Origin of the sequence: Mucilaginibacter mali (assembly GCF_013283875.1) — a bacterium.
Taxonomy (GTDB): domain Bacteria; phylum Bacteroidota; class Bacteroidia; order Sphingobacteriales; family Sphingobacteriaceae; genus Mucilaginibacter; species Mucilaginibacter mali.
The window spans coordinates 3,048,847-3,279,532 of the sequence record NZ_CP054139.1; the positions used below are offsets into that span (position 1 = coordinate 3,048,847).

General features: G+C 46.9%; 147 protein-coding genes and 2 tRNA genes (2 of these 149 running past the window's edge). 65 read left to right on the top strand and 84 right to left on the bottom strand.

What is annotated here, in order from left to right:
- The 3 genes from HQ865_RS12940 to HQ865_RS12950 form a co-directional block, all read left to right on the top strand.
- Positions 1 to 226: the 3' portion of a phosphatidylglycerophosphatase A family protein gene (locus HQ865_RS12940; RefSeq protein WP_173415297.1), read on the top strand. 224 nt of this gene lie to the left of the window's left edge; only the last 226 of its 450 coding nucleotides appear in the window; the start codon falls outside the window, past its left edge; its stop codon occupies positions 224 to 226.
- Between the two features lie 47 nt (positions 227 to 273).
- Positions 274 to 834, top strand: coding sequence for a phosphatase PAP2 family protein (locus HQ865_RS12945; protein WP_237073462.1), 561 nt, complete (start codon positions 274 to 276; stop codon positions 832 to 834).
- Between the two features lie 148 nt (positions 835 to 982).
- On the top strand, positions 983 to 3,364 hold the full coding sequence (locus HQ865_RS12950; protein ID WP_173415299.1) for a GAF domain-containing protein: 2,382 nt from the start codon (positions 983 to 985) through the stop codon (positions 3,362 to 3,364).
- A gap of 227 nt (positions 3,365 to 3,591) precedes the next feature.
- Here HQ865_RS12950 and HQ865_RS12955 read toward each other — a convergent pair whose 3' ends face one another.
- Entirely contained in the window at positions 3,592 to 4,356 is a 765-nt protein-coding gene (locus HQ865_RS12955) for a DeoR/GlpR family DNA-binding transcription regulator (RefSeq protein ID WP_173415300.1), read from the bottom strand.
- A gap of 183 nt (positions 4,357 to 4,539) precedes the next feature.
- Between HQ865_RS12955 and glpK the strand changes: the two genes are divergently transcribed.
- The 3 genes from glpK to HQ865_RS12970 all read left to right on the top strand — a co-directional run bounded on the left by glpK (position 4,540) and on the right by HQ865_RS12970 (position 7,670).
- The gene (gene glpK, locus HQ865_RS12960; RefSeq protein ID WP_173415301.1) at positions 4,540 to 6,030 is read left to right on the top strand and encodes a glycerol kinase GlpK; all 1,491 of its coding nucleotides are present in this window, start codon (positions 4,540 to 4,542) and stop codon (positions 6,028 to 6,030) included.
- A gap of 27 nt (positions 6,031 to 6,057) precedes the next feature.
- Entirely contained in the window at positions 6,058 to 6,789 is a 732-nt protein-coding gene (locus tag HQ865_RS12965; RefSeq protein ID WP_173415302.1) for an MIP/aquaporin family protein, read from the top strand.
- Between the two features lie 221 nt (positions 6,790 to 7,010).
- Positions 7,011 to 7,670: a glycosyltransferase family 2 protein gene (locus tag HQ865_RS12970; RefSeq protein WP_173415303.1), complete on the top strand. Its 660-nt coding sequence runs from the start codon at positions 7,011 to 7,013 to the stop codon at positions 7,668 to 7,670.
- Positions 7,671 to 7,710: 40 nt separating this feature from the next.
- Here HQ865_RS12970 and HQ865_RS12975 read toward each other — a convergent pair whose 3' ends face one another.
- The 9 genes from HQ865_RS12975 to uxuA all read right to left on the bottom strand — a co-directional run bounded on the left by HQ865_RS12975 (position 7,711) and on the right by uxuA (position 22,764).
- Positions 7,711 to 9,912 carry an alpha-N-acetylglucosaminidase gene (locus HQ865_RS12975; protein ID WP_173415304.1) on the bottom strand — a complete coding sequence of 734 codons (2,202 nt, stop codon included), beginning with the start codon at positions 9,910 to 9,912 and terminating at the stop codon, positions 7,711 to 7,713.
- Positions 9,913 to 10,057: 145 nt separating this feature from the next.
- Positions 10,058 to 10,756, bottom strand: coding sequence for a GDSL-type esterase/lipase family protein (locus HQ865_RS12980; protein WP_237073463.1), 699 nt, complete (start codon positions 10,754 to 10,756; stop codon positions 10,058 to 10,060).
- 225 nt (positions 10,757 to 10,981) lie between these two features.
- Complete coding sequence (glpT, locus tag HQ865_RS12985) at positions 10,982 to 12,322, bottom strand: glycerol-3-phosphate transporter (RefSeq protein ID WP_202020379.1); 1,341 nt, start codon at positions 12,320 to 12,322, stop codon at positions 10,982 to 10,984.
- 81 nt (positions 12,323 to 12,403) lie between these two features.
- Complete coding sequence (locus HQ865_RS12990) at positions 12,404 to 13,306, bottom strand: glycerophosphodiester phosphodiesterase family protein (protein WP_173415305.1); 903 nt, start codon at positions 13,304 to 13,306, stop codon at positions 12,404 to 12,406.
- 83 nt (positions 13,307 to 13,389) lie between these two features.
- Complete coding sequence (locus HQ865_RS12995; RefSeq protein WP_173415306.1) at positions 13,390 to 14,691, bottom strand: DUF5689 domain-containing protein; 1,302 nt, start codon at positions 14,689 to 14,691, stop codon at positions 13,390 to 13,392.
- Positions 14,692 to 14,704: 13 nt separating this feature from the next.
- Positions 14,705 to 16,192 carry a SusD/RagB family nutrient-binding outer membrane lipoprotein gene (locus HQ865_RS13000; RefSeq protein WP_237073464.1) on the bottom strand — a complete coding sequence of 496 codons (1,488 nt, stop codon included), beginning with the start codon at positions 16,190 to 16,192 and terminating at the stop codon, positions 14,705 to 14,707.
- 8 nt (positions 16,193 to 16,200) lie between these two features.
- Positions 16,201 to 19,497, bottom strand: a complete 3,297-nt coding sequence (locus HQ865_RS13005; RefSeq protein WP_173415307.1) for a SusC/RagA family TonB-linked outer membrane protein — start codon at positions 19,495 to 19,497, stop codon at positions 16,201 to 16,203.
- A gap of 130 nt (positions 19,498 to 19,627) precedes the next feature.
- The gene (locus tag HQ865_RS13010; protein WP_394353342.1) at positions 19,628 to 21,250 is read right to left on the bottom strand and encodes a glycerol-3-phosphate dehydrogenase/oxidase; all 1,623 of its coding nucleotides are present in this window, start codon (positions 21,248 to 21,250) and stop codon (positions 19,628 to 19,630) included.
- A gap of 320 nt (positions 21,251 to 21,570) precedes the next feature.
- Positions 21,571 to 22,764: a mannonate dehydratase gene (gene uxuA, locus HQ865_RS13015; RefSeq protein WP_173415308.1), complete on the bottom strand. Its 1,194-nt coding sequence runs from the start codon at positions 22,762 to 22,764 to the stop codon at positions 21,571 to 21,573.
- Positions 22,765 to 22,913: 149 nt separating this feature from the next.
- On the opposite strand from uxuA, the gene HQ865_RS13020 reads away from it, so the two are divergent.
- The 6 genes from HQ865_RS13020 (at position 22,914) to HQ865_RS13045 (ending at position 26,539) form a co-directional block, all read left to right on the top strand.
- Positions 22,914 to 23,672: a DUF72 domain-containing protein gene (locus tag HQ865_RS13020; RefSeq protein WP_173415309.1), complete on the top strand. Its 759-nt coding sequence runs from the start codon at positions 22,914 to 22,916 to the stop codon at positions 23,670 to 23,672.
- Between the two features lie 48 nt (positions 23,673 to 23,720).
- Positions 23,721 to 23,882, top strand: a complete 162-nt coding sequence (locus HQ865_RS13025) for a hypothetical protein (protein ID WP_173415310.1) — start codon at positions 23,721 to 23,723, stop codon at positions 23,880 to 23,882.
- Positions 23,883 to 24,150: 268 nt separating this feature from the next.
- On the top strand, positions 24,151 to 24,387 hold the full coding sequence (locus HQ865_RS13030) for a hypothetical protein (protein ID WP_173415311.1): 237 nt from the start codon (positions 24,151 to 24,153) through the stop codon (positions 24,385 to 24,387).
- A 113-nt stretch (positions 24,388 to 24,500) separates the two neighbouring features.
- Positions 24,501 to 24,932: a hypothetical protein gene (locus HQ865_RS13035; protein WP_237073465.1), complete on the top strand. Its 432-nt coding sequence runs from the start codon at positions 24,501 to 24,503 to the stop codon at positions 24,930 to 24,932.
- Between the two features lie 4 nt (positions 24,933 to 24,936).
- Positions 24,937 to 25,905 carry an MBOAT family protein gene (locus HQ865_RS13040; protein ID WP_173415312.1) on the top strand — a complete coding sequence of 323 codons (969 nt, stop codon included), beginning with the start codon at positions 24,937 to 24,939 and terminating at the stop codon, positions 25,903 to 25,905.
- Between the two features lie 67 nt (positions 25,906 to 25,972).
- Positions 25,973 to 26,539, top strand: coding sequence for a C40 family peptidase (locus HQ865_RS13045; protein ID WP_173415313.1), 567 nt, complete (start codon positions 25,973 to 25,975; stop codon positions 26,537 to 26,539).
- A gap of 96 nt (positions 26,540 to 26,635) precedes the next feature.
- Here HQ865_RS13045 and bla read toward each other — a convergent pair whose 3' ends face one another.
- From bla to HQ865_RS13060, 3 genes are read right to left on the bottom strand one after another with little or no spacing between them, the layout of a single operon-like run.
- Positions 26,636 to 27,487, bottom strand: a complete 852-nt coding sequence (gene bla, locus HQ865_RS13050; protein WP_237073466.1) for a class A beta-lactamase — start codon at positions 27,485 to 27,487, stop codon at positions 26,636 to 26,638.
- 56 nt (positions 27,488 to 27,543) lie between these two features.
- Positions 27,544 to 28,203, bottom strand: a complete 660-nt coding sequence (locus tag HQ865_RS13055; protein ID WP_173415315.1) for an SdpI family protein — start codon at positions 28,201 to 28,203, stop codon at positions 27,544 to 27,546.
- Between the two features lie 5 nt (positions 28,204 to 28,208).
- Positions 28,209 to 28,472 (bottom strand): autorepressor SdpR family transcription factor, encoded by a 264-nt coding sequence (locus HQ865_RS13060; protein ID WP_173415316.1) that lies wholly within the window; start codon positions 28,470 to 28,472, stop codon positions 28,209 to 28,211.
- Positions 28,473 to 29,081: 609 nt separating this feature from the next.
- Between HQ865_RS13060 and HQ865_RS13065 the strand changes: the two genes are divergently transcribed.
- Positions 29,082 to 29,501: an acyl-CoA thioesterase gene (locus HQ865_RS13065; protein WP_173415317.1), complete on the top strand. Its 420-nt coding sequence runs from the start codon at positions 29,082 to 29,084 to the stop codon at positions 29,499 to 29,501.
- A 162-nt stretch (positions 29,502 to 29,663) separates the two neighbouring features.
- On the opposite strand, the gene HQ865_RS13070 is transcribed toward HQ865_RS13065, so the two are convergent.
- From HQ865_RS13070 to HQ865_RS13085, 4 genes are all read right to left on the bottom strand, one after another.
- Positions 29,664 to 30,776, bottom strand: a complete 1,113-nt coding sequence (locus tag HQ865_RS13070; RefSeq protein WP_173415318.1) for a hypothetical protein — start codon at positions 30,774 to 30,776, stop codon at positions 29,664 to 29,666.
- Between the two features lie 88 nt (positions 30,777 to 30,864).
- Positions 30,865 to 31,497, bottom strand: a complete 633-nt coding sequence (locus HQ865_RS13075) for an ABC transporter ATP-binding protein (RefSeq protein WP_173415319.1) — start codon at positions 31,495 to 31,497, stop codon at positions 30,865 to 30,867.
- A 17-nt stretch (positions 31,498 to 31,514) separates the two neighbouring features.
- The gene (locus HQ865_RS13080; RefSeq protein WP_173415320.1) at positions 31,515 to 31,739 is read right to left on the bottom strand and encodes a hypothetical protein; all 225 of its coding nucleotides are present in this window, start codon (positions 31,737 to 31,739) and stop codon (positions 31,515 to 31,517) included.
- A gap of 19 nt (positions 31,740 to 31,758) precedes the next feature.
- Complete coding sequence (locus HQ865_RS13085; RefSeq protein WP_173415321.1) at positions 31,759 to 32,751, bottom strand: D-alanine--D-alanine ligase; 993 nt, start codon at positions 32,749 to 32,751, stop codon at positions 31,759 to 31,761.
- Positions 32,752 to 32,903: 152 nt separating this feature from the next.
- On the opposite strand from HQ865_RS13085, the gene HQ865_RS13090 reads away from it, so the two are divergent.
- The 6 genes from HQ865_RS13090 to HQ865_RS13115 all read left to right on the top strand — a co-directional run bounded on the left by HQ865_RS13090 (position 32,904) and on the right by HQ865_RS13115 (position 36,644).
- A complete protein-coding gene (locus HQ865_RS13090) occupies positions 32,904 to 33,695 on the top strand; it encodes a PASTA domain-containing protein (RefSeq protein WP_173415322.1) in 792 nt (263 codons plus the stop codon).
- Positions 33,673 to 33,981, top strand: coding sequence for a rhodanese-like domain-containing protein (locus tag HQ865_RS13095; protein WP_173415323.1), 309 nt, complete (start codon positions 33,673 to 33,675; stop codon positions 33,979 to 33,981). The genes HQ865_RS13090 and HQ865_RS13095 overlap by 23 nt, the downstream gene beginning before the upstream one ends.
- A 25-nt stretch (positions 33,982 to 34,006) precedes the next feature.
- Positions 34,007 to 35,062, top strand: a complete 1,056-nt coding sequence (mltG, locus tag HQ865_RS13100; RefSeq protein WP_173415324.1) for an endolytic transglycosylase MltG — start codon at positions 34,007 to 34,009, stop codon at positions 35,060 to 35,062.
- A complete protein-coding gene (locus tag HQ865_RS13105) occupies positions 35,062 to 35,469 on the top strand; it encodes an acyl-CoA thioesterase (protein ID WP_173415325.1) in 408 nt (135 codons plus the stop codon). The genes mltG and HQ865_RS13105 overlap by 1 nt, the downstream gene beginning before the upstream one ends.
- A 10-nt stretch (positions 35,470 to 35,479) precedes the next feature.
- On the top strand, positions 35,480 to 36,460 hold the full coding sequence (locus tag HQ865_RS13110; RefSeq protein ID WP_173415326.1) for a YihY/virulence factor BrkB family protein: 981 nt from the start codon (positions 35,480 to 35,482) through the stop codon (positions 36,458 to 36,460).
- Positions 36,461 to 36,557: 97 nt separating this feature from the next.
- Positions 36,558 to 36,644 (top strand) — tRNA-Ser (locus tag HQ865_RS13115).
- 183 nt (positions 36,645 to 36,827) lie between these two features.
- Here the strand turns inward: HQ865_RS13115 and HQ865_RS13120 are convergent.
- From HQ865_RS13120 to HQ865_RS13165, 10 genes are all read right to left on the bottom strand, one after another.
- Entirely contained in the window at positions 36,828 to 37,400 is a 573-nt protein-coding gene (locus HQ865_RS13120) for a hypothetical protein (protein WP_173415327.1), read from the bottom strand.
- A 381-nt stretch (positions 37,401 to 37,781) separates the two neighbouring features.
- Entirely contained in the window at positions 37,782 to 40,616 is a 2,835-nt protein-coding gene (locus HQ865_RS13125; RefSeq protein ID WP_173415328.1) for a M16 family metallopeptidase, read from the bottom strand.
- A 204-nt stretch (positions 40,617 to 40,820) separates the two neighbouring features.
- Positions 40,821 to 41,972, bottom strand: coding sequence for an AhpC/TSA family protein (locus tag HQ865_RS13130; protein ID WP_173415329.1), 1,152 nt, complete (start codon positions 41,970 to 41,972; stop codon positions 40,821 to 40,823).
- 27 nt (positions 41,973 to 41,999) lie between these two features.
- Positions 42,000 to 43,166, bottom strand: a complete 1,167-nt coding sequence (locus tag HQ865_RS13135; RefSeq protein ID WP_173415330.1) for a TlpA disulfide reductase family protein — start codon at positions 43,164 to 43,166, stop codon at positions 42,000 to 42,002.
- 12 nt (positions 43,167 to 43,178) lie between these two features.
- The gene (locus HQ865_RS13140) at positions 43,179 to 44,378 is read right to left on the bottom strand and encodes a TlpA disulfide reductase family protein (protein ID WP_173415331.1); all 1,200 of its coding nucleotides are present in this window, start codon (positions 44,376 to 44,378) and stop codon (positions 43,179 to 43,181) included.
- A gap of 71 nt (positions 44,379 to 44,449) precedes the next feature.
- A complete protein-coding gene (locus HQ865_RS13145; RefSeq protein WP_173415332.1) occupies positions 44,450 to 44,689 on the bottom strand; it encodes a hypothetical protein in 240 nt (79 codons plus the stop codon).
- Positions 44,690 to 44,767: 78 nt separating this feature from the next.
- The gene (locus tag HQ865_RS13150; RefSeq protein WP_173415333.1) at positions 44,768 to 46,225 is read right to left on the bottom strand and encodes a RagB/SusD family nutrient uptake outer membrane protein; all 1,458 of its coding nucleotides are present in this window, start codon (positions 46,223 to 46,225) and stop codon (positions 44,768 to 44,770) included.
- A 12-nt stretch (positions 46,226 to 46,237) separates the two neighbouring features.
- Entirely contained in the window at positions 46,238 to 49,720 is a 3,483-nt protein-coding gene (locus tag HQ865_RS13155) for a SusC/RagA family TonB-linked outer membrane protein (protein ID WP_237073467.1), read from the bottom strand.
- A 286-nt stretch (positions 49,721 to 50,006) separates the two neighbouring features.
- Complete coding sequence (locus HQ865_RS13160; RefSeq protein ID WP_173415334.1) at positions 50,007 to 51,164, bottom strand: FecR family protein; 1,158 nt, start codon at positions 51,162 to 51,164, stop codon at positions 50,007 to 50,009.
- 238 nt (positions 51,165 to 51,402) lie between these two features.
- On the bottom strand, positions 51,403 to 51,996 hold the full coding sequence (locus HQ865_RS13165; protein WP_173415335.1) for an RNA polymerase sigma-70 factor: 594 nt from the start codon (positions 51,994 to 51,996) through the stop codon (positions 51,403 to 51,405).
- A 392-nt stretch (positions 51,997 to 52,388) separates the two neighbouring features.
- Between HQ865_RS13165 and HQ865_RS13170 the strand changes: the two genes are divergently transcribed.
- A complete protein-coding gene (locus tag HQ865_RS13170; protein WP_173415336.1) occupies positions 52,389 to 53,000 on the top strand; it encodes a transposase in 612 nt (203 codons plus the stop codon).
- Positions 53,001 to 53,165: 165 nt separating this feature from the next.
- On the opposite strand, the gene HQ865_RS13175 is transcribed toward HQ865_RS13170, so the two are convergent.
- The 6 genes from HQ865_RS13175 to HQ865_RS13200 form a co-directional block, all read right to left on the bottom strand.
- On the bottom strand, positions 53,166 to 55,958 hold the full coding sequence (locus HQ865_RS13175) for a M16 family metallopeptidase (protein WP_173415337.1): 2,793 nt from the start codon (positions 55,956 to 55,958) through the stop codon (positions 53,166 to 53,168).
- 21 nt (positions 55,959 to 55,979) lie between these two features.
- Positions 55,980 to 57,176, bottom strand: coding sequence for a TlpA disulfide reductase family protein (locus HQ865_RS13180; RefSeq protein ID WP_173415338.1), 1,197 nt, complete (start codon positions 57,174 to 57,176; stop codon positions 55,980 to 55,982).
- Positions 57,177 to 57,269: 93 nt separating this feature from the next.
- Positions 57,270 to 58,733 carry a RagB/SusD family nutrient uptake outer membrane protein gene (locus HQ865_RS13185; RefSeq protein ID WP_173415339.1) on the bottom strand — a complete coding sequence of 488 codons (1,464 nt, stop codon included), beginning with the start codon at positions 58,731 to 58,733 and terminating at the stop codon, positions 57,270 to 57,272.
- Positions 58,734 to 58,738: 5 nt separating this feature from the next.
- A complete protein-coding gene (locus HQ865_RS13190; protein WP_173415340.1) occupies positions 58,739 to 62,029 on the bottom strand; it encodes a SusC/RagA family TonB-linked outer membrane protein in 3,291 nt (1,096 codons plus the stop codon).
- Between the two features lie 222 nt (positions 62,030 to 62,251).
- On the bottom strand, positions 62,252 to 63,421 hold the full coding sequence (locus tag HQ865_RS13195; protein WP_173415341.1) for a FecR family protein: 1,170 nt from the start codon (positions 63,419 to 63,421) through the stop codon (positions 62,252 to 62,254).
- A 91-nt stretch (positions 63,422 to 63,512) separates the two neighbouring features.
- Positions 63,513 to 64,133, bottom strand: a complete 621-nt coding sequence (locus tag HQ865_RS13200) for an RNA polymerase sigma factor (RefSeq protein WP_173415342.1) — start codon at positions 64,131 to 64,133, stop codon at positions 63,513 to 63,515.
- Between the two features lie 316 nt (positions 64,134 to 64,449).
- Between HQ865_RS13200 and HQ865_RS13205 the strand changes: the two genes are divergently transcribed.
- The 8 genes from HQ865_RS13205 (at position 64,450) to bglX (ending at position 79,473) form a co-directional block, all read left to right on the top strand.
- Positions 64,450 to 65,289 carry a glycerophosphodiester phosphodiesterase family protein gene (locus HQ865_RS13205; RefSeq protein WP_173415343.1) on the top strand — a complete coding sequence of 280 codons (840 nt, stop codon included), beginning with the start codon at positions 64,450 to 64,452 and terminating at the stop codon, positions 65,287 to 65,289.
- Between the two features lie 52 nt (positions 65,290 to 65,341).
- A complete protein-coding gene (locus tag HQ865_RS13210) occupies positions 65,342 to 68,215 on the top strand; it encodes a triple tyrosine motif-containing protein (RefSeq protein WP_173415344.1) in 2,874 nt (957 codons plus the stop codon).
- Positions 68,216 to 68,458: 243 nt separating this feature from the next.
- Positions 68,459 to 71,497: a SusC/RagA family TonB-linked outer membrane protein gene (locus tag HQ865_RS13215; protein WP_173415345.1), complete on the top strand. Its 3,039-nt coding sequence runs from the start codon at positions 68,459 to 68,461 to the stop codon at positions 71,495 to 71,497.
- Positions 71,498 to 71,519: 22 nt separating this feature from the next.
- Positions 71,520 to 73,055, top strand: coding sequence for a RagB/SusD family nutrient uptake outer membrane protein (locus tag HQ865_RS13220; RefSeq protein WP_173415346.1), 1,536 nt, complete (start codon positions 71,520 to 71,522; stop codon positions 73,053 to 73,055).
- A gap of 19 nt (positions 73,056 to 73,074) precedes the next feature.
- Positions 73,075 to 73,989: a LamG domain-containing protein gene (locus HQ865_RS13225; protein ID WP_173415347.1), complete on the top strand. Its 915-nt coding sequence runs from the start codon at positions 73,075 to 73,077 to the stop codon at positions 73,987 to 73,989.
- A 66-nt stretch (positions 73,990 to 74,055) separates the two neighbouring features.
- On the top strand, positions 74,056 to 75,735 hold the full coding sequence (locus HQ865_RS13230) for a glucoamylase family protein (RefSeq protein ID WP_173415348.1): 1,680 nt from the start codon (positions 74,056 to 74,058) through the stop codon (positions 75,733 to 75,735).
- Between the two features lie 12 nt (positions 75,736 to 75,747).
- The gene (locus HQ865_RS13235) at positions 75,748 to 77,118 is read left to right on the top strand and encodes a glucoamylase family protein (RefSeq protein ID WP_173415349.1); all 1,371 of its coding nucleotides are present in this window, start codon (positions 75,748 to 75,750) and stop codon (positions 77,116 to 77,118) included.
- Between the two features lie 51 nt (positions 77,119 to 77,169).
- On the top strand, positions 77,170 to 79,473 hold the full coding sequence (gene bglX / locus HQ865_RS13240) for a beta-glucosidase BglX (protein ID WP_173415350.1): 2,304 nt from the start codon (positions 77,170 to 77,172) through the stop codon (positions 79,471 to 79,473).
- A 55-nt stretch (positions 79,474 to 79,528) separates the two neighbouring features.
- Here bglX and HQ865_RS13245 read toward each other — a convergent pair whose 3' ends face one another.
- Both HQ865_RS13245 and HQ865_RS13250 read right to left on the bottom strand, forming a co-directional pair.
- Positions 79,529 to 83,134 (bottom strand): hypothetical protein, encoded by a 3,606-nt coding sequence (locus HQ865_RS13245; protein WP_173415351.1) that lies wholly within the window; start codon positions 83,132 to 83,134, stop codon positions 79,529 to 79,531.
- Between the two features lie 50 nt (positions 83,135 to 83,184).
- Positions 83,185 to 84,879: a hypothetical protein gene (locus tag HQ865_RS13250; protein ID WP_173415352.1), complete on the bottom strand. Its 1,695-nt coding sequence runs from the start codon at positions 84,877 to 84,879 to the stop codon at positions 83,185 to 83,187.
- 301 nt (positions 84,880 to 85,180) lie between these two features.
- On the opposite strand from HQ865_RS13250, the gene HQ865_RS13255 reads away from it, so the two are divergent.
- From HQ865_RS13255 to HQ865_RS13270, 4 genes are read left to right on the top strand one after another with little or no spacing between them, the layout of a single operon-like run.
- Complete coding sequence (locus HQ865_RS13255) at positions 85,181 to 85,729, top strand: hypothetical protein (RefSeq protein ID WP_173415353.1); 549 nt, start codon at positions 85,181 to 85,183, stop codon at positions 85,727 to 85,729.
- Positions 85,730 to 85,732: 3 nt separating this feature from the next.
- Complete coding sequence (locus HQ865_RS13260) at positions 85,733 to 86,401, top strand: hypothetical protein (RefSeq protein WP_173415354.1); 669 nt, start codon at positions 85,733 to 85,735, stop codon at positions 86,399 to 86,401.
- A complete protein-coding gene (locus tag HQ865_RS13265; RefSeq protein ID WP_173415355.1) occupies positions 86,359 to 87,144 on the top strand; it encodes a sensor histidine kinase in 786 nt (261 codons plus the stop codon). The genes HQ865_RS13260 and HQ865_RS13265 overlap by 43 nt, the downstream gene beginning before the upstream one ends.
- A gap of 3 nt (positions 87,145 to 87,147) precedes the next feature.
- Positions 87,148 to 87,801: a response regulator transcription factor gene (locus tag HQ865_RS13270; RefSeq protein WP_173415356.1), complete on the top strand. Its 654-nt coding sequence runs from the start codon at positions 87,148 to 87,150 to the stop codon at positions 87,799 to 87,801.
- An 82-nt stretch (positions 87,802 to 87,883) separates the two neighbouring features.
- Here the strand turns inward: HQ865_RS13270 and HQ865_RS13275 are convergent, their stop codons facing one another.
- The 8 genes from HQ865_RS13275 to HQ865_RS13310 form a co-directional block, all read right to left on the bottom strand.
- Positions 87,884 to 89,932 (bottom strand): RagB/SusD family nutrient uptake outer membrane protein, encoded by a 2,049-nt coding sequence (locus tag HQ865_RS13275; RefSeq protein WP_173415357.1) that lies wholly within the window; start codon positions 89,930 to 89,932, stop codon positions 87,884 to 87,886.
- Between the two features lie 20 nt (positions 89,933 to 89,952).
- A complete protein-coding gene (locus HQ865_RS13280; RefSeq protein ID WP_202020380.1) occupies positions 89,953 to 93,339 on the bottom strand; it encodes a SusC/RagA family TonB-linked outer membrane protein in 3,387 nt (1,128 codons plus the stop codon).
- 366 nt (positions 93,340 to 93,705) lie between these two features.
- Complete coding sequence (locus HQ865_RS13285) at positions 93,706 to 98,073, bottom strand: hybrid sensor histidine kinase/response regulator transcription factor (RefSeq protein ID WP_173415358.1); 4,368 nt, start codon at positions 98,071 to 98,073, stop codon at positions 93,706 to 93,708.
- A gap of 76 nt (positions 98,074 to 98,149) precedes the next feature.
- Positions 98,150 to 99,118 carry a pectinesterase family protein gene (locus tag HQ865_RS13290; protein ID WP_173415359.1) on the bottom strand — a complete coding sequence of 323 codons (969 nt, stop codon included), beginning with the start codon at positions 99,116 to 99,118 and terminating at the stop codon, positions 98,150 to 98,152.
- Between the two features lie 101 nt (positions 99,119 to 99,219).
- Positions 99,220 to 100,458: an RNA polymerase sigma factor gene (locus tag HQ865_RS13295; RefSeq protein ID WP_173415360.1), complete on the bottom strand. Its 1,239-nt coding sequence runs from the start codon at positions 100,456 to 100,458 to the stop codon at positions 99,220 to 99,222.
- 48 nt (positions 100,459 to 100,506) lie between these two features.
- Entirely contained in the window at positions 100,507 to 100,848 is a 342-nt protein-coding gene (locus HQ865_RS13300; protein WP_173415361.1) for a YciI family protein, read from the bottom strand.
- A 54-nt stretch (positions 100,849 to 100,902) separates the two neighbouring features.
- Positions 100,903 to 101,358, bottom strand: coding sequence for a carboxymuconolactone decarboxylase family protein (locus tag HQ865_RS13305; RefSeq protein WP_173415362.1), 456 nt, complete (start codon positions 101,356 to 101,358; stop codon positions 100,903 to 100,905).
- Positions 101,359 to 101,566: 208 nt separating this feature from the next.
- A complete protein-coding gene (locus HQ865_RS13310) occupies positions 101,567 to 102,043 on the bottom strand; it encodes a VOC family protein (protein WP_173415363.1) in 477 nt (158 codons plus the stop codon).
- 184 nt (positions 102,044 to 102,227) lie between these two features.
- On the opposite strand from HQ865_RS13310, the gene HQ865_RS13315 reads away from it, so the two are divergent.
- A complete protein-coding gene (locus HQ865_RS13315; RefSeq protein WP_173415364.1) occupies positions 102,228 to 103,811 on the top strand; it encodes a Na+/H+ antiporter in 1,584 nt (527 codons plus the stop codon).
- 198 nt (positions 103,812 to 104,009) lie between these two features.
- On the opposite strand, the gene HQ865_RS13320 is transcribed toward HQ865_RS13315, so the two are convergent.
- The 5 genes from HQ865_RS13320 to HQ865_RS13340 form a co-directional block, all read right to left on the bottom strand.
- Complete coding sequence (locus HQ865_RS13320) at positions 104,010 to 105,917, bottom strand: RagB/SusD family nutrient uptake outer membrane protein (RefSeq protein ID WP_173415365.1); 1,908 nt, start codon at positions 105,915 to 105,917, stop codon at positions 104,010 to 104,012.
- 24 nt (positions 105,918 to 105,941) lie between these two features.
- Positions 105,942 to 109,082 carry a SusC/RagA family TonB-linked outer membrane protein gene (locus tag HQ865_RS13325; RefSeq protein ID WP_202020381.1) on the bottom strand — a complete coding sequence of 1,047 codons (3,141 nt, stop codon included), beginning with the start codon at positions 109,080 to 109,082 and terminating at the stop codon, positions 105,942 to 105,944.
- 190 nt (positions 109,083 to 109,272) lie between these two features.
- Positions 109,273 to 110,628 (bottom strand): Gfo/Idh/MocA family protein, encoded by a 1,356-nt coding sequence (locus tag HQ865_RS13330; RefSeq protein ID WP_173415367.1) that lies wholly within the window; start codon positions 110,626 to 110,628, stop codon positions 109,273 to 109,275.
- An 8-nt stretch (positions 110,629 to 110,636) separates the two neighbouring features.
- Complete coding sequence (locus tag HQ865_RS13335) at positions 110,637 to 111,389, bottom strand: 3-keto-disaccharide hydrolase (protein WP_173415368.1); 753 nt, start codon at positions 111,387 to 111,389, stop codon at positions 110,637 to 110,639.
- A gap of 343 nt (positions 111,390 to 111,732) precedes the next feature.
- A complete protein-coding gene (locus HQ865_RS13340; protein ID WP_173415369.1) occupies positions 111,733 to 114,204 on the bottom strand; it encodes a glutaminase family protein in 2,472 nt (823 codons plus the stop codon).
- Between the two features lie 182 nt (positions 114,205 to 114,386).
- Between HQ865_RS13340 and HQ865_RS13345 the strand changes: the two genes are divergently transcribed.
- The gene (locus HQ865_RS13345) at positions 114,387 to 115,148 is read left to right on the top strand and encodes a response regulator transcription factor (RefSeq protein ID WP_173415370.1); all 762 of its coding nucleotides are present in this window, start codon (positions 114,387 to 114,389) and stop codon (positions 115,146 to 115,148) included.
- Positions 115,149 to 115,994: 846 nt separating this feature from the next.
- Here HQ865_RS13345 and HQ865_RS13350 read toward each other — a convergent pair.
- Together HQ865_RS13350 and HQ865_RS13355 are read right to left on the bottom strand one after the other, a co-directional pair.
- Positions 115,995 to 117,053 carry a glycoside hydrolase family 2 TIM barrel-domain containing protein gene (locus tag HQ865_RS13350; protein ID WP_173415371.1) on the bottom strand — a complete coding sequence of 353 codons (1,059 nt, stop codon included), beginning with the start codon at positions 117,051 to 117,053 and terminating at the stop codon, positions 115,995 to 115,997.
- A 32-nt stretch (positions 117,054 to 117,085) separates the two neighbouring features.
- On the bottom strand, positions 117,086 to 118,132 hold the full coding sequence (locus tag HQ865_RS13355) for a glycoside hydrolase family 43 protein (RefSeq protein WP_202020382.1): 1,047 nt from the start codon (positions 118,130 to 118,132) through the stop codon (positions 117,086 to 117,088).
- A gap of 175 nt (positions 118,133 to 118,307) precedes the next feature.
- Between HQ865_RS13355 and HQ865_RS13360 the strand changes: the two genes are divergently transcribed.
- A complete protein-coding gene (locus HQ865_RS13360; RefSeq protein ID WP_173415372.1) occupies positions 118,308 to 121,496 on the top strand; it encodes a ligand-binding sensor domain-containing protein in 3,189 nt (1,062 codons plus the stop codon).
- Between the two features lie 3 nt (positions 121,497 to 121,499).
- Positions 121,500 to 122,432: a glycoside hydrolase family 43 protein gene (locus HQ865_RS13365; protein WP_173415373.1), complete on the top strand. Its 933-nt coding sequence runs from the start codon at positions 121,500 to 121,502 to the stop codon at positions 122,430 to 122,432.
- 27 nt (positions 122,433 to 122,459) lie between these two features.
- On the opposite strand, the gene HQ865_RS13370 is transcribed toward HQ865_RS13365, so the two are convergent.
- The 4 genes from HQ865_RS13370 to HQ865_RS13385 all read right to left on the bottom strand — a co-directional run bounded on the left by HQ865_RS13370 (position 122,460) and on the right by HQ865_RS13385 (position 132,039).
- Positions 122,460 to 123,395: an alpha/beta hydrolase gene (locus tag HQ865_RS13370; RefSeq protein ID WP_173415374.1), complete on the bottom strand. Its 936-nt coding sequence runs from the start codon at positions 123,393 to 123,395 to the stop codon at positions 122,460 to 122,462.
- Positions 123,396 to 123,424: 29 nt separating this feature from the next.
- Positions 123,425 to 125,077 (bottom strand): glycoside hydrolase family 43 protein, encoded by a 1,653-nt coding sequence (locus HQ865_RS13375; RefSeq protein ID WP_173415375.1) that lies wholly within the window; start codon positions 125,075 to 125,077, stop codon positions 123,425 to 123,427.
- A 24-nt stretch (positions 125,078 to 125,101) separates the two neighbouring features.
- Positions 125,102 to 127,576, bottom strand: coding sequence for a glycoside hydrolase family 95 protein (locus tag HQ865_RS13380; RefSeq protein WP_173415376.1), 2,475 nt, complete (start codon positions 127,574 to 127,576; stop codon positions 125,102 to 125,104).
- A 134-nt stretch (positions 127,577 to 127,710) separates the two neighbouring features.
- Positions 127,711 to 132,039 (bottom strand): hybrid sensor histidine kinase/response regulator transcription factor, encoded by a 4,329-nt coding sequence (locus tag HQ865_RS13385; RefSeq protein ID WP_173415377.1) that lies wholly within the window; start codon positions 132,037 to 132,039, stop codon positions 127,711 to 127,713.
- A gap of 664 nt (positions 132,040 to 132,703) precedes the next feature.
- Here HQ865_RS13385 and HQ865_RS13390 point away from each other — a divergent pair.
- The 4 genes from HQ865_RS13390 (at position 132,704) to HQ865_RS13405 (ending at position 140,375) form a co-directional block, all read left to right on the top strand.
- Positions 132,704 to 133,651 (top strand): AraC family transcriptional regulator, encoded by a 948-nt coding sequence (locus HQ865_RS13390; protein WP_173415378.1) that lies wholly within the window; start codon positions 132,704 to 132,706, stop codon positions 133,649 to 133,651.
- 47 nt (positions 133,652 to 133,698) lie between these two features.
- Entirely contained in the window at positions 133,699 to 136,839 is a 3,141-nt protein-coding gene (locus HQ865_RS13395; protein WP_173415379.1) for a SusC/RagA family TonB-linked outer membrane protein, read from the top strand.
- 19 nt (positions 136,840 to 136,858) lie between these two features.
- Positions 136,859 to 138,724: a RagB/SusD family nutrient uptake outer membrane protein gene (locus HQ865_RS13400; protein ID WP_173415380.1), complete on the top strand. Its 1,866-nt coding sequence runs from the start codon at positions 136,859 to 136,861 to the stop codon at positions 138,722 to 138,724.
- Positions 138,725 to 138,848: 124 nt separating this feature from the next.
- On the top strand, positions 138,849 to 140,375 hold the full coding sequence (locus HQ865_RS13405; RefSeq protein WP_173414705.1) for an IS1182 family transposase: 1,527 nt from the start codon (positions 138,849 to 138,851) through the stop codon (positions 140,373 to 140,375).
- 148 nt (positions 140,376 to 140,523) lie between these two features.
- Here HQ865_RS13405 and HQ865_RS13410 read toward each other — a convergent pair whose 3' ends face one another.
- A complete protein-coding gene (locus HQ865_RS13410; protein ID WP_173415381.1) occupies positions 140,524 to 141,555 on the bottom strand; it encodes a glycoside hydrolase family 53 protein in 1,032 nt (343 codons plus the stop codon).
- Between the two features lie 25 nt (positions 141,556 to 141,580).
- A complete protein-coding gene (locus tag HQ865_RS13415; protein WP_173415382.1) occupies positions 141,581 to 142,627 on the bottom strand; it encodes a glycoside hydrolase family 53 protein in 1,047 nt (348 codons plus the stop codon).
- Positions 142,628 to 142,759: 132 nt separating this feature from the next.
- On the opposite strand from HQ865_RS13415, the gene HQ865_RS13420 reads away from it, so the two are divergent.
- From HQ865_RS13420 to HQ865_RS13430, 3 genes are all read left to right on the top strand, one after another.
- Positions 142,760 to 142,846: transfer RNA gene (locus HQ865_RS13420), tRNA-Ser, on the top strand.
- A 335-nt stretch (positions 142,847 to 143,181) separates the two neighbouring features.
- The gene (locus HQ865_RS13425) at positions 143,182 to 144,117 is read left to right on the top strand and encodes a sugar phosphate isomerase/epimerase family protein (protein ID WP_173415383.1); all 936 of its coding nucleotides are present in this window, start codon (positions 143,182 to 143,184) and stop codon (positions 144,115 to 144,117) included.
- A 39-nt stretch (positions 144,118 to 144,156) separates the two neighbouring features.
- On the top strand, positions 144,157 to 145,584 hold the full coding sequence (locus tag HQ865_RS13430; RefSeq protein ID WP_173415384.1) for a Gfo/Idh/MocA family oxidoreductase: 1,428 nt from the start codon (positions 144,157 to 144,159) through the stop codon (positions 145,582 to 145,584).
- Between the two features lie 138 nt (positions 145,585 to 145,722).
- Here the strand turns inward: HQ865_RS13430 and HQ865_RS13435 are convergent, their stop codons facing one another.
- Positions 145,723 to 145,896: a hypothetical protein gene (locus HQ865_RS13435; protein ID WP_173415385.1), complete on the bottom strand. Its 174-nt coding sequence runs from the start codon at positions 145,894 to 145,896 to the stop codon at positions 145,723 to 145,725.
- A 384-nt stretch (positions 145,897 to 146,280) separates the two neighbouring features.
- On the opposite strand from HQ865_RS13435, the gene HQ865_RS13440 reads away from it, so the two are divergent.
- The 3 genes from HQ865_RS13440 to HQ865_RS13450 all read left to right on the top strand — a co-directional run bounded on the left by HQ865_RS13440 (position 146,281) and on the right by HQ865_RS13450 (position 152,145).
- On the top strand, positions 146,281 to 146,727 hold the full coding sequence (locus tag HQ865_RS13440) for an AAA family ATPase (protein WP_173415386.1): 447 nt from the start codon (positions 146,281 to 146,283) through the stop codon (positions 146,725 to 146,727).
- The gene (locus HQ865_RS13445; protein WP_173415387.1) at positions 146,717 to 147,493 is read left to right on the top strand and encodes a tRNA(His) guanylyltransferase Thg1 family protein; all 777 of its coding nucleotides are present in this window, start codon (positions 146,717 to 146,719) and stop codon (positions 147,491 to 147,493) included. Before HQ865_RS13440 ends, HQ865_RS13445 begins: the two co-directional genes overlap by 11 nt.
- Positions 147,494 to 147,777: 284 nt before the next feature.
- Positions 147,778 to 152,145, top strand: a complete 4,368-nt coding sequence (locus HQ865_RS13450) for a hybrid sensor histidine kinase/response regulator transcription factor (protein WP_173415388.1) — start codon at positions 147,778 to 147,780, stop codon at positions 152,143 to 152,145.
- 78 nt (positions 152,146 to 152,223) lie between these two features.
- On the opposite strand, the gene HQ865_RS13455 is transcribed toward HQ865_RS13450, so the two are convergent.
- The 4 genes from HQ865_RS13455 to HQ865_RS13470 all read right to left on the bottom strand — a co-directional run bounded on the left by HQ865_RS13455 (position 152,224) and on the right by HQ865_RS13470 (position 160,884).
- Positions 152,224 to 154,677: an Ig-like domain-containing protein gene (locus tag HQ865_RS13455; protein WP_173415389.1), complete on the bottom strand. Its 2,454-nt coding sequence runs from the start codon at positions 154,675 to 154,677 to the stop codon at positions 152,224 to 152,226.
- A gap of 165 nt (positions 154,678 to 154,842) precedes the next feature.
- Positions 154,843 to 155,850 carry a hypothetical protein gene (locus HQ865_RS13460; RefSeq protein WP_173415390.1) on the bottom strand — a complete coding sequence of 336 codons (1,008 nt, stop codon included), beginning with the start codon at positions 155,848 to 155,850 and terminating at the stop codon, positions 154,843 to 154,845.
- A gap of 12 nt (positions 155,851 to 155,862) precedes the next feature.
- A complete protein-coding gene (locus HQ865_RS13465; RefSeq protein WP_173415391.1) occupies positions 155,863 to 157,737 on the bottom strand; it encodes a RagB/SusD family nutrient uptake outer membrane protein in 1,875 nt (624 codons plus the stop codon).
- Positions 157,738 to 157,749: 12 nt separating this feature from the next.
- Positions 157,750 to 160,884: a SusC/RagA family TonB-linked outer membrane protein gene (locus tag HQ865_RS13470; protein WP_173415392.1), complete on the bottom strand. Its 3,135-nt coding sequence runs from the start codon at positions 160,882 to 160,884 to the stop codon at positions 157,750 to 157,752.
- A 1,102-nt stretch (positions 160,885 to 161,986) separates the two neighbouring features.
- Here HQ865_RS13470 and HQ865_RS13475 point away from each other — a divergent pair.
- The 6 genes from HQ865_RS13475 to HQ865_RS13500 all read left to right on the top strand — a co-directional run bounded on the left by HQ865_RS13475 (position 161,987) and on the right by HQ865_RS13500 (position 170,360).
- Positions 161,987 to 162,880 carry an AraC family transcriptional regulator gene (locus tag HQ865_RS13475; RefSeq protein WP_173415393.1) on the top strand — a complete coding sequence of 298 codons (894 nt, stop codon included), beginning with the start codon at positions 161,987 to 161,989 and terminating at the stop codon, positions 162,878 to 162,880.
- Between the two features lie 212 nt (positions 162,881 to 163,092).
- The gene (locus tag HQ865_RS13480) at positions 163,093 to 164,745 is read left to right on the top strand and encodes a pectate lyase family protein (protein WP_173415394.1); all 1,653 of its coding nucleotides are present in this window, start codon (positions 163,093 to 163,095) and stop codon (positions 164,743 to 164,745) included.
- Positions 164,746 to 164,811: 66 nt separating this feature from the next.
- Entirely contained in the window at positions 164,812 to 165,495 is a 684-nt protein-coding gene (locus tag HQ865_RS13485; protein ID WP_173415395.1) for a LamG domain-containing protein, read from the top strand.
- Positions 165,496 to 165,576: 81 nt separating this feature from the next.
- Entirely contained in the window at positions 165,577 to 167,097 is a 1,521-nt protein-coding gene (locus HQ865_RS13490) for a family 43 glycosylhydrolase (RefSeq protein ID WP_202020383.1), read from the top strand.
- Positions 167,098 to 167,128: 31 nt separating this feature from the next.
- Positions 167,129 to 168,568, top strand: a complete 1,440-nt coding sequence (locus tag HQ865_RS13495; RefSeq protein WP_173415396.1) for a DUF1593 domain-containing protein — start codon at positions 167,129 to 167,131, stop codon at positions 168,566 to 168,568.
- Between the two features lie 178 nt (positions 168,569 to 168,746).
- The gene (locus tag HQ865_RS13500; protein ID WP_173415397.1) at positions 168,747 to 170,360 is read left to right on the top strand and encodes a pectate lyase; all 1,614 of its coding nucleotides are present in this window, start codon (positions 168,747 to 168,749) and stop codon (positions 170,358 to 170,360) included.
- A 9-nt stretch (positions 170,361 to 170,369) separates the two neighbouring features.
- On the opposite strand, the gene HQ865_RS13505 is transcribed toward HQ865_RS13500, so the two are convergent.
- The 5 genes from HQ865_RS13505 to HQ865_RS13525 all read right to left on the bottom strand — a co-directional run bounded on the left by HQ865_RS13505 (position 170,370) and on the right by HQ865_RS13525 (position 184,897).
- Complete coding sequence (locus HQ865_RS13505) at positions 170,370 to 173,186, bottom strand: glycosyl hydrolase 115 family protein (protein ID WP_237073468.1); 2,817 nt, start codon at positions 173,184 to 173,186, stop codon at positions 170,370 to 170,372.
- 469 nt (positions 173,187 to 173,655) lie between these two features.
- Positions 173,656 to 177,867: a hybrid sensor histidine kinase/response regulator transcription factor gene (locus HQ865_RS13510; protein ID WP_173415399.1), complete on the bottom strand. Its 4,212-nt coding sequence runs from the start codon at positions 177,865 to 177,867 to the stop codon at positions 173,656 to 173,658.
- A 132-nt stretch (positions 177,868 to 177,999) separates the two neighbouring features.
- Positions 178,000 to 179,568 carry a glucuronyl esterase domain-containing protein gene (locus HQ865_RS13515; RefSeq protein WP_173415400.1) on the bottom strand — a complete coding sequence of 523 codons (1,569 nt, stop codon included), beginning with the start codon at positions 179,566 to 179,568 and terminating at the stop codon, positions 178,000 to 178,002.
- A gap of 151 nt (positions 179,569 to 179,719) precedes the next feature.
- Complete coding sequence (locus HQ865_RS13520; RefSeq protein ID WP_173415401.1) at positions 179,720 to 181,714, bottom strand: RagB/SusD family nutrient uptake outer membrane protein; 1,995 nt, start codon at positions 181,712 to 181,714, stop codon at positions 179,720 to 179,722.
- Positions 181,715 to 181,732: 18 nt separating this feature from the next.
- Positions 181,733 to 184,897: a SusC/RagA family TonB-linked outer membrane protein gene (locus HQ865_RS13525; protein ID WP_173415402.1), complete on the bottom strand. Its 3,165-nt coding sequence runs from the start codon at positions 184,895 to 184,897 to the stop codon at positions 181,733 to 181,735.
- A gap of 729 nt (positions 184,898 to 185,626) precedes the next feature.
- Between HQ865_RS13525 and HQ865_RS13530 the strand changes: the two genes are divergently transcribed.
- The 5 genes from HQ865_RS13530 to HQ865_RS13550 all read left to right on the top strand — a co-directional run bounded on the left by HQ865_RS13530 (position 185,627) and on the right by HQ865_RS13550 (position 192,516).
- Positions 185,627 to 186,898 (top strand): glycosyl hydrolase family 8, encoded by a 1,272-nt coding sequence (locus HQ865_RS13530; protein ID WP_173415403.1) that lies wholly within the window; start codon positions 185,627 to 185,629, stop codon positions 186,896 to 186,898.
- Positions 186,899 to 186,905: 7 nt separating this feature from the next.
- Positions 186,906 to 187,751 (top strand): sialate O-acetylesterase, encoded by an 846-nt coding sequence (locus tag HQ865_RS13535; RefSeq protein ID WP_173415404.1) that lies wholly within the window; start codon positions 186,906 to 186,908, stop codon positions 187,749 to 187,751.
- 82 nt (positions 187,752 to 187,833) lie between these two features.
- Positions 187,834 to 189,066 carry an SGNH/GDSL hydrolase family protein gene (locus HQ865_RS13540; protein ID WP_202020384.1) on the top strand — a complete coding sequence of 411 codons (1,233 nt, stop codon included), beginning with the start codon at positions 187,834 to 187,836 and terminating at the stop codon, positions 189,064 to 189,066.
- A 119-nt stretch (positions 189,067 to 189,185) separates the two neighbouring features.
- A complete protein-coding gene (locus HQ865_RS13545; RefSeq protein ID WP_237073469.1) occupies positions 189,186 to 191,372 on the top strand; it encodes an alpha-glucuronidase family glycosyl hydrolase in 2,187 nt (728 codons plus the stop codon).
- Positions 191,373 to 191,409: 37 nt separating this feature from the next.
- Positions 191,410 to 192,516 (top strand): glycoside hydrolase family 43 protein, encoded by a 1,107-nt coding sequence (locus tag HQ865_RS13550; RefSeq protein WP_237073470.1) that lies wholly within the window; start codon positions 191,410 to 191,412, stop codon positions 192,514 to 192,516.
- A 212-nt stretch (positions 192,517 to 192,728) separates the two neighbouring features.
- Here HQ865_RS13550 and HQ865_RS13555 read toward each other — a convergent pair whose 3' ends face one another.
- From HQ865_RS13555 to HQ865_RS13575, 5 genes are all read right to left on the bottom strand, one after another.
- The gene (locus HQ865_RS13555; RefSeq protein WP_173415406.1) at positions 192,729 to 193,922 is read right to left on the bottom strand and encodes an endo-1,4-beta-xylanase; all 1,194 of its coding nucleotides are present in this window, start codon (positions 193,920 to 193,922) and stop codon (positions 192,729 to 192,731) included.
- A 165-nt stretch (positions 193,923 to 194,087) separates the two neighbouring features.
- On the bottom strand, positions 194,088 to 194,843 hold the full coding sequence (locus HQ865_RS13560; protein WP_173415407.1) for an anti-sigma factor: 756 nt from the start codon (positions 194,841 to 194,843) through the stop codon (positions 194,088 to 194,090).
- A gap of 12 nt (positions 194,844 to 194,855) precedes the next feature.
- A complete protein-coding gene (locus HQ865_RS13565) occupies positions 194,856 to 195,407 on the bottom strand; it encodes an RNA polymerase sigma factor (protein ID WP_173415408.1) in 552 nt (183 codons plus the stop codon).
- Between the two features lie 84 nt (positions 195,408 to 195,491).
- Positions 195,492 to 196,421: a helix-turn-helix domain-containing protein gene (locus tag HQ865_RS13570; RefSeq protein WP_173415409.1), complete on the bottom strand. Its 930-nt coding sequence runs from the start codon at positions 196,419 to 196,421 to the stop codon at positions 195,492 to 195,494.
- On the bottom strand, positions 196,418 to 196,801 hold the full coding sequence (locus HQ865_RS13575) for a hypothetical protein (protein WP_173415410.1): 384 nt from the start codon (positions 196,799 to 196,801) through the stop codon (positions 196,418 to 196,420). Before HQ865_RS13575 ends, HQ865_RS13570 begins: the two co-directional genes overlap by 4 nt.
- A gap of 535 nt (positions 196,802 to 197,336) precedes the next feature.
- Between HQ865_RS13575 and HQ865_RS13580 the strand changes: the two genes are divergently transcribed.
- From HQ865_RS13580 to HQ865_RS13590, 3 genes are all read left to right on the top strand, one after another.
- The gene (locus HQ865_RS13580; protein WP_173415411.1) at positions 197,337 to 198,335 is read left to right on the top strand and encodes a hypothetical protein; all 999 of its coding nucleotides are present in this window, start codon (positions 197,337 to 197,339) and stop codon (positions 198,333 to 198,335) included.
- Between the two features lie 231 nt (positions 198,336 to 198,566).
- On the top strand, positions 198,567 to 200,567 hold the full coding sequence (locus tag HQ865_RS13585) for a PKD domain-containing protein (RefSeq protein ID WP_173415412.1): 2,001 nt from the start codon (positions 198,567 to 198,569) through the stop codon (positions 200,565 to 200,567).
- A 31-nt stretch (positions 200,568 to 200,598) separates the two neighbouring features.
- A complete protein-coding gene (locus tag HQ865_RS13590) occupies positions 200,599 to 203,247 on the top strand; it encodes a CHAT domain-containing protein (protein ID WP_173415413.1) in 2,649 nt (882 codons plus the stop codon).
- Positions 203,248 to 203,368: 121 nt separating this feature from the next.
- On the opposite strand, the gene HQ865_RS13595 is transcribed toward HQ865_RS13590, so the two are convergent.
- The 4 genes from HQ865_RS13595 to HQ865_RS13610 are packed head-to-tail and all read right to left on the bottom strand — an operon-like array spanning position 203,369 to position 213,122.
- Positions 203,369 to 206,347, bottom strand: coding sequence for a sugar-binding domain-containing protein (locus tag HQ865_RS13595; RefSeq protein ID WP_173417804.1), 2,979 nt, complete (start codon positions 206,345 to 206,347; stop codon positions 203,369 to 203,371).
- 40 nt (positions 206,348 to 206,387) lie between these two features.
- The gene (locus HQ865_RS13600) at positions 206,388 to 208,400 is read right to left on the bottom strand and encodes a polysaccharide lyase family protein (protein WP_173415414.1); all 2,013 of its coding nucleotides are present in this window, start codon (positions 208,398 to 208,400) and stop codon (positions 206,388 to 206,390) included.
- Positions 208,401 to 208,410: 10 nt separating this feature from the next.
- On the bottom strand, positions 208,411 to 210,759 hold the full coding sequence (locus tag HQ865_RS13605) for an alpha/beta hydrolase family protein (RefSeq protein WP_173415415.1): 2,349 nt from the start codon (positions 210,757 to 210,759) through the stop codon (positions 208,411 to 208,413).
- A gap of 11 nt (positions 210,760 to 210,770) precedes the next feature.
- Positions 210,771 to 213,122, bottom strand: a complete 2,352-nt coding sequence (locus HQ865_RS13610; RefSeq protein ID WP_173415416.1) for a sugar-binding domain-containing protein — start codon at positions 213,120 to 213,122, stop codon at positions 210,771 to 210,773.
- On the opposite strand from HQ865_RS13610, the gene HQ865_RS13615 reads away from it, so the two are divergent.
- Positions 213,117 to 213,440 carry a hypothetical protein gene (locus HQ865_RS13615; protein ID WP_173415417.1) on the top strand — a complete coding sequence of 108 codons (324 nt, stop codon included), beginning with the start codon at positions 213,117 to 213,119 and terminating at the stop codon, positions 213,438 to 213,440. The two genes, HQ865_RS13610 and HQ865_RS13615, sit on opposite strands and share 6 nt — an antisense overlap.
- A 9-nt stretch (positions 213,441 to 213,449) precedes the next feature.
- Here HQ865_RS13615 and HQ865_RS13620 read toward each other — a convergent pair whose 3' ends face one another.
- The 6 genes from HQ865_RS13620 to HQ865_RS13645 all read right to left on the bottom strand — a co-directional run bounded on the left by HQ865_RS13620 (position 213,450) and on the right by HQ865_RS13645 (position 223,164).
- The gene (locus tag HQ865_RS13620) at positions 213,450 to 214,340 is read right to left on the bottom strand and encodes a glycoside hydrolase family 16 protein (RefSeq protein ID WP_173415418.1); all 891 of its coding nucleotides are present in this window, start codon (positions 214,338 to 214,340) and stop codon (positions 213,450 to 213,452) included.
- 109 nt (positions 214,341 to 214,449) lie between these two features.
- Positions 214,450 to 215,493: a family 16 glycosylhydrolase gene (locus HQ865_RS13625; RefSeq protein WP_173415419.1), complete on the bottom strand. Its 1,044-nt coding sequence runs from the start codon at positions 215,491 to 215,493 to the stop codon at positions 214,450 to 214,452.
- 5 nt (positions 215,494 to 215,498) lie between these two features.
- Positions 215,499 to 216,398 (bottom strand): PKD domain-containing protein, encoded by a 900-nt coding sequence (locus HQ865_RS13630; protein ID WP_173415420.1) that lies wholly within the window; start codon positions 216,396 to 216,398, stop codon positions 215,499 to 215,501.
- A gap of 11 nt (positions 216,399 to 216,409) precedes the next feature.
- A complete protein-coding gene (locus HQ865_RS13635) occupies positions 216,410 to 218,494 on the bottom strand; it encodes a PKD domain-containing protein (protein WP_173415421.1) in 2,085 nt (694 codons plus the stop codon).
- 28 nt (positions 218,495 to 218,522) lie between these two features.
- A complete protein-coding gene (locus HQ865_RS13640; protein ID WP_173415422.1) occupies positions 218,523 to 220,034 on the bottom strand; it encodes a RagB/SusD family nutrient uptake outer membrane protein in 1,512 nt (503 codons plus the stop codon).
- A 19-nt stretch (positions 220,035 to 220,053) separates the two neighbouring features.
- Positions 220,054 to 223,164 (bottom strand): SusC/RagA family TonB-linked outer membrane protein, encoded by a 3,111-nt coding sequence (locus HQ865_RS13645; RefSeq protein WP_173415423.1) that lies wholly within the window; start codon positions 223,162 to 223,164, stop codon positions 220,054 to 220,056.
- 432 nt (positions 223,165 to 223,596) lie between these two features.
- On the opposite strand from HQ865_RS13645, the gene HQ865_RS13650 reads away from it, so the two are divergent.
- A complete protein-coding gene (locus tag HQ865_RS13650; protein WP_173415424.1) occupies positions 223,597 to 226,482 on the top strand; it encodes a ligand-binding sensor domain-containing protein in 2,886 nt (961 codons plus the stop codon).
- Positions 226,483 to 226,607: 125 nt separating this feature from the next.
- Entirely contained in the window at positions 226,608 to 226,919 is a 312-nt protein-coding gene (locus HQ865_RS13655; protein ID WP_173415425.1) for a hypothetical protein, read from the top strand.
- 51 nt (positions 226,920 to 226,970) lie between these two features.
- On the opposite strand, the gene HQ865_RS13660 is transcribed toward HQ865_RS13655, so the two are convergent.
- The 3 genes from HQ865_RS13660 to HQ865_RS13670 all read right to left on the bottom strand — a co-directional run bounded on the left by HQ865_RS13660 (position 226,971) and on the right by HQ865_RS13670 (position 229,291).
- Entirely contained in the window at positions 226,971 to 227,420 is a 450-nt protein-coding gene (locus HQ865_RS13660) for a hypothetical protein (RefSeq protein WP_173415426.1), read from the bottom strand.
- A gap of 105 nt (positions 227,421 to 227,525) precedes the next feature.
- A complete protein-coding gene (locus HQ865_RS13665; RefSeq protein ID WP_202020385.1) occupies positions 227,526 to 228,245 on the bottom strand; it encodes a LytR/AlgR family response regulator transcription factor in 720 nt (239 codons plus the stop codon).
- Entirely contained in the window at positions 228,242 to 229,291 is a 1,050-nt protein-coding gene (locus HQ865_RS13670) for a sensor histidine kinase (RefSeq protein ID WP_173415427.1), read from the bottom strand. Before HQ865_RS13670 ends, HQ865_RS13665 begins: the two co-directional genes overlap by 4 nt.
- 205 nt (positions 229,292 to 229,496) lie before the next feature.
- Here HQ865_RS13670 and HQ865_RS13675 point away from each other — a divergent pair, with 205 nt between their 5' ends.
- Complete coding sequence (locus HQ865_RS13675; RefSeq protein WP_173415428.1) at positions 229,497 to 229,958, top strand: hypothetical protein; 462 nt, start codon at positions 229,497 to 229,499, stop codon at positions 229,956 to 229,958.
- A 137-nt stretch (positions 229,959 to 230,095) separates the two neighbouring features.
- A protein-coding gene (locus HQ865_RS13680) for an IS1182 family transposase (RefSeq protein WP_173413881.1) crosses the window boundary here: on the top strand, positions 230,096 to 230,686 show its 5' portion. It continues 936 nt past the right edge of the window; the window shows 591 of its 1,527 coding nt (coding positions 1-591); the start codon lies at positions 230,096 to 230,098; the stop codon falls past the right edge of the window.

Sequence of the window (230,686 nt, forward strand, 5' to 3'; positions counted from 1 at the left end):
AGACGAGGTGGCCGGCATGATGGTAACCATGCTTTTTATCCCCCACAACCTGTACCTGCTGATTGCCGGTTTTGTGCTGTTCCGTTTTTTTGATATGGTGAAGCCTTTGTTTATTCGCAGGCTGGAAGCATTGCCGGGCGGTACCGGGGTAATGATGGACGATATTTTGGCCGGGGTTTACGGCAATATTATTTTACAGGTGATGGTGATATTGTTTCATTTTTGAAATTGAGATGTATGCGCGTTAAGCTTTTATCGTTAATTCTATTTGTGATGTTCGGCACAAGCGTATCAGCTCAGCGCGCCAACCCATCGGTCCTGCAGCAATGGGACGATAGGGTGATGATAGATCTGGCCAACAGCCGCACGCCCGGCGAAACCGGCTTTATGCGCTTTATATCAAACACCAATCAATATGTTGATATAGGCGTTCCCGTTGGCTTATTAGCGGGCGGCGTAATAGGGCACGATATGCAGATGCGCCAAAACGCGCTTTATGTGGCCAGTAGCAGCGCAATCTCGGGCGTGTTGACCATGGCCATCAAACATATTGTAAAACGCCCAAGGCCTTTTGTGCAGAACATCAATATCGTACCTGTTTACCGCGCGGGTGGTTATTCGTTTCCATCAGGGCATTCGTCAAGTTCGTTCACAACGGCAACTTCCTTGTCTATCGCTTATCCAAAATGGTATGTTATCGCGCCATCGTTTTTATGGGCAGGTACAGTGGCTTACTCGCGCATGTATTTGGGGGTACACTACCCTACCGATGTGGCTACCGGTACACTACTGGGCGCAGGTACGGCGGTTTCAATGTCGTTTATGAAGAAGTAAAATCTTCTTATATTCAACAACTTGCTTATCAAATCCGTTATTTGTCATCCGGATAACACAGCAAATTCACCCATTTGTCACAAACATGTGCACTGAGTTACATGTATTATAATTTAAATAAATTTGTGCCTGCTTTTAGCATTTGTTTATGATGATACCTGTATTTCCGGATAATCCTTTTCAGATCCAACTCTCGTTCCATAAAATTATAGAGCGGTACGAAGAGATCGCGTCTACAGATGAGGGTTACCGGGGGCAACACGCTAAAGCGCTGTTAGCACAGGCAGCAGAACACCCTGAGTTAAAAAACGGCATTACCAAAGTAGCGCAGCTGCAAGAAGGCGAAGAGCTGATATCACAGTTGTTGGCCGAATTGTTCCCGCCCATGCTTACGCTCAATGAGATCAAAGCCGTAAGCCTGCCTTATCTCAACATCGCTTTTAACTATTCGGAGCGTTTCCAAAATATTTTGAACGAAGCCGGTACCGATTTTGAATTCAGCATCCGCGATTTCGACGAGCACCAGTTTTATGTAGCCAGTTGCTGCATGATACTGAACCGTTTTTACGGCACCAATCTTGATTTTACCAAGCCCCTGTTCTACGATATTCCCGCGGCCAACGGCATTGTAAAGCACTACCGTATTTTATACAATGGCGATTTTATCGATGTTATTCCTACCGCCGAAGCGCCGACGCTGACCACTGCACAGATAGACGAACTGATCAGTAATTACGATGACCTTGACTTGTGGAAACGCACTTTCCCGGCCCAGGCCTGGATACTGAAAGGCTTTGCCCTGATGACTTTGGTGGATGTAACCGTGGAGAATGCCGTATCGATATTAAAAAGCAACTTACTGGGCAACGCTTCGGCACCGGATATGCAGAAAAGTTTGGCCAATATTTTTCAGTCCATCTTCCGGATACCCGATCTGCGCATCGGTTTTACCTCGTTTAACCAGGAAGAAGGTATATTCACCAGCCGCCCTTTTGGTCAAAAAGTGAACAGCTACCTGCTGCCCGATAATAAGGACGATAATTGCAAACAACTGCTTTGCAGCGGCGCTTATCAAAAACTGATCAAAGATCATGATTATTTCGCCGTGGCTGATGTGAATGATTTCGCGGCTAAAAATCCGCTGAGTTTGATGGCCCAGCATTTTAAAGATCAGGATATCGGTAGTTTTGTAATTGCCCCTGTAGTGAAAAACGACGTGCTGCTGGGCGTTATCGAACTGGTATCCCCTCGTTTGAAAGAGCTTAACAGTGTGAACGCCCATAAGCTTGAAATTGTGATGCCCTACATCAGTGATGCTATCGACCGCAAAGTGGGCGAATTGCAAAACCGTATCCGCGCCGTCATCCAAAATAATTATACCACGCTACACCCCAGCGTAGATTGGAAATTTAAGCGCGAGGCGCAAAACTATATCCAAAGCGCCAATGCCGGCCTGGCTTACAGTTTAAAAGAGATTATTTTTAAGGATGTGTTCCCGCTTTACGGGCAGGTGGATATTAAGGATTCATCTGTCACCCGCAACCAAAGCGTTAAGAACGACCTATTGACCCAATTGCACCAGTTATTGTTGATATTAGGCCAGGTAGAACCGCACGAGCCGGTGATCCCTATCGAGCAGCACCTGGCCGATCTACAGGGCTTTATAGACGATCTCGGCATCAACATCAAAGCCGATACCGAACAATCGATACAACATTACATCGAAACTAACATTTATCCGTTGCTGAAGGATGATGCGCATCATAACGAAAGGCTGAAGAAGGATATCGCCCGTTATTTTGAGCAGATAGATAACCTGACCGGCGAGTTTCACAGTAACCGCCGCAATTATGAAAAAACCTTATCACTGATAAACGATAAGCTAAGCACCGTGCTGGACGACCGGCAGGACGAGATCCAAAAGTACTTTCCGCATTACTTCGAGCGGTTTAAAACCGATGGCGTGGAGCACAACCTGTATATCGGCGCGTCGATATCGCCGTTTGAAAGCTTTAACCCGCACGATCTGCGCCGCCTGCGCCTGTGGCAGTTAATGGTAATTGCCGAAATGGAGATAGAGCAGTTTCACCTGAAGGACGCCCTGCCCTACCCCTTGGATGTGGCCTCGCTCATCCTGGTGTTCAGCACCCCTATCGCTATCCGTTTCCGCATGGATGAGAAGCATTTTGATATTGATGGGGCTTACAATGTGCGCTACGAGGTAATCAAAAAACGTATAGACAAGGCCCATATCCTGGGCACCGAAGAACGTATCACCCAACAGGGTAAAATCGTTATTATCTACTCGAAAGCCGAGGAAGAAGCCGAATACATCCAATACATCCGCATCTTGCAAAACAAGGGCATTTTGGAGGGTCATATCGAACATTTTGATGTGGAGGATCTGCAGGGGGTATCAGGTTTGAAGGCGTTGAGGGTTGGTGTGTTGCATCAGCAGAATTTGCATAAGCTGCATACCTTATCGTACGATAGTTTGTATAAGCAGCTGCCGGTGGTGGATGAGGAGTGAGATCGTGCAAAGGCTTACCTCAATCTGAACTTGTTGAATACCGTGCGCGGCAGACCTGCGGCATGGTTCTACTCACCCGGTCGTTGCTTCGCTCGACCACCCTCTCTTCGCTGTGCGAAAAGAGGGAATGGAATTATCCGATATTGCTCCTGCCCTCTTTTCGCGCAGCGAAGAGAGGGCCGACCAGCGCAGCGCTGTCGGGGTGAGTCTACAAATAAGCAGTAAACTTACACTATCGTCACCGTTATCCCCAAACCCTCCAGCGTTTTCACTACGTGTTCAGATACACCATTATCGGTAATGATATGATCGATCTCATCCAAACCACAGATCTTCCCGAAACCGCGGCGACCAAATTTGGTCGAATCGCAAAGGATGATGGTTTTTTGCGATACGCTGATCATCTGCTTATTAAGGTGCGCCTCCATGGCGCTTGTGGTGGTGAGGCCAAACTCAAGGTCGATGCCATCAACCCCTAAAAAAAGTTTATTGCAGAAGAAGTCGTTAAGGATATTTTCGGCATAAGGCCCCATTACCGATGATGAACTTTTGCGCAGCTGCCCGCCAAGTTGCAGTACCTCTACTGCCGGGTATTTCAGCAATTCAAGTGCTACGTTTAGGGCCGAAGTAATTACGGTTAAGCCTACCTTTGGTGGCAGGTTACGGGCTAAAGCCAGCATGGTAGTACCGGATGCGATGATAATGGAATCGTTATCCTGTACCATTGCCGCGGCGGCCGCGCCAATGCTCATCTTCTCGGCCGACTGGATCTTTTCCTTCTCGTTTACCGGCCGGTCGACAATGTAGGGGTTATTCAGTGTGGCGCCACCATGTGTGCGAAAAAGCAGGTTCTTGTCTTCCAACACCTTTAAGTCCTTGCGTATTGTAACCGAAGACACCTTTAGTTCCTTACAAAGTTCTACAACATTTAAGTTACCTTCTTTTTGAAGTTTAGTTAGAATATATTGATGTCTTTCGGCTAAATTTATCATTGAAATAAAAGGTTTACATCATGCAAAATAATGAATAATATGAGATATGATTATAAAATTTTGGTTATATTTTCATAATGTCAATTTGTATTTTTATACTTACATGTTATTTCGTTTTGTTGCTTTTTATTACAGATCAACAACAACCGAAAGACACCCATTATAAACCAACTAAATTCCTGAATGGAAAAATACATCTTATCATTAGACCAGGGCACCACCAGTTCCCGGGCCATTGTTTTTAACAAAGCGGGCAGCATTGTTTCCATCGCCCAAAAAGAATTTACCCAGATATACCCCCAGCCCGGATGGGTTGAGCACAATGCGGTAGAGATCTGGTCGTCGCAGGTATCGGTTGCCGCCGAGTCTATTCTTAATGCCGGACTTACCGCTAAGGATATCGCCGCCATTGGCATCACCAACCAGCGCGAAACTACCGTTTTGTGGGATAAACGCACCGGCGAACCACTGTGTAACGCCATTGTATGGCAGGACAGGCGCACATCCGGCTATTGCGATGAATTAAAAACGCAGGGCCATGCAGCAGCCATCCAGCAGAAAACCGGCTTAGTGCTTGATGCCTACTTCTCGGCCACAAAAATTAAATGGATCCTTGATAACGTAGAGGGCGCACGCGAAAAGGCCGCCGCCGGGCATATCGCTTTTGGCACAGTGGATACCTGGCTGGTATGGAAGCTGACCGCCGGTAAAACGCATATCACCGACGTGAGCAATGCCTCGCGCACTATGATCTATAATATCCACACCCTTGGCTGGGACGAAGAACTCCTGAACCTGTTCGATATCCCCCGCAGCATCCTGCCCGAGGTAAAGTCATCGAGCGAGGTTTATGGCGAAACAGCCGGTACCGTACTGGCAGCGCAAATCCCTATCGCGGGTATCGCCGGCGATCAGCAGGCGGCATTGTTCGGCCAAATGTGTACTGCCAACGGCATGGTTAAGAATACCTACGGCACCGGTTGCTTTATGCTGATGAATGTGGGCGATAAGCCTATCGCATCAAAAAACAACCTGGTAACCACCATTGCATGGCAGATAAACGGCAAGGTTCAATATGCTTTAGAGGGCAGCATTTTTATTGGCGGCGCTGTAGTGCAATGGCTGCGCGATGAATTGAAGCTGATCAGTTCATCGGCCGAGGTGGAAGACCTGGCTAAAAAGGTGGAGGATACGGGCGGCGTTTACGTTGTACCGGCCTTTGCAGGCCTTGGCGCGCCACACTGGAACCAGGATGCGCGCGGCACTATTACCGGTATTACCCGTGGCACCAATCAATCTCACATTGCACGCGCAGCGCTGGAAAGCATCGCTTTCCAAACCATGGAAGTACTAAAAGCCATGGAGGCCGATTCGGGACTGAACATCGCTCAACTGCGGGTTGATGGTGGCGCGACGGCTAATAACCTGCTGATGCAGTTCCAGGCCGATTTACTGAATACGCAGGTAATTCGCCCGGTAGTAACCGAGGTTACTGCCATAGGTGCGGCTTACCTGGCCGGACTTGCCACCGGTTTTTGGAGCAGCATGGAAGATATCAGCGGGCAATGGCAAATTGAACGCACTTTTACACCGGGCACAACCAACAAAATAGACGAACGTATAAAAGGCTGGAACCGTGCCGTTAAGGCCGCGAAAGCTTACGCCGAAAATTAATCAATCACACAAAATCGCTAAAACAAAATGAACGAAATTACCGCCGAGTTTATCGGCACCATGATCCTGATCCTGTTGGGTAACGGGGTTGTAGCCAATGTTGTGCTTACGGGCACCAAAGGCAATAATGGCGGCTGGATAGTAATCACTACCGCCTGGGCTTTGGCCGTATTTGTGGGTGTGGTAATTGCAGCCCCCTTTAGCGGCGCGCACTTAAACCCCGCTGTTACCATTGGCCTGGCCATTGCCCAAAAATTTGCCTGGGCAAAAGTACCGGCCTATATCGGCGCGCAGTTATTAGGTGCTATGGCCGGCGGCGGACTGGTTTGGTTGTTCTACAAAGACCACTACGCGCTTACTGATGACAAAGGCGCTAAACTGGCTACCTTTTGCACTTCGCCCGCCATCCGTAAAACATCGTCGAACATGATCAGCGAGATCATTGGCACCTTTGTGCTGATCTTCGTTATTTTTTACTTTACCGATGCCGAGATCAAAAAAGACAAGGTGATCATCGGTTTGGGTTCATTAGGCGCCATGCCTGTGGCCTTTTTGGTTTGGGTGATAGGCCTGGCTTTAGGCGGCACCACCGGCTATGCTATTAACCCGGTACGCGATCTTGGTCCGCGGATTATGCATGCCATTTTACCGGTTGATAAAAAAGGCAGCAGCGAATGGGATTACGCGTGGATACCGGTTGTGGGGCCGATAATTGGCGCGGTGCTGGCGGCTTTGGCTTTTTTATGGTTGAAGATATAACATGGTGACAATTTAACCACAAAGCACACAAAGGTTAAGAAACACAAAGGCCACAAAGACTAAGTTCATTTAGCTTTGTGGCCTTTGTGTTTTCCAAATAAACCGATCTTTTCCTATTTGATCTTTGTGAAAAAAACTTTGTGGTCTTTGTGGTTAAATTACCATTATGTCTTCTTCTTTAATTGCCACCTCAACCATTATCTTTACTGTAAATTTTCTTTATGCAACCTAAGTTTCCCCGGGTATCCATCATTATGGCTGTTTACAACAGGGATTTCAGCATGGTAAGGCGTGCTTTAGATTCGGTGATGGCGCAGGACTTCAGGGATTTTGAACTGATCGTTGTTGATGATGGCAGCGATGCGGCTTTAGGCCGTGATATCCTGGATTATGTAACGCTGCATGAAGAGCAACTTACTTACCTCCGTCATAAAAACATCGGCCAGGCTTTCTCTATAAATAAAGGAATGTTAAACAGCGCGGGGGCTTATATCGGCTTCATCGATTCGGATGACGAGTATAAGCCAAATCATATTTCTGCCTGCCTTGAAAATATGAAGGAATACGATTTGATCGCCTCCACTACCGAAAATATCGCCACCTGCCCGGAAGATCTGCTTGTGCCCTGCAAAGATAACCCCACGGGCTACATTTTTATAGATGAGTGTATTGTTTTCGGCACCCTATTTGGGAAAAGGGAAGTTTTTGAGCATGTGCCATTCCGCAATCTATTGGCATTAGACCCCGATTTTTACGAGCGGGCCGGCAAAAAATACCTCACCCAAAAACTCAATTTGCGCACCTATAAATACTATATGGGCCTGCCGGATAGTAATATGACCAGGGAGAAAAGATTACGGCAAGGTTTGGTTTCGATATAAGTTTTTAACCACAGCGCACACAGAGGTAATTATCTCACAGTTATTTTACCCTGTCAAAGTATTTCTTATACATCTCCTTAGCTACAACTATCTCATCGCCCTTAGGTGTGGTAGTGTAAATATCCCGCTTATTCACCCAAGTCCACTCCCAATCCTTTATTTGCGCCTGGAATGTTTTTTCGTCTAACGCTTTGCCATCGGCCAGGCTTTTATCTGCATAAGCAAAAAATTGCTGCCAGCGGGGTTTATAAAAGCCCGATAGCATACCTGCCCATTGCTTACAGGCGTAATCATTCAGTACACTGTTCTTATCGCCCCAAAGTGTGATCTGGTCGCGGGCGTTAAATTCGTAAAGGCGTTTTTCTTCGGGTGTGCTGCCATTAGCTTTGGCGGCTTCCAGCCAGCGGCCCAGCAGGAAATCCTTGCGGGTGGATAGCAGCTTGTCTATATCATCCATCACCCCTAAAAACCCGGCGCTTAATTTTTTATAGCCCTGAAGGTCTTTGGCTTTTATCGCCTTTGCAAATTGCGCATGTAGCGTGTCGGCATAATTGGCCAGTACCTGCCGGGTTACATCCACCAGATCGTAGCGAAAGCCCTGGCTGTTCTTCAAATCGTCTGCCGCTGTTATCAGGTCGCGCCAGGCGGGCACAAGGTCTTCCGAGCGATAAAACTTTTGCGGGTTTGCCCACAGCGTAGACTTCGCCAATGTTGGCCGGCCTGAAATGATAGATTCGTTACCCCCTTTGCGGATGCCGCCGGTGTAAACGGTGTTCTTCAGCACCTGCCAGGCGGCTTCGGCTTGCGCGTTCTTTTTACCGTAACGGCGGTAAGCGTAATCATTTAGCCAAGCGTCAAGCTCAATAGGTTTATCGCGCCAAACGTTTTCCATCATCAGTTCGTACATCACAGGGTTTTGTTCGATGGCCTCGGGGGTTAGGCCGATGCCCAGTATTTTACCCGAACGCGGATCGTTCAACGCATTAGCCGGATCGGCAGCTACGTTACTCATGCGGCCATACAGGCTAATGTTACCACCAAAATTATGCAGCATGCACCAGATCCAGGGTTTGCCATAATAGGCGTCGGTTTTATCCCAAACAGGTTTGTTTTCGCTGTACAGATCGAGAATGATCATGTGATCGTTAGGAATGCCGTTCAGCAGCGCTTTGATCTGTTTGGGTTGCCAAAACTTAGCCGAGTACGAGAACATCCAGCCCTGCATGATCCAGGTGGCTTTCGGATCGGCGGCGGCCATCGAGTGGTATACCTTTTTGCTTACGGCATCCAGGTAGGTAGAATCGTTGGTTGGGGGCGTATTCTCATTAAAAGTATCGGCCGAGTATAAATGATCGGTACCGAATGTTTTTACCTCCTCTTTGATAAAACGTTCGCCAATGGTAGCAAACAGTTCATCGTCGGGATCAAGGATATAAACATCGGGGAAACCCTGCCAATCGGTCTTTTTTAGCTTAGCATTCGGGAATTTAGTTTTAAACGATGGCGGAACGTGTCCGGTGAAGGCAGGCAATATGGGTGTCATGCCCAGTTCACGCTCACGCTTCAGGATCTGCTTTTCCAACGCCTCGTGCTTATCCATAAAGCTTTGGGGCAGCGGGCCGCCCCAACCATCTAAATTACCCATCCAAAACCAATTGAAATAGGCTGGCCCGCTGAAGAACGTAGACAGGTCCTTATCGGTAAAGCCCAAACTTTTGTAAACCCGCTGCCAAATGCTGTTTTGCCCGGTGATAGCGAGCGGCATGTTCACACCGTTCAAAGCCATCCAATCTATTTCCTGCTGCCAGCGGTCCCAGGTCCACCAACTCATGGTGTAGTTGAAGGTGCAGTAATTCAGATCATAACGATAGGTATACGGCGTTACCTTGCGCACCTTAACGCCCACGCGCGGCAGTTTGGCGGGCAGTTTAAGATTAGTGCCGTTCCAGCCGATATCGCAATGCGTATAATGTTTCAGGTAATAATTCAGGGCGCTGGCTACCGATACCCCGTTCGATCCGCTTAGCATGATCTTACCGTTCTGGTCTGCTATTTCAAACACATCTTTTCCATTCTGCTTAGGGATGAAAGCCACACCGAAATCCTGCTTGTGCGCGGGAATAATGCGAGCGATCAACGCGTAAACCGCATCGGCTGATGGTTTGGTGTTTTGCGCATTGGCTTCATGCAGCCAACTGATAAGTGCCGACCATAATAGCAGAATGGATAATGTTTTTTTCATAGTACGATAAAAAGCTGTTTGCCCGGTCAAGAGTCCACGCTTGACTGAAACATTTTTTGGAGCGTCTACGCTCCTGTAATAAATGTAAGCGTGGACGCTTACTTGGTATTTTGTCCAGGCGTGGACGCCTGGACAGGCGGTTATATTATTTCAAATACCCACCCTTTTCAAACACCTTTACCCAAACCTGGTAACCTGCATCGTTAGGGTGCAGGCCATCTACACAGTATTCGGCCTTCAGGTGATTTTCGCTATCAAGGAAATTCGGGTACAGGTCAACAATATTCACATTCTTAGCCTTTAGCTTGCGGATAGCGGCGTTAACGGCAAGGATGTGCCCGTCCTTACCGTAATGGTTAGGGAACTTGCCGAATACTGGATTAACCGGCAACAAAGTGCAGAAATAGATCTGCGTTTCGGGCGAACCGGCGCGGATCTTCGCCACCATTTTACGGTGATTGCGCTCGATAATGCTATCGGGCACATTGCGCGATATGTCGTTTATCCCAATCAGTATAAATACCTTCTTCGGGTGCCCGGCAATGATCTCGTCCATGCGCTCCAACACGCCGAAGGTCAGGTCTCCGGAAATTCCCCTACCCTTTATCAGTGGGTTATTAAACAGTTTAGCCCAATTGCAGCGGGCGGTGATGCTGTTTCCTAAAAACACAATGTTATCGCTACCTACGGGGTGCGCCTTAAAGCTTGCTATGCTATCGGGCGTAATTTTAGGGCGATAGGTGCTATCCATAAAGCCCGGCGGGTATACCGCGGCTGGTTTAGCGGCAGTAGTAGCAGGGGTGGTTTGCGCAAATACGGTGCTGCCCAGGCAGATTAGTGCCAATAGGATTGTTTTTATGAGTGATGTTTTTTTCATAATCTATTCTATATATCCAAATGTCATTTCGAACGAACACGGGTTGGGCTGTGAGATGGGGTGAGGAGAAATTTTATACGTGGTACCTATTGCACGTGCAAGATTTGTTCCTTCGGTCAAGAGAGTAGTTCTCTTTCGCGTCCCCGCTTTTCCCTACACTTGCTCTATCGGAAATAACAAGTTGTCCGGCATTTACTTCGCCAGCAAATTCGCCTTTTCCCGGTTCCAGGTCAAAGCTGTAAAAAATATCGACAGCACGCAAGCCGCGATGATCACATAGAACGAGGCATCCCAACCGTAATGGTCCAGCACCTGCCCAATGGCGATATTGGCAAACAAAGCGCTGCCCATGTAACCGAAGAAACCCGTAAGTCCTGCCGCTGTTCCGGCCGCTTTTTTGGGTACCAGGTCAAGTGCCTGTACGCCGATCAGCATTACCGGGCCATAGATCAAAAAGCCGATAGTTATCAGCGACGCATTAGCTACGAACAGGTTGCCTGCCGGGCATTGCCAGTAAACCAGCACTGCCAAAATGATCAACAGCATGTAGATCACCGTTGCCGGGGCGCGGCGGCCTTTAAATACGGTGTCGCTCAGCCAGCCGCAGATAAGGGTGCCGGGGATGCCGGCAATCTCAAAATACGAGTACGACCAGCTGATCTCTTTATCCGAAAAATGCTTTACTTCGGTAAGGTATGTTGGGGCCCAATCCTGTATACCCTGCCTGATGAGGTATACAAAGGCGTTGGCGAAAGCGATATACCATAACAGGCGGTTATTAAACACAAAGTTGAAGAATATCTGCTTCGCGGTTAACTCCTTTTCGTGCTCGGCCGAGTAGGCTTTGGGGTAATCGTTCTTATATTGCTCAACAGGCGGCAAACCGCAGGATTGCGGCGTATCGCGCACCAATAAGAACGCGATCAGCGCGAAGCCCAAAGCGATAAGTCCCGGGAAGTACAATTTGCTTTGCCAGGTAGCAAAAAACACAATGGCCAAATAGGTTACCGCGCCCATCAGCGCGCCGCCAACATTGTGCGCGCAATTCCATATAGACATGGTGCGCCCACGTTCACGGGTTGAGAACCAGTGTACCACTACCCTGCCGCATGGCGCCCAGCCCATCCCCTGGAACCAGCCATTGATAAGCAAAATAGAGAACATGATCACCACCGATGAAGTAGCCCACGACATGGTACCCATCACGATCATACACAAAGCAGAAAGCACCAAACCAATACTCAGGAAATAACGGGCATTGCTCCTGTCGCTTACGTTCCCCATCAAAAATTTGCTTAAACCATAAGCTATGCCACCTGCCGATAAAGCGAAACCAAGATCTGATTTGGAATAACCCATTTTTATCAGGTCGGGCATGGCGAGCGAGAAGTTTTTACGTACAAGGTAGTATCCGGCATAACCTAAAAATATCCCGATGAACACCTGCCAGCGCAAGGCGTTATACTTTGGGGCAATTTCGCTTTCCGGCAATTGTTCTTTATGGGCTGCAGGCGTAAATATGGTTTTAATCATTTATGGTTTGGTTTATTGGTTCTTTGTGTTCTTACAGACTTACGAAGTTTTAAAAGCTTCGTAAGTCTGTCTCTCATTCTCTTACTGCAAAAAGTTAGGATAATCGCTAATGATACCATCAACGCCCAACGCTTTCAGGGCTGCAATATCCTCTTTGGTATCCGGTGTCCATGGTACTACTTTAATACCCTGCTCGTGGCATTCTCTCACCACATCAGCAGTTACCATGCTAAAGTTAGGGCTGTAGATGAATGGTTTAAAGCCCAGGTCGGCCAGGTTATCGGCAGTGCTTTTTTTGTTACTTACCAACCATGATGTACGCACGTTAGGATATTTCTTGTTCAGCACCTGTAGCGTACGCTTATCAAACGATTGGATCACCACCCACTGCGTGATCTTCTTCTGCTCTATCACATCCATCAGCAGCTTCACAAAGGTTTCAGGATCAGGGTTAACCGTGCCATCGCCTTTTTCGCTGCTTTTGGTTTCGATATTGTAGAATACATGGCGCTTGCCGGTAGCCTTAACATAATGCTCAACGCTGTCTATCAGATCGGCAAGCAGGGGGATACTTACTTTCATCTTCTTCTGCTGCGGGAAAGCCGGGTATGGCTTGCTGCCTACATCAAATTTGGCAATATCGGCGTAGTTCATTTTATAAAACACATACTTCTTGCCGTCTTCTTTTGGTATCTCCTGGCCATCCGGTGTTAGGGAGAACAGAGGGTTGATGTATTCATCGTGCGATACCACCACCTTGCCATCGGCAGTGATGTGGGTATCCATCTCCAGGGTTTCCATGCCCATATCTATCGTGTTCAGCATGGCGGGGATGGTATTCTCGGGCATCAGGCCGCGCCCACCGCGGTGGGCCTCCCTGTCAAACGACGGGAAAGGTTCGTTTTTTACAGTCTTGTTCTTTTGCGCGATGGCACTGGTGGCAATCATGCCGCTTAACATGGCAATACAGATCGTTTTTTTCATATATATGCAGATGTGTTTATCTTCTAAAATAAGATATCCCTGCAACGCTTACATTGCAGGGATATCTTATTTAGTGCAGGGTATTAGTTAGAGTAGATAGCAATATCCTCTATGCACAAACGGCCGTTAAGGATAGTTGGCGCGCTGGTAGTACCCAGCCCCAGCTTCATGATCCTGAACCTTACTTTACCGCTGATATTGAACAAATAAGTTTCCTGTTTAGAGCCACCGGTTAAAGTGGCAATATTAGCTGTAGTACGGCCGCTGGCAGTAGCATCAACCCAGGTTACACCGCTATCGGTTGAGTATTGCAGTTTGAAGGTACTCGAAACGTCGGTTGAGTAAGCGCCTTGCCAAAAGGTTACTTTTGATGCACCACTGTTTAAATCGAAGTTCATTTGTACGTACCCCGGTACGCTTAAGCTTTGCTGCATGCGGATACACTGCAGGCCCGGCGCGTTAAAGCGGTCGCGGTTAGCATTAAGGTTACCTAAAATAGCCTGCTCCAGTTTCCAGTTACCGGTCTTCAGGTCGATGCTGTTATCAGGCACCGCTGCTGTGTTCATATTGTACGATGCCTTAACCGAAGCGTCAGGCGTTTCAAAACTCTCCGGATAGCCTGCATAGATAGGGCCGCTGGCATTTTCTACATCGGCAATGGTGCGTAAACGTACTTGCTGTACATCGCCGTAACCACCTGTGGCGCTGCCATAAACCGGGATAACCGTGTAAGTAGCACTGGCCGGCAAGCTTACGGTGGCAACAGATGCACCTGTTTGGGTATACAGGTTCATGTTGTTGGTACCGCCATCGTTCAGCACTTTATTACCCACATATTTCTCGCCTGTAGCAGGCAAAGGCTTGGTATCGGCAGTTACTTTAACCAATGTGCTTTCGTACAGGCCAAAATTGGCAACCAGTTCGCCCAGGGCAACTGTTTTAGGGGTAACCGTAACGCCCGAGCTGATCTTGGTGATGTTACCTACCGATACACCGCTTAAATGCAGCGATGAACCAACCTTGGTAAGCGTAGCGCCAACCACATTAATATTTACCGAATCGCCAACGGCGAATGGTATAGTGGCCGCGCCCAGATCGATAATAATACCGCGGGTAAAGCCGCGGGTGGTGTTTTGTATCACCAGCGAGCCTGCCGGGAAATTAGCGCCCGAGTTGTTCGAGATCACAATACCGCCGGTTTTTACGGCGCCGTTCAGGGCGTCGCTTTGTATTTGCACATCGGCACCCTGGTATACGCTTTTCACTACATATAGCGACGCGTACGGGTTAATGGTACCAATGGCATGATTAATATCCTTTTGACAGGAGTTTAGCGTCAGCATGCCAACTATGGCCATCAAAAACGCTCCTAATATTTTTTTCATTTTACTTGATTGCTTATTTATTCCACCAAACTTTAGTATTCAGGTCATCAGCGCCTTGTGTAGCTACTGCCGCCGCATAGTTGGCCGGGTTGAACGATTGTGTAAACACCGGATAGTACAAACGCGATGGCATTAAACCGCCGTTAAGCAAACCGCTGCCTTTTGGCAATGCCGGGTGACCAGTACGGCGATATTCATACCACGACTGGAAATCGGTGAAGAAAAATGTATAATACTTTTGCAGCATAATTTGCTCCAGTTTGGCTTCGGTAACGCCTGCCGGGTTCCAGGCAAGCGCCGGGTTGCTAAAGTAATTGGCCGGTACAGTTAAGCCCCACATGGTAATAGCATTGGTTACACCGTTATTATAATATGTAGCCGGATCGCCGGTGATGTAGCCCTTCAGCGCTGCTTCTGCCAGTATAAACTGTACTTCGGCATAGCTAAGGATATTACCCAGCAATGGCTCAACCTTCAGCGTAGTTAAATATGCCGACTGCCTTTCAGGCACCTGCCCGCGCGGGAAACCGCTTGGTACGCCTAAATAGGTACCACCAGCTACAGTTGATGCCCATTTGGCACGGCGCGGATCGTTCCAGTTATTCAGTGTATTGATAAAGAACTCCGTCATTGAGTTACCGGTAGTGAAATCAAAATCACGGTAAGTGTAAAACGGGTTGATCAGCGGTACGGTTGAACCGGTATACTTAATAATGGCCGATTCGGTATTGCTGCTGATGATAGGATAATTAGCCGGGCTGGTATTGATCATCTCCTTGATCTTGGCGATAGCGTTTGATTCTGGGCGGCCTGAAGCACGCATCAGCAGGCGCAGGTATAACGAATTACCAAATTTTCGCCACGAAGCAATGGTAGCAGCCGATTGGCCTGCACCTAATTGCTTACCATACATCGGGTCAAGGGTCAGTTGGTCATCGGTTAAAGCGGTACCTGTTGCTAACAGGGTGTTGGCTGCTTCCAGTTTTTTAAACAGGTCGGCATAGATATCCTGCTGTTTATCAAATTTGGGCTGCAGTGTACCATCCTGGCCTTTCACAGCATCAAAATAAGGCACATCGCCAAAAGTATCGGTCAGCAGCGAGCTTACGTAAGCATCACAAATTAAGGCTATCCCCTGATACGTTGTTTGCTTTAATGTAACCGCCTTATTATACATGTCCCTGAAATTGTTCAGTTGTATATACCAGTTGGTCCATTCGTAATCAGATTCGCTTGGCCTTACCAGGTATCGCTGAATATCGTCGCCGTCAGATACGGTTACGTGCACCTGCATCAATTCGTGCGTAAGCCTTAATGCCCTGGTGTTATTACGCGATACCACATCGTACAGCGCCGGCTGCAGCAGGTTTTCGGGCAATGCTGCCACCACACCGTTAGGGTTTGTGTTGGTTGTTTGAAAATCCTTTTTACAGGATGAGGTTGCTATAGTGAGTCCGGCTGCAAGCAGCATTACGAACTTGGTTGCTTTTGTCTTCATCATTCTATTCGTTAAAAACTTACAGTTAGGTTAACACCCATGGTGCGGGTTGACGGGAATTGGCCCGACTCAAAACCGGCAGTGATCTGGCCGCTGCCGTCAAGCGTACCAAATTCCGGATCAAACACAGGCCAGTTGGTCCACATAAACAGGTTACGCCCGTAAACACCAATGGTTGCTTTTTGTATTTTCAGTTTGCTTAACAAAGATGGTTTAAACGAGTAATCGATACGCGCCTCCCTAAATTTGATAAAGTCGGTTGCAAAGGTATTCGATTCTACGTTATCGCGCACAAAATGAGCGTTGTAGTAAGCCTGCGCGCTTGGTGCAACTATTGTATTTGGCACGTAGTTTCCACTGCCGTCAAGCATTACGCCCGGGCCAATAATACCGTTGTAACGGCCGGGTACGGTTTTTTCAAGCTTACCTTCTTCAGACAGTACTGCCGATGTAAGCGAGTAGCCTTTACCCCCCCACTGGCCATCAAACAATACAGTAAGACTAACACCTTTGTAGCTGAATGTACTGCCTAAACTACCTTTAAACTGCGGGTTGGCATTACCAACATATTTGGTAGCCGTGCTTAATACCGGCAAACCATTGGCGTATACAATTTGGCCGTCGGGCGCGTAAGTATAACCTAAACCATACATGGCGCCAAAGCTGCCGCCTATGCGGGCTTCGGTAGTACCGCGCGGGCCGGTACCTAACACCAGTGTGCTGGTGGTATCAACCAACGATAATATTTTATTACGGTTAGCAGTAAAAGTACCTATGGCTGTCCATTTAAAGCCATCTTTGGTTTGTACCGGAACGGCGTTCACGGTAAGCTCTATACCTTTGTTTTGTACCTCGCCGGCGTTAACCAATACCGTTGGGTAACCGCTTGCTGGGTCTAACCTGGCAGGTAATATCTGGTTATAGGTATTGTTTTGATATACGGTGAAATCAAAATTCAAACGGCTTCTGAAGAACCTCACATCGGTACCAAATTCAATAGCGCGTGTTTTTTGCGGTTTCAAACCATCATTAGCCAAAGCTGTAGGATTGGTTAAGCCACCGGCAAAAGCAGTTGGCGAGTATACGTACGATGTTCTGTAAGGTACCACACCACCGCTACCAGTATAAGCTAACGAAGCGCGCAGTTTTAAATAAGAAATAGCCGACGGCATTTTCAATTTTTCAGACAATACACTGCTTAAACTTGCCGAAGGATAGAAGAACGATGCTTTATCGCTTGAGGTTGGTGTAGCCAATGTACTGGCCCAGTCGTTACGGGCAGTTAAATCCAGGTACATAAACTCATCGTAGCTAATTGAACCTAAACCATAAAAGCTGTTGAAGATATAGTTTTCGGTATATGGCAAGCTTACCAATGTTACCTTGCTGTTAGCCAAAGTATATACACCCGGGTATAACAATTTATCGGCCTGCAGCTCGGTTTTGTTATAGTGGTTTGATAGGTGGCTGCCGCCTAAAGTTACGTTATAATCAAACTTGCCTGTTTTAGCATTGTAACGGGCAAGGAAATCGCTGGTGCTTTCCTGGTTGTACAGGGTTTGTGTACGGAAAGATCCGTCAGGAAATTTGTTGGTACTTTTTGGGCGCTGCTGCGAACGTTCTTCGTACGATAAGTCGGTAGAAGTACGTACAGTCAGGCTCAGGTTTTTCATGAAGTTGTACGTAGCGCTTACTGTACCGGTCAGTTGATTACGGTTCGATTTGTTCAGCATTTCGTTAGCGATCAGGTATGGGTTATCCAGCAAACTGCTGAAGGGCCTGTTCTGCGCTACATCTTCCTGCCCGGCCAGGTAATAGTTTTTAAACCAGTTGATATCCATATTTGGCGTCAGGCCGCGGATGAAATACATAATGGTTTGGTTGTTATAACCGGTTGAGGGCAGGTTATCAGAATATTTATTAGTATAGTTGGCTTTAGCGCTAACCTGTAATTTATCGTTCAATTTGCTGTTAACCGATAAAGCAACCGTGTTGCGGTTATAACCGGTGTTAGGAATGATCCAGGTATTTTTAAGGTTGGTTACCGATAAACGGGCAGTAGTTTTATCGTTACCGCCATCAAGCGCAAGGCTATTGGTAAACGTTTTACCTAACTGGAAAAACTGCTCGTGGTTTTTTGGATAAGCTACCCAGGGTAAGCGCGTCGCGCTGGTTGTACCAGTGTTCGGATCGTACTGGAAGTATGACTGTCCATTAAATTTAGGGCCCCAGGCACTACTTGTACTACGGGTGCTGGCGCCATCGGCAGTAGCCAGGTACGAGTAGTAAAGATCTTGCCCGTCTGCACCCTGACCGTACTCTTCCTGGTAATCAGGGAAGTGATAAGCCTGATCGATAGCTGTGTTAGTGCTGAAGGTAACACCAATGCCTTTGCTGTTTAATTTACCCGATTTGGTAGTAATGATAATTGCACCGTGCGAACCACGCAGACCATATAACGCGGCTGCAGCAGGGCCTTTCAGTACGGTTACACTTTCAATATCGTTAGGGTTGATATCGGCAAGGCTGTTACCAAAGTCGGTTGGCGAATCGGCAGCAAGATAGGCGCTGCCCGATGTACCCGGATTGGTTTGGCGTGCGCTGCTACCGCTGGTAACCACACCGTCAACCACGATCAGCGCGGCGTTATCACCGTCAAGATTGGTTTCACCACGCAAGATAATTTTGCTGGTACCGGCAGGGCCACCGCCCGATTTGATCAAATTTAAACCGGCAACCTTACCCTGCAACGCATCTGTCCAGTTATTGGATACCGCATCGGTCAGATCTTTATTTTTAAGATTGGTTACAGCGTAACCCAGGGCTTTTTCTTCCCTTTTAATACCTAGGGCGGTTACTACCACCTCGTTCAAATCGTTAGCTGCGGCCGGTTTTAAGCGTATTACAACTTTATCCTGGTTGGCATTAAATGTTTGTTTTTGCGTAGTGTAGCCCAAAAAGCTAAACTGCACCTCGGTACCTTTCGGCGCCCTTATGGTAAACAAACCATTAACATCTGTAATACCCAGTGTTTTACGCGCGGCGTCGGCAATGGTAACGCTGGGCAGCGGGCTACCGTCCTTATCGTCAAGCACGGTACCTTTTACAGTAACGGTTGTGCCTTGTTGCGCTTGTGCAAAACGTGGCGATGCCATTAACGCCATAAGCATTAAGGGTAAAACTTTAATAAGCAAGGGACTATACTGCCGCCCGCCATTAAACATTGCTTTTAGCACTTCAAACTTGCTGTTTAAATTACAGCGCATTTGTAAAAGCACCCTGAAGCAGTAAGTAAAGGTTCTCTTCATAATTCTGGGTTTTACGATTGGTTTTGTTTGGTTTGGTTTATTAATTTCATTTCCTTGTGTTTAAGCCACAAAGATGCTTCGCTTATGTAAATTTAGTTTTAAATTACTGTTAACAATGGCTTAACATTGCTTATATCGCTATTTTTTTACGTTTTTTTTCCACATCCGGATAGTACGCTTCAAGCAAGTATCTGTTAGCCAGCCGAGTAAACACATCAACCTGCCCTGCCTCCCATTGCTCATTATAACCAAGCTCTGCCGCTATAATGCCCGCCACTACAGGCGCCATTAAAATAGCCGCCCTGGCATCTAAAAACAGTATCCGTAAACGGCGCGCCAGCACATCCTCAACCGTGCGGGCCATTTCGTTACGTACTGCCCAAACCACCTCCGCAATGGTAACATCATAACCATCAAGCAAAGCAGCGCCCATCGCCGCGTTAGCTGATGTTAGTTTTTTTATCCCATCTGCATCAGCACCGTAAACAGCCATCGTATCACTGCCGCCCGCTGGCGCATACCCATGTATATGTACGTCTTTCGAAACACATTTCACCGGTTTCAACCTTGCCACTTCAATAGCTTTATCTATTACATCCTCGGCCATTTTGCGGTAGGTTGTCCACTTGCCGCCGGTAATAGTGATCAATCCCGAAGCGTTGACAATTAACTTATGGCTGCGCGAAATTTCCTTTGTAGCATCGCCGCCATTACCCGAGGCTGCCAGTGGTCGCAACCCCGCGAATACCGAAAGCACATCCTCGCGCTTTGGCTTTTTGGTGAGATATTGAGCAGCTGTATTTAATATAAAATCCACTTCCTTATCCAGCGCTACCGGCTCCAGGCTATGCTCGTTCAGCGGCGTATCGGTAGTGCCCACCAGCAGGCTACCATGCCATGGCACAGCGAAAAGCACCCTTCCATCTGAGGTTTCGGGTATCATTAGCGCGCTATCGCCGTTCAAAAACGACTTATCCAACACTACGTGTACCCCCTGACTGGGCCTTACCATTGGCTTGGTTGAGGGGCTATCCATCTGCAAGATCTCGTCGACAAAAACGCCGGTGGCGTTTATTACCACTTTGGCATTAAGCGTATATTCCTTTTGCCCCTCCATATCAAAGGCGCGTATGCCGCTTACTTTATTGCCGGTTTTCAGCAATCCCGTTACCTTCATATAATTAATGAGCACGCCGCCATTTTCGGCACAGGTTTGAGCAAGATTGATTGCCAGGCGGGCATCATCAAACTGACCATCGCTATAACGCACCCCACCCCGCAAATTTTTTTGCTTTAAGCCCGGGATGGCTTCGTTCACTTTTTGCGCCGATAAAAATTTTGTATGCTGAAAGCCGCGGTTACCGGCCAGCAGATCGTACACGGTAAGGCCAATAAGATATTTATATTTAGAGAACCAGCTATAGCAGGGAATAATAAACTCCTGCTCCTTTACCAGGTGCGGGGCGTTTTTAAACAACAGGCCGCGTTCTTTCAGCGCCTCGTATACCATACCGATATCGCCCTGCGCCAGGTAACGTACACCGCCATGTACCAGCTTGGTACTGCGGCTGGATGTACCCTTTGCAAAGTCGGCCTGCTCAACCAGTAAAGTTTGGTAACCACGCAGCGCGGCATCAAGCGCGGCACCGAGACCAGTGGCCCCGCCCCCTATCACAATCACATCCCAATCCTGTTGATTATCTATACGGTCTATAAAATCTTCGCGCCGGAACCCCATGTTATTTAGTTTCATTATACAAATATTAAAACAATATTCGAAATATAAAATAACAAAACGAAACTAAATTGTTAACAAAAAAACACCGACTGCTTAATTGACAGCATAATTACACTTCTGTTGATCATTTATTAACAAAACAGGCGGTATACCTGCTAAACTCATAGTTTCGATAGTTAAAAATTTAGAATGGCCATCTTTAAGCCAATAACTAAGTGAAAGGATTACAAATTGCGACTTTTTATATCTGATCGATAAAAGATAACGCAGTATTATCTACAAAAAAAGCGGCTTCATTATGAAGTCGCTTTTAAAAAATTCGATGCAAAATAGTGTTAAACCAACAGCGTCCGCTTAATACCCATTTCCAATCCACGTAATTCAGCAAGGCCCTTCAACCTGCCAATAACCGAATAACCGGGATAGGTATTATAGTTCACATCATCCAGCAACTTATGCCCGTGGTCGGGACGCATGGGTATGGCGATATCCGCTCTGCAGCTTGCAACGCGTTTTTGCTGTTCCAGTATCACGTTTTTCATAACCGCATACATATCCGTACTGCCGGTTAAGTGATCATCTTCATAGAAACTGCCATCGGCTTCGCGGCGAACATTGCGCAGGTGCAGGAAGTGAATATGCCCGCCCAGCCGTTCAACAATACCCGGCAGGTCGTTATCGGCCCTGGCACCTAAAGATCCGGTACAAAACGTCAACCCATTATTGGGCGAAGGGCAGCAATCAACAATATGCTTCAGATCGGCCTCGGTAGATACCACCCTCGGCAAACCCAAAATAGGGAATGGCGGATCATCCGGGTGAATGCACATCCTAATACCGGCCTTTTCGGCATAAGGTATTATCGCATTTAGGAAATAACTAAGGTTAGCCCGCAAAGCATCGGCATCAGTATCAGCATATCTTTGCAGGTGCTCTCTAAATTCTTCTACAGTAAATACTTCGTCGGTACCGGGCAGGCCGGCCATAATGGTATTGATAATGTACGTTTTCTCATCCGCCGAAAGGCTATCTAAATACACCTTAGCTATTTGCTGTTGTTCGGGTGTAAACTCTTTAAAGGCATCTTCACGTTCCAGTATGTACAGATCGAACGCGGCTACTGCAGGGGCATGGTAACGCAACGCCGATGCATCGTTAGTTAAGCGAAAGTCGAGGTTGGTGCGGGTCCAGTCTAACACCGGCATAAAATTATAGCACACCGTTTTTAAGCCTTCCGCGCCTAAATTCTGTAACGATTTGATATATTTTTCGATATAAGCATCCCGTTCAGTAGAGGCGGTTTTGATGCTTTCGTGGATATTCACACTCTCCACTACCGACCAGGATAAACCTGCTTGGGCTATCGTATCTTTACGTTTGGTTATCTCATCGGCCTCCCATACTTCGCCGGCAGGGATATGGTGCAGCGCGGTTACAATACCAGTAGCACCTGTTTGCCTGATGGCCGCCAGCGTAACCGGGTCTGAGGGACCGAACCACCGGAATGTTTGTTCTAAATTGCTGATCATTTGTATCTATATTTTCTGCAAGTGTACTAATATCATCCCTATTTGATGTATAACAAATGTTTCAATTATACCGTTCGCAGGTATAATTATCAGCTTGAATTTGTTTTTAGGCCAAAACTTGTTAATCGCCCCGATTGTTCAGGAGTAAGATGGGAACGATCGCGAAATTTTATTCAGGTACCAGTGGACTGGTATTACCGGTGCCTAACAAGCAAGCCTTTCCATTAGCATTCCGGGAACGGACAAGGCTGGAATATTATGCATCGTTATTTAACAGCATCGAGATCAACAGTTCGTTTTACAAAGTACCGATGGCGGCTACTATTACAAAATGGGCCCAGAGCGTTCCCGAAAATTTCCGCTTCACCTATAAGCTTTGGCGGGGCATTACGCATAACAGGGGGCTGGAGTTCGATCCGGGCGATATTTTGCGATTTATGAATGTAATTAATAATGCCGGCGATAAGAAAGGAAGTATGCTGATCCAGTTCCCGGCGTCAATTAAGGCCGGTAGCTTTATGCAACTAACCAAATTACTGAACACCGGCAGGGAAGCCGACCCGGAAAAAGAATGGGATATCGCGATCGAATTTCGCGATAGATCGTGGTACCAGGATAAAACCTATCAACTGCTTAGTAACCTGCAAATGGGATTGGTGCTGCACGATATACCTGCATCGGCAACACCGATGGTTGATATCACTACAAATTTCGTCTACCTGCGCTTTCATGGCCCCGCCGGCGATTACAGGGGCAGTTATACTGATGATATACTGAATGAATATGCCACATACATAGAGCAATGGCTGGCAGATAGCAAAACAGTGTATGCTTATTTTAACAATACCATAGGCCACGCTGTACACAATTTAGCCACACTGAACACTTTTGTGAACGCTATGTTTTAAATTTTCGCTATAAAAACGCTTTGGCACGCTATTGGCAATACAACAGGCATGAAAGTATTAAAATTAACCCCGACACCAAAACTAACCGCAACCGAGAAGTTCATCAGGGCTATTTTAACCCATGACCTGGATGCTTTTAAGGCTACAAGCCGCCAGTTTTTACGTAACAACGAAACTTATCTTCCGCAATTCTCGGGCTTTACCGCCTGATCGCTATATACATCTACCTATCAAAAACAAAACGGCTTCCCTTAGGAAGCTTTTTTTGTTTTACGCCCTGGCAACAAAATTAAACGTGTAACTACGTTGTCTGTTTTTTTGGTTAACTGTCTGTTTTTTTGTGCGATGGCAAGTAAGAGACTGTCAATATCCACAATATTCAAATCGATATTTTTATCATTTAATGATAACTAATTGATCAATTTCTGCGTAAAACAAGTTTCAAACCATTCATGGCACTTTATTAGCAATAAAAACGATGAGAGAATTTACAGAAACCGCCATGAAAAAAGACAAGATATCATATTATTGCTTCAATAAGGCTTGCGAGGGTTCTGTTTACCACAGCGATTCCATCCATATCATCGACTTGCCTTTTACCGCCCATACTTTAGCGTACGAACATCATTGCAGCATCTGCGGCTCAAAACTAATTTCAGTTGTCGACATCGACCTGCAACAGGCCCTGGCCCCCAAAATACCGGTATCGGCCTAAGTCATCTTCCCTCTTTTACAGTTTTGATTTATTTAATAATAAAATACCTGTCAATATATTAATTTAATTTTCAATATTTTTTGAAAGTTCAGTAATATATTTACATTTGTACTATGGAATACATAGTAGCACATATACAATTATTAGTCTTATTAGCCGGTTTGGGGCAAATTGTGCTCGCGCTGGTTAGCCCGGTTATCCCCCATATCCTTAACTGGCAAAGCGAGTTGCGAAAAGTACAGCCCTTAATTAAACAAATATTTTGGGTTTACGCCTGTTACATACTTGTTATCAACCTGTGCTTTGGGCTGGTATCGGCATTTTGCTATACCGACCTGACAAACGCGTCGACCCTTGCGCGCCTGTTAACCGGTTTTATTGCCGCTTACTGGATATCAAGGCTATCTATCCAGTTCTTCTATTTCGACAGGAGCAATTTCCCGGCTGGTATATGGCACCGTATTGGCGAAGTGGTGCTGGTGAGCCTGTTCGTGTTTTTAACTACCGTATATTGCCTCGCGTTTTACGTCAATTTAACCGCCTGATATCATGATTACCACTCTAATGCACTTATCCTGTTTCGGCTTAATTAACCTGCTGATAGCGTTTGCCGGTTACCCTATACTAAAGCACAAATTGATTTGGCTAAGCTGGCTGGTGCTGGTCATCAGCATCCTATCCGTCCACTTCATCTTTCTGAACGAATATCCCATCATCCGCATGCTGGCCCTTATTGCCACTACCTTTACAGCCATGAAGGTGATAGCAGCTACCGAAGAGTATCGATATAAAACAGTGGAATTAACCTTTAAACAGTGGTTTATTTTTGCCACTGCCTGGGCCGGTATGCGCGCGCAACCTTTTGAAACGCTGGGTGGCCCTCCCCTGCCCAACGCATGGCCAATGGTCCGTTTCGGTATCACAAGGTTGATAGCCGGTTTGATATTGGTATTACTGGCCAGGCAGATCGCCACGCTCTCTATTGATGCTACACTTAAACATATTTTGGTTAGCGCCATTTTACTCATCGGCTATAGCCTTATGCTGCATTTCGGCATACTGAGTATTAGCGCGGGTATGTGGCGGTTTCACGGCGCTAATACCTACTTCCTGTTTAAAGCCCCGGCAAAAGCTACCAGCCTTACCGATTTTTGGAGCAAACGCTGGAATATCGCCTTTAGCGAGATGACCGCGATCGCCATCTTTCGCCCCCTGCGAAATAAAATTGGTAGCGCGGCTGCCCTGATGCTGGCATTCGCGTTCTCCGGATTGCTGCACGAACTGGCACTAAGTATCCCCGTAAACCACGGGTATGGCCTGCCGATGCTTTACTTTATCATACACGGTGTTTTAGTACTATTCGAAAAGGCGCTAATCAGCAGGCGTATCCTTTTCCTGAAAAATATCGTCGTTGCAAGGGTATGGGTGTTCTTTTGGCTCATCGCGCCATCGCCTTTGCTGTTCCATATTCATTTCATCAGGGAAATTGTCTGGCCCCTGGCCGGGCTAAAATTCTGACGCATTGATGTTGATATGTTAAAAACATCCGCCTGCATCCTTTAAACCCATCCATTATTTTTACTGCATGAAGTTGAAGCTATACCCTGCCTGCATACTGCTACTGCTTACTGCTACTATCCTATCGTCCTGCCACTCAAAAAAGGCGGTACTGAAAGGCTCGCCCGGCGAGGTGGTTAAACCCCAGGGCTTTATTGCCGATAAGTATGCCGAAATAATGCAGGTGGATAAAAGCGAGATCCAAAACGGTCGCCTTTATGCATTTATAGACCAATGGATGGGCGTACCTTATAAATTTGGCGGGCAGGACAAGGACGGGGTGGATTGCTCGGGCTTAACCCAGTTACTGGAGCAGGAGGTTTACAACGTTAATATCCCCCGCACCACGGCTAAACAGGTAACCAGCATTAAACGCAAATACGAAGACGAACTACAGGAAGGCGACCTGGTATTCTTCGATTTCGACGGCAAGCAGTTTAGCCATGTGGGTGTGTACCTGCAAAACGGATACGTGGTGCATGCCAGCAGTAAAAGAGGTGTAATTGTGGTTCGATTGCGTGATCCATCAATGTATAAGTACTTTTCGCGGGGTGGCTCGGTGGTGGCGACGGTGAGTACGCAGATGGTACCTTAACGCCTTTTCATTCTAATGCTTTATAACTTGTCATTTGCGAAGTAATCTCTACGTTGGTTAAGTTATTGCTTCATTCCTAAATGACTCGCTGTAGAGCTACCTCCTCACAAACTCATCATGCGCAGCCTTAGCTATCTGCGCGATAACCAGATCACGCGTTGCCGATGGCGCTGTAGAATCAGTTATAAATATTGCCACAGCCAGGTGCCGGCCATTGGGCAATACGATGATACCCACATCATTTGTAGCAGGAGTTAAGCCTTTATCATTAGTGGGCGATGTACCTGTTTTATGCATCACGGCTGTACCCAGGGGCATTAAGCCTTTTATGCGCTTCGGCCCTGTCGATGTAGCCAGTAAGGCTGCAGCAAGGCAATCCCGGCTGCTTTTGGACAGGAAAGTACTCGTAAGTGCCAATTTTAATAACTGAACCTGCGTCATCGGCTGGCACCAGTTATTATACTGCACCGGCCATGCGGCGGCCATATCCGCTTCACTTGCTTTTATGGCGATGGGACTGATACCTACACTGTGCAGCAGGTCTTCCACCAGTTTAGTACCTCCTAATTGCTTCAGTAAAATATCGCAGGCGTTATTATCGCTTAGCGATATCATGTAGTTGATGAGTACACGCAGCGGTATATCCACATTACCATCGGGATGCAGATCGCGCAGCGGGCTGTAGGTGGGCGGCAGATCCTCTTTAGTGATATGTATCGGCTGCTCCAGTTTAAAGCGGCCCTTGTCCACCTCATGCAGCACCGCAAATGCAATGGCCAGTTTAGCAACGCTGTGCAACACGTATTTATCCTGGTTATGATAGGTTAGCGTATCGCCGGTTTCCAGCAGACTGACCGCAACCCCAACCTTACCCTTGGATGCAGCGGCGATGCGGTTGATCTCGTTCCGCAAACTTGTGTGCTGCGCATGGGCAACTATAGAAAACATTAGTAAAAAAACGGCAAGTGGCAGGTGTTTACGCATACCCAAAACTAAGCAAATTTTTAAGCCGTATGGTGTTTTTTATAATACCTGTACGAGTAAATAACCGGTACCAGCACCATAATAGCTATGCTCACCGGGAAAAATATGGTGGCTACGGTGCCATGTATCAGTAAAGTAGTTACGGTGATGATCAAGCCGCCTGCAAACCAAAGTTTAGCAGCCAGGCGATGTGTCGCTTTCCAGGTACCCTCGTCCTCCAGCGTCCACGGCGTGCGGATGCCGGCGAAGTAGTTAGGCTTGATATTATTCATCATATTACCAATAAAGGCAAACAGCAGTCCCATCAGCGGGAACAGGATCTTATCTATCTTTAAGCCCTTGTGCTGCGTGGCATAAACAATGGCAATGCTCAGCACCGTTAAAAATATCAGTATGCCCAGCGCCAGTTTATTGTAAACTGAAGGGTTATACTGCGCCTGTTTCTTTGGGTCGATAGCCGGCAGAAAGCGTAGCAACAGGTACATAAACACACCTGTACCCTGCATAATCATCATAGCGCCCATAAAACTCTGGCGGCTACCGTAACCGTTCGGCTTACCATCTGCACCATAATGCATGGGCACAATGGCAGGTAGTTGATAATAAATACTGTACAGGTATACCATGGGCAGCAGCCAGATAATTATTGCAGCGCCATCAAGCATCGTAAATTTTTTCATTTCCTTTATTTATTGTTTTGTGTGAGTTGCATCATCCATTTCAATATCTCGTCGAGCACCGTAGTGTTGAGCGAATAATTGATAAACTGCCCCTCTTTTACCGATGCCACCAGTCCGGCCTGCCGCAGCAGATCCAAATGGTGCGATATGCTGGGCTTACTGATATGAAAGCTGTCGGCTATTTCGCCGGCTGTCATATCCCCTTCCTTCAGCAGTTCCAGTATGGCGCGCCGGGTGGGGTCGTTAAGGGCTTTAAAAAGGCTGTTCAATTTTTGTTATATATTTAGACAAATATCTAAATATATCTTTGATGTGCAAGTGGTAGTTTTGTTACAGATGATATTAAAAAGCCGTTGCTTGCGCGATTCCCACTCATGGGCCTATCATGTGGGTACATCTTTAAATGTGATGTAGATTTAGCTACCAAGCTCGTAATTGGCTCACCGCATCAGGATGGCGAACCGTATTGGGCCCGGGCATCTCTAAAAAAAGCTGGGGTAAAGTACCGATAATAACCACTATAAGCGGTGGCGTAAATGTGTCGGTACCCTTAAAAAACACGATAGTGAGGAGAAAACGAAAATCTGAACAAACGCATATATTTTATTAAAAATCAAAACGTTGCGTGTTCATTTTTTGTTCAAAAAAAGCACTTTTTTGTTCAATTATTTCTTCGCGTGAATACGGATATTCCTTCCCCGGATCATGAATGTGCTATTTTTAAAGATGTGTCCTTACAATAGCATGGTGAGGGGTTTAGCCATGATACATATGCAGAAAAACCTCTCTCCCATTACACAGGCAGCCGCATCCCTCCCCGTGAGGAGGAACTGGAAATAATGCTTAATACGCCAACTAATCGCTAACTTCGCCCCACCATGAGCGAACAAAAATATGCCACCTTCGAGACCGAGTTTAGGGTGCGCCCTGATGATATCGACATGTTTCAGCATGTGCACAACAGCAAATACTTTGATTACGTATTGGCCGCCCGCTACGACCAGATGGAACGCTGCTACGGCATGGCCATGGAGAAGTTTATAGAGCGCGGCTTCGGCTGGGTAGTGCGCACAGCCCATGTTGATTATAAGCGGGCCTTAACCATGGGCGATTACTTCATCGTAAAAACGGGCATTTCCAGTATTAACGATAAGGGTTGTCGGGTAGCGTTTACCATCACCAACAAGGCAACCACCAAAGTTTGCTGCGATGGCTGGTTTGATTATGTGATGATAGATATGGCTACCGGCCGCGGCGCTAAAGTGCCGGATGATGTGATTGCGCATTATAGTAAGTAGCACACCCGAATACTCACCCGGTCATTGCTTCGCTCGACCACCCTCTCTTCGCCTTCGGCGGAAAGAGGGATGGGATTATCCGATACTGCTCCTGCCCGCTGCCGCGCGCAGCGAAGAGAGGGTCGACCAGCGCAGCGATGTCGGGGTGAGTAGAATGAACGACTACTCCCCTTCCGCTTTCACGGCAAACGTCCTGTAATAATTATTATAGAAGAATAGATAAGCCACTACCCCATTCAACACCAATAAGGGACCTATCTGCCGGTACAGGATCACGAAGAACAGCCCCATAAACAGGCCCATAATGTATTGCAGGTATTTATCCATATTCAGTCCCATCCAGTAAAGCAGGCTGTGGAACAGCAGAACTACACTCAGCCCAAACAACATTAACTCAGCCGCCAGCAGCGGGTTAAAGCGGCTGAATAGCCATATCCCTTCGGGCAGCAGCAATACCAAATAAACCAGCGCGAAGCCCGCGAACAGCCACAACCGGGTTTGGGGTAAGCCCCGGGAAAAGATAAGATAGGTTTCTTCAAACTTACGCTCCTCGAATATAATTACCGCATGCGCAGTGGCTATGGCCAGCATGGCAATACCGGCCACCCTAACATCATGACTTACATCGGCAAAAAGCAGGAACACGCCGGTAACGATCAAATACGATATGCCTTTGGTGATCACATAACGCACCTTCATTTTATCAAAAACATGATAAATAAACATGCTATAGAACGGTTTACGCCATTTGCTGCTCCAGCGCATTAGCAGCGATTGCTTGCCTCCGTCTATTTGCCGGTTGATGAGGGTGGTATAAATAAACGCGCCAGCCCAGGTTAGCAAGCCCAGGTATAGCAAAATGATAACCGGCGCCACATAATAATGATGCCACACCCCTACTATCACGGCTGTTATACCGTATGCAATAACCGGCATCAGCATGCTGGCCTGCGTAAGCATCCAGCCACTTAATTGTTGCCTTTTAGTAAACGATGTACTGCTGTAAAACAAAAACTGCTGGTTAACCGCGAATATTTGAGTGATAGTATAATGCCAGGTCTTGATGCTATAGATAAGCCATATCGCAAACACTACCATCAACATAATGGGGCTGCTGATAAAGGCCAGCATCAGCAGTTTATGGTAACTCCATATCTCGCCCGGGTCTACCGCGCCTACCAGCACCAGGAAAGTAAACAGGAACAAGCCCGCGTGTACCCGGTAAAAGCCCTGCGCAAATATTTTTATGAGTACCCTGCTGAGTGAGGTTTCCATTTTTTAAGCTGAAAGCTTAAAGCATAAGGCTAAAAGCTTTTGGTTGTTTTAGGATATTTCTATTGCTTTCGGCTTTAAGCTTTCGGCATTAAACTAAATTCAGTGTTTGATCCTGCACCAGTAACTCCGTCGCCGCTGGCAGTTCATCGTGATCCAACGGCTGATGCGATGTTAGCAGGAAACTGGTGCCCTGTTGGGTGTGGCGTTCGGCCATCCAAGTGTATAATATCTTTAGCGATGCTACATCAATAGTGATCAGCGGCTCATCCAGCAAGATCACATCTGGCCGACCTAAAAATGCCAGTAAAAGCGATAGCTTCTTCAACATACCGCTGGAGTAACTGCCAACCGGCCTGTCGACGTAACCTGTCATGTACATGCTTTCTATCAGTTGCTGCGCTTGCCCGGCTGGTGCGCCCTTGGCATCGGCAAAAAGACTGATCATTTCCATACCGGTCAAAAATTCGGGGAACAGCGGTTCGGCCTCAGCAAAGTTAACCAGTTTGCGATAAGCCACAGGTTGTTTGGTAATGCTGATGTTGTCGTTCAATATGATATCGCCTTGAAACGATAATATCCCCGCTATCGATTTCAGCAGCGTACTTTTGCCCGAACCATTGACACCCTTTATCCAGTAAATGCCCGGCTGTATGCTTAGGTCATCTATCTTTAGCGCCGGGAAGTTGCCGTATCTTTTTTCGAATTTTTGGAAGTGGAGCATTCTATTTTAAGTACCGGTCAGATTTCTTTCAATTTAAGCCAGATCTCGTACCATTGTGTTTTCCGCTTATTAATTTTTAACAGTAAGGTTCTCATTTCTGTCGATATCAAATACACCTGGTCGTTGTCGATATCCAGCTTAAAACCTCGTCTATACAATATCTCATCACAGAATTGTTCATAATGCCCCTCGCGTGTTTTCGACCACTCTGCCGTACTGCGGGATGAACGTACTTTCGTCATTAGATCAGTAAATAAGATATTACCCTTTCGTCGACCCCTCTATCAGCATCCCGTAAAACTCGCCCACATTCATACCCATAGCCCGCACCTGCTGCGGTATCAAACTGGCTGCCGATTGGCCGGGCGTAGTGTTTACTTCGATAAAGTAGAAATTATTGGTATTTTCCTGTAAAATAAAGTCGATACGCACCATGCCTTTGCAATTCAGGCGCAGGTAAACTTCGGTCACTATCTGGGCTATCTCGGCATTCTTTTCGGGCGACAGATCGGCTGGGGTAACCTCTTTGGTGATGCCATCGGTATATTTAGCCTCGTAGTCAAAAAATTCTTTACTGGTAATGATCTCGGTAGCTGGCAATACGGTCAAATGGCCGTTCAGGCGGGCAATGCCTATGCTAAACTCGCGGCCTTTTATAAATTCTTCTACCAGCACCTGGCTATCTTCGTGAAAGGCTTTTTCCAAAGCTTCGGGCAGCGCGGCAACATTGTGCACCTTGCTCATGCCCACACTGCTGCCGCCGTTATTAGGTTTAATAAACAAGGGGAATTGCAGGGCATTGGCAATTACGGCTATCTCGTGCACATCCCTATCAAACAACTGCATAGATTTAGCCGTGTACAGGTTGTGGATGCTATGGATAAGAGCTTTGGTATAAGCCTTATTCATGGTAATGGCCGATGTAGTGGCATCGCAGGTATTATAGGGCACGCCCATCATATCAAGGTAGCCCTGTAGTTTACCATCCTCGCCCGGGGTGCCGTGCACGGTGATAAAGGCCGCGTCGAATTTTATCTTCTGTCCGTTCAGCGTAAGGCTGAAATCGTTTTTATCAACCGAAACTTGGTTACCGGTTTCATCTTCATAAAACCAATCGTCGCGACCTATCAGGATGGTGTATACCGTGTATTTTGCCTGATCAAGATTGGCCTTAATATTTTTAGCGCTGTTAAGCGATACCTCGTATTCGCCGCTGAAGCCACCTGCCATTAATGCTATTTGCTTTGTTGCCATAGTGCCAAAGATAGGAGAAAGTCAGAAAGTCCGGAAGACGGAAAGTCCGAAAGTAAGAAAAGTATTTGTACAACTATCTCTTTCGGACTTTCCGTCTTCCGGACTTCCCGACTAACAAAATTTTTCCCTATGTTTGATTTCCAAATATCAACATGAGCAAAGTCTGGGCATACTTAAAAACAAAATATTTTCTCCGGAATTTCTTCGGTGCCATAGGTGTAGTGATCGCCGTGGTGCTGATCGCTTTTTTTAGCCTGGGGGTATACACCAAGCATGGCACCGGCATACCTGTACCACAACTGGTTGGTTTAAAAATTGAAAAAGCCACCGCCTTGCTGGATGAGCAGGGTTTTGAATACAAGATAGATTCGGTTTATATTTTAGATAAAGCCCCGGGCACGGTTACAGTGCAGGACCCTGACGCCGGCACAAATGTAAAAGAAGGCCGTGTGATATACCTTACCGTTGTTACCCGCCTGGCGCCCAACGTAGTACTGCCCGATCTGCACGATGTTACTTACCTTGAGGCGGTGGCTGCCCTTTCAAATTATGGTTTAAAGGTGGGTGATACCACCTACGCGGCTGATATTGCCCGTAACAAGGTATTACAGATCAAATTCAGCGGGCAGGTGCTTAAGGCAGGCGACAAGGTCCCCAAGGGATCGGTAGTTGACCTGGTGCTGGGCAATGGCGCGGGTGCCAGCGAGGTAGAGGTACCCGATGTAGTTAACCAGGACCTTGACGCAGCACGTGTGGCCATCATCGGTGGCAATCTTACCGTGGGTACTATTACCTACCAGGGCGCTATTACCGATTCGGCAAATTTGGTGGTTACACAGCAGTTCCCGGCCAAAACAGATTCGACAAGCAAAGTGAGCCTTGGCACGCGCATTAACCTAACCGTTACACAGGCTAAAAAGAATGAGCAGCAACCGCCACATTGACGCAAGGGAAATGGCCGAACGCATAAAAAGCGGACTGCCCATAAATGTACTGGATGTGCGCGAGGCAATGGAGTATCATACGTTTAACATCGGCGGTACAAATATCCCGTTGGGTAAACTGCCTGATATGTTGCCGCTTGAAGAATGGGATAGCGATGATGAGATCATCGTACTATGTAAAATGGGCCTGCGAAGCAAAACGGCTGTAACTATTTTGCAGCAAAATGGTTATACCAATGCCCGTAATTTAACCGGGGGACTGATAGCCCTCCAAAAACTGAAGTAAACAATACCCTGTTAGCAAATAGATCATGGCTCCTGAAAAACAAGCATCAACCGGAAGTTTTAGAAAATTCATCATCGCGCTGGTGGTTATTATTGTACTGGCGCTGGCCGGTACCGGCATATTTTATTACCTGCGCCTTTTTGGCCCCAATGTTACCGCCAGTCAGCAATATTTATACATCCACACCGGCGCTACCTATACCGATGTTTACGATACCATCCAAGCTAAAGGTATAGTAAAGGATACCACCACCTTTAACTGGGCCGCGCACAATATGAAGTATGTGGGCAAGGTAAAACCTGGCCGCTACCGCTTAAAGGAGGGTATGAGTAACCGTACGCTGATCCGCATGCTGCAATTGGGTAACCAGGACCCGGTAACGGTTAACTTCCATAATATCCGTTTGAAGGAGCAATTCGCGGGCTTTATGGGCCACAAACTCGAGTCGGATTCGTTGAGCATTATCCGTTTGTTAGATTCGGCCGATTATGTGAAGCAATTTGGCTTTACTACCGATAACGTTTATGTAATGATAATGCCAGACAGCTACCAAATCTACTGGAATACATCGCCCGAAAAACTCTTCGACCGGATGTACAAGCACTACCAAACCTTTTGGACGCCGGAGCGCAAGCAAAAGGCTGCGGATATAGGCCTTACTCCTATCCAGGTATCTATCCTTGCATCGATAGTTGACGGCGAGGCTGTGTACGACGAGGAAATGCCGACCATTGCCGGCCTGTACCTTAACCGCCTGCATAAAGGCATGCACCTGGAAGCCGACCCTACACTGATCTTCGCCGCGCACGATTTTACCATCCGCCGGGTGTTGAACAAGCATAAGCTGATCAACTCGCCCTATAACACTTATATGTATGCCGGCCTGCCGCCGGGACCTATCATGATGCCATCTGTAAACGCGGTTAAAGCGGTGCTGAACTATAAAAAAACCGACTACATTTATATGGTAGCCAAGGACGATTTCAGCAACCACCACAATTTTGCTGTTACCATGTCCGAACATTTGATTAACGCTAAGAAATTCCAGGATGCGCTGGATAAGCGCAACATCAAGAAGTAATGTTTGAACACACCACCAAAGTGCGCGTTCGCTATGGCGAGACCGACCAGATGGGCTATATGTATTACGGAAACTACGCCGAGTTTTTTGAAGTTGGTCGCGTTGAGATGCTGCGCAGCCAGGGCATGACCTACCGCGGCATGGAAGAAGCCGGCGTGATGATGCCTGTGCTAGAGATGAAGTGCAAATACATTAAGCCAGCCCGCTACGACGAGGAGATCCGCATCAGGGTGATTATGGATAAGATGCCGGGGGTGAAGATCCACTTTCGCTATGAATTGTTTAATGAGCAGGATGAACTGATACACCAGGCCGAAACGCTGCTGGCCTTCATTAATATGAAAACCAATCGCCCCTGCCTGCCCTCGCAGGAATTTATTGATAAAATGAAGCCGTTTTTTCAGTAAGTTTGGGTAAATGGAATGGTTGCACCGCTTTTTATCACGGTTTAGGTTTTACCAGTATTTTTTAGACTGGACCAAGGTGATCATCCTGCCCGGTTTTCGCCCTTTGCCGTTGTATACGGTAGCCTCCTTCTTTTTTAAAGAGATCAAACAGGATTCGCTGGTGAACAGGGCCTCATCGCTGGCTTATAGCTTTATGCTGGCCACCTTTCCGGTTATCATTTTCCTATTTACGCTGATACCTTATATTCCACTCAAGGATTTTCAGCCCCAATTGTTGGATATTATAAAGACCGTTCTGCCACACAACGCCTACCTGGCATTAGATACCACTATAAATGATATTGTAAAGCACCAAAACGCGGGCTTGTTATCATTCGGTTTTCTTTCGGCAATGATATTTGCCACCAACGGCGTCGCCAAATTGATGAAGGCTTTTAATAAGTCCTTTTTAGTGGAAGAGACCCGAACCTGGCTTAAAAGACGCTGGATAGCCCTGGTGCTCACTATCTTTATTGCCTTCACTTTGTTCATCGCCATCATGATCCTCATCATAAGCAGCATCATTATCAGCTTTATGAAAAGCCAGTTTTATGAGTCAAGTTCGATATGGCCAATAGTGATCGCGTTTGCACGCTGGATAATTGTGATCGCATTGTTCTTTGTCACTATCGCCATACTTTACCGTTATGGTCCGGCCAATAAACGTAAATGGAAGTTCATAAGTCCTGGGGCTATTTTGGCTACAGGTTTGGCCGTGCTTACCTCTATGGGCTTCTCTTTTTACATTAATAATTTCTCATCATACAACAAGGTATACGGGTCTATAGGTACCCTCATTGTGGTAATGTTATGGTTATATTTAAACTCCCTAATTATCCTCATTGGCTTCGAATTAAACGCCAGTATCGACCTTTCCAAGCGCACCGTTAAAATCTCAAAACCGCGTTTTAACACGTTCCGCACCCCTAAAACCGGCAAAGGCACATCTTAATAAACTGATTAAGAATAGCTTACCGATACATTAAAATAATATTAAAAAATTGAAAATCAAATTTGCCAATTCGCCCCGGATTTGTACTTTTGTCCCCGGAGAGCTGGCAGAGTGGTCGATTGCGGCAGTCTTGAAAACTGTTGAACTGTGAAAGGTTCCTGGGGTTCGAATCCCTAGCTCTCCGCTTTAGGAAATGGTCGATTTTGACCATTTCCTTTTTTTATGCAATTCAGTTTTTGATTGACAATATCTTATAGGCTCCTTTTAGGATCAGAAATAGTAAGGAAGATAAATTCGATTTCAAAGCTCCCGCGTATGTAACAGTATCTTTTCTATCATTTCTCCATTGTTTCCTATAGTTTGAGCCCTATTGAAGGTTTAATAATACATGCAAACATTCATCAGGCAGCCAATCCCTCATGGCAATCATTATAAATGGCATTAGATCGCATTCATTTGTTCGCTTCCTATTATAAAACTCATCAATTTCCCATAAAAATTTCTCCACTACATCAACAGTCGATTTAAACCGGACCATACAGAAACGGTCATCTACATAGCCAATTGTCGCTTTGTAGTTTTGCACGGTCCTAAGCACCGGGGCTGTCATCGCATTTTTGGGCAGCAGGTAATTCGTTGCTAACAAAACCGAATCCGGTTGTTTTTCGGTAATTAATATATTCCGTATCCCATCGATCCTTTTAAATTTCCGCATCATTAAGGATAATCGTTGTAAGGTTAAATTACATTCGAAGGATAGATATACAAGGCTTTCATTTTTAACCAATAGCAACTTATACTGCAATGCCGAACCGGTCAACTTGTTAACTATGCGGGCAGTTTCACTTAAACTAATTTTTTCTACCTCAACATACAGCGAGATATTAAATTCGGTAAAAGGTATTTTCTTAAAAAAGGATTTAAATAGCATCTTAAACATATCCGATCTTTGATAAAAGCCGACAATTCGATGAGCTCGGCTATTACATTTACACATTTAAGTTGGCATGACATATCTTCATCTTTCGTCTTAGATACAAATAATTAAATTATTCACTTAGATACGGCGATGGTATGGAGTTTAAAAACACCCCCGCTTCAAGGGGTGTTTTTCACTTATTAACAAACTATTACTGACCTCATGAAAAACTCCAATTTTTCATGAGCAAAATGAAAAAAGAACGATGAAGACTTTAACTTGACGACCTATTCAGGCCGGCAAAACACAAATTTATAATTGCGATAGTACTTGCATTTGAATACATTGGTACATAAATTATTATAATTAGCCGCACGGAATGACAAGCATTCCAACGGGGTTTTATTTCTGCCTACCCTCACTATCCAACTCAATAATTTTGTATCCCGACTTTTGAAGCACAGGCAGAAAACCTGCCTTGTCGCCTACGATCAGCACAGTCATCTTGTCTGGGTCAAGATATTCCCTCGCTAATGCATCAACCTCACTTTTAGTAAGGTTTTTCAGGATCATATTTTGCTTGTCAACAAACCCTGCACTAAGGTTATAGTTTTGGATCCGTGAAAGAAATGCGGCTTTTTGCATATTGGTTTCGTACTTACGCGCATCGCTCTGTCCTATCGAACTTTTCGTAAATTGAAGTTCCGAAGGGGTGATGCCATCCTGCGCATAATGTCCGATAATTTTCAAAAACTCAAATGCAGCGCTGTCCGTTGTTGCGGCACGCACACCTGCTGACGCTACGTAAAACCCTCCCAGTTTTCCAGAACTAAAATTTGAGGAGGCACCATAGGTCCAGCCTTTCTCCTCCCTTAGATCAATATTTAACCGGCTATCGAATCCCCCGCCCAAAGCATAGTTTGTCAAGCCTAATTTGTAGAATAAACCTGTTGCGTCATATTTAATACCTGTGTAATAACCAACCCTAATTTCTGACTGTGCGGCTTTTGGCACATCAACGATATAAATAGTCTTGGATTCGGGCTTAGCTGTTGGTGCGGGCGGAACAGGGATCTCTATATGTTTGTTCTTCCAGTGTTTTAAAAAAACCAATTTGTTAATTGCGGCACTTTTAGTTAGTTCTCCTACCACAACAACCGAACACACCCCCGGCGCAAAATATTTGGTATAATAATCCTGAACATCCGTGAGTGTGATGTTAGTTATGGTTTGCTCAGTACCAACCAATCCATAGGTTCTGATATTATCACTCCCATAGATCAATTTATTAAAAACAGTATTAGCAACGTTGGCTGGCTGCGCTTTGGAAACCATCAGATTTTGAATAACCTGTTTTTTAATTCGGTCCAGTGTTTCCTGCGTAAACTTAGGGCGGAGCAATCGCTGTTCGGCAATTGCGAGTGTTTGGTCTATATTTTTTGTTAAGGACGAAATTGACATCACTGTTTCATCGTTTCCCGCGGTTACAACAATATTGCTGCCCAGTTTCGCTAACTTTCCGCTGATCTCCTCTGCGGTCATGCTTTCTGTATCATCGTTCAACATTTGGGCCACAATATTCGGCAACCCGGCTTTTGAAGTATTGTTTGCCGCAAGCAACCCGCCACCACGAATGGATACTGACAGCGAAACTTCGGGAACTTCATTATTGTATGAACCGATGATGTTTACGCCGTTTTCTGTGTTTGACTTCCAGATAGCCGGCATTTTAATTGATGGGTTGGAGCCCGCAAGAGGCTGCACGGCGCGGTTAAATTTATCTTTGGGCTTCCGGTAGGTTAAACCCTGGTAGCCATAATCCGGTGCTGCATAATTAGATTTATCAGGCGTAAAATTATTGGGGGCAACAGGTTTAACCTCACCCGTCTTAGGCAAAATGCTGAGGATAACGGCACCGCTTCCTTTCAAATATTGGCGGTAAACCCGCATGATATCTTCCTTGTTCACCTTGCGTATATCTGCAAGTTGCCGCCCGATCTGGTTTGGATTGCCGGTAAAAGTTTGGGACTCTGCTAAAAATGATACCTTTCCGGATATACTTTCCAGCGTATTAATAAAATCGGCTTCAGCACTTCCCTTAAACCGGGCTAGATCTTCATCGGTTACGCCGCGCTTTTCAAACTCAGCCAGCGTTTCCTGCACCATCTGGTGCATATCGGCTAATGTTTGCCCAGGAAATGGAACGACTTCTATACCAATAAAACCAGCCAGCTCCAGGTTGTAAGAGAACATGGTCGCCTCGGCAGCTTTCCGCGTTTTTATAAAATTCTTATAAAGCAGCGAATTATAACCTTTCCCAATAATCATGGCTAACGCGTCCAATGCGGCTTGGTCTTTATCATTCATCTTTACGCCCGGATACCCGATAAACATTAGCGGAAGCCTGGCATAATTGTCTGTGTAAGAAATATACCTGTCTGAAGAAACAACAGGTTTAAGTGGCACAGCGGGTTTGACTTCGGGGCCGCGCGGAATTGAACCAAAATACTTTTCCACCCAGGCGAGGGTTTGTTTTACGTTAATGTCGCCGCCAATCGTTAATGTGGCATTATTAGGTCCATACCAGCGTAGAAAAAATCGTTTCAAATCGTTAACATCTACCCGATCAAGGTCTTCAACAAAACCGATAGGTTGCCAGGAATAAGGGTACCCATAAGGATAAAGCGCACCCAACAACGCTTCTAAGGCTGTGCCATAGGGCTTATTATCAAAACTTTGCCCGCGTTCATTTTTCACTGTTGAACGCTGTATCTCGAACTTTTGCTGTGTTACAGCATCTAATAGAAAGCCCATACGGTCAGACTCCAGCCAAAGCATCTTTTCTAACTGGTTACTCGGTACCGTTTCAAAATAATTTGTTCTGTCCTGATTGGTTGTGCCATTAAGCGTACCGCCGCTGGCATTTACCGTTTTAAAATGTAAGCCACTTTTTACGTGATCAGACCCTTCAAACATCATATGCTCAAAAAAATGAGCAAAACCAGATTTGCCAAGCGTTTCACGCGCTGATCCTACATGATAGGTCACATCGATATGCGCTATCGGATCCGAATGATCTTCCGTTAAAATAACGGTCAAGCCATTACTCAAAATATATTTTTGGTAAGGTATGATCAATGTTTCGCCTTTTCTGTTGATCTGCTCAACTAATTTCGGTTGTGCCAAAGCAACAGTCATAGCCGATAAAAGCCAAAGGGCGATGAGTAATTTTTTCATTATGTTTGAATTGGGTAGTGTTTATTTTCGGGCAATATCGTCCTGATCGGATAAACTGAGTTACCCGTTACGATCGATGCTTACCAAAAATTCAGGCTATTTCTTAAAGGTTTGTCTTAATTACTTTGCTTTGAAATGAAGAGAAAAAGCGGGTACTCAACAGATAGCTGAGCGCCCGTATTTAGTACATTTCAGGTTATATTACTAATTATGTTTAGATGAACTTTGCACTAAGATCTCACCAAGTTTATTATCCAATTCCTCCCCTCGCAAATTTTTTGCCACTATCTTCCCCGAAGGATCAAGTAAGAAATTTTGAGGGATCGCTTGTACACCGTAAGCAAGCGCCACTTCACATTGCCAAAATTTCAGGTCAGATACATGTGTCCAGGTCAGTCCATCTTTATTGATCGCAGCCTCCCACTTAGCTTTATCGTCCGCGCGATCAAGCGAAACGCCTAAGATGGTAAAATTTTTACCTTTATATTTGTTATAGGTACGTACCAGGTTAGGGTTTTCTGCACGACATGGACCGCACCATGATGCCCAAAGATCAACAAGCACATATTTGCCCCTGAAATCAGACAGGCTTACCTGGCGACCGGCTGTATCGGGCAATGTAAATGCCGGTGCCATCGCGCCAATAGCAACTTTTTTCATTTTTTCCAGTTGTCCGGTGAAGCGCTGTCCTGCTACACTGCTTTTTAGTTCCGGGGAAAGCTCATTATAAAGAGGTGCGATCTCAGCGTAATCCATACTATACGCCTGATCAGTGGTTAGTTTAAAACTCAAGTATGATGAAGAATGCGTTTTGATGAACTGAAGGGTGGCAGCTTTAGAAGCCTCGCTATATCTTTTTTCAATTAACGCTAACTCAGCTTTAAATTGAGGGCTTGCCTTTTCGGCATCTGTCGCCGATCTCGTTTTATTTCCATATTGTTCATTCAGATCAGTGGCCGGCTTATTCAATTTATTAAAGGCACTAAGGTCTATATTGGTCGGCGTGCCCCCTATGGTAGCTTTTGAAATAGGCTCTGCAGCTGCATTTATCGAAATTTCGCCTTTTTCAATATAAATTTGCGTATAATCTTTCGCTTTGGCCATTCCGTTACCATCGCTATTGAGTACTACATAGGCCTGGGCGGGCGTTTCAGGTGCCTTTCCCTTAAATTCAAATCGTCCGTCATTGATCGTCGCAGAATCTGTGAATCTTTTGTTATCTGCCGCATAAGTCAAATAAACTTTCGCCGGGGCACTCAATGTGCCTATCTTGCCTTTAATAGTAAAGTCATTACCATTATTTTGAGCCATTGCATATACAGGGAGTACTAAAATGGCCAATAGAAATTTTTTCATTATATTACTGTTTGTTTATTGTTTTTTTTATTTAAAAATTGATGCGAACATTTGATCCATATCGGCATCATTCCCGCCCAACGAACCAAATCTCCCTACTATTTTGCCCGATGGGTCTATCAGCACTTTAGTAGGTATTGTTGAAACACTGTAAGCGTCATCCAGATCATTCGGATTCATTTCCCGTTTCATTTTTTTATCCATATCTAAGCCACGCAAAACATGATGCCAGATACCTATCCCATCTTTCTCAATAGCGTCATGCCAGGCTTTTAACGCCCGGTCGTCGTCTGATATACCAACAATTTCCAATCCTTTATCATGGTATTTTTTATAAAGGGTGATCAAATGCGGGTTACCGGCCCTGCATGGCACACACCAGCTTGCCCAAAAATCGAGCAGTACATATTTGCCTTTAAAATCAGCCAGGGTCAGCGTTTTACCATTGATATCTGTTTTGGTGAAACCCGGGGCTATACCGCCTGGCGTAGCCGCTTCAATGGATTTTATCTTAATGGCCAGCGCTTTAGCTTGTTCGGTAACTTTGGCTTCGGCATTTAAACTTGCATAATATCTTTTTGTGTCGGCAGGTTTCATACGCTCCGCCTCCATTTGCATTAGATCTAACGACACGACCGAGTTTGGCTTTTCAAACAGAAAAGCAGTTTGTGCCTGCTGTATCTCACGGCCGTAGGGAGCCATCTGCTCTTTTATCGCTTCTTTTTTATCTTTATCTTTTTCCTGGTAGTAAGCCTTATTTAAGGGTATCAGTACACTTCGGGCCGCAGCAGTGCGTCTGTCCAGTTCTTCTTGTTCATCCTGGGTTTTCGAACCCGCCAGTTTTAGCGTTGCCAGATCTGAGGGGTCGCCGGTAAGGATTAGTTTACCTGGTTCTACATACAGTTGCTTCATTTTACTGTACTGCTCCTGGGGCGGAATAACCTCGCCATTTTTTTTAAAAAAAAGGCTAATACGGGTGGGATGAACAGACTTTCCGGAGAATGTAAAGGATTGCCCAACGATAGGCAGTGTGGTTTGCTTATACCCATCGGCACCCTGGTAATTAATTTGTACCGAATCCATAGGTGCTCCGGAAAGCCGGGCATTTAAAGTGTATTGATCTGCCTTTTGAGCTAAAGCGTTCTCTCCGGTTAATGCTAAAAAGATCAAACTAAGTTTTAGTAGTGTTTTCATATTTTATAGGTTTCAATCTTTGAATATAGTGGACAATTTTTCGTCAATAACTTTCTCATCACCACCCTTAACCAGTATTTTACCTTCTTTGTCGAGCAAAACATAATGAGGAATAGTATGGGTCATATACAAGGCTCCCACCCGGGCGGGCATATTTTTAATTGGGAATTCGTCGCAAACCTGTGCCCAGGGCATTTTTTCCTGGTCCATCGCAATTTTCCAACTTTTCCACGAACTGTCATCTGAAACACTGAGTATATCAAATCCTTTGTCATGGTATTTGGCGTAAACCAACTTCCAGTGTGGTATAGCTTCACGGCAGGGGTGGCACCAGCTTGCCCAGAAATCTATCATTACATATTTCCCTCGGAATGCCGATAAGCTTAACTTACTGCTATCAGGCCTCATTAGCGTAAAATCTGGCGCTACGGCTCCTGGTTGCACCGCCGCAAGCATATTGCGCGATCGGGATAATTCACTGTAATACACCGAATTTTTAGCATCGCCGGTGAATTGATCAAGCATTTCGCTTAGCGATTGGTATTTAGTATCATTAGAGTAGGTGTATAATACATAATACAGGTAAAGCGGGCCTACTGCACCTGAATTTTGGCTGACGTAGTTTTTTATTTGTTTGAATTGCCAGGCTTGCAACAGTTTATTAACCGAATCCATTCTTCCCCGAACTTTATACTCCGCATCAATATCCTTGCCTTGAACAAGTTTAAACTGCCGATTGAGTTCATTATTGATGGCGGCAAATTGCCTTTGCCCGGGATCACTCTGATAAGCCGCGATGATATCATAGTTTTTTGAACCACTTTCCTTAACATTTTTGATGATGGCACCTTTACCATAACCATACTTGGTATAATCAAAATGCTCGGCACCGGCCGTGTCGGCGCTAACTGTTATTTTACCGTTATCTAAAAAAATATCAAAAGCCCAGTTACCCGGCATTACTAACGCCCGCAGCATTTCCGCACCTGCGGCTCTCCCTGTTAGTACAAAGCTTCCGTCAGTTATTTTAGCACTGTCGACAGACTTGGTTGTACGGTCGGTAAAATCACTTCGCTGAAGAAAGATCTTACCCGATCTAATACCTTTCAACTTTCCGTTAATTTGATAGGTTATACCTTGAGCAGATAAATTTTGAGCTGGCAATAGCTGAATTAGGAGCCACGCCAGTATACTGAGAAATAACTTTTTCATTTTTTTAAATTTTTCTATTTAATAGCTTTTTAAATTCTTCCGATTTCTTTTGATGATCAGTAATGGTGTATTCAAATATCCATCCGCCGAACTGGGGGTTGTTTCAGCAACGTTTCAAACGTTTTCATCCGCTGCTGTACATCTAACTCACGTTGTGCCGCACTTGCATAGTGCGTATCGGCAAAGTCACTCGACCCGCCAACATATAGAACCTTTAGCTTGCTTTTTACAATGCCATCTGCTAACAGCAGGTGGTACTGACCTAATACTATGAAAGCACATAGCAACAGCCCTTTAAATACCGTCTTCATAATAAATGGTAGATTTTACAGATGTGTTATTTCCAAGCTTGTACGGTATTGAAAACCGTACAAGCCTGGAAATAATGCTTAATACTTGATGTAACCCGGATTTTGGTCACCAAACAACGGATTGTATTGAAACTCGTCTTTGGGAACAGGATATATAAATTGATTTGTCGAAGTGATCGTTGACCGGATGGACTTTACGGTGGCAAAAGGCAGGCGCAATAACGCATTCCATTCTTGTCCGTCTTCGGCAACCATGCTACGGGCAGTTTCCTTGTAAATCTCAAGGTTCATTGCATCAGTAGTTAAGGCTGCTTCAACAGCCAGGTAATTGGTGTTATTTGTAGTGGCTGTAATGCCCGCACAAGCCTGTATGGTATGTACCAAAGTTCTGGCATTGGCCAAACTGCCGCCCGAGCGTACAATTGCTTCCGCCTGCAAAAGATAAACTTCGGTTAAACGGAATGCGTAATCACTTTCAGACACGGTACTGGCAACACCGCCCTGCAGGATATATTTCATAAACCACGCTGTGCCGGGAGCATAAAGATCGGTAAAAGTAGTTTTGGTACCCACCATCCAGGTCAGGCGGGGATCATTAGCGTATAGATCCTTTAATGTTGATGATGCGGCATACAAAGCTGAAGCACCGGGATAATATTGCCTGCTTTTACTGTAATTATCAGTAGTTTGCAGCGCCTGCGGCTGTATACCTAAAATGATTTCTTTACTTGCTAAACCCTTGGTATGGAAGATATCTTCCTGCTTGGCTTCCAGTGTGTATGGTCCGGTCTGTATTATGGTGTTACCAAGCGTAATTACCTGAGTGTAATCAGCAGCTGTTCCACGGCACATCAATACTCGCATTTTCAGTGCCATAGCAGCCCATTTAGTGGCGTAATAAACCTGATTAGTTGCGGGGGCGTTGGCAATCGCATCGTCCAGGTCGCTGATAATGAAATCATAAGTTTCCTTTACTGTATTGCGTGCTTTGGCAATTGTAGTTAAGGTGCTGCTTTCGTCGCGGAGCAATACACCAAATTTGCTGTCTGGCTTGTACCACTCACCATAAAAATTAAGCAGTTTAAAATGTGCATAAGCACGCAGGAAATGCGCTTCGGCAATAATCTCTTTTTTCCTGGTGCCGGTAAATTTGTTATCATCCAAAGCATTTACGCCCTTTATGACATTGTCTACTGCATTCAGTGCTTTATAGCATTGTAACCAGTAGCCTGAAGCATTAGTGTTTTCGCCGCTGAGGTCGTTGATATATATACCGATGTTACCTCCCAATCCGTATACAATGTAACCCGTCATTTCTGATGGATAAAGTTCGTGGGATTGCCAGCCGGTTTTGATCTGAGTTGCATTAGCGAAGTTATAATAGGCCCCGTTTAGTGCGATTTGAGAAGTTCCCTGATCCAGGATAGTATTTTCTGCAACCTTTGCATTTTGCGGTAAGGCACCCAACTCCTTTTTGCATGCATAAGGAGCGGTGATCACCATACTGAGCATTATATATTTTAGAATCTTTTTCATTTTTTTATTGAATTAAAATCCAAGACGTAAACCAAAACTGTATTGTTTCACAGCCGGGTATCCACCCGAATCGCTGTAGCCGCCAATTAAACTGTAAGGATTGTTACTCACCTCCGGATCGGCACCCGGATATTTAGTAAACGTTAACAGATTAGTTGCAGAAGCATATAAATATGCTCTTGAAATTTTCAACTTGCTGAGCAACGCTTTTGGAAGCTGGTAACTTAACGTTACCGATTTAATGCGTATAAATGAGGCATCGTATACGTTGGCGCTTGAGCTATAAGCATAACTGGCCTGGCCTAAAAGTAGCCTTGGGCGAGTAGTGCTTGGGTTATCAGGTGTCCAGCGCTGCAAAATGCGTACAGGTTTATTGGTTAAAGACTGTAGATCGAACGCCTGGCCATCCGCAAGATAATTGATGTCGCCACCTTCTGAGAAAGTAGCCAGTGTAGAAAGCATGAAGTTTTTATAAGTTATCGTATTGGTGTACCCTCCGTAAAAGCGGGCTTCTGCACGACCGATAACATCATTTTTATAAAACTGCTGCGTATATCCCGGTGCAACCGGAATTCCATCGCCTTTAAAGCGTGCATCTCCTATGCCAAGGTAACTTATAACAAAGTTGCCGTAATAGCTTGCCGCTTTATAAGCATCCAACTCTGCCTGGTTCTGGATAATACCATCAAATACTTTACCGTAAATTAAGCCAACTGGCTGGCCTACTTTAAGGATCGTATTCCCATACAAATAAGTATCCTGATCATTAGGCTGGCCATTATTAGGATTGATCGAGTTATTGATCGGCAGTGATATTACTTTTGAGCGGTTGCCTGATACATTTAAAGATCCTGACCATGAGAAATCCTTTTTACGTATAAAGGTCCCCGAAAGCTCCAACTCCAAACCCCTGTTTTGAATAGTAGCAACATTGGCAATTACGCTGGAATAACCAGAACTGGATGCAACTGATGTAGGGAAAAGAACTCCTGAAGTTAATTTATTATAATAACCCAGGCCTATATTCAATCGCGATTTAAACAGTTCGATATTGATACCCGCATCTTTTTGCAGCGTGTTTTCCCACTTTAGCGAATTGTTGCCTAATTGTGTTGGAGACAGACCACTTACACCACCATACGAAATTGGGGAATATAGGGTATAAAACTGATTATCTGCAATATTTTGGGTACCTGTATAACCAATACTTGCCCTTAATTTGATGTCATCGATCCAGGTGATATCTTTCAAAAATTTCTCTTTTGATATCCTCCAGGCAACGCCACCAGACGGGAAATAGCCTACACGGTTGGCAACCGGAAATTTAGAAGAAGCATCGGAACGGCCTGTGAATGTAAAAATATATTTATCAAATGCGCTGTAAGTAGCCCTTCCGTAAAAACTTAAAAGCGAGTTTTGGCTTGAGGTACCAGTAGATGGCAAGGTAACAGCAGCCGAAGACAGATTATTTAAATAGTTATCATCCGGAAAATTCTGACCGCTGGCAGAAAAGGTTTTAGTTTTACTGATCTGCCATGAAGTACCTGCTATTATATTTAACTGGTTATCCTTATTAAATTGCTTGTTCCATGTGAAATAGTTCTCGTAGATCACATTGCTATTAACAGTTTGCCCCTGAGTGGCTGTACCATTATTTGAACTCCCTGTTCCGCTGGATGTAGCAATTGAAACCGTGCTGGGGGTATAGTCGTTTTGGTTGTAGGTATTGTAATTAACTGCCACCGAACTACGGAATTTCAGATCTTTTAAAATATCGTATTCTGCTGCCATCGAACCGATCAGCGTAACGGTATTCGCCCGGTTTATCCCTTTCAGAAGGAACAATGGATTTTGGAAACCCTGGTAGGCAGCAGCACCATAATCAGCCGGACTGATCACCCTGATACTCCCATCGGCATTATACGGGCTCATGGTGGGTGGTGCAAACATAGCTTGCGTATAAACACCGTTGGTTACATTGTTTGTTGTAAAGCCAAAATCAAGGTTGCTGCTTAAGCGGAACCTTGGGGTAATATCATTATCCAGGCTAACCTTTCCGGCTATCTTAGTAAAATCTGTACCTTTTATGGCGCCGTTGTTATTATAGTAGGTCAGCGATGTGTGGTAACGTGAACCTTCGCCGCCGCCGCTAACAGATATATCTGCGTTTTGAGTAACGCCCGTACGTAGCACCAGGCTCATCCAATCGGTATTTGAATTTTCAAAATATGTTGGGCTGGTTAAGATGGTGGTTGCTTTGGCATCAGCTGCCAAACCCTTGAGCGCACGTGCTGCGTTTAAATTAGCCGCTCCTTCCTTTAGGATCATGATGTACTGATCGCGGTTTAGTACTTTTTCGGGTCTCGCAATACTAAAGCCAGCATTATAACTGGCTTCCAGGGTTGACTTTTGGTTATATTTGCCCCTTTTGGTGGTGATAATAATAACACCATTAGCCCCTTTCGAACCGTAAATAGCTGTAGCAGAAGCATCTTTCAAAATATCAAGCGTTTCAATATCGTTTATGTTCAACCCGCCTAAGCTGTTTAAGGCCCTGGCAAAGTTACCGGAGATGGCATCATTTGGTGTGTCGCCACCGCCCGAATTACCAAAACGGTCTATAGGGCTAACAATATCAGACGCAGTAGTAATAAAATTGTTCGATACCTGCACCTGCACGCCGTCAATGATATAAAGTGGGTCGTTTCCCCCTAACAAAGACGTGCCTCCACGGATACGTATTTTAGCGGCACCGCCTGGTGAACCATCGGCCTGTACAACTTGTACGCCAGAAGCTTTCCCCGATAATGCCTGATCGATAGTCGCGAAGGGGACGTCCTTCACTTCATTAATATTAACCGATGAGACTGCCCCTGTAAGGTCCTTACGTTTGGTAGAACCGTATCCAACAGTCACAACTTCATTTAATTTAGTGGCCGCGGGTTTCATTGTTATAGTAGCAGGCCATTTTTGAGAACTGATCTTAATAAGCTGCGTTTCATATCCGATCATGCTGATCTGTAAGGTTGATTGCTCGTCGATATTGGTCAGTGTAAAACGACCCGAAGCATCGGTAGATACACCTTTGTTAGAACCAACAATAGTAACTGAAACCCCGGGGAGAGGCTTCCCTATTTCATCGAGCACTTGTGCACTGATATCTTTAATCAACACTACATATCTTACCGGCGTAACTACTGGCTTCTCGTTCAAAACGATCGTTTTTTCGATGATCTTATAGTCTATAGCCTGTTTTTCGAACAGCATTGCCAGTAATTTTTCCAACGACACATTATTCGCGTCGATATCAACTGGTTTAACTATTGATAACAGGTGATTGTCATACATGAATATCATGCCTGTCTTGCCTTCAACATCTTTCATTACTTCCTTAAAGGCCTTATGTTCAGCTTTAAGGGAGTACTGCGCAAAAACCGAGGCAGATACATGAATGCAGGCAGCGAAAAGGATCATTGTGGTGATTTGAATTCTCATAAGCAGCCGTTTAAGGTGGTCACTGCTGAGTGCAGTGGCTGTTGTGGTACTGCTTCTTTTTTGTAAAACAAAAAGCAGTTTGTGTAAAAAAAACATAATTTTGTATGCGTTTTTGAGTGAATAGCTAAATATCTTATCAGGGTATTATTTCACTTAGCTCGTTATGCCGGTAGTGTCTTCGACCACACTAACCGGTTTTTTTTTAAGCTTGGGTGTTTGGGCGTCATGTAGATCATTTTTGCATGTATGGGGCTCTCCTTTCTTTTTGTTAGTACGTTATAGCAAATTATGATTGTCCTATTTCAAGCACTTTATCCTCTCCCGATCGTTTTAAAACGAAAGGGATATGATTAGCTTCTAATATCTCCAGCATTTTTTCCAGGTTTGCACCCCGTGAAAAACCACCATTAAAAAGCCGGTCGATATCTTTTCCGGTAAACTGTACTTTAATATTATACCAGCGGGCAACCTGTTTCATAATGTCGGTCAATTTTGCATCCTGAAACATGATCATACCATTTCTCCAGGCAATTTCAAGATTGACATTGGCATCCCTTACCTCCAGGCTATTGTCATTGTTAATAGCGGCTGCCTGCTGGCCTGGTTTGAGGATGACGGATCTATTACCGCTTGTTACTTTTACGCGCCCCTGAACCAGGGTCGTTTTCATTTCCGGTTCATCATCATAAGCCCGAATATTAAAATGCGTTCCTAAAACTTCGATCTGGCGACTTCCTGATTGAACAATGAACCGGCGTGATCTTTCATGTGCCACTTCAAAGTAAGCTTCTCCTTCCAACTTCACTTTTCTTATAGTATCACTAAATTCCTCCGGATAAGTTAGCGAGGATGCCGCGTTTAACCAAACATGTGTCCCATCTGGCAAAATAACATCGCATTCTCCACCCTTAGGCGTGGTAAGGGTGTTTAAAGCCAAAAGGTTATGTGAATTGTTTTTTTGATCGTAAACTAACCGACCTGGTACAGACTGGGAAATGAGATTGCCTGTGGAAGAAGAAATATTTCCTTTTTTACCTTTGCCCAGTTCTACCCGGGTCCCGTTTGGCAGTGTTAAGTATGCCTTCAAACTACCAGGCGTAACTTCGGCACCTGATAAGGGCCGGACACGCGAGTCTGGCGCGTGGAGATCATGTAAAAAAAACAATGCAATAGCAGTAACGATCAAAACTGAAGCGGCGACCGATATCAATTTCATATTGTTCAGCCACGATAGTTTTGCAGGCGGGTGCTGATCATTTATAGCAGCATCGACCGCAGTTTTTATCCTGATCTTTGCTGAAGCATCAGCTTCAATAGCTTCCCTCTCACTTATCTGCAGGTTGGAATACCAGGAAAAAAAAACTTCTTTTTCTTTTGCAGATAAACTGTTGTCCTGAAATTTTTGCCAAAGCTCAGCAATATATGCCTCGGGAAACTTGTCCATGATTTTCACGTATTTTCCTATGAGACAATCAAAATGACGACAACCCTCTATTTAAATTGATTTTTTTTAAATATGCCAGGCAGCTTTCGTATACGATAAACTATATTTTGAATTTTATTGACCTAAATGATATTCATTAAGACCTAATTGGATGGAAAAAAGCGCCGCCATGTTCCGCATAATCGGAGGTAGCCTGCACCGATCTTACAGATAGTTATTACTGAATAATAGGGAGGCCTTAATACAGGAATAGAATTAAGATGGTAAGCCAGGAAGCGCTAATTTGTCCGGCAATATGTCGCAAAGCACGCGTCATATGCCCTTCAACAGTTTTTTCCGCAATATCTAAATGCGTACTAATTTCTTTATTGGTTTTACCCTCGTGCCGGCTCATTTTGTAGATCTTCGCGCACTTCTCCGGTAGATCATTTATGGCGCCCTCTAAAATATCAAGAAGTTCCTTTTCCAACAACGACATATCGGCGGAGGGAACAAACTGTCCGATCTCAGCGGCTTCCGATAGTGGGGAAACATGGCCTATTGCCCGCCTGCTTTTTAACTTATTTAGTACCTGATTTTTTACAGCACGGTATAAATAGGTAGATAATTTAAACCGTAGTGTCAGGGATGCCCTGTTCTTCCAAAGGTTTATAAATACGTTTTGCACGCATTCTTCGGCATCTGGCTTATTGTTTAGATCGTAATTAGCTTGTGCCAGCAGCCTGGCCCAATAACGGTCATAAATTTCATTGAACGCAGTGCTTTCAGTTTCATTGGCTTTATTTAACAATAAAATCAAATCATCGTCCGTCAACTTTTTTACACCGCTCATTGATCAATTAAATTTAATACCATCCGGTTTAAACAATTAGTTCTTTACTACTCTTATATTAATTAGAAATAAACAATAAATCAAATTTAATTTTTATTATTTAATATAGCAATACATGGGGTATTGCACTATAAAAAAAACTGATTTGATGTTATTTTTCTAAAATATTTTCGAAAATACCGTTGATTGATAATAAATAATTAAAAAAAACAACATATTATGAAGCTGACGAAAAACGCTATTCGGTTATATTAAGGCAAAGCTTTTTATGTTTCAGAGAAGAAGAATTTCATGTTCAATTTGCTACTGAAAAAAATTGGTTACCTCACCAGGCGCAGCGTCGCTACTTTTAAGCGGTCCTTCAAACAGATTTTCAATACCACACCCGGTAAGTGGCTTACACAAAAAGATTAGAATTGGTGCATTACCATATCATCGGAAAAGGCAAAAAGCCTGTTAATGGATACTATGTGAGGTTGGGTTCGAAGAACTATGGCGTATTACAGCAAAAAGGCATTGAAGCTTATATCAAATACAACACGTTCGACCAGGAACAAAATAAAGGCATCAAAGCATTCGGTAATGACAGTTTGCACTATAATGAACAGGAAGATTACCTGGTATGTCCGATGGGACAACACATGCAGCATATCGGCACCGGGCAGCGGGTCACCACATCCGGCTATGTGCAACTGATCAGCCGCTATCAGGCGCAGAATTGTGAAAACTGCCCCATGCGGGGCGTTTGTCACCAAGCAGCCGGTAACCGCGTGGTGGAGATCAACCACAGCCTTAGAATACACAAGCAGATAGCGAAAGAAAGACTGAATACCGAACAGGGCATCAAATACCGAAAGCGACGGCCCGCAGATGTCGAACCGGTGTTCGCCAACCTGAAGCATAATCACGGCTTCAGGCGATTCCTGCTGAAGGGAATGTCCAAAACCGAGGTCGAAATAGGGTTATTATCCATCGCACATAACCTCAGAAAGTGGAAAGCCTGATAAAAAAGGCTTTTTATCCGATAAAAACACCTGAACCAACTCAAAAAATCGAAAGCAGGCTGATACAGTCCCGCTTTCCTAATAACTCATCTAAATCGGCATCAACGAAAAAACCGCCTCATAATTGAATTATGAGACGGCCTCTTGTTATTGAGCAGCATCCGGTTAATTTGTGCCTGCTTGTTCAGGCAATAGCTCAAATGTGATCATATTCTTACCTGAAAAAAATGTTTGCGCGGCCTGCTTTAACGATATTGGGTTAATATTAGCCAAATGCTTATTTACATCCAGCACCTGCAGCACGTCCTCGTTATTTTCGTACTGACCGGCCAGGTAGCTATACCAAAAGCTGTTTTCCTTTAATATCAGTTCTACGCTTTTTTGGTATTGGGCCTTAAACTTCTCCACGTCATCGGCGACGGGCCCTTGCTCGCGCAGTTTCTTCATTTCATCTTCCAGCAAGGCTACAAGGTGGTCGGCATTTTTGGGAGCACAGCCAAATTGAATGGTAATGGCAAACCTGTTTTGCGGGTATTTATTATAAACCGTTTGCACCTGCGGACTGTATACTTCGCCCTCAGCTTCGCGCAGGCGTTGTAATACCTTTATCTGCAAAATATCGCCCAAAGCCTTTAGCTGCATATTGGCAAACTGGCCAAACTGGTAATCGCCGCTATACACCACCCTTACCAGGGCCTTGTTCTCGGTACCCTTAAATACCTTCTTCACCAGGCGGCCCGATGGAATATGGATACCCAGATCGCGCACTTTGGTATGCTTATGCGTAGCCGGCAACGATGCGATGTAGCGCTCCAGCAAAGGCAGCATGTCGTCTATCTCAAAATTACCTACAAACACAAACGTAAAGTTTGATGCATCGGCAAAACGCTCGCGATAAATATCGTAGGCACGTTGCAGGGTGATCTTACGCAACCTTTCTTCGGTAGGCGCAGCCGAGCGGTAACTATAGCCGCCCATCACATAGCTGATGGTATCAACAAACACCCTGTTCGGGTCGGCATAACGGTTAGCCAGGCTGGCGATGGCGCCTTCCATCGTATTTCTGAACATCAGGCTATCCTTACGCGGTGCGGTAAATTGCAGGTAGGTAAGTTGCAGTGCGGTCTCCAGGTCTTGCGGAGCCGCGGCGCCGTTTATTGTCTCTGAACGCAAGCCCACATTAGCCGAAGATTGCACCACCTTCCCCGTCAACACCTGCGATAACTGCACCGAATTGAACTGCCCCAACCCCATGCGCGCCATGATGCCGCCCACGTTTGATGCGATATCAAAATCGGTATTATCGTAAAGTGAGGTACCACCCGGACTGAACGCGCCGTAAATGATTTGGTCGTTCTTAAAATCGGTTGACTTCAGGATCACGGTAATGCCATTGCTTAAGGTAACCTTTGTAACACCCAATTGCGGGATCTGTTGTTTTGCGGTTACCTTGCCCGGTTCAGGGAGTTTGGCAAGCAGGGGTTTATCGCCTACCTGCTCCTCTTTGTACTGCTGGATATCCTGTTTAGCGATAGTGTTGATCCAGCCGGTAACTGTTGCCTGATCAGGCAAGCCGGTTTTTTCCTTTTCGGGCGCCATGATCAGGATATCGATATCCTTTGATGCCAGGTACTCATTCATCAGCGCGGTCATATCGGCTAAAGTGATAGCATCGAGATGGTTTTGCGCGAATTGAAATTCCCAGTCTATGCCCGGCGATGCTTCGCTGTTAAGAAACAATCGCTGGTATTCCTTAACGTAACTTACCGATGCAGTTTTACCCTGCTCGCTCACCGAGCTTTGCAGGTTACGAAGGTAATTTTGCTTTACGCGGTCCAGTTCGTCTTTAGTAAAACCGTATCGCTTCACGCCCTCCAGTAAGCTCCAGGCCTGTGTAAAACCACGCTGCAATTGGCCTTGCTTCACCGATACCGCGAAGCTCAGCATATCAACATTGTTCAGCAAGCCGCTGATACCGATGCTCACCCCGGTAAATGCCGGGTTAGCCTCCTGCGACAACTGGGCGTTGCGGCGTGCATCCAACAATTGGTTAAACAGGCTGCGTTTGATGGATAGCAGGTAGTCCTGCTCGGTTTGCATAGCCGGTGCTTTATGCTTGTAAATTATTTGCAGGGTAGTGCCGCTCTCCTCCTTATCGGTCACCGCTAAAAATTGCGTTTTACCGGTAAGCGGCACGGTATACAGTGTGCGCTCGCGCGGTTTGACCGGGTTTTTCAGATCGGCAAATTTTGCTTTCACCAATTGCTCGGCCTGGTTCACATCTACATCGCCCACAATAATCAGCGCTTGCAGATCGGGGCGGTACCAGTCATGATAGAACCTGCGGATCACCTCGGGCTTAAATTTGGTCAACACCTCATCTGTACCGATGGGCAGGCGTTCGGCATAGCGGGCATGGTTAAGCATTACCGGCAAGGTTTGGCGCGACATACGGTCGCTGGCACCCTTGCCCAGGCGTTCTTCTTCCAGCACTACTCCACGCTCCTTTTCTATCTCGTTAGCAGCAAGCGTGGCTTCCTGCGCCCAATCGCGCATAATATTCAGCCCGGTGCCAAACATGGCGGGGTCATCTGTGGGGATGGGCAACTGGTATACCGTCTCGTCAAAGCTGGTATAGGCGTTCAGGTCGGCTCCAAAGCGTACACCGGCCTTTTGCAGGTGATCTACCAGTTGATTTTTAGGATAATGCTTGGTGCCGTTAAAGTTCATGTGCTCCATAAAGTGGGCCAGGCCGCGCTGGTCGTCATCCTCCAAAATCGAACCCACTTTATTCACCAAATAAAGCTCCACACGCTTTTGCGGCTGGGCATTATGCCTGATGTAATAGGTAAAGCCGTTGGGCAGTTTGCCCGTACGCAGCTGCGGATCTTTAGGTATGGGCTGGGCAAAGGCCAGGCCGGGCACTGCCAAAAACAGCAGCCAAAGAAGCTTTTTCATAGTATAGATGCTTGTTTGCTTTTACTTAAAAATAGTTGCCAGTTTGTTACTCAATTCTTCGCCACGCAGGTTTTTACCAATGATGACACCATTAGGGTCTATCAAAAAGTTTTGCGGGATAGATTTCACTTCGTACAGCTTGGCAACGCTGTTATTCCAGCCGGCCAGATCTGATACTTGCGTCCACTCTAAACCATCTGTTTGTATGGCTTTTAACCAGGCAGCTTTGGTAGATGTTCCATCAAGCGATACGCCAAGAATCGTGAAGCCCTTATCTTTATACTGTTTGTAGTTCTTTACTACATTCGGGTTTTCAGCACGGCAGGGGGCGCACCAACTGGCCCAAAAATCGACCAGTACATATTTGCCTTTAAATGATGACAAGCTAATGGGTTTACCGTTCACGTCATTTTGGGTAAATTCCAGTTCCTTGCTGCCCAAAGGTATCTTGCTCAGGTTTTCCAGGGCTTTGGCTGCGGCTATCTTACCTAAAGAATCGGCTACAAATTTATTACGGATATCCAGCGCGACAATTGCCTGGCCTAACTTATCGCCCTTAACCTTTGCGGGCAGCAAAGACATCAGCGTATCCTTTCCGGCCGGACTTAAAAACGGCAATTGCACCAGGAAAAATGTACCATACGGACTGATCCGATTTTCGGGGTTTGCCTTGATGTAGCTGTACATATCGAAAATGGTTTGCCCCAGCAATTTCATCGATTTGCTTTGCACCTGTGCCTGCAGGGCCTTGTCATCTTTATAACCATCGCTGGCGGCCATCGCCTTTATCGAATCGGACGTAGCTTTGGTTTTGCTGCGCATATCTTCAAACTGGTGATGCGCGGTAGCACCACTTCCGCTAACCTTAAAATCGCTGATGTTTTTTTCTGAAACCACCTGGATATCGCCCTTATCTACAATCAGGTTAATAGTCTCGGTATTGGCGCTTCCCTTTAATTTAGGGGCGATACTTACCGCGAAGGCTTCATCGGTGGTAAGCTGTCCGCTAAAATGGTACTCGCCGTTAACTACGTCGGCGCTGTCAACCTGTTTAGAAAGGATGCCAGCCTTGATCAATTCCGACAGGTACATTTTCTTCGGCATTTCTGCAATCTGCTGCAATTTACCGTTAATATGATATTGCAGATTTTGGGCTTGTGCGCCAAGGGCCAGGCATAAACCTAAGCCGTTAAGGCAGGTAACAATTATCTTTTTCATGATGTATCTATTTAAAATTTTTGAAACAGGACATTAATGACCGGCAGCAAAAGCCGCCGGTCAAAGGGTAAACAGGCTTAATTAACTGATCTATTATTTGTAGCCCGGGTTTTGTACCAGGTTGGGGTTAATTACCACATCGCTGGCAGATATCGGCCATAGTTGCTTGAACGTTGCCCAGGTACCGCCTTTTTGCGGGGCGAGGGTATTCATCAGCGCATCTATCTTAGCGGTGCGCTTCAAATCGTAAAAGCGGTGGCCAAATTCGGTGAATAACTCGGTGCGGCGCTCTTTTTCAACAGCAGTAAGCAAAGTGGCTTGCGTAGCTGCTGTAGTGTTTGGCAAACCGGCACGGGTGCGGATCACGTTGATATCTGCCTGCGAACCGCTAACGTTGCTCAGCTGCGCGCGGGCTTCGGCACGGATCAGGTAGATCTCGGCCAGGCGGATCAGCACAATATCCTCTACCCCATTCACATTTGATTTGTATTTGTTGGGATAATAATAGGTTTTATTGGTGTTCTGATCGAATGTGGCACGCACCCAATTGGCATAACGGGTATCGTTTGCTTCAAAGTTAGCCAGCAAGGCATCGCTCAGGCAGGCTGCCGCGCCATAGCTGATGATGGTTTTCGGACTTGAACCGCCAACCGGGATGGTGGCAGGCATACCGGCGTTGTAAGCACTGTAATCGGCTACATAATTAGCGCCGGTGGGCAGCAGACCCCATATCAGTTCGGTATTGCCCGCCGCGGTAAAGGTTTGTGCGGGTGGCATCAGCTTAAATAAGGTGCTGTTATTGATGATATCGGTGGCGGCCGCTTCGGCCTCGGCCCATTTGCCGGTGTACAGGTAAGCCCTGGCCAGCAACGCTGATGCAGCGTACCTGGTAGGACGCACACGCAGCGTTACCGTCAAGCCGTTTGCATCGCGAAAATCTGCCGGTAATAAGGATACCGCCATTTTAGCATCAGCTATAATTTGCGCGTAAACATCGTCGGCAGATGCGCGTGGCAAAGCGTTGTTCACCTTATAATCTGATGTGATGGCCAGCGGTATACCGCCGTAAATGTTAACCATATTAAAGTACAAAAAGGCACGGGTGGCATAAGCCTCGCCCAGGTACTGGTTTTTGTTGGATAGTAACGCAGTGGCGTTGTTGATCCCCTCGATGGCTACGTTGCAGGTATTTATCTGCTGGTAAAAACTGGCCCACATGCCGCCAGTATTAGCGCTGTTGATGTTATCGGTATAAAAAGCCGCGTTGGTGCTGCTGGCGGGGTTCAGGTTGGTCAGTTCATCGGTGTATAAACCCGAATTGAACGCGATACCGCTGCTGCCCGCAGGGTAAGAGCTATTGACCATGCTGTAATAAATACCACTTAATACGCTCCCGGTAGACGCGTTGGTCAGGAACGCGCCATCGGCTGCTGTTTGGTTGGTTGGCAGGGGTATCTCCATAAATTTATTGCAACCTATGGTAGTGAGCGCCAGCAATGTGCCTGTAAATACGGCCAGCCGGATACCGTTATTTTTGATGTTTTTAATTTTTTTCATGACGATCATAATGTGATGTTCAAACCTCCGGTGAATACGCGCAGTGGGCCGAGTGAATTGTTGTTCAGGTTCTCGGGATCCAGGTCTTTATATTTAGATATGGTGAACAGGTTCTCGCCCCGCACAAACATGCTCAACTGCTTGATACCTGCTTTGGCTAACCATTTGCCGGTGAAGTTGTAGCTCATGTTAAGGTTTTGCAGGCGGGCATAGGTGGTGTTAACCCAGGCGCCTGTACTGCTGGAATAAACGTTTTTTGAAAGGATCCCCAGGAAGCTTTGCGATACCTTTGGCTCGTCGGTAATATCGCCAGGTTTTTGCCAGCGGTTAAGCGCGTTGGCTATCGGGTTTACGTTAAATTGCCCAGGCAGTAAGATCTGGGTGCTCTCTAAAGTTGGCCCCATGCGGCTGGTAAAAATGAACGAGAAGCCCAAGGACAGGTTCTTATAAGTAAAATCGTTATTAAAGCTGCCATAGTAACGCGGCGCACGGTCAATAAATTCGGTGCGGTCGGTAACGCTGTTCATCTGCAAAGCGGTAAAATCTCCTTTTACGCCCTGGGCATTAATAAAGCTGTAATTACCAGTTTGCGGGTTAACGCCCGCGTAATTGTACAGCAGGGTACCTGTTACCGGTTTGCCGAGGCGCAGGTTAATATTGGTCAGGTTCACACTGTTCAGGTTATCCAAACCAGGGAACGACAGCAGCTTGCTGTGCGGCATGGTAATGTTGATGAACGTTGACCATTTGAAGTTACGGGTGCGGATGTTGGTGGTAGACAACGAAGCCTCGTAACCCCAGGTAAGCAGCTTGGCATCAGGCGTGTTTGATGTAACCGAAGTAAAGCCGGTTACCGACGATATGGCTGTCAGGTAAAGCGGATCGGTGGTCCAACTGCGGTAATAGCTGCCGTCAACCTCGATACGGCCCTTCAGGAATTGCAGGGTGGTACCAATCTCCTCGCTCTTTTTAGATTCCCAATGCAGATCGGGATTGGCGATACGCGATGGGGTGAACCCGATGGAGCCCGCATAAGGTGTGCCGGTGATACCGAAGGTATTAAGGTAACCGTACGAGCCGATCTGATCGCCACCGGTGGTACCGTAGCTGGCGCGGATCTTGGCGAAGTTAACTACATTGCTGATCTTCTTCATCCACGATTCCTCGCTCAAGATCCAGGCTCCCGCCACCGAGCCAAAGTTACCAAAGCGGTGCGCCGGACCAAATGCGGTAGAACCATCACGACGGCCGTTCAGGCTCAGGATATATTTGCTATCCCAATTGAACCTGCCGTAAATAAACGCGCCTAAATAACGGGTTGGCGTGTTGGCATAAGTGCTCACTACCGCTCCTGAGGCAGATGTAGGGCTCACCAGTAACTGGTCTGAATTGAAGTTTGTCCCGGTGGTGCGTAATACGTAGTTGTTACCATCCTGTGCGGTAAAACCCACGCGCGATTCGGCCGTCAGTTTATTAAAGAACAGGTGGTTGTAGGTGATGTTAGGGTCGATACTGGTAGCACGGTTATTAAACGTATTAATGGTGCTGGTAGCCTGGGTAGCAACCGTGGCCGATGGCGCAAAGTAGCTGGTAGGCTGTGCGCGAAACTCCTTATTGGTATTCAGCGTGTAACCAAATACGGCATTAAAGGCCAGGTCCTTAGTGATATTATACCTTAAGGTAAGGTTTGATAAAAAGTTGTTATTGGTATTCAGGTAAAGCGCGTTGATAGCCGCGGCGGGATTGGTACCCAGCGACCAATCCAGCGAGCCATCGGGCAGGATAGGCACCGGCGCGTTAGGAGCCTGCGTAAGCGCCAGTATAAAATCATACGGAATAGCATTGTTACGCGACAGGGCGTAAGTTGCCGTCATATCGATAAAGAACTTCTTGTTTTTGCTGGTGCTGTTCAGATCGAAGCGCATGTCGCCATCAATTTGCCCGCCTTTACCCTTTTGGATGCTACGCTGATTGTGCAAGCTGCCCGACATGAGGTACGAACTCAGTTCGGTACCACCCTTATAGGTAAGGTTTAGTTTTTGATCCTGCCCGCTGCTGCCCAGGTAATATTTGCGCCAGTCGGTATAGCGGTCGGTTGGCCAGGTACCATTCAGGTCCAGATCGGCAGGCCCCGGAGTAACGCCGTCATTTTTAAAAGCCTCGCGGCGGATCTCAAGGTACTGGTCGGTATTTAGCAGTGGCGGCAATTTACCCACCACGGTTACCCCATCGGTGCCGTTAATGGTTAATGATGCATCGCCTGGTTTCCCTTTTTTAGTAGTGATGATAATAACACCATAAGCGCCACGCGAACCATAAAGCGCCGTAGCATCAGCATCCTTTAAGATAGAAACGCTTTCGATATCGGCAGGGTTAAGGTAGTTTAAGGCGTTACCGAACATATTGGTCGGGTTGCTGGTAGCCGAGTTGGTCAGGGCATTCAGGAATTGCAGGCTTTGGCCTGCCGGATATTGCACTCCATCTACAATAAACAGCGGGTTCGATCCTACGATTGAACTACCCGACCTGATCTGCGTGCTGAATGCGCCGCCGATATTACCTGTGTTTTGCTGAATGAATAAGCCCGGCACCTGGTTTTGCAGGGCCTGCAATACGTTGGATACCGGGTGCTTTTCAATTTCTTCGGATGTTACGGTGATCACGTTACCGGTGTTCAGCTTTTTAGTGGTGGTACCGTAGGCCAGTACCTGCACCTCATCCAGCGATCCAACAGCTTCCTTAAGTACAATGGTTGCCGGGTTCTTCAGATCGGCCACGGCTACTTCTTTAGCCTGGTAACCCACAAAGCTGAATATCAGGATAGATTTAGGATCGAGCACCACTACGGTGAATTGCCCCTGCGCGTTGGTAGTCCAGGCGTTATTGCTGCCTTTTAAACGGATGGTGGCGCCGGGAATGGTATTGCCCTTTTCATCAACCACCTTACCGGAAATAAGTACCGGGGCGGCTTTTACAACACCCGTATTTAAAATTACCGGGATTGGTTTTACCGATACAACCACCGATTTATTCTCGATGGAAAAATCGAGCGATTGGCCGGCGAAGATCTTTTGAAGCACTTCGTTCAGTTCTTCGTTATTTGCCGACAGGGTAACCGGGTTAGCATTTTTAATAATGCTGGTGGTAAACAAAAAGTCGTACCCGGTTTGCGAGTTGATCTTGTTGAATACGTCAACCAATGGTGCATTTTTTACCGAAAGTGTTACTTTTTGAGCCAGGGTGGAAGCGCTAACATGCAGTATAACAGCAACCATCAGCAGTACAGTTATTTTCATGACCATTAGTGCTTTCCGGACACGACCGGGCGGCCGTACCGTATTGTTTAAATAAATATTGTACATTTGTTTAAGCTTGGGTTAGCGTTGCGTCTTGCATTTTCGAGGTGAGAGACGCTTCGCGGTTCACGAATAATTTAAATAATTAGTTCGGGTACACCCATCATTCAGGCCATCCGTTTCGCCGCGGGTGGCTTTCTTTTTGGGTAACCGTATTTAGGGTTAGCTTTTACTCGATACAGTTACCCTCCTTCCTTCGATCTTAAAGTGAACGGATTTTGTCTTCTCTAACATTTTCAGCACTTCGCTGATATTTTTTGACCGGGAGATCTTCCCGTAAAAACCTTCGGTGGTGACCTTCCCTTCATACACCACCTCTATATTATACCAGCGGGCCAACTGGCGCATAATGGTTTGGATATCTTCGCCATTAAAGCGGAAATAACCTTTGGTCCAGGCCAGGATCTGCTCTACATCCGCCTCCCGGATGGTGGTTGTGCTACCTGCCGAAACCGCGGCTTTACCCGGTACCAATAACTTATCATTCACCCTTACGCTGCCCTCCTCTAAAGTGGTGCTATTTTCCTCATCGGGATAGGCAGATACGTTGAAGCTGGTACCCAGGTCTTCTATCACCTGCTTAGCGGTGTTGATCGTTAGCGGCGCGTCGGCATGATGGCGGATCTCGGCGTATATTTCACCGGCTATTAATTCCAGCGGTGGGCGTGAGCGGTCGCTCATATTTTCGGCAAAGCGAAGCGTGGTGGCCGCGTTCAGCATGATCCTGCTGCCATCGCCCAATATTAAGGTGTATGGCTTCCCTCCCGCCGGTACCTGTATGGTATCATACACCGGCTCGGCTTGCTGGGCAGACGAGGAATAGGTTAACTGCTGATCAGCTGATTTATTGATGTTGTTGCCCGCATCGCTGGCTATCAAACCCTTGCTTGCCGAATCTAATACGATATGCCTGCCGCCACCTGTTTTCAATATAGCGGCACCGGTTCCGGGTTTAACGTCAACAGCAACCATGTTGCTTCCTTTGGGCGTTCTGTTACTTAAAAGAGCGTAATACCCCAAACCTAATACAACAAGTACCGAAGCCGCTACAGCTATCCGTTGCCAGATGCGGCGGCTATTCTGTTCAGGTTGCAGGGTTTTTATTTTACCATCGGCCTCATCTAAACTCGCGGCAATGCGTTCCAGCAGTTGGTTGCTCACCGGGGCCAGGTCGCGTTGCGTATTCAAACTGGCTTCCCATGCCTCCAGCATCCGTTCATAATCTTCGGGACTGCATTTAGCTGCCCATTCACGAAAAAGTGCACGCTCAGCCTCGGTAACCTTGTCTTCGGCTAATTTTTGCAGGTATTCACGCAATTGTTGCTCGTCCATTTTATCGCTGATTTATAGTAAAGACAACGAGCATTAACAAAAGGATACCCCGTGATGAAATTTTTGTTAATTTTTTTGAGATGCTGGGGGCTTATTTTAAAACGGTACCAGCAATTGCGCCGGCTGCTATCAAAATAGCGGCAGAAATATCCGCATGCATTTGCAGGTATTCGCGAATATGATCCTTAGCGGCATAGATCTGCTTCTTCACCATCGAGCGGGAGATGCCCATCTGGTCGGCCACCTCATCATAAGAAAGTTCCTGCTGTGTGCACAATTCATAAACTTGCCGGCGCTTGGGCGGCAGGCTGTTAATGGCTGCGTCTATCACACTTTGGTATTGGCGATAGATCAGGCGCTCATCGGCGGCATCGGTCGATTCGCTGGCGTTTTGGGTAAAATAATCGATAGCCTTACGCGCCACCTGCTGGTGTTTGTAAAGATTAAGCAACTTGTTCTTCGCGATGCGGAAGATATAGCTATTGAACGATTGCACACGGGCAAGGTTTGCGCGGTCTTCCCATAGTTTCAGGAACATGTCGTGCAATATCTCCTCTGTATCCTCCCTTGAGCGGATGATACCGAACAGGTATTTATATAAGCGGGGCAGGTAAAACTGATAAAGGGAGGCATAAGCGTCGCGGTCGCCCTGCGCGGCCAGTTCCAGCAGGCGCGGTTCTGCCGGTATTACTTCTGGTGATCCCTTTTCCATTCGTGTGTAACAAATGTAACACAAAAATAATGAATTCTTTACAGCCGATGATTGGCATTAATAATCGCAATACGTGTAGAACCACTATGTAAATAACAATCCTGCATTTTTGGCGAAATAACAGCAGATATAAAAAAGTATATACACGCATCCACGTATTGTAGTCAAAATCTATAGCTTTGCACGGCAGGGAACCATCATTCGCAACAAAAACAAAAATCTTATTTTATTAAATATGATAAAACCAAAGTATATATTGTCAGCATTAGTTTTTGGAAGCATTATTTTAACCATGCTTGCTTTTAACCCCGTTAATATGGCAGCAAAATATCCGTCGTTTATAAAAATAGGCCACAGGGGTACCCGCGGCATGATGCCAGAAAACACCATCCCCGCTATGGAAAAAGGAATAAGCTATGGTGCCGATATGGTGGAGATGGATGTGCACATTACCAAGGACGGCCAGGTAATTGTTTACCACGATGACTCCTTCGACCCTAATTATACCCTGATGCCCGATGGCAGCGAAATTGACCCGAAGCAGCGCGATAAGTATATATTTTACCAAATGAATTATGCCGATATCCGCCCGTTTATCATCGGCACAAAAAAGTACAAACCCTATCCGCTACAGCAAAGTGTACGTACTTATACTCCCCTGCTTAGTGAACTGATAGATTCGGTTGATCATTATACTAAAGTGAATAAACTGCCCAAGGTTTATTATTTGGTAGAGATAAAGGCCGATGAAAAAACCGATGGCATCAATCAGCCAGCGCCGGATGTATTTGTGAAAAAGGTAATGGATGTGCTGATCCCCAAAAAGCTTGGCGACAGGCTGATCATCCAATCATTTGATAAGCGCCAGATAAAAGAAGTTCATAAGCAATATCCCAAAGTAGCTACCGGCTTTTTAATTGGTGATAAAAAGTTAAGCTTTGAGCAGCATATGCAGGAATTGGGCTACACCCCTACCTTTTATAACCCGCACTATGGTATGGTTGACGCCAAACTGGTGCAGCAATGCCACGAAAACCACATGCTGATTTGCCCCTGGACGGTAAATGACATGACCGAAATGAAGCGTGTAAAAGAAATAGGCGTAGATGGCATCATCACCGATTTCCCAAACTACTTTGCCGACCTGCTGAAATAGCGGCTGCTAAATGCGGTTTGTTTTTGCTACTTTGCATCTTCGGGCTTTTACCATGCGCAAAATAGTTTGCATCCTTTTTTTCTGTACTGCGTTTTGTACCGGCCTTTTTGCGGCTGATATTAAGACCATTGGTGTACCCTATATCCAAAACTATCCCAAAAGTATTTATGGCTCAGGAAATCAAAACTGGTCGGTAACGCAGGGTAAAAGCGGTATGATGTATTTTGGCAATGCCGAGGGCCTTTTGGTGTATGATGGCCGTTACTGGCAGCAATACAATATGCCGCACCGGCAAATCGTCCGCTCGGTAGCTACCGATGGCAAGGGACATGTGTACACCGGCAGTTATGGCGATTTTGGTTACTGGGCGTTTAAAAATAACCGGTTCTCCTACAATTCATTAACAGGGCTGATACCTGGTACACACAATCTTACCGATGAAATATGGAAGATATATGTAGACGGCGACAGGGTTATCTTCCAGTCGTTCTCTACTATTTACATTTATCGCGATCAAAAAATAGCGGTTATAAAAGTCAATTCACCTTATCTTTTTTTGCATAAGGTAAACAACCGCTTTTTTGTGGAAGGCCTTAACCGGGGTCTGTTCGAACTGATCGGTGATAAATTAAGCCAGGCACCGGGCAGCGAAAAGATCCATAGTGTATTATCAATATTACCTTATAAAGGCGACCGCTACCTGGTAGGTACCAGTAAGGATGGCCTTTTTATTTATGACGGTAAAACATTCACCCCCTTCCAAACACCGGCCAATACTTTCCTGCAAACCTACCAGCTTAATAATGGCACCCGGGTGCTTAATAAATACTATGCTTATGGAACGATACTGAACGGTCTGATCATTATTGACGAGGATGGCCGGGTGATACAGCAGATCAACAAGAACAGCGGCTTGCAAAACAATACCGTACTAAGCTTATACGCCGATAGCGAACAAAACCTTTGGGCGGGGCTGGATAATGGTATAGACCGCATAGAACTGAACTCGCCTTTATATTTTTATTTTGATAAGACAGGCAAATTCGGCACGGTTTATTCAAGTATCATATTTAACGATAAGATCTACCTGGGCACCAACCAGGGGCTTTTCTACAGCAACTGGACGCAACAAAACAACTCGTTCAATTTCCAGATCATCCCCAACTCGCAGGGGCAGGTTTGGGACTTGAGCCTGGTAGACGGACAACTGCTTTGCGGGCATAACAGCGGCACCTTTAAAGTAGCCGGCAATACCATAGGGCGCCTGTCATCGCAAAGCGGCGGCTGGACCATCAAACGGTTGAACAGCGCGCCAAACTATATGGTACAGGGAACCTATAACGGCTTAGCCCTATATCAAAAAGCCCAGAACGGCAATTGGGGTTATGTGGCACGCGTTGAGGGTTTTAACGAACCATCACGCCATGTAGAAGAAGATAGTCGCGGTGAAATATGGGTAAGCCATGCCTACAAGGGCCTAAACAAGCTAACACTTAGTCCTGACTTAAGGAAAGTAGTGGCCAATAAGTATTTCGACGAGAAAAATGGCCTGCCGGGCAATTATAATATCAATGTGTTTAACCTGGAGAATAAGATCGTTTTTTCGTCCGATTCGGGTTTTTATACATATGATGAACTAAGCGACCGTTTCAGCAAATACAATGTGCTGAATAAAAAGCTGGGATCGTTCGCTACATCAAATAAGATCATTAGCGCCGGTAAGCACCTTTACTGGTTCATTAACAACGGCAAGGTTGCGTTGGTTGATTTTTCGCACCCGGGCGAACTGGTTATCAATTCAAACGTGTTTAGCGTGCTGGATGGGCACATGGTGCAATATTACGAGAACATTAGCCGCATTAGTGATAACCTGTACCTCATCAGTGTTGATGATGGCTTTGTGATCTACAACACCGGCGATGGGCCTGATGTTAATCCAGGGAAATTACGGGCTTCGGTACTGATACGCAGGATTGAAGATATTACCGATAAGTATAAGATCATCAGCGAGAATGGCAGCAACAGTGGCCTGCTGCAAATACCTTATAACCGCGATAATATCCGCATAGCGTTCGCGCTGCCTTATTACCGGCAGGCCAATATCAGGTTCCAGTATTACCTCAGCGGGTATTCTAACGATTGGTCTGACTGGACAACAGCCACGCAAAAGGATTTCACCAACCTATCGGCAGGCACCTACCAGTTTAAGGTGAGGGCGCGTATTAACAATGCGCTGATAAGTGATATTACCGTTTTTGATTTTGAAGTACTGCCACCATGGTATGCCACTAAATTGGCCGACCTGGTTTACCTCATCATGGCCATAGCCGCCCTGTTCATCGGGAAAAAGGTATATGAGCGCAAATTGCAACGCGACCATCAAAAAATAGCCGACCGGATACAAAAAGAGCAGGACGAGGTTTTACGGAAGGAAGCCGAAGAGAATGAAAAACGCATTGCCCGGCTGGAAACCGAAAAACTACATACCGAATTAGAATCCAAAAGCCGCGAGTTGGCCAATACAGCATTATCCCTCACCTATAAAAACGAGATACTGCAAAAGCTGAGCGAGGAACTGCTTAAAGTAAAAGACAGTAGCGGTAAAAAACTGCCCGAAATACAATTGAACAAAATTCAAAAAGTGATAAACGAGGGCATGGATAACGAGCGCGACTGGAACCTTTTTGAGAAAAGTTTTAACGAAGCGCACGAGAATTTCTTCAAAAAATTATCCGCCCATCACCCCCACCTGGTACCCAACGATCTGAAGCTTTGCGCCTATCTGCGCATGAATATGAGCAGTAAAGAACTGGCCTCGTTATTAAACATTACACTGCGCGGTGTAGAAATACGTCGTTATCGCCTGCGTAAGAAGCTGGACATCCCTCATGACACTAACCTCGTAAAGTTCCTGATGGAGCTATAGTACTACATCATTACCTCTCATAGCCTGTTTTATACCCTACTACAGCCGCGCTTCTTTAATTTTACAATTATTTGTATATCAACTATTTAAGTATAAAATAATTACATCAAAAGCAACACACAAGGCTGCGATGTAATAATGTAGAGTTTTATTTTTTGCACAAGAAAAAAAACAACCTCAACTTCATTTTTGTAATACCATTATTACACTATCCAATTTATTAACCTATTTATCGAAAAAAGTATGAAAGGAATTTTTACTAAAACTCCGGTTTTAATTGCCTTTTGCTGTCTCCTGTTTATTACTTCCGTTTTCGCGCAAAACACTACCGTAACAGGTGTGGTTACCGACGGATTGGCCCGTGTAAGTTTGCCCGGTACAAGTGTGGTAGTAAAGGGCACAACCAACGGCACACAAACAGATGTTAACGGCAAGTATACCATCAGCGCGCCTGCAAACGCTATTTTGGTATTTACGTCAATCGGCTACGATAAGCAAGAGATCGCCATTAGCGGAAAAACAGAGATCAACGTAACATTAACCAGTACCACCCAGCAACTTAACCAGGTGGTGGTTGTAGGTTACGGTACGCAACGCAAGCGCGACCTTACCGGCGCCATTAGCAGTGTTAAGGGCGAAGATATTTCTAAATTCACCGTTACCAACCCTATTGCGGCTTTGCAGGGTAATGTTGCAGGTTTATCAATAGTAAACTCGGGCACGCCTGGTGCATCGCCGGTTGTGCGTATACGTGGTATAGCCAGTACTACAACAGCCGATCCGCTTTATGTGGTAGATGGTTTGCTGCAAACCAATATCGATTTCCTTAATCCTAACGATATTGAAACCATCGACCTGTTAAAGGACGCTTCTTCTACCGCTATCTACGGCCTGCGTGGTGCAAATGGTGTAATAGCCATTACCACTAAGCGTGCGGCCAAAGGCAAAACGACAGTAAGTTTCCAAACCAATGTTGGTATACAGCATGTAAACAATAAAATTGATGTGGTAGATGCCAACGGCTTCAAAAAGCTCTACAGCGCGCAGTTGGCCAATCTTAATGCAGCCCCTTTTGATTATACCAATTATACCGCCAACACCAACTGGCAGGATCTGATCCTGCAAAACGCGGTGATCAACACCAATAACCTTACGGTATCCAATAATAACGATAAAAGCACAACGGTATTTAACGTTGGCTACAGCAATCAGGATGGTGTAGTTAAATACGGCAACTATAAAAAATACCTGGTACGCCTTACCGAAGAAATTAAGCTAAACAACAACATTAAAGTTGGCGGTAGCGTAAACGGCTTTAGATGGACACAGGACCCGACAGCCGTAGGTTTGAATGCCGGTGTTTATGCCGCCCCTATTGTGGGTGTGCAGCAACCGGGCACAGGTTTATACTATACCATGCCATCATTTCAGCGCGCGCAGGTGGGCAACCCACTGTACGCTATCGACCGTGGTCGCGGAAACTCTATAAATGGTGGTTACCGCATTAATGGTAACGTATTTGCCGAAGTGAGGTTCCTTAAGGATTTCGTATTCCGCTCTACCTTTTATACCGACCTTGGCTTTAACAATGCCCGCAGCTATAGCGGCCTCCCATACACCGTTGTTAACTTAGGCGAGGGTACTACACCAACGGCTACCTTTTTTGATAATACCGTGCGTACCAGTGTTAGCCAAAGCGCCAACGAGTACCGCAACTTCCAGCAAGATCATGTGGTAACGTATGATAAGGACCTTGCAAACGGACACAGATTAAGTGTAACCGCCGGTTTTACCACCTTCCATACATCAAGCACCTTGTTAAGCGGCTCGCGTACGGATACTACGCTGAATGTGCCGTTTAATTCGGATCTGTGGTATTTAAACATCATCAATGCAAACAACCCGGTTAGCAACAGTGGCAGTGGTACATTAGAAACACAGGCCGGCGGCTTTGCACGTGCAAGCTACGCCTACAAAAACAAATACCTGGTTAACGCCACTATCCGCCGCGACGGTAGTTCGCGCTTTGCGCCGCAAAACCGTTGGGGTACTTTTGGCAGCGTTGGTTTAGGCTGGGTTGCAAGCGACGAAGATTTCTTCAAAAAATTTGCGCCTGCAATTGATTATATGAAGTTTCGCGCGTCGTTTGGTAAACAAGGTAATCAAAACGGTGTTCAACCAAACCTGTATCAGCAAACTTTAACCACAGCCAGCACAGCCGTGTTTGGCGATAATGTTTATCCGGCTATTAAATATGCCTATCGCCCCGATTCAAACCTGCACTGGGAAACTGTTACAGGTATTGATGTGGGCATGGAGTTACGTTTGCTGCGCAACCGTTTAACTGTTGATGTTGGCTTGTACAATAAAACATCCGATGGTATTTTAACAAGCTTTGTGTTACCTGGTTCGGCAGATCAATCCCAACGATATTATACCAACCTTGGTAAGGTAACCAACAAAGGTATCGAGGTTAACCTGGGCTGGAGCGATAATATTGGTAAGGATTTCAGCTATCGGATCAATACCAACTTCAGCTACAATAAAAACGTAGTGAACTCGCTTGGTAACAGCACCGAATTTAAATTATTGGGCAATGGTGGTAACAACGTTACCGAGTCAAGTCAGTCTATCGGTTATTTTTACGGTTACAAACAGGTAGGTATTTACCAGTCGACTGCCGATTTAACCAACCAGCCGCACTTCAGCAATTCATTACCGGGCGATATCGCATACGCTGATATTAACGGCGACGGCCAGATCACTACTGCCGACCGTACTTATCTTGGCACGCCGTTCCCGCCATATAGCTATGGTTTAAGCGTGTCTTTAGGCTACAAAGGGTTTGATGCGTTATTATCGGGCCAGGGTGTTGCCGGTAACAAAATATGGCTGCAACGCCGTACCGCTAACTTCGCTGTGCTTAATTATGAAAGCAACCGCCTTAACGCATGGACCGCACCCGGTACAAGCAACGTGGAGCCAATTTTAGATAACTCGCGCGGTAATAACTACCTGTTCAGCTCGTATTACCTGGAACCCGGCGATTATTTCCGCCTGCGTAACATACAGTTAGGCTATAGTTTGCCAATTAACGTGGTAAGTAAAATTGGCATACAGCGTATAAGGGTATTTGTAAGCGGCGAAAACTTAAAAGTGTGGACAAAAGCTACCGGCTACTCGCCCGAACCGCAATTGGGTGATATTTTGGGTGCAGGTGCCGATAACGGAACCTACCCGGTACCTGCTATTTATACTGTTGGTGTAAACGTAACTTTCTAATCATCATATCAGATAAAAGAAAATGAAAAATCTTAACAATAAAACAAAGTATCTGGGTATGGCGGCAATTGCCGTGCTGATGATAACTTCAAACTTTGGTTGCAAAAAATTCCTGAATACCCAAAGGCCAGGTGAATACTATGTAGAAAACTATCCTTACCCAAGCAATTCGGGCCCTTACGATCAGTATACTTTTGCGGCATACAACTCACTGCGCGCTTATAATGTACATGTTGCTCCGTTTTTTTTAGCAACCAGCGTACGCAGCGATGATGCCGATAAAGGTAGCACCGCCAGCGACGGCGGCGCCGACGCGATAAGCATGGACAACTTCCCGGTATTGCCTACAAATGGTTTTGTAAATGATATGTGGAACGGTTATTTCACATTGATAACTAACTGTAATACGGTCATATCTAATATTAATACAAACAATACTATTGTAGCTACCGATGCGCAAAAGAAGCTTGCCGAAGCCGAGGCAAGGTTTTTACGTGGTTACGCCTACTTTAATATGGTACGTTTTTGGGGCCGTGTGCCATTGGTTGATAAGCCGGTTACTGTATCAGGCTCGAACATCCCGCAAAGCACTACTGCTCAACTGTACGCGTTTATCGAGGCCGATCTCACCTTTGCCGCTGCTAATTTACCGGGATCCTGGGATAAAAAATTTGTGGGCCGTGCTACTTCGGGCGCTGCCAACGGTATTTTGGCCAAGGTTTATCTTACCGAACAAAAATGGACACAAGCCGCTTCTACCGCTCAACTGGTGATGAACAGTGGTTTGTATGATCTGTCGACATCTTACGATAAGATCTTTGGCGAATCGGGCGAGAATAGCAAAGAGTCGGTTTTTGAAGTGCAGGCTACCGCCAGTTTCGCTACTAAAACTGCCAACGGTATTCAAAATGCCCAATACCAGGGTGTGCGTGATGGCGGTGTATGGAACTTAGGTTACGGCTGGAATGTTCCTAACGATAATCTTGCTGCAACTTACGAGGCCAACGACCCACGCTACGCCCGTACATTTTTGCTAAGGAGCACCGCTACTGTAACCAATAAAACGGTTTATGGCGAAGCTACCGCTACCACCTGGATCAACCCTGCATATAATCATAAAATGTATACAAGCGCTTCATTCAGGGCGTTGTATGGGGATAACTCTGGCTGGTGGATGAACATGCGTGTACTGCGTTATGGCGATGTGGTGCTGATGTATGCCGAAGCAGCTAACGAGAGTGGCAACCCCACTGCGGCGCTTACCGCTTTAAACAGTATCCGTACAAGGGCACGCGGCAGCGCGGCAGCAACGGTATTACCTGCTATCACCACAACCGATCCGGCTGCTTTACGCGATATCATCCGTCATGAAAGAAGAGTTGAACTGGCTATGGAGCACGACCGCTTCTTCGACATTGTGCGCTGGGGGATTTCGCAAACGGCCATGGCCGCTGCCGGTAAAAGTAACTTTAATGCCACCCGTGATAACTTATTGCCTATTCCGCAAACGCAGATTGACTTAAGTAAAAACGTATTGACACAAAACCCTGGTTATTGATCATTAAAAACCTACAGAAATGAAATTTTCAACATTATATAAAAGCGGCGCGTTTGTATTGCTGGCATTATCGGCAACCGTGTGGTCATCATGCCAAAAAGACGGCAACCCCAATAAGCTGCCATCGGTATCTACAGACACCTACGTGGGTAAGGTAGATGGCTTCAACAGTTCGGAAGAGATCTACCCGAGCAACCTGGTAGCCTACTGGAACTTTGATAACACCACTAACGAGAAGATCAGCGGCACAGCCTCAACATCGGGCAGTGGTAATACGTTCATCACCGCCGGTGTAAAAGGCCAGGCACTGGCGCTTAATGCCGGCTATCTGTATTATGCCAACCAGTTTAACGCGTTTAAAACCGCGGCTTTAAAAAGCTTTACGGTGAGCGCATGGGTACAGATATTGAACAACGGTTCTAAAAAGACCATGCTGTTCCAACTGGCCCGCCCTACCATGTTTAACGGTAACATCAATTTTGTGCTGGAGACCAACTCGCGTGCGGCTACCATTACCGATGCCATCACCATTCATCCTACATTTTTAGGACAGAACGGCGGCACACAGGATAACCTGAACGCATCTAACGGTACCTTCCTGTTCCAATCGCCAAAGATCGGCGCAAACGTTTGGGCGCACATGGTAATTACTTACGATGCATCAACCGGTATCTTCCAGATCTGGGGTAACGGTGTAAAGATCGGCGTACCGGCTTACCAAAGCCGTGGCACAGGCACTACGCTGTTCAACTCATTCGAGCCAAGCGAAGTGATCTTTGGCGGTAACTACAATGTTATCCCGGGCAAAACCGTATCTACCGATACCAGCTTTGGCGCTATGACCGGCAGTATCGATGAGGTGCGCGTATATAACGTATGCCTGCCCGATGCCTACATTATATCGCTCTACAAATTAGGCCTGGCCGGAAAATAATTTATTAACTGATCTCCCCGGCGCGCTGCATATAGCGGCGTGCCGGGATTTTATCTCTGCCAGCCGATGCTATCTATCCGTCTCTATCAATTTTACTACAGCTGCATATTGGTAGCCTTTTTATGTTGCTTTGCATCCTGCAAAAAAAGTTCGCCGGGGGGCGATGGCGGCACCACTGTTGCCGATGCCACACTTGCCTTTACCGTTAATGGATCATACAATGGCACATTAAGCTATCCCGGCTTAGGCACCAGTCCAACGGTCGTTATCAATTTCAGCGAAGCTATCGATCCGGCAACTGTTACTTCGGGTGTTTCATTTACTACGGGCAGCAGTTCGGTAGCATATAATCAACAATTACAAAATGGTAATAAAACGCTTACCATCACGCCGCAACAAGCTTTGCTTTCGTTAAGCAGCTATACGCTTAGTATCGGCAATACTATTAAAACAGCCAACGGCGGCCGATTGATCAACCCGGTAAATATCACTTTAGGTACTGGCTTGGATGATACCGATAAATTTCCCCGCATTAGCGATGATGACCTGCTTACCCTGGTGCAAAAGCAAACCTTTAAGTATTTTTATGATATGGCCCATCCGGTTAGCGGCATGGCGCTGGAGCGTAATACAGCGGGCAATACCGTAACCTCGGGTGGATCAGGCTTTGGTATAATGGCACTGGTTACCGGCGTTAGCCGCAACTTTATTACCCGTGCCGAAGGTTTGGCGCGCATGCAAAAGATAGTGGCCTTCCTTAAAACGGCCGACCGTTTCCACGGGGCCTATTCGCACTGGATAGATGGTAATACCGGCAAGGCCCTGCCTTTCAGCACAAAGGATGATGGCGGCGACCTGGTAGAAACATCGTACCTGATGGCCGGTTTATTAACCGCACGCCAATACTTTAACGGTACCGATGCTGCCGAAACCACCTTACGTAACGACATTAACACGTTGTACAATGGCGTGGAATGGAGCTGGTACCGCAATAATAACAGCAATGTGCTTTACTGGCACTGGAGCCCCAACTACAATTGGGATATGAATGTGCCCATCCGTGGCTGGAACGAATGTTTGATCACCTACGTAATGGCAGGTTCGTCAACTACCTATCCAATTCCTAAGTCGGTATACGACGCGGGCTGGGCGCAAAATGGCGCTATGAAAAATGGCAATACCTATTATGGCGCACAACTGCCTTTAGGCCCGGCAAATGGCGGCCCATTGTTCCTGGATCAGTACTCGTTCCTGGGTATCAACCCTAAAGGTTTAAGCGACGCTTATGCCAATTACGAAACACAGGCCAAAGCACATACTTTAATTAATTACAACTATTGCAAAGCCAACCCTAAAGCCTATTTAGGTTATGGCGAAAACTGCTGGGGCTTAACTGCCAGCGATATCCCGGGCGGCTATGCGGCCAGTTCACCTACTAACGATCTGGGGGTGATTGCGCCAACGGCAGCCATATCGTCTATGCCATACACGCCAACTGAATCGATGCAGGCTCTTAAATTTTTTTACTATAAAATTGGCCATAAAACCTGGGGTACTTATGGCTTTTACGATGCTTTCAATTTGCAAACGCAATGGTTCGCGTCATCAACCCTGGCTATCGATCAGGGGCCTATCATCATCATGATAGAGAATTATCGTACAGGGCTGATCTGGAATTTATTTATGAGCTGTCCCGAAGTTAAAGCCGGTATGCGAAACTTTGGTTTCACCGGTCCTAATTTATAATACCGTATAACAATGAAATATAACCACATCTCTATATTATTTGCCGGGCTGCTGACCTTGGGCAGCATATCGCAGCTAAAAGCGCAGGATGCTAAACCTGTCGCGCCCATCAGTATAAAAAAAGGGCTGACCGATAACCAGTTACTTAACCTGGTAGAGGAACGCACCTTCCAATACTTTTGGGATGGCGCCGAACCCATCTCCGGCCTGGCTCGCGAACGTTATCACAGCGATGATGAATATGCGCAACGTGATAAAGACGTGATAGCCACCGGTGCATCTGGTTTTGGTATGATGGCCATTGTTGCTGGTATCGAGCGGCATTTTATTACCCGCAAGCAAGGTGTAGAACGCTTTGCCAAACAAGTTGATTTTTTAGAAAAAGCCGATCGTTTCCACGGGGCATGGTCTCACTGGATCTATAACACCGGCAAGGTAAAACCTTTTGGCAGGAACGATGATGGCGGCGACCTTGTAGAGACAGCTTACCTTGCACAAGGCATGCTTACCGTGCGCCAGTACCTGCAAAAAGGCAACCCAACCGAAAAAGCGCTGGCCGCACGCATAGATAAACTATGGAAAGACATTGAGTGGGACTGGTACCGCAACGGCGGTAAAAATGTATTGTACTGGCATTGGTCACCTAATGTGGGCTGGCTGATGAATTTCCCGGTGCAGGGTTTTAACGAGTGTATGATCATGTACATTATGGCAGCAGCATCGCCAACCCATGGCATCCCGGCCGAGGTTTATAACGAGGGCTGGGCACGCGGCGGCGGTATCAATACAGATATTAAACCTTATGGCTATCCCATTAAACTAAAGCATAACGGCGCGCCTACCAGCGTTGGCCCATTGTTCTGGGCGCAATACTCGTACTTGGGTTTAAGTCCTAAAGGTTTATCAGACAAGTATGCCAATTACTGGGAAGAGAACCGTAATAACACTTTGGTTAACCGTGCTTACTGTATGGATAACCCTAAACATTTTAAAGGTTATGGCGAAGATTGCTGGGGCCTTACCGCCAGCTATTCGGTGAAAGGATATGCTGGCCACGCGCCGGGGCACGATCTGGGTGTGATATCGCCAACGGCTGCTTTGGGTTCGTACTGCTATACCCCGAAAGAATCAATGAAAGTGATCCGCCACTTATATGAAGACCTTGGCGATAAAGTTTGGGGCGAATTTGGTTTTTACGATGCCTTTAGCGAGACCGATAACTGGTACCCTAAACGCTATCTGGGTATAGATGAAGGCCCGATAGTGATCATGATAGAGAACGGCCGTACCGGCCTGCTTTGGAACCTGTTCATGAGTAGTCCCGAAGTTAAAGCGGGTTTGAAAAAACTGGATTTTAAAAGCCCATATTTAAACAAGAAATAGAAACTAAACGTAAAGCCCCCTCACGGCGTTAGGATAAACACAGTATAAGATATGAAAAGAGCGGCAGCTATATGGTGTATAACAGCCCTGCTGGCAACAGCCACGCAGGCACAAACTAAAAGACCGGCACAAACCGAAAAGGCTAAAATGGATGCCTATATCAATGGCCTGATGGCTAAGATGACGGTAGACGAAAAGATAGGCCAGCTTAATTTGGTTACCGGCGGCGAGGCCACTACCGGCGCGGCCGTAAGTACCGATGTAGAAGGCAAGATCAGGAAAGGCCAGGTGGGTGGGATCTTCAGTCTGACCACACCGGGCAGGATACGCAAAGCGCAGGAGATAGCCGTTAACGGCAGCCGCCTGCATATACCCATGCTGTTCGGGCAGGATGTGATACATGGTTACAAAACATCATTCCCTATTCCGCTGGCTTTGGCTGCCAGTTGGGATATGCCGATGATAGAGCATACTGCCCGTGTTGCCGCTACCGAAGCCAGCGCCGATGGCATTAACTGGACATTTTCGCCCATGGTTGATATTGCCCGCGACCCACGCTGGGGTCGTGTTGCTGAGGGTAGTGGCGAAGACCCGTACTTAGGTTCGGCCATCGCGCGCGTAATGGTAAAAGGCTACCAGGGCGATGACCTGAAAAAAGCCAACACCATTATGGCCTGCGTAAAGCACTTTGCTTTGTATGGCGCTGCCGAGGCCGGCCGTGATTACAACACCACCGATATGAGCCCCAACCGCATGTATAACGAATACCTGCCGCCCTACAAAGCGGCGGTTGATGCAGGCGCGGGCAGTATCATGGCATCCTTTAACGATATTAACGGCACACCTGCCACCGCCAACAAATGGCTGCTAACCGATGTATTGCGCAAGCAATGGGGTTTTAACGGCTTTGTAGTATCCGACTATACCGGTGTAAGCGAAATGATCGAGCACGGCCTGGGTAACCTACAGCAGGTATCGGGCCTGGCATTGAAAGCCGGGATGAACATGGATATGGTGAGTGAGGGATTTTTGACCACACTGAAAAAGTCGCTGGCGGAGAAGAAGGTTAGCCTGGCTGATATTGATGCCGCCTGCCGATTGATCCTGCAAGCCAAATACAAGCTGGGTTTGTTTGATGACCCTTATAAATATTGCAGCGAAGAACGCGCAAAGACCGAGATACTAACCCCGGCGCACCTGAAATTTAGTCGTGAAGCAGCCAGCCAAACTTTTGTATTGCTGAAGAACGATAACAAGACCCTGCCACTTAAAAAAGCGGGTACCATCGCGCTGATCGGTCCGCTGGGTAACAGTCGTGCCAATATGCCGGGTACCTGGGCCGTTAATGCCGACCTGGGCAATACGCCATCATTACTGGAAGGGCTGAAAGCCGTTGCCGGCGATAAGGCCAACATCGTTTACAATATGGGTTCGAACCTGCTGGATGATGCTACCGAACAAAAAAACGGCACCATGTTTGGCCGGGAGATCCCACGCGATGCCCGCTCTGAGCAGGATATGATCATTGATGCCGTGCGCACTGCCGAAAAAGCTGACGTGGTGGTAGCCGCCCTTGGCGAATCATCTGAAATGAGCGGTGAGAGTTCAAGCCGTAGCAATATACAGATACCGGCCATACAGCAACGCCTGCTTGCCGCTTTGTTAAAAACAGGCAAGCCTGTGGTATTGGTACTATTTACCGGCAGGCCATTGGCTATTAAATGGGAAAGCGAGAACGTTCCTGCCATCCTTAATGTATGGTTCGGTGGCACACAGGCTGCTTATGCCATTGCCGATGTGCTTTTTGGCGATGTTAACCCATCGGGCAAACTGCCTATCACTTTCCCGCAAAACGTAGGGCAGGTACCTATTTATTACAGCCATAAAAATACCGGCCGCCCGTTGCCCGATGGTAAGTGGTTCACTAAGTTCCGTTCAAATTATTTGGATGTAAGTAACGATCCGCTTTATCCTTTCGGCTTTGGTTTAAGCTATACCAACTTTAACTATGGTGGTGTTACGCTAAGCAGCGGGACACTTAAGAACGGTGGCACCATTACAGCCAGCGTTACCGTTACCAATACCGGCGACCGCGAAGGCAAAGAGACCGTACAGCTTTACACCCGCGATATGGTGGGCAGCATAAGCCGCCCAGTAAAAGAGTTAAAGGGTTTCCAGAAGATAAGCCTTAAACCGGGCGAAAGTAAAGGGGTGAAATTCACTATCAGCGTTAACGACCTAAAATTCTACAACGCAGACCTGAAATATGTTGCCGAACCCGGCGAGTTCAAAGTATTCATCGGGCCAAACTCGCGCGATGTGAAAGAAAGCCATTTCACATTGTTGGATCGATAGAAAACACAAAAGGCCGGTCACTATTGAGTACCGGCCTTTTCACAAAAACAGTTGCCTATATTATTTTAAAGCTAACCTTGTCATCATTATCGGTAGACCAGCGGGCACCTACAATGCCAACATGGGTATATCCCATTAAAGCATCGCCTATGCAAATGGCGGCTGCAGCTTTAGGGTGTGATACCTTAAACGGACAATCCAACACCATTTTATACAGGTTTAAAAACAAGTTGGAAGTAAACCGGAGATTATTGGGCCTTATCTTTTCCTCGCGCGTAAATTGCTCTATTAAAAGGATATTAAGCACAAGAGAAATTAAGGCGGAAATGCCCCGGGTATATGGTTTTACACCCTCCGACAACGCGCTGAGCGCCCCCATGCCCGACTTGGCTAAAGACAACGCCACTTGGGTCCACTCATAAGTGGTAACATCGGTTATATTAAAACTTCCGCCAGATTTTTTAGCTTTATGGAGTTCAATCAAGTTGGCCATATTTAGTACAGTGCACAATGTGCCGAGCGCTGTTTTAATTATTGATAACTGGCCCCGCCTGTTGCGTACGTTGTCCTGCCAGCTTCCCGCAGCTACAACCGCATTGCTGGTTAAATTATTATACAGATCAAACGCCCCCACGGTTACTTCGCAAAAACGGGCAATTTCATAAACTACCATTACCCATAACGCGCCTTGATAGGTAACCTGTTCTTGCGGGGCTGTTAAACCTGTAGTTTGCGCGCTACCTGCTAACAACTTTGGCGATGTATTTAGTTTTTCCTTAAGTATATCATGAGCTTCACCAACATCAATAACCGTCATTTTTTCATGCGGGAATGCATCGCCGGTAGCTATCCGGTAAATAATACGCAATGGAAGGGCAACCATAATAGATACCACGCGAAGTATGGTAAGTTCGCGACCACCAAGCAGTAGTTTTAATACGCCGCTTAAAATGGGAATATCCATTTTTGTATTCAGTGCCGCTTTTATGGTTTTAACCATTAACTCTAACAGGCTTAATAAAGCCACAATACCATGCTTTACTTCTTCAAGCGCGGTAACGGCAATTATCTGAAACAATCTTGTTATCGTCTGGCCTATGGTATCGGTTGAGATATGGCTAAGCAAGTCGCCGATCATATCCAGGGCTTTGCCCGCGGTGAAGATCTCCTTTTTGATCAGGTTCTTAAATACCCTTTCAAGCTCTTCGGCAAAATTATCATTACCGGCAGACAGCATTGGCGACGATTGACCATGAATTAAATGATAATTAACAAAATTACCGGCGGGGTTTTGCAAGGCGCCACTTCGCCCGTCAGTTTGGTTAGTTTTACCAACTTCGCCCAGTTTATTAACCAGATCTTCGCCCCCAATGGCAACTTCAATATCGCGGAATATACCGGTAACTTTATCGCGCAGCACATCGCCGGTGCCCGCAATAATATCAAAACCGTTATTGATCATATCGCAGATCTTGTCGCTGGTTTCCAGGATGTCTGTCCATCCTATCAGTTTACCAAGCCATTCCAGTATTTTTTCAAGGTCGATGCCAACCAGCTTCAACACCCAGTTTAATGCTTTAAATACCGCTCCCAGCGTATCTAACACAATGTTGAGTATCTTGTCGCCAATCTCCAGCACAAACTGTAAGCCCTCGTCTATCTTTTTTAATACAAACTTTATCCCGTTCTCTAATACAACCAGCCCTTTTTCTATCGCTTTGATCGTGGTATTTACAAACGTCTCCAGGTAATGCAGCGCATCGCCGGCAAAGTTTTTAATATCATTAAAGATATCGCCCGGTGCGGCAACCAGGGCTAAGGACCCTGCTTTGCCATAACTAAACATAAACTTATCGGGGATGCTGTTAATACTTAGGTTACCGGTATGTAATACACCTTTATTTTCCACGGCGGTAAAGGTATACGGGCGCGATCCGCTCTTAAGGGTTCCTTTTATCTGCCCGCTCTTATCGGCAAGCTGCGAGATCTGGCCTGCAACACCATCCAATGTTTGGTTGTTATAGCTGCTATTGGTTAAAACCGGTTTCCCATCCTCAGTCTTAGCATTCTTTAAATCGGCCCCTGTTCTGATATCGGCCAGGCCGCGGGTAACTTTGGCATTAGGATAAATATTCAACGTTTTATCCAGCCAGTCGGCCGTTAAATGGTAGATGGGGCAGGCAATATCATCGGTAAGGGTAATAATGGTAACATTACCCATAATATCGGTGCTTACCTCGGCACTGCTACCCTTGTCGAGGCTATAAATAAACCCATTTATAGTTACATAAACCCATTCCGAAGCTGTGATCTTTACTTTCTCTTCTATCAGTGCTTTACCCTTACTATCTTCAAAATGCAAATGAGTGGTATAGGAGTTAAATTCGATGATATCGTTTTGGTCGGCAACGTTAATTGTCTGTTGGCTCCATAAGGTCGTTCCTGCATCCTGCCAGTAATGATGGATGCTTTTATCCTGCCCTACCAGGTACAATTCGTTACCCTTACGTACCGAGTTGCGCATGGGGGCAATCTGCAATACGCCTTCTTTAAACAACACAGGGTCGTTCCATATATACCTTTCGCCATTCGCTTCTTTTTTGCCATATACATAATATAGTTTATTACCGGCAACTGATGCCCATACCACTATACTATCTTTATCCTGCGTTATGGTAAGCTGGTGCACATCTTTTATTTTATCTGTTACCAGCTGACATTTATTTACGCTCGCGTTTTTAAAGCAGTATACTCCCGCTGGCGAACCCACAAAAATATCGGAACAGATAGAGATGGGCTTGTTTTTTGAACCGGTTGGTGTAGTAATACAGTTATAAGTAAGATAACGGAACGGCTCGGGGATATCGTCGTTGCCGGGGCTGTAATCATAGCTCAAAGAGCCTAAACCAGGATCAGCAAGCGTTGTACAGGCCAATGTTTGGGTTTCGCCAATATCGTATATAAAAAAGATACCGGTTTGACCAAAAGCGTAACCAATAGCAATATCCTTCAGGCTATCCGGATGCTTCTTCACATCTTCCGGAAATTCATATTTAACGGCGGTGCCCGTCCCATCAAGCAGGTAATAATATTTATACCCTTTAAGGTTACCGGCAATTACACTCACCGGCGCTTTTCCGTCATCGGTAATGCTCATCAGCATTTGCTCAACCTTAAAGGCCGGGTTTGCACCCTCAACCTTGCGGGCAAGCGATGAAAAATTTGCCCAATCGGTTTCGGCGTAATTATTTGAAAGCCTCGACGCCGCATAAAGTATCGTATCGCCGCCGCCTTTTTTCGCCATAGCCAGTGTAATGGATATTTTGCCTTTATTGTCTTGTGTCATGGCAAAAGCAATAGCTTCCATGCCGGCGCCTAAACTATCGCTTAAATTTATCATGCTATAACCGCCGGCAACCGAACTATCAAGCTTCATCAGGTAAAACTTTTTATCGGTACCTATGGTAAAAATCATGGGCCAGCCTTTGTTATCCTGCCCCACCTCTATATTTCCGGTAGGGTCTAAGGGCGAAGTTTGCTGCTGATTTTTCATCAGTTCTGCCGCAACAGTTACATTTACATCAGAAAACGCTTTGCCCTGGGCAGAAAGCTTTATTACATCGGCATCATTTAATACCGCGTTGTTATTAAGTGAAAACATTTTTGGTCTGATTTTAAGGTGAAGAAATTAGTGATTCAGTATCCTTGCTGTTATTTAATAGCTGCCAGGCTAACCCTACGCTTGCCTTTTAATGCCATAAATTTTTGCTGGAATTTCCTGGCTGTAGCCGCTACTTTAGAATCTGTTTTGTAGGTTAATGATAATGATACGTTGCCTGTAGCATCGGCTGAAGGGTTTTTGAAAAAGAACACCCCACCCGCCGGTAACATAACCGCGCCATTAAAGCTGTTATCTAAATTGCCTAAAGCTACATTGATATCACCGATACCCGGTATATTGGTCCGGAATACATTTGTTATGATGCTGGTTAAAGAGCCCAGGTCGAAAATTTTAAAAACACTAAGCAATGCATCTAAAATATCTCCAATTGCACTCCAGAATTTAGCGCAGCCATTTTTGTCGGTGCTGGCATTATGCGAGTCGATACTGACGAATTGCTCGAACGCTAAGGCTGGGTTACCGTCTTTATCCTTTGCTACTTTAACGATAAAATTAGCGTGCCACCCTGTTGACGCTTGCGCGGAAGCTTCTGCCTCGCAAAACCCCATATTTGTTGTGTTTATTTTCTTAACAAATATATTTCCTTTAACGTCGTAGTGTATTTCTGCCGGATGATTGGTAATAGCTACTTCAAGGTTATTTTGATATTTATCACTCACAGCATCCTGGTTAAATATCTCAAAGCTATAACCTGTAGAGGTTGCCTTTCTGGCCTGTTGGTAGCTTTTTTTTGGGCCTAATGTTAATGAACCTTTCAGGGCGTTATAGGTATCATCATTCAGTTTATTAAATAAGGGCTTCATCACAAACTCCTCGCTAAAGCGCGATGCCGCGTAGATCATTTTCGCGTCGCATTGGTCTTGTGGCGATATCCAGTTGGTATCAAAAATGTCCGGATTCTTTTTGATCTTACCATAACCGCCTTTAGTAACCAGGGCAAAGTTTAGTGTGCTTAAAGCCGGGTTTTTATTATCGTTAAACATGGTGAAAGTGGTTCCGGTGGGCCTGAGGCTATCGGGTACCTTTTCGTCTTTAGACACCGTTGTTTTGTCGTTTTGAGTGATGCTGTATCCTAAAATATAGGGGTTGCCGGTTTCGGTCAGCCATGTCAGGTAGGCCTTCATGAAGTTTACCAGCTGCTCTTTCCCAAAATCGCCGGCCGAGTCGGTTTTGGTTTTTATTGGGTCGTAACTCATCAGGTCTGTAGCCTGGAAATCCATAAACAGATGACTGATATCAAACATGTTAGATGTAAACTTATCCAGTTGATTTTTAACAAAATCGGGCGCTTTAATATTTCCTGAGCCATCCTTTGGCAATTGGGTAAGGGCCATATTTATGGCAATGGCATATTGCCAGCCTTTGGCATCGTACTTTACCAGTTCGGCGTCAGGGCCGGGTTGGTCCCAAAACCAGGCATTACCATCTAAAAATTTTATGATAAAGGTGATGATCTTGCCACTGCTGCTAATGGTGACCTGGGGTTGTATATCTACCGAGATAGTAGGGCGTACGGGGCCACCTTCATCATTCAGCGGAATCTCGTCGGTTGATTTGCAGACCTTAAAGGCGTACTTCTTAGTCTTCTTATCATAAGTCTGAATAATGATCAGCTCGGGATGAATGGTGCCCATTCTTAGCAAATGGGTAAGCTGATCGTTAATGGTTTTTTCGGTAATGCTAACAACCATATCAAAGTCGTTAAATACGTCGGTGTTTTTCATTTTGTTTAAGAGTTTAGCAGGTTAATTGACTAAGATTAATTGATGCTGCGGTGATGCCGGGCATATACAGCATAGCTAAGGTAGCGTGGCTATTAAAGATGTAACAGGCTGTAAAAGGGGTTATTAAAAGCTATTTTAAAGATTGGTTAAAAGATAATTAACCCACTAATAAAAGCTGATTTAAGGCATGCAAAAAGGAGATTCAACCCTCCCATTATTAAGTATTGATTAATTACTTTGCAAAAAGCATTCCTTATATTTAACCATTAAATCACACAATTATATCCACCTAATTCCCTTCATGATGAAAAAGACAAACCTACTTTTGCCGGTAATTTTACTTGTTACCATGACCTTGAACGCCTGCACTTCTAAAAAAACCAATAATGAACAGGCGGTAGCAAAGCCTCAACCACTTACCAGTGTAATTAACGAAGCTACCGCCAGGCGTTTGGTCAATAATTTTAACCAGCGGGCTAACCATTTAAACAGAGGCGGGCTGCTGTTACCCGATACACGCTGTGTATGGTTTAGCGTAAAGCAATTGAAAGCACTGGTAGATAGTATTCAAAGCGAAGGAGGCGATGGTGTTCGCTTTTATATGGCTGCTTACGATAAGGAACTGAAACCCGATATGAAGATGATCAATGCCAATTATTGGGATTATGCCACGCTGGTAATGGTTTCAACCTATGCATCGCAAAATTTGCATATCGATTACTTCTCCAACAAACCCCATAACGGAAAAAAAGGCGGCATATTGATGGCCGAACCCGAGAACCAGGGCGAGTTATGCCCGCCACCAGCCAAGTGTAATACTATAGGCGCTACTTTATTAGATAATCAATAAACCATGCCGGCCTATATAACAGTTAATACCACAGCCGAAGCTGTTTGCTTTTTGCTAAGCTTAGCTTGTTTATATAAAGATAAAGAGCCCGCATGGCGGCTCTTTATCTTTTTTTTGCTGACCACTGTGATAGTTGAAATGGGGGGCATCTATGTACGCGACCAAATGCAACTCCCCAACTATATGATCTATAATGTATTTCTGCTGATAGAATGCCTGGTACAGTATTACTTCTTTTATTTTTTGTATAAAACTTATCACGATACAAAAAAACTGTTGATCGGCTGGCTGATCGCTTTCGCCCTATTCTATTTTGCCGAACTTATAAGTAAGCACTTCGGCGCTTATGTGTCGGTTTCATCTACTGTTATGTCGGTCGGGTTAATTTTGGCATCCGTTTATTTTTATTATTTGCTGCTGAGAGAAAAACGATCGAGACAATTGGCCGCGTACGCCCCGTTTTGGTGGGTTAACGGCACCATTTGCTTTTATTTTGCAGGTATAGCCTGTAACCTTTTCTTCAGGTACCTCGTTCAAGACCAAACGCCGGGCGTTGGCCACTCGGCAAGGTATATCGTGTTTAGTATGCTTAACGTACTTTTATATTTAAACTGGTCGTACGCCTTTATATGCAGATATCGTCAAAGGATTTCGTCTTCCTCATCGGATTAGCATCCGTGATCTTCCTGATCGCGCCGGTTTCGCTTATTATTTACGTGGCAATGTACAATAACCGAAAAAAGCGACACGAGCAGGAAACGGCCTGGTTAAAAACCAGTTTCGAGAACGAACTGCTGAAAAGCCAGATGGAAGTACAAGAGCAAACCATGCAAACACTGGCAGGCCACCTGCACGATAATATTGGCCAGTTACTTAGTTTAACTGTGGTAACCCTTAGTGCTATTAAACCCGACGACCCATTAAAACTACGCGAAAAAGTAGATTCGGCCTCGCAGCTGGCAAAACGCGCTATAAAAGAACTCCGGCAGCTTTCCAGGTTAATATACGGCCAGGAATTGATCAGGATGGGGCTGGCCAAAGCCATCAGTTTTGAACTTGACTATTTAAAAACGGCCGATCTGCACGCCATTTCATTCAACAGTAATTACGAACTACCTGACGGGCGGAAAAGCGACAAAGAGATCATCCTGTTCCGCATTTTCCAGGAGATACTAAATAACGCCGTGCGCCATGCCGAAGCATCGGCCATTGACGTAGTATTACAGCAAGATGAGCAAACCCTGGTGATGCAAATAAAAGACAATGGTAAAGGATTTGTTGAAGAAGATGTTATTAAAGATAAGAAAGGGATGGGCTTGTTCAACATCCGTAAGCGTGTAGCCCTTATTGGCGGCGAAGTAAGTATTGCCGCCCAAAACGGCACCGAAATTAAAATTGTAATACCTTATCCTTAAAATATGCAAAGCAAAGAGATACGGATAGCCGTGGTAGATGACCATACCCTTTTTAGGCAGGGCATCAGCCGGCTGCTCCTGGAAAACGAAGAGATCAGCATCGTGTTCGACGCGGCAAACGGGGCCGCCATGAAAGAAAAAATAGCCCACCACCCGCTGCCTGATGTGGTACTAATGGATATAACCATGCCTTTGGTTGATGGTTACGAAGCCACCCGCTGGCTTAAGCAAAATTACCCACAGGTAAAAGTACTTGCCCTAAGCATGTTTGAGGATGATGAACCGATAATTAAAATGCTGAAATGCGGCGCCGGAGGCTACATTTTAAAAGAATCGAACGCCTCTGACCTGATGTATGCCATTAAAACCATTGCCGAGCATGATTATTTTTTAAACGAACTGGTATCGGGTAAGTTATTACGTTCCATCCAGGACGATGTGAAGGCCCCCGACCCTATTGCCGATTTAACAGCCAATGAAATTAAGTTTTTAGAAATGTGCTGTTCCGAGTTAACTTATAAGGAAATAGCGGGTAAAATGTGCCTTAGTCCGCATACTATTGACAATTACCGCGATGCTCTGTTCCAGAAACTCGACCTGAAATCAAGAACAGGATTAGTGATATTTGCGCTGAAAAACAATATTTCAGCTTATTAAAATCAGATATTTTCAGCTGTAAAAAAGGCCGGCTGCAAATTGCGACCGGTCTTTTTTATCGATTCTTAAGAAGAGACTTTATTTACTGTTGTGCTAATCCATAGCCGTTGGTAACCTTCCCTTTAGATTTGCTTAAGGTTTCAGAAGGGATCGGCCAGTAGATACGTGGCGGATCGCCGGCTGAAGTGATACCCGAAAGGATGTTTCTTTGGTATACCGTAACGGCATTAGCCATATCAACACCCCAGTTGGTTTTGGTATAACCTGCAGCCTGTAAAGCGGTTGCTTCGGCACTGCTTGGGTTGATATAGCGGAACAAGCCCTGTATAGCGATATTATGGGTTGTACCGGTTACCTTACTTGCTACCGAAGCAATTTTAGTATAATCGTACTGACCGCGCCATCCCGGGTAAGCGGCCGGGTTACCAACCGTATCGGCCGGCGTATCAAATGTCAGCGGGTTGGTTAAAGCCACTTTTTTGATCCAGATATAAGCAGGGAAATCATTACCGTTGGTAAAGTGGTGGTATCCCTGGGTTTTCAGATCGTTAATCGTTGTAGCCATTTCCTGTTGGATAGCTATCGCCCGCTCAGAATAAGTACCCGAACGGATCATATCCCAGCGGCGCGTACCCTCGCCCAACAGCTCAAGTTTACGTTCCTGTAATATCGCGTCTTTCAAGGCCTGACCGCTTAGTGCAGGTATATCGTATTTGGCATTTCCAAAGGCCCTTTCCCTAATCTGGTTAACCAGGGTAACGGCATCGTTTTCGCCCAACTCGGCCTTAACTTCGGCCAGCATTAAAATAACGTCGGCCATACGTAAAATGGTCCAGTTCATCCCCGAGTTACGCTGAGCGGCAACATAAGGTGGGTTCATGCGGTTATCATCCCATTTATTAGTTGCAATGCCCCCAGCACTTTTACTGCCGGGTACAAAGGTCACCATCTTCTCGTTACCATCGCCGTTGCTGCAGGTAACAGCCACGCTGGCATCGCGACGCTTATCGGCATTTAAATACTCGCCATAATAAACCGTTGGTATGATACGAAGCGCGCCGAATACTTTAGAAGGCGCCGCAGGGCTGCCACCGTCAGACGGGCGCCCGAAAGCGTATGGATATTCGCTGGTGGTTGCTGCCAGTGCTCCGTTCACATTCCCTATTTCAAATACCGATTCGGGGCTTACTGTTAAGTTTGCAAAATTTTGGAAATGTAGCTGGAATGGGTTGTTGATACCCGCTCCCCTGGTGTCGGCAACAATTAAACCGGCGGTACCTTTATTATCAAGCGCCTTTTGCAAATAGGTTTTGGCTGTTTGATAATAGGTTTTATAATCCTGGCGACGGGCGTATACGCATTTGTTCGCTTCGTTACCTTTTTTATCAAAGGCAACTGTGCCATATAAACCGGTAACATCGGTACGGATGGTTTGATAACCGCCTGAAAAAAGCGCGATCTGGCCTATCAAAGCATCCGCATAGGTACGCGACATGCGTTCCTGGTTAATACCGCCCTGGCCCAGGTTGTACATTAGCGGCTCAACTTTCTGAAGGTCGGCGATCAATTTGTCGTAAATATCAAAACGGGAACTCAACGAATATTCATCGGCGCCGGTATTTTCGTAACCATAGGGCACATCGCCAAAGTGTAATGTCAATTGAAAATAGCAAAACGCCCTCATGGTTATCGCTTCGCCATATAATTGAGTCCAATCGGTAGCTTTACCGGCAGCCGCGTCGGCCTTATACTGATCTTTGGCGGCAATAACATTAGCCAAACGGCTGGCCAGCGCCAGTGTTTGATAAAGGCCGTTAAAACCACCGGCAACAGCATCGGCCCCTAACTGATCGGAACGGCCTATGGCATTAACATTATTGGATGATCCGTCTTCCGGGTAATATTCCGCATCCGATCCGATGGGGTCATTCCAGCGGTACACACCCATAATACAGTTTTGCCTGTAGTTGGCATAGCACCACGATAGTGCTTTAAAGGTTTCGGTAGTTGTAGTGGTAACAAAACTATCGTCGACGCTTGACGGTGATGTTACATCTAAAAAGCTTTTTTTACACTCGGTAAAAGATAGACACAAGACAACTGCGGCTATATATTTAATATATGTTTTCATGTTTTTTGTGTTTTTAATAATTAAAAGTTAAGGTTTACACCAAATACAAACGAACGGGCACGCGGATAAGCGCCATAGTCGAACCCAGGTGTAGGATAAACCGCGTTGTTGGCATTATCATTAGTTCCAACTTCCGGATCGAGGCCGCTGTAACCGGTTATCGTCATTAAATTATAAACACTACCGTATATACGCAGGTTGCTTAAATGCGCGCTTGCTAATACCGATTTTGGCAGCGTATACCCTAAAGTTAAGGTATTTAAACGCAGGTACGAACCCTTTTCGATGCCCAGGGTTGATGTAACCCCGGTTTCGCTATACGATAAAGGATAGCTGGCATTGGTATTTGCCGCGTTAAATTCATCTGGTGTTTTTAAGCGCACCAGCGCACCGTTAACCACATTATATATTTTGTACGAATTGGCCATAAAGGCAAGCTTGTTCTGATATACGCCTGCTTCCTTAGGGCCATATAACGACAACAGCTTATTAGCGTTAAATACGTCGTTACCGTAGCTGTAATTAAAATTCAGCCCCATATCGATATTTTTATAACTAACCCTAACGTTAAAGCCCCCTGTAAACTTAGGCGAAGTGTTAGCAATAATGCCTAAGTCCTTATCATCTATCTTACCATCGCCGTTAATGTCTTTATACTTCGGCAAGCCGGGGTAAGCGATCTGTCCTGTCGGACGGTCGGTACCGGTATTAATACCGTGCGTAACACCTCCCGAAGAAGTTGTAAGATCGGGCACACCTGCCTTAAGCGTATACAGGCCGTTGTTATAATTAAAATCGTTAGGCGTGTAAAAACCATCATAAACCAAACCACGAATCAAACCAACCGGACGCCCTACTACCAACTGATAATCAGACGCCGGATAAGTCGCGCTGCCATTCCATGCCGAACCGTAAAGGCCTGTTACGTTATCTGCAAGCTTATCTACATTGTTTCTATTAAAGTTGATGTTGCCGCCGGCCGTTACTCTCCAGTCTTTATTTTTAAATACGGTGCCTAAAAGCGATATCTCGACACCCTTGTTGCTTACCTGTCCAATATTGGCATAAGCGTAGGTGAAACCGGTAATACCTGTAACCGATGTTTGCAGCAACAGGTCTTTGGTTGTATTCCAGTAAACATCAACCGTGCCCGACAATTTTTCGCCAAACAGCGTAAAATCAGTACCGATATTGCGTGTTAGGGAAGTTTCCCATTTCAGGTTCGGATTAGACAAGATGCTGGGTGTGCTTAACTGGTAAGCAGCCAAAAGCTGGTGATTGCTTTCGTACTGCGCGCGGGCATCGGTTACTGCACCCCATGATTGTGTGGTTACGCCCGAAGGGATATTGTTGTTACCCACCGTACCGTATGATACACGCAGCTTCAGATCGTTCACCCAGTTTACATTCTTCAGGAAGTTTTCCTGTGATACCCTCCAGGCGAATGCGCCGCCCGGGAAGTATCCCCAGCGATTATTAGGATTAAATTTAGAAGATCCATCTGCGCGGAATGTACCGGTCAGTAAGTATTTATCCATAAAGCTATACATCAAACGGCCGAAGTATGAGTTAAGGCGGTCTGGCGTATTTACGCTTGATGAAGTAGTGATGGAACCGGCCGTCTTATCGTACTGGTTAATTTGGGCAAAGGCAGTTTCCTTGGTGTAATTTGATGGAAAGTGGTTTGCCTGCACAGAAAGGCCCGTGCCGCCCGAGTTAGAAAACTCGGTACCGGCCAAAACGTTTATTTTATGATCGTTGTTGATGACGAACTCGTAATTTAAAGTATTTGCCCAGCGCATGCCCCAGCTATCGCTTTTACGATAGTCGACGTTACCGGCATACAATTTATTCCCTGTAGCGTCATCGGTAAAGCCGCCATTATAAATGGCCCCCGACCAATATTTGCGCTGCCCCCATGAGCCGTTACCGCTAAAATCGGTATGGTAGGTTAAGCCTTTAATTATCTCCCAGTTTAATGAGGCTATGCCCACAAAGTTTTGAGAGAGTGTAAGCGGTTCGTAATCGGCAATACGGTTTACGGGGTTGTAATTATCCCACAAAACATTTTTTCCGTATTGCGATATGTTATTACTGGCAGTTAAAGCGCCCAGATTGCCTAAAATTTGGTTAGTAGCGATAGGGCGGAATTGATATGCCGACGAAAGTATCGACCCGCCGCCGCTGCTTACGCTCTCATCGCCCATGGTTGGGGTGTTTGAGTAGCGGGTGTTTATATCAAACTGAACATTATCGTACAACTTTTGGTTTATCTTCAATTGCGCTGTTGCACGGCGTTGATACGACCGCAGTTTCATCCCCTCATCATCTAAGTAGGTGGCATTAAACAACACCTTTGTTTTTTCTGTACCACCGGCAACCGTAAGAGAGTGGTTCCATGATACGGATTGCTTATAAGCTTGCTTCTGGATATCATTTGTTGCCAGGTTGCGATAACTTTCTATACCGCCCGTATTGCTGCCCGCGTTGGCACCAAGGCCATACAACTGCTCAAACGGTGTTTGATAAGCGGCCGCGTTGGCAGCAGCGTTAGCCCATACATATTTTAAGTATTCGTAAGGACTTAAAGCTTCTAAATATTTAATTGGGGTATTAATTTTAGCATAGCCATTGTAACTCACCGTTGTTTTGCCGGCCTTTGCCGTTTTTGTGGTAACCAAAACCACACCGTTAGCACCACGCGAACCGTAAATGGCTGTTGATGACGCATCCTTTAACACATCAATGCTCTCCACCTGGTCGCCGGGGATATCGCTTAAGTTACCCGGGATACCATCAATCAGTATCAGCGCCTGGTTACTTTGCGAAATAGAACTCCCGCCGCGTACACGAATGTTGATGCCGCCACCCGGACGGCCGTCCTGCGAGGTGATATTTACACCTGGTAATTTACCCTGCATGGCCTGCGCCACGTTGGCTACCGGTACGGCCGCGATATCCTTTCCGCTAACTGACGAAACAGCACCGGTCAGGTCGCGTTTTTTTACGGTACCGTAACCAATAACCACTACCTCATTCAGGTTTTGGATGGTTTCCTTCATCGATACATTAACGGTAGTACGACCGCTGATACCCACTTCGCTGCTGGTATAGCCTACAAAGGAAAACACCAGGATGCCCTGCGGGTTACTAATTTTTAAAGTATAATGCCCGTTAACATCAGTAAGGGTGCCGTTACTTGTGCCTTTAAGGCTTACACTAACGCCGGGCAAGGTTTGCCCCTGTTCATCGCGCACGGTACCGCTTACTGTTTTATCTGCCTGCGCAAATACCTGCGCAACCATCATTAAAACAAAGGCCACGCTTAATAAAAAGCGCCTCCTTATGCGTTGAGTTTTTTGATGCCGGTGTTGGGAGCCGGTTAGCAATTGAGTAAAAAAATTCATAATTAATAGGTTTTATAAATGGTTTATTAAATAAGGTGCTATGGTTTGGGCCGCGAGATGATGGTTATCTCCCTATGTACTTACAAGGATAACGGACGTACGGAAGATCAATGGGGGTTTGTGCAGCGCACTAACAAAATGCAGCATAGGCAGCGGCATGAAAAAAAGTAAAGCTTTTCTCATATAACAACGAAGTTTTAGGCGCCTGTATTGGTTTATATACCGGCAAGGTTAAATAATTGGTTTATTGCAGTTGACTTAGAAAACCAAATCCTGCAATCGATTGTATCAACAATAACAAACCTAAGGAAAATGGCTTTTCGGCGGGATTAAAAATTGGTTTAAAAGGTTTAAAAATTGATTTGATTAGTACGGCCGTGTACTATCCATACTCAATTCGTGAATACCTTTTATATAGTCGGACGGAGATTTTTCAAATTTATCTTTGAAGCAGGTGCTAAAATATTTCACGTTATAAAAGCCCACTTTACAGGCAATATCGCTCACTACGGTCTCGCCGGCGTCCATATATTGCCGGGCGCGTTTTAAGCGCATCTCACGGATAAACTCTACGGGGGCTAAGCCGGTAAGGCTCTTTATTTTTTTATAAAACGGCGATCGGCTCATATTCATTAAGGCGGCTACCGCGTCGATATTAAAGTCGGGGTCGGGCATACCACCTTCTACTATCCCTATCAGTTTTTTCAAAAAGGATTCATCGTGCGATGTGATAACCACAGGACTTGGGCTGATATCCATTGCCTGCTTTTCGCCGGTGATAGACTGGAAGTATAATTTACGTTTAGCGATGATATTATCTATCGTCGCGATTAAAAAGTTATTATTGAACGGCTTGGTAATATAAGCATCGGCACCATAGCGTAGCCCTTGTATCTGGTCTTCAACCGCCTGCTTTGCCGAAAGCAGGATTACCGGGATATGGCTGGTGGTTTCATCATTCTTCAGTTGTTCCAGCATGGTAATGCCATCCATTCCGGGCATCATAATATCGCTGATGATCAGGTCGGGCAGTAATTTCCGGGCCTGTTCCAAACCTTTAATGCCATCTTCGGCTGTTTCCAGGCGATATTTATTATCAATTTGCAAACGCAGGAATGCCCGCAGGTCAGCATTATCTTCTACAAGCAATATCTGTTCCTTACCGGTATGCTCTTCCATGTGTTCAACCACATCAGCTATTGCTTCATCCAGGGTCATTTCTGTAGCCAAAGCCGGCTCGACCGGCGCGATGACCGGGGCAGCAACAACGTTAATATTCTTCAGTTCAATGCTGATGGTAAGCCCGCCCTTATAATTGTTGTCGGCCCATATTTTACCTTCGTGCAGGGCAATCATTTCCTTCGATAAAGCCAAACCGATGCCCGAACCTTTTTGATGATGGTGGTCGCCCTCGTAAAACAGTTTGAACAGGTCATTCAAATTATCGGGCGGTACGCCACCGGCCTCGTCCGAGATAAGTATTTTAATTATTTCGTCCTTCGCGTATACATCAATATCAATATGCTTACCCGGCGGCGAAAATTTGTAGGCATTAGCCAATATATTATAAAGCACAATGTCTATTTTTTCGGGATCAATGCGGCAGGTGATCTCATTTACGTTGCTGTTAAGCGTTTGAGAGATATTTTTTTCCTTAGCAATTTCGGCAAAATAGCTGCCAACATCCTTTATAAACCCAATCAGTTCTATCTGCTGGTAATTCATTACAGCTTTGCCGCTTTGCACCTTACGCAAATCGAGCAATTGGTTAATGAACCGCATGATACGGGAAGCGTTCTTCTGTACAATGGAAATATATTCCTTACCATTTTCGCTCAGGTTTTCGGTTTCCGCTATGGCCGTTATCGGGTTAATGATGAGGGTAAGCGGCGTACGCAATTCGTGCGAGATATTGGTAAAGAACGTTGTTTTTAAAGTGGCGATATGCTGCTCTACAGCAATACTTTGCCGCAACCGCAGCATGGTTAGCGTATTCTTCCTGATCAATACAAAAATGACCACTGCAACGGCAAAATATAGCAGGTAAGCCCACCAGGTAAGCCAGGGCGGCGGCAAAATATTAATAATGAGGCTTCGGTAAGGCGTGTTAGTGTAAAGACCGGGACTAACACACTTCATTTCAAATTTATATTGCCCGGGAGGCAGATTGGTATACGTTGTCCGTTGAAACCCGCGGCTGCTTCGCCAAACGGTATCAAAACCGGCAAGCCTGAACATATAGTTTTGCTTATTGCCCGAACGATAATCCAAAACCGTGTAGTCAAAGCTAACGGTGCTTTGATCATATTTAAGCTGCAGCGATTCCAACTCGTTAACCTGGTGAGCTAACAGCGAGCTATTATCCAGCAGGGCGATATCCTGGTTGTTGACCTGTACATTTGTAAAAACTATCCGGCCAAAAATGCGCTGATCGGTCAGTTGTTCCGGATCAAAGGAGAGCAAGCCGCTCATGGTACCAAAAACAATACCGCTCTGCGGCATTTTTATACAGGCCGACTCTGAAAACACCGTCCGCGGGATCCCATCTGAACTATCGTAAGTACGAAACTCGCCCGATGAGGGGTTGAAGCGGGTTAAACCTGTTTGCGAAGCGAGCCACAGGTTATCATCCGCATCGCTGGCAAGGCTCACGATATAATCGTTAAACAAGCCATCGCGGGATGTATAGTTTTGAAACTTCAGGCTATTCAGCGGATCGTTCCCCATAGCTTTACTCAGCCCGCCGCCTGATGTGCCCAGCCACATGGTATTTTTGTCGTCGCGGTAAACGTATTGCACATCGTTACTGCCAAGGCTGGTAATATCGCCGGCTACCTTACTATAAGTTTTCGCCCGGAATGGCAACTGATCTGACTGGGCCTGGATCACCATTATGCCATCGGTAGTGGCCACCCAAATATTCCCGGCACCATCCAGCGACATTTTTCTTATTTTATTAAAAGCCCCCTGCGGTACGCCTTTCAGTAAATCGGCCTGGCGTACAAAGTGTGCCGCTCCTCCGTTCGAAACAAACAGGTTCAGTCCGCCATCAAAGCTACCGGCCCATATCCGGCCACGGCTATCCTGCAAAACGGTATAGATCTGATTACTGGATATACTGTGCTTATCATTATCATCAGCCTGATAGTGGATCAGCTTGTAAGTGGTTCCATCAGCGTTAACCGGTTCGGCCTTATACAAGCCGTTACTTTTGGTGCCCATCCACACCGCGCCGCCCGAATCGGGTGTAATGGTATAAACCTGCCCCAACCCGCTTGCCGGCTCGTTGGTAAATACGTTGCTTAGTTTATTGCCATTTTGTAAAACATAAAGCTTATTACCCTTGGTGCCTACCCATATGCGCCCCTTCCGGTCTACAGCAAGGCCTCGCACATCGTTTTCAGATTTAAACCGTCCGTGTGTTTCAAGCTTATATTGCTGAAAGTTACTTTGCTGGAAAACAACTTTTTCCAACTCATGTTCGTTGGTTACCAGCCATAATACACCGGCAGGGTCGTAATACCAATGGGCTACATTGTTAGAGAATTTACGGTTCGGGTCGTTTGGATCATCAAAAAAATAAAGAACCTGGTCCTTTGCCGTATCATAATAACCAAAGCCGCCCTTCTTCATAGCTATCCATACCAGCCCGTTCTTGTCTTCAAACACCTGGTAATGGTTCCCGATAAACCTTGAGTTAGCATCTGTAAGCTGGCTATAAAATTTTAACGCCCCACTTTGCGGATCGTAACGAAGCACGCCTTCTTTGGCCGGTTCTATCCATAAACTGCCTTTGCTGTCTTCAAACAGGGTGAATATCTCTGCTGAGGCTTTCGCGATCTTCCTTACCGCGAAGTTTTGCAGATCGCATTCAAATAGATCTCCATCGGATCCCGAGGCATACAAAACATCCCGCTTCCGGGAGATGAGGGTATTATTGATCCGGGAGTTTGCAATGCGTTTTACAATGGTATGGCCGGTATGCTTATCAGTTACATAAAGCTGCCCACCGGCACTTACCGTATATAAAAAGCGGTCCCCCTCGGTAATATCGGTAACCGGGTCATTTTTAACTACCTGGCTGGCCGGCTGAAAAGAGTCCCTTTCTTTTTTCAGTAGTGTTAGTCCACCGGCAGTACCTATCCAAACATTTTGATTATGATCGATATGGAAAAAATTGATATCGTTTGAAGCGATCCACCTGTCTGCGTTACGTCCGCTATAATACCGGGTATAGTTGGCGGGGGTATTATAAGCATCGGGGAAATAAAATATGCCCAAACCGGCCGATTCCAACCACAATTGTCCATCGTTGGATGCAAGTACATTTTTAAATTTAAGCTTAGCCCGTATGGCTGCCGGGAAGACCGTGTTTAACGGCGATATCTTCCCGCTGGCCTTATTAAAACTGTAGATCTGGCTGTCGTAACTTTTCAACCATAAGTGGTCAACGTCGCCGTCAACTATCGCGTCTATGCGGTCATTCTTCAGCGGTGAGCGGTCGCCCGGGACGGATTTATAGGAAATAAAGCGGCTGCCATCAAAGCGGTTGATCCCGTTCCAGGTAGAGAACCACATAAACCCCTGCTGATCTTTGATTATACAGTTTACCGCCACGTGCGACAGCCCGTCATCTGTAGAATAATGCTCTACAATGGCCTTGGGCTGCGCGAATACTGTAATTGTTATCAACAGTAAGGCAAGCAGCAGATATTTATGTTTATGGTGCGCCATTTATCAAATCTAAATTTAATACTATTACCGTGTATTCAGATAATGGTATTATTTAACATTTGCCCGGTTTATAAAGCTATTTAATAAACCGCGGATCCCAATCGCCCAGCACCTGCGCGCGCTGGTATTGCTTTGCTTCCTTATCGGTAAGCATGTGCGTCCAAGTTGGCGGGCTCAACTCCTTATCGCCCTTATTGTTATAACGCGCATAGTAGGTTGTCGCTTTATTGTCCTTATTACTCCACTCCATCCAGGCAGCGGGAATGATACGGTCGCCCAGATCGCATTGAATGTAAACCGTTTTGGCATAAGGCCTCCAGGGACGGCCGAGGTAAACGGAATGGGCAGGTACATCGCCTGAAATATGGCAGTTGTAAAATACATATCCATATTTAACCGTATCAGGCGTAGCCGCGGCGCTGATATAGCCGCCTCCCCGTTTACAAAAGATAGAACAATCCTCAAACCAGGCCGTCGCCGCGCCGAAAATAAAATCGACCGTACCCTCTATGTAGCAGCCCCTGTAAAGTTCAACCGTGCCGAAGCCATGCGTATAAAGCGTATCCTGAAAACCTAAGAAGCGGCAATTTTGAAAATAAGCCCGGGTGCCCGTTACCCGCATAGCCACGGCCTGCCCTACCGGCCCCGCCGAGTTTTGAAAGGTGAGGTTGACCGCCGTAAAATCGTTCCCGTAAACAAAAAAGCTTGATGATCCCGATGTACCGATATTTTTGCCCGCGCTATCGGGCTTAGAGGCAAAATCATCGTAAGTGATAATGGTTTCATCGCGGCTTTCGCCTACCAGGGTTACATTTGTTTTAGCTTCCGGCAAGGTGATCTTTTCCTTATAGGTTCCCTTTTTTATAAAGATAGTAATGGTGCGGGTACTGTGATCAGGTACAGCATTGATAGCAGTTTGCACGGTTCGATAATCGCCGCTGCCATCCTGCGCTACAACGATGCGATCTTTGGCTAATGTGACGACGCTGGCAAATGTCAGCATTTGACAAAACCAAAGGCCAAATATCGACAGATATTTTTTCATGATGCAAAATATAAAAAACAATCGATTGTTCTTTATACCCGAATATATCTATTCGAAAAAAACATTACAGTGTCAATCAGGTGAACAACCTCTGCTTGAACTTATCGTATAAGCTGGTCGATCTTATCTTGTATGCCCTGCTTCTCTGCCTGGGTTTTGGCTAAAGCTTTAGCTTTTTCATAACTACTTTTTGTCTTTTCCTTATCGGTGCTTTTATAAAGTTCGCCCAGTAACAGGTGATAAAAATGGATATGTTCCAGTTTTAGCTTCTCCGCTTCGGGCAATGCTTCCTGTGGGCCATTGGCTTTATACAACGCGTAAGTACGGTTAAGCGCAACAATGGGCGAGTAATTGATAAGCAATAGCCGGTTATATAGTTGCAAAATGCTTCCCCATTTTTCGGGAGTATCTTCCTGTCTGCTATGCCAATAGGCAATACGCGCTTCCAGGTGATACGAGGTAACCTCGGTCCCCTGTGCAGATAAGTTTAAGAAATGGATCCCCTGGTTGATCAATTGCTTATCCCAAAGCGCGGTATCCTGTTGCGCATAAAGTATCAGCGCTTCCGCGCCGGCCTGGCGCGCATTAAACCGCGAGGCGTGGAAACACATGAGCGCTACCAGGGCGTTGGTTTTAGGCAAATTGGTTTTATCGTAATCGGTTAGCATTAAACCTAAGCGCAAAGCTTCAATGCACAGATCCTTACGCAATATCTCATTTTGGGTTTTAGAATAATAGCCTTCGCTAAAAAGCAGGTAAATAACATGCAGCACATTAGCCAACCGCCCGGCTATCTCGTTTTCGGGCGGAAACTCAAGTTGTATCTTTTCATTGCGTAATTTTTCCTTAGCGCGGAATAAACGTTTATTGATCGTTTCTTTGTTAGATAAAAACGCCTCGGCAATTTCATCGATCCCAAAACCGCAAAGGATGCGTAAAGCCAGGCCTATCTGCGCCTCGCTGGCAATTGCCGGTGTGCATATAGCAAAAAGCATTTGCAACTGGCTATCCTTAATATTTTGGTAAGAGAAGTTCAATTCGGATATTTCTTCGTGCTCCGTTTGCTGCAAGCTTAACTGCGGTAATACCTTTTCATTGTATATTTTATCGCGCCTGAAATGCTGCAGCGTTTTTTGTTTGGCCACGGTATATAACCAGGCAGCCGGGTTAAGCGGGATACCTTTATGTTCCCAGGTTTCGGTAGCCACTAAAAAAGTTTCGGTAACAATGTCTTCGGCAATTTCAATATACTGCAAGCCATATAGCTTGCTGATCACCGCTACCATTTTGGCAAACTCCTGCTTAAATAAATGCTTTATCGCGGCCTGGTATTGTTCCATTTTGTTTATTTAACCCCGGCTGGTAAACGCTGCCGGGGTTATAATCGGTTATTCGGGAAATGCGGTCCTGATCTCTACACTGCCTCCCTCATCAAAAGCCGGGCAGCCATGTGCCATGGTAATGGCATCGTCCAGGGTATCGGCTTTAACTACAATAAAGCCGCCTAGTATTTCCCTGATCTCTACAAAAGGGCCATCGGTAACTACCCCGCCGGCTTTTAAAACGGCGCCGCCCGGAGTTAAGTGCATGCCATTGGCTGCTATTTTGCCCTGCGCGGCGATACCGCCAATCCAGTCCATCCATTTTTTGTTAATTTCCTTTTGCTTTTCCGGGCTGTGGTTTAAAGCCGGCTGACGGAATAAAAAAACAAACTCGTTATTATGATCCATGGTCTTGCTGTTTATTAATGTGTGAATTTATAACTAATCCTGTTAAACTTGTAGTTACGATTTAAACTGTCCGGGTTTATAATCGCCTGCAGGAGTTTGAAACGCGATGTTAATGCGATTATAACTATTAATGGTTATAATAGCTACCGTCAAGTCCACCAATTCCTGTTCTGTAAATTCGGTTGCAGCGGCGGCATAAACCTCATCACTAACATGGGTTTTGGTAATCCCCTCGGCAAAAGCAAGGGCGGCGCGCTCACGGTTGGTATATACCGTTCCCTCGCGCCAGGCATCCAGCATATACAGGCGTTGCTCTGTTTCACCGGCAGCGCGCAGGTCTTTTGAATGCATATCCAGGCAATAGGCACAACCATTTATTTGTGATACACGGAAGTAAAGCAAATGCAGCAGTTTTTGTTCAACCGGCGATTTAGCAAGGTAAGCCCCTAAACCGTACATCGCCTTCATAGCGTTTGCACCTTTTTCGAAAAAATTGATTCTTGATTCCATTTTTATTGATGTTAATTTTGTTTTATACCTCAATAATGCCTGAGGTAACACCAATTGGACATCATACTAAAAATATTTTTAAGATTTAATTTCAGGTCGCATACTTCAACTAAAATAAGGCAAGTGATCTGTTCAGCGCTTCCGGTTTTGTAAATAAAAAAAGAGGGGGACCTTTTGAGACACCCTCCTTTTTTTATTTGACCTTTGATCAGGCATTATCGTAAGCTGCCTGTATATCTTTAATAATGATCTTCTTCATTTTCATCATGGCCTGCATTACTGCCGATGCCTTTTTCGGATCCGGATCGCTCATCAGGCGGGGAAGTATTTCGGGTGCCACCTGCCACGATACGCCGTATTTGTCCTTCAACCAACTGCAAGGGCCTTCTTCGCCGCTGTCAGCTATCAGGGCATTCCAGTAATAATCAACCTCCTCCTGGGTTTCAGGTTCAATAGCAAAGGAGATGGTTTCTAAATATTTGGCTTCCATACCCCAGTTTAGGGCGGTCATGGTCATGCCTAATATTTCAAAGGTCGCGGTCAGTACCGTACCAGCCGGCATGGGTGTGCCTTCGGGGTACGTATCAACCTTCAACAACTTTCCGTTAAATACCGATACATAAAAATTGGCTGCTGCCTCGGCCTCATCCTTAAACAGCAGGAATGGTGTGATCTTCGCTTTCATAAGTTTGTTTAATTTTTATATAACAAAATTAAGCACCGCAGCTGCCCGCGCCAAGTGCGAACAGGACAAACAAGGGGGCAATTGCGACATAAAAAGCAGTAACGACATTGCAAGCCCCGGGTATTTTATATTTTCCCTATTTTAGAAACGTCGTTTACATCCCTTTTCAGCCTATACTAATACCATGCATACCATTCTACCTTTTTTACTCGCCATGATAGCCGCTGTAGTGCTTTTAGAAATGTGGGCGAATAAATTAAAAATAGCTTATCCCATATTACTGGTTGTAGCCGGTTTGCTGGTAAGTTTTATACCCGGCTTACCGGCGGTTAGGATAAATCCGGATCTGATCTTCTTCATCTTCCTGCCGCCCCTGTTGTTCGAAGCATCGTGGACCATCTCTTTTAAAGAAATGAAAAAGTGGTGGCGCATCATAGGCAGTTTCGCTTTTTTGGTGGTGTTTTTTACGGCATTGTCTGTAGCCGTCATCGCCAATCATTATATCCCCGGCTTTTCCATTGCATTAGGTTTTTTATTAGGTGGCATAGTAGCCCCGCCCGACGCCGTGAGCACCGGGGCCATCACCAGTTTTGTGAAGATCCCACGCTCTACCTCGGCCATACTGGAAGGTGAAAGTTTATTGAATGATGCCTCATCGCTTATCATCTTTCGCTTTGCGCTGGTTGCCGTTGGTACGGGCCAGTTTATATGGCAGCAGGCAGCCATGAGTTTTTTGTGGATGGTAATTGGCGGCGTTGGTGTAGGCTTACTGATAGCGCTAATATTTGTAAAAGCACATAAGCGCCTGCCTACCGATGCATCATCGGATATTGCCCTTACCCTTATCGAACCTTATTTTATGTACTGGGTGGCCGAGCAGTTACATTGCTCGGGCGTACTGGCGGTGGTGAGCGGGGGCTTGTTCATGTCGGCCCGGCGACTGGAGTTTTTGAACAGCGAAAGCCGCATCAAGGGCTTTAGCGTTTGGGAAAGCTTTGTGTTTATATTGAACGGTATTGTATTCCTCATCATCGGCCTTGAACTACCGGAAATTGTAGAGGGCCTGCACGCTAAGCATATCCCCTTAGGTACTGCTATTGGCTACGGTGTACTGGTAACCGCCATACTTATCCTAGCCCGTATGATCAGCGCCTACGCGGCTATGCTGGCCACATTTATCTTCAGGCCAAACGTAGCGCCGAGAGCAAGGCGCCGGAACCGGACCTGGTTGCTGCCACTTGTTTTAGGCTGGTCGGGCATGCGGGGCGTGGTATCGCTGGCGGCTGCATTGGCTATTCCTATAACACTGGATAACGGTACCGAATTCCCCCAACGCAACCTGATCCTGTTCATCACCTTTGTGGCTATCCTGCTTACCTTAGTGATACAGGGCCTCACCCTACCCTACTTTATCACCCGTTGGAACGTGTTTGATGGCATCACTAACCACGAAGCAGAACACGCTACCCGTAAGCAAATGAAGCAAGGTTTGAAGCAACACATTTATAAATTTTTAAAGAATAAGCATGAAAACGAACTGCTTGATCATCCCGGTATAGAAAAAATGATTAAGCAATGGGAAGAACGATCGAAGGCGGGCGACGAAGTTTTGATGAACGAAAAAACCAAGCTGATATTTGTGGAACTATTGGAAAGCCAGCGCCAATATCTTAGCGAATTAAACAAAGACCCAAACGTTGACGAAGATATCATCCGCATACAATTATACCAGATAGACCTGGAAGAGGAGCGCCTGAAGATCATCTAAACATCAACCCTTATAAAAAGAACAGCCTGGTAAACACTTACCAGGCTTGTTCCCCGGGCGGGTACCCGTACCAATTATTACAGGAATTATTTAAGCACCGGGGCCAAATATTCTCTGTCAAAACCACGACAGAAGCGTGTTTCTTTATCGTTCGGCCTGATGATATTCGGATCATCAGGCCGAACACTTGTATCTATTTTAATTCTCGCCGGCCAATGCCTCTGCTAATGTGGCATAAGGCGGCTGATTATTCGCATATCCTGAATAGCCGAAGTTTTGGTTTATCCTACCGGAACTGTTCGCATCTATATCTTTCTGTGGGATCGGCCAAAACAGGTGATACGGGCTAATGGTGAATGTGGTACCATAGGTGGTCTTTACATTTTTACGATAAAAATCGTTATAGGTGATCACGCGGTTATACCAGTAGCTGTCTTTAGAAAGGTTCTCTACGGTATAGGTTTTACCAAACTCGTCAGATTTGTGCGTAGTAGCGTATATGTACGATACGCGGCTTAGTTCCATGTGGCGCAGTTCTTCATAATATAACTCGCGGGCGCGTTCGTCCATTACTTTGCCCATGGTCATTTCGGCAGCGGTATACAGTTTGGTACACTGCGCGCGTTTGCGTATGGTGTTTACATCATTAGCGGCCGATGCTGCATCGCCTTTCCACATATAAGCTTCAGCACGCAGCAGGTAGGTCTCGGCCAAACGGTAGATGTACCAGTCGCCGGCACCGCCGTTATAGTTATCCTGTGTTTCGGCACGTGGCGATTCTATAAACAACTTATAATGCGGCCAATCGAACCAGGTACGCACCGTATCGGTTACCAGCATCTGTCCTGCGGCATTTTTTAACTGCAGGTTTTTGCCGTACCAAACATCGGGTGGGTTTGAGGTTGATAAGCTTGGGTTATTATAAACCATATCTTCCATACGCATCCAGTTGCCCGTGGCCTCACTGTGGCGCAGGTCGGCGGGGTCATCCCAAATCGCTTTCATGCTGTACCAGGTACCGCGGGTGTGGGCAATACCCCTGCCATAGGTTTTACGGATATCTATTTTAGCATTGGTGCCCGTATAGCTTGAGCTCATACCCGATTTACCACTTGGTGTAGTGATGAGTTGTAAACCTGTACCCGAGTAATATGGGGTAGCGTTACGCATGGTGAACATATCCTGGCGGGTATCTGCATCATCCTCGCGGTTAACAATGGTCATGATCGATTCTTTATTGGCACCGATAGATTTATTTTGCCAGCGGTGCAGGTCCCAGATCACATTATTGGTTATTGGGTGTACAACAGGTGCCGGATTAATAAAAGATCCAAAAGTATTGGTCATTAACGAATAGCCCGACGAGTTGATCAGGTCGTTAGCGGTTGATATCGCCTTATCAAACTGCCCGGTAGCCAGGTAACACTTGATCAGTAATTGCTGGCAGGCGCCTTTGGTTACGGTACCAAAATCGCCCACAGCAGGTACGTGGGCCACGGCGAACTCCATATCTGTGGTGATCTTTTCCAATATCACCGACATTTTGGTCGACTTGAAATTGGTTTTCGGCACGGTAACCTCTTTGGTTAACAGCGGTACATCGCCAAAATTAAATACCAGGTTTAAATAACGGAACGAGCGGTGAAAATAAGCCATACCCAGCATTTGATCGTGCAGGGTTGGATCAAGACCCTCTACCTTATCTACGTTAGATATAATGGTATTGGCATATTTTACCCCTTTAAAACCTTCGTTCCAAAAGTAGTTAACGTGATTAGTGTTAATATCATCATTGTTTGATGTTGGGGTGATCACCGCGTTAAGATCCTGCGCCGGGCCCGATTTATCGGTGATACCGCTAACCGCCACTTCGGTAAAAAGCAGGTCGGTAAGTATGGGCGGGTTCTCGCCGCACCACATGTGCGACAGGTTACGGTTACACGATGTTACCGCCGCCAGCAAGCCCTGCTTGGTGGTAAAGGTAACGCTTGGCTCGTAAAAAGAAAGCGGATCTGGTTTAAGGAAATCCCTTTTACAGCTATACGAGCATTGCAGAAGGATAGCTACCAGGCTTATCCTTAATATTTTGTTTGATCTGGTATTCATGTTGTAATTGGTCTAAAGAAATGATTAAAAGGTAACATTTGCGCCGATAGTAAACGTACGCTGCAATAGCGAGCCTGTTTCAGCGTCCCAATAATGCCAGTCTTTAGCGTACACAGCGGCGTTACGCACACTACCGTTAACCCTAAGCTGGCCAATGCCAAATTTCTTTGTAAAACTTGATGGTACCAGGTAAGATACCGCTACATTATCAAGCCTAATGAACGACCTGCTGATCACCTGCGCGGGCGAAATGTTCTGCACGTTATTTGAGTTTAAACGCGCGAAACTGTTGGTCGGGTTATCTGGTGTCCAGTATTGCCTGATGTACGAGTTACTCCTGTCTATCAGCGCGCCGGTGTTGTTCAGGTATTCGGTAGATGTTGCATATTGGCCCATGTACGAATAGAAATTCAGCGACAGGTCGATATTCCTGAAGAAGGTAAAATCGTGGCGCATGGTCCAGCGGAAGCGAGGTTTGGTTGAACCCTGGAATTGTTTATCGGCATTGGTGTATTTACCGTCGCCGTCAACATCCAGCACTTTTACATCGCCCGGTATCTCGCCGTATTTGGCAGCTTGTGTTTCTTCGCCTTTTTGCCAGATGCCCAGCACTTTATAGGTCCAGATCGCATTGATATCATGACCGATATGCCAGTTATTGGCATTGTCATCATTCTCTATTGATACGGTGTTGCCATTTGCGTCAAGCGTGCTGGTATAGGTATAATATAAGTGCTTAATGGTATTCCGGTTGTAAAAGAAACTTACATTGGCATTCCAGTTAAAGTTGGTGCGGTGCATTACGTTGGCATTCAGGTTGATCTCCATACCATCATTAACAACTTCGCCCAGGTTGGTGGTAACCACGCTAAAGCCGGTAAAGTTAGGCAAGCTCTGGTCCATCAGCAGGTCGGTAGTCGGCATGTGATATACATCTATACTACCGTTAATGCGGTTATTAAAGAAACCAAAGTCCAGGCCACCATTCCATGATGCCGTCGACTCCCATTTAAGGCTGGTATTGGCCATACGGTCTACATATAGCTGGCCAAGATCATACAGTGTACCGGTAGATGTTGCGTAGGTGTATTTACCGGTACCGATGGTCAGGTTAGACAGGGCCTGGTAAATACCGATAGAACGGTTACCGCCCTTACCCCATGATAACCTTAACTTACCGGTGCTGAGCGGTTCCCATTTCAGGAATTTCTCATCGCCAAAGTTCCAGGCCACGCCTATCGACGGGAAAGTAGCCCTTGGGTTAGATGCGCCAAAGGCCGAGTAACCATCGCGACGGATGGTAGCGGTAAGCATATACTTATTATCGAACGAGTAGAACAGGCGGCCCATTAAAGCATCGCCGGTACTGTGGGTATCGTTTGAAGAAAACGAACTTTTTAGTAAGGTGGCAGCGCCAATGTTATGGAAACCCAATGCATCGGTAGGTGTAAAATCGGTACCGGTTGTTAGGTCATTCCAGGTCCGGTGCTCTTCGGCATTTTGCAGCAAAGTAACTTTTATACGGTGTTTTTGCGCGAATACGCCGTCCCAGTTAAGGGTATTATCCACCTGCCAGTCAAAGTTCTTTTGATTTTCGCGGATCACCTTACCGTTATCGCTCCACAACGGGTTCTGCGACGATTCCCAATACCTTCTGTAATACCATTGGTAACGCGGCGAGTAATTGCTGTTAAAAGTGATATTGAAAGGGAATTTAACCGTTGCGTACAGGGTCGTGTTTAACACGTTAGTGCCTTCTTCTAAGGCTTTGAACTGATTGCTATAGGCCGTATTGGTGCCCTGGTTATTACTCGATCCCATTGGCTGCCCCAATAACACGCCGGCTTCGTTCACCGGGTTCGAGTATGGCGAGTTGTTAATGATCTGTCCGGCCCAATCTACTGCAAGATCTGAGTTGTTGTCATTACGGTCCTGGAAATTGATATTAGCGCCTGTTGTTAACCAATTATTTATCTTTTGGTTTAATTTAAGATTACCACGGTAAGCGCTATAGGTATCACCTACCACAATGCCGTTGTTATGGATGTAACCCATCGAAAAGTAATAGTCGCTATACTGCGATTTGCCCGACGCGCTTACGGTATAATCCTGCTGCAAACCTTTTTGGAAGGAGTTTTTATACCAATCGTAAGTACGGCCTTTGGCATAGTTGGCACGTTCGATATCGAAAAGGCCTATACGCTGCAGCCATATCTCCTGGTCGGTGCCGGCAAGGGCATCGTAGGCTTTCCACTGGGCATAGGTAATGCCGGCCGAGGCCAGGTTATCTGCCGTAGGGTTAATAAACTTACCCGGGTTAACAAACCTGGTGGTACTGTTAAACAGGTCCTGGCGGTATTTGATATAGCCGTCGGCATCATACACAGGACGATTAGCGGCCATAGTGGCCAAACCATCGTTGGCGGTAAAACGGATGGTGGGTTTATCGGTCTTACCTTTTTTGGTTGTGATGATGATCACACCGTTGGCTGCTTTGGCACCATAAATAGCGGCCGAAGAAGCATCCTTCAATACGTCTACCTGGTCGATATCCAACGGGTTGATCTCCGAAAGTTCTCCGAAGAAGATCACACCATCAACTACCAGTAGTGGCGAGTTATCGGCCTTTAACGAACGCTGGCCGCGCAATTGGATATCACCGCCGCCTTTGGCAGAGCTGGTTTGCCCAACCACCAGGCCCGGGACACCGCTGCGCAGTAATTCCTGTACCGAGCGCGGGTCTTCTTTCTCCAGTTTCTCTGTCTTCAGGGTTGATATCGATCCGGTCAGGTCTTTTTTCTGCGCCGTGCCGTAACCGATCACCACTACCTCGTTGAGATCTTTGTGAATACCGCTCAGTTTAATTTGCATAGGCTTTGATGCATCGGCTTTTACGGTAACCGATGTGTACCCGATACTTTTAAATTCGAGCATGCTGTTTGCGGGAGCATTAATTTTAAAATTGCCGTCAATATCGGCAGAGACGCCGGTTTTGGTGCCCACCACCATTACCGTAGCGCCAATAACAGCTTCGCCGGTGTTCGCGTCTGTTACCTTGCCGGTAACAATTTGCGATTGCGCCATAGCCTGCTGAAAGAACAACGTAGACAGCATCGCGACTAAAAGCACATGCAGCCGCCGCAGCTTTTTTGTAGAAAAAATCATAAGCATTAAGTTTTAATATTGGTTTATTGTTATTGGTATAGATTGGGTCCGTCGGTCTCGCACTTCCGGATGGGTTTCAGATCGTAAATGTTTTTCTCATATATTTTTAATTGGTTAGTTAATCAGGTTTTTGTATTGATTGCCGGGCGGGGCCAAAGCAAACCGATGGCCCCCGGCAAATTTTCACAGGTTAGTATTTAAACACTTTTCCGTTCACCATCACCTCCTGTTTGGCTTCATCAAAAGTGGCCTTACCACCGGTGTGTACGGCAGCGTTGGTCATAATGTTTGCGATGGAGTGGCGATATCCCGCTTCTACAGGTGCGTTTGGCTCCTTACGGCTGCGGATACACTCAAGCCAGTTGCGCATGTGGTTAGAGCTTAGTGCATCTGCACCGGTATTGGCCGATGCTACTACAGCTTCTGTATTTGGCAACTTCACTTCAGGCAGCAGATTGGCATGCATGTGCATGGCCGATGCAGCTCTTTCCGTTAATCCACCACGAGGCGATACGGTATTGGTGATCAGGTTCAGTTCGCCACCGTTAGCGTAGTAAATCTCGGCCGGATGCTCATCGCCATTGTGCATGCGCGATGAGAAGATCACCTGGAAGCCCTTGTTCGGATCATCCAGCGGGCCGTAATCCATAACCGCGGTAGTGGTATCCCAGTTACGGCGGCCATCGTGCCATTGGTAAATGCCGCCATTGGCCGTTACGCTACGCGGATGCGGTAAGCCGGTGAACCAGTGCACTGTATCTATCTGGTGGCTCATCCACTGGCCCGGCATCCCCGACGAGTATGGCCAGAACAGGCGGTATTCTAAATAGATCCTTGGGTTAAAAGGTTCGTAAGGGCGGTTAAGGATAAAGCGTTTCCAATCGGTATCTTCTTCCTTTAGCTTCGCCACCAGATCGGGCCTGCGCCAGCGGCCGGGCTGGTTCACGTTCCATGTCAGCTCCACCATGGTGATATCGCCAAACTTGCCTTGTTTAATAAATTCGGCAGCGGCCTGGTAATTTTGCCCGCTGCGGCGCTGCGAACCAATTTGCAGTATTTGCTTTGATGAACGCACAGCCTTTAAAGCGGCCTTTGCGTCGTCCATCGTTTCGGCAAAGGGCTTTTCGCAATACACATCCTTTTTGTTGTGCACCGCCTCGATAGCGTGCGAGGCATGCGCGAAGTCGGGCGAGCTGATGATCACCGCGTCAACGTCCTTTAGGTTATAAAGTTCATCATTATTGCGGCAGGCGGTAATATCGTGGCCAATCTTATTTTTGATATGCGCGATACCCAGGTCACGGCGATAGCTCCACAGATCGGACAGGGCTACCATATCAAAGTTCAACTCCTTGTAATGGTTCAAAAAGCAAGGGAAAAGGGTATCTTTAAACCTATCGGAAAAACCGACAACCCCTACCCTCACCCTATCGTTAGCGCCGATGATATTGGCATAGCTTTTAGCCGACATGCCCATCGTACCCAAATAAGTACCCGCCGCGGCCATGGCCGATTTTTTTATAAAATCACGTCTTGTAGTCTCCATCCGGCTGCTTATTTAAGCTCTTTGATCTTGATGTTGCGGTACGATACGGTGTTACCATGATCCTGCAACAGGATATGGCCTTGCGGCGCGATGCCGAAATCCTTCCATTTTTTGTATTTGCTGATGGCTACTAAATCTTCAAATGCCTTAGATCCGCGCTCGTACTCCAGCACCTTTGTACCATTCAGCCAATGCTCTACATGGTTGTTAGGATAAACCCTGATCTCGCCGCTGTTCCACTCGCCGATGGGCTTAATAACTGATGCAGGTTTGTTAGATGGGATCAAATCGTAAAGCGAGGCCAGCTTGCGGTCGCCATCGCGGCCCAATTTGGCATCCGGGTGCTTCTCATCATCCAGCACCTGGTATTCCAGGCCAATGCCCGATAGTTCGGTTTTTTCCTTTTCGGTTACGAAGTATTTTACACCGCTGTTAGCGCCGTCGGTCAGCTTAAAATCAAACTTCAGGATGAACGCGCTGTATGATTTATCGGTAACTATATCGCCGCCCAGGCCCTCTTCGTGCCCGTTTGAACCCTGGATGGTCAGGATACCATCCTGCATAACCCATCCTTTGTCAGGGAAATTATCTTTAAATAATTTACGCCAGCCGTTGCTTGTCTTCCCGTCCCAAAGCATGGTATAACCATCGGCTTTTTCCTGCTTGGTTAGCGTGTTCAGTTTTTGCGCTGATGCCGGTTTAAGCGCCAAAAGGCCGGCTAATTGTAATAAGGCTACAAATGTTAGTCTTGTTGTTTTCATTGATCTGATATAGAGGTATTTATTAAATTTTCAAGCTTATCCTGCCCCTACAGCATTGCACGCAGCAGCAGACAGGGTTAATTATTTTTATGATTTAATTGCTTTTAGCAATGGTTTTAAAATTGGTTTGGTGATGAACCGCTATGGGATACCATATAGTCAATTCAACTGATGCTAATTTAGCCGATGCTGTAGGATTATATTGTTCAACTTTTCGTCGATTTGTCTCATTATGCAACGGGATATTGAGACGATTTATAATCGATGAGAAACCAATTCTCAGGTACAAAAAAGGGGAGTTTGCCGATTGGCAACTCCCCCTCTTCTATGGTGTCCGAAATTATCAGCGTGTCATTTTATCGCGCAACTCCTTCATCCAGTATCCGCCAATCACACTGCGGGCCTGGAAACCCACCTGCTTGCCGGTGGTGGTTTCGTGCCAGTCGCTTAGCGGTACGCGTGTTGGTGTTTCGGTAGCGTATTTATAAACCAGGTTAACCAGCGCGTCAAAGTCGGCCTTCTTTTCGGCCATGCTGGCGGTCCATATTATCCAGTCAGATTTGGTATAGGTCTTCCGGCTGTCCAGCGGCAGGCCATATTCCTTTTGATGGTTCACATACCACGCCATCTCGGTATCGTAAACCTTCTGCGGGAACAGGTTTAGCTTCAACACCTTATCCCAAACCATATTATACTTTTGGCTCCAGCTATCGTTATTGCCGAATACAAGTGCGTAGTGGTCGCCGGCATCATCCTTGGCCATCCATTTTTTGGCGTAGTCCTTAGCCATGGCGCTGTATTTGGCAGCGGTGGCGGCATCACCCAGTTGCTGCGCCATCTGCGCATAAGCCCCTATGGCCACAATGGCCTTTACCGATAGATTGGCATTATGCGCCAGGTGACCGGCAAAGTCATCGGTACATAACTGGTTACCGGGGTCAAAGCCTGCTTCGGCTAAGTAGTTGGTCCAGGTGGTCAGCGTTTTCCAGTGTATTTTGGCGTAAGCCGGGTTGTGCTGGGCTTTTACAATGGCAGCTGCCAGTATCACCATATTGCCGCATTCCTCCACCGGCATATCTTCGCCGTAGGTTTGTCCGTTAGCTAAAGGATACGTACCCAGGTCATGCGCGGCGAATGGCTTGGTCCATTTTCCGCTTTCGCTATAGTAGAATATACCGTTCAGCATCCCCTTCATCAACTCCGGATTGTAAAGCAGGTAAAGCGGTGCCGATGGATAGGTTACGTCGACCGTATTAATAGAACCGTTGCTAAAATTCTCTTTAGATAACCACAGCAAATCGCCCTGTGGACTTTTAACCAGCGTATGCGCCGCAATACTTTGGCGGTATGACATGTTGCACAAACGCGCGTACTTTTCGCCACCGGCTTTGTAAGCATCCTGGTAAATTTTGGTATCGGTAGCGTTGCATTTGGCAATAACCGCCGTATAATTTTTAGCAGCGGCAGACAGGGCGCCCTCCATACTTGCATTTGGGGCGTTGCGCCACCATGGCTTTAAATTAGTACCAAAGTATTGTACCGAGAATAGCTCATCATAGCCCATCATCACGTATTTTGATAAAGCATCCTTACCCACCAAACCAAATGGGATCACCGTATTCAGCATCAATTGCTTACCGGTACTGGCTACGTTATCATATTTGGCGTTTGTAAACGATGCGATAGCATCGGCATCGGTAGTAGCATATTGCTTCGCCCCTGCTGATGCCGGTGCGGCGATGTACATGTAGCCCCAGTCAATCCGTACGTTATCGCCCTTGCGCTGCAGCATAGGCTGCTCGGTGGTGCCGGCTTTAATAATGCGCAGCCCGTTTTTGGTATAGGCCGATGTTTGCACCTGCTGCCATGGCTGGTTCACCGCGATATTGCTGCTGGCCCCCTGGTAAATGCTGATGTTATGCTTTTTGCCATCGGTAGCCTTAAGCTGGTAGGTAATGTACGATACCGGCGACGATAACAGGGCCAGATCGGTCATCACCAGCGGGGATGTGAATGTAACCCTCAGGTTGGCCGGGCCGCATTTAAAGCTATATACCGTTTGCGTAGCACTTACTTTTACGGCAGTTTGTTCGGCAGTTTTTACGCCGGCCTGCGCGTCGTTAACTATTTCGGTAACAAAGCCGGCATCTATCCAGGTGCCGCCGCCGGTGTTTTTGCAATGTACGGCCAGCAGGTTTTCGCCTGTTTTAAAGCGGTCCTTTACATCATCGTTCAGGGGGATCAGTTCATAATCGCCATTGGCGCCACGCTGACGGCTGATGCGCTGACCGTTCAGAAAAATCTCGGCATCATCATCGTGATGCAGCTTCAGCAGCAGTTTTCCCTGTGGCATTTCGCTTAGGGTAAATTTGCGGCGATACCAAATGTCGGTGCCGGTCCAGGTAGTGCCGGCCTTAGCCCGGCTATCGCCAAAAGGGGCCATGCCGGTTTGCCAGGCCTGGTCGTTAAATTCCGGCTTCTCCCAACCATCAGCGGGCTTGGTTTCCATTTGATAACGTACGCTGTATTGCTGCTCATCCCCGGCAAGCAAAATGGTTTTATAAGTTGGTGATGCCTCGCCCATGAAGCGATAAAGATCGTTATCAACCTTAATAATGCCCAACAGCGATTGGTCCTTTCCCGTCCAATGATGGGTAACCGATTGGTTCAGTTTATCGGTGTTTGACCAGATACTGAAGTATGGGTTATGCGTGATGAGCGGGTAGGCCGGCATCTTGTCCTGCGCATTGGCATAGCCCAGGGCCGTTAAACCCAGGCCCAATACCAGGCCTAGCTTTTTAAAAGATATATTCATATAAATAGGTTTGCAAAAATGGTCAGTTGGATAGTAATTGGTTTTAACAGCTTCAAAATAAGCCTTTAAGTATTTACCAATTTATTCAAATTTTAGTCGTTTTGTCTCATTTTTTTCGGGCGCATTCGTTTTTTAACTATTTGCCATTAATTTAGAGGCCCCGGTAACAGCCCATAAAACCCATGAACGATAGCATACTGATAGTTGACGATAACGAGGATATCCTGGAATTTCTGTCGGAAGTTTTGGGCGAATCGTACCAGTTGCACCTGGCGGCAGACGGAGTAGAAGCGCTTAAAATGTTGGATAGCCAAATGGTAAGCCTGGTGATCAGCGATATTATGATGCCGGGGATAGATGGCTTTGAGCTTTGCCACACCATCAAATCAAACGTTGATTATTGCCATATCCCCATCATCCTGCTTACGGCCAAAAACACTTATAAGGCGCAGATAGACGGCCTGGAGGCCGGTGCCGATGCCTACATCCAAAAACCCTTTTCGCCTGAGTTTTTGCAGTTGCAAATTGCCAACCTGCTTAAAAACCGCTTAAAGATAAAGGAGCATTTTGCCAGTTCGCCTTTTGAGGATGTGCGGGTGATGGCATATTCTAAAACCGACGAGCAATTTTTAAAGAAACTGGATGAATATATCCGCAAGAATATCCGCGATACCAAAATGGATATCGATAGCCTGGCCGACCACATGCACATGAGCCGACCGACCTTTTACCGCAAGATCAAGTCGCTGTCGTCGCTATCGCCAAAGGAACTGATTGACGTTACCCGCCTTAAACGCGCCGCCGAACTGATCACCCGGAACGAATACAGCATGGCCGAGATTGCCCGGCAAGTAGGCTACAGCTCGCAAAGTGTTTTTGGAAAGAACTTCCAAAAACACTTCCACATCTCGCCGATGGATTATTTGGATTCGCTGGATAAGTAATCACCTAATCTGTAGAATAGTCGCACGGTCCCCTACATCGAGAGAGTAATGGCCTATGATTAGGCATATTGTAATAAAAACGTTGGGAATGTGCGATTCCCTCCCATGGGGCAATGTCATTAAGTTAAGCTTTTAAGCCCCACCTAAACGGCGAAGCCCTCATGAAATAATCCTCCCCAAAGGGGAGGACTTTAAGAATTTTATGCTTGTGCAGCCCTAAGTCTCCCCTACCGGGGGAGATTTAGAGGGGGCTTTATTCGGCTGATCATCCTTAACTTAATGACATTGCCCATGGGGAGGGTGTAAGGAGGGGTTTATACGGTATAGCATATCGACTAAACCCCTCCCTACCACTACACAAGCCCGCCCTCCCCAAGGAGGGAACTGTCTAATCATGGGCTATTACTATCGAGAGGGTGCAGGAAGGGGTTTATCCATAATCCAATATCGCATAAACCCCTCCCCCCGCTACACAAATCATCCGCACCCCTCCCCAGGGACTATCGTAAGGACACAACTTTAAAAATGGAAAGTTCATGATCCAGGGAAAAGCATATCTGTTTCACGCGAAGAAATAATTGAACAAAAAAGTGCTTTTTTTGAACAAAAAATGAACACGCAACATATTGATTTACAATTCAATATATGCATTTGTTCAAATTTTCATTTTCTCATCACTACCGTGTTTTTTAAGGGTGCTGACACCTTTACGCCACCATTTTAATGGTTATTATCGATACTTTCCCCAGCTACATCACATTAAAAGATGTGTCTGCACGATAGCCCTTGGGAGGGAACTTTCTTTGCACTACTCCTGCTTTGCACAGGGTATAGGACGAAGCTAACCTATTTCGCCGCAGTCAACTTCCTGATGGTGCTCACCTCTTCCTGGCTAAACGGACTGCCGTCCTTACGGAAGATATCGTGAAACCATAGTTTAGGTTCCTCGCCGCTGGCAATCGGGGTATCCCAGGCAAAAATGGTATTGGTTTTACCCGATACAAAGCCCCAGTTAATGGCGGCTATCTTCTCAGCCTTTAACATCGGCATAATGGTTTGGAACAGGCTGCCGTTACGGCGGGCCATGTATTCGGTGCACAGCAGCGGCCTGTTATAGGCTTTTAATTCTTCTATCTTTTTTTGATGCGCCTCGGGCTTTTCATAATCGTGATAATTGATCACGTCCGAATTTTCCAGCTGAAACTTGTTCAGGTCTTTAAAGCCATCCCCCCAATTCCATACGCCCGAACTTAATGGTTGCGATGGATTAACCTCTCTTGCCCAAGCGAAAACCGACTTTAACAAAGGCAGGCTGTTATTCAGATATTTGCTGTTACCCGGCTCGTTATACAAATCCCACATTAAAACGCGTTTATCGTCTTTATGCGCCGTCATTACATCCTTTACATAAGCTTCCAGCATTTTTAAGCTGTCGGGGTTATTACGGATGGCCGTGCCCGGGTCGCGTACCCAGCCGCTATTGTGTACACCGGTTTTTGGGTCGGGTTGCTTGCCGGCGTGATAGGTATCGTTCCAGCAATCATCAAAAAACACCAGGATGGTTTTAATGCCATGCTTGTTGGCAATGGTCAGGTATTCGTTCAGGCGCTTTTTAAAGCCGTCCTTATCGCTTGTCCACAATACGTGGTGCAAAAATACGCGCATAGCGTTAAAGCCCAGGTGCTGCGCCCAGCCCAATTCCTTATCAATGGTCTGCGGGTCGAAAGTCGCGGCCTGGAACATCTCCAACTGGTTAATAGCCGTGCTTGGCTGATAGTTGCTGCCGCTGTACCAGGGTTGCACTGCGTACCATTTATTGGCCTTTTCGGCGGTCCACATTTTATTTTGCGCAGATAAATTGTGCGTAGCAAATGCCAGTACTGCTATAAAAAGCAATTTTTTCATATAGATATTTTAGATTGTTTATGGTCGATATTTTATTTTCCGGCCGGCGCGGTTAAAGGCACCCCGGTTTTTACAGGGATCCCAAAATCGGGCGAGCCATCCTTTTTCCAGCCAAACTTTTGGATCCTCGGCGAGCGCTGGTTACCGCATCCGCATCCCGGGCCGGGGTTGGCGTGGTAGATGATCCAGTCCTCCCGCCCATCCGGCGATTTAAAAAAACTGTTATGCCCCGGCGCGTATACGCTGTTCTCCTTACTGGTTTCAAACACCGGTTTTTCCGACTTCTTCCACGATTTTGGATCCATCAGATCGGCAGATACCTTAGCCGAAAGCATCCCCAGCGCGTAATGATCTGTCCAGCAGCCACTGGCCGAATAAATGAGGAAGATTTGATTGCCGTGCTTCAAAATCTCCGGCCCTTCGTTCACGTTTACATGCGGTGGATTATTGGCATCATGCAGGTCGCCAAACTTTTCCCATTCAAATTCGGGGCTTGATATCTTTACCCTTTCGCTGCTGATGGTGTAAGGGTTCTTCATTTTGGCGATGTAGATATTCTGCTGGCCGTTGGCATCGCCCTCCCAGCCGGCCCAGATCATATAAAGTTGGCCGCGACTCTCAAATACGGAACCATCTATCGCCCACTTATTGCTTTCATCGGCAACCTGTCCCTTTAAAACCCATTCACCCTCCAGCGGATCGGCCGAAGAATTTTCGATAACATACATGCGGTGCTGCGCGTTATGGCCATCATCAGCCGCGAAGTACATGTACCACTTGCCCTGCAAAAAGTGCAGTTCGGGCGCCCACAGGTCTTTGGAATAAGCGGTATTAACGGGGGGCTTCCAAACGGTTTTATGCGTAGCGGTGGCTAAGGCCGCTATGGTTTTTGTCTTCCAGATATCCAGCCGGTTACCGGTGGAGTTGGTGTAATAATAAAAGCCATCTTTATAAGTAACCCATGGGTCGGGACCAGTGGGTAATACCGGGTTGGTAAAGGTATCCGGGCCCGTACCCTGCGCATAGGCACAGCCTAACATCGAGTTTAAAAAGCAAAAAGCGATCAGCAGGTATTTCATATACTTGAGTTAAAAGCGAATACTAAATTTACAAAACAGGTTATAATGTGGCCTTATAAGGTTCAAATTAAGCAAACCGCATCCGCATAAATTGTTCAATCTTTTGTCGATTTGTCTCAATCGGCAAAATGCCCGGCCATAATCTTGCGGTTTATATATATTTGATCTACCGATTATGCGCCGCTTATTTAAAACCCTTTGTTTACCATTCATCGTACTGCTTAGTGTAACGGTATGCAAGGGACAATCGTACTATTTTAAGCATTACCAGGCCGATGAGGGTTTGGCGCATAACACCGTTATTACGGTGATACAGGACAGCAAAGGCCTGATGTGGATAGGCAGCCGCGGCGGGCTGAACCGCTTTGATGGATACACCTTTAAAACCTATCGCAATAAAAAGAACAAGTTTGGCAGCATCGGCAACAACATCGTCAACTCCATTGCCGAAGATAAAAAGGGTATGTTATGGGTGGGTACCGGCCGCGGTATCTACAAATATGATCCGTATACCGAAGTGTTTACCCCGCTTGATGGCGTGCCGCAAACCGGCGTAAGCTATATTTTGATAGACCGCAAAAATAACCTGTGGTTTTTGGTAGATGGCGAGCTGTATGAATATAAACAGGCACAAAGCAAACTCGCCGATATGAAAATGCGGGGATCGTGCCTGGCTTTTGATGGCAGCGAGAATTTGTGGATGGGTAACGATGATGGCGTGGTACGCATCTATAATATCAATACCAGTCAATTTTCCGAAACACGGATAGTTGATAAAAGCGTGCCGGCCAACCTACGGTCTATCAGTAAGATACTGCCTACACAAAGAAACGAGGTTTTGATAGGCTGCTTTAAACAGGGGCTAAAAAGCTATAACGTAAAAACCGGGGTGATCCGATCCCTGCTACAGCATAACAGTGATAACACCGAGATCTACGTACGCGATATTACCGCTGAGAGCGATGACAAGTACTGGGTGGCTACAGAATCGGGCATTTATATTTACAATTTAGCCACCAACACCAGTTACAACCTGCGCAAGCGAGCGGGCGACCCTTATTCCATTTCGGACAATGCCGTTTACGCCGTTTGTAAGGATAACCAGGACGGCATGTGGGTGGGCACCTTTTTTGGCGGATTGAACTACTACTCGAAAGAAAACGCCCGGTTTGAAAAGTATTATCCCCTGCTGGGTGTTAACTCCATATCGGGCAATGCCGTGCGCGAGATCTGCCGCGATAATAAAGGCAATTTGTGGATTGGTACCGAAGATGCCGGCATTAATAAATTCAATTTAAAAAGCGGGCAGTTTACAGGCTACAAACCCAATGGTCGGCAAAGTGGTATATCATACCCCAATATACATGGCCTTTTGGCCGTGGGTGATCAACTGTTTGTAGGGCCGTTTTTGCATGGCATGGAGGTAATGGATGTGCGGACAGGGCTGGTTACCGACCGTTTTAAGCTGATTGGCGAGAAGAACCACATGATCAGCGATTTTGTGTTGTGTATCTATCTTACCAAAGACAGTACATTGCTTGTCGGCACTACAGGTACAGGCTCTGGCCTGTTCGCTTACGACAGGAAGGCAAAGCAATTTACACGGGTTAAGCAGATACCCTATAACTCGTATGTATACGATATTAAGGAGGATGCCGAAGGCAATATCTGGACGGGCAGTATAGCGCAAGGCGCCTTTTATTACAACCCTAAAACGGGCAAACACGGCAATATCCGCTTTGGAGACAAAGTGGATAATAAAATTGTAAACGAGTTTGCCGTTTACGGGATATTGGAGGACAGTAACCATGCCATGTGGTTCACTACCGAGGGCGGCGGCCTTATCAAACTAAGTCCAGACCGGAAAACTATTAAAAAATTCACCACCGAGAACGGCCTGCCCAGCAATGTGCTGTTCCGCATGCTGGAGGATAACTCCAAGCACCTGTGGCTCAGTTCGCTCAGGGGGTTGGTGTGTATAGATATGCATACTGATCAGTTTAAGATCTATACGCAATCTAACGGGTTAATTACCGACCAGTTCAACTATAATTCGGCTTATAAGGATGTGGATGGGAAGATGTACTTCGGATCGGTTAAGGGGATGGTTGCTTTTAACCCTGCCGAGTTTGGGCAGCGCGATCCAAGCCCGCCGACTTATATTACCGGCTTTCAGATCAGCAATAAGGAGATCGTACCCGGAACAGAGGATGGCCCGCTGACCAAATCGATCCTGTATACAGATACAATTGTGCTGGCACATGATCAGAATAATTTCAGCATCGAGTTCGCGTCGTTAAATTATTCATCACCCAAGGTTACCCGGTATAAATATTTGATGAAGGGGCTGGATCATGACTGGACCTACCTTAACAGTAACCGCAACGCCTATTTTACCGACCTTTCTGCCGGTAAATACACTTTTATTGTGCAGGCCGAAAGCAATGTAGGCAGTTGGGCAGGCAAGGAACGGCGTTTGTTTATACAGATACTACCCCCTTTTTGGAAAAGCTATACAGCTTATTTTTGCTATTTGCTAATCCTGGTCATCAGCCTGTATCTATCCATACGTTATTATCACCAATACCTGGAGCGCAAGAATTTAAACAAACTGCAACTGTTTGAACACGAAAAGGAAAAGGAGATCTACCAGGCTAAAATTGAGTTTTTCACCAATATAGCACACGAGATACAAACACCACTAACCCTTATCGTAGGCCCGGTTGAGCGCCTGATCAAAAAAGCGGAAGAGCAGCCTGCCATTAAAAAAAGCCTGCTGATGGTGGAGAAGAACGCCCGCCGTTTAGCCGACCTGACCGCCCAATTGCTGGATTTTCGTAAAACCGAAATGGACCAGTTTGGGCTAAACTTTGTGAATGTCAATATCAACGATCTGCTAAAGGAGCAAATTGCCGCGTTTAAACAGGAAGCAGAAAAATATAAGATCAGCCTGAACCTTGAATTACCTAAAAGCCAGGTGGTGGCTTTTGTGGACAGGGAGGCTTTGGTGAAGATCTTCAGTAACCTGGTATCAAACGCGGTGAAGTACGCCGCTACTAAGGCAACCATCAGCATTGTTTCGTTTAAGGATAAGGACGAACAGTTTATCATTCGCTTTATCAACGATGGCAAAGCCATTCCCGAAGAATTCCAGGAACAGATCTTTGAGCCTTTCTTCCGTTTGCGGGCCAATGAGAAGCCCGGCACAGGTATCGGCCTTTCGCTGGCAAAATCGCTTACCGAACTGCACAATGGATCATTAACGTTAGCTTCGGGCAATGCTGATAATATTGTTTTTGAACTAAGGCTACCGGTTCACCAAAAATTTGAGTTCAAGTTAAGCAGCTGGAAAAAAACAGAATAAGCAATGCAAAGAGTAATTACCGCCATACTATTTTTTATAGGGATAACTGCCGCTCATGCGCAATCAGGGAAAGATACTATCAAACTCGCCGACCCAACCATATTTAACAATGATGGCACCTATTACTTATATGGCACCGGCAACCCCAACGGCTTCCCTGTCTATACTTCGACTGATCTGATCAACTGGCAACGCCAAGGTAAAAACGCCTTGTTAAAAGGCGATGCTTATGGTACCAAAGGCTTTTGGGCACCGCAGGTAATCAAACAAAACGGAAAGTATTACATGGCTTACACTGCCGATGAACATATTGCTATAGCCGAAGGCGATAGTCCCTTAGGGCCGTTCACTCAAAATGTACATAAGCCGGTCACTTTACAAGGGAAGCATATCGACCCATTTATTTTTAAGGATACCAATGGCGACTTTTATCTCTACTTTGTGCGCCTGCAACAGGGCAATCGCATATTTTCGGCCCGGCTTAAAAATGATCTGAGTGATATCGATTCGACAACCGTAAAAGAATGCCTGCACGCCGAATCGGGCTGGGAGAATACGGCCAACTCGGGATGGCCGGTATCCGAAGGGCCGACAGTTATAAAGATCGGCAACTTATATTACCTGTTTTATTCGGCTAATGATTTCAGGAATATCGATTATGCTGTAGGATATGCCACTTCCCCCTCCCTACTCGGCCCATGGACCAAATACGCCGGCACCCCTATCATCAGCCGAAAAAACACCGGGCGAAACGGCAGCGGCCATGGCGATATCTTACAAAAGGATGGCAAGTTGTACTACGTTTTCCATACCCACAGTTCAAACAGCACTGTCGGGATGCGCAAAACGGCCATTGTTAGCTTAGCAGTTTCTAAAGACAAGCCTGCTGTTGTTTCTGTAGTCCCTGGTTCGTTCCGTTACCTGGAGGGCAACTAAACTACTCCAGATTTTGTTTCGCACCCGTTATTTACCGTTTAATTTTTCGGGGATGAGATTCATTTCGATCATCCATGCCTCACAAAGTTTTGTCCACTGATCGGTTGAACCGGGATTATTTCGCAACGCAATAGCGTGTGCCCCTTGCGGGAATGCATGGAAACTTACAGGTACGCCAGCCTGTAGTAGCGCCTGGTAAAATAGCAGGCTATTCATGGGGTTAACGGTTTTATCGTTAATGGCATCCACAATAAAACATGGCGGCGCTTTTGTATTTACGTTTAACTGTGCCGAGAATTGCTTTTTCAAATCATCGGTAGCATTAGGGCCTAACAGGTTCTTCACGCTGCCGGGATGTGCGTAAGTGGTGCTCAGATCAATCACCGGCGATACGAGTATCATAAAATCGGGCTTAAAGGCAACATTATCCAGGCTATCCTTAATAGCCGAAACATCCCGGTCGGTTACCCCGGCGGTAGCCGCCAAATGCCCACCCGATGAGGATCCCATAATACCTATCTTATCGGGCTTAATGCCCCATTTCGTTGCGTTTGCCCGTATATATCTGATAGCCCGTTGTGCATCCATCAGCGGCCCGGTTTGTCGTTCAACCAGGTCAGGCGAATTGGGCAGTCGGTAGTTTAGCACAAAGGCAGTTATGCCCATGGTATTGAACCATTTGGCCAGTTGAAAACCACTGATCACATAAGCCAAACGCTCGTACCCCCCACCCGGGCATATCACTACGGCAGCGCCCTTGTTCTCCTGCGTACCGGGGAAGAATGCGTACATACCTGGCAGCATCACCCGGTAAATACGCTCGTTGGCAATGCTGTCCTTCAGCTTCAGGTGTTTAGAGTTGGGGATATGCCCCTTGGGCCACAGCTCAATAAAATCCTGCGCGAAGAGTTTGCCGCAGGTTACCAGTAAAACAAGCAATATTAGCCCCAACTTTTTATGCATAATTAAATTCCTGATCCTAATTACAAAATTTATTTAACGGCGCTTACCCTAAACCAATCAAAATCGGCATAGCCCGAATCATTAGTTTGGCTTTCGCGGGTGCAGAACAAACCTACCTTTGCACCTATCCACTGCCCTACCCTGGCCTGGAATTCGCTGCCGGCCTGCATAAAATCGCTCCCGTTAAGGCTGTAGCTAAAGTTACATTTGGCACCGGCGGTAACCTGCACACGCAGGTAAACGGAGTTTGATGTCAGCTTCACTACTTTTGTTTCGTCTTCGGCATTGCCCTTTCCGGCATCTTTGCAAACCCCATATACCAGGTACAGGCCATCTTTCATATGCTTTACCGCTAAATTGGCGTAGCTTAAACCCATTATGGTTAGGCCAGCCCGCTCATTCTCTAACTTAGGGTTGGGTGTAAAATTAAGCTTGGTAGTAACCGTAAACTCATCGGCCGGGAATTTTTGCAGCAATACGTTGCCTGCACCCCATAAGTTCTTCGCGCCCTCGGGCAGTTTATCCGAGAACAGGCGCAGGTTGCCTTTACCCCCATCCATAAAATACCAGGTAGCCTGCGCGTTCGCCATCCATTGCCATTGCATGCCTAAAGTTTGCCCGTTAAACTCATCGCTTTCGGCCGGAGTTTCAATAGGGTATGTTTTACCTACATTAGGTTTTTTATATACGCTTACCGGTTCGCCTTTTCCATCGCCATCTTTATCTACCCCAATCACCGGCCAGTTATTTTTCCAGGTCATGGGCTGCAGGTGCACCACCCTTCCATAGGCGTCCTTATCCTGGAAGTGTACAAACCAGTCCTCGCCGGTTTGGGTGTTTACCCAGGCCCCCTGATGCGGCCCGTTAACCGGGCTTTTTCCCTGATCCATCACTACTTTACGTTCGTAAGGGCCGTAGATGTTTTTTGATCGCAGCACCAGTTGCCAGCCTGTAGATACACCGCCTGCCGGAGCAAAAATGTAGTAGTATCCGTTGCGTTTGTAAAACTTGGGGCCTTCAATGGTTGGGTCAAGTTCGTGGCCATCGTAAACCAGCACCCCGGCATCGGTTACCTTAGTGCCATCGGCATTTAACTTATTTACGGCGATGATGCTTTTTATGCCCGCCCTGCTGCCTGCATAAGCGTGCACCAGGTACATCTGCCCGTCGTCATCTATCAGCGGGCATGGGTCTATCAACCCCTTCCCGGCATACACCATTACAGGCTGACTCCATGGACCGGCGGGATTTTTAGCCTTGATTAGGTAAATGCCGTAATCAGGATCGGGATAATAAATATAAAACTCGTTATGATAATACCTGATAGCCGGCGCCCACACCCCCTCGCCATGACGTGGGGTGTCGAAATGTTCGAAAGGTGGCTGGCGCAGCAAAGCATGGCCAATAATATTCCAGTTTACCAGGTCCTTTGAATGCAAAACGGGCAGACCCGGCATATCTTCAAAACTGGATGAGATCAAATAAAAATCGTCGCCTACGCGGATGGCATCCGGGTCGGAATAATCGGCATTAAGTATGGGGTTTTTATAAGTGCCGTTACCCTGATCGGCCACCCAAACTTTGGAAATGTTTTTTTCAGGTTGTTGCCTTATTGGCGTTTTTTGTTGCGCAATGGCAACGCCGGTTAATGTTATCGCGCAGAGAAGTAAAGTATATTTCATTCCTGGTTATTATTTTTATAGAGATCAATTGCTGGTTAATATATAGGTTTTGCCCGCTGTTGTATTAAAATCGTAAACTTTTGCAGGCTTGTATTGCATGCCTTTCAACCGGGAAGCATCAGCTATAACAGGCTGTTTAATTTGATTGACAAGGAATAGCGGGTTACTGTTATTACCTGTAGCAGGTTTCAATATTACACCATTGCCTTTCAGGCTATTTGGCAAACGCAAACGGCAATTGCCGCCAAGTTTTGATGTGATTACCAGTTTAGTTATTTTACCTTTGGCCCAATACATATCTATCATAAAGCCGCCACGGGCAACCAGGCCTTTGATAGATCCTGTTGTCCAATCGGTGGGCAGGGCTGGCAGCAGCGCGATATCGCCATCGTAGCTTTGCAGCAGCATTTCGGTAATACCGGCAGTACAACCAAAATTACCGTCTATCTGGAAGGGCGGGTGCGCATCAAACAGGTTAGGATAGGTACCACCACCCTGTGCTGTTTTATCGTTTACAGCCGGGGCCGGTTTTAGCTGGTCTTTTATCAGTTTCCAGGCATGGTCGCCGTCCAGCAGGCGCGCCCAAAAGTTCACCTTCCAGCCCATCGACCAACCTGTTGATACATCTCCCCTGCTGATCAGCATATTTTTGGCGGCCTCCTGTAATTCGGGATGCGCGTAGGGCGATACCTGCTTGCCGGGGAACAGGCCGAACAGTTGCGATATGTGACGATGCTTATCGCCCTCCTTGTCCCAATCCTCCATCCACTCCTGCAGTTGGCCCCATTTGCCAATATGCATGGGCGGCAGGCGATCCCGCTTGTTTATCAGTGTATCGGTAAAAGCTTTATCGGTGTTAAGCGCCTTTGCTGCCGCGATAGTGTTAGAGAACAGATCGAACACGATCTGATTATCCATAGTTGTGCCCTGCGTTAACGAAACCGAACCAACCACCTTATCCCGTATAAAATCGTGCTCGGGCGACATGGATGGCGATACTACCAACCAGTGGTGATCCGGCTCTTCCTGCAGTGCATCTACAAAATAGGTGGCAGCACCTTTCAACACCGGGTATATTTCGCTCAAAAATTTCTTATCGCCAGTGTACAGATAATGCTCCCACAAGTGCTGGGTGAGCCAGGCGCCGCCTGTTGGAAATATGCCGTAATAAGCCTTATCCACCTGCCCGCTGATGCGCCAGATATCGGTATTGTGATGCGCCATCCAGCCGCGCGCGCCATATATTTTGCTTGCACCATCGCGCCCGGTTACCGAAAGATCCTTCACCAGGCTGATCAGCGGGCCGGTCAGTTCGGTTAAGTTAGTTTCTTCGGCCGGCCAGTAATTCATTTCGGTGTTAATGTTGATGGTATATTTACCTCCCCATGGCGGCGACACCTTATCGTTCCATTTACCCTGTAAATTTGCCGCCTGCCCGCCGGGTTGAGAACTTGATATCAGCAAGTATCGACCAAACTGGTAGTATAACGGCACCAATGCCAGGTCATCGCCATTATCAAAATCCTTAACGCGCTGGTCCATGGTTTTTAATGATGAATTTGCTGATGTACCCAATTTGAAATTTACCCGGTTAAAGTAACGTTGGTAAAACGCAATATGATCTTTCAAAGCCTGTGCGTAAGGCTTTCTTATTGCGGCATTTAAATAGGCCGATGTTTTAGCGGTGGCATCGCCACTTAAATCGTGATAGTTTTTAAAGTTGGTGCCCATGGCGGTATAAATGATTACCGCGTTGGCTTTGGTAATGGTCAGTGACGTATCATTGGCCGATATGCTTCCGCCCATATTAAGCGCTTTAGTTTGCGCCTGGAATTTCACCTGCCCGTCTATCCCTGAGCGCGAATCGGTAGTGCCGTTCAATGTCAGTATATTATTTGCGGTACTTACGGCATGCTTAGCCATCGGCGTTTGCATGCTTAGCGTACAGGTGACGGCATTGGGTTTATCAGCAGTTATGCGGGTAATAATGGCCTGATCGGTAAACGAGGCAAAGGTTTCCCGCTTAAAATGCACGCCGTTAACGGTATAGCTTACGGTGGAAACCGCTTTAGAGATATCCAGGTCGCGATAGTAATCCGCTACATTATCATGCCCCGGGAAGCTGATAAACAAGCTGCCGACTGTTTGGTAAGGCATGCCGTTTTGTTTAGAGAACATCTTTTCGTTCGCCAGTGCCTGGGCTTCGATATATTTCTTTTCGTTGATCAGCTTACGCAGCTCGGGCACAATGGCTTTATCATCAGCGTTCACATTATTATGGGGACCACCAGCCCAAACGGTTTCCTCGTTCAATTGAATTTGCTCGGCGGCGGTAGTGCCGTATACCATACCGGCTATGCGCCCGTTGCCGATGGGCAGGGCTTCGTTCCAGTTGGCCGCGGGCTTGTTGTACCACAGTTTTAAATTTTGTTGCGCGTTCACCGCGCCAACTGTAAGGGCCAGTACGCATGTAAAGCTTATTGCTTTTCTAATCGACATTATACTTATAATAAAGGTTTACCGGTTGCTGCCGGTTGATATCCCAAAGCTAATGATACATTTGCAAAAACAATGCAATCGATTGCCTTATTTATCTGATATATTGTCATACAAGCCCACGATAGTAAATTCTTTTAAGTTTTGCTATTTTTCTTATACTCGCTGGGCAGCATGCCCATAACTTCCTTAAAGCGCTGCGAAAAGTATTTGGTATCGCTAATGCCAACCATGTAGGATACCTCTTTGATGGAGTATTGCTCGGTCTCGATCAGCTTAGCGGCGTGCTGAAATTTGATCACCCGCATATACTCAATGGGGCTTAAGCCGGTCAGGCTTTTTAGTTTCTTCACAAAAACCGAGCGGCTCATGGGCATAATAGAGATCAGGCTATCGATGGTAAAGGCCACATTGCTGATATTCTTTTCAATTTCGGCCTTTACGGTATTAATAAACTGGTCGTTCAGATCGTTATGAACTGGTGTATGCAGGCCAACGGATAAGCCGTTCAGTCCTTTTTTATTGGTTAAATGCAGGTAAAGCTTTTTACGCTGATCTAAAATGGTCTTAATGCGTGATTGCAGCATCTTGGTACTGAATGGTTTGGTGATATAGGCATCGGCGCCGAGATCGTAAGCTGATATTTCTGTATCCCTATCCACCTTGGCGGTTAGAAAAATAAGCGGGATATGGCTGGTGGACTGTTGCTGCCTCAGTTTTTTCAGGAAATCGATCCCGTTCATCCTGGGCATCATAATATCGCTAATAATGAAATCAGGGATTTCCTTTTGCGCCAATTCCATCGCTTCCTGCCCGTCCATGGTCTCAAAAACCCGGTACTCGTTTATCAGCAGGCCGCTAATATACTTCCGCAGGTCGTCATCATCTTCCACTAAAAGTATTGAGATTCGCCCGTCCTGTACTTCGGCCGGACCGGTATTATTATCTGCAACCGGGGCTGCTTCAATCGGAGCGGTGCCAAAGTTTACATTATCTGCATTTTTCAGGTGCTCCGTCCCTTTTAAAAACAGCACGGTAAAGGTGCTTCCCTTATTCTCTGTACTATCAACCTGGATGGATGCGCCATGCCGTTCTACGATCTCTTTCACAATGGAAAGGCCTATCCCGGTACTTGGCTTGCTTTTATCAGGGTGATGAGAAACAAAGCGCTTAAACAGCTTTTGCATAATTTCCTCGGGCATGCCGCTGCCGTTATCGGCCACCTGCACAGCTATCTTCCCGTTTTGAGGGGTGATGTTTACCGTTATCGTGCCGCCTTTGGCTGTATGTTTAAAAGCGTTGGATAACAGGTTATACATCATCTTATCAATGCTGTCGCGGTCGATATAAATGGTTTCGCCAGCCGTTTCATCGTTGATGCTGAGCGTTATATTTTCCGTTTGGGCGTTTTTTGCAAAATCATTGGCAATACTGGTAACGAACGCCCCTACCGGCGTTTCCAGAACGGTAAGCAGTTGATGCTGTATCTTGCGGAAGTCCAGTATCTGGTTCACCAGTCGCAGCATCCGCCTGGAGTTTTTTAATACCAATTGTAATTGCTGGGTAACGTTGGGATTGGTCTTTTCTGATTCGAGGATGTTTTCAACCGGCGATACGATCATGGTCAGTGGCGTGCGGATCTCATGCGAGATGTCAGTAAAAAAAGTCGACCGCATTTCGGTTTGCTCGTGCTCCAGTACCAGTCGGTCTTTCAATCTGAAGAAGATAATAACCGAGCGCGCGATAAAAAACACCAGGCACAGTACCGCGATAATGTAAAACGCCCAGGCCCAGCCTGTTTGCCAAAATGCCGGCACAATGGTTATAAGCAGTTGATGTTCGTTATTAAGCCACAGGCCCTTGCTGTTGGTTGATCGCACATGGAACACGTATTTCCCCGGCGACAGGTTAATATAATTAGTACTCCGCTCGCGGGTATCTACCCAATCGCTATCCACCCCGTCAAGCTTATATTGGTACCTGATCTGTTTGGTATAGGCCATATCCAGGGCAGCAAAGGAAATGGTGATGAAGTTTTGCTTATGATCCAGCTTCAGCGATGCCAGGTCATCAATATGCTGCATCAGCGGCGACGAATTGCCGACAGGCACATTACGGTTAGCCAACTGGAAGCCCGTGATGGCCATGTAAGGTTTAAATGAATCAGGCTTTAACTTCGATGTATTAATTGTAATAAAGCCGCCGGTAGTGCCCAACATGATATTTCCAGTGCTGGTATTGATATCCCCACCTTCTGCGAAATTATCGCCCCTGATCAATCGACTGATGTCGTAATAATTTTCAAACGTGTGTTTGTTGGGGTCAAACCGCATCAGGTTTGATTCGCAAACTATCCATAGCTTATGTTCGGTATCTTCCTTTATTTGATTGGTCAGATCTGATAGCAGGCCATTCCTGGTAGAGTAATTTACAAAGCGCGATGGATAACCTTCTTTATCTTTAGCCACCACCTTATCAAAACCACCACCAAATGTGGCGATGTAGATATCGCCCTTACTGGTGGTGCAGATATCGTAAACATCATTTCCGCCAAGGCCATTATTTTTTTGGCTTCGCTGATAATGCCTGATCTCATCCAATTTATTCTGTGTAGCATCGGGTGCTATCACAAACAAACCCAGCGTGGCGCCTATGTACAGCTTGCCCGAATGGTCTTCGGCAATGCTGCGGATATGATAAGCGGTATTAATGGGATAATTTTTAAACTGATTTTTGAAATTGTAGAAACGTCCGTCGATATGATTATCAGCCAGGTTCAATCCGCCTGCGTAGGTACCTATCCAAACCCGGTTACGGCTATCGGCATAAATGCGGTAAACGCGGTTATCGGTAAGGCTGTACGGGTCGGCTTTGTTGGTTACATAGTGCGATACCTTGTATTTTCTGTCCGTACCATCGGGCACTAATTTATATACACCCGCGCCCTTGGTGCCTACCCAGATATTGCCCTCGGCATCTTCTATCATACTGTAGGCCATGCCGCCTAAAGGCTTGCCCGTGCCAATGCCACCATCAGCAGTGATAATGCCCAACTTTTCCTGGTTAGCCGTATAAATATTGATCCTACCATCCTTGGTAGCTATCCATACGCGGTGATGACTATCCTCCAATATGCTGCGCACATTGTTATTACCTTTGGCGTTCACCAGCGAGAATTTAAACGCGGGATCGTTCAGGATCAATTTCTCGATACCCTGCGAACGGGTGCTGAGCCACAGGTTGCCCTGCTTATCCGAAAAGCCGGCGTATAACATAGATGAAAACGAGTTGGCGTCAGCCGGCCGCATACCAACAACGGGCACAAGACTGTCGGCAGATGGATCGTACCAAACAAATCCCCCTCCCGATGAGTGGATCCAAACATCATGGTTCACATCCTCCCATATTAAAAACTTAAGCGTAACCAGGTTATCGTTGGCGTTTTCTGGCTTAATGGGGTAATATTTAAGCGTTCCGGCTTCGGCATTAAACCGGGTAACGCCGCCGGTGCCGGTCTCTATCCAAACATTTTTACGGGTATCAATATAACATGATCGGATCCGCGCGGCCGTAGTATCTGCTAACGATGATGATACGGCATATCTTTTCAGCGCATTGTTCTGGCTATCATAAGTCAAAAAATCGTTATCGGAAGAACATATCAATAAGCGTTGATCGTCTATTTTTTTCAGAAAAGCAATAGCTGAACGAGAGCCGGTAGCGAACAAACGAAATTTATTAGTGTCCTTATTAAATATATAGATGCTGCCGTTTTTTGAACCAAACCATATTTCGTTACCTAATTCAACCGCAGTAAAAAAACTGACCCCATTGGTGAAATATGAGCGCCGCGAACGAAGATCGGGCGAGAACTGGAACAAACCATTATCCGTCAATATCCACGATCGCTTTTCCTTATCCTCCAGTATCCCCCGCACCTGGTCGTCTATCTGCTTATCGTTACCTATGTTAAACAACATGGGCTTAAAGGCCGTATCCTTAAAACAGATACAGCCTTCGTTATTGCTCACCAGCCACACCTTGCCTGAGGCCATAGGAATAACATCCGACACATGAAAAGGACTTTTTTTAAATGGCGGAAACGACCGGATGTTAGAGAATGCTTCAAGACGGGGGTCAAAACGGTAGATGTCGTTATCGTGCGTCCGCGTCCAGATGTAGCCGTGCTTATCCAGGTAGATCTTATCGAAGCGGTTACCGCGCATCAGCCGGGTGTCTTCCTTGTTGATAATATACGAGTGAAACGCCGACCCGTCGAACTTGCTGATGCCATCCCAGGTAGAGAACCACATGAAGCCCTTTTGATCCTGCAGCATGTCCATTACGGTTTTTTGCGGCAGGCCGTCTTCAATGCCGTAATGCTGCACATCATACTTAAGCTGGGCCGTGGCGTGGCCTGCCATAAATATCAATAAAACAATAAAAACGAATCGATGAGGTTTCATGCTGTTTACCAAAGGTAAGTGTTTCGGGCTTTTAAGTTCTGTACTCATCCGATTTATGCAGCCACGCCTAAGGGGGACATTTTGTTTGATTTGGTTGGTCAAAACGTTTGTGGCGACGAAATGACACCCTAAATTCCAACGGTAAAGGGGTGTCATAATAGTATTTGAATCTTAATGCTGACAACAGGTTACCACGCTGTAGCGATATAATATAATTTACTAATAATCAATAACATACAATCAATAACCAGTACACAACAAGTTATATCGGCAGCTATCAAGGTATTAGTAAGGGTAGACTTTTTGTGATGCTTTTCCTGTTTTCTATACATGTCGGATAAAACCATCATACAAACGGGCTCCAAACAATGTTTTTTATATTAAATATTTGATTATCAAATACTTATATTTTTCAATGATAATATCGTACAATCAATAGATAAAAGATGCGAACATGCCCCCTGTTGCGTAATTGATATTTGTCTTCACAGGCCATCAGCAGATAGGCCCCCAATTATAAACGATAATACAAAGTAGCCAGGGTGGCGGGATCTAAGGCCCGCCCGCGCAGATTGATGAGTGATGGTATCATGCCTTATGGGTGATACACAACACCAGCTGACGGCTCGCTTTTGATTTTCCTATAAGAAACAAAGAATAACAAATGAGGCCCCATTTTTTAAAACTCCAGGCGCAGCCGCAAAACTCGTTCAGCATCAGGCGGGATGTTTTGCCCTACTTTAAGGGGGTATGGCATTACCACCCCGAACTGGAGTTGCATTATGTAATTAAGGGCGAGGGTATACGGCTGGTGGGCGATAAGATCAGCAACTTCTCGGCCGGCGATCTGGTGCTGCTGGGCGAAAACCTGCCGCACTGCTGGCGTTGCAATGAGGAATACTTTTCAGCTTATTCTAAAATGAATGTGGAGGTAGTGGTGCTACAGTTCCTGCCCGATTGCCTGGGCCGCTACCTGCTTAACCTGCCCGAAGCTTATCTGCTTCCCAAACTGTTTGAAAAAGCCAAAGCCGGCTTAAGCTTTACCGGCAACACCAGGGCGCGGGTGGCCGAAATGATGCAGCAACTGGTTGATTTATCAGGTATGGACCGCCTGGTGACCATGGTGAGCATCTTAAAGGAATTGTCCGAATCGGCCGAGTGCAGCGAAATTACCCTTACCAAACGGAAGTTTTATACATCAAACGAGATCGATACCAACCGGTTCAATAATATCTGCAACTATACGCTTACCAACTTCAGGCGCGAGATAAGCCTGGAAGAGATTGCCGAAGTGGGTAACCTGAGCGTAACCTCGTTTTGCCGGTATTTTAAGTTAATGACCAATCAAAAGTATTCGGATTTTTTAACGCAGATCCGCATCAGCCATGCCTGCCGCCTGCTGATAGACGACAAGCTATCTACCGATACGATCTGCTTCGAATCGGGCTTTTATAACATATCTAACTTTTACCGGCACTTTAAAAAAGTAACCGAACTAACCCCGCTGGTTTACAAGAACAAGTATATGCAGGGCAAGCCAACAGGGTACGATGCCTTCCCGGCCATTCGGGCAGCGCCACCACCCGCGCCACTAATAACTCAAACACGATAAACATAAATGACCTCTAAAAACAATTAAAAATCCAATTAACTAAACCCATGAACCTATTTTTACCAACAAGGATCTTTTTAAGATCATTCATCAGGGGAGGCTCGCTCCTTGTCTTCCTGTTGTTAGCAACACAGGTATTTGCTAAAAACGGGCCAACTAATCGCGAGGCATCTGCTACGCAAAAAGCCCCCATTACGGTTACCGGTACCGTGGTCGATGAAAAAGGCGCTACAGTTCCCGGCGCAACCATCAAAGTTAAAAGCACCGGTAAAACTACCATTACCGATATTAACGGCGCCTTTTCTATCGCGCTTGCATCGGGCGATGAAACACTGATTGTAAGCTTTGTAGGCTACAAGAACCAGGAGGTGGCCGTAAAAAACCGCACCAATATCCGCGTTACCTTAGAAAGCGCCATATCCGACCTTGACGAGGTAGTGGTAATTGGTTACGGTACCGCCAAGAAACGCGACCTGACCGGCGCTGTATCATCTGTAAAGGGATCGGATATTGCATCAAACCCCGTTAGCAACCCGCTGGAAGCCTTACAAGGGCGCGTTGCAGGTTTGGATGTGCAAAGAAATAGCGGCGCGGCTGGTTCGGCCCCAACCATGTTAATACGTGGTAACCGTACGGTTTACGGCGCGGATATCACCAAACCCAACCAGGGTTCGGAACCGCTGTACATTGTTGACGGTATACAAGGCAGCCCAACTTCGATCAACCCGGATGACATCGAAACCATCGACGTTTTGAAGGACGCCTCGTCTACCGCTATTTACGGTTCGGCGGGTGCCAACGGTGTTATCATTATCACAACTAAAAAGGCCAAGGCTGGTAAAGCCACTATTGATGTGGACAGCTATTACGGCATCAACGGCTTCGCATCCTACCCCAAACCCTTACAGGGCGCTGCCTGGCTGCAATACCTGCAGGATAAATACTTTGCCAGCAACGGTAAACAATCAACCGATATTGTAAGCGATCTGAACATTCCTGCTTATGCAAGAGGGCCTATCCAAAACAACCAATATGTAGACTGGGTTAACGAAACCTTAAAGCGCGGCGCGCAGCAAAACCATCACCTTGCTATCCGCGGCGGGTCTGAAAACATTCAGGGGTACTTCTCGCTGGGTTATATTGGCGAAAAGGGTATCTATAAGGGGGATGAGGTGAAGAGCTATAATATGAGGACCGGCGCAGATGTAACCTTCAGCAAACTGTTTAAGGCCGGTATCCAAAATACCATTAACATGCGTGATGGTTCAACCAGCAGCAGTGTGGTAAATAAAGCTTATGGCCTTTACCCTATCGGTACACCTTATAATGCCGATGGCAGCGTTAACCTGTTCCCCATTGGAGATGGTGTAACCGTGAGCCCGATAGCCAATTACGAACCGGGGGTATACCGCAACGATACAAAAAACATATATGGCGCTATCAACCCTTATATCGAGTTCCACCCGATAAAAAACCTGAGCGTGCGTTCTAATATGAGTTATATATTCGGCTATACCCGTAAAGGTACTTTTGATAACGAAAAATCGTACTTCAATGCTTCGCAGGCACAAAATATTAAGGAGGCCAGCTACGGCACTAACCTAAACTACGGTTATATCTGGGAGAATATCATAAACTATAATTTAACCCTGTTTAAAGACCATTCTTTAGCGTTTACCGGTATCACATCGCTTAATAATTCAAAAACCGAGAGCTCAAGTATTTCCGGGCAGGGTTTAGATTATGACGCGTTTATTTATTACAATCTTGGCGCATCTTCGCTTATCACCAATAAATCAACCGGTTATACCGAACAGAACAAGATCTCGTATGCCGGCAGGTTTAATTACAGCTACAAAGGCAAATACCTTTTAACTGTTACCGATCGTTTTGACGGAGTATCGCAACTGGTTAAAAAATGGGCGCAATTCCCATCGGTTGCTGTAGGCTGGCGCGTTAGCGACGAGGATTTTATGAAGAGCACCAAAAACTGGCTGAGCAACCTGAAACTGCGTGGCAGCTACGGTATAGTAGGTAACTCGAATATTAAACCTTACAGCAGTTTAACCCAGGTTGCATCAAACTCTGCATCAACCCCGATAACCTTGGGTGGTACCGCCGCCTTACCTATCTATGTACTAACCAAAAACGTAGCAAACGAGGACCTGACCTGGGAAAAATCATATGCTACTAACTTAGGTTTAGATATGTCGTTCTTTAATAACCGCCTGGAATTTACTGCCGAGGCTTATTATACCGATACCCGCGGCTTATTGTACGATCGTCCGTTGCCAAGCGCTTCGGGTGGTTTTGATGCCAAGACGGCTTACGTAAAAACATCAAACATCGGTACATCTACTAACCGTGGTTTCGAGTTAACGGCATCGGGCCAGCCGATAGTTGCCAAAGGCTTCAGGTGGACATCGACCCTGACCTATACCCGCGCCGAGGAAAAACTAACCAGCCTTGATTTGGGTAACTCCATCACCCCATCTCAGCTCATCTCGTTAAACTTATTTGTGGGCAGTCCTATTTACACCGCATATGGTTATAAAAAGATTGGTATCTGGCAAACATCAGAAGCTACTGAAGCGGCTACTTATGGCGCTAAACCGGGGGATATCAAGTTACAAACCGTACCAATTGTAAATGCCTCGGGCGTGTCGGACAATGGCGTACACACCTACAGCACAACAAATGATAAAATGGTAGTTGGTCATTATAATCCTAACTGGCAGGCTGGCTGGCAAAACACCTTCAATTATAAAGGCTTTGATATTAATATTTATATCACCGCACGCTATGGCCAGGTAGTTAACGCGCAATTGCTGGGTTATTATAATGCTACCGCTCAACCCGAATCATACAATTACTGGACCCCAAACAACCCAAGTAACGATTTCCCGCAGCCTTATGTTGGCAGCACCATCAACACCAACTTTTCAAGCGCATTATCGTTGGTTGATGGCTCTTACTGGAAGATCAAAAACCTGACTTTGGGTTATACCATTCCATCTAAACTGGTATCAAAAGTGGGTATATCGCGGATACGCTTTTATGGCACGGCCTACAACCCATTCATATTTACCAGGAGCAATATGCTGAAAAGTGTAGATCCTGAGAATGGCGGATCAGATTCGTTCCCGCTGTATAAGCAACTGGTATTTGGTATGAACTTAACTTTCTAATCAATCAATTAAGATAAAGATGAAAAGACATTATAAAAAAGCCCTGATAGTTTTAGTAACCATCTGCGGTTTTAACTTGCTATCGTGCAAGAAGACTTTGGAAGAATATAACCCCGGCACTGTAACCTTAGACCTGGCCTTCAACAATAAAACAGGCTACGAAGGGCTGATCAACTCATGCTATAACGATATGTATTTCTTTTATGGCAAGGTGGATTGGATTGGCCCCTCGGAAATGGGTACCGACCTTTGGCAGAACACCGGTTCGGGCGATGCGGGATTATGTACTTACGATGCTACCCTTACCCCTGCTTACGGCACCCTTAAAACCTGCTGGGGTGGTTGGTATTCGTGCATTAACCTTTGTAATACGGCCATTATGTATGCGCCTACCGTAAAAGGCTATGCCAGCCAGGCCGAAGTTAACGCTAAGGTGGCTGAAGCATATTTTATGCGCGCCTGGGCCAATTTTAATTTGGTTGAGCAGTTTGGCGGCGTTGTTTTACGCACCGAATCTACCGCGGTGGGTGGTGTAGACCTTGTACCTGTACGCAGTACAGAAACGCAGTTTTACGACCAGATCATATCCGACCTGCAGTTTGCATGTACAAATTTGCCTATCACCCAAACCTTACGCGGCCGTATACAACGTAAGGCAGCTTACGCTATGCTGGCAAAAGTGTACCTGCAACGCACCCGCATAGGCGATAAGGCAAAATACGCCAAACTGGCCCTTGATGCCGCCGAAGAATTGATAAACAACCCGACAAAATACAATTGCGCCCTTTACCAAAGCGATGCGACCAAATCGGGCTTTGCCAAACTTTTTGACAATGCCAACAATAAAAACAACACCGAATTTTTATGGGTGCAGGCAATTGACGTAACTGGTTTGAACCCTGATTTCTTTAACCGTGGCCGTACGCACCAGTATTATTTACCAGATTTGGCCGGTAAAGGTGTAGATTGGGGGCAAAACGGTACCAGCCTTTTATACGGCCGCGCCAATGCCCGCCAGTACAAACCAAGCGGTTACCTGCTTACCAAACTGTTCGATCCGCGCGAGAATACGCCTGATACCCGTTTTGCAAATTCGTTCTTCTACAAGTTTTATTCGGCTTCCAATAAAACCATCACCGCGGCCATTGCCACAACCTATCAGAAAGATGCTTCTATTGTAGGTAAAGTAATATCAACCACAGCCGCGTTCTATAGCGGGCCAAACTATTATAACGCGGCCGGCGCTACCTTTGAAGAGGAAATAAATATGAACGCCGATCAGGGCCTGTCGGTATTTACGCCAAACTGGAACATCCCATCGGCTACTAAAAAGAGCATGCCTTGCTTAGTTGCCGACCCAAGCGATGTTTTCGATGCGACGGGTATCAACTATAAAGTTGCGGCTGCCGGCGAGGTTAACTACAAGGATATCTTCCCCGCATTGAAGAAATTCTCGGGCAAGTTGTATTCGCAAAGCAACCAGGACTGGCTGGGCGATTTCGGCATCCTGCGCTTAGGCGAAACCTACCTGATAGCCGCCGAAGCAGCATTACTGTATAATAACGACCAGGCCAAAGCCGCGCAATATGTTAACGTGATCCGCGCAAGGGCAGCTATAACCAGCCGCCAGGCCGAAATGACCGTTCTGCCATCGGATATGACCGTTAATTTTATATTGGCTGAAAGGGGCCGCGAGCTTTGCGGCGAACACACCCGCTGGATCGATCTGAAACGTACCGGTAACTTAACCACGGCTTATTTACAGGCTACCAATCCTGTAGCGGCTACAAACTTTAACCCTACCAAGCATATTGTTAGGCCTATCCCGCAATCGTTCCTTGATGCGATAACCAATGCCAAGGAATTTGGAACAAACGGGTATTAATAAAATAGTCTCTTCTGCAATGGGTTTTAGCAACCCACATATTTGTTTAATAGATTGGTTGAGGCTGTCTCAAAAGCGAGGCAGCCTCTTTGTTTTTGAGCGTAATTTTCAGTAACTTAAAGGCATGGGAGGAAAAGTAGTCTTTAAGGAATATGATCCTGACCAGTTAACCTTTTTACCGTATAAACTGGAGGAACTGGTACCGCAGGGTCATCCGGTACGTATTGTATCGAAGGTGGTCGATCAGGTAGATGTTAAACCGATTAACCGCAAGTATAAAGGCGGCGGGGCATCCAGCTTTCATCCGCGGCTGATGCTCAAGCTGCTGATCTACGGTTATCTGACCAACACGTATTCTTCACGGAAGTTGGAAGACCAGGCCGCGCAGAATGTACATTTCATGTGGCTTTTAGGCATGAAAAAGCCTGATCACAATACCATCAACCGTTTCCGGAGCGAGAAGCTGTCGGGTGTTTTAAAGGAGATCTTCTCACAGATCGTATTGTTATTACAGCAGGAAGGTATCGTCTCGCTGAAAGAAGCTGTTTTTACCGATGGTACCAAGATCGAATCGGTAGCGAACAAGTACACTTTTGTATGGGGCAAAAGCATTAAGAACAGCAAGGAGAAGATGAAAGCCCAATTGGATGAACTGTGGAGTTATGCGCAAACCATCGCTGCCGAAGAACTTAAAGACACCGCACCGCTGGAATACAGCGAGATCAACCCGGAAAAAGTAAAAGAAACGATCTCAAAGATCAACGCCGCCCTGGACGATAAGGAAGATGTCGATAAGAAAGTAAGGCAGAAGCTGAACTATGCCAAAAAGCACTGGCCGGAGAACCTGGCCCGGTATGACGAGCAGGAAAAGCTGTTAGGCGGTCGCAACAGCTTTTCGAAGACCGACCCGGGTGCCACCTTCATGCGGATGAAAGAAGACCCTATGCTGAACGGGCAGCTTAAACCCGGATACAATCTGCAGATCTCCACCCAGGAGCAGTTCATCTTGAACTATAGCCTGCACCAAACCACAACCGATTACCAGACCCTTCCATCACACATCGAACAATACGAAACTTTATATCATGCACTTCCAAAAGCGGTAGTGGCCGATGCGGGCTACGGTTCGGACGAGAACTATGGCGTATTACAGCAAAAAGGCATTGAAGCTTATATCAAATACAACACGTTCGACCAGGAACAAAATAAAGGCATCAAAGCATTCGGTAATGACAGTTTGCACTATAATGAACAGGAAGATTACCTGGTATGTCCGATGGGACAACACATGCAGCATATCGGCACCGGGCAGCGGGTCACCACATCCGGCTATGTGCAACTGATCAGCCGCTATCAGGCGCAGAATTGTGAAAACTGCCCCATGCGGGGCGTTTGTCACCAAGCAGCCGGTAACCGCGTGGTGGAGATCAACCACAGCCTTAGAATACACAAGCAGATAGCGAAAGAAAGATTGAATACCGAACAGGGCATCAAATACCGAAAGCGACGGCCCGCAGATGTCGAACCGGTGTTCGCCAACCTGAAGCATAATCACGGCTTCAGGCGATTCCTGCTGAAGGGAATGTCCAAAACCGAGGTCGAAATAGGGTTATTATCCATCGCACATAACCTCAGAAAGTGGAAAGCCTGATAAAAAAGGCTTTTTATCCGATAAAAACACCTGAACCAACTCAAAAAAATCGAAAGCAGGCTGATACAGTCCCGCTTTCCTAATAACTCATCTAAATCGGCATCAACGAAAAAACCGCCTCATAATTGACTTATGAGACGGCCTCTTTTTATTGCGCGATATTATACTTCTTGCTGAGATCTGAATAGGTATTTAAATAATCGTTCGATTTACCGGCTTTATCAACAATCGTTTCGCCCCAGCTTAAAGGTTCCCAAATAAATGTGCCTTTCAACTTGTTACCCGGCAAACTAAACGCGATATCGTTTACGTCCTGCTTCTTTTGCGAATATTCAACTACGATAACATCCTGCTTGTAGCGGTTGGTAAGATCGGTAAGATTATTACGCAAGCTATCGGGCGTTCCATGCCATTCGGGATAGTAAGATTCACCGATGATATCGAACTTCACACCGCGCTTCAATACGCCATCAATAAACACCCTCGATTCGGCATTTTGACCACCGCAGGCAATATGCAGCATAATGCGCGGAATTTTATCGGCATCCTTTACCCCGGCAATACCAGCTTTAATAAATGCGGACAGTGTATCCATGTTTTTATTTCGCCCATCGGGCCATAGCATCCCGTGGTTAATTTCATTACCCACCTGCACCATATCGGGCGGGGTCCCCTGCTTTTTCAAAGCGGCAACCACCGTTTTTGTGAACGCGCGAATAGAATCCTGCAATTGCTGAAAGTTTGATTTTTTCCAGGCCGCTGGTTTAAACTGCTTGCCCGGGTCGGCCCAGGTATCACTGTAATGAAAATCTAACAGGAAACCCATACCCGCGGCCTTGATGCGCTTTGCCATAGCCAGCGTATTTTGCAGATCGCAATATCCTTTTTTTGAGTAACCACTATCCGCACGGGGATTATTGAAGATGCGCAGACGCACGTAGTTAAAGCCATGATCCTTCAGCAAGCGGAACGCGTCCTTTTCAACGCCGTTGTCATAAAACTTCCGTCCCGCGTCCTCAAGCGATGGCAGAAAGGAAATATCGGCACCCATAATTTTATCAAACTGTACCGGCTTATTGTTTACCGGCGATGGCCCGGCGGCACTCAACAGACCGATAATTAAGATACCGGCAGTTAACGCCAGGCTGCATTGAGTAATAAAACGCTTGTTGATATTCATATGATGTTATATTAAAATCTTATTTTCAGTTTGCAAATGCATCCAGTGCAATGGTCGGCTTACCATTATTATCGAAGGCGCCAAGTCCGTAACCCATCCAATTGTAAGCCTCCGGTTCCCAATAAAATACGCCCAACCCATTACTGTTACTAATGGACTTTATTTTGCCGATCAGGTCGCTTAAAAAAGCTTTGGCTGTAGTGGCATCGTTGGCTGCAAAACCTGTTTCGCAAATCATAACAGGCTTGCCATAGCGCGCTATCATATCGTTCATATTGGCCAGGCATTGCGTATTATAGTTTTGCCAGTTACTTGCTGTAGGATACAGAGACATGCCGATAATATCCCATTTAGCACCGTTATTCTTCAGGCCATCAAACAGCCAGCGGAACAGGCTATTATCGTACCCGTTTGATATATGCACAATAACCTGCGTGGTGTTGCTCACATCTTTTACGCCCTGATACCCGGCGTTGATCAGCTTGGCAAAATTAGCCATATTGATTGAAGCGCGCCCATCATCCCACAGCATCCCATCGTTGGTTTCGTTCCCCACCTGCACCCAATCGGGTGTAATACCGTTAGTCTTTAGGGTATTCATTACGCTTTGGGTATAATCGTGCACGGTGGTTTGCAGTGTGGCAAAGTTTTGGCTTGACCAGGCCGCTGGTTTGGTTTGCTTTCCCGGGTCGGCCCAGCTATCGCTGTAATGCAGGTCAATCATAATTTTCATCCCCAACGCCGTTGCTCTTTTAGCTTTGGTAACCACATCGGCCATATTGCACCAGCCATCAGCAGGGTTAACCCATACCCGCAGCCGGATGGCGTTCATACCTTTATCCTTTAATAATTGCATACAATCCTGCTGCATGCCGCCGGCGTTATAAAACTTATAGCCCGATGCTTCCATTTGGCTTAGCCAGCTTACATCGGCCCCTTTGGCAAAAAAGGCAGTAGTGGGATTAGTTATAGGCGGTGTGTTGCCATTATCCGTATTCTGTTGGCCCGAACCACCCTTTTTACAGGCAATGCAGCACAGCAATATCCAAACAAAAATGGCCCGCTTTTTCATTGTTTAAATGTAAGCAACATTCTATCCTTGTCAACCTTTTACAAAATTGAATTAGTTTTTGCGGGTGATGAATTTAATCTATACATTTGCAGCCCGCCAAAAACGGGTACTGATGAAGATCAGTGTTTATACGGAGAGGTGTCAGAGTGATCGATTGTGCCTGATTCGAAATCAGGTGTACTTTAACCGGTACCGGGGGTTTGAATCCCTCCCTCTCCGCTGAAAAGGAAATGATCAGATTTGATCGTTTCCTTTTTTTATGGCTATATAACTTATCCGGGATCCTCTTATTTAAATGTCCAGCCCGCAGGGCAGCGGCTGTCATCATTGCCATTGCCCACACTATCCATAGTGTTCAAAAGCTGTCCGAATATCTCTGACCCCACACGACTATGCAGATCATCATACCAGCCCGGAATGAGATAAGATCGTTGACCACAATTCATCTTTATTCGCTGTTGATTCAAATCAGTATTCCAAATAACGACATATTGATCTGAACCTCGTTTTTTCTGATTATAATTAGGTCACCATTTTAAAACCAAATTATACCTATGGATCATTTATCCCGCCGCCGGTTCATCAGTAACGGCGCAGTAGCAGCAGGTGCATTATTGCTATCGAACAAATTATTTGCAGCACGCAGCGTCGACAGGCCCGATAAGCCAAATTCGGTTGTTGGAGGCGTGCTGATAGGTGTGACCACCTATTCTTTCATCCGCATGAAGATCACTGCCGAAGATATGTTACAATACTGCCTGGATTGTAATTTAAGCGGCGTTGAGTTAAGGGGCGATGCCGCAGAATTTTCGGCAGGTGCACCAAAGCGGGCGGCCGGACAATCGGCAGACGACTATAATAAGGCATTGGCCGAATGGCGCGCCAGTGTGTCGATGGACAAGTTTAAAGCGATACGCAAGCTATATAATGATGCGGGTGTAACTATATATGCCTACAAACCGCTGGCCTTTGGTGTTAATAATACCGACGAGGAAATTAACTACGCGTTTAACGCGGCAAAAGCCCTTGGTGCAACGCATTGTAACTGCGAAATGCCTGCTACCGATGCACAAACCAAACGCATTGGCGATATAGCAACTCAACACAAAATGCGTGTAGGTTATCACGCCCACACCCAGGCTACACCTACGTTATGGGATACGGCCATGGCACAATCGGCGTATAACTGTATCAATCTGGATATTGGCCACTATGTTGCCGGTAACAATCCCAGCCCGGTAGATTTTATCTTAAAACATCATGACCGTATAACCAGCATGCATATTAAAGACCGTAAAGTTAATAACGGGCCAAATATGGAGTGGGGACAAGGTGATACGCCAATAAAGGAAGTACTGCTGCTGCTAAAAAATAAACATTACAAATTCCCGGCTACTATTGAACTGGAATATAAGATCCCTGCCGGGTCAGACGATGTTAAGGAAGTAGCTAAATGCCGCCAATATGCCGCAGCGATATTAAGTGCTTAACGTAAAATACTATTGTAGATAATTTTTTATCAAAGCTTTATGAAATTCAACAATTCCTCCCGCCGCGCATTTATCAGGCAAGGCGCATTGCTATCGGCTGCTACGGTAATAGCGCCAAAGTTACTTTTTGCAAGAGATAACGTAAAATTGGCAAAGCCGGGCGAACGGGTAAATATTGCCTGCATTGGTATCGGCAATCGCGGTGCCGAAGACATAGAAGCCCTGTATGCTACAGGCTTAGTTAATATCGTTGCGCTTTGCGATGTGGATATGGGTGCACCCCATACCTTAAAAATAATGGCCAAATTCCCTGAAGCTAAACGTTTCCAGGATTTCAGGCAGTTATTCGATAAAATGCATAATGAGTTTGAGGCGGTGTGTATCGGTGTGCCGGATTTTGCGCATTTCCCCATTACGATGATGGCCCTGGCAATGGGTAAACATGTGTATGTAGAAAAACCGATGGCACGCACCTTCAATGAAGTGGAATTGATGATGAAGGCCGCTAAAAAATATCCGAAATTAGCTACCCAAATGGGCAACCAGGGGCATTCTGAAGCGAATTATTTTCAGTTTAAGGCCTGGGTTGATGCAGGTATCATTAAAGATGTTACCGCCATAACCGCCCACATGAACTCGGCACGCCGCTGGCATGGCTGGGATCCTAAAATGTGCACCTTCCCGCCGCCAGAACCGATACCTTCAACACTTGACTGGGATGTATGGCAAATGACCACCCAGGGCCATAGCTATAATGTAAATTTTGTGAACGGACAATGGCGTTGCTGGTTCGACTTTGGTATGGGGGCCCTGGGCGACTGGGGTGCGCATATACTGGATACCGCCCATCAGTTCCTGAACCTGGGTTTGCCTTACGAAGTGACACCGTTAAAATTATCGGGCCATAACGACCTTTTTTATCCCATGGACACCACACTTTCGTTCAAATTCCCTGAAAGAGGCCACATGCCACCGGTAGAAGTAACATGGTATGATGGGGTAAATAATCGTCCGCCGCTTCCACCGGGATATGGCGTATCCACCCTCGATCCAAATATTCCGCCACCCAGCACCGGGGCTATCAAAAAGGAATCGTTAAATCCGGGTAAGATCATTTACAGTAAAACATTAACCTTTAAGGGAGGTACACATGGCAGTACGCTATCTATTATTCCTAAAGAGAAGGGATTAGAAATGGCTTCAAAACTACCTGTAGTACCGGTAAGCCCATCTAATCACCATAAAAACTTTTTGTTAGCCTGCAAAGGCGAGGAGCAAACACGCTCTCCGTTCGCTATTGCCGGGCCATTAAGCCAGGTTTTTTGCCTGGGCGTACTGGCGCAATGGCTGGGTACCAAAATAGAGTTCGACCGGGATAAAAAGATCATTACCAATGATAAACGGGCGAACGAGTTATTAATAGGGCCGCCGCCCCGCAAAGGCTGGGAACAATATTACAAGGTATAGTTCTCTCCGCATTAACAAAACTGCCTGCCTGCCGGGAGATGATGTAATTATCTATAGGGCCAGCGCTGTAACAAAAAGGGTCATGATTTGCATCATGACCCTTTTTACTAATGTAAGCACTTTCGCTTTATCACGCATTTACTTCAAAAAGAAAGACAACAAATCCTTTTGTACCTGCGGGGTGTTCTCCTGCACTACCCAGTGCCCTGAATCTTTAATAACCGACTCCTGCACATTGTTGGCTACCAGTTTGGTATGCGCGGCCAGGAAGGAACCGGCAAAATGATCGGAACCCATAGCCAATACCGGCATTGGCAGTTCTTTTTGGCAAATTCAACATTATCCTTTGCATCCCGGTTAAACTCTCCAAACCAGTGGAACGCGCCGGTACGATAAAAGCATCAGTCCCGAACTGGAGCGCACCATGTATAAACGCGCCGGCGCTGTGATAACCGAATTGAAAGGCAGCTACACTTTGTATATGTCGCAACCAAACGCGGTAGCGGTGGTTATTGAGGCAGCTGCAAATCACAAATAAAGGGTCGTCACAAAAACACCATCAATCTAATAGGAGTGATTGAAATTGATCAGGCATTCCCTGTGGAAATATTTTAAAACATCCCAGTACTTATAAAAAGAGGAAGAATCAGCGTTGACCCTTCCTCTTTTTTACTTACAAAGTATTATCTTAGAAAGATGGAAGCGGTAATATTTTGTGGCATTCAAGCTACAGGAAAAACTACTTTTTTTAAAGAGAAGTTTTTTAAAACACACATGCGTATTTCATTAGATCAATTGAACACAAGGAATAAAGAGTTCAAATTTGTTGAAACCTGCATTATGACCAATCACCCTTTCGTAATAGACAATACTAACCCCTCCCGGGCAGAAAGGGCAAAATATATAGCTATTGCAAAAACCAACAGGTTTAAGGTAACGGGATACTATTTTAGCTCTAAACTGGCCGATGCATTAGAGCGAAACAACCAGCGAACAGGCAAAGAAAAAATCCCTGAAATTGGTATAAAAGGCACTTTTAAAAAGCTACGCTTGCCATCTATTGATGAGGGTTTTGATGAACTGTATTACGTAACCGTTGAAAATAATATATTCACTGTAAAAGAATGGTCTGATGAAATTTGATGATCTGGATGTTAAAATGAGGGTCTATGAAACCTCGCAAGACCGTTGTGTTTTACCTGAAGTGTACATGACTGCCCGGATTGATGGGCGGGGCTTTACCCGGTTAACCAAAGAAGTGCATCAATTTAAAGCACCTTTTGACGAAAAATTTCGGGACCTGATGATTGAAACTGTAAAGCATTTAATGAGTTGCGGGTTTAATGTGATATATGGTTACACACAAAGCGATGAAATATCACTACTATTCCATCCCAGCGAAAATCTTTTTGGACGAAAGACCCGAAAATACATTTCTGTTTTAGCAGGCGAGGCCAGTGCTAAGTTTTCGGCCGGATTGGGGGATGTAGGGGCTTTCGACTGTCGTATTTCCGAGCTTCCAAACAAACGTTTAGTAGAAGATTATTTCAGATGGCGTAACGAGGATGCACACCGGAATGCCTTGAATGCACACTGTTACTGGCGTTTGAGGCAGGATAACTACACCGTTAACCAGGCTACTTCTAAAATTGAAGGGATGAGTATTGCAGCTAAGAATGAACTACTATTTCAATATGGCATCAATTTCAACGATATACCTACCTGGCAAAAGAGAGGGATAGGCATTTACTGGACAAGTGTAAAAAAGGAGGGTTTTAACCCTAAAACCAATGAGCATGTGCTGGTTGATAAAAGGGCTCTATATACTGATCTCGAGTTACCTATGCGCGAAGAATATAATAAGTTCATATGTGATCTGTTAGACAGGTACGAGACTGTTACTTTATAAGGTTAATAAATCCAACCGTCAATAATCCCCTTTCGTCGCTTTACCAGTCTGTTTACCAAAGCTAAACTTAGATTTGCGAGAATTAACTTAACATGTTTCGATATTAACTTTAATTTAATTGACAATCGTATACTTATATAAAAAACAGTCTAAAAGCATGTTAACCCTGTTAAACCCCGGTTACTGGCACAAGAGATAAACACATCATTTCTCCCTTTTTACTACATCAAACAAATAATATCATCTGCTGCGTATAAAAGATATATTTGTAAGATCAGTCAATAATGAAAAAAGGGGGACTTACTACATTTATACTACTGCTATGGCAAATCACATTTGCCCAAAGCGGTATATCTGCCGTACATTACGATACCGAAGACGGCCTGCCCCAAAAAACCGTAATGAATATTGTGCAGGATCGCCAGGGGTTCATGTGGTTCTCTACCTGGGATGGCATCTGCAAGTTTGACGGGGTTAATTTTTACACCTATAAAGTACGTAAAGAAGACAGCCCTAATATGCGCAGCGACCGTTTCGACGGCATGTGGCTTGATAAATTTGGGTATATCTGGGTAAACACCTACGAGGGCGAAATATATCGCTTTGATCCGCGTACCGAGCGTTTCCGGGGTCTCCGCTCAAGTAAAGAACTGGGGAAGCTTGATTTCATCACCCATGGCATCACCCGCAACCCATCCGGTAAAAGGTGGGTGCTTAATCCCAAACTCGGTTGTATCTGCTTCAGGGATACCGCGTTCCTGCCCGTACTCTTTAACAAAAGCAATCATCTTATCGGCAATAACCACGTCAACAAGGTTTTTGAGGATACCAGGGGCAATTCATGGCTGCTTACCGATGCCGGTATACACGTTTTTTCGCCCGGTCTTAAAAGCATCAACCAATATTATACCGGCAAAACAGGCACCGCACATGGTTTTTACAGCGCTATACAAATAGGCAACGATATACTATTAGGGTCGGATTCGGGTATGATGTATCGATACGCCATGGCCAGCGGACGCATGAGCACCCTCCCTACCTGCGGCGCCGCATCTATAAAATATATACAACCCATCAGCGCCGCTCAAACGTTCATCGCCGCTGCCGACGATCATTTTTTCATTTTCGATCATCAAACACAAAAGCTGCAAAGCTATAGCATCAGCGGCTTCCGGCCCGGGGCAAACGTACATATCAATTATTGCTACGCCGACCGCGCCGCCAATATTTGGATAAAAACCGACGAGGCCGGTATTTCGCGCTTTAGCATCCGCAGTAGGCAGTTTAAATATTACAATCCAAAGGTGCCGGCCGGGCCTAAGGACCCTACTACCCCCCGCTTTTATATTTGGGAAGATAAAAACAATCGATTGTGGATTCAACCGGGCGAAGCAGGACTACAGCTTTATGATCCTGCGATCGATGAACTAAAGTCATTCCGAGCACCAGCTTTCAGCAACCACGCGCAATCCGTTATTCTGCACTCGGGCTATTCCGACAGACAGGGTAATCTTTGGCTTAGCACCCGGTCAAACGGCATCAATAAGGTTTTATTTGGCGACGCGGGCCTGAAAACCCAAATTGTAGATCCGGATACCAGCGCCCTGCTCAACAATGATATCCGCAGCATAATGCAGGACCATCGGGGGCGTTTGTGGGTGGGTACCAAAGGCGGAAAAGTATTTGTGTACGATAGCGGTATCCATCAACAGGGCTATTTATGTACCGATGGGCGCATCGGCCATGGCCTGCCGGTTGACGGACGGGCCTATACCATAACCGAGGATGCATCACATCGTATTTGGATAGGCTGCAAGGGCAATGGCGTTTACAAATTGGTACCCAATGCCGATTCGGCATCGTTCCGTATCAGCCACTATCAAAATAGCAAGGCCGACCCTTACAGTTTAAGCGATGACCGGGTGTACAGCATTTTTGTTGATCAGAATCAGCGCGTATGGGTGGGCACTTATGGCGGCGGTTTAAATTTACTGGATGACAAAGCAGACGGCCGCTTTTTTAACTACCGGAACGATTTTAAAGACTACCCCATCGCCAGCGCTTACCGCATACGCTCCATTGCCGGCGACAATTATGGCAACCTGTATATTGGCACTCCCATGGGTCTGTTTGCCACCAGGCCAAACTACAGCGATCTGGCACATTTAAAGCTGGAACACTTTGAGCGCTCACCAACCGCCGGCAGCATTGGGGGTAATGATATTTACGATATCGCCACCACAAAAAAAGGAGAAACCTATATCTCCTGCTTTGGCGGCGGGTTAACTAAGGTGGCCAGTCGCCGTTCAAACGGCTTGCCATCAAGCTTTATCACTTATACTACCCAAAACGGGTTGCCATCTAACCTGGTACAACAGATTGAAGAAGACAATAAGGGCAAGTTGTGGTTATCGGCAGAGTCGTCCGTATCCCGGTTCGATCCAATTACAGGTACCTTTCAATCGTATTCGGATGTTCCCCGGCTGCTGCGTGGCGAGGTAATATCCGAGGGGGGCGCCGCCCATACCAACGGCGGGCATATTTTATTTGGCTGTAGCGCAGGTATTGTTATTATTGACCCATCGAAACTATCGCCGCTGCCTTTTACGCCTTATGTGGCTTTTACCGCTTTCCGCATAGCTAATAGGGACGTGCCGGTGAGCGACTCGACCGTTCTGCCTAAAAATGTAGATTATCTGCAACACATCAGACTTAACTACCGGCAAAATTTCATCAGTATAGAATTTGCCGCGCTTGATTTTAAGAATACGCAACAGCTTAACTACGCCTACCGCCTTGATGGCATTGATAACGGTTGGGTAAACACCAAACAAGGCGACGCCAGCTACAGCAACCTATCGCCGGGAACTTATGTGTTTCGCGTAAGATCGACCAATAGTTATGGCACCTGGGGCAATAACGAGCGCCGGCTTATGATAGAGATCGTCCCCGCCTTTTGGCAAACGGTGTGGGCCTGGATCTTATACCTCATTGCCGCTGCCTCGCTTACATTTTTTGGATTGCGATGGGTTTATCAGTACTTCAGGCTTAAGGACCGCCTGCAACTGGAACACGAACAGGCCGAGATGAAGGCCAATTTCTTCACCGAAATTTCGCACGAGATCCGCACTCCACTAACCATGATCGTATCGCCGGTTGAACATATGCTTGAAAAGGGCAAGTTTGAGCCTGCTGTAACCGAACACCTGAAGCTTATTCATAAAAACGCGGCACGGATGCTTCGCCTGGTAAACCAGGTGCTCGATCTGCGTAAAATGGAAAGCCAGCTACTAATTGTTTGCGAGGTTGAAGCCGGCGCGGTACTTAGCGATGTAGCCAGCGGATTTTTACCAATGGCCAATGTGAATAACATTACCCTTAAGATGGATGACCGCACGCAGGGCACGGGGGTTTGGCTGGATAAGGATGGATTTGAAAAGATCATTTATAACCTGGTGTCAAACGCGATAAAAAGCACCTCGGCGGGAGATACGATAACGGTTGAAAGTTATTTGGAGCAGGGCAAATTCGTGGTGCGCGTTGCCGACAGCGGGCGGGGTATGAGCGCGGAATTGCTGCAGAAACTGTTCAGCCGGTTTATATCATACAACCCCAATAAAAACCAACCCGGCACCGGCCTGGGGCTATCGATAGTTAAACAAATTGCCGACCGGCACCACGCCAATGTTAGTGTAGAAAGTTCGGAAAAGACGGGCAGTACATTTACCGTTGTTTTTGAACCCGGCACCGCTCATTTTAAAGATGACCCTAATGTTTTAATACTAAACCGGGACCCGCACGTATCTGCCCCCGATATTGCGCCATTAGTTAACGACGAGGCTGATGAGTCCATAGTAAAAGAACAAAACACGATTTTGGTGATAGAGGATGACGAAGACCTGCGCCGGTATATTACCGGCATTTTACGGACTGATTACAACGTTATTGAAGCCGGCAGCGGCAGCGAGGGAATGGATAAAGCACTAGCAGAGACTCCCGATTTTATATTAAGCGATATCATGATGCCGGGCACCGACGGCCTTAGTTTTTTAAAGCAACTGCGCGATAACACGGCTACCAGCCACATCCCCCTGATATTTTTAACCGCCCGTGCCGACCAGGAAACAGAACTAAAGGCTTATGATTTTGGCGCTGAAGCCTTTATGACCAAGCCCTTCAGCACACGTGTGCTGCAATCGCGCATTAAAACCATTATCGGGCAGCGCAGGCGTCTTTACCAGGGCATGGTGCCATTGCGGAATGGCAATGGCAATACAACAGCCGGAACTGCTACAACCGAAAAACCACCGAAGCTAACCCGCATCGATGAGCAGTTTATTAAAAAGATACGTAGTGAGATAGAAAAGCATATCGCCGAGAGTGAATATACCGTAGAAGAACTGATAGCCGCCTTACCCATGAGCCGCACGGTATTTGTAAAAAAGCTGAAGAGCATTACCGGTTACAGCCCTATTGAGTTTATGCGTTTTGTAAAAATACAATACGCCGCCAAGCTGCTGGGCACCAAAAATTATTCGATAAAGGAAGTATCAAACATGGTAGGCATTGCCGATACCAAATACTTCTCGCACCGGTTTAAGGAGATCATCGGGATGATGCCGAGTGAATACAAGGCGACGGTTAAGAATTAGAAGATTTAAGTAGATTCAGAGTCAAACAAAAAAGGTTATCCAGCTAAGGATAACCTTTTTTGTGATGTTATAAATACATTATTGCACCAGGATATTTATCTGCCGGGTAAAGGTGCTCTTATCGCCATCAGTTACGGTAAAGCTAAACGAAGCTAAGCCTGCTTTGGCCGGGGTGAATGATACCACGCCATTTTTAACAGCAACTTCGCCATTCACTACTTTATCAGTTTGGTAAACACATTTTTTAGTGTACCCGCGCGATAGGGTTTTCAGGTCGATGCTAAGCGGCTTACCTGCCTGCGCCTCAAAGTGTGTATTGGCCATCCAACCAAGGTAATCATCAAGGGCGGTGAAGCCGTCGTGGTCGGTATCTGCATTGGCATCGGAGAAATCTCCTTCGGCTGATTTGGGGTTGGTATTGTGCAGTTTTTCCCACCAGTCGGGCAGGCCGTCGTGGTCGGTATCAAAACTGGCATCGCGGTGTGTTTCGGGATAGTTTTCCCATCCGCCTACGTCCTGCTGGTTATCTGGCAAGCCAGCCTTACCGGTTTTGCTGCCCTTGTAAGTGTATGTTCCCTTTAAGGTTTCGTTAACAATACGGATATCATGATCATCAAAAGTTGGTTGATTACAGCCAACATCCGATAGCACATCCTTATAGGCGTCTTCGGCGCTTTGGGTGGTTACGTAAGGCTCGAAGAATGGCTTATCCAAATAGGTTTGATAGGAAACCTTGCCCGTTTCCTTGCGTCCATCGGCTTCATTGCTTAAATCAAAATGACCGGGCATTACGTTGCCGGCAAAATAATAACGTTGCATACCGCCGCCATAACCCTCGTGCTGGGCGTTAAGCGCCCAAAAGAATGTGGTAGAAGCGCCGGGCTTATAATAGTTGCCTACAAAGTTAACCTCGCGGGCGCCGCCATCGGTGGCGCGGTGGTCCCAGTTGTAAACTACGTTATTACGGATATCCATTTTGCCCAGATAGTTCCCATCGCCATCGGCACCACCGGCCAGGCTCCAGTTACGGCCGGCGCAATGTGCCAACAGGTTATGGTGAAAGCTGCCTACTTCGCCGCCTATACTTCCGGCAAAACCGTGCGCTTTGCCCACTTCGTAATGATCGTGCCCGGCTACGTTCAGCGCCTCGGCTATCATGGTGCGCTGCAAGGTAATATTATGCGCCCCGCGCGAACTGAAGCCCTCATCAATAGACCAACTGATGGAGCAATGGTCTACAATGCTGTTATCGGCACCCGTAAGGCCCATGCCATCATAAGTAGTGCCCGCGCCGATGCGTACGCGTAAAAAGCGCACCATATCGTCATCATTTACTATCCCTACTGGTGCGCCTGCAATACAGATACCCTTACCCGGCGCGGTTTGCCCGGCAATGGTTACATACTTTTCGTGCAGGGTAAGGCGCGATTTTAGTTTGATGATGCCCGATACCGCAAACACAATAGTCCGCGGACCGATATCCTTTGTTACCGCTTCGCGGAAACTGCCGGGGCCGTCATCGTTTAAATTGATAACCTCAACCACCTTACCGCCACGGCCACCACGGGCGAAGCGACCGTAGCCCTCAGCACCCACAAAAGCCAATTGCCGCGGGCGGAAGTACCAAACATTACCTTTACTTACCTTGCCATCGGCAGCAATTTCGTCCACGCGCCAGTAGTAGGTGAGCATGCTGTAGATGCCGGTGGCGTTATACCCGGTGGTTTTCACATTGCCTTTAAATAAGGGTGATGTGTGAGTGGCAGTAGCTACGGCGGTAGAATCCGTACCTAAATATACATCGTGTGCAGCGGCTTGCGGGGCAGCCGTCCATTTTAAACCAAGAGTGCCATTATCGGCATCGGCATGTTCATCGCCATTTTTTGGAAGTGGCAGACGGGCCATTTCCTTAATATTACCGGTATTTAGCTCAAATCCGTTGATCACAATGCCGTGATCGGCCGATGTAGCGGCGCTTTCAAACAGTATAACCACATCTTTACCAGCCTGTGCGCTTAAATGCAGGAAAGCCGTTTGACTATCTGAATTTTCGTGCACACGTTGTGTAGGCTGCAAGTTGCTCACCTGTTGCTGGCCATTCACCGAGATATTAATAGCACCAGGCTGAGTATTGCCACCCTTTAAACTGTTATGATAAGTAAGTAACGTATGCTCGCCGGCAGGTAATCCGCTGATGCGCATTTCTATTGCAGAACCCGCGCCGCCGTCCAGGATCAAACCGTCGCCGGCCAGGCGGGCATAGTATGGGGCCTGCACCGCTGTTTTATAATAGCCCGATGCCAGGCGGCCACTGCCACCTTTTTTGGTAAAGGTGATGGTGACACCCTTTAGCTTCATCATATCGCTATCGCCGGGTTTAACGGGCCAGGCGGCATAGCCTAATTCGTTCACTTCGGCACGCTGGCGGTCGGCGGTGTTAAGATCTACTTTTAGTACAGGAACTTGCGCCAATAATATCGCGGGACATAAAAGCCCGGCAACTAAGACGCCAAGGGAGAAATACGTTTTCATAGCGGTAGTATTTAAAGAATTATGCAAATTTAGTAATACCCGGAGGCGACAAAGTATTATTACTGTTACTTTGACAGTTTTTCTGAGCAAACAAAATTTCGGCCCGTCCTTAGTATTTAACATACGGAGCGGGCCGAAATTTTGGTTTACTGTAGCAGTAAGCCACTATTTTTTATAAGCGTACTTGATAAAGAAGTTGGCGTAATAACCATAGATATGATCGTACCCTATCTTATCTACATATATCGCGGCGTAACGGCCATCTGGCGTAAGCGCATAAAACGTAGAACCTGCTTTAATTTCGCAGCTGGTACCTGTAGGCTTTGCTGCTACGGCGGCTGTTATAATTTGCGTACCGGTTTTAAGCGTTACAAAGGTTGCCGAGTTTTGGGTGGTTAGCACAAACTTGGTATCGTGCTTTGTCCAGGTACTGAAGTCAAAACCGGTAAAGGGCAAAAAGGTGGTTGCCACAGTAGTTGGCGAGTAAGCGTAATAGTTATACGTAACCGTTACAACACCCGTAGTGGTGTTTTTTGATGTGGTTGTTTTTGCATAGATACCAAAGTCGATATTGGTCGCATTGGCTTTCGCATCGGCATAATTATAAGCCTTTACATCGTTTAATGAGTAGAAGCTTTTTGCGGCTGTGCGGGCAGTGTAGGTAGTGGTAGGCGGCGTAGTTAAAGTAGCGCCCGCGTCTACAACCGAACTGTCGCCCAGATCAACATGTTGCTCGGGATTAAAATCGAAGTTGTTGTTGATGTTAATGGTGAACACTTTATGACCGTCACCCATATACACGCCTACTTTATCGGTAGCATAAATGCGGTAGCTGGTTGGGCCAACCCTGTTATTAGCCACAAACTTATACACTTCAGAAAAACTGCGGCGCTGGGCATCTGTTAACACAACTTTGCGGATGGGCGTATTTGTGCCTACCTCCAATATCGATATGCCGTACATATCCTGGTCTGACGTGATCGTATAGTTAAACGATACGTTGTCGCCGTCGTTCACGGTTTTGGTGTCAACCACATCTTCGGGGTTGGAGTTATGCACATCGATGGTAACCCCCTCAAACATGTTGAAGATATTGGAACCCTCTTTTTTGCAGGCACCCAAAAACAAAGTTATTGCCGCGAGTACCGGTAAAATATATTTATATCTTTTCATTTTCAAATTCGTTTATTTAAGTGGATCAAAAGTTCCGTTATCCCACCCGAGGGTTTGATCGATCAGCGGTGATGATAGTAAAAAGCTGCTTGGCATACCATAGAAATAGCATTGCGCCGCGTTGATAGCGATAGCCTGGGTGTTGTTGCCGTACACAGCTGTACGTGCAAAATAATTATTATAAACTGTCGCATTGTTCATATCCAGTTTATCGCGGCCGCGTATACCGTTAGCGTCAACGGTTTCCAATTCAGATTTTTTAGTGGCTGTATTTGCCGGACTAATTACCTCGCCCATTACAAATAAATTGCCGCTTAATTCGTGAAACTTCCGTGTTCTTCTCAAATCCCAACCACGTTTACCTTCAAAAGCAAATTCAACCATCCGTTCGTTAGCAATCAGGTCGCGCATTTGGGCCTGGTTAGTAGCGAAGCCTAAACCATAATCATTTGCACCGGCGGTAATTTTTGCACGTACCCTTATTTGGCGCACCATATTTTTAGCACCGGTCAGATCACCGGTTTCGTTCAAACACTCCGCATAATTTAATATCACTTCGGCAAGGCGCAGCTCTATCCAGTCGAAACCATTACCGCCAATATCACCTGTTACAGCTACCAACGAAGCCGCCAGATCCGGAGCGCTGAAACGCTTGCAGTAAAACGGCTTGTTGCTGCCTTCTATTTCTGTAGTATATGTCCATTGTTTCCTGGTGGCAATACCGTTCAGTTTCCAGTTGCTGCCGTTATAGGCAATGGTTTGCGCAAAACGCGGATCGCGGTTCTTCCAATACATAAAGGCATCATAAGCTGTGCCAGCCTGCGCAATGGGCGTACCATCAGCCATTGTATACGCATCAAGCATGCGCTGTGAAGCTACATAGTAATCAGAACCTGAGCCACCGTTAAGTGCGCCAGCCGGGCGAACTTTGGCTTCAACGTTGTTGCCCCTTTTTGCCAGTGTGTTTGAGTACGATCTAACAATAATAGCTTCTGTATTAGCGGTACCCTCTGTTTGGAAAATGGTACTGTAATCGGTCATCAATTTGAAATTTTGAGCAACGCAGTAGTCATAAGCAGTTTTATTTGCGGCCAAGGCTGTTTGCCAGCGGGTTGCATCGTAAGTGTGTACACCATCATTAACCGGGTTAAACTGCGGGCTTGCCCAATAAAGCAATACTTTTGCTTTATAGCATAAAGCGGCAGCTTTGGTTAATTTACCACGTTCTGTTGCATCGGCCCAGGTAACACCGTCCAGTTTTACCGCAGCCGAGTCAAGATCGCTAATAATTTGATTAACACATACCTTAGCACTTGAACGGCCAACTAACTCTAAATTGGCAGGGTCTTGCGCCTTTGTTATTAATGGAACGCCACCGTATAACCTAACCAGGTCAAAATAAGCCATAGCCCTTAACATGTAATACTGCCCGATCAGTTTTCGCTGACTTAAGGCTGATAAGGTTGAAACAGGGATCTTGCCAATGGCTTCGTTACAACGTGCAATATCAAAATATTTGTTATCACCTTTATTGGTACCCTGGTATTTGCTGGCAATGATCTTCACATCGTTCGATGTCATTACACTTCCAATACCCATTATATTTTTCAAGGCATTATCTGTTGCCGAACCAATGTTCTCATCGCTGGCAAATTCCTGGAGGTAAGCCGCAATCTCATACGGGTAGTCGGGCATAATTATTTGATAAGTGCCATTTAAATGATACTGTATGGAACCCTCGTCGTTCCACAAAACAGCAGCATCCTCTGAACCGTGTGCAGGCAATTCAAAGTTCTTTTTACAGCCTGCAAGGGTCATTATTGCCAATGCGGCAAGCAAGCCAACGCGTTTGGCGGTTATTTTATATATGTTATTTTTTGCTTTCATGATGGTAATGTTTTATAATCCTACACTTAAACCTGCAGATATAGTTCTGATAGTTGGATAATCATAAGCCGATGACGTGTATGGGTCTTTGTACGGCAGCGGATTAACGAGCGTCCACAAGTTGTTGCCCGTAACAATTAACCTTACGTTGGTAAAGCCGGTACGAGCAAGCCATTGAGCTGGTAAAGCATAAGCTAAACTCATGTTATTAATGCGTATCATAGTTGCATCGCGCGCCCAAAAGGTAGAGTTTTTATTGGCATACGGGTCATCAAACCTTGGCAGCATACCATCCGGGTTTTGTGGTGTCCAGTGATCTGACCAGTACGAAAGCACGTTGACGGTAAGCGTTGGTTTCGTAATGGCACGGCTATCATAAAATACGTGCCCGCCAAAGTTACTTACGATGTTTGTACGTAAAGATAACCCTTTATAAGTAAGGCCAAGGTTCCAGCCCAGGTTTATAACAGGGCTTGTGCCGTTCTTATACATCGGTACCGCATCAAAATCATCAATGTGGCCATCGTTATTGGTATCTTCGTAGTAGATCCAGCCCGGTTCGGGGATCAGTTTATTAATCGTATAGTTAGGATATTGCTTCAACAAGGCATCTACATCGGCCTGCGTTTTCAAAATACCCTTCGCTATTAAACCAATGTTGCTGCTGTTATAAACCTTAGTATTCACACCCTGGGCTATCTGCCAGTCTGATGGTGTATTTTGGAAATACTGGTAAGGGTTTTGGTAAACCTGACTTACGTAGCTTGTGCTGAAGCCAAAGTTAACGCTGCTGTTGAATGTCAGGTCCTTGCTTAGTTTACTATTGTATCCAATAGTAAATTCGGTACCGTAAGTGTGGTGATTTTCATGGTTAACAACTGCAGCCGCGAACCCTGCGGTATATGGGTAGTTATTTGAAGCGTTCTTATCAAACTGATCGTAAACGTAATCATGGAAGTAATCAAAGCCAAAAGTTAACCTGCCGTTAAAAAAGGCTGATTCCAAACCAAGGTTTATAGAGCGTTTTTTCTCCCAGGTAATATCGGGATTAGCGATCACATCAGGATTAAAAGATGGCGCATTGGTATTATTATAAACATAAGCTGTGTTGGCAACATCTACCTTATATTTAGCCTGCCATAAGCGATCCTGCACACGGTCATCGCCTGTTAAACCAAAGTTTGCTTTTAGTTTCAGGAAGCTGATAAAGTTAAGCTTTGATGCATTTTTGAAGAAATCTTCTTCAGAAAGGATCCACGCCGCGCCAACGTTAGGAAAAAATCCCCAAACCTTCCCGGTAGCAAAGTTGGTGGAAGCATCAAAACGACCAACAGCATCAATCAGGTATTTCTTTTTATAATCGTAGCTTAATCTGCCAAAGAACGACTGTTTAAGACTTTCTGATCTGCTGTTTGATCTTATGGTTACCGTTGGATTAAACGCCCATGATTCGTCTGTATTAGGAATTGTTTGGCCTATCCATTGCGCGTCCAGGTTTTCTGATCTGCTTTCAGACTGTTCGCCGCCAACTAACGCGCTAATGGTATGGTTCCCGAACGAATGGAGATAATTAGCAGTGATATTGGCCTGGTAACGCGAAGCATAACTTAAAACAGGTTCGTAACTGGCGTTTGCAGCCGATACACCATCGGTTACGCTAACCAACGAATCTCTGTAAAGAGCAGTGTTGTTGTACTGGTTATAAAAATTATACTGTTTATAAGGCGGGGTGTAGGTAGTGTTATGCCCGTTGTTACCGTTTTGCGACATTTGGAAACGCAATGTTAAACCTGGAACGGCCTTAGGCGTATAATTCAAAGCACCGGTTATGGTATAGTCGGTATTGGCCTGTTTGGCGTAATAGCCTGAATTGATAATAGCCAGCGGGTTTTTAAAACCACCAAAGTTTAACGGCATGCCGTTGATCTGGATCGGGATCCACATCGGCACCGTGATCATCGACTGAAAGAACGCTTTGTCTGTATCATCTGATATATCGTTATTACTGAATTTGTTGCCGTAATTCAAGTTAAAATTAACATCGGCTTTCAGGCTTTCGTTAAAGGTAGCTGTAATACCACTGCGGAAACCATATTTTGTATTGCGCATACCGGCATAGTTGGCATTTTCATTCTGGATACTCCCCCCAACAAAAAACAAGATCTTTTCAGAACCACCGCTCATTTGCAGGTTGTGCCTTTGCATAACAGCAGGTTGCCACAGTTCATCAAACCAGCTTTTGTATGGTTTGGTGGCCAGGAAGGCAAGATCCGCCGCGGAAAAATATTTATCGTTGGTAGAAAAGCCTTGCTGATCAAGATTATCGTTGTATAATTTAGCCTGATCATAAGCAGATAGCATTTTAGGCACAGTTGCCGCATCAGAAATACCCGCATAACCGTTGTAAGTAAATTTGGGTTTACCAATTTTACCCCGCTTGGTAGTAATTAAAATTACACCTTTTGAGCCGCTGGCACCATAAATAGCTGCCGATGCGTCTTTCAGCACTGTTATATCTTCCACCATCGAAGGGTCGATAGCGTCAAACTGATCGGTAGTGGAAACAACGCCATCGATCACATACAATGGTTCTGTGCTTGCACCAAAGGCGCCTGTTGATGCTAATTGCGAATTACGTACGTTAAGCGTAATGGAGGCACCCGGGCGGCCTGATACGGCACTAACGCCCAAACCAGCAATACGGTTACGCAACGCACCTGCAATATCCGGCGCCGGGATGTCGGCAATTTCCTCGCCTTTAATGGTAGCTACGGCGCCAATTACTTCCGCTTTTCTTTTAGTGCCGTAACCTACCACCACCACCTCATCTATTTTAGACAGGTCTTCCTCCATCACGATATCGATATTGGTGCGGCCGTTGATCTTGATCTCCTGGCGCTTATAGCCTACAAACGAATACACCAGTACATCCGTTTTGGGGTCGGCCTGCAGGTGATAAACACCATCGTTGTTGCTGGCCACATTATTTTGCTTGCCCTTGATGCCCACAGTAACGCCGGGCAGGGTTTGGCCTGATTTTGCATCGGTAACTTTTCCGGATATAGCCACCACCTGCGCATGCGCGGACAGGCAGGCCAGCCATAACAGGAGAACCCCGGACAGTTTTAGTAAAAATTTAATTCTCATATATTATTATTTATTGGTTTTAATGCTTTTTGGAAGATGTGGCCATTGCTGATATATCGCCATCCGCATTTTTTAAATGCAGTGGCAAAATATTAATACAGCAAGGGCGTTGATTGGGTATACAATGCCTCATACTTTGGTTACTATTGGTTTACAGACCGACCTCGGTCAAATCTGAAATCAAAGGTATAGGCAGTGTAACTTTGGTGTTATATTCTGTTTGCACCTTATTGTAGGATTTTACCATGGGGTAATTCTGAGGGTAGACATTATGGTTTTACTTAGTCTGCTATAAGTAACCACCTGTTTCATTCCCCTGTATGCAGGCGCTGTTTTAAGGTGTTAATCTGTGCTATTTAGGGGGTTAAAATGACTTAAAAATAAGGCGTTATTTTTTATCCATCAGTTAAAAACAACCACCTGCAAGAAGCATAAGCCCCCCAGGCAAGCAAAATAATAAAATACTGTATACCAATACGTTAAATCAGGACATACGTTTATCATCCACGCTACTCCTATAAATTCTCCCAACAAAACAAAAAGCCAAAATCACCCCGTGCTTTATGAAAATCAGTTATAAATAATAAAACAATTAAATAGTTAGTTAAATAATTGATAATCAATTATTTATATTAAATAACGATAATATTGTATAATTAAATGATAATATCAGCAATTGATAGCAGCAGCTACGCTATCATATTTGTGTAATCGATTGCAGAAACAATGCGGGAGAGAATCAGGATCATACAATTTTCGACCGCTGATACATCGATCTAAACCGTACAACGCGGCACGGTTTAGCGTGAAAAATACCAATTAAAAATAGCCGGCAGTGCAATGCTAACCGGGCGCTAAAACTTAATACCAATTAACAAAACCTATGATGAAGGGGCCATTATTTGCTTCTAAGGCATTTGCTTTGCTAAAAAAGAGGGTTATTAACCTAAACCCTATCACACTAAGCAATACCCGGTTGTGGATCGCAGCAGTGCCACCGGCACTGCTGCATCTGCGGCCGGTTTACCTTAACCGGGGTAAGCATCCTGTCGCCAAAAAAGTATAATCAACCTTCAAAACCAATAACCAATACCTAAGCACTATGAAACCGTTTTTCTCAAAAATTGACAGCAGTCCGCAGGAATCGTATGGTATACGCCGTAGTTTATCGCCCGATTTTAAGGGCCTTTGGCATTATCACCCTGAAATTGAACTACATTACGTAGTGCGCGGTGAGGGCCTGCGCTTTGTGGGCGATAATATTTGTCCGTTCGGTCCGGGCGAGATCGTTCTGCTTGGCGAGCATCTGCCGCATTGCTGGCGATATGAGAACGCAACGGATGATGAAAGCGAGGACACTAACGTAGAAACCATTATCCTGCAATTTAAACCCGATTGCCTTGGCCCCTATTTAACCAACCTGCCCGAGGTTTACCAGGTGCCCATCCTGTTTGAAAAGGCCCGCCGCGGCATGGTGATCAACGGGGCCGCTAAACCAATATTGGTTAAACTGATGCAGCAAATGCTCACTGCCAGCGGTTTAGAACGTATCATCCTGCTATTATCGGTATTAAAGGTATTGGCTAACTGTAATGATTACCAGGCCATAACCTTGGCCGATCAGCGGTTCAACATATCAGATAATAACGCCTTGTGCCGCATGGACCAGATCTGTAACTACACGCTTAACAACTTCAGGCAAAATATTTCGCTAAGGGATGTGGCCCGGTCGAGCAACCTTAACCATACCTCGTTTTGCCGATACTTTAAAATGGTTACCAAGCGTAGTTATACCTCCTTCCTTACCCAAATTCGCATTAGCCAGGCCTGCCGGGCCTTGATAGAGAACCGGTATACCATCACCGCTATTTGTTACGATTGCGGCTTTAACAACATTGCCAACTTTTACCGGCATTTTAAAAAGGTAACCGGTACCACCCCGCACGATTACCGCGACAAATACCTGAAGAGCAACCTGGTGAAGGCGGCATCGTAGGCGGATACGGCAATGTTATAATCGTTTATTACACTATCCTATCGCTATCAGAAGTATAATTGTTACGTGGCAGGATAAATTCCTACAATTTATTGGAAAAATGCTATACTCAATACACCCGAAAGTGCCGCATATTTGGTAATTGGTAAATTTATAAACCCATTGCCCACCGGCATTTCGCGTTATTAAAATATAGACATATCCATATATATATGAAAAAAGCTCTTTTTGTGATCTTTGCAGGCGCGGCTTTATCAGGCACCGCGACGTTTGCACAATACCCCAAAGTACCGCAGGCCATGCAGGCCAAAACCGACTCGGCTAACCGTGTGGTGAAGCAACAGGCCGATGTGGCCTGGGAAAAAGCCCAGCCCGCTATTCAAAAAGACGCGGCAAACGGTAAGCCATTTATTCTTTCGGCCGCGAAGCCCTCTAATCTGCCGCAGGCTAAAATACCGGCATTCCCGGGTGCCGAGGGCGGTGGCGCCTACTCTTTCGGTGGCCGCGGAGGCAGGGTGATCGTGGTAAAAAGTCTGGAGGATTCAGGTCCGGGTACCTTACGCGACGCGTTAGAGCAGGGCGGCGCCCGCATTATCGTGTTCAACGTATCGGGCATTATCAAATTAAAAAGCCATATCAGCATCCGCGCGCCTTATGTTACTATTGAGGGGCAAAGTGCTCCCGGCGATGGTATTTGCATAGCGGGTGAATCGGTTTGGATAGATACACACGATGTGGTGATCCGCTTTATGCGCTTCAGGCGCGGTGAAACGGATGTTACCCGTCGCGATGATGCCCTGGGCGGAAACCCGATAGGCAACGTAATGATTGACCACGTATCGGGCAGTTGGGGTTTGGATGAGGTAATATCCATGTACCGCCATATTTACCACGATAGCAAGGGGGTTGACGAGAAGCTGCCGACCGTAAACATCAGCATCCAAAATTCCATGTTTGCCGAGGGTTTATGCACCTACAACCACGCCTTTGGCAGTACGCTGGGTGGATTGAACAGCACTTTTATGCGTAACCTTTGGGCCGATAATATCAGCCGTAACCCGTCCATCGGCATGTATGGTGATTTTGGCTTCTTCAACAACGTGGTGTTTAACTGGTGGGACAGAAGCGCCGACGGCGGCGATAACAACTCGTTTTTTAACTTTATCAATAACTATTATAAGCCCGGCCCCATCACCCCGCTCGATCAGCCTATCGGCCACCGCATTTTAAAGCCAGAGCCGGGCCGCGTTAACGGATCGAAAACCATTTATGGCAAGGTATATGCTCACGGCAATATTGTGGAGGGTAACGATGCCGTAACTAAGGATAACTGGGCAGGCGGCATCCAAATCGGCGATCAGCCGGATGCCGGTCGCTTAACCGATAGCATCCGTGTTAACCAGCCATTCCCCGCCGCTAAATTTACGCTGATATCGGCCAAAGAAGCATTTGACTATGTGTTGACCAACGTAGGCGCCTTTTTACCAAAGCGCGACGCAGTTGATACCCGGATAATTGAGCAGGTAAAAACAGGTAAGATCCCTTACAAGGATGGGCTTGAAAGCACCAAGGGCAACGATATGCTGAAGCACCGGCTGCCGCCTGATTCGTACAAAAAAGGCATCATCAGCGATATCGCACAGGTTGGCGGTTACCCCGAATATAAGGGCACACCCTACAAGGACAGCGATAACGACGGCATGCCAGACGAATATGAGATCAAGCAAGGCTTAAACCCTAAAAGCGCTGCCGATGCATCGCTGTATCCTAAAAACGGTGGCGGTTATACCAATATCGAGATCTATTTGAACAGCCTGGTTCCGCTGAAAACGGTGGTGCCGGTTGGCTACGCGGTGGCTAAATAAAACAAGCAGTTGCAGGATAGGCTGTTAGTGCTGCGGATGCCATATAATGATTATATTTAGGCATATATGATGGTGAATTTCAAAAATAAGGCAATTGGGCTGATGGTCATTATCGCCGTTGGCCTGGTTACCTCCACAAAGGCGCAGATAAAGCCAACCATTTGGAAATTTACTGCCACGGATAAAGTTGGTGATTATACGCCGGCTATCCAGGGTGCACCATCAGTAGCAACAAACGGTGCGTTTACAGGCATCGCGTTCAATGGTGTAAATGATGGGTTGATCATTCCAGCAAGTCCGATAAATGGCTGGTCGAGGTTCACGATACAGGTATTGTTTAAACCGGATGGCGATGGTCCTAAGGAACCACGCTTTATCCATTTTGAAGATGCAGACAAGAACCGCGGCACCTTAGAAGTACGCCTGACGCCAAAGCGGCAATGGTACCTCGACGCGCATCTGAAAAACGGGAAGCTGAACAAGGCGGTAACGCTGATCGACTCCACTCAGTTGCAGCCTGCCGACCGCTGGTATTGGGTAGCCATGGTGTACGATGGCAAAAAGATGAGCAGCTATGTAAACGGGGTGAAGCAGTTGGAAAGCCCGATGGATTTCCAGCCCATGAATGGTGGACAGATCGCCATTGGGATGCGTTTAAATAAGGTGGCCTGGTTTAAGGGAATGGTAAGCGAAGCGCGCTTTTATCCCGAGGCACTGGCACCGGATCAATTGCTATCAACGGGAAAGTAGCTGGGAGCGATTGTCCTGAGGTAATAAACCAGGCAAGCCGGCTGCAAGCATATTTTAGCTAATAATAATCCATTATAAACCATGAGCCTGTTTTATAAGTCCGTTATCTGCGCTGTTTTTATGGCGGGCAGTCTTGCTGCTATTGCTCAAAAAACGACTGTTAAAGTCCGTGCCCAAAGCGCTAATACCTTTACTAACCCCATCCTTGGCGGCGACTTCCCCGATCCCAGCATTATGCGCGATGGTAAGGATTACTACATGACGCACTCGGCCTTTGATTACCTGCCCGGCCTTACCGTATGGCATTCTACCGATTTGGTGAACTGGGAACCCATCAGCTATGGACTCACCAACTACCTTGGCTCCATCTGGGCGCCCGATATCTGCAAATACGGCAACCTGTATTATATCTACTTCACGGTTTCCCGCAAGGGCAATTTTGTAATTACCGCCAAAGATCCGCACGGCCCATGGAGCGAACCCGTAGATTTGAAGGTGGATGGCATAGACCCCTGCCACATTGCCGACGAGACCGGCCAGCGCTGGATCTTTTTAAGCGGTGGTAACCGCGCAAAGCTTACGCCTGACGGTTTATCGGTAGTACCCGGCACGCTCGAAAAGGTTTACAGCGGCTGGAAGATCCCTGACGATTGGATCACCGAGGGCATGGCGATGGAAGGGCCTAAGCTGAAGAAAATAGGCCAGTATTATTACTGGCTAAGCGCCGAGGGTGGTACGGCTGGTCCGCCGACATCGCACATGGAAGTGGTGGCGCGTTCCAAATCCATCAACGGGCCATGGGAGAACGCGCCAAATAACCCGTTGATACACACTTACAGCGGCACAGAGAAATGGTGGTCCAAGGGCCATGCTTCGCTCATCGACGCGCCGGATGGTCGCTGGTGGATCGTTTATCATGCCTATCAAAAAGATTTTATGAACCTGGGCAGGCAAACCCTGCTGGAACCGGTAACCTTTTTATCCAATGGCTGGATAAAGGCCCCGACCGGCAAAAACGTGGCATTCCCGATGGCCAAACCCGTTAGCGGTAGCAGAACCACCGACCGTTTATCTCATTTGGGTGAATACCGGATCGGCCTTGACTGGAAATTCTACAAAAAATATGACGCCGGCCGGGCATCGGCAAAAGATGGGGTACTTACGTTAAAGGCACAAGGTACAACACCACAGGAATCGGGCCCGATGTTGTTTGTGGCCGGCACGCCCAATTACGAGTTTAGCGTTAAAATAAATAAGGATGCCGACGCTGTGGCCGGACTAACGCTTTTTTACAATGCCGATTTCTTTGTAGGCGTAAGTTTCGACAACAAATTTGTAACCCGCTGGCGAAAAGGCGCGGCCAAAGGCCGGGTAGCGCATACCGGGAATAATGAGCTATGGCTTAAGATGCGAATAATTGACAACGTGGCTACTATTTTTCATAGCTACAACGGCACCGATTGGATAAAGGAAGAATGGGGGTTGGAGGTATCGGGCTATAACCACAACACGCTGTACGATTTCCAAAGCATCCTGCCCGGCTTTTTTGCCTATGGCAAGGGCGATGTTAAATTCAGCAATTTTAAGTTTAACAGATTGTAACCCCATCGGCATAACCTTAAACCGGCAAATTATGAAAGCTTTGATCATTACGGCACTGATGTTTACCGCATTTATCGGCACATCCGGGCAGGTGCAGGCGCAGCCCAAAACCCAATCGACCAAGACCCGGGTTATTGCCACCTCGGATGGCGAGATAGATGATCAATGTTCGATGGTGCGGTTCCTGCTGTATACCAACGAGTGGGATGTGGAGGGCATCATCACGTCAAGCTCGCAATACCACTCGCATATAAAAAAGTGGCCGGGCGATCATTGGGTCGATCCGTACCTCGAAGCGTACGCCAAGGTCTATCCTAACCTGCTGAAGCATGATAAACGTTACCCCTCACCCATTTACCTGCGCAAGCGCACCCTGCTGGGCAACGTGGAAACCCAGGGCGAAATGACCGCGATGACACCGGGCGCCGACCTGATCACCAAAGTTTTACTAAATGATGCCGACAAGCGCCCCATATGGCTGCTGGCCTGGGGCGGCACCAACACCATTGCCCGGGCGTTAAAAACCATCGAGGAAAGGCATCCCGAAAAAATGGGCGCTGTAGCCAACAAAATGCGCTTTTACCTGATCTGGGAGCAGGACAGCACTTATCAAACTTACATTAAGCCACATTGGGGCAAGTATAATATCCCCACCATTATTGCCGATCAGTTTGAGGCTATCGCCTACCGCTGGGCCGAGACGCAGCCCGAAGAAATGCATCCCTACTTCCAGAGCGCATGGATGAAGCAGAATATTTTGGAAAATCATGGCCCGCTTACGGCCATTTACCAAGCTATGCCCAATGGCGATTTCCGCTCTGAGGGCGATTCGCCATCGTTCATTTACCTTATCCCTACCGGTTTGCGCAGTATGGAGTCACCATCGTACGGCGGCTGGGGCGGGCGTTTTGTAAAGGTGAGGGCAAATACCTGGTTAGATTCCGTATTGATACCCGGTTACCAATACCCTGATGGCCGCTGGTTTAGCGGCAGTAGTTGGGGCCGCCTAAGTGTTAAGCAATCCCCGCCTGCCACGCACGACCAGGTACTGGATTACTTCAAACAAATGTGGCGCTGGAGCGATGCCCTGCAAAATGATTTTGCAGCCCGTGCCGATTGGTGTGTAAAATCATATAAAGATGCCAATCACCCGCCGGTGATAAATCAAACAAAAGTTAAGGATGCCACTGCCAAGCCGGGCAGCAGTGTAAAGTTAAGCGTTGCCGGGTCAACCGATCCGGATGGGAACAAGCTGTCCTATCATTGGTATGTATACCCCGAACCCAGCAATTTCATTGCCGGTGGCCCGGTAAGTAAGGAAGCTGTTGAGGTGCAAAACGCAGATAAGGCGGTGGCTTCGGTTACAGTTCCAAAAGGCAAAGGTAGCCTGCATTTTATCTGCGCGGTAACCGATAATGGTAAACCGGCGCTTACCCGTTATGCAAGGATCATTATCAACGTAAAACCTTAGCCGGTAGGCCTTTAAAACGGCTTGTTAAACAGCATTTTGTTTTAAGCAAATACTTATATTCGATATAAAAGTCGATTGCCAATTATAAATACCTGCTTTTTTCGACTAAGTAATAATCAAAAAAAGCAGGATTAAACTGTGAACCAAACTTGAATTATTAACCTGATATCATACCCCTATGCTCAATTTTTTCCGCACCACTAACCGTTTCAGACCGGTATTTTTAGGGCTGGCGACTACATTTATTTCAGCACAAACTTTCGCGCAGCAAAACAAGCAGGTGCAGCAAGCCGGGCAGGCCATGCTTAAAGCCACCAAATTCATGACCGAAAACGTGAGCACAAACGGTGGTTACGTTTGGTATTACCTGCCCGATCTGTCGCGCCGCTGGGGCGAGATGGAGGCTTATAAAACTATGGTGTGGATACAGGACGGCGGCACGGTGAGCGTTGGCCATACGCTGCTGGATGCCTATCATGTAACCGGCGAAGAGTATTATTACCAGGCTGCCGAAAAGGCCGCGGCGGGTTTAATTTGGGGCCAAAGCAACGAGGGCGGCTGGAATTATATGATCGACTTCGCCGGCGATGCCTCATTAAAAACGTGGTATAATACCATCGGCAAAAATGGCTGGCGGCTGGAGGAGTTTCAGCATTATTATGGTAACGATACTTACGATGATGATGTATCGTCGGATGCGGCACGTTTTCTTTTACGCATGTACCTGGAAAAACTCGACCCTAAATATAAGCCCGCGCTGGACAAAGCCATCGCCTTTTTGTTGAAAAGCCAGTACCCCATCGGCGGCTGGCCGCAGCGCTATCCCTTAAGGTATGATTTTAACAAGGCGGGCCATCCCGATTACACCTCGTTTTATACTTTCAATGATGACGTTACCTGGGAGAACGTCAACTTTTTAGCACAATGCTATATGACACTGGGCGATGCCCGCCTGCTGGACGCGATTACCCGTGGAATGAACTTCTACCTCATTTCGCAAAGCGGCAACGGCGCCTGGGGCCAGCAATACAACATGCAGCTTGAACCCGTTGGCGCACGCACTTATGAACCGGACGCCTATCTGCCCAAATACACCTACGGCAATGCTATGCTGCTGATGAAGTTTTACCAGTACACCGGCGACCGTAAGTATCTCGCCCATATCCCCGATGCCATTAACTGGCTGGAAAAAGCGCATCTGCCAGCCGATAAAACCGCGAACGGGATATACACACATTCCACATTTGTTGATGTGGTTACCAATAAACCCATTTATGTGCACCGCAAGGGATCTAACGTGATATATGGTAAGTATTATGTGGATGAGAACGATCAGAACCTGCTTGGTCATTACCGGGGGAAGACAATTGTGGATGTTCAGAAATTAAAGGACGAATATGCCCGACTAAGCGCTTTAAGCGTAAAGGAAGCCACCAAGGATTCGCCGATACTGCCCCGCAAATTTGAAGGCAACGCTTCACCCCAACATTATTACGACCTGAACCGTGATGCCATACAAAGCCCTGTAAATGAAACTGAGGTTAATCAAATTATAAGCACCCTTGATAATAAAGGCCGCTGGCTCACCAAGCACGCCATGATCAGCAACCCTTATATTGGCGATGGCACCAGTAAGGAGGAAACCAACGCTTTTTCTGGCACCCATGTGGGCGATAAAACCGACACCTCGCCTTACCGTGATACCAGTGAGCAGGATTACATATCAACTATCCAGTATATCAAAAACATGAATACGCTGATCAAATTTATCCGCGATAAACAAGGCAAATAATAATGGCCATCAATCTACCCGAAAGTTTTCCGGCGGGCCGAGATAACTTGGCTTCGTCCCGCTCCCGGTATCAATAACCAGCTTTTCCAGTACCACAGCGGGGCTTTGCACCCAAAACTTAATTACATGGGTACCGGCTTTAGCAATATGGTGCTGCGTGGTTATGATATTAACGTTATCGCTCACGGCCTTGCTCCAGGTCCTTGGGTCGGCCTCGGCATTAAATGGCTTTAGTTGTGGCGCTTCATCATCTAAAGAGATGGCATAGCGTAAGACTTTATCACGGGTAAAATCGATGGTTGGCGACAGGTAGGCTTTTATGACCACTTTGCCGGTATCTGTAAACTTCACCACATACTCAAGGCGTGCCTTTTCATTTCCTGCCAATTTGTGTACAGCCACCGCAGGAACAACCGTCATGGCCGATAACGTCCGCCCGTAACCGGGTATTTCTATCCACTGATACCGGTCATCCGATACCTTTTTTTGATAGTGGGCTGCTTCAATAGCAACGGCCGGTTCGGTTTGAATAAAACCCTTAGTATTGCTATTACCAAGCTTATTAAGGCGTGCGTTAACGGCGATCTTTGTACCATCCGAACCTGTTATATTGATTGTAGCAAGGCGTGTTCCCGGCACTTTACTCCAGTCAACATCAACATATATCCTGCTTTGCTGATCTATAGTTCCTTTTGAGGATGATAACCTGATAAAACCCTCTGCATTAATGGCATAACTTACAGGTGTACGGCCTTTATTATACAATTCGATAAAATGTCTTTGCCGCTCAAGGTTATTAAAGGCAGACAGTTCCGGGGTGATAGATGAACCCGGCCAACAATCACTGCTGCCCTCTACAGCTACACCCAGGCTGCCTTTTCCGGGCAGGGTTATTTCGGTTATCCTCGGCATGGTATCCCGCTTAGGCTCCTGCCATATTTTGTAACCGATATGTGTTTGATCCATCATATGCGCCCACTTGCCGCCGGCCAGTTGCGTGTTGTAATAGGCTGATATGGCCGCGTCGTTATCAAATAAAGCCTTTACTTTTGCAGCCATGGCATTGGTTGCCGCGCGGCCCTGCTTCGCGTACAAATGATTAAGCGCTGTGGCGTAATACAGCTGATACAAATTGGCCGATGCAGCCACCGGGTGCAGCACAAGCTCATAATAGGCATCTTTATATTGCTGGGGCATCAGTTTGTATAAAGAATCGGCGCGGTTATTTAGCTGCTGATAATCGTTAACAACGGTTTCAAATTCGTTATAATTGATAAGGCTATAGGTGTTTTCGTTCAGTAACTCTGGTTTACGGCGGCCGTTATATTTAGTATAAGTGGTTAGAATACCGGCGATGTCGCCTGCATATTTATTACCAAACTGCCGGCTTGCCCATTGTTTGGTATAAGCTTGCAGATTGCCGGGACCTATCTTATCGGGGTTCCAGGCATAATCTAAGAAAAAGGATATCGGGAACTCCATCGGCTTCAGATCGCCAACGTTTACTATCCAAACCTTATCTACACGGTGCTGGTAAGCCAGGTGCATTTGCTCCCATACCTTTGATATGGGGTTGGTATTTATCCATTTGTAATTGCGCGGACCACCCACGTAATCAAAGTGGTAGTAAATGCCGTAACCGCCTGCCCGGGGTTTTGCATTCAGTTCGGGTAGCTTACGGATGTTGCCCCAATTATCATCGCACAGCAGCAGGGTAACATCGTCGGGTACGCGCATGCCCTTATCATAATAGTCCTGCACTTCCTTGTAAAGGGCCCACATTTGCGGTGTTTTTTCGATAGGCTTGCCGGTTACCGAGGCAATGATCTTACGCTGATCGGCCACAATGTTTTCCAGCAGGGTAATATTAGTGCCATCCTGCATGGGTTTATCGCCATCGCCGCGCATGCCTACGGTTACTATCGTTTCGGCATTACCCATATTTTCAATGCCCTTTCGCCAAAAGCTTCTCAGCACCTCGCCATTTTTTTCGTAGTCCCAGTCGCCGGTGCCGTAGCGCTTCCATTCCTGCTGTGCCCGGTCCATCGGTTCATGGTGCGATGTGCCCATCACAATACCGTAATCATCGGCTGTTTTGCGGTTAAGCGGGTCATCATCGTTAAAGGCATTGCCCCACATAGCCGGCCACAGGTAATTGCCCTTCAGGCGCAGTATCAGTTCGAACATGTGCGCGTACAGTTCATGATTAACGCCACCAAACTTTGCTTTTGCCCAGCCCGAAAAAGCGGGCGCCTCATCATTAATAAAGATTCCGCGATACTTTATAGCAGGCGTTCCTGCAGTATGCCGCCCGGGCAATATATAAAGCGATGCCTGCTGCTTTACCGGCACATCGGCCCACCAATACCAGGGCGATACGCCGATATGCGACGACAGATCGTAAACACCAAAGATCGTCCCTCTTTTATCACTGCCTGCAATTACCAGCGCCTGGTCTAAACCGGGGAACGGTTTATCGATTACCTGTAAAACATAGGTTTCCCATTTGCCTTTGATGTTTTTCACATTAAGTTTCCCGGCGGCAATTAGTCCATCAACAAGCGGCGAGTGCCCGATGGTGCCGATGATGACCACCCTTTTGCCCGACGGTTTACCCATCAATAATGCAGGCTGGGTATTGGTTACGGCGGTAATATCATGCTGCAGATCTTTTACTGCACGGACAACGCCCGTAAAATCATCACCGCTCACATACAAGGGTGCGGAAGCTTTACCTGCCGATAAGGGGAAGGCGTGAGCAACGGCCCGGTTGCTCACATAGTTCCCCGTATCAATAGCCGCCGAAACCGGTTGCAAATTGAGCAATAAGTAAAACAGAATGAGCTTTGGAAAATGATACAGGATGCCCCTTTTGGGTTTTATAATTTGAACGGTTTTCAGGCTCGCCAAGCGGCTTAAAATAGTACCCCTAAGCGTAAACATAAACCAAAAAAGGTTAACACAATGTAACATAATTTCGATGTGTTTTTAGTTTAAATATTTGATAATCAATGATTTATTAATATTACCAGTCAATTTTATGTTACATGGATTTTTTACCGAAATTATTGACAATTACCTGTAAGTATTAGCTGCCTTTATAAGCTTAAATTGGATATATGGGTAAACATAACTGAAGCTTTTTTAATAATATTGATACGATATGTTATCGTGCCTAATTTCCGCATAAGCACAAACCAGCGATAACAGGTTTCAGCAAAAAACATAGCATAAATGTATCCAGATCAAGATATCCGGCATAAATTAGGCTGTTGGGCCGATAAAAAAAGATTGCCTAATAATATTGCCCTTCCAGCCTCGAGCGGTTATCCTTTCGGTTAGCTGTAATATATTCGGATGGCAATACATTATACCTGCTTTTAAACAGGCGCGAAAAATAGCTCGGGGTCCCGAAGCCGGTCATATAGGCTATCTGGGCCACGTTGTAATCGCTCTTTTCCAGCAATACGGCGGCCCGTTCCAATTTAACCGAGCGGATGTATTCGATAGGGGTAAGTTCTGTCAACTCCAGCAATTTATGATACAGCGAACCCCGGCTCATGCCCACATGCCTGCTCAGTTCCTCTACGGATAGTTCGGGGTCGTTAAGCTTGGCATCGATATATTGTACGATGGTATTAAGCAGTTTGGCATCGGTCGATTCAATTTCGATCTCCTTACCGGTAACCTGTATTTGGCGCGAGTAGGCATCCTTAAGCGATCGGTTATATACCAGCAGGTTTTTAATTTTGGTATTCAGGATGTCGAACTTGAACGGCTTGGTGAGGTAATCATTAGCGCCTGATTCCAAACCCTTCAATTGATCTTCTTCGGCACTGCTGGCGGTAAGCAGGATAACCGGGATATGGTTAGTGCGCTTATCCGTTTTGATCTTCTGGCTCAGTTCAATCCCGTTCATATACGGCATGCCGATATCGCTTACAATTAACTGCGGATGCCCGGACAGGGCTTTTTGCCAGCCCTCCTTGCCATCCTTTGCCTCCAGGATCTGGTAATAGCTTTGCAGGCTATCCTTTAAATGATATCTAAACTCCTCGTTATCTTCAACCAGCAAAACCACCGGCAGCTTATTCATAACCGCGCCAGCTTCGGTCTGCAAAGGCGCATCGCCTGCTTGTACGGTATCGCGTAATTCTTCACGGTCGGTAATTTCATCGGCAAAAGGCATGGTAGCGCCAATAACCGGCAGCTTGATGTTAAAGGTAGTGCCCTTGCCCGGCTCGCTTTCAACAGTAATTTCTCCGCCATGCAACTGCACAAACTCCCGGGTGATGGATAGGCCGATCCCGCTGCCCTGGTTTAAGATGGAAGACGCCTTGCTTTCCATAAAAAAGCGGTCGAAGATGCGCGGACGCATTTCCGGGTCGATACCAATGCCGGTATCGGCTATGGTGATATAAAGCGTTAGCGGATGCAGGGCATCATGATGCGAAACCGACATTTTTACCTGCACCTGCCCGCCCTCGCCGGTAAACTTAAAAGCGTTAGACAGCAGGTTGAAAATAACGCGTTCCACCTTGTCATGATCAAACTGGGCAAACATGTATGGTGCTGTACTGGCGATAGACAGCGCGATCTTTTTCCGGTCGGAAAGATCGTGAAAAGACTCTGCCGCTTCTTTAATAAAGCCGATCAGATCGCCCTGTGTAAGGTTAAGCTTTAACTCCTGCTCCTCCATCTTGCGGAAATCCAGCAATTGGTTCACCAGGTTAAGCAAGCGGCGGGCGTTGCGCCTGATCATTTTTACCTGGCTGCTTACCGCCGGGTCTTTTTGCGTGGCCAGCAACTTATCGGCCGGGGCCAGCATCAGCGAGATGGGCGTACGGAACTCGTGACTCAGGTTGGTCAGGAACTTGATCTTTTGCATATCCAGCTCGTGGATGTACTCTGCTTCACGGCGTTGCTGTTCTATCAGCTTGCGGGCGTTTATTTTTTCCTGCTCCAACGCCAATTTGTTCTTTATTTTTTGGATACCCCGGTGCCTGATGTACAGAAAGCCGCCGGCAATAATTAAAACATAAAGGAAGTACGCATAAGGTGTACGCCACAACGGCGGCCGCACATGTATGTTAATAGCGGTACCCTGCCTGGTGCTCCACAACCCATCGTTATTACTGGCCTGCACCTGAAACACATAATCGCCCGGATCGATATTGGTATAATAGGCTGTTTTTTCCCTGCCAACCTTGTTCCAGTCGTGATCGAAGCCGATGAGTTTATACGCATATTGATTTTGCTGGGGGGCGGTATAATTCAGCGCTACGTAACTGATAGCGAAATTCTGGCCATAATCAAGGTAGATATCCTTCGCGCTGCTGATCTGTTCGCGCAGGGGGGCGTTGGCGCCGGGCACTACTTTGTTATTAGCCACTTTCAAATCGGTTAATAAAACCGTCGGGACATCGCTATGAACCGGCAGGGTTGATGGCGTAAAGTAATTGAAGCCATCCTGCCCGCCAAAAAACAATTCGCCGCTTGATGTGACCATACCTGCACCTAACACAAAGGGGCTGTCCTGCACCCCGTTGGGGCGGCCAAAATTCTTGATCTTTTTTGTTTTAGGATCAATACTGCTGATGCCTTTATCTGTACTGATCCATATCGTGCCGGCGGCATCTTCCACCATTTTATAAACCACACCGTTGGCCAAACCGTCGGCTTCGGTAAGGTGGGTGAATTTTTGCCTGTCGGGATGAAAGAGGTTAATACCGCCGCTATTTGTGCCTACCCAGGTATTACCCAAATGATCGTGCAGGATGCTAAGCACACCATCGTTGGAAAGCTGGCTGTTTACCCTGTCGTAAAGCCTAAACTGACCATTGCCCGGGTGATAAACAGCGAGGCCGCTACCGGCAGAGCCCAGCCAGATATCGCCGTTCCTGTCTTCGGCTATGGCCCGCATAAAGCCGTTCAGGGGCATAACTGCTTTGCCTTTAACAGCCCGGTTGTTATAATTCACAAAAGTTTGGGTGCGCGGATCAAGCACATCAACCCCACGGCCATTAGTGCCTATCCATATCAGCCCCTTCGAATCCTGCTTTACAAAAAAGATGTCGTTTTGACTCGGCTCGTGCGAGGTCCCATCGGCCAGGTATTGTTTATAGGTTCCCGATGCCGGGTTAAAGGCAAACAACCCATTTTGATAAGTGCCTATCCAAAGTGTTTTTTGCGCGTCCAGCTCCAGCGCCATAATGGGCAGGGAATTACCGGAATGATCGGCTTTGCTTTTAATATCGTAATGATTGAACAGGCCGGTGTAACGATCAAAAAAATGCAGCCCGCCGCCATCGGTACCTACAAATATTTCGCCCTTTTTATACTCGGCAAAAGCCGTAACTACTGATGACGACAACCCATGCGGATCAAACGGCGTACCCCGCTTTAAATTAAACAAGGCCAGGTTAGGGTCTAACTTATTGGCGCCGCCCTGGTAGGTACCCAGCCAAACGATCCCCTTTTTTGCAAAGTAGATGCTTCGTACACATTTATTGGTCAGGCTGTATGATTTACGCCTATCCGGCTTAATGTTGACGCTGTTAAAGGTGGTGCAGTCAAAAATGCTCAGACCCTCCTCGGTGCCAATCCACAATTTTCCGTTCGGGGCGGCTACAACCGTATAAATTAGGTTGCTCACGATGGATGCCGGCTCGCCATCGGCATGCTTAAACACCCCAAATGTTTTTTCGCCGGGCCGCAACATGTTTAAACCTTTATTGGTCCCAAAAAACAGCCTCCCACCGGCATCCTGTGCGATACCCCGCACTTCGTCGCCACTTAAACTGGTAGCATCATTATCGGCATGCGCGAAGCGGGTGAAGCTATTGCTGCCCCTGTCGTAAAGCAGCAGACCCGCATTGGTGCCTATCCACATCCGATGCAAGCGGTCCTCGAAAAACGACAGGATGACCGGGGTATTTACCGTATTGGTGACCAGCCTTGTGATATCCACATAATCAACTTTTTTCAGGCTTGGGTCAATAATCCTGAAGCCGCCGTAACTACCTATCCAAAGGTTTTTTTCATGGTCCTGGTAAAAGGCGCGGGCCGTTACAGGCTGGGTTTTTCTTATCGACTTATCGCCCTTATAACTCACAAATACATCGTGCTGCTGATCGTAATAAGCCAATCCGCCGCCGCTGGTGCCTACCCATAGTTTGCCGGTATTATCTTCCAGCAGGGAAACCACCTCGTTAGCCGGCAGACTGGTGCTGTCCTGTTCGTTATGGATATAAGCCGTGAAGTTGGTGCCGTCAAATTTATTCAAGCCATCGCTGGTGCCCAGCCATATCAGCCCCTTATGATCCTGCAAAATAACATTGACCGTATTGGCCGACATGCCGTTCTTGGTGGTCAGCGCGGTAAAGTTAAGTTCCTGCTGCCCAAAACTTGCCTGTGCTGCCAGCAGTAACAACAGGCAAACACGGCCAAATAACCATTTCGGCATAAGCGAAACACGCTTGCGGGGACTCATGAGTTTATCAGGCATAATTGGGTATTCAAATCGCTATTTAACAGCAATAATTTACAAATGGCTATCCCAAATATATGCCGCGGCAATAATATGTACTACTACAAATGTTTAAAATCGATGCAATTCCTGTTCAAAAGACAAGTTGGATCAACGGGTTGCCGGCCAACCGATGTTTTTATCGGCCCATTTGATAAACCATTTCATATTGGCCTGGTCCTGGTGCCCCTGATCGTGTTGGCGCCAGGCCAGTTGGCCATCAAGCAGCGGGGTGTTTACCGGGGGCATTTTTTCGGTTTGATAATTATCGGATACACCAAGTCCCTTCGCCCCCAATAATTTATATACCGGCTGCGCGGCCACCGCCGCCATATAACTCCCCTGGTGATCCAGCCATTTAGCATCGCCTTTCTCAGGGATCCCGTAGCTGATGAATGTCAGCCTCGGCGCGCACATCGCTATCAACTCGTGCGAATCCACAGGGATATCGTTGGCGGTCTTGCTGCCGAAATTCGCGTCGGAAGCACCATACTTCATAAAGTTGCCGGCCATCCAGTAGTACTCGCCGCCGGTCAGGCTTTCTACGGCCTCGCCAAAATTACGGCGGTTAAGCTTTGCGCCGCCCTCGCCTGAGGAACCCACCAAAACCATGGCAAACCTGGGTTCGTAGGCCATGGTAACCAGTGCGGCCTTGCCGTAGCGGGATACACCTTCGATGCCCACCTGCTTAGCGTTCACAGCAGGTTCGGATGCTTCCAGGTAATTAAGCGCCTGCCCGGCGCCCCAGGCCCAGGCGCGCAGCGCACCCCAATCATCGGGCTTGCGTGGCTGGCCTTTATTTACCAAGCCGATGATGCCTTTGGTTAATCCCGCGCCATTATCAGCCTGGATACTTGCCGGGTTAATAAAAGCATATCCCCATCCATCGGCAATCAGTTGCTCGGTTGATGGCGGATCATTATTTACACCCGGCACACCCGGTACATCAGGTGTCGGTTCTTTAGCCGCGGGCGGCGGACCAAATCCCGGAAATCCGGGACCAGGGGCAGCAGCAACGGGCTGATAAGCGGGATATTGTTCTAAGATAGCCTTTACTTCCGGATCGCTTTGAGCTAATAATTTTCTTAAAGCAGTATTGATCTTTTCAAGTGCTTCAGGATTAGGTTGCGCCGGGGCGGGCAAACGCGCCGGGCCAAACATCATCAGCACCGGCACCGGTCCCTTAGCATTGGCAGGCACCACCAGCACCATATCAATATCTACATTTATCAACGGGTAAGCCGAATTATCTACATGCCCTGTAATACGCTTCGCGATCACCGGCGTGCGGCCCACAAACTCCTTATCAGTAACCTTAACCGTCCAGTTTACAGCGGGTACATTTTTAGGGACGCGGCCATAAACTTCGCGGTCCATATCTTCTGCAATTTCGGGGCGGCGCTGCTTCCACCATTGGTCGGCAGTGCTTACCTTCTTACCGTTTTTAAGCGTAAGCACTTCGGGCAAGTTGGGATATGGATTGGCCAGGGCTTCATCATAATTGGCATGGTTGGGCGCTTTTTCGTTCCCGCTTGGGCCGGGCCGTAAAGCCTTTATGCCTAATTGCTCCATCATGTTTTGGTGGTCCTGCTCGGCGGTGAAATTAACAGGCGGCGGATAATTAGTTTGCGCGAAGGCGGTTGACGAAGCCAGTAAAGCCAGGTATAAGCACTTTTTCATATCGGTGATCTCTCTTTATTTAGATGGGAATGTCCCGGGTTTATAAAAGCAACAACATGGTGTTTCAAAGTCAAGGTAGTAATATTACAGGCAATTAAAAAGCCGCCCGGAAAACCGGGCAGCTTAAATAAACCATTGATATTACCAACATTTAATATCCATTGTTTTGAGGGTACGCAGGCCCCGACAATACCGCGTTAATAAGCGTTTGCGGAATTGGCCAGCGCGCATGATAAGCCTGCACATTAGGGCCGCTTATGGTATTATACATTTGGTTGCGCCTAACCAGTTGCTGCGTGCGCACCAAATCGAACCAACGGCGCGGATCGCCATATAACTCCCGGGTATACTCTTCCAGTATCAAATCCATACCGCACAGGGTAGTAGTTGTTGTTGTATTGTTTGGTATAGCTAATAAGGCGGTTTGGGCTGGTGTCAGCAACATGGCGGCGGCATTGGTGGCGTTGGCTGTAGCCATTGTTGCAGCAGTTACATAGAACTGGTTCTTGGCGGTAAGCGCGGCATCATCTGTATTACGATAAGCGGCGCGCTGCCTTAACACGTTTAACGAGGCAGCGGCGTTGGCAGCATTACCCAGCATATAGTTAGCTTCGGCGTTCATCAGGTACACTTCAGAAAAGCGCATCATTACGATCGGGCGGCTCGAAAAATCGAGGATCCCGGCGCGTTTAGGGTCGTCAAACTTCTTAACCGTTGGGAAGATGGTGCTGTTAAATTGCTTCGGCGTAACTATCAAACCTTTAAAGCCATCGCGGCGGGCCATGGTTACATCGGCGCTTGGCATCAGGATAGCGGTATCGCCATCCATAGGCACTATCGACGCGGCCTGACCAGGAGCAGCGCTCAAAGCGCCACCTGCCGGCGGAATAGATGAGGTGGTAGCCACCAGCTTACCCTTTGATGTAACACGGTCGCTTTTTAGGCCGGCGGTTACGTTAGGATTGGTGCAGATCCAAAAGGTTTGGAACGTAGCATCGTAACGGGTATCGTGGATCTGATCGGCAAAGGCCACATCCATGGTGTAAGGCTTATTTGGCGCTAAGCGGATGTATGGACGGCCGTTATAAACATCGCGCACCATACCCGCGCTACCACCCATCTTTTGCGGAACAGCATCAATACCGGCAACATTATCTACACCAGGGCCTACATAGTTAAACCTTGCCAGCACAAATAACTGGTTGATACCAAAACCACCCGAGCTTTGCTGGGTATAGTTAGAGTATAGCGGATCGCTGATCCCGTAATCAATGGCAAACATATTTTCCTTGCCGTAATCGTTGGCGGGTTTGTGCGCGTCGTAATAATCCTGCCACAGGTCCAGCCCGTAGGTGCCTTTATTAGTGATGATGGAAGCTGTAATATCCGCAGCCTGTTGAAAGTCGGTAGCTTCCTTAGCTTCGGTATAACCACGGGTAAGATAAGCTTTGGCCAAATAGGCTTTAGCGGTTGCAACTGTAGCGCTTTTACCAATACCGGCTGCCGAGAACGGGTTCGAGCTGGTGATGGTATTCGGCAAGCCCGCGGCGGCATCTGTAAAATCCTGGATAATGGTTTTGTAGATATCGGTCAGCTTTGCAGGTTCGTCGGCAGACGTAGCCTGGGTGTTAAAGGTTAAGTGCAGCGGGATCCCACTTTTTTGCGTAGCGGTAACACCACCATACATTTGCACCAGCCAAAAATAGATGAAGCCGCGCAGGAACTTAGCCTGCGCCACAAATTGCGTACGCGCGGTCGGGTCGGTGATCAGCGACGCGTTTTGGAAAACCCCGTTCAGCGTATTGATATCTACATAAAGGCCTGTAATATCCGGCCCGTTTGACGAGGTGATGCCTTTATATGAGCCATATATGGCTGGGTTAGTGCCCGCGCTGCCACCGGGGATGTTTTCGTCGGTACCATCGTAAGCGTATACAATACCCTCGCCCGAAAAGCCGCCGACGCCGCTTCCGCGCAGGTCCTGGTATACACCGGTTACCGCTGCCTGCACACCACCCGCGGTAGTAAAGTAATCGGGGTACAGGCCCGAGCGTGGTTGTTCTACCAGCATTTTTTTACAACCTGTAACCGTTGTTAACGCCGCCGTAGCAGCGATAATAAGACTGTATTTATTTAATATTTTCATGTCTCTCTGTTGATAAAATTAAAACCTTGCGTTAATGCCCAAAATAAAGTCGCGTGTTTGCGTGCCGGCGCTTATAGCTACCCCGCGGAAGTTAGTACCGCCGGTGCCGCTATTGGTGCCGCCAATATTACCGCTGGCAGATGGATCGGCCGGGTTGGTGAACGCGCCGCCAGCGCTGTTAAAGTTGTAGCCAGATTCGGCATCGGGCACAGAGAAGCTTTGTTTACGGATTGGCGCGTAAAGGAAGAACGGATTAGATACGTTGGCATAGATACGCAACGAACTTAAGCCTACCTTCTTCAACAGGTTTCCGGGAACGTTATAACCCAGGTTGATGCTTTTTGCCCTGATGAACGATCCATCATAGTATTGCAGCGTTGAATAATACGGAACAGGCGCGTAAGAGTTGGGCTCAGGAAAGGCGTTTGTTGGGTTGGTTGGCGTCCAGTAATCAAGCACCGGCTGGTTATGGCGGCCCTGGTTAAGAAACTGCCAGCCATTGGTTGATGAGTTAGACGACGATACATAAGGCACAACAGTAGTAAAGCCCATGCGGCCCTGTATCACCAGGCTTAAATCGAAGTTCTTATAGCTTACACGGTTGGTTAAGCCAAAGGTATAGTTAGGGTTAAAGTGGCCGATGATCTGATCGTCGTTAAAGTCGATCTTGCCGTCATGGTTATAATCCTCTACCTTAATCGAACCTGGCTTTTGCCCAAAGGTAACGGCTTGGGTAGCCTCGCTGGTTTGCCAGATGCCCAATTTCTTAACATCGTAGATCACGTTTAAAGGCTGACCAACAAATTCGCCCGAACCGATGATCGAAGCGCCACCGTTTGGCAGGTAAACCACTTCCTCACGGCTGAACGCGATGTTGAAATCGGTAGACCAGTTAATGCCCCTGGCATTTTGCACGTTAATGCTGCTCAGGGTAACTTCAAGGCCCCTGTTTTCAGATGTACCCAGGTTAGTGATCTGCGAACGCGCGCCGGTAGTTACCGGTAAGTTATTTGGCAATATCAGGCCGGTAGTGCGGGTTTTATAAACCTCCACCGAACCGGTGATGCGGCTTTTCAGTATAGCAAAGTCTAAAGCCAGGTTATACTCGGCCGATCGTTGCCAGGTTAAGGTAGGGTTTACCAGCGTGCTTACTAATACACCCTGCGCGTCGCCTGCCGCTACGCTACCAAACTGGTATTTAACGGCGTTCAACTGGCCTAAGGTGGTATAAGGCGAAATTGTGGTAATAGTTGATGTTTCGCCGTAGCCGCCGCGCAGCTTCAGGTTATCAATAAAATCGTACTTCTTCATGAAGTTTTCGTTACTGATCACCCAGCCTAAACCTAATGACGGATAGGTGGTGCGCTGATGCCCGTCGGCCAGTGCCGAGTTAGCATCCGAGCGGATGGTGGCTGTAACATCATACTTGCGGTCGAACGCGTAGTTTAAACGGCCGATGTATGATACCAAACCCTGTTCGCTGAACGATCCGCCAACGCTGCTGATGGTCTGGGCCAAACCTAAGTTAGAGTTCTTGTTAGCATCCGATGGGATACCGGTGCCGCTGATGTTTGAGTTTTCGGTGTGCGCCAACTCGTTGGTGAAACCGGCCACAAAGTTTACGCTATGCTTTCCCGCGAAGATGTTATCGTAGGTAAGCAAATGCTCCTGGTTTAAGCGGTACGAATAGTTGTTGATGGTGCTGGCGTTAGTTTTGGCGATGGTGGTCAGATCGGCGCCGTTTATACCATTATATGTACCCTGTAACGATTGCGAGTAATTGTAGTTCACGCTGTAACGATACTTCAAGTGCTTCAACGGACTAACCTCGGCATACAATATATCGTTGTTAACAAAGCCGCGGGTATAATTATAATACTGATCTGGCTTACTGCCCGGCAACAGCGGGTTTACAAAGGTACCATCGATCTGATCTGACTGTGGGGTAGCGTTGATGGAGCCGTCAGCATTATATGGATAAGTCAGCGGACTGATATAGCGCGCCTGTTGCAACTGGCCGCTACCGCCCGAGTTGATCAAACGCAAAGTGGTTTGAGTGCTAAGGCCAAATTTAATATAGTCGTTTATCTTATGATCCAGTGCTGCATTCAAGGCTATACGGCGGGTGTAGTTATTATTACGCTCGATGGTATTATTGGTGCGGTAGCCCACGCCCACGTTAAACTGTGTCCTTTCGGTACCGCCGGTAACGCGCAGGTTTTGATCCCAGGTGTAGGCGTTACGTAATAATAAGGCCGGATAATCGGTGCTGATGCCCTCGTTAAGCGCCTTGGTTTCGATAGCTGTAAGGAAGTAGTTATTAACCGTTTGGTTGTTTTGTAATAAGGCGCCCTGTGTAGCATCGGTTATCAACTGCGCGAATTGTGTACCGTTAAGCATTTTCAGGCTGCCCTCTAACTTATTGATACCATAATAGGTATCGTACGAAGTTATGGTTTGCCCTACCCTGCCACGGTTAGTGGTGATCAACAATACACCGCCCGATCCGCGCGAACCATAGATAGCTGTAGCAGAAGCGCCTTTCAACACATCGATGCTTTTGATATTGTTCGGGTCGATATTCTCGATAGAGTTATAAAACGGCTGGCCATCCAGTACGATCAGCGGTCCGTCGATACCCGGGGCTTGCCCGATACTGCGGTTACCCCTTAAAGTAATTACCGGTCCGTTGGTGCCGCTCACCACATCCAAACCGGCTACGCGGCCCTTCATCTGGTCAAAAACGTTTGATGCGGGTATCTCCTTTAACACTTTAGCATCAACGGTGGCTACTGTACCGGTAACATCTTCGCGTTTTAAGGTACCGTAACCTACCACCACCACCTCGTTAAGGTTGCTGGTGTTGCCTATCAGGGTGATAGTGCCCAAATTGGTTACGCCCCTTGTCAGTGTTTTTACATAATCGGTATAACCTACAAATGATATGGTTACCTTACTGGTGTTGGCGGGCACGTTCAGCGTAAACTCGCCGTTTACGTTGGCAGTGGCCGCGGTTGTGGTACCCGTTATTTTAATAGTGGCACCAATAAGCGGTTCGCCTTTTTCGTCTACAACCTTGCCATGCAGCGCAACGGTTTGTGCAAAAAGGGAATAAGAAAATAAATTCACTGATACGGTGATCAGGAAAATTTTCATGAATTTAATGAGTTGAAGTTTTTGCATATAAAGTTTTGTTATTGGTTTATAATTGTTGATCCCGCAGGGTCTTACCCGGCAGGTTTGATGTTGCTATCGGTTTAGGGATAAAATGGTTTCATCATAATCGTCAAGTTTAATAATTGGTTCTTTATTATCAGCCAACCGGTTCTTATCAAATATTTCAACCCTTGCCTTTTTGTTTAGTGAGCCTTTTATCATGATTTATAGCTAAACTCAAAAAACAATCGATTGCATAACTATCGCGACTTTTAAATTGAAATAGTGCTTTAACAAATTCGTTTCGGCTCGCAATCAGACCAGGAAAAAATATCAGAAACTTATAATTGGCTTATTGTACCGCGCCATCGCATCGTTATGCAATTTGCGATGAGGTAAAGTTCATGGGTTTGTACAATTAAGGGTGCTAATTTTCATCAAAAAACATGTCATAAATGTTCAAAGTTGGTATCATCACAGCCATTGTGCCTGTTTTTGAGCGATTTGCGCAGCTAAACCTGTATCAAAAAAATTATTTGTGAAATAATAGTTATCACGCTGCAAACATTCCGTCCATAAAGCTTAACAAATCTTACATCTCCATAAAAGCAGCCGGTAGCTTCTTGCTGATTACCAGCATGCGGGTAAAACATTTGGCCTACTAACTTCAACAATCCTGCTATCGCGAACAGGGCATACAAATTAGTTTTGAATACCGATTATTTCCCGGCCCACGCTTGTAGCAATACTGTTAAAATGAAAAGACCTTTTGCCTTTTATATTAGTGGCACACTGCTTTCCGCTGTGATCATATGCGCGTGTGCCATAGCTGCAAAGTCGCAAGGCGCTCGTGATAAAGGGGCACATCAACCGCGTAACTTCTTCCGCGAAGCAGGATACCGCCAGGCCGATATTGATAAAAAGGTAGCCAAAGCTTATCATGACGTATTTGAGGGGCCAAATCGTGTTTACTTCCCGGTGGGCGATACGATGGCTTATGTATCCGACCTGAAAAACCATGACGCGCGCACGGAGGGGTTATCATACGGAATGATGATAGCCGTGCAACTTAATAAAAAGGAGGTGTTCGACCGGATATGGCGTTGGTCTAAAAAATACCTGCAGCACCAGGATGGGCCCAGGGAGGCTTATTTTGCCTGGAGCATTAATCCGCAAACCCTGAAAAAAAACTCAGAGGGTTCGGCATCGGACGGCGAACTATATTTTGTTACCGACCTGTTGTTTGCAGCAAACCGCTGGGGCAATAAAACCGGCATTAACTATTACCTGGAGGCCCGGCGCATACTAGATGCTATGTGGAAGAAGAACGGTAATGGAAATATCTATAACATCATTAATACGGCTCATAAGCAGATCAGTTTTGTGCCGGAGGGCGGCGGTTATAACTGGACGGATCCCTCCTATCATTTGTCCGCATTTATGGAAGTGTGGGCCTTATATGCCAAAGACAGGCACGAACAGTTTTATAAAGATTGCGCCGATACCTCCCGCGCCTTTTTGCACCGCACCTGCGATCCGGTAACCGGCCTGAACCCTGACTATGCCGAATTTAGCGGCCAAACCCATGTTACCGCTTGGATGCCCGGCGGCTTCCGCTACGATTCGTGGCGCGTGCCGATGAATATCGCCATGGATTACGTATGGTTTGGCGCCGACAAGAATTGGCAACAGGATTACGCCGTTAGGTTTCAAAACTTCCTGTATTCAAAAGGGATATACCGGTTTGAAGATCAATTTAATCTGGACGGGTCGCGACCGGAATTTATTCTCCAGGCCGGCCCGGTAAAAAAGCTGCGCCACTCCATTGGCCTTGTCGCCACGGCAGCGGCTACGGCGCTCATCAGTAAAAACAATAAAAGCCTTGAGCTTGTACACGCCTTATGGAACACAAAACTTGAACCCTACGACGACGGATATTTTGACCCTTATTATGATGGCCTGCTCTATCTGTTCAGTCTGATGCATTTAAGTGGCAAATACCAGGTAATACAACCGGCTGCACATTAAGTTATATATGAAGATAAAAATACTCGGCACTGCCCTGCTTACGCTGCTCGCACTAAAAGGTGTATCCCAGGATCCTAAATTCTACATTTTTCTGTGTTTGGGTCAATCGAACATGGAGGGGAATGCCCGGTTTGAGCCGCAGGATACTGTGGTAAATAAGCGCCTGCAGGTATTGGAAGCTGTAGATTGCCCTAACCTGGGCCGTGTAAAGGGCAACTGGTATACCGCCGCCCCGCCCCTATGCCGTTGCTACACAGGCATTACCCCTGCCGATTACTTTGGCCGGACGCTGGTTGAACACCTGCCGGAGAAGATCAGGATCGGCATCATCAACGTATCGGTGGCGGGGGCCAAAATAGAAGTCTTTCAGCAGGGCGCTTATCAAACTTACCTTTCAACCGCGCCTGACTGGATGAAAAATACGGCGACCGAATATGGCGGCAATCCTTATGCCCGGTTGGTAGAGATGGCAAAGATCGCCCAAAGATCAGGCGTTATAAAGGGCATCCTGCTACACCAGGGCGAATCGAACACTAATGATACCCTTTGGACAAAAAAGGTGCAGGAGGTATATACCAAATTAATAAAAGACCTTGGCCTGAAAGCCAAAAAGGTGCCCCTGATAGCGGGCGAAGTGGTAAACGCCGATCAGGGCGGCATTTGCGCCAGTATGAACAGGATCATCAACCAGTTGCCGCAGACCATCCCCAACTCTTATGTCATTTCCTCAGCAGGATGCCCTACGGGCACCGACCACCTGCATTTTACTGCCGGGGGATACCGGATGCTGGGCAAGCGTTACGGCATAAAAATGCTCGAATTGCTGGGCTACAAAGTCCCGGTTACCGAATAATATCAAAACCAATTAAACCTTAACCGCTATAAATAAGATGTATATAAAAGGAAACCCGCCGGATAAGAGCCGCTTTAGAAACATGCGTAGATATTGGCTGCACTTCGGGCTATTTACTGTGTTACTGCTGGCCTCTTCGGGCATTTTTGCCGCCATAAAACCAATACCTCATCACAAATGGGTAGGCACCTGGGGCACCGCACGGCAACTGGCGGAGCCTAATAATATGCCACCAGCGCCGGGGCTAAGCAATAATACCTTAAGGCAGGTAGTGTGTGTATCCATTGGTGGCAAGCGGCTGCGCTTGAAGCTTTCAAACGAGTTTGGCAATAGCCCGCTTACGCTCAAAACGGTGCAGATAGCGGTTTCAAAGGGCAACGGGATTATAGATCCTTCTACATTAAAGATTTTAAAGTTTCACAACAAAACTGGCGTAACCCTTACTGCCGGTACAGAATTATTTTCGGATGCGATATTATTTGATCTGAAGCCGAGAATGCAGTTGGCTATAACTATTGTTTTTGGCGATGTTCCATCATCCATAACGGGGCATCCCGGTTCCCGAACTACCTCTTATCTTTTAGCGGGCCAACACAGATCATCCGGTACCGATTTTACCGACGCCGTCAAAGCCGATCATTGGTATGTGATCACCGGGATAGATGTGGATGCGCCCAAATCGCCGGGTGCGGTAGTAGTTTTGGGCGATTCTATTACGGACGGGCGTGGTTCGGGCACCAATCAGCAGGACCGTTGGCCAGATAATTTGGCCACTAACTTACTGGCGAACAACAGCACCAAACAAACAGGCGTTTTAAATATGGGCATCGGCGGCAACGCGATACTGAAGGGTGGCCTCGGTCCTACCGCGCTTAACCGGTTTGAGCACGATGTGCTTAAACAAAGCGGCGTAAAATGGCTCATCATTTTTGAGGGGGTGAACGATCTGGGTGGCACGCCCGATAGCGTCGCTGCTGTATCCGTGGCCCAAAACATTATTACCGCTTATACCAAAATGATAACCGACGCGCATGCAAAGGGCATAAAGGTATACGGGGCTACCATCACGCCGTTTAAAAAGAGCAATTATTACCGGCCATACCGTGAGTCGGCCCGCAATACCATTAATGACTGGATACGTACCAGCGGAAAGTTTGACGCGGTGATCGATTTCGACAAAGTGCTGCGTGATCCGAACACCACAGACACTTTACTACCCGAAGCCCAGGCCGGTGCTAACGATTACCTGCACCCTAACCAGTTGGGCTATAAAATGATGGGCGATGCGGTCGATCTGAAGTTGTTTGGAAGATAATATTACGGTTTAAAATAGATTTTGATACTTATTACGATGTGTTTTGAAATACCTTTAACTACCGGCTGCTGAACCCACCGGCTAAATATCAAGCAATTTTCAAACACATAAACATTACAATGATGAGCATTAAGCTAAATAATTACCGGCTGAAAGGCATACTGTTACTATTCATATTAACAGGCATTTCCGCCGCGCATGCCGAAGACGGGTACCGCCTTTGGCTAAGGTATGATGCCATTAGCAATAAAAGCCTCGCTCAAAGTTACCGCTCAGCGATTTCGCAACTGGTTTTCCCGGCGCGCAACCCCGTGTTGGATGCAGCCAAAAAAGAATTGCGTTCAGGCTTAAAAGGCTTATTGCAACATCAACCGGCAGAGGTAAAAACAGCAACGGGTAATGCACTCGTCATCGGTATGCCGCAAAACAATAGCTTAGTTGCCGGCGCGCAATTTAAAACCGTTTTAAACGGATTGGGTACCGATGGCTATTTTATCAGATCGGTAGCAACTGGCGGCAAAAACTGCCTGGTTATCGGTGCCAATACTGATAAGGGCGTGTTGTATGGTGTTTTCAACCTCCTGCGGCTTTTGCAAACCAATAAGCCTATAGATCACCTCAACACGGCCGATCAGCCATCGGTTACTTATCGCATATTGGATCATTGGGATAATTTAAACCGCACTGTGGAGCGCGGCTACGCCGGCTTCTCCATCTGGAACTGGCATAAACTGCCAGAGTTTATCGACCCACGGTATCTCGACTATGCCCGGGCTAATGCCTCTATCGGTATTAACGGTACGGTGCTGAATAACGTAAACGCCAACGCGCTGTCGTTAACCAACCAATACCTGGTAAAAGCTGCTGCTATCGCCAATGCATTACGCCCCTATGGCATAAGGGTGTACCTTTCGGCAAGATTTAGTGCACCAATAGAAATAGGTGGCTTAAAAACAGCCGATCCCTTAGACCCCACAGTTAAAAAATGGTGGGCCGATAAGGCCGATGAGATCTATCGGTTGATCCCCGATTTTGGTGGATTTTTGGTAAAAGCTAATTCTGAGGGGCAGCCCGGGCCGCAAAGCTATGGCCGCAACCATGCCGATGGCGCCAACATGCTGGCCGATGCCGTAGCGCCCCACCATGGCATTGTAATGTGGCGCGCCTTTGTGTACGACAATAATGTGCCCGACGACCGCGCCAAACAAGCCTATAACGAGTTTAAACCACTCGACGGGCAATTCAGGAGTAACGTAATTATACAGGTTAAAAATGGCGCTATCGATTTTCAGCCACGCGAGCCGTTCCACCCGCTGTTTGGCGCCATGCCTAAAACCGCGCTAATGCTGGAGTTACAGATCACGCAGGAGTACCTGGGCTTCTCCACCCATTTGGTTTACGAGGCGCCGCTGGTAAAGGAATGCCTCGACGCGGATACTTATTCAGCCGGTAAAGGGTCGACCGTAGTCAAGGTGCTGACCGGAAAAATGAACCCTGATTTGATAACCGGAATAGCCGGGGTGGCCAATATTGGCACCGATATGAACTGGTGCGGGCACCCCTTTGCGCAGGCTAACTGGTATGCCTTTGGTCGCCTGGCCTGGAACCCGGCACAAACTTCAACCGCCATTGCCGACGATTGGCTGCGGATGACCTTTAGCAACAGCCAAACATTTGTGGCCGATGTAAAGAAGTTCATGCTGCAATCGCGCGAGAACACGGTGAATTATATGACACCGCTGGGGTTGCACCACATTATGGCGGCAACCGGTCATTACGGTCCGGGCCCCTGGGACAATAACCTAAGCCGCGCCGACTGGAACCCGATTTATTATCACAAGGCCGATGCGAACGGTATCGGTTTCGACCGTACTACACAAGGCAGCAATGCCGTAGGCCAGTACGCCCCACAGGTGCGCGATGCGTTTAATAACCTCGCAGCCTGCCCTGATATCTACCTGCTTTGGTTTCATCACCTACCCTGGAATTATAAAATGCGCTCGGGCGAAACGTTGTGGAACGAATTGGTGGATCATTATTACCGCGGTGTAGATTCGGTAAGGGCGATGCAACAAATATGGAACCGCATGGGTACTTATGTAGATTCGGAACGCTTTACCGAAGTGCAGCAACTGATGAATATACAGCTAAACGAAGCCACCCGCTGGCGGGATGCCTGTGTGCAATACTTTCAAACCTTTTCTAATATGCCCATACCCGCTAAGTATCCAAGGCCGCTGCATCCCCTGCAATATTATAAAGATCAGCGGTTCAACTTTGTACCGGGCACAGGCGGCAGCAATTAACCAATATCTCAACCCTTAAAACAACCAATTACAGATCATGATCAAGTTTAACTCATCCAAAAGCCTGCTGTGGCCAACAGCTGTGGTAGCCATGGCCTTAGCTTCATGCAGTTCGCCAACGGCCAAAACGGCGGCGACAGATACCGCTGCTAAAAAAACAACCTACCTGTCTGAACCGCTCATTAAAGAGATTTACACCGCCGATCCATCGGCCCATGTGTTCAATAATAAGATCTATATCTACCCCTCGCATGATATTGATGCCGGTATTGCCGAAAACGATAACGGCGACCATTTTGCCATGCGCGATTATCATATCCTATCGATGGACAGCATTGGCGGCAAGGTGACCGACCATGGTGTGGGTTTGAATATTAAGGATATCCCATGGGCCGGCCGCCAGCTTTGGGCACCCGACGCGGCATATAAAAATGGCACGTATTACCTGTACTTCCCGGTAAAGGATAAAAAAGACATTTTCCATATCGGCGTGGCCACAGCTAAGGATCCGGCCGGCCCTTTTAAAGCCGAAGCCCAGCCTATAACCGGCAGTTACAGCATAGACCCCGCCGTCTTTACCGATACCGATGGCACAAGCTATATGTACTTCGGCGGCATTTGGGGCGGGCAACTACAACGCTGGATAAATGGCAAATACGCCAACGAATCAAAAACCGATTCGAAGCAACCCGATGCGCCGGCTATCTCCTGCAAAGTGGCCAAACTAACTGCCGATATGAAGCAATTTGACGGCCCGGTAGCCGACGCGGTTATTATAGACAGCCTGGGCAAGCCCTTGTTAACAAAGGACAGCACCCGCCGCTTCTTCGAAGGTTCGTGGATGCATAAGTATAACGGTAAGTATTACTTCACCTATTCTACCGGCAACACCCACTTTTTATGCTACGCCATCGGCGATAAACCGACCGGGCCATTTACCTACAAGGGCGTATTTATGAAGCCGGTACAAGGCTGGACCACCCACCACTCCATTATTGAAGTAAAGGGCAAATGGTATATCTTCTATCACGATACTGAGCTATCCGGCAAAACACACCTACGTAATATCAAGGTAACTACGCTAACCCACAATACCGATGGCTCCATCCAACTGATCGATCCGTTTGGTAAAGCGTCGAAGTAATTGGAGCCAACTATCGTAAATTAACTTGTCATAGATAGAGCTTGGAACGGTTTGTGTGCGGGGGCGCAAAAGAGAAATCTTATACGTGCGACAAGCATGCCGTATAAAATTTCTCTTTCGCCACTCCGCTTCTTCCTCCCCCACTCTATCGAAATGACAAACTGTTGGTTGTATGGCACACGGTTGTGTTTTAAGCTGTCAGTAAGGTACCCTCAAAAATCAACCACCGACCAATACGCTTTCTTACGCTGCAGGTTTTCATCAAACAACAAGGGATAAGCCTTTCGCACCATCCGTGTTGTGGCTTCACTTGCCGCCGCGCCGCCGGCCAGGCCGCCGCCGCGCATATCCAGCCAGCTGTATCTATCGGATACATTCCAAAAGGTTACGCCGGTGATCACCTTTTTATACTGCCTGAAGATCTCGAATATCTCCCTATACCGGTCGGCTTGCCTTTGCGCCAGTGTTGGCGTTAGGCCTGAATCTACCGGCAGGGGGGTATTTGCGCTACGCTGTGCGTTACGCTCCCTTACGGTGATATCCAATTCGGTGATCTGGATCTTTAATCCCAGGGAAGCATAACGCTCTATCGCCTTCCTGATCATCTCCGGCGATGGGTCGCTTAATTTCCAGTGGCCCTGCATGCCAACACCGGTAATCGGTACGCCCGCGTCTTTAAGACTTTTCAATAGCCGGTAGATCTTTTCGCGCTTGGATTCATCTTCGCTGTTGTAATCGTTATAAAACAATTCGGCTTTAGGATCGGCGGCGTGGGCATATTCAAAAGCTTTGGCGATAAATTCATCGCCGCATATTTTATACCATCGGGTGTTGCGCAGGTAATTGGCCGGGGTGTCATCAATAGCTTCGTTTACCACATCCCATGCATATATTTTGCCTTTATAACGATTAACGACAGTAGTGATATGCGCCTTTAACCGGGCCAGCAGAACAGCTTTACTAACAGGGTTGCCTACACTATCCTTAAACATCCAGCCCGGGGCCTGTGTATGCCACAAAAGGTTATGCCCGCGTATCCTGATGTTGTGTTTGGTGGCAAAATCAACAATGGCATCAGCATTCGTCCAGTTATACCTGTTCTCTTCGGGATGGATCGACCCCATCTTCATGTCATTCTCGGGGGTAACGCTGTTAAACTCCTTTTCAATCAGATCGGCTTCCGGCCCTTGTATGGCCCTCATATTTACAGCTACGCCAATGGGGAAGTATTTTTTGTAATAATCCTTCAAGCCTTTTTCCTGCGCAATTTTATGAGCAGGCACCGGCAATTTGTTTTTATTTATCCATTGAATACAGCATAGCGACACAAGCAGCAATCCGGCGATCAGGCCATAGGGCCTCAGCTTTATAAGATAGATTTCAAGCGTTTGGGTAACAGTTGACATGAGATCGTTTTTTAAGCTAAACTCGATAAAAACATCTGGCAGCGATGCGATATTTTAAGCTTTTTATAGCGACAAATGTTCAGGATGTGCTATTCCTCAGATATGCCGCTGCTCATCACAACAGGAGTATATCGTAATTTAAGGATCCGGAACGGTGACGAACAACTATAGTTTTGTAAGAAGCTCACTGGCTTTTTTGTAGTTAGCCGTCCCCACCGGCACCAGTTTTAACCATTGTTTTGCCAATGCGTTATTCTTTTGCTTCACATAACTTAAAGCCATGTAATAAGCGGCATCATACTTAAATGCGGAAATGCCATTGTATATGGATTGCAGAATGGATCTCGCCTTAGCCTCTTGCTTATTTTGTATCAGGGTGATAGCGTAGTAATAGGCGACCAGGCTTTTTGTGGTATCGGCAGCATATTCTTTGGCCAGCAGGTTCCCGGCGTTGGTAAATTCTTTTTTGTTATAATAAACCGCGGCTTTTTCTAAGTTAGTTTGGGTACCCTCTCCGCGTTCGGCTACCGACATAGTTGTGGCTGTATTATACTGCTCGAATAAACTTTTACGCCATGGGTTAAATATGAATAGGCCGATAATGAGTACAGCGGCCACGCCTGATATCCAGCGGGCATAAGTTTTAAACGAAACAACCTTAGCAGTTGGCCTCATCTCAACTATTGCAGCTTCGGGGTTAAAATATTGACTATTTAAGTTACCTAAAGTTTGTTTTAGCCCATCAAGGTTTTCATCAGCAGAAAAATGGGTTTGCAGCGCCACCGTTGCCTGCTGATACTGCTCCACATAATCGCGTAGTTGGGCATCGCCCTGCATCAGCAGTTCAAATTCCCTTTGCTCATGCGGTTCCATCTCCCCATCTGCATAACGGGAAGCCTGTAGAATGCTGTCGTTTTCCATTGCCATATGCCGTTATTGTTGTACCAGTTTAATTAATGATGCCATACACTCTGATTTCTTTTTGCGCAGGTACCCATAGGTAACACCCATTGCTTCAGCCACCTTTTCCTGCGCCTCGCCCTGCATGCTCCACTGGATAATTTCCTTACACCGGTCGCCTAATTTTTCAAAAGCGGCCATGAACTTGCTATTCTGCTCGTTCTGCGCTTCCATTTCATCGGCCTGGGCAAAAGTATCCTCGCTGGCATGTAATAAATCGTCGGTGCTATTTGTTACCGGTATAACCGATCTTTTTTTCAATTCGTTCAGCCATTTGCGTTTGCATACCAAAAACAAAAAGGCGTTAAACGGACAGGAAAGTTGCAAGCCCTTGTTTTTTGCCTGGTGATAAATATCTATTAAAGCTTCCTGGAAAATATCGGCGGCATCATCTTCGGTGCCATTATTAAAGCAGATGTATGATCTCACCTGCCGTGCGCAGCTTTTATATACCTCATCAATCAAAGCGGCATCATTGTTAAGCAAAGCTGTAACATAACGCTGGTCCGGATGCGGTGCTGCCATAGGTTGTGTAGACGGTGTATATGGTTTTTCGGACTAAATATAATATTTATTAAGGAACCGGACAGTTTGGTTGTAAAATGGTAATTACTTTTTCAGCATATCTTTATAACGGTCAAGATCTTTACGGCCCGAGACCTTGAGTTTGGCGTAGATATTATTTACATGCGTTTTAACAGTGCTTAGTTCTATGTTTAATGCCATGGCTACTTCCTTATTAGGTTTGCCCGATAAAATAAGCCCGGCGATATCCTTTTCCCGCTGACTTAGTTCGCGCCACACCTTCAGTAAGGCTTGCCTTTTGTAAAAGCGCAAACCATATAACAGCGACCCGGCAATAAGCAGCCCCTCTGCTATCAAATAAAGCGCCCAATGATTTTCTTTCCGGTAGTCTTTAAAAATAGCGGCCCCATAAGCATTGTGTGTATCGTACCGACTTAATATATCCTGCAGATCCTTCCGCTGCCGGTCGGTTTGCCGGGTTGTATGGCTAATAGCCAGCAAACCCACCAATTGCGAAGTTGATTTGGCGGCTACCGTTATAAAGGCATTGTTACCGGTAGTGTCGTTAGCGGCCAGCTTTAATAAGGCGTTCAGTTCGGCATTAGCCTTACTGCCGCTGATATCCGATTGATTTATTGGCTTGCCAGCTTTTTTTGTAAAATGGATCTGGTATGCCTGCCTCGCGATAAAAAAAACGTGGTTCACATCGTTACTGCCTATCAGCAGGGTTGATACCGGATCTCCCTGCCGGATAAAATGCAGCCGGTATAAAGCATCGGTGGCATCGGCCGGGAAGCTTACAGAAAAATTCCCGGCAGTATCTATATCGCCCTCCGAAACGATCAGCGCCCTCGACGCGGTAAACATATCATCAAAACGGGGCAGGCGCGAAATATAAACCTTGCGCGCCCAAACCCCATCAAGGCTTACCTTGCCCACCAGGCGGGCCTGCTGACCGTAACTTAATACCGGCATCAGCAGCGATATGCATATAATGGTTAGATATCGTTTCACGGTTTGATCACCTCAATATCATACGTAATTCTGCCTGTTGCTTTTTCAGTTTTTATGGCCAGGTTCCAGGTACCTGCTACCGGGGTGCTGGTGCTTTCCGATGATTCTACTTTTGACCGCTCGCTTCCCCCACCCTTTGTTTTACTGCTTAAAGTAAAGCCGCCGGCTTTCTTACCCTTAGGGTCGGTGAATGTTAAGGTCGCTTCACCGTTGGTGAGGTCTGCTCTAACCGCGTACTTCAAATTTTTAGCCCCGGCAGCTACTTCGAACGGGATACTGCGGTTAATTACACTGTCCTTCAGGTCGATGGTACCCTTTAGTCCCTGCGCCTTCGCGCCTACTGCCACAAGGGCAAGCAATAAAAATAATAGCTTTTTCATGTTTTCTAAATTTCCGGTAAAGTTTTGAAATACCTGAAAATGGAAAGAATTTTTTAGGGTGGATAAAGGGTGGAGTTAGGGATGGATTTGTAGAAACGCACATATATGATAGCGTCCGCATGCTCGAAATGGACTGGAACGGCAAAGTTATAGGCTTTAAAGAGCAATAACTTAGTTAAAGGCAGCAAAACAGGCCGCACCTGCGGAGCTCTTTTATTTGTTAGCAAAACCCTACCAACGGGTCATCCCTCCGGGATTTTAACGCGCAGCGTAGCGCCGTAGGTGCGATATGTTGGTAGAATAATATAGTGTGCATAACCGAGTCCCATCGGGGCGGCATGTACGCTGTCCTTAAGCTGGTCTATTACCCTTTAAAGAGGTAAGATCTGCATCAAAAAATATTTTTAAAAAAAATTCAAAAAAGGGGGTAACAAATTTTCGCTGCCGCTGATATAGCTACAAACAACGATAAAAACGGCGGACGCAGAAAAGCCAAAACAGAGTAAGCGATAAAAAATATTAAAAAACAGAAATCATGAAAAAGTTCAATTTAACCCAGTTAGCAGTAGCAGCCATCTTAGCATTATCAGTAGCAGCTTGCCGTAAAGACAGAAATGGCTCAGTAATTATCAACCCCGATGCCAACGCCCAGGAATTTGTGGCCAGCAACGCCCCTAAAATGCAAAGCAAAACCATCAACGCTTCGTCATTGCCTCAATCGGTAACATTTGCAGGCGGTACCCGCATCAACTTCCCTGCAGGTTCATTAACCATAGGCGGCGCGCCGGTAACGGGTAACGTAACCGTTAGCGTAATAGAAGTTTTAAAACGCAGCGATGTATTATTTAACGGTAGCAATACCAACCACATCAGCGGCGCGCCTTTAGCCTCAAACGGTTTTATTTATGTAGATATTAAGGCCAACGGCGTAAGTGTAGATCATAACCTGGCCGTACCCATGAAGGTGGCTATCCCGGCTAAAATGTCGGGCGCTACACAATTGTGGGAAGGTGTGGATCAAACAGGCGCGGCCCTGCAACCCGGCGCGGCAGCACAAATGGCCTGGGCAGCACCACGCGCCGGCGCCAACGGACAGAACGGTGTGAAGGAAGTTGGCCCTACCAATAACGAATTCGTGTTCGACTTTGGCACCACCGGCTGGATCAATACCGACGTGTTCTACAGCTACAGTAATCCCAAAACAACCGTATTTGTAGATCTGATCAACAACCCCGGCACCCTGTCATCGTTCCACTCTTACAGCGGCGAAACCTATGTTTACTTCTGCGCTAAAGGCAGCAACGTATGTGCCCAGCTTTATACTACCACCGGCCCTAACGGTGTAAAAAGCTACGATAACGTAATGCCGGTAGGTGTACAGGGCAAAATGCTGAGCTTCTCTATCAAAGACGGTAAATACTACTATGCCGAACAGGAAACAACCATCGTAGCCGATCAGCACCTGAGCCTAACCCTGGCCGAAACTACCGAAGCCGCCGTACAGGCAGCCATTAGCGGGCTGGATAACTATTAATATCCCAAAATCAGTTCTATAATTCATAGCGATGGGTTTTAAAGCCCATCGCTATTTGGCGTAAATGCTTTTATACTATATATTTATCATTGAGTTTGGGATGAGGTACAAAAGCCTCACCCTGCCCTCTCCAAAGGAGAGGGTGAAAACTATAAAGCCCCTCTCCCCTGGAGAGGGGTTGGGGTGAGGCCTGTGAAGCTTACCCAAACTCACTACCAATTGCCTGCCCACATGAAAAAGATCTTATTGTTCGCCCTCATTTGCGGCGCCTCAAAATTATTTGCACAGGTAAAACCGGCCATTGTGCCGGCTGATACAATTCCGGCTATCATCAACCATACCATCGATGGCAACTCCGTTAAATTCACACCGCAACTGCGCGATCTGCGGGCCATAGCAGGCGCGCCTGCTCCTTTTTACACTTACCTGTGGGAATTTGGCGATGGTACATTCAGTTTTGAGAAAGATCCGCTGCACTTATATGCCGATACGGGAAAATTCAACGTGCGCCTGTTCGCTACCAATAATTACGATGATGGCAAGCGCCCGCCCACCCGTCCAAAGCCCATCGTGGTAAAATCGGGCAAGCCAATGATGGCCGCTGCACCCGTGCCGGGATTTTTTAAACTGGGTGGTAGCGTAGCGTTGAAAAACAATTGCATGCCCAAACCTGGCGACGATATGATCCTGATCATGGGCTATCGCAACAAAACCGAAAACCTGAAGGCCAATATCAGCGGCACCATCGCCATTTTATATAACGATAAGGAGTTTAGCAACAACAACTTCGACCTGGCCGAATCGCGCGTGTATCATAACGAAAGTAAAGCCGATCTGCGCGGCAACGGACCATTGGCGATGAATAGCAGCGCGAAGGCCAAACAGCAAACCTATTACGCCTCGGCCGAGCCGGGCCTCAGCAGCGCGCAAGTGGAGGAAATATTAGCTAAAGAGGCTTTGGTGATCAAAGATCAGCTGGCCAATTTTAAAAGCAGCCAGGCCTGGCACTTCGAAAACTTGAAATCGGGCAGCGAGAACTTTGTGTTTTTGCATTTTAAAACCACGCCCGAAATGATCAAAGACACCAACGCCACTGTGCGGTTGACCGGCGTTTTCCTACCCGATGACCCATCGGTTGATAAGGAGCTATTTAATATGGAACTACAGATCGTCGCCTCGCATGATCCCAATAAAATGTCCATCAAAAAAACGCGTATGAACTATCGCCTTACCGGCAAAAACCGCGAGCTGACCTATAAGGTGCGCTTCCAGAATAACGGTAAAGGCCCCGCTAAAAAGATAGACGTAGGCGTTAGCCTCTCCCCTGTTTTCGATCCAGCCACCATCAGCGTAAGCAAAACCAAGCCCGAGGTGCAGGTGGGTGATGCCGGCTACGCCAATCAAAGTCATTTAACCACGGTAACAGGTACCGATAGTGTGCACTTCATCTTCAATAACATTTATCTGCCCGGCAGCCAGCAGGAAGGTGTGCACGATGTTGATTCTACCCAGGGTTTTGTGGAATACAAGATCCGGTTTAAGGAGAAGCCCGCCAAGCTGCCTATTTATACCGGCGCGGCCATTGTGTTTGACAAAAACGAGCCGGTGTACACCAACCGCGCGGCCGGCCGGTTTAAAATGGGCTTATCGCCGGCCATCATCGCCGGGTTCGGCTTTCCGTTTAAAAGCGATAATTCGCAATTTATCACCCAGAAGAATATTACACTTGGGGCCAGCATTGCGCCCTATTCGCCATACCGCCAGTTTTTGCAGGCCGAGGTTTACCTGACGGATTTCCAGTCAGCCACACAAACCCGCTCGATTACTGCTAATAAGGATACAGTGATTGGTAAGGACAGGTATGTGATCAGCAACCGCAGCCAAACCACGTCAACCAAGGTAACCACACTTAATTTGGTGCCGGTATCCCTGCGCTATAATTTTAACGCCTGGGTAGGCGGCGGCGTGGGGGCGTTGGTATCGGTCGATCTGAATAATACCTTTAAAAATAATATCAACTACGCGCTAACGGGCGTAAACGGTGTAGCCAATACCAATGTAGAAGCCCTGGCCAGCAATATTAGAAACGCGTTCTCCGATGCGCGGGCATCCTTGTTTGCCGATGTGGTGGTAGGCCGGGTGCGGGTGGGGCCATCGCTGGGGATAAGGTATTTTTATGATACGAAGTCCAACCTGTCGCGAACAAGCACTTATGTGACATGGAAGTTTTAATTATTACTATTTTAGCAGGAACATCAGCCTTATGTTCCTGCCCGCCAAACGCATTTATACTTTATGCTGCCTGCTTTTTTGCGGGTTAATATCCTATGCGCAGGACGCCGCGACCCAACAACAGCTCGACGGCCTGAAAAAGCAGAATAATCTCACTGAATGGCTGTACACCCGTATCGACTTCACCAATAACCATCCGCAGGCATTGTCCTTCCTGATGGAGACCCAAAAGCAAATGTGGCGGCAGCCCGCTAACGATGATGAGCGTTTTGCCGTCTTAACGCTCATCAGCAGCCAGGGCTATGATCAGTTACAGGCAGGCGATATCCTTAGCTCTATTAACTGCTACGAACAAGCCTACGCCTATTACTATAAATACAAACTGGCCCAGTTTGATGCGGTGGAGTATATTTTTAAACCGCTCAGCAACAACTACACCCGCCTTGGCGATTATGAGCGGGGCATCTTCATACAACAAAAAGCTATTGATAAACTGATCCAACTGGACGATGCCGATAACGCGGCATCAGTTTACAACAATATGGCTATCTCCTATTATTCGATGGGGAATAGGACATTGGCCGAAGATTGTGTGGCCAAAGGGCAGCAATTGGCAAAAAGCCCGGCCGTGCGCTTCAGGTTGCAAAATATGCAGGCCGATATTTTATACGATAAAGGCGATTACGTAAACTCGGCAGCCTTGTTAAAGCAAAACATCGCGTCGCAAAAAAACGCCAATGCCGATAACGCCGGCATGCTAATCGGCGCCTATACCACACTGGGAAATATCAACTTGAAAGTAAACCGGCTTGACGAAGCACAACAGTATTTTGACAAGGCTTTAACACTTATTAAAACCTATTTCCCCGATAGCCGGCAACGCGAAAAGGCCAACCTGATGGCGCAATTAGGCAAGATAGAGCGTCTGCGCAAGCATCCCCAACAAGCGCTGGATATACTGAACGGAGCGTTACGGGTGCTGCGGATAAACACCGTAAATGATAAAGTGCAAGCAACCGATATTTATGGCGAGAATAACCTGGTGGATATCTTCCGCGAGAAGGCGCTTACCTACCTATTGCTGGGCAGGGATGGGCGCGCCCTCGATAACCTGCGGTACGCGCTATTGGCCACCGATAAGATCCGAACCGAATTTGCCGACGATAAGACCAAAGAACGCCTGCAACAAGAAAGCCGCGAACTGGTAGAGACTACGCTGGCAATAGCTTATAATTACTATCATCCATCGGGCGATCAGCGGTATGCCAACCTCATGTTAGAAATTTGCGAACAAAGCAAGGCCCGCACCCTTGCCGATCAGATCAGGAAAAATAGCAGGCAAATGCAAGGTCGAGGTAAAGACACAGTCGCAACCCGCCGCCTTTACCTTGAACGAGCGATCATCTATGATCAAAAAATGGCCATGACCGAAAAAGATAAGACCGGTTACGAAAAAAAGATAGCCACGCTGAAATTTGAACTGGCATTGTTAAATAAGAACGACCGCCGGCAAAATACTGTAGCACCCATATCGGCCAAAGCGTTGTTGCCGCATATACCCGATAGCCTGCATGTTGTAGAATATTTTGTGGGTAACTATATGGCGTATGCCATCAATATTTACCATGGTAACATATATGTTAGGCGTAATAGCAATGCCCATGCATTGAAGAATGATATTGATCGCATGGTGGGTACCTATTACCGTAACGGCCCTGCTGCCATGCTTAATTCACCTAAACAATTCTTTCAATTATCATACAATATCTATTGGGATCTGTTAGGCAGTGTTAAAACGGGAGAGCATTTGCTTATCATCCCGGATGATGTTATAGGCTATCTCTCTTTTGATGGGTTGATAACCGATAACAAATATGATCCGGCTATATCACGCTGGCCTTACTTAATTAAAAAAGCCACTATAACCTACGTTTTTTCGTTGAATACGCTTATCCAAAACAAAGCGCAAAAACTTAATGGCAATGGTTTTAGTGGACTGTTCATTACACATGATGGCGCCAATGATAAACCGATAGTGGCCGTTAATCAAGAGGCAGCAAGCATTAAACAACTGGTGGCGGGCAATTATCTTTACAATGATGACGTAGATATTAAAGCCTTCCACTATGCTTTCGGGAACTCGTCGGCACTGCATATCAGTACACATGCTTATTTATCAGGCGCTGATAAGGAGCCCACGCTTGATCTGGGTAAAGAGAAACTTTTCCTGTTTGAATTGCTTGCCTCGCGCAGCAAACCGCAATTAGTTGTACTCAGCGCCTGCCGCACGGGTGATGGCTTATTGGCTAAGGGCGAGGGTATTATCAGCCTGTCGCGCGGGTTTAGTGCCATTGGTACACCGGCAACCGTAGCCAGCCTTTGGAATGTAAACGATCAAACCGCGGCCGGCATAACAGCAGGCATGTACGCCGGTTTAGCTAAAAACCAAAGCACCGGCACCGCGCTGCACAATGCCAAATTGAACTGGCTTAACACTCAACAAACCTCCGACACGATGTACCTGCCTTATTATTGGGATAGCCTGGTGTTGATGGGCGCCGATGCGGTTCTGCCTTTAAAACCGGCACATTCTTATTTAGTGTTGTATATCATCCTTGCCGGGGTAACGCTATTTATCCTGTCGTTTTTAATTTGGCGAAAAACCAGGATGCGCAAATAATAAAGCAAGGATACAGGCTTAGCCGAGATCGCTGCTTTACATACAAAAACTCCTCAACTATTGAGATCAATAATTGAGGAGTAATGTGTCAATTTAATCTTCAGTTGCCTTTCATCAGCATCTACTGCTTCACCTGTCCCGGATCTGCAACATCACTTGTAGCTGGTGGCGAATTCAGGATAACCGGGGCTACATATCTGATAGGCATCCAGGCTTCCAGTTCGGACATCGCAAGCTTGTTTTGGGGTTTAAATTTCGCCGAAGCCATATAGTTCACTACCGATTTCCGCAATGCGGCGGCGGCGGGCTTTTGCCCGGCTGCGTTATCCGAAAGATCGAACGAGGTAACCATCAGTTTGCCGTTTCCTACCTGGCATTCAAACAACATCGAAAGTCGAAGGTTGCGGTTCCAGTCGTCTATCGGCTGTACAACAAAGTTTAGCGCCGGAGACAGGGCCTCCATATTCATCGCTACTGTCTTAGGCAGCAGGTTTACCCATTGAAAATCGCAGTTATCTCCGGTTGGGAACCCGGCCAGCGCCCCGTGTTTGAAATCGTTTAATAAACCCAGCATCCAGGTACGGTTCGGGTTCATCAAGCGGTTCCAGAAGATTGGCGACGTGGTCAAAGCCAAATCGCTCGATGGTTTCTCGGGTGTGCCGGAAAGGAATAACACCTTCCCTCCTGCTGCAAGGCGGGCCTTTGCCTCATCCCACGAGCTTGATACCAATACATCAGGCGCGGTTTCACTCTTGTTGCCTGCCGGGTAAAGCCAAAACGTCCATTGGTTACTGAAACCGGTTCCGGGAAAGTCTAAAACAAGCGAGTAGGAAGCGGGCGCAGGCAGTTTAGAAAGATCAGCCGAGATATTTCCCAAACTTTGGCCACTGCCTCTTGCGATATTGGATGTCGGTAGGCTGCCGTTCATCAACGCTTTGCCAGCGCTATTCAATATCCGCCAGGTTGGTGTTACCGAACTCAGCGGCGCAGGCCCATAATGCGCAACCTCGGCGCTTGCCGTCAATGTTTGATCGGTGGTAAAAATGCGCTCCTTTAACCGTATCAATGGAACGGTAGTGTTATTAAATCGCTTGAATTCATTGGCAGTAACATACCCCTTTTCTTCCCAAAAAGCATCAAGCAAGCCAATCAATGCACCACCCTGGCCAAGGTAATCGTGCAGATCCAGCAACTCGTATCCCGAGTAAGATTTGGTGCGCAGCAACGCTTCTATCTCTTCTTTATAACAGGCTACCTGAAACCTGCCCGAAGCGTGGGCAAGTGCCTTGTTTTGCGCGAGGATGCCGTGTGTACGGGCGCTGTCGCGCATAATAATATAGTTACCGGGCTGCATGTAAGGCACCTTGCCCCAACCAATACCACCAGGGAAGGCCGCATACTTGCCTTTGCCCGCAAATTTTTCGATGATGCCAAAATCCGGGTAAGCGCAGTATTGGCCAATTTCATGCCCGATGCATGGCACGTTCGCGCCGCGACGGATAGTGTTCAGGCTTTCTTCGTAGTCAGAACCAAACCACCCCCTCGGGCCACGTGCCGGGCTGCCGGTAACCAAAAAATCTGCCGCGAAAGGCGTACCTGCTCCGGCCGGTGGTGGCGCCCATCTGCCTGTACCATCGGTATAAAGGCGGCGCGGATCAGCCTCTTTCCATGCCTTTTCCCAACCGGGAAGTTGTTTAGCATAGTTGCCTGCCGGCTCGTTAGTAGCGCCCAGCATCAGAAGTGAAGGGTGGTTACCATAGGCTTTCAGCAGTCGCGTTGTTTCGTCGTTTAAAACGGCAAGCATTTTGCCATCGGCATCAAACGCATTCCACATCCCGCATTCGGGCTGTAAATAAAAGCCCAGTTCGTCGCTGGCTGTAAATGCCGCTTCGGGCGGGCACCAGGAGTGAAAGCGCATACCATTAAGCCCCCATGCTTTACAAATGCCGATGATCTTTTTCCATGTTGCCACATCAGTAGCCGGATAACCGGTGAGCGGGAAGCCGCCGCCATCGTGCGTGGCCCGCAGTTGCAACTGTTCGCCATTTAGTAAAATACGGTTTCCATCTGTTTTGATCTCGCGCATACCAAAGGTAACCTGCTTATCGTGGTCGGCTTGTCCACCGCTAAGCTTTAGAGAAATGTGCTGCAATTCGGGCGTAAACTCCGACCATGCACGCGCGTCAGGCATCGGCACATCAATAACTGCCTTGCCTCCGGCCTCCTCCCATTTAACCGGTACGGATACGCCGCCGGCGGAAAGAGTTCCGGTTCCGGCCTTACCGGTCGTATTACCTATCGAAACGCGAACCTGTGCCGATTTTGCGGCAAGATTAGGAAATACCTGCGCATCAGCTATCCAAACCGGTGATGTTGCCAATAGTTCGATCCGCCCAACAATGCCGTTCCAGGTTGATCCTTCACCGTCTGATACGGCATGCCCGTCTGGACGATAAGTCGGTGATAGCATGCTGTTATCTATACGGATCGTCAGGAGGTGTTTTCTAGGTTTCAGAACGCCCAGGTCGAAGTCGTGCGGTGCTACAAGCGAACGGTTGCTGCCTATCAGTTTATCGCCCACATAAATATCGGTTTGCCAACGGGTGCGCTCCAACAATAATTCCACACGCTTGCCTGCCCATCCGGCAGGGATCTCGATATCCCGCTGATACCAGGCCACACCAAGGTAGTGGCGAACAGGCTGCGAAAGGTAAGGCACCTGCACGTTGCCGGGCACGGTATAAGGTTTGTATTGCGGCAGCAGATACCAGCGCATATCGCGTGGAAGCGCGGCTACAAATTTGGTATCTGCGGTTATCTCATCGCCAAAGCCCTGGGTTTGCAGGATACCGGGTAAAGCGATGTTAGTCTCGGTATTCAATACTTTTGCGAACCAATTGGCTTTTACACCGGCATCGGTACGGTCAAGCGCAAAGCGCCAGTTACCGGCTAATGTAATAGCGCCATCTGATGGTGGCTGCGCCTCGATAGCTTTCGCGAAAAGCATATTTTTAGGATAGAGCGCCATCGCCGCCGTGGCAATGCCGGCAGTGGCCAGGAAAGACCGGCGTGAAACCGGCTGTTTTTTTTGATAGGTCATTTATATTTTGTTATTGATATTTATACTGTTTCCGTGTTGTTTAATCAGCCAGTTCTAGGCGGATGTAATCATATACCAGGCCGTTATTTACAGGTCCTGCAGGCATGGTGATCTTTAGGATATTCGTGCCTTTTTTCATCAGCGAAGCGTCGAAATCAACCTCCCTTTCATACCACAGGCCCGATTCGCCGTGGCGGGTGATCAAACCATCGGTCAGCAGGTTTTGCAGTTTGCCGGCAGGCTGCCCGTTTATCTCCACATCGGCCGAGCGTGCGCCTGTACCGCAAATAGCAAAGCGCAGGTAAGCTTTTCCCGTCGGTGCCGATGGCATATCAAACTGAATAGTGTATGGTGTGGCATTGCCGGGCGCACCCTGCACACCGCTGAACGGCACCACCCTGGCATTAGGGTCGGTATTGTGCGGGATATGCTGGTAGAACCAGTCTTTTGAATAATCGCTTTTGCCGACTACATATGTAACATCGTTAGGGAATAGCTGCGGATATTTTAAAGAGATAGCCGGATCACGACGCTGATCGCCACCACGAAATTCGGAGGCGTTGCGGTTAGGGATGCCGATATCCCACACTTGCCTGCCTTTGCGCACAGGCGTCCATTCCAGTTTGCCCAGGTTTAGCGGCTTGCCTTTTTCTACTACGATGTCTGATTTCATATACTCGCCCAAAACATTATTGGTGAACGCGTATAACACGTATTTACCCTCGCGCACATTTGGGATGGTAAAGGTACCATCGGCATTGCCTTTAACCCAAAACTGGTAGTACTTAGCATCGCGCTGCCAGTTAGTAATGATTTTTGGCTCGGGATTGGCACGTGCCGAAATATAATCGCCGTGGGTCAACCCCACTTCAAAATTCTGAAAATCAGTGATCTTCTTGACATCTTTTACTATCAATTGACCTTTAACGGTGGAACGGTCTTTTGCCTTCGGGTAATCAACACCATTAACCCAGTTGAAAGGCCATTTGGCTGCCTCTTTAACCGCCTGCGCCCGTGCATCAGCATAAATAGCATCAGGGCCATCGCCAGCATTGGCGTAGATAAAGAATGGCCCGATTGTTTTATGCCATTCTTCGCCGGTGGCGATGTTTGCTTCGGCAGCGCCGTAATGGCTGCTGCGCCAGTAGTTCAGCACGCAGGGGGCGGCATTGGCATCGGTATTCAGGTGGCCGGTGAGTTCAAACTTGGTGGGGCCGCCACTAATGTATTCCATTGATGGGTTGATGAAAAACAAGCCTACCTTTTTCTCCGTGCTCGACCATCCCCAGGCCCGGTTGAGCGTGGGATTGGTAGTATACACATACTTATCGCCCACAAAGGTGGTCTTTTTATATTCGTGGTTCACCTCTTTATCTATACTCACCCAATCAAAGAAAGGGGCCAGTTTGGCGCAGTACCGCGCTTCACCAAAAATACCCAGCGGATATTCGGCCGGATGGTTAAAGGTGCAATAGGTGTAAACGCCCGAGGCACCACGCAGCAAGGTGTAACGGATCTCGATATCCACGGTCAGGTCGCCATCTTTAGTGGTACCGGGGCCTGTGCCCATTTTGCGCCCCATCGAATTAGCTTTGGTAGAGACTTCGGCCATCTCGCCGCCATTTTTAGCCGGATCTATCGTAACCGATGGCATGGCCGGGGCCGAGCCCTTAACGCCCACTACATCGTGCGACCAGTATCCATTGCTTACGCCGGTAATAACCGGGGCTTTCCAGTTAGGGTTATTGGCCGGGCCGTCGCCTTTGGCTTCCACCACCATCTCCGGCGCGGGGGCGCGTTCAAACATCTCCATATCCTTATACCTGAACGAGACCAGGTTGCCGCTTACCTTGGACACGCGCACTTTTACGATACCATTATCCATGGTGTAAGTCTCCGCATCCTCTGTTAAAGTAACCTTAGCATCTGCCGATACTTTATGCCCGCCCGATGTAAATGCCAGCGAGAGAAGGGAGCCCGCTGCCGCTAATACAACTAACAGGCCAAAAGAAACATGCTTTTTCAACTTAGTTTTAAAAGATAGGTTTTTCATATCGTTAATTTTAAAAGTTGGTTTTCATCCATCGTATGGCTTTGTCCTGCGTGGCATCGGTCAGGCGGCCGTAATCGTCGGGCTCCTGTAGTTCCAGTTTGCCTGATGCATTTTTAAGATCGAATACCTTTTGCGCCCGCTTTACGGCGTTGCGTATGGAAACGGGGTCAGCATCGCGATCGCGCCGGGGCTGAACGATCAGCACCGGCCGGGGCGCTATCAGGGCCATCACGTCATCAAAATCATAAGGCAACTTAGCCGCCTGCCCGGCATATAATCCCAGGCGCGGTATTAAACCGTGCAGGTGGCTGTAGCGGGTCATGCCGCTCATGCCTTTGTCGGGCGTATCTTCGCGCATCGGTGTAAAACCCGCTATAGATACCACCCCGGCAATACGGTTATCAAGCGCGGCAGCATACAAGCCTAAAGCGCCGCCAATAGAGAAGCCATAAACCGAGATATTTTTAGCATCAACCACCGAATCTTTTTCCAGCGCATCAACACCCGCGTGCAGATCTTCCAGCATTTTACCCATTTGCGACCAGCGCGGGTAGTGATCATAAAAACCCTCGGCCTCGCTCCAGCGCGTACCGAAACCAGTTTGATCGTAAGCCAATACGGCATAACCGGCTTTGGCCAAGGCTAGGATGGGGTGCAGATCGCTGCGATATACCCACATATAACCTAACGGATAGTGAAAGCCATGCAGCCAAACCACCGTTGGTAGTTTTTTTCCTTTGGGCGTATTTATTGGATAATAAAGATCGCCGGTAACCCCATTGAAGCGGATGCGGCGCGAGGTAACCTCATTTTTTTCGGGCGCGCGCCAGCCGTATGATCCGCCGCCGCTGGCAATAACCCAGGCGGGCACATCAGGCGCTAACTGGCCGGGATTGCCGATGTTTCCCTTACCGATCTCGCTGGCGCCGGGGGCACCTGCACCACCAACGCCAGGACGCCTGAAGGGAAAGCCCCCCGCATCAGCATACATCGGCGGAGTTTCGCCCATCATCCATGCGATGGATGAGCGCAGTCCCACCGCTTTTTTATCCCAATCGGCGGCAGATTCGGTCAGCGCTGCTGATGCATGATAGGCAGTGAGTTTAGCCGGGTTGAGTTTTTCGCCGGTGGTAGCCTGCCATTTTTCAAAACTCCAGGGGAAGATGAGGTGATCTGTCCAGGCTTTTTTGCTGCGGCCAAACTGCCAGTCGAGCCAATCCATATCAGCCTCGCGGTTATCGCTACCATGAAAGCCTTCAACCGAGATCATGTTCAGCTTATTTGGCGCGTTTAGTCCTTTGTAAACTTTTTGGGCTGATTCGTAAGCCTGTTCCATCGCCCATCCATTAGCCACCTGGTCGGTATGGCCCCATTCCATCAAAACCGCCCTCGGGGCTATGAGCGAGATCAGCAGGTTACCATCTACAGGCAAATAATCCTCGCGTCCGGAAAAATATCGTAACCGCGGCAGGAACCAGCCCGGGAAACTGCGTGTAGTAGTTTCTATACCCTCTCCGCCGCCGCGTTCGCCGGCAAAACGCCAGGGCACCAGGCCGCCAACACCGGTACTGCCCGCCACAACAGCAGCTATACGTGTATCAAAAGCGGCGGCCAGCGTGGCCATTTTGCCATCGCGCGAGTAGCCATTTATAGCGATATGCTTCATATCCACCTGTGGGATAGTGGCTAAATAATCTATAACGATACCGGCCAGCCAGGCCCTGCGCGGCAGGGTGGCAAAATCATATTCGGGGTACAGATCTTTTAGCGGAGCGGCATCATCCATAGCATCGTTACCCGCGTAACCGGCCGAGATATAACGGCGCCGGATCACCGTTGATGCCCAGCCCGCCAAACTCGGACTGATCATGACCGGGAATTTTTCGCCCGCGATGCCATCCGGGATCACCAGCCTTACACGTACCGAGCCTTTACCCTGCGGGCCAAATTCAACACGCACATTACGCACACTATAACCATTGCCCTTGCTTTCATCTAAAGGCACCACCTTGCTAATAGCCGGTCGTGCGGGCATAGTGCCGGTTTCCCATTTGGCATAAAGCTGCATAATTTCCGCACGGCGTTTAGGCCAGTCGGTGGCCATGTTTTTAACGGGGCCGCCATTATAGAACTTAAGCGGATCGGGCAGCAGGTTCGATCTTTTTAGTTTGCTGAAATCGGGAGGTAACTCGCCGGTTTTAGTCTGCCAGGCGGTCCACTCGGGCACATTAGGCAGCGAGGCTTGCATCCATTTCAGATACTCGTTGCTGTCCTGGGCCTGCGATGATCTGCAAACGCATAGCATACACAGCAGCCACAGGGCTTTATTTTTCGTGATCAGGAGGGTGTTCTTTTTCATAATGATCGGGTCTATGGTATCGCGTCAATAGTTACCGATCCGGCAGCCAGCCCATCGGCAGTAGCTTTAATCGTCATCTTTCCCGCGGATGCCTTTGCTTTGATGAGGGCAATGCAGGTACCTTTATAGGTAGTCCGGTGGTTGGTTTGATAAAGTTCATGGCTAAGCCTGTCGCCGTTATCTACAGCAGCAATAACTCCGCTCCCGTTGATCGAAAAACTGATCAGCCGGTCGCTGTTAGGGCAAACAATGCCGTTGGCGTCTACTATAGTAGCGGTTACAAACGATACGGCATCCCAGTTATTCGCCAGTTTTGATTGATCGGCAGTCAGTATTATCCTGGCCGGTTCGCCGGCAGTTCGCAGTTCATCGGTGGCCACCTGCTTGCCTTTGTTGCGGGCAATGGCTTTCAGCGTTCCTTTTTCGAAAGGCACATTCCAAAATAAAGGTGAATCAAGCGGTGATTTGGTTTTTACGCCTAATGATTTCCCGTTAAGGAAAAGCTCAGTTTCATCGGCATTGCTAAATACCTGTACTTTGGCGTCCTTATAGTTTGCCGGGTCGGCCGGTGTCCAGTCGGAAACATAGGCTACGCCGCCACGTCCGGCCACTGCGCCTGGATCGTTTCGTTGAATATACACCACAGGCTTTACCGACCACCAGGCCGCGCGCTGTAAGCCATTGGTATGCCAGCCGCCGGTACGATCTATCAAACCCGAGGTAGCACCACGACTGGGCCAGATCGCTTCGCCAAGATAATCTACACCTGTCCATAGGAATTGGCCTGACATATAGGGATGGTCTCGCAAGGCCAGCCATTGAGATAGTACATGCGTATTTTCTGTACCGATCACCACCCGGTCGGGGTGCGCGTCGTGATAGGCCATCAATTCGTTTTCGCGGTAGTTTTGCCCGGTGATGTCCATCCGCTCGGCAAAGCCGGTTTTATACGTTTGCGAATTACCGTTGGGCTGCAACAGCGCCATGGTTACCGGCCGGCCGGGATCTAACTGGTGGATAAGGTCCTGCTGCTGTTTAAACTTCTGGAAGCCCGAGGAATCCTTCAGGTTATCGTGGATCTCGTTACCAACGCTATAGATCACTACCGAAGGGTGGTTGCGATCTCGCATCACCTGGTCGCGGGTATCCTTGTCCCACCAGTTGGCATAATACAGGTTATAGCCCTTTAAAGCGGGCGGTTTGGCGGTCATCCAACTATCAAAAGTCTCATCCATCACCAGGAAGCCCATCCGGTCGCAAAGATCAAGAAACTCGGGGGCTACCTCATTGTGCGAGGTGCGGATAGCGTTGGCCCCTATCTCCCTTAGCTTTTTAAAGCGGCGCTCCCAAACCGCCAGCGGTACAGCCGAACCTACAGCCCCACCATCATGATGCAGGCATACGCCATAGAGTTTGATGTTTTTGCCGTTGAGCCAAAAGCCGGTAGCAGCCTCAAAATGCGCGTCGCGGATGCCCACGGGGGTAGTTATCGCATCGGCTACGGTTGAACCGGACAGTATTTTTGTTACCACTTTATATAGGCGCGGATGTTCGGTATCCCATAACTGCGGGTCGCTTACCGGAATATCCTGCTTATAATCCACGGTTTGGCCGGCGGCTATGGTTTGCTTGCTTTCCTGTGTCTTTACCGTTTTTCCGGCAGGGTCAATAAGGGTAGTTTGCAGGGTGTACGTGCCGCCTGCCGACGATTGATTGATGACTTTGGCCTCGACATGCACCGTAGCCTTTTGAGCGCTTACCTGCAAAGGTTTAATGTATACGCCCCAATGATCAAAGTATGTATTTGCGGTTGAAATTAAATGCACATGACGATAAATGCCCGACCCGGTGTAAAACCGCGAGGCCGGTTGATTACTGTTATCAACCTTTACGGCGATGATATTGGGCTTGTTACCGAAATTGAGATGCCCGGTCATATCATAAGCGAAACTGATATAACCATAAGGACGCTTGCCCAAATAAAAGCCGTTGATCCATACCTCGCTGTTGCTCATTACCCCATCAAACTCAATACTTATTTTGCGTTTGACATCGGCAGCATCCATCGTAAACGATTTGCGGTACCAGCCAATACCGGCCGGAAGATAACCGCCACCACTACCGGTGGGGTTAGCCTGATCGTAAGGGCCTTCAATGCTCCAATCGTGCGGGACATCAAGCTTACGCCATTGCGCATCATCAAATGCCGGGTTATCGGCGCCGGGCGCGTCCTGTTTAATGAAGCGCCAGTTTTTATCAAAATTGCGGATAGCACGGCCAGAGGTAGTTTGTGCATTTGCAGAACAAACAAGCAGCAGGCCGGATAACAGGAATACGAGGGACCGTAAACAGCTTCGGTGCATATCAAAAAAGATTATGGTTTTATTGGTGAAATAAAACTACAAAAGCAACCGGAGCGAACCATCATGTTCTGTCATGAACAGGCAGGGCCTTGTGGTATAATAAAAAGGTTGAGATACTTTGCCACCAGGCTTCAAAGCCCTCAAAACACAGGCGCTACATATAAATTAGCGGTTAATTATTGCAGGGATGCATTGCGTAAAAAAGATGTTACCGGTTTACCAGGCATCAAAACGCAAAAAAGCCCGGCACAAAGTACCGGGCGCAATGCCAACCAAATTAAGGAATTTCCAGTTATTACAGACAACCAAACACTTTAAGCAAATCACTTATCGTTTTGTCACCCGCACCCAATCGACCAGCATTTTTGCCTTATTATTTTTCACCAGGTTAGCCGTAGCAGGAGGCATGCCGTTGTAAGGCCCCTTTACGCCATTAAGCTTTATAGGATAAGCGCCGCCCAGGGCATAGTTTAAGATCATGAACTTATCATCATCAAAAACCCATTTGCCGTAATGCTCGGCCATTTTACGGTTCACCCTGAACATCAGCTTACCATCGTATTTAAAGTCTAGGTTATCAGGTGTCCAGTCAACAGCGTAAACATGCCATTGCGTTACATCGTCACCAGCATTAAAATACTGGCGGTTTACAAATGGGGTTTCGCCGCTATAACCGGGGCCATGTACGGCGGCGCTGGCCCAATCCTTTTCACCTACGTATTCCATAATATCAATTTCGCCGGTTTGCGGCCAGTCGCCCTTGCCCAGCATCCACCAGGCAGGCCACAGGCCGGGGCCATCGGTTAGTTTAATACGGGCCTCGGCGGTGCCGTAAGTAAAATCAAACTTATTACGGGTATTTATACGGCCGGATATAAAATCGAATGTTTGGCCATCCTTGGTTTTAAAGCCTTTAGCATAACGCGGCGTTAATACCAGCGCGCCGTTGGCCGCACCGCCTGCATCGGCCCCGTGGGCGATGGATATAGTAGCCGATGAATCTACATAAGCCTGCAGCTCGTTATTCACGTGCATGCCGGTTATTTCCACATTCCATTTGCTGCGGTCGAGTTTGGCACCTGAGAAATCATCAAAGAAAACCACCTTACCCGCCGGCTTGGTTTTATCCGGCTTTTGGGCAGGCGCCAGCACCGCGAACAGGCTGACTGCCGCCAGCAGCCCCGCCGCGCGTATGTATAATTTGTTAAGATCGTTCATATAATTAATAAATGGAGATAGCTTAATAATATGGGTTAGTACTTTTTAAAATTCAATACCATCCACGGGCAAGCCGAAGCCTGCCCTGTAAAATGGTATCGAATAATGCTTATTGGGTTACCCGCACATAATCAATTTCGAGGGTGCCGCCGGTAACTGCCGGGTCTACAGCGCCGCCAAATGTGCCGCCCATAGCCAGGTTTAAAATGATAAAGAAATTATGATTGAACGGTACGCTGGCGCTGTTAGCCACAGTTTTAAATACATTGCCATCTATCGAAATCTTCATCGATGTAGCATTCCATTCCAGTCCGTAAACGTGGAAATCGGTAGTAGCGCCGCTGATCACGGTATTTGCGCCATCGCCGTTACCACCGGAATGGCCGGGATAGTGCAGCGTGCCATAAATACGGTTCAGATCGTTGCCTTTATGCTCCATAATGTCAATCTCGCCACAGGCAGGCCACGCGTTGGTAGCAAAATCCGACCCCAGCATCCAGATGGCCGGCCAGGTGCCGCCGCCCGATGGCAGTTTGGCCCTAACCTCAACCTTGCCATATTTAAATGAAAACTTGGTGTTTGATGTTAGCCTTGCCGATGTGTAGGCGCTGCCACTATAGCTCTCTTTTTTAAGATTGATCTTCAGCGTACCGTTCGATACGATCGCGTTATCTGTGCGACTGGTATAATATTCCAGTTCGTTATTACCCCAGCCACCGCTTCCAGTACCAATATCATAGCCCCACTTGTTAGGATCTGGCGCGCCATCGGTGTTGAACTCATCGCTAAAGGTATAGGTGCTGGTAATGGTTGGCACCACCACCTGGGTTGATTTGGATATGGTTTGCCCGCCCTGACTTTTGGCCACAACATTAACCGTATAAGTACCCGAAGAGGGATACTTATACGTTACCACACCCGATGGAACCGTTTGGTACACACCGTTGCCGAAATCATAATCGTAAGTTACCGCGTTGCTTGCCGATGCCGTAAAGGCTACGTTGCCGCTGTTATCGGTGCCCACAATAGCGCTGACTGTAAGATTGCTTGGCGGTGTATCAGTTGTACCTGTGCCATCACCACTTCCCCCTTTTTTACAACTGATAAACGCGGTTACCAGTACTACTAAAACAGATATGCGAAAATATTTCATAATCGTTATGGTTTAACTTTTAGTTTTTGATACCAGGCCAACCCATCGATACCGATGTTGCGCAGGCTGATGGTGGTAGCCGTGAGCGACAGGATCTCGTAAGTAGTGCCGCCGGTACCAAAATTGATCAGTCCGTTGCCCGGTACCTGGAACTGCACCCGGGTTGAGTTGGCCGATGTTGACGCCGACGTAGCATCCATAAAGGCCAGTTTACGCGGGGCCGAGAGATCGATGGTATAGCAACCATCACCACCCGAAGCGCCGTAGAATGCGGTTGAAGCGGCGATCATGAACGACTGGCCTTTGTTATCAATAGACAAGGTAATATTACCATTGACATCCTTAGTGAACATCATCAAATCATCATACTGGCAGGCAGCGCGCTCGTTCGGGCCGGCAGCATAATAATCAGGCGTAAATGTGTTTGTTGGCCCTACACCCACGTGCCCGGCCGCGGTGTTGTCGGTTATCCAAACCTTTGATGAACCACCGGTTAGGTTAGCCACAATATCGGCAGGGATGGTATAAGCTACAAACACGGTGATCTTTTTGCTGATGTTTGAAGTTACCCCGCCGGTACCGATGGCGGTTACGGTGATGGTATAATCAAACGTACCCGGGCTGTTATACTTATAATTGATAACCCCCGATGGTACCATTTGTGTGTTGCCGTCGCCAAAATCTATTTTATAAGTGATGGCATCGCTGGCCGTGGTGGTGATGGCCACGTTGCCGGTACCGCCGCCATTTGGCGCACTTGCCGTAACGCCCGCAACCGTTGCTGTAAGTGTTAAACTCGCCGGCGTTTTAATATCGCCGAAATGGTATTCGGCTTTTTTACAACCGCTTAAGCCGATCACTACGGCGGTTAGGGCGGCTATTATCGATTTAAAATGAATTTTCATGATCAATATTTTTAATTAAGTGTGATATCATCCAAATACCAGGTATAGTTAACCGAACCATCGCCTGCGGTGCCGTTATCAAATATCAGTGTTATTTTTGAGTATGATTTGGCTGTGTTGATGGCGCTGTAATCAAAGGTCAGCGTCTCCCAGGTATTGGCTACCGTGGTAGATACTTCCTTTTCGTAGCTGATGGTGCCATCGGTCAGGTTCTCCACTTTCAACAGCACATGCGCGCCTACCCGTGGCGAATAAACCTTCATAGTGAACGTTTTCTTCGTCGAAAAATCGATAGGGCTTGGCAGGGTCAGGTAGCTGCCGCCCCAGGTTTGGCCGGCGCTCTTAACCATTTTAGCAACTTTAGCGCTGGTGTTGATACCGGCAGATGCAGGGTTGTTTACGATAGTAACCGCACCGCCGTCAAAATCGGTGAAGGGATAGCTGAACGCAGTCGATTCGAACGTTACCGGCAGGGCCAGCACCGTAGGTGTCGATACAAACTGCACATCATCCCAATAGAACTTTTTACCGCTGCCTGCTACGCCAAAATCAAAGAAGAGCGAAGCTTTATCATAATTATAAGCCGCGTTGTAGGCCGGTGTTCCGCTGGCCAGTGTATTAAAATCAAAGGTGATGGTTTCCCAGGCGTTGGCCACGGTGGTTAGCTTATCGGTTTCGATAGAGTGCGTGCCATCGTTATGGTCTTCCAGTTTTAGTTTGATATCCAAACCAACCGCCGGCGAATAAACGCGCACGCTCATTTTACTGTTGGTAGCGGTAATTGGCACTTTTGCCGAGAAGCCTGCGGCTGTACCAATGGTAGTACCGGCCCATACTTCGGCGCCGTTAGGCTTGGTGGTGATCTTCACCTTGTTGGCGGCATTAGTTGGGTCGGCACCGGTTACAGTACTGTTATTGCCGAAATCGGTGGTGGTATAATCAACGGTCGGATCATCAAAGGTTACCGGCAGGCTCACCTGCGCCAGTGCAGGCACAAACTTCAGGTCATCGGCATAATAGGTTTTACCATCGCCGGCTACGCCGAAGTTAAAGAATACCGAAGCCTTATCGTAAGTCCAGGCCGCGTTAAAGGCCGGGGTTCCGGCTGCCACAGTGCTGAAATCGAACGTGATAGTTTCCCAGGCATTGGCAACGGTGGTCAGCTTATCGGTTTCAATCGCGTGTGTGCCATCTGCATGATCTTCCAGCTTCAACTTGATATCCAAGCCTGCGGCCGGAGAGTATACCCTCATGGTCATCTTTTTAGAAGTAGCCGTCAGCGGGATCTTGGTTGCGAAGCCGGCTGCCGTACCAATAGTGGTACCTGCCCACACTTCAGAACCGGCTGTTTTAACCGCCTTCAGTACCTTATTGGCCGCGTTGGTTGGGTCGGCTGCTATAGATGATGAGTTACCGCCAAAATCGCTCATGGTGAGGTCGAAATTAGGGTCATCAAAGGTAACCGGCAGGTCGATCTGCTTGCCCACCTTCACAGTTTGGGTCAGTTCGGTAGTGGCCGCGCCGCCGCTTAGGGCAACTATTTTAACGGTATAAGTACCCGCGTTTGGATAGGTATGCGTAATGGTGGTTCCTTCAAGGAAAGTACCAAAGTGCAGCGGGTTCACCGTTAACGAATCACCGTAGTAAACCTTAAAATTGGTTTCGTACAAAGCCGAAGCACTGATACTGGCCGTTAAGCCTGATGTGGTAATAGTTGTCTTCAGGTTTTCCGGAGCTTTGAACGATACGGTTAAGGGCTGCACCAAATCGGTGGTTTTGCCTGTAGCGCCTTTGGCGGTTATTTTTACGTTATACTGACCTTCGGCATATTTATGCTGAATGCTTTTACCGCCGGCCACATTGGTTGGCGTACTGCCCCCATCGCCAAAGTACACATCGTACGATGTTGCGCCTTCGCCCGCCGGGGTAATGGTTACCAAACCGGTATTATCCTGCGTAATATTAAACATAACCGATAGCTTGCCCGGCGCGGTCACGCCGTTTATAAACGAAGTATCGTTAAACTCTTCCTTCTTACAACCTGTCATTACAGCCAGCAGAAGCGCGATACCCGAAAAATATTTTATTGCCTTCATGATCTCTCGTTTTTTAAATGGTTGATAATTAATAACCCGGGTTTTGTGTTAAGCCCGATATATCCACCTCTGTCTGCGGGATAGGGAACAGCTCGTGCTTGCCGGTTTTAAAGCCGGTAAGTTTGGTAGCTGCCTGCCCGGTGCGTACCAGGTCGAAGAAGCGGTCGCCCTCCATGCCCAGTTCCAGACGGCGCTCGTCCCAGATGGCTTGCTTCAGCGTAGCGCCGGTTGAGGTTACGTTGTGCAGGTTATCGCCAAAGGCACGCTGGCGCACCTGGTTAAGGTAGCCCTGCGCTTTTACATCATTTGGCGCAGTGGCGCGGTTATTGGCTTCGGCGGCCATCAGCAGCACTTCGGCATAACGGATGACGCGGAAGTTATTATCATAATTCAACTCGATCTGACCTGAGGTTTCACCTTTGCGCGGCAGGTATTTGCCGTTGTAAAAACCGGTGTTTTTGTAAGGCGCTACCTGGTAGGTAACCGTTAAAGCAGGGTTGTTATTTTTATAAGCTTCGATATCGAAGGTGGTGATGGCTTTGCGCTGATCGCCCGCACTATAAGCAGCGGCCAGGTTTTGCGATGGCAGGTTAGTGCTCCAGCCGGCCGAGTACGGCATAGCTGCCGAACCATTTAAACCCCGCACTCCGTTTTGCTGAACAGCGTAGTTACCCTGGCCACGGGTGGCACCGCCCCAGTTATAGTATGGCGAGCCGTTGGTGTATTGGATCTCGAATACCGATTCAGGGCCGTTCTCGCCGGCTAATAAAAACATCGAGGCATAGTCGGTAACCAGGCTAAACGCGCCCGAGGTGATAATGCCCTCAAACACCGGTACTGCGGCATCAAACTTATTCTCGTACAGGTAAACCTTACCCAGCAAAGCCTGGGCTGCGTATTTGGTAATACGGCCTTTTTGCACCTGTACGGTAGGCAATACGCTGATGGCGGCGGTTAGATCGGCTTCAATCTGCTTATAAACATCAGCCACCGGCGACCGTTTCAGTGAGCGGGAATCGCTTACGCCTAAGCGCTTATCGGCAAACAGCGGTACATCGCCAAACATCCTTACCAACTGGAAGTAATAGTAGGCGCGCAGGAAATAAACTTCGCCATACAGGGCATCCTTACCCGCGAAGCTGATGGTTTGACCCGCAAGATTGGTGTTTTTGTACTGGGTTAAATAATTGGCCCGGTTAATCCCTTCGTAAGCCACCTGCCACAGGTCGGTAAGGGTAGAGTTAATGGGGGTTAGCGTAAAGTCGTCTATCTGCTGTAGCGGTAACACGTCCGAAGCGCTTTCGCCGCCGGCCACCGAGTTATCCGAAGCGATATCGGCTACCACATATTCCTGGTTAAGCCATTGCAGCGGCGAGTAGGCGCTGATGACCATATTTCGATAATCCGATTCTGATTTTAGGTAATCCTGCTCGGTGGTTACAAAATCCTCGTGCGGGTTATAGTCCACAAACTTTTTGCAGGATGTAAGCGCGGTGATCAATACAACCAGGCTTAATGTCTTTATATATATCCTATTCATTTTAATATCTTTTAAATGATTACAACTTGATATCCAGCCCTACCGAGTAGATCCTTGCCTGCGGATACTGGCCGCGGTCTACACCCGTATTCAGGATGCCGCCCGAGATCTCCGGATCGTAACCCGAGTATTTGGTGATGGTAAACACGTTCTTCACCTGGCCGTAGATCCTTACGCTTTTAAATATTTTAGGCGATAAAGGCAGGGTGTAACCCAACTGAACATTCTTCAGTTTTACAAACGAACCATCCTCTACATACCTGTCGGAAGCGCGGATATTGCTGTTCGGGTCGGTGAACGAATAACGCGGCTCGTTGGCATCGTTAGTCGTGTTCGGACCGGTCCAGCGGCCTAATACGCTGCGAAATTTATTGGTGTAGTTGGCGTTACGTTCGTAAGCGCGGTAAATATCGTTACCTACCGAAGCATAAGTGTAGGCGTTGAAATCAAGGCTTTTGTAAGATATGCTCAGGTTCCAGCCAGCGGTAAAATCAGGGAACGGATCGCCGATCTTCACCTGGTCGTCTGATGTGATCTTGCCGTCGCCATTGGTATCAACAAAGCGGATATCGCCCGGCTGCGCGCCTGCCTGTGTTGGCGCCGAAGCTACCTCGGCAGCGGTTTGGAACAGGCCGTTGGTTTTGTAACCGTAGAAGTAGCCCGGAGTAAAACCTTTCTGGAATACCGTTACGCTTTGCGATTGCCCGTTGAAATAGCTGCCGCCGAAGATCTTGGCGGTGCCATCGGTATTGGTGGCGGTAACCAGGTTTTTAGCGGTAGTGAACGTGAACGAGTTGCCTATTTTAAGCGATTTGTTCACGCTTTCGTTGTAACTTAAAGTAATATCGAAGCCGCTGGTTTTTGTTGAACCGATGTTGGCGGTTGGGATTGGCACCGTACCCAAATACAGCGAGGCATTAGGTGTAAACAGTAAACCGTTTACCTTTTTCTGGTAATAATCGGCTGAGATGGATAACCTGTTCTTTAAAAAGGTAATATCAAAACCTACGTTGCTTTGGATCTGCTTTTCCCAGGCCAGGCTGTTGTTAGCCGCCGAACCCACGGTTGAACCCGGGTAGAATACATTGCTGAAGTTGTAGCCGTTGCTATTGGCTGTCGGGCCGTAATCGGGGCCGCCGGTTACCACCTTTACATATTGCGGGCTAACGTTTTCGTTACCGGTAGAGCCGTAGCTGCCGCGGATCTTCAGGTAATCGATAAACGCCGGTTTAAAGAAATCCTCGTTGGTAACAACCCATCCAACCGAACCCGAGAAGAAGTTGGCGAATTTATTATTGATACCGAACGCGTACGAACCATCCCTGCGGGCGGTGAACGACGCCAGGTAACGCGATTTGTAATCGTAGTTCATGCGGCCGAAATACGACAGGTTCCTGCGGAAATACTGGTAGTAATAACCTGCGGCCGCGTTGGTATTTGTGGCCGAGTTAACGCCGGTAGCCGCTGTGTAATCGGCAAATTCCCACGAGTTATAAGGCACATCCTGCCTGCTGGCGCCATCAGCATTGCCCGATGTTTTAGCCATAGAGAAACCCAGCACGGTCTCGAAGTTATGATCCTGCAAAACCTTGAAGTTGTAATTGGCAAAGGTTTCCCAGGTGTAATTAAAGTTGCTGTCTTTTTCGTGCGATACGCTATTGTGCATGCCGGTAACGGTAGATCCATCGGCATTCATGGTGTTCTCTACGTTTTGCGGACCGTAGAATACCAGTGGGTTAAAGGTTTTGGCGTTGCTGTCGTACTTGGTATAACCAAAGCGGCTGCTCACTTTTAACCCTTTAATAATATCGTACTGTAACTCAAATTTGCCGTACAGCTTGTTGCCGTTATTAATATTATAGGTATTATCCAGCTTGGTTAGCGGGTTAAAAACTTCGGAAAGTATCAGGTTACTGTAGCCATATTTGCCAACGGTGTTAGGCGTTGTATTTAACACGGGCACGGTCGGATCAAAGTTTAGCGCGCTGCCAATGATACTGTTGAACGAGTTTTCCTGCACGCCCTTGCCTCTTAATATTACACCGGTGGTGTTCATTAAAAATTTCAGTTTGGGTGTAAGGTCGAAGCTTAGGTTAGCGGTAAAGTTTCCTCTCTCATAAAGCGATTTATCAATGCCGCCTACAATACCGCCCTGGCTGGTATACCCTGCAGAAAGGAAGTACGACATATTTTCGCTGCCGCCGCGCGCCGAAGCGGTGTGGGCCTGCAAAGGCGCGTTGTGGAAGATCTGGTCCTGCCAGTTTGTACCCACACCCAGCGATGCCAGGTTAGGGAAGATCACCGGCCCGCCCGACGTTACGCTGCCCTCGTTAACAATGGCGCCGTATTCAGTGGCGTTCAGTACACCTACCTTACGCATTACCTGCTGCACGCCATAATTGCCGCTGATGGACAATTCGGTCTTTTGATTTTTCTTACCGTTTTTGGTGGTTACCACGATAACGCCGTTACCGCCCTTTACACCATAAATGGCGGTAGTGGCCGCGTCTTTTAACACATTGATAGATTCGATATCCTGCGGGTTGATGGAGTTGAAATCGACCAGCGATTGCGGCGAACCGTCAACAATAACAATAGGGTCGGTACCAGAGAATGACGGGATGCCACGCACTAATACGGTAGGCGTAGAACCCGGCGAACCGTTTTGGATCACATTAACACCCGATACACGGCCCTGTAGTGCTTCCTCCACACGTACCGGCCTTAATTTTTCGATATCGGCCCCTTTAACGGTTGATATCGCGCCCGATACATTGGTTATTTTTTGCGTGCCGTAACCCATCACCACTACTTCGGATAAAGCGTTGGCCACACTTTCTTCAAGCGCGAAGTTGAGGGTGCCGCCGCTTACCTTTTTTTCCTGCGGTACCATGCCCACAAAAGTTACGGTGATAGTTGCGCCGCTGGCGGCCGATAGGGTATAATTACCGTTAACATCGGTAACCGTACCTGCGCCGGTGCCTTTAACAGTAACCGAGGCGCCCGGCAATGCCTCGCCGGTTGATCTTTGAGTAACCTTACCTGTTACCCGCGTATTTTGTGAATAGGCTTCGCTAAAAAAGCATAGTAGCAACGCGATGCCAAGACAAAACTTGAGTTTTAATTGCATAATGTTCTGTAGTTTGGTTTATAATTGAGCTGATGCCTGCAGGGCAGGTTTTACCTGGTTAGGGCGTATGTGTAATTGGTTTGTTTGCTTTTCAGGGCGGAAATTCCCGGGTCATACCTGCCGGTGGCGGAGCGAATGACATACCGTTGTTCGCAAAAAATAAACAAGGCATAGTAAAAGTTCTATCCATAAATTCTCTCAATAAATTGGTTAATAAAAAGCCGGGGGTGGCTGGTTTACAATGATCCAAAAGTATAGGCAGAACACCTGTAAACTGAAATTTTGGACTACATCACGACTACACACATCGAAAAAAACGTGGGAATGATTGTGAATAGCTGCAATGTTTGATACTTTTAAAAAATGTTGAAGCCAGCAACATCACCCTATATGTTTTTACGACTTGTATTAATAATTGTTACGCTAACGTGTTTGCAAACGGCATTTGCGCAAACCTATATCGGCCGCCGCGAAACCATCAACTACGAAAAGAAACAATACAACGCCGGTACACAAAATTGGAAGATCAAGCAGGATGCCCAGGGCCGTGTGTACTTTGCCAATAACGAGGGGGTGCTGGTGTTTGATGGCGTGGCCTGGCAATTATACCCGCTGCCTAATAAAACCATCGTATGGTCGATTGAATTTGGCAGGGATAAAAAATTATATACGGGTGGGCAGGACGAGATCGGCTACTTTTCGCCCGGCAAAAATGGCAAGCTCGTTTTCTCATCCTTAAAAGACCTGCTACCCAAATCAGAACAAAAGTTTTCGGACGTATGGGATATTGTTGCCTACGGCGATGATATTTTCTTTCGCACCCGTACGCGGATCTTCCGTTACCATGCCGGCGGCATGACCCTTTACCCGGCCGTATCCTGGTTGTTTTTAGGTGTATGCCGCGATCAGCTCATCGCCCACGACGAGCAAAAAGGTATCCTGGTATTTAAAAACGGTAATTGGGAAAGTTATATCGACAAGCCATCACTGCCGGCCGGGTTTTACATTACCGGCATTACCCCATTTGGTAAAGACAGCAGCCTGGTGAACACCGCCAAAAACGGCAACTATATTTTAACAGGCAAACAGCTAAAGTATTGGGAACTGAGCGGTTTCGGCATTGATAACCACCAGCATTTCCTGAGTACACTGGCGCTTACCGACCATACCTTCCTGATCAGTACCTATACCAACGGTATTTACCAGGTAGATCAAAACGGCAAGTTGATGGAAAATATCTCTAAAAAGGAGGGCCTTCAAAACAGCAACGTACGCTGCATGTTTATGGATGCCGACCAGAACGTTTGGCTGGGGTTGGATAACGGCATCGACCTGGTAACTTATAACAATGCCGTTAAACTTATTAACCCGGCAATTTTTAAGGATGGCGGGGGCTTTTCCATCGCCCGGTATAAAAACAGCCTGTACTTTGCCCTGTCAAACGGTATTTACCAGTTGCCTATACAAAACATCCCCGACCTGAGCTACACCAACGCTCCGTTTAAAATGGTGGCCGAGGGGCTTTCGTGGCATATCTCTACCGTAAACGATAACCTGCTCACCGGGCGCGATGACGGCCTTTTCCGTGTAAATGATGGCAAACTGACTCCCATCGCCACTAATCCCGGCTTTTGGATATTTGAACCAATACCCGGCTCTACCTTAATAGCCGCCGGCAATTACGAGGGGGTGCGCCTGTTAGATCAAAAGAACGACGCGTTTATTAATAAAGGCAACATCGGTAGTTTTAACGAGTCGGCGCGCTTTTTAGCGATAGATGATCATAACAATATCTGGACATCGCACCCTTACCGGGGTATTTATAAACTTAGTCTCGATAACCCGAAGGCTAAGCTTTATACACAGGCACAGGGGCTGCCATCGGCTTTAAATAATTTTATCTTTAAGATCAGGAAACGGGTAGTGGCCGCTACCGAAAAAGGCATTTACGAATACAACGCCCAAACCGACAGGTTTGAAAAATCGGAGCAGTTTAAGGATATTTTTGGCGATATGAACCTGCGCTACCTGCAGGAAGACCCTGCCGGGAATATTTGGTTTGTGCGGGATAAGGAGATCGGCGTGATGGATTTTTCATCGGCAAAACCAAGCCCGGTGTACATCCCCGAACTGAGCCGGCGCATACTAAGCGGCTTCGAGAACGTTTACCCTATTAACGAGCAGAACATTTTTGTAGGCAGCGAGAACGGCTTTTATCACATCAACTACGCCAAGTACAAAAAGAATATCCATCCGCTGGAGGTTTACATCCGCAAGGTGAAAGCAATTGCCAATACCGATAGCCTGCTGTTTGGCGGTTATTTTGGCAGCGCTAATGATGACGCTAAACAAGCTAAAACCAATATCCCATCACTAAGTTTCCGATGGAACTCGCTGCATTTTGAATATTCCTCCCCTGTTTTCGAAGCGCAATCGAACGTTACCTATAGTTACTTTTTAGAAGGCTTTGACCAGGAATGGTCAGAATGGTCGAAAAAACCAGAGAAGGACTACACCAATTTGGCGGCAGGTACCTATACGTTTAAGGTAAAAGCCCGCAACCATCAGGATAACGAGTCGGCAATTTCGGCCTACACTTTTACCATCTTCCCGCCATGGTATCAAACCATTTGGGCCTACCTTGTTTACCTGGCCCTGATCATTTACCTGCTTTACTTTTTCTACAAGCGACAGGAGATCAAGCACATTAAAGAGCGCGAGAACGAACTGATGCTACAGCGCCAAAAGAACGAAGAAGAGCAAAAGCAAATGGCCTACCAGCACCGACTTGAACTGGAGATATCGGAAAAAGAAGTGGTGAAACTGCGAAACGAAAAGCTGGAAAGCGAAATAGAATACAAAAACTCCGAACTGGCAACCACCGCGATGACCCTGGTGCAGAAAAAGGAGTTCATCTTAAAAGTTAAAGAAGAATTGCAGCGGCTTCAAAAATCGGGCAGGGATACAATAGAGACGGTAGAGATCAAAAAAATAGTCCGCCTATTATCCGACGAGAAAAAAGTGAACGAGGAATGGGAACAATTCTCGGTACATTTTAATAAAGTGCACGCCGATTTTTTAACCATCGTTAAAGAACGTTACCCCAGCATTAACCAGCAGGAATTGAAGCTGGCCGCCTATCTCATCATGAATTTATCCAGTAAAGAGATTGCTCAACTGATGGCCATCTCCGTGCGCGGGGTCGAGATCAGCAGATACCGTTTACGCAAAAAACTACAGATCCCTACTGAGGTTAACCTGTTTGAATTTTTATTTGAGATACAGCGCGAATGTATGAAAGGTTCCGCAACTGAGTGACTGTTAAAACAGGAGGTTGCCGCCTGCCTTTAAGCCCCCGGTAAGCGTGTTTTTCAAATTAAATTCCTGTTATATTTTTGTTATCCATGCTATGGTTTGCTAACCGCTTATTAATTTAGCATCCTATGGACTACAATATCGTGACGTTGGAAATTGCCGACCTGCTCATACATTTTGATTATTATGATCAATTGATCACTGGCAACCCAGAGGAGCAGGTTAAGATGAGAAACAAGCGACAGGAACACCTGGCCAATTTTTTTAATACCGAAGCTTTACAGACCGGGGCATACCTAAACCGCCCGCTATCTGAATGGAAGGAACTGATCGCCTCCCGTTTGCCCGGCTTTAAGAATGGCGAGATCCACGAACTGGTGGAAAAACTGGAAAAGGATGTTAAAAAGATGAAGAAGCTGTATAAGGCTCAGCGCGATTAAAAAGGGAAGCCGGCGACTCCCCTTTTTAATTATCGTAACAAAACCACCCCTTTAATCAGGCAACTGGCGATTTAATGTCATACTTGTTGCCACAGGCGCATCGGCCGGGTAGCTGGTGTAGTGCAATATTAACCTATTGCCGTCCAACTGGTAAGTGGCATTATCAAACAAAGTTCCGGTAAACGGCGTCCGGTATATCACCTGGTTATTTTTCTGGCGGATAACGATCTCCTTAAAACTTGTGGATAGCTGATGACCATCGGTACTGTAAGTGCCATTGATACGGGTCGTCAGCACATTCGCCGGATCGGTATAGTCACGTACCACATAAAAAATGCTGTCCTTGTAAAAATCAAGGCCCCTTGTCATCGTAGTAGAAATGGGCGGCTCGCTCCATGAACCGGTCAGGCCACTATTAACTCCCAGTTGCGCGTTGTCTTTTTTACAAGCCCCCGCCAACAGCAGGATGGACAGAAATGTACCTAATAAGATCGGTTTCATATGCGTGTGATTTTATAATCATTACGCAGTACCCAGACTTATTGCTACATAGTAAAAACCGTTTTAATTAAAAAATGCAGCAACGCGTTAGTCTGTTCACATTTGTTAATGCGTTTGTATCAGTTTTTCCAAATCCTCGCGAAAACTGCGCCCTACCGGGATGTGGTGCCCGTTCAGCAGGATGTAATTTCGCTCTAACTGATTGACTTTTTGCAGGTTCACAATAAAGGATTTATGTACGCGAATAAAACGGTTAGATGGAAAAATGCCAAGCATGGCTTTAACCGAACCCTTGAGCAGGATCTTTTTTGCAGGCGTATAGATCACCGCGTAATCTTTTAGCCCTTGTATATGCGTAACCTCGCTAAACTGGAGCTTAATGCGCTGCACACCACTTTTTACAAAAATAAAATCGTTGTTGTGCTCACTCGTATCCGGCAGTTGGCTATGTTCCTTTAAGTCCAGTAATTCACGGGCCCTGGTTATGGCCAGTTCAAAACGGTCGAAAGCGATGGGTTTTAGCAGGAAATCGATCACGCCCAGTTCATAACCATCAAAAGCATAATTACGGTAGGCAGTGGTAAAAATGGTGAGCGGTGGGTCGGGTAAGCGCTTCAGGAATTCGATACCCGTCATCTCGGGCATTTCTATATCCAGCAAAAGCAGGCCGGCGGTTTGCTTTTCCAAATAAAGCAAAGCCTCCTTAGCATTAGGGAAAAGATGCACGCTTTGTATCCCGGCTATTCTTTTCAAATACCCTTCAAGCACTTCGCGCGCCAGCGGTTCGTCGTCCACTACAACAATATTTAGCGCTGTTTCCATCATAGGTCAATAACAAGTGTGGCTTTATAAGTAGTGGCACTATCCTCTAACTGTAACCGGTGCCTGCCGGGATAAAGCAACTCCAGCCGTTTGTGCAAATTATCGAGCCCTATGCCACCTTTATGATGGCGGGCGGGTGCTGCCGGTTTTGAGTTCTCTACCCTTGCAGTCAACACCGATCCGTTTAGATCGATATTAACTTTTAGCCAGCCATTATCGGTTTGCTTGCCCAAACCATGCTTAAAAGCGTTTTCTACCACGGGCAGTAATAACAGGGGCGCTATCCGCTGGCCTTCAGCCGCCGGATCTGTACTTAAGCTAATTAACGCGTTGCCGTTAAAGCGAAGCCGTTCAAGTTCAATATAATTGTGCAGGTATGTTAATTCCTTACCCAGCAGTACTTTTTCATCATTACTGTCATACAGCATATATTCCATCATGGCCGAGAGCTTCAGCACCACATCAGGCGCCAGGTCTGATTTTTTAAGCGTCAGGGCATACAGGTTGTTCAGGATATTAAATAAAAAGTGTGGGTTAACCTGCGCGCGCAAAAAATCAACCTCGGCATTCAATTTTTCTACCGTGATGCGCTGGATAAGCAGTTGTTGCCCGTACCAGTCAAGGCTCAGCTTCAGGGCCAGCATCAACCCCAGGTACCATAAGGCACTGAAGAAATTATAGGAGAGCGCTTCGGCGAGATTGCTGTTATACATGGGGCCAACCACATAACCATACAGGTAAAAATCATACAGAGTTTGGATGAACAGGTAAGCGATGAGCGATAGCAATATGGCCGCACCATAAGCCACATACCGTTTACCGGCCAGGTATTTAGGCAAAAAATAATGCAGGTTAAGGTAAGCGATGATAATAAGCAACAGGATGCGCCCCGAAACGCAGGCGAAAAAATAAGGCAGGTTGGCTTTATAGATCAGGTAGCGTTTTTCATACAAAAAAAAGCCTGTAACCAATATCCAGTAAGCGCCGTGGATCAGGGTATTTTTGGTTAAGATGCCGCGTTTTTTAAATATTTTTTCCGAATGGTGCATTTACAGCGTATCAATATGTTTTAAAGGAAGCCAAAAGCCCCGGGGCCGCAAAATTATATCGACGAACGACCTAAAAAGTAGAGGAATATAAGTATAAAAAACAGATATCTATTATATCGGTTGTTGCTCTACTATTTTTCACGCGTGTTTTTTACCTGCGTACTATTGTGTCAATCAATACAATAATTCATTAAAAAACAATCGTATGAAAAAGATCAGGATCCCACTGGCGTTCATCACTGTATGTACGCTCATTACATTAGCCATCAGCACATTAAGTTTCACCACCTGGTTTGGACTGGACACTTACGAGATCTATCTCAACAACCAATCTGTGTTTCGCCAGGCTATTAATCAACCGGTAAATTTAAGGGTACTGCAATTAGATAAAGCCGCCGCGACCGATCAGCTACAGGTGCTTTACAGGCATTGCCGTAAAGATAATGGCCCTGGTACCGGCCGCAGTATCGCGCTGAAAGATGAAACCGGAAGCACGTTGCGCAAATGGGATTTTGCCGACCCTACAGGCACAAACCCGAAAATGACCATTGCCATGCGCGACCTGCTACAGATTGCCGGCAAAAACACCGGGCACCGGCTTAGCCTGTATTATACCGCGCACGAGCTGGAAAAGGAAGAAATGCTCTCCATGCTCCGTTTTAAATGAGATATTTCCTTTTGATGGTATTTTGCTGCTTCTGGTTGTTACAAAGCCGGGCGCAAAAGGTGGATAGCCTTAAGAGGCTGTCTCAAAAGCGAGGCAGCCTCTTTGTTTTTGAGCGTAATTTTCAGTAACTTAAAGGCATGGGAGGAAAAGTAGTCTTTAAGGAATATGATCCTGACCAGTTAACCTTTTTACCGTATAAACTGGAGGAACTGGTACCGCAGGGTCATCCGGTACGTATTGTATCGAAGGTGGTCGATCAGGTAGATGTTAAACCGATTAACCGCAAGTATAAAGGCGGCGGGGCATCCAGCTTTCATCCGCGGCTGATGCTCAAGCTGCTGATCTACGGTTATCTGACCAACACGTATTCTTCACGGAAGTTGGAAGACCAGGCCGCGCAGAATGTACATTTCATGTGGCTTTTAGGCATGAAAAAGCCTGATCACAATACCATCAACCGTTTCCGGAGCGAGAAGCTGTCGGGTGTTTTAAAGGAGATCTTCTCACAGATCGTATTGTTATTACAGCAGGAAGGTATCGTCTCGCTGAAAGAAGCTGTTTTTACCGATGGTACCAAGATCGAATCGGTAGCGAACAAGTACACTTTTGTATGGGGCAAAAGCATTAAGAACAGCAAGGAGAAGATGAAAGCCCAATTGGATGAACTGTGGAGTTATGCGCAAACCATCGCTGCCGAAGAACTTAAAGACACCGCACCGCTGGAATAC

Excerpts from the sequence above, each read along its gene's own strand:
- HQ865_RS12945 (WP_237073462.1), top strand. The coding sequence starts at position 274 with ATGTTCGGCACAAGCGTATCAGCTCAGCGCGCCAACCCATCGGTCCTG.
- HQ865_RS12950 (WP_173415299.1), top strand. The coding sequence starts at position 983 with ATGATGATACCTGTATTTCCGGATAATCCTTTTCAGATCCAACTCTCG.
- HQ865_RS12955 (WP_173415300.1), bottom strand. The coding sequence starts at position 4,356 with ATGATAAATTTAGCCGAAAGACATCAATATATTCTAACTAAACTTCAA.
- glpK (WP_173415301.1), top strand. The coding sequence starts at position 4,540 with ATGGAAAAATACATCTTATCATTAGACCAGGGCACCACCAGTTCCCGG.
- HQ865_RS12965 (WP_173415302.1), top strand. The coding sequence starts at position 6,058 with ATGAACGAAATTACCGCCGAGTTTATCGGCACCATGATCCTGATCCTG.
- HQ865_RS12970 (WP_173415303.1), top strand. The coding sequence starts at position 7,011 with ATGCAACCTAAGTTTCCCCGGGTATCCATCATTATGGCTGTTTACAAC.
- HQ865_RS12975 (WP_173415304.1), bottom strand. The coding sequence starts at position 9,912 with ATGAAAAAAACATTATCCATTCTGCTATTATGGTCGGCACTTATCAGT.
- glpT (WP_202020379.1), bottom strand. The coding sequence starts at position 12,322 with ATGATTAAAACCATATTTACGCCTGCAGCCCATAAAGAACAATTGCCG.
- HQ865_RS12990 (WP_173415305.1), bottom strand. The coding sequence starts at position 13,306 with ATGAAAAAAACGATCTGTATTGCCATGTTAAGCGGCATGATTGCCACC.
- HQ865_RS12995 (WP_173415306.1), bottom strand. The coding sequence starts at position 14,691 with ATGAAAAAAATATTAGGAGCGTTTTTGATGGCCATAGTTGGCATGCTG.
- HQ865_RS13000 (WP_237073464.1), bottom strand. The coding sequence starts at position 16,192 with ATGATGAAGACAAAAGCAACCAAGTTCGTAATGCTGCTTGCAGCCGGA.
- HQ865_RS13005 (WP_173415307.1), bottom strand. The coding sequence starts at position 19,497 with ATGAAGAGAACCTTTACTTACTGCTTCAGGGTGCTTTTACAAATGCGC.
- HQ865_RS13010 (WP_394353342.1), bottom strand. The coding sequence starts at position 21,250 with ATGAAACTAAATAACATGGGGTTCCGGCGCGAAGATTTTATAGACCGT.
- uxuA (WP_173415308.1), bottom strand. The coding sequence starts at position 22,764 with ATGATCAGCAATTTAGAACAAACATTCCGGTGGTTCGGTCCCTCAGAC.
- HQ865_RS13020 (WP_173415309.1), top strand. The coding sequence starts at position 22,914 with ATGGGAACGATCGCGAAATTTTATTCAGGTACCAGTGGACTGGTATTA.
- HQ865_RS13025 (WP_173415310.1), top strand. The coding sequence starts at position 23,721 with ATGAAAGTATTAAAATTAACCCCGACACCAAAACTAACCGCAACCGAG.
- HQ865_RS13030 (WP_173415311.1), top strand. The coding sequence starts at position 24,151 with ATGAGAGAATTTACAGAAACCGCCATGAAAAAAGACAAGATATCATAT.
- HQ865_RS13035 (WP_237073465.1), top strand. The coding sequence starts at position 24,501 with ATGGAATACATAGTAGCACATATACAATTATTAGTCTTATTAGCCGGT.
- HQ865_RS13040 (WP_173415312.1), top strand. The coding sequence starts at position 24,937 with ATGATTACCACTCTAATGCACTTATCCTGTTTCGGCTTAATTAACCTG.
- HQ865_RS13045 (WP_173415313.1), top strand. The coding sequence starts at position 25,973 with ATGAAGTTGAAGCTATACCCTGCCTGCATACTGCTACTGCTTACTGCT.
- bla (WP_237073466.1), bottom strand. The coding sequence starts at position 27,487 with ATGTTTTCTATAGTTGCCCATGCGCAGCACACAAGTTTGCGGAACGAG.
- HQ865_RS13055 (WP_173415315.1), bottom strand. The coding sequence starts at position 28,203 with ATGAAAAAATTTACGATGCTTGATGGCGCTGCAATAATTATCTGGCTG.
- HQ865_RS13065 (WP_173415317.1), top strand. The coding sequence starts at position 29,082 with ATGAGCGAACAAAAATATGCCACCTTCGAGACCGAGTTTAGGGTGCGC.
- HQ865_RS13070 (WP_173415318.1), bottom strand. The coding sequence starts at position 30,776 with ATGGAAACCTCACTCAGCAGGGTACTCATAAAAATATTTGCGCAGGGC.
- HQ865_RS13075 (WP_173415319.1), bottom strand. The coding sequence starts at position 31,497 with ATGCTCCACTTCCAAAAATTCGAAAAAAGATACGGCAACTTCCCGGCG.
- HQ865_RS13080 (WP_173415320.1), bottom strand. The coding sequence starts at position 31,739 with ATGACGAAAGTACGTTCATCCCGCAGTACGGCAGAGTGGTCGAAAACA.
- HQ865_RS13085 (WP_173415321.1), bottom strand. The coding sequence starts at position 32,751 with ATGGCAACAAAGCAAATAGCATTAATGGCAGGTGGCTTCAGCGGCGAA.
- HQ865_RS13090 (WP_173415322.1), top strand. The coding sequence starts at position 32,904 with ATGAGCAAAGTCTGGGCATACTTAAAAACAAAATATTTTCTCCGGAAT.
- HQ865_RS13095 (WP_173415323.1), top strand. The coding sequence starts at position 33,673 with ATGAGCAGCAACCGCCACATTGACGCAAGGGAAATGGCCGAACGCATA.
- mltG (WP_173415324.1), top strand. The coding sequence starts at position 34,007 with ATGGCTCCTGAAAAACAAGCATCAACCGGAAGTTTTAGAAAATTCATC.
- HQ865_RS13105 (WP_173415325.1), top strand. The coding sequence starts at position 35,062 with ATGTTTGAACACACCACCAAAGTGCGCGTTCGCTATGGCGAGACCGAC.
- HQ865_RS13110 (WP_173415326.1), top strand. The coding sequence starts at position 35,480 with ATGGAATGGTTGCACCGCTTTTTATCACGGTTTAGGTTTTACCAGTAT.
- HQ865_RS13120 (WP_173415327.1), bottom strand. The coding sequence starts at position 37,400 with ATGTTTAAGATGCTATTTAAATCCTTTTTTAAGAAAATACCTTTTACC.
- HQ865_RS13125 (WP_173415328.1), bottom strand. The coding sequence starts at position 40,616 with ATGAAAAAATTACTCATCGCCCTTTGGCTTTTATCGGCTATGACTGTT.
- HQ865_RS13130 (WP_173415329.1), bottom strand. The coding sequence starts at position 41,972 with ATGAAAAAATTTCTATTGGCCATTTTAGTACTCCCTGTATATGCAATG.
- HQ865_RS13135 (WP_173415330.1), bottom strand. The coding sequence starts at position 43,166 with ATGAAAACACTACTAAAACTTAGTTTGATCTTTTTAGCATTAACCGGA.
- HQ865_RS13140 (WP_173415331.1), bottom strand. The coding sequence starts at position 44,378 with ATGAAAAAGTTATTTCTCAGTATACTGGCGTGGCTCCTAATTCAGCTA.
- HQ865_RS13145 (WP_173415332.1), bottom strand. The coding sequence starts at position 44,689 with ATGAAGACGGTATTTAAAGGGCTGTTGCTATGTGCTTTCATAGTATTA.
- HQ865_RS13150 (WP_173415333.1), bottom strand. The coding sequence starts at position 46,225 with ATGAAAAAGATTCTAAAATATATAATGCTCAGTATGGTGATCACCGCT.
- HQ865_RS13155 (WP_237073467.1), bottom strand. The coding sequence starts at position 49,720 with ATGAGAATTCAAATCACCACAATGATCCTTTTCGCTGCCTGCATTCAT.
- HQ865_RS13160 (WP_173415334.1), bottom strand. The coding sequence starts at position 51,164 with ATGGACAAGTTTCCCGAGGCATATATTGCTGAGCTTTGGCAAAAATTT.
- HQ865_RS13165 (WP_173415335.1), bottom strand. The coding sequence starts at position 51,996 with ATGAGCGGTGTAAAAAAGTTGACGGACGATGATTTGATTTTATTGTTA.
- HQ865_RS13175 (WP_173415337.1), bottom strand. The coding sequence starts at position 55,958 with ATGAAAAAGCTTCTTTGGCTGCTGTTTTTGGCAGTGCCCGGCCTGGCC.
- HQ865_RS13180 (WP_173415338.1), bottom strand. The coding sequence starts at position 57,176 with ATGAAAAAGATAATTGTTACCTGCCTTAACGGCTTAGGTTTATGCCTG.
- HQ865_RS13185 (WP_173415339.1), bottom strand. The coding sequence starts at position 58,733 with ATGAAAAAAATTAAAAACATCAAAAATAACGGTATCCGGCTGGCCGTA.
- HQ865_RS13190 (WP_173415340.1), bottom strand. The coding sequence starts at position 62,029 with ATGAAAATAACTGTACTGCTGATGGTTGCTGTTATACTGCATGTTAGC.
- HQ865_RS13195 (WP_173415341.1), bottom strand. The coding sequence starts at position 63,421 with ATGGACGAGCAACAATTGCGTGAATACCTGCAAAAATTAGCCGAAGAC.
- HQ865_RS13200 (WP_173415342.1), bottom strand. The coding sequence starts at position 64,133 with ATGGAAAAGGGATCACCAGAAGTAATACCGGCAGAACCGCGCCTGCTG.
- HQ865_RS13205 (WP_173415343.1), top strand. The coding sequence starts at position 64,450 with ATGGCAGCAAAATATCCGTCGTTTATAAAAATAGGCCACAGGGGTACC.
- HQ865_RS13210 (WP_173415344.1), top strand. The coding sequence starts at position 65,342 with ATGCGCAAAATAGTTTGCATCCTTTTTTTCTGTACTGCGTTTTGTACC.
- HQ865_RS13215 (WP_173415345.1), top strand. The coding sequence starts at position 68,459 with ATGAAAGGAATTTTTACTAAAACTCCGGTTTTAATTGCCTTTTGCTGT.
- HQ865_RS13220 (WP_173415346.1), top strand. The coding sequence starts at position 71,520 with ATGAAAAATCTTAACAATAAAACAAAGTATCTGGGTATGGCGGCAATT.
- HQ865_RS13225 (WP_173415347.1), top strand. The coding sequence starts at position 73,075 with ATGAAATTTTCAACATTATATAAAAGCGGCGCGTTTGTATTGCTGGCA.
- HQ865_RS13230 (WP_173415348.1), top strand. The coding sequence starts at position 74,056 with ATGCTATCTATCCGTCTCTATCAATTTTACTACAGCTGCATATTGGTA.
- HQ865_RS13235 (WP_173415349.1), top strand. The coding sequence starts at position 75,748 with ATGAAATATAACCACATCTCTATATTATTTGCCGGGCTGCTGACCTTG.
- bglX (WP_173415350.1), top strand. The coding sequence starts at position 77,170 with ATGAAAAGAGCGGCAGCTATATGGTGTATAACAGCCCTGCTGGCAACA.
- HQ865_RS13245 (WP_173415351.1), bottom strand. The coding sequence starts at position 83,134 with ATGTTTTCACTTAATAACAACGCGGTATTAAATGATGCCGATGTAATA.
- HQ865_RS13250 (WP_173415352.1), bottom strand. The coding sequence starts at position 84,879 with ATGAAAAACACCGACGTATTTAACGACTTTGATATGGTTGTTAGCATT.
- HQ865_RS13255 (WP_173415353.1), top strand. The coding sequence starts at position 85,181 with ATGATGAAAAAGACAAACCTACTTTTGCCGGTAATTTTACTTGTTACC.
- HQ865_RS13260 (WP_173415354.1), top strand. The coding sequence starts at position 85,733 with ATGCCGGCCTATATAACAGTTAATACCACAGCCGAAGCTGTTTGCTTT.
- HQ865_RS13265 (WP_173415355.1), top strand. The coding sequence starts at position 86,359 with ATGCAGATATCGTCAAAGGATTTCGTCTTCCTCATCGGATTAGCATCC.
- HQ865_RS13270 (WP_173415356.1), top strand. The coding sequence starts at position 87,148 with ATGCAAAGCAAAGAGATACGGATAGCCGTGGTAGATGACCATACCCTT.
- HQ865_RS13275 (WP_173415357.1), bottom strand. The coding sequence starts at position 89,932 with ATGAAAACATATATTAAATATATAGCCGCAGTTGTCTTGTGTCTATCT.
- HQ865_RS13280 (WP_202020380.1), bottom strand. The coding sequence starts at position 93,339 with ATGAATTTTTTTACTCAATTGCTAACCGGCTCCCAACACCGGCATCAA.
- HQ865_RS13285 (WP_173415358.1), bottom strand. The coding sequence starts at position 98,073 with ATGGCGCACCATAAACATAAATATCTGCTGCTTGCCTTACTGTTGATA.
- HQ865_RS13290 (WP_173415359.1), bottom strand. The coding sequence starts at position 99,118 with ATGAAAAAATATCTGTCGATATTTGGCCTTTGGTTTTGTCAAATGCTG.
- HQ865_RS13295 (WP_173415360.1), bottom strand. The coding sequence starts at position 100,458 with ATGGAACAATACCAGGCCGCGATAAAGCATTTATTTAAGCAGGAGTTT.
- HQ865_RS13300 (WP_173415361.1), bottom strand. The coding sequence starts at position 100,848 with ATGGATCATAATAACGAGTTTGTTTTTTTATTCCGTCAGCCGGCTTTA.
- HQ865_RS13305 (WP_173415362.1), bottom strand. The coding sequence starts at position 101,358 with ATGGAATCAAGAATCAATTTTTTCGAAAAAGGTGCAAACGCTATGAAG.
- HQ865_RS13310 (WP_173415363.1), bottom strand. The coding sequence starts at position 102,043 with ATGAAAGCGAAGATCACACCATTCCTGCTGTTTAAGGATGAGGCCGAG.
- HQ865_RS13315 (WP_173415364.1), top strand. The coding sequence starts at position 102,228 with ATGCATACCATTCTACCTTTTTTACTCGCCATGATAGCCGCTGTAGTG.
- HQ865_RS13320 (WP_173415365.1), bottom strand. The coding sequence starts at position 105,917 with ATGAATACCAGATCAAACAAAATATTAAGGATAAGCCTGGTAGCTATC.
- HQ865_RS13325 (WP_202020381.1), bottom strand. The coding sequence starts at position 109,082 with ATGATTTTTTCTACAAAAAAGCTGCGGCGGCTGCATGTGCTTTTAGTC.
- HQ865_RS13330 (WP_173415367.1), bottom strand. The coding sequence starts at position 110,628 with ATGGAGACTACAAGACGTGATTTTATAAAAAAATCGGCCATGGCCGCG.
- HQ865_RS13335 (WP_173415368.1), bottom strand. The coding sequence starts at position 111,389 with ATGAAAACAACAAGACTAACATTTGTAGCCTTATTACAATTAGCCGGC.
- HQ865_RS13340 (WP_173415369.1), bottom strand. The coding sequence starts at position 114,204 with ATGAATATATCTTTTAAAAAGCTAGGCCTGGTATTGGGCCTGGGTTTA.
- HQ865_RS13345 (WP_173415370.1), top strand. The coding sequence starts at position 114,387 with ATGAACGATAGCATACTGATAGTTGACGATAACGAGGATATCCTGGAA.
- HQ865_RS13350 (WP_173415371.1), bottom strand. The coding sequence starts at position 117,053 with ATGAAAAAATTGCTTTTTATAGCAGTACTGGCATTTGCTACGCACAAT.
- HQ865_RS13355 (WP_202020382.1), bottom strand. The coding sequence starts at position 118,132 with ATGAAATACCTGCTGATCGCTTTTTGCTTTTTAAACTCGATGTTAGGC.
- HQ865_RS13360 (WP_173415372.1), top strand. The coding sequence starts at position 118,308 with ATGCGCCGCTTATTTAAAACCCTTTGTTTACCATTCATCGTACTGCTT.
- HQ865_RS13365 (WP_173415373.1), top strand. The coding sequence starts at position 121,500 with ATGCAAAGAGTAATTACCGCCATACTATTTTTTATAGGGATAACTGCC.
- HQ865_RS13370 (WP_173415374.1), bottom strand. The coding sequence starts at position 123,395 with ATGCATAAAAAGTTGGGGCTAATATTGCTTGTTTTACTGGTAACCTGC.
- HQ865_RS13375 (WP_173415375.1), bottom strand. The coding sequence starts at position 125,077 with ATGAAATATACTTTACTTCTCTGCGCGATAACATTAACCGGCGTTGCC.
- HQ865_RS13380 (WP_173415376.1), bottom strand. The coding sequence starts at position 127,576 with ATGTCGATTAGAAAAGCAATAAGCTTTACATGCGTACTGGCCCTTACA.
- HQ865_RS13385 (WP_173415377.1), bottom strand. The coding sequence starts at position 132,039 with ATGAAACCTCATCGATTCGTTTTTATTGTTTTATTGATATTTATGGCA.
- HQ865_RS13390 (WP_173415378.1), top strand. The coding sequence starts at position 132,704 with ATGAGGCCCCATTTTTTAAAACTCCAGGCGCAGCCGCAAAACTCGTTC.
- HQ865_RS13395 (WP_173415379.1), top strand. The coding sequence starts at position 133,699 with ATGAACCTATTTTTACCAACAAGGATCTTTTTAAGATCATTCATCAGG.
- HQ865_RS13400 (WP_173415380.1), top strand. The coding sequence starts at position 136,859 with ATGAAAAGACATTATAAAAAAGCCCTGATAGTTTTAGTAACCATCTGC.
- HQ865_RS13405 (WP_173414705.1), top strand. The coding sequence starts at position 138,849 with ATGGGAGGAAAAGTAGTCTTTAAGGAATATGATCCTGACCAGTTAACC.
- HQ865_RS13410 (WP_173415381.1), bottom strand. The coding sequence starts at position 141,555 with ATGAATATCAACAAGCGTTTTATTACTCAATGCAGCCTGGCGTTAACT.
- HQ865_RS13415 (WP_173415382.1), bottom strand. The coding sequence starts at position 142,627 with ATGAAAAAGCGGGCCATTTTTGTTTGGATATTGCTGTGCTGCATTGCC.
- HQ865_RS13425 (WP_173415383.1), top strand. The coding sequence starts at position 143,182 with ATGGATCATTTATCCCGCCGCCGGTTCATCAGTAACGGCGCAGTAGCA.
- HQ865_RS13430 (WP_173415384.1), top strand. The coding sequence starts at position 144,157 with ATGAAATTCAACAATTCCTCCCGCCGCGCATTTATCAGGCAAGGCGCA.
- HQ865_RS13435 (WP_173415385.1), bottom strand. The coding sequence starts at position 145,896 with ATGCCGGTATTGGCTATGGGTTCCGATCATTTTGCCGGTTCCTTCCTG.
- HQ865_RS13440 (WP_173415386.1), top strand. The coding sequence starts at position 146,281 with ATGGAAGCGGTAATATTTTGTGGCATTCAAGCTACAGGAAAAACTACT.
- HQ865_RS13445 (WP_173415387.1), top strand. The coding sequence starts at position 146,717 with ATGAAATTTGATGATCTGGATGTTAAAATGAGGGTCTATGAAACCTCG.
- HQ865_RS13450 (WP_173415388.1), top strand. The coding sequence starts at position 147,778 with ATGAAAAAAGGGGGACTTACTACATTTATACTACTGCTATGGCAAATC.
- HQ865_RS13455 (WP_173415389.1), bottom strand. The coding sequence starts at position 154,677 with ATGAAAACGTATTTCTCCCTTGGCGTCTTAGTTGCCGGGCTTTTATGT.
- HQ865_RS13460 (WP_173415390.1), bottom strand. The coding sequence starts at position 155,850 with ATGAAAAGATATAAATATATTTTACCGGTACTCGCGGCAATAACTTTG.
- HQ865_RS13465 (WP_173415391.1), bottom strand. The coding sequence starts at position 157,737 with ATGAAAGCAAAAAATAACATATATAAAATAACCGCCAAACGCGTTGGC.
- HQ865_RS13470 (WP_173415392.1), bottom strand. The coding sequence starts at position 160,884 with ATGAGAATTAAATTTTTACTAAAACTGTCCGGGGTTCTCCTGTTATGG.
- HQ865_RS13475 (WP_173415393.1), top strand. The coding sequence starts at position 161,987 with ATGAAACCGTTTTTCTCAAAAATTGACAGCAGTCCGCAGGAATCGTAT.
- HQ865_RS13480 (WP_173415394.1), top strand. The coding sequence starts at position 163,093 with ATGAAAAAAGCTCTTTTTGTGATCTTTGCAGGCGCGGCTTTATCAGGC.
- HQ865_RS13485 (WP_173415395.1), top strand. The coding sequence starts at position 164,812 with ATGATGGTGAATTTCAAAAATAAGGCAATTGGGCTGATGGTCATTATC.
- HQ865_RS13490 (WP_202020383.1), top strand. The coding sequence starts at position 165,577 with ATGAGCCTGTTTTATAAGTCCGTTATCTGCGCTGTTTTTATGGCGGGC.
- HQ865_RS13495 (WP_173415396.1), top strand. The coding sequence starts at position 167,129 with ATGAAAGCTTTGATCATTACGGCACTGATGTTTACCGCATTTATCGGC.
- HQ865_RS13500 (WP_173415397.1), top strand. The coding sequence starts at position 168,747 with ATGCTCAATTTTTTCCGCACCACTAACCGTTTCAGACCGGTATTTTTA.
- HQ865_RS13510 (WP_173415399.1), bottom strand. The coding sequence starts at position 177,867 with ATGCCTGATAAACTCATGAGTCCCCGCAAGCGTGTTTCGCTTATGCCG.
- HQ865_RS13515 (WP_173415400.1), bottom strand. The coding sequence starts at position 179,568 with ATGAAAAAGTGCTTATACCTGGCTTTACTGGCTTCGTCAACCGCCTTC.
- HQ865_RS13520 (WP_173415401.1), bottom strand. The coding sequence starts at position 181,714 with ATGAAAATATTAAATAAATACAGTCTTATTATCGCTGCTACGGCGGCG.
- HQ865_RS13525 (WP_173415402.1), bottom strand. The coding sequence starts at position 184,897 with ATGCAAAAACTTCAACTCATTAAATTCATGAAAATTTTCCTGATCACC.
- HQ865_RS13530 (WP_173415403.1), top strand. The coding sequence starts at position 185,627 with ATGAAAAGACCTTTTGCCTTTTATATTAGTGGCACACTGCTTTCCGCT.
- HQ865_RS13535 (WP_173415404.1), top strand. The coding sequence starts at position 186,906 with ATGAAGATAAAAATACTCGGCACTGCCCTGCTTACGCTGCTCGCACTA.
- HQ865_RS13540 (WP_202020384.1), top strand. The coding sequence starts at position 187,834 with ATGCGTAGATATTGGCTGCACTTCGGGCTATTTACTGTGTTACTGCTG.
- HQ865_RS13545 (WP_237073469.1), top strand. The coding sequence starts at position 189,186 with ATGATGAGCATTAAGCTAAATAATTACCGGCTGAAAGGCATACTGTTA.
- HQ865_RS13550 (WP_237073470.1), top strand. The coding sequence starts at position 191,410 with ATGATCAAGTTTAACTCATCCAAAAGCCTGCTGTGGCCAACAGCTGTG.
- HQ865_RS13555 (WP_173415406.1), bottom strand. The coding sequence starts at position 193,922 with ATGTCAACTGTTACCCAAACGCTTGAAATCTATCTTATAAAGCTGAGG.
- HQ865_RS13560 (WP_173415407.1), bottom strand. The coding sequence starts at position 194,843 with ATGGAAAACGACAGCATTCTACAGGCTTCCCGTTATGCAGATGGGGAG.
- HQ865_RS13565 (WP_173415408.1), bottom strand. The coding sequence starts at position 195,407 with ATGGCAGCACCGCATCCGGACCAGCGTTATGTTACAGCTTTGCTTAAC.
- HQ865_RS13575 (WP_173415410.1), bottom strand. The coding sequence starts at position 196,801 with ATGAAAAAGCTATTATTTTTATTGCTTGCCCTTGTGGCAGTAGGCGCG.
- HQ865_RS13580 (WP_173415411.1), top strand. The coding sequence starts at position 197,337 with ATGAAAAAGTTCAATTTAACCCAGTTAGCAGTAGCAGCCATCTTAGCA.
- HQ865_RS13585 (WP_173415412.1), top strand. The coding sequence starts at position 198,567 with ATGAAAAAGATCTTATTGTTCGCCCTCATTTGCGGCGCCTCAAAATTA.
- HQ865_RS13590 (WP_173415413.1), top strand. The coding sequence starts at position 200,599 with ATGTTCCTGCCCGCCAAACGCATTTATACTTTATGCTGCCTGCTTTTT.
- HQ865_RS13595 (WP_173417804.1), bottom strand. The coding sequence starts at position 206,347 with ATGACCTATCAAAAAAAACAGCCGGTTTCACGCCGGTCTTTCCTGGCC.
- HQ865_RS13600 (WP_173415414.1), bottom strand. The coding sequence starts at position 208,400 with ATGAAAAACCTATCTTTTAAAACTAAGTTGAAAAAGCATGTTTCTTTT.
- HQ865_RS13605 (WP_173415415.1), bottom strand. The coding sequence starts at position 210,759 with ATGAAAAAGAACACCCTCCTGATCACGAAAAATAAAGCCCTGTGGCTG.
- HQ865_RS13610 (WP_173415416.1), bottom strand. The coding sequence starts at position 213,122 with ATGCACCGAAGCTGTTTACGGTCCCTCGTATTCCTGTTATCCGGCCTG.
- HQ865_RS13620 (WP_173415418.1), bottom strand. The coding sequence starts at position 214,340 with ATGAACGATCTTAACAAATTATACATACGCGCGGCGGGGCTGCTGGCG.
- HQ865_RS13625 (WP_173415419.1), bottom strand. The coding sequence starts at position 215,493 with ATGAAATATTTTCGCATATCTGTTTTAGTAGTACTGGTAACCGCGTTT.
- HQ865_RS13630 (WP_173415420.1), bottom strand. The coding sequence starts at position 216,398 with ATGAAAATTCATTTTAAATCGATAATAGCCGCCCTAACCGCCGTAGTG.
- HQ865_RS13635 (WP_173415421.1), bottom strand. The coding sequence starts at position 218,494 with ATGAAGGCAATAAAATATTTTTCGGGTATCGCGCTTCTGCTGGCTGTA.
- HQ865_RS13640 (WP_173415422.1), bottom strand. The coding sequence starts at position 220,034 with ATGAATAGGATATATATAAAGACATTAAGCCTGGTTGTATTGATCACC.
- HQ865_RS13645 (WP_173415423.1), bottom strand. The coding sequence starts at position 223,164 with ATGCAATTAAAACTCAAGTTTTGTCTTGGCATCGCGTTGCTACTATGC.
- HQ865_RS13655 (WP_173415425.1), top strand. The coding sequence starts at position 226,608 with ATGGACTACAATATCGTGACGTTGGAAATTGCCGACCTGCTCATACAT.
- HQ865_RS13660 (WP_173415426.1), bottom strand. The coding sequence starts at position 227,420 with ATGAAACCGATCTTATTAGGTACATTTCTGTCCATCCTGCTGTTGGCG.
- HQ865_RS13665 (WP_202020385.1), bottom strand. The coding sequence starts at position 228,245 with ATGATGGAAACAGCGCTAAATATTGTTGTAGTGGACGACGAACCGCTG.
- HQ865_RS13670 (WP_173415427.1), bottom strand. The coding sequence starts at position 229,291 with ATGCACCATTCGGAAAAAATATTTAAAAAACGCGGCATCTTAACCAAA.
- HQ865_RS13675 (WP_173415428.1), top strand. The coding sequence starts at position 229,497 with ATGAAAAAGATCAGGATCCCACTGGCGTTCATCACTGTATGTACGCTC.